This window comes from Streptomyces sp. NPDC020597, assembly GCF_044335095.1.
GTDB lineage: Bacteria > Actinomycetota > Actinomycetes > Streptomycetales > Streptomycetaceae > Streptomyces.
On sequence record NZ_JBIRUL010000012.1, the window covers coordinates 57,672 to 237,242 of the forward strand.

The following is a 179,571-nucleotide window of genomic DNA, read 5'->3' on the forward strand; positions in this document are numbered from 1 at the left end:
TCACTCCCAGGGACACGCTGGTCCCGGGGAGCTGGATGCGCATCACCGTGCGGCACACCAGCGATCCCGTGATGAGCGGCGACCGCGACGGCGGCTGGGTCAGGACCGTGGACGGCCTCGCCATGGCCAACCAGGCGGACGCCGCCCACCTCGTCTTCCCGTGCAACGACCACCCCTCCGACAAGGCGATGTTCACCATCCGGGTGACCGCGCCGGACGCCTACACGGCCGTCGCCAACGGGCTGCCCGCCGGAGTGGAGAAGTCCGGCGGGACCACCACCTGGACGTACCGCAGCCAGCACCCCATGGCCACCGAGCTCGCCCAGGTGTCCGTGGGCCGCTCCACCGTCGTGCACCGCGAGGGCCCGCACGCGCTGCCGCTGCGCGACGTCGTGCCCACCAAGGACCGCGCCCTTCTCGAGCCCTGGCTGAAGAAGACCCCCGAACAGATCGCATGGCTGGAACGCAAGGTCGGCCCCTACCCCTTCGAGACCTACGGGCTGCTCATGGCCGACGCCTCCACCGGTTTCGAACTCGAGACGCAGACCCTGTCCCTCTTCGAGAAGGACCTCTTCACCCAGCCCGCCTACCCCAAGTGGTACATCGAGTCGATCATGGTCCACGAGCTGGCCCACCAGTGGTTCGGCGACAGCGTCTCACCGCGCACCTGGTCCGACCTGTGGCTGAACGAGGGGCACGCCACCTGGTACGAGGCGTTGTACGCGGAGGAGAAGTCGGGCCGCGCCCTGGATGCGCGCATGAAGGCGGCCTACGGCGCCTCGGACCGCTGGCGTGCCGCCGGAGGACCGCCCGCCCTGCCCAAGGCGCCGAAGCCCGGCCAGAAGATCAGCATCTTCCGCCCCAACGTGTACGACGGCGCCGCACTCGTCCTGTACGCGCTGCGCCAGGAGATCGGCCGGGCCGCGTTCGCACACCTGGAGCGCGCCTGGACGCACAACCACCGGGACTCGACGGCGAGCACGGCCGACTTCGCCCGCCTCGCCGAGAACGTCTCGGGACGCGACCTCACCCCGTTCTTCAGGGAGTGGCTCTACGGCGAGAGGACCCCGCCGATGCCGGGCCACCCGGACTGGAAGGCGACGGCCCCGGCCGTGAAGAACCCCGCCGGGAACGCTCCGAAGCCCGCCCCACAGGCCCCGCCCGCCGCGAAATAAGGCCGTGACGAGACGGGCCGTCCCGTGCGACCATCGTCGGGACGCCGCGGCACGGGCCACGGGAATCTCCCGGCCTGCTCGCGCGTTGTGCAGCATGTAGGACGCCGACTCGGCATCTCCCACGACGTAAGGATCCAATGACCTCCTCTTCTTCCGCTTCCCAGGACACCCCGCGCATGGCGCACGCCTACCCCGAAGGTCTTCGGGCCGATGCCCTGATGGAAGAGGACGTCGCCTGGAGCCACGAGATCGACGGAGAGCGGGACGGCGACCAGTTCGACCGCTCCGAGCGCGCGGCCCTGCGCCGGGTCGCCGGCCTCTCCACCGAGCTCGAGGACGTCACCGAGGTCGAGTACCGCCAGCTCCGTCTGGAGCGGGTCGTGCTCGTCGGCGTCTGGACCACGGGAACCGCGCAGGATGCGGACAACTCCCTCGCGGAGCTCGCCGCCCTCGCGGAGACCGCGGGCGCGCTCGTGCTCGACGGTGTGATCCAGCGCCGCGACAAGCCCGACGCGGCCACCTTCATCGGATCCGGCAAGGCCATGGAGCTGCGCGACATCGTCGTCGAGTCCGGCGCGGACACCGTCATCTGCGACGGTGAGCTCAGCCCCGGCCAGCTCATCGCCCTCGAAGACGTCGTCAAGGTCAAGGTCATCGACCGTACGGCCCTGATCCTCGACATCTTCGCCCAGCACGCCAAGTCCCGGGAGGGCAAGGCGCAGGTCGCGCTCGCGCAGATGCAGTACATGCTGCCGAGGCTGCGGGGCTGGGGCCAGTCGCTGTCCCGTCAGATGGGCGGCGGCAAGGGCGGCGGTCTCGCCACCCGCGGTCCCGGTGAGACCAAGATCGAGACGGACCGGCGGCGGATCCGCGAGAAGATGGCGAAGATGCGCCGGGAGATCGCGGAGATGAAGACCGGCCGCGAGATCAAGCGCCAGGAGCGCAAGCGCCACAAGGTGCCGTCCGTCGCCATCGCGGGCTACACCAACGCGGGCAAGTCCTCCCTGCTCAACCGTCTCACGGGCGCGGGCGTCCTCGTCGAGAACGCCCTGTTCGCGACCCTGGACCCGACCGTGCGCCGGGCCGAGACGCCCAGCGGCCGCCTGTACACCCTGGCGGACACGGTCGGATTCGTCCGGCACCTGCCGCACCACCTGGTCGAGGCGTTCCGCTCGACCATGGAGGAGGTCGGCGAGGCCGACCTGATCCTGCACGTGGTGGACGGCTCCCATCCGAACCCGGAGGAGCAGCTGGCCGCCGTGCGCGAGGTGGTCCGGGACGTCGGTGCCACCGGGGTGCCCGAGATCGTCGTCATCAACAAGGCGGACGCGGCCGACCCGCTGACGCTGCAGCGGCTCATGCGGGTCGAGAAGCGCTCCATCGCGGTCTCCGCCCGCACCGGCCAGGGCATCGAAGAGCTGCTCGCGCTGATCGACGACGAGCTGCCGAGGCCGTCCGTCGAGGTCGAGGCGCTGGTGCCGTACACGCACGGCAGGCTGGTCGCCCGCGCCCACGACGAGGGCGAGGTGATCTCCGCGGAGCACACGGCGGAGGGCACCCTGCTCAAGGCGCGGGTGCACGAGGAGCTGGCGGCGGAACTCGCGCCGTACCTGCCGGCGCCGGCCGCCTGACCCGATCCGCCGAACGTGCGAAGGCCCGCCCCCTGCTTGCCGCAGGGGGCGGGCCTTCGCACGCATGCGGTGCGGCGTCCGCCGGACGACCACCGCCGCTCGCTCGGGCTACCGCCCGGCGAACTTCTTGCTCACCGAGTCGTAGACGCCCTTGGCGACGTCGTTCAGTCGCGGGCCCGCGAGCCAGCCCGCGTCCACCGGACCGATCGAGGTGTTCGACACCAGCGCGGGCTTCCCGTCCGAGCCCGTGGCGACCCAGCCGCCGCCCGAGGCGCCGCCGGTCATCGTGCAGCCGATGCGGTACATCGTCGGGTCCGCGGTGCTGAGCGAGAACCGACCCGGCTTGTCCTTGCACTGGTAGAGCTTCTGCCCGTCGTAGGGCGCCGCCGCCGGGTATCCGGTCGCGGTGATGCGGCTCACTTTGGGCACCGCCGGGGCCTTGAAGTCCACCGGCAGCGCCGAACCGACCGTCTCCTCCAGGGACTTGCCGGAACCGCCCTCCTCCGGCGTCACATGGATGACGGCGTAGTCGTAGGAGGCGCCGTCGCCGCCGGTCTGGCCGCCCTGGGCGATCCACTGGTCGGAGGTCTGCGCCCAGTCGCCCCACCACACGCCGTAGGGAGCCGCCTCCTCCTTGGTCGCCGACTTCATCTGCGCGGCCGTCTTGCCGGAGTCGTTGTACGACGGGACGAACGCGATGTTCCGGTACCAGCCGCCCTTCTTGCCGGCGTGCACGCAGTGACCCGCCGTCCAGACCAGGTTGGACTTGCCCGGGTGGGCCGGGTCCCGCACGACCGTCGCCGAGCAGACCATCGTCCCCTCGGGGGAGTCGAAGAACACCTTGCCCGCCTGGGGCGCGTTGGCGTGGTACGAGGGTGAGACCGCCTTCGCCTGCACGGGCGCCGGCGTCGGGTCGGTCACTCCCTGGTCGCCGGAGAGGTCGCTGTCCTCGACGCCGCGGTCCGGGTCCTCCGCCTCTCGCATCCGGTCCGGGTCCCACAGCCCCTTGATGATCGGGTTGACGTAGTCCTGCGCCTCACGCAGCCAGTCGTCCTTGTCCCAGTTCTTCCAGGCGCCGTTCTTCCACTTGTCCAGATCGATCCCGTGCTCCTTGAGCCGGTCCTTGATGTCGTCCGGGATCGTGATCTTTCCGTCGTCGGTGGCCGACGCCGAGGCGCTCGCCCGGCCGCTCGCATCGGCGTCGCCCGAATCGCAGGCGGTCGCGGTGAGCGCGAGCACCGAGGCGAGGGCGACGGCGCTCAGCACGGGGGAAGTCCTGCGACGCGCGTTCCTCCCCCGGCGAGCGGTGGACGACGGCCGTATGGATCGCATGCTGGTACTCCCCCTGCTGTCAACGAACGTGAAGCTCCGGCCGTCCCGCAGAGTGAACCCGGCGGAACACGGTCGAACTCGATCAGACATGGCTGTAATTCGTCGAGCTCGGTTCAACTCGGCCGAAAGCAAACGGACTCGGCCACGTTCCGTCGAACTCATGGTGCTCTCACGCCGAGTTCCAACGGGTCTCACGACCGGGTGCGATGCCACCACACGATATGCCGTCGCTGTGGGGGACTTCCGACGGAACGGCAACTGTTCGGTCACAGCGGGGATCTTGAGGCAACCCGTAACCGGTCGAAGCGCCGGGGGTTGTAGCGACAGGGGCTGCCGTGGCGTCCGCCTGCGAACCGCGGGCCGGCGGGGAGCGAGGCCGTGGCCGAGCCGGCGCCCCAGGGCGTTCGTGAGCGAGCCGTCGGGCCGGGCGGCGCCACCGCCCGATCGCGGACAGCCCCCTTCCTCACCAGGAGCGACCTTGACCACCTCTGCCGACTTTGCCGCCGATCTCCTGGACCACCCCGATCCGCACACGGCGGCACAGGCCGCCGCCGTGGAGAACCTGCTGCGCTGCTGGGTGCGCGAGGCCGCCCTGTCCGCACCCGCCGACGGCCTCCTCCGGATGCCGCTGCCCGCCAGCGGAGTCGCCCTGCTGGCGCCCGTCCTCTACTGGTCCCCGACGGGCATGCACCGCTTCGGCCTCCCGCGCCTGGCGGGCGCACCCGAGCAGACCCCGCCCGTGGACGCCGTCATGGTCGCGGCGCTGCTCGCCCGCGAGGCGAACCCGGCCGCCGGCCGGACCCGCCCGCCCGGGGCGCCCGGCGAAATCCCGCCGGTCACCGTCGGCGAAGAACCGAGGTCGATCACCGCCGGCGACGCATTCCGGCCGGTCACCGCAGACAGCGAAGGGGCCGACCTCGTCGCACGGGTCGCCGACTCGGTCCGCCGTACCGCCGCCTTCATCGGCGAACGCCGGGAACGCCCCGCCGACGCTCCCGACCTGTTCCTCGCCGCCGAGCAGGCGCTGGTGCTCGGCCATCCGCTGCATCCGACCCCGAAGAGCCGGGAAGGACTCTCGGACGGTGACGCCCGCCTGTACTCGCCCGAGACACGCGGCTCGTTCCCCCTGCACTGGCTCGCCGTCGATCCGTCGGCACTGGCCACCGACTCCGCCTGGACCGAACGCGGCCGCCCGGTTCCCGCCGCCGTGCTGACGGCCCGGCTCGCCGGCCGCGGCCTACCGCTGCCCGAGGGATTCGCGGCGCTGCCGATGCACCCCTGGCAACTGCGCGAAGCGCGACGCAGGCCGGAGGTCCGCGCCCTGCTCGACGCCGGACTGCTCCGGGACCTCGGCGCGCACGGCCTGCCCTGGCACCCGACCTCCTCCGTACGCACCGTCCACCGCTCCGGCGCCGCCGCGATGCTCAAACTGTCGCTGGGACTGCGCATCACCAACTCCCGGCGCGAGAACCTCCGCAAGGAACTCCACCGCGGCGTCGAGGTGCACCGCCTCCTGCGCGCCGGGCTGGCAGGACGGTGGCGGGCCGCCCACCCCGGCTTCGACATCGTCAGGGATCCGGCCTGGCTCGCCGTCGACGGTCCGGACGGCCTCCCGCTGACAGGCCTAGACGTGGTGATCCGCCACAACCCGTTCACCCCGGCGGACGACGTCACCTGCCTCGCCGGTCTCGTCGCCCCCCGGCCGAACGGTCCGCGGACGGCCGCCGGCGCGACCGGTCCGGACCCGGCCGTCGTCCCCCGCTCGAGGCTGGCCTCGATCGTCCACCGCCTCGCACGACACACCGGTCGGACGGCCTCAGCGGTCGCCGCCGAGTGGTTCCTGCGGTACCTGGAACGGGTGGTCCGCCCCGTCCTGTGGCTCGACGGCGAGGCGGGCATCGCGCTGGAGGCGCACCAGCAGAACACCCTCCTCCTGCTGGACGCCGACGGCTGGCCCACGGGCGGCCGCTACCGAGACAACCAGGGCTACTACTTCCGCGAGTCCCGCCGCGCGGACCTCGCGGCCCGGCTGCCCGGGATCGGCGAGGCCAGCGACACCTTCGTGGCCGACGAGGTCACCGACGAGCGCTTCTGCTACTACCTGGGAATCAACAACGTCCTCGGTCTCGTGGGCGCGTTCGGTTCGCAGCGGCTCGCCGACGAACGACTGCTGCTCGCCGCCTTCCGGCGCTTCCTCACGGACGCCGCCCGCGGCCCGCGCCGGCTGCGCAGTTCGCTGCCCGCGCGGCTGCTCGACTCGCCGGTGCTGCGCTGCAAGGCCAACCTGCTGACGCGGCTGCACGGCCTCGACGAACTCGTCGGACCGGTGGACACCCAGTCCGTCTACGTCACCGTCCCCAATCCGCTGCGTGCCTGAGCCGGGCGAGTCCGCCGTCCGCCCGCTGCCGTCCGCCGCCGGCCGCCTGCCGCCTGCCGTGCGTCCGTGCGTCCGTCCGTACGAGAGGAGATCGCGTGCGGTCCCCCGAGACCGGAACCGAAGTCCGTCCCCTCCTCTTCCCCGCCGCCGACGCCGACCCCGGCCGCGGCCTCGGTGACTGGGGGATCGCCAGGGGGCCCGTGGGCGCGTTCCGTCTCGTCCCCGTGCGCCTCGACCGGGACCTGTCCCTCGTCGGCCGGTGGATGAACGACCCCGCCGTCGCGGCCTTCTGGGAACTGTCGGGACCCCACCGCGTCACCGCGCGACACCTGCGCGGACAACTCGCCGGCGACGGGCGCAGCGTCCCGTGCCTGGGCGTGCTCGACGGGCGGCCCATGAGCTACTGGGAGATCTACCGTGCCGATCTCGATCCCCTGGCAGGCCACTATCCGGCCCGGCCGTACGACACCGGCATCCACCTGCTCATCGGCCGTCCCGCCGACCGGGGGCGAGGGCTCGGGAGCCTGCTCCTGCGCGCCGTCGCCGATCTCGTCCTGGCCGGCCTGCCCGCCTGTGCCCGGGTGGTGGCCGAGCCCGACCTGCGCAACGTTCCGTCCGTCGCCGCGTTCCTGAGCGCCGGATTCCGGTACTGCGCCGAGCTGGATCTTCCCGCCAAACGGGCCGCCCTCATGGTCCGGGACCGGAGTGTGCGTGATCTGCTGTGAGCCCCCTCGCCGGTTCGCGCCGGTCGTACCCGTCCACCCTCGTCCACACCCTCGACACCGATCTTCGGCATTCTTTCGCGGTCAGGTCTGGTCATTAGATGATCACCAAGTGGTCGTTCCCCACGTCGACCCGCTCACCTTCGGCCGCCTCACCTACCCGGAGCGAGAGGACGCCGTCTTGATCACCTCTCTCCCGTCCGCCTCGATCGCCCGATTGTCAGTGCCGCGCCGTAGGGTGGTCGCGCTATGACGAAGCCCTCACTCCCCGAACTCCTGCATGCCGCCGTCGCCGCCGTCGGCGGCACGGAGCGCCCCGGCCAGGTGACCATGGCCGAAGCCGTCGCCGAGGCGATCGACGACGGCTCCCATCTGCTGGTCCAGGCCGGCACCGGCACCGGTAAGTCGCTCGGCTACCTCGTGCCCGCGCTCGCCCACGGAGAGCGCGTCGTGGTGGCGACCGCCACCCTGGCCCTGCAGCGCCAGCTCGTGGAGCGGGACCTGCCGCGCACGGTCGAGGCGCTGCACCCGCTGCTGCGCCGCCGCCCGGAGTTCGCGATGCTCAAGGGCAGATCGAACTACCTGTGTCTGCACCGACTTCACGAAGGCGTCCCGCAGGACGAGGAGGAGGGCCTCTTCGACCAGTTCGAGGCCGCCGCGCCCACCAGCAAGCTGGGCCAGGACCTCCTGCGGCTGCGGGACTGGTCGGACGAGACCGAGTCCGGTGACCGCGACGATCTGACGCCGGGCGTGTCCGACCGGGCGTGGGCGCAGATCTCGGTCTCCTCCCGGGAGTGCCTGGGCGCGACGAAGTGCGCGTACGGAGCCGAGTGCTTCGCCGAGATGGCCCGCGAGCGCGCCAAACTGGCCGAGGTGGTCGTCACCAACCACGCCCTGCTCGCCATCGACGCCATCGAGGGCGCTCCCGTTCTTCCGCAGCACGAGGTGCTGATCGTCGACGAGGCCCACGAGCTGGTCTCGAGGGTCACCGGCGTCGCCACGGGCGAACTCACCCCCGGCCAGGTCAACCGGGCGGTGCGCCGGGCGGCCAAGCTGGTCGACGAGAAGGCCGCCGACCAGCTGCAGACGGCCGCCGAGGGCTTCGAGCGGCTGATGGAACTGGCGCTGCCCGGCCGTCTGGAGGAGGTCCCGGAGGATCTCGGCTACGCGCTCATGGCGCTGCGCGACGCCGCGCGGACCGTCATCTCCGCCATCGGCTCGACCCGCGACAAGTCCGTCCAGGACGAGGACGCGGTCCGCAAGCAGGCGCTGGCCTCGGTCGAGTCGGTGCACGACGTGGCGGAGCGGATCACCAACGGGTCCGAGTGGGACGTCGTGTGGTACGAGCGGCACGACCGCTTCGGCGCGTCGCTGCGCGTCGCCCCGATGTCGGTCTCGGGTCTGCTGCGGGAGAAGCTCTTCACGGACCGCTCCGTCACCCTCGCTTCGGCGACGTTGAAGCTGGGCGGTGACTTCAACGGAGTGGGCGCTTCGATGGGGCTGGCACCGGAGGGCACGCAGGGGGACGACGTCCCGCAGTGGAAGGGCATCGACGTCGGCTCGCCCTTCGACTACCGCAAGCAGGGCATCCTCTACGTCGCCAAACACCTCGCGCGCCCCGCACGGGACGGCGACCGGGCCGACATGCTCGACGAGCTGACCGAACTGATCCAGGCAGCCGGCGGCCGCACCCTCGGCCTCTTCTCCTCCATGCGTGCGGCCCAGCTCGCCGCCGAGGAACTGCGCGTGCGCATCCCCGAGTTCCCGATCCTCCTCCAGGGCGAGGAGACGCTGGGCGAGCTGATCAAGAACTTCTCGGCGGATCCGCAAACCTGTCTGTTCGGCACCCTGTCGCTCTGGCAGGGCGTCGACGTCCCCGGCCCCAGTTGCCAGCTCGTCGTCATGGACAAGATCCCGTTTCCGCGCCCGGACGACCCCCTCATGAGCGCGCGCCAGAAGGCGGTGGAGGAAGCCGGAGGCAACGGCTTCATGGCGGTGGCGGCCACGCACGCGGCACTGCTCATGGCTCAGGGGGCGGGCCGCCTCGTCCGGGCGTCGGGGGACCGCGGGGTCGTCGCCGTCCTGGACCAGCGGCTGGCGACGGCCCGCTACGGCAGCTATCTCAAGGCGTCCCTGCCCGACTTCTGGTACACCACGGACCCCCAGCAGGTCCGCAGGTCTCTGTCGGCGATCGACGCCAAGGCGAAGCAGACGGAGGCAGAAAAGGCGCAGGCGGGGCCGGAGCCGGAACAGACGGAGCCGCAACAGACGGAGGCGGAGCCGGAGTAGACCCGGGCGGGCGGCCGAGGACGCCCGGGCCCCTTGAGGGTCCGGGCGCAGCACAGGGCCCCGGAACCGGCGCAGGGATCCCGGGGCCCAGTCAGGGGGACGGGAAGGGCCCGTCCGCCGCCGTGCTCAGACGCGGCGGAGTACGGCCACCACCTTGCCGAGGATCGTCGCGTCGTCGCCGGGGATCGGCTCGTAGGCGGCGTTGTGGGGGAGCAGCCACACATGGCCGTCCTCGCGCTTGAAGCGCTTCACGGTCGCCTCGCCGTCGAGCATCGCGGCCACGATGTCGCCGTTCTCCGCGACGGGCTGGCGGCGCACGGTGACCCAGTCGCCGTCGCAGATCGCCGCCTCGATCATCGAGTCGCCGACGACCTTCAGCACGAACAGCTCGCCGTCTCCGACCAGCTGCCTGGGGAGCGGGAAGACGTCCTCCACCGACTCCTCGGCGAGGATCGGACCGCCGGCGGCGATGCGGCCGACGAGCGGGACGTATGACGCGGCGGGCTTGCCGGCGGTGTCCGTGGGCTGCACCGAGGCCGCCTGGTCGGAGCCCCGTACCTCGTACGCGCGCGGGCGGTGCGGGTCACGGCGCAGGAAGCCCTTGCGCTCCAGTGCCATCAGCTGGTGTGCGACCGACGAGGTGCTGGACAGGCCGACCGCCTGGCCGATCTCCCGCATCGACGGGGGGTACCCGCGCCGCTGTACGGAATCCCTGATGACCTCGATCACCCTGCGCTGCCGGTCCGTGAGTCCCGAGCTGTCCGCGCGGATCCCTGGAGGTCGGCCCGGCAGGGAACGCTTGTGTCCCTCGGGATTCATGGCTTCGTTCATCGCATGCACCGGCTCGAGTCGGCCCTGGGAGCGGTCCTGGGCGGTGATGGTGGCACTGTCTGCGGTGGTGGTCACGTCGGCCCCTCTCGGTTGTCTCCCTGCTGGACAACGGTAGTGGCTTTCGAAAGGTTGCGCCAAACACACGTTCGAGTGAAAAAGCGTGTATCGCCTGACTTGATCACGTGTCGGGGTGTATGGCTGACGCGGGTTCTCCCCGGCGGTGGGGCGAGGTCCCGTCGTACCCGTTGTTGTAGTCTTCACCGCCGTAGCCGACGACCCTGTGAGGCGGGGCCCAGTCTGCCATCAGGCCCCCCGTGGATCAGGAAACGGGCCCCGCCCTGCGCGAGAGCCCCACCGCTCCTCCTCGTGGCGCTCACGGTATCGACGCACGGGCCTCGCCGGTGCGACCGTACGGGCACGCGCGCGAGGGTCAGCCGTGCGGCCACCCCTGCTCCGGGACGCGCAACGGTCGCGCGCATACGCGTGTGCGCGCGGGCCCGGCGGGCATCCGGAGGGGCGGTCCGCGCGGGTGGTTTCGGGTGCTCGGCGTGACCGTCGAAACGCGTGCGGTGACATCGCCGGCGCGACACGCGATGCGGCCTGGTTGTATGAGCCAATCCCTACATCTAGTGGTTGGATTACGGCAGCGGCCCAGAAGTTGTGGTCCTCGGTGTCTTCGGATGCTCATGGATGACCTATGCTTGGGGCTGCTTCGAGGGGCCCGTGAGGCCTGGCGAGGCCATGGAGTCTGCTGTGAGGAGGGTTGGAGTTCATGCACTGCCCCTTCTGCAGGCACCCCGACAGCCGTGTCGTCGACAGCCGGACCACGGACGACGGCACGTCGATCCGTCGGCGTCGCCAGTGCCCCGACTGCTCCCGTCGTTTCACGACCGTGGAGACGTGCTCGCTGATGGTGGTCAAGCGGTCCGGGGTCACCGAACCGTTCAGCCGCACGAAGGTCATCAACGGCGTGCGCAAGGCATGCCAGGGGCGGCCGGTCACCGAGGACGCGCTCGCCCAGCTCGGCCAGCGGGTCGAGGAGGCGGTGCGGGCCACCGGAAGCGCCGAGTTGACCACCCATGACGTGGGGCTGGCCATACTCGGTCCGTTGCAGGAACTCGACCTTGTCGCCTATCTGCGCTTCGCCTCCGTCTACCGGGCGTTCGACTCGCTCGAGGACTTCGAGGCCGCCGTCGCGGAACTCAGGCGCGGACCGGGAGGGTTCGACGCGGACGACGACGACCGCGCGGACGACGCCCTGGCCGAGGACGACACAGGAGCCGTCACGGGGAGCCGGGAGGACGGCGGCGGGCCGGCAGGGACCGTGCAGGTCCCCGAGCCCGCACACGCCACCGACTGACCGACGCGCCGGGCCCGGACTCGAGAGAGCGGGCGGCCGGTGCGGCGGCGGACGAAGACCTGCTGTGGGCGACGGCGCGTGGACGCCCGCAGCACCAGACAGAACAACGTGTCACGGGAACAACGTGGCATTTCAGGGCGTTTTCGCCCGCAGAGGGAGGCGGCATGACAGAGACGGCGAGCGGTCCGGCACGAGGTTCCCGAGCCAAGGGGGCCAAGACCAAGGGCCTGCGTATCGAGCGCGTCCACACCACCCCCGGAGTTCATCCGTACGACGAGGTGGTCTGGGAGCGCCGTGACGTCGTCATGACCAACTGGCGCGACGGCTCGGTCAACTTCGAGCAGCGTGGCGTCGAGTTCCCCGACTTCTGGTCGGTGAACGCGGTCAACATCGTCACCAGCAAGTACTTCCGGGGCGCCGTCGGCACCCCGCAGCGCGAGACCGGGCTCAGGCAGCTGATCGACCGCATCGTGAAGACGTACCGGAAGGCCGGCGAGGACCACAGCTACTTCGCATCTCCCGCCGACGCCGAGATCTTCGAGCACGAGCTGGCCTACGCCCTCCTGCACCAGATCTTCAGCTTCAACAGCCCCGTCTGGTTCAACGTGGGCACCCCGCAGCCCCAGCAGGTCTCCGCCTGCTTCATCCTGTCCGTCGACGACTCCATGGAGTCGATCCTCGACTGGTACAAGGAAGAGGGCATGATCTTCAAGGGCGGCTCCGGCGCCGGCCTGAACCTCTCCCGCATCCGCTCCTCCAAGGAGCTCCTCTCCTCGGGCGGCAACGCCTCCGGCCCGGTCTCCTTCATGCGCGGCGCCGACGCCTCCGCCGGCACCATCAAGTCCGGCGGCGCCACCCGTCGCGCGGCCAAGATGGTCGTCCTCGACGTGGACCACCCGGACGTCGAGGACTTCATCGCCACCAAGGTGAAGGAGGAGGAGAAGATCCGCGCCCTGCGCGACGCGGGCTTCGACATGGACCTCGGCGGCGACGACATCACGTCCGTCCAGTACCAGAACGCCAACAACAGCGTCCGTGTGAACGACGAGTTCATGACGGCCGTCGAGAACGGCACCGAGTTCGGTCTGCGCGCCCGGATGACCGGCGAGATCATCGAGAAGGTCGACGCCAAGGCGCTCTTCCGCAAGCTCGCCGAGGCCGCGTGGGCCTGCGCCGACCCGGGTATCCAGTACGACGGTGTGATCAACAACTGGCACACCTGCCCGGAGTCCGGCCGGATCACCGCGTCGAACCCGTGCAGCGAGTACATGCACCTGGACAACACGTCCTGCAACCTCGCCTCGCTGAACCTGATGAAGTTCCTCAAGGACGACAGCAAGGGCCACCAGTCCTTCGACGCCGACCGCTTCCAGAAGGTCGTCGAGCTCGTCATCACCGCGATGGACATCTCCATCTGCTTCGCGGACTTCCCGACGCAGAAGATCGGCGAGAACACGCGCGCGTTCCGCCAGCTCGGCATCGGCTACGCCAACCTCGGCGCCCTGCTGATGGCGACCGGCCACGCCTACGACTCGGACGGCGGCCGCTCCCTGGCCGGCGCCATCACGTCCCTGATGACCGGCACGGCCTACCGCCGCTCCTCCGAACTGGCCGCGGTCGTCGGCCCGTACGACGGCTACGCCCGCAACGCCGACGCCCACAACCGCGTCATGAAGCAGCACTCCGACGCCAACGCCACGGCCGTCCGCATGGACGACCTGGACACCCCGGTGTGGGCCGCCGCCACGGAGGCCTGGCAGGACGTGCTGCGCCTCGGTGAGAAGAACGGCTTCCGCAACTCGCAGGCGTCCGTGCTCGCCCCGACCGGCACCATCGGCCTGGCGATGTCCTGCGACACCACCGGCGTCGAGCCCGACCTCGCCCTGGTCAAGTTCAAGAAGCTGGTCGGCGGCGGCTCGATGCAGATCGTCAACGGCACCGTTCCGCAGGCCCTGCGCCGCCTGGGCTACCAGGAGGAGCAGATCGAGGCGATCGTCGCCCACATCGCCGAGAACGGCAACGTGATCGACGCCCCCGGTCTCGCGCACGAGCACTACGAGGTGTTCGACTGCGCCATGGGCGAGCGCGCCATCTCCCCGATGGGCCACGTCCGCATGATGGCTGCGATCCAGCCGTGGATCTCCGGCGCCATCTCCAAGACGGTCAACATGCCGGAGACGGCGACCGTCGAGGAGGTCGAGGAGATCTACTTCGAGGCCTGGAAGCTCGGCGTCAAGGCCCTCGCCATCTACCGTGACAACTGCAAGGTCGGCCAGCCCCTCTCCGCGAAGACCAAGGAGAAGGAGAAGACCGAGGTCACGGAGAAGGCCGAGGAAACGATCCGCGCCGCGGTCGAGAAGGTCATCGAGTACCGCCCGGTCCGCAAGCGGCTGCCCAAGGGCCGTCCCGGCATCACGACCTCGTTCACGGTCGGCGGCGCCGAGGGCTACATGACCGCCAACTCCTACCCGGACGACGGTCTCGGCGAGGTCTTCCTGAAGATGTCCAAGCAGGGCTCGACCCTCGCCGGAATGATGGACGCCTTCTCCATCGCGGTCTCGGTCGGCCTCCAGTACGGCGTGCCGCTGGAGACCTACGTCTCGAAGTTCACCAACATGCGCTTCGAGCCGGCCGGCATGACCGACGACCCGGACGTGCGGATGGCGCAGTCGATCGTCGACTACATCTTCCGGCGTCTGGCACTCGACTTCCTGCCGTTCGAGACGCGTTCCGCGCTCGGCATCCACTCCGCCGAGGAGCGCCAGCGCCACCTGGAGACCGGTTCGTACGAGCCGACCTTCGAGGAGGAGAACGTGGACGTCGAGGGTCTGGCCCAGTCGGCCCCGCGTCCGACGGACCTCAAGGCCGTCGCCACGCCGAAGGCCGAGGTCGAGGCCGTCGAGCCCGCCCCGAAGCAGGTCCACACCAGCGCCGAACTGGTGGAGATGCAGCTGGGCATCCAGGCCGACGCCCCGCTCTGCTTCTCCTGCGGCACGAAGATGCAGCGCGCGGGTTCCTGCTACATCTGCGAGGGCTGCGGATCCACGAGCGGCTGCAGCTGACGCCGGACGTCCGCTGGAACTGATCCAGCTCGTCAGGGCGGTGGAGTCGATGTCCGGCTCCGCCGCCCTCGGCGTTCCCCGGGCCCGGGCGTTCCCCGGAGTCCGGGGCATTCCCGAGCCCGGCGACGGTCAGGAGCGGCGCATCCGGCCCATGATCCGGGTGAACTCCGACGGGTCGTCCTCGAAGCCCTGGACGCCGGAGTGGAAAGACCAGCTGTCGGACGACTCCCGGACGAACTCCGCGACCGTCGCCGCCGTCGCGCCGAGGACGTCGCCGAAGCCGTTCTCGTCCAGGACGGTGTAGCCCTCCCTTATCCGGAAGGCGGGGTTCAGCACGCTGACGAACGTCCGGGATTCCTGGATCTGCTGGATGACCACGCCGATGACCACGCGCGCGTACCGCGCGTCCAGGCGGTCGAGTTCCAGCGTCATGACCTCGTCCCAGCCGAAGCCCTTGCCGTCCTTGCTGTCCCGGTTGAGATAGATGGTGCCGTCGGGGGAGCGGCTGTCGAAGTGCACGACGTAGGCCGGTTCACCCTGCGGGTCGCTCGTCAGATATGTCGCGGCCACGATGTCCAGGTCGGTCGGCGGCCGGCCTGCCGGGCTCGGGTCCCACTTGAGCGACATCTCGATCTTGCGGATGCCCTTGTTGAGTCCGCTCACCGGACTTCCCCTCCCCGTTTCCCCGTCTTGCTCGTCGTCACCCCGAACTGCTCGGCCGCCAGGGCCGGTTGTCCATCCTGCCACGGGGGCGTGCGCCGTCGCAGGCCTGCTCTCTTCCGGAGCGTGACCAACGCCACGCTCCCTGGCCTTACCATGGCGCGGTGCTGGTCAAGTGGATTCGCTGCACCGTGGTGGACCGCCGCGGTTTCGAACGGGGACAGCGAAAGTGGGCGGGGCTTCTGGGGGAGCCGGGATTCAGGGGACAGGGCGGGGGCTGGAGCAGGGCACGGCCCTCCGTCGCGCATGTCTTCGCCTTCTGGGAGAGCCGTGCCTTCTACGACTCCTTCATGGCCCGTTCGCACGACCGGCTGGCGACCGCCCAGGCGGGCACGTTCAGGGACGCCCAGGCGCGGCTGTTCGACCACCGCTTCGACGTGAAAACGGGTTTCGAGCCCCGCTTCACCGACTCCGACGTGGTGCGGGTGGCCCTGTGCCGCGTCCACGAGGAACGCGCCGAGCACTTCACTCTGATGCAGGAGAAGGTCTGGAACCCGGCCATGGCCGGCTCCCCGGGCATGATCCGGGGCATGTTCGCCGAGGCGCCCGGCCACGAGTTCCTGGTGCTGTCGATGTGGCGCTCACAGGCCGAGCACGGCAAGTACCGCACCGAGCGGGTGGAGCGGCTCGCCCTCCGTGCACAGACGGAGGCGGACATCGCCTCCCTCACCGGTGACATCGTCGAACTCGAGCCTGGCTGGACGGTCTGACCCGGGTCCCAGGGGTGGGGAAGGTGCGCCGCCGCGCGTCCTCCGGCACGGGATCGGTGTGACCTACGCCGTATGGAGGCCGCCGGAGTGCTCGATCGGGGGTCGGTCGATCTAGGGTCTTGGCATGGCACGACCACGGCGCATCGTCCTTGTCCGGCACGGCGAGTCGACGGGCAATGTCGATGACACCGTCTACGAGCGAGAACCCGATCATGCCCTGGGCCTGACGGAGCGGGGCCGCCGGCAGGCGGAGAAGACGGGAGAGCACCTGCGGGAGGTCTTCGGCCGCGAGCGGGTCAGCGTGTACGTCTCCCCCTACCGGCGTACGCACGAGACCCTCCGGGCCTTCCACCTCGACCCCGAGCTCATACGCGTACGGGAGGAGCCCCGGCTGCGCGAGCAGGACTGGGGGAACTGGCAGGACCGCGACGACGTCCAGTTGCAGAAGACGTACCGGGACGCCTACGGACACTTCTTCTATCGCTTCGCGCAGGGGGAGAGCGGAGCGGACGTGTACGACCGCGTGGGCGGCTTCCTGGAGAGCCTGTTCCGCAGCTTCGAGGCCCCCGACCACCCTCCGAACGTGCTTCTCGTGACGCACGGGCTGGCGATGCGGCTGTTCTGCATGCGCTGGTTCCACTGGACGGTCGCCGACTTCGAGTCGCTCGCCAATCCCGGGAACGCCGAGACGCGGATGCTCGTTCTCGGCGAGGACGGCAAATACACCCTCGACCTGCCGTTCAACCGCTGGCGGGAGCCGGAGCCGTACGGAATCACCGGAGATAGAGTGGCGGAGAGATGACAGCCGATTCCTCGCCCGCAGTGCGTTTCGACCGGGCCCTCGCAAGTCTGCGCGGTCTCGTCGTGGGCGACGCGCTGGGCTCGCAGTTCTTCGTTCCGGTGAACTTCCCCCTGCTCCAGCGCCGCGAGCTGCCGCCCGGACCGTGGCAGTGGACGGACGACACCGAGATGGCGTGCTCCGTCGTCGCCGTCCTGGCCGCGCACCACCGCATCGACCAGGACGTCCTGGCCCGCTCCTTCGCCGAGCACCACGACTTCGACCGCGGATACGGTCCTGCCGTCAACCGACTGCTGCGGCTCGTCAGGGAGGGTGCGGACTGGCGTGAGCTGTCGGCCGCCCTGTTCAGCGGACAGGGTTCCTGGGGCAACGGCGCCGCGATGCGCGTCGCCCCGCTCGGCGCCTGGTACGCGGACGACCCGGAGCAGGCGACCCATCAGGCCGAGATCTCCGCCTATCCCACGCATCAGCACCGGGAGGCCGTGGTCGGGGCCATGGCCGTCGCCGCGGCCGCCGCGCTGGCAGCCGCGCCCGGAGGCCCGCCCAGCGCCGAGGCGCTGCTGGACGGCGTCGTCGCCCTCGTGCCGAAGAGCGCCGTCGGCGCCGGGCTGCGCCGCGCCCGGGACATGCTCGACTACGCCGACGCGGGCACCGTGGCGGCCGTCCTCGGCTGCGGACGGCGTACGTCCGCCCATGACACCGTCCCGTTCGCGCTCTGGTCGGCCGCCCGCGCCCTCGGCGACTTCGAGACGGCGTTCTGGACGACCGCGCAGGTCGGCGGGGACGTGGACACGACCTGCGCGATCGTGGGCGGCATCCTGGCCGGCGGGAAGGCGGGGACGCCTCCGGCCGCGTGGACGGGGCAGGTCGAGGCGTTTCCGGAGTGGCTGCCCGGCAGCGCGTGACGAGGCGGGTGCTCGCCACCGCGTGACTCTGCGGGTGCTGCGGGTGCTCGCACCGAGGGTCGTGCGGTGTCTGTCCGTCACCGTGTGGCGTCGGGCGCGTGGCGCCGCGACCGCGAGACGTCCGGTGGGTCTCGCCGTGCGGCGCCCGTGTGCGGCGTCTTCGTCCGGCGGACCTCCCCCGGCATGACGAAGACCCTCCGTACTCGGTGAGAACTCTGCGTGTCGGACGGGAACTCTGTGTGACCGGCCGGCGTTGTCCGGATATCGCCGCGTGATGTGTGCGAAGCCCAGGGCGTGAGGTCCGCGAAGTCCGCGGCGGAGCGCGGGCGGGACGGCGCGGGGCCGGGGAATGATCCAGGGGGTGGGTATGAGGTTCGTGCTGCTGATGCTGTTCGTGATCACGTCGTCGGCCCGGGGCCGCCGACAGGGCCGCCTCCGGGGCGTCCGTCGCTGCGCCGTGGCAGGCGGTGCCGCTCCCGGGGCGGCCCCTACGGGCGTACGGTCACCCCATGGTCGGGCCCGCCGTACCCGACAGCGCTTCCAGGTCGCTCTTGCGGACCCGGATCACGAAGAAGGCCGTCACCAGAGCGAGCACGGCCATGGCGGCGGCCGGCACGAACGCCGTCGAGATGCCGTGGGCGAGCACCTCGTGTCCCCAGGGGGCGGGGAGCTGGTGCGTTGCGGCGAAATCGGCCTTCTGCGCCGGGGTGCCGTCGGCGAGGAAGCGGGGCAGCTGCTTCTCCGCCTCGTCCTTGCTCGCGGACCCGAAGACGGTCGTCAGGATGGACAGTCCCAGCGAGCCGCCGACCTGTTGCGTGGCGTTGAGCAGCCCGGAAGCCGCGCCCGCCTCGTGTGGGGCGACGCCGGAGACCGCTGTGACGGTGACCGTCACGAAGTTGAGCCCCATGCCGAAGGCGAAGACCAGCATGGGCCCGAGCACTCCGCCGGCGTAGGAGCTGTCCGGGGTGATGAACGCCTGCCAGGTGAGTCCGATCGCCACCAGCGCGGACCCGGCGAGCATGAACGGTTTGGGGCCGAGCACCGGCAGGAAGCGCTGCGACAGACCCGCGCCCGTCGCGATGGCGACGGTGACAGGAAGGAAGGCCAGACCGGCCTTGATCGGGCTGTACCCCAGGATGTTCTGCACGAAGAGCACGATGTAGAAGAACATGCCGAACATGGCGGCAGCGAGGCTCAGCATGATCACGTACGTGCCGGAGCGGTTGCGGTCGGCGAACATCTTCAGCGGGGTGATCGGCTCCTTGGCCCGCATCTCGGTGAACACGAAGCCGACCAGCAGGATCGCCGCGGCCGCGAACGCGCCGAGGGTCAGGCCGTCCCGCCAGCCTTCCTCGGCCGCGCGGATGAAGGCGTAGACCAGGGAGGCCATTCCGGCCGTCGACGTCAATGCGCCCGCGACGTCGAAGCGACCGGGATGACGCTCGGACTCGTTGATGTACAGCGGCGCGACGGCGGCGATCAGCACCCCGATGGGCACGTTCACGAACAGCACCCAGCGCCAGTCGAGCCACTCGGTGAGCATGCCGCCCGCGAGCAGCCCGATCGCTCCGCCGCCCGCGGAGACGGCCGCGAAGACGCCGAAGGCCCGGTTGCGCTCGGGCCCCTCGGGGAACGTCGTGGTGATCAGCGCCAGGGAGGTGGGCGACGCGATGGCGCCGCCGACGCCTTGCAGGGCCCGTGCGGCCAGCAACTGCCAGGGCTCCTGGGCCAGTCCGCCCAGGAGCGAGGCGAAGGTGAAGATCAGGATGCCGGCCATGAAGGCCCGGCGCCGGCCGAGGATGTCGCCCGCTCGGGCGCCGAGCAGCAGCAGTCCGCCGAAGGTGAGCGTGTAGGCGCTGACCACCCAGGTGAGGTCGGTGGTGCTGAACTTGAGCGCGTCTTGAATGTGCGGGAGTGCGATGTTCACAATCGTCGCGTCGAGTACCACCATGAGTTGGCAGGCCGCGATGACGGTGAGCGCGATGCCGGGGTGTCCCGCCCGGCGGGCCGCTCCCGGTTTCTGCTTCTGGATCAGCTGAGAGGTCGTCACTATGGGTCCCCCACAAGAGCGTTAGTGAACGCTGGCGTTCACTGGCGCGTCAACGGTAGTGAGTCCTCGGTAGTGAACGCAAGCGTTCACTCGCGGCGTCGCCCCAGCGGCGTGTCCCCCGTCGGGGTCCCGCAGGACCCCACCGGCCCGGCCTCGCTCCACCCCGCTCCCCGCTCACCTGCAGTTCCTGCTTCGCCCGCGGTCCCTGCTTCGCCCGCAATCCCCGCTCCTACTGCTCGCTGGAGACAGTCAGATGGTTACTTCGCGCTGGACGGCCGCCCCCGCTCAGGCTGCCTCCCCCCGCCGGCGCGGCGCCGTGCTCGAACGTGCGATTCTCGATGCCGCGCTGGATCAACTGGGCACGGTCGGCTGGAACGGCCTCACGATGGAGAAAGTCGCGGCCGGCGCTCAGACCGGCAAAGCGGCCGTCTACCGTCGCTGGCCTTCCAAGGAGGACCTGGTCGCCGACGCCCTGCGGGCCGGACTGCCCAGGTTCGACGGCGTTCCGGACCTGGGCAGTGTGCGGGCGGACCTGGTGGCCCTGTGCCGGACCGCGCGGGACGCGATGTACTCCCGTCCTGGTTTCGCGCTGCGCTCGCTGATTCACGAATGCGATCCGTCCCAGGCGGGACGCTTCCAGGCCCTGATCCTCGAGGGCGTGGTGGAGCCCACCGTCGCGCTCCTGCATGAGGTGATCGGTCGGGGAATCGAAAGGGGGGAGGTGCGGCCCGACGCCGCGAACGGCTACGTCTTCGACGTCATCCCGGCAGTCATGATGTACCGCTCCAAGATGTGCTCATGCGAATGGAACGACCGTGATCTCGACGAGATGATCGACCAGCTCATGTTGCCGCTGCTGCGGCCGGACGCGTCCTGAACGGCGGTGCGGCGACGCCGGAACCGGGCGATGCCGCTGCCCGGCGACGGCCGGGCGGACCGGGGGTGTCGCACCGGGATCCGGTCGGCGTAACCTAAGGACGCCATGCCGTACGAACCGCCTACTCACACCGTCGAGCGCTCCCTTCGCGCCACGACCGGAGCGAAGATCATTGCCGGTGTCGACGAGGTGGGCCGCGGCGCCTGGGCCGGACCCGTCACCGTCTGCGCGGCGGTCACCGGGCTACGCCGACCGCCCGCGGGTCTCACCGACTCCAAACTGCTCACCCTCAAGCGGCGCACCGCGCTCTCCGCGGTGCTGCTCGACTGGGTGACGTCGCACGCCCTCGGGCACGCCTCCCCGGAGGAGATCGACGATCTGGGGATGACCGCCGCGCTACGGCTCGCCGCCGGACGCGCGCTGGACGCTCTTCCGGTCCGGCCGGACGCGGTCATCCTCGACGGGAAGCACGACTATCTCGGCGCTCCGTGGCAGGTCCGCACGGTGATCAAGGGTGACCGGTCGTGCGTGGCGGTCGCGGCGGCCTCGGTGATCGCCAAGGTGCAGCGCGACAAAATGATGGCCGAACTGGGCAACGAACATGCAGACTTCGGCTTTGCGGACAACGCCGGTTATCCGTCGCCCGTGCACAAGGCCGCACTGGAGGAGCGGGGCCCCACCCCGTACCACCGGTTGTCGTGGGCGTATCTTGATGCGCTGCCCCAGTGGCGGCACCTCAAGAAGGCCCGCAGCTGGGCGGAAGGAAGCGCTCCGGAGATCGAAGGCCAGCTCGGCTTCGACTTCTGACGACTCCGGTCGCACTGATGTGCCACCCGCTGGCGCGTGTCGTGCCAACGTTTGATAAATAACAGCTCATGCCTCTCATTCCCGAGGAGCCTCAGATTCACGAGAGTGCCCAGGGTCCCCGCGCGACTCCGGCCAGCGGCCGCACCGCGCCGACCCCTCGCCCTGTACCCGGACCCCGTCCCGCGGCTCCGTCGCGTCCCGGTCGTCCCGGACCCCTCCGGCCCACGCCGCCGGCGCAGCGCGCGCCGCGTGACGGGGCAGTCAAGCCCGGGCCGCCGGCCCCGGCTTCCCCGGCCGCCGCGTCCACTTCGGCGGCACCGCAGGTCCAGTTGATCCCGGCTTCGGCCGAGGGTGCGCTGGACGCCGCCGAGGAGGCTGTGGACCTCCTCCTGGACTCGGGCCGCGCCCCGGGGGACGTGCTGGTGATCACCACCGGCGAGCAGCATCCCTGGGCGGCCCACGAGCTCTCCTTCGGTGATGCCCCGTACTGGGCGCAGCACGACGCGGGCGACGACGTCTTCTACGCCGACGCCGCCGCGGCGGGCCGTGCGGGCGGGCGTCCGGTGGTCGTGGTCGCCGTCAACGGCGGCGCCGACACGGTGGCCCCGGCGCTGACGCTGGCCCGTGCCCGGGCCGGTGCCCTGCTGATCTGCTGCGGCGACCCCCAGCAGATCAACGCGGTGCTGGGCGCGGGCGTCTGATCCGCTCTGCGGCCCCACGGCATCCCGGCGCGCGCCGAGTGCACGGGGGTGCGCCCCGAGCGGGTGCCGCTTGCACAGAGGCGTCGTCCTGCGACGCCTCTGTGGTGTGTCCGCAGCGCCGGCTCCACCCTCGGCCGATCGCATGAACTTCGCCCGGCGCCGAGGCTGATCCGGACACCGGCGTCAGGCGGTCCTGAGGGCGGCGGCCGGTGATCCCGCGGCAGGCGGGCCCATGGCCCCGCACCGGGCGACCGGGGTCCCGCGCCGAACGGTCGCCCTCGGGGGGCGGCCGTTCGTGCGTCAGCGGGCGGCAGCGCGGCGCAGTACCTCCGAGGCGGCGCCGCCGGTCCGCGGCAGCGGGGGCGGCGCCTCGGAGAGCGCGAACGGCTCGGGGGCCGACTCCGCGTTGGGCCGGCGGCCGCCCCGGCCCTCGCCGAGGACCTGCCAGCCGTCCCGGGTCAGCGTGATGTACGCCCCGCAGCGCAGCCCGTGCAGCGTGCAGGCGTCCCGCAGGCCCCACATCCACGCGCCGTCCTCCTCCGTCCAGCGCGCGTCGCCGTCACGGCAGTAGAGCAGCACGGCCGTGCGCACCGGGGTGCGGCGCCGCAGGTCGTGCGGGATGACCCGGCGTAGCTGGGCGAGCAGCGCGTTGCGGTACATCCAGCCGTCGGTCGACGCCTGGCGGCGGGTGAACGAGGCGCTGGCCCGCACCCTCTCGTCCGGGTCGAGCACGGCCACGATCGCGGTGGCCGGTCCCGGCCGGTGCCGAGAGTGCAGCCCGCTGACGACCTCCCGCGGACTGCGCAGCAGCGGGATTCCGGCCGAGGCCCATTCGGCAGGCTCGAGCAAACGGTTGGCGGAAGTGGCGGACGTGTTCGTCGACAACGATGCCGCCGAGGACGGAGCGAATCCGAAGGTCACGATCCTCCCTTCGGCTACGGCCCACACTGCGGGCGGGGCGGGATGAGGGGGAGCGCACGCCGCAGCAGAGCCCTAGCGGACGACGGGCCAGCCGTGCGGGGAGCGGACCTCAATTCTTCCTGTCGAACTTGGATGCGGCAACGAGCAATTGGGGCTGCCGACCGTTATATGGCGGCGAGTGACTTATATCCCTACCCGGTGATTCACTGCAGGACGCCTGAGCCCACCGCCCCGCACCGGCTCGCAGGGCCTTCTCGGACCCATCGCGAGAGCGTCGTCACGCTGCGTGAAGTGGCTCATTGTCAGTGCCATCGGGTTGCATGGAGACATGGACGATCTGGAGCTGCGCAGCGAAGCCGACGCCATCCTCGCCGAGCTCGTCGGCGCCCCCGCGGGCGCCGCACGGCTGCGGGAGGACCAGTGGCAGGCGGTGGCGGCCCTGGTGCGGGAGCGCCGGCGGGCCCTGGTGGTGCAGCGCACCGGGTGGGGCAAGTCGGCGGTGTACTTCGTGGCGACCGCTCTGCTGCGCCGGCGCGGTTCCGGTCCGACGGTGATCGTCTCGCCGCTGCTGGCACTGATGCGCAATCAGGTGGAGGCGGCGGCTCGGGCCGGGATCCGGGCCCGCACCATCAACTCGGCCAACCCGGAGGAGTGGGACACCGTGTACGACGAGGTCGAGCGCGGTGAGACCGACGTCCTCCTGGTCAGCCCCGAACGTCTCAACTCCGTCGACTTCCGCGATCAGGTGCTGCCCAAGCTCGCGTCGACGACCGGTCTCCTGGTGGTCGACGAGGCGCATTGCATCTCCGACTGGGGGCACGACTTCCGGCCGGACTACCGCCGGTTGCGGGCGATGCTCGCCGAACTCGCCCCCGGCGTGCCGGTACTGGCCACCACCGCGACCGCCAACGCCCGGGTGACGGCCGATGTGGCCGAGCAGTTGGGCACGGGCGGCGGCGAGGCCCTGGTGCTCCGCGGCCCGCTGGACCGGGAGAGCCTGCGGCTGGGCGTGGTCCGGCTGCCGGACGCGGCGCACCGTCTGGCCTGGCTCGCCGAGCACCTGGACGAACTGCCGGGCTCCGGCATCGTCTACGCGCTCACCGTCGCAGCAGCCGAGGAGGCCACCGCCTTCCTGCGGCAGCGCGGCTTCGAGGTGGCGTCCTACACGGGCCGCACGGAGAACGCCGACCGGCTGCAGGCCGAGTCCGACCTCCAGGAGAACCGGGTCAAGGCGCTGGTGGCGACGTCCGCGCTCGGCATGGGGTTCGACAAGCCCGACCTGGGCTTCGTGATCCATCTCGGGTCGCCGTCCTCGCCGATCGCCTACTACCAGCAGGTGGGGCGCGCGGGTCGCGGCGTGGCCCACGCCGACGTCCTGCTGCTGCCGGGCAAGGAGGACGAGGCGATCTGGCGCTACTTCGCCGACACCGCTTTCCCGCCCGAGCCGCAGGTCAGGCAGACCCTCGCGGCTCTCGCCGAGGCCGGACGGCCGCTGTCCGTGCCCGCCCTGGAGACGGCCGTGGATCTCCGCCGCAGCCGACTGGAGACCATGCTGAAGGTGCTGGACGTCGACGGCGCGGTCAAGCGGGTCAAGGGCGGCTGGACGTCCACGGGCGCCCCATGGGTGTACGACGCCGAGCGCTATGCCTGGGTGGCACGGCAGCGGGCCGCGGAGCAGCAGGCCATGCGCGACTACGTGAGCACCTCGGGATGCCGGATGGAGTTCCTGCGCCGGCAGCTGGACGACGAAGGCGCCCGGCCCTGCGGCCGGTGCGACAACTGCGCGGGCCCCTGGGCCGACCCGACGGTCTCGGCGGAGACGCTGACCGGAGCGACCCGGGAGCTGGACCGCCCGGGAGTCGAGGTCGAGCCGCGCCGGATGTGGCCCACAGGGCTTCCCGCGCTGGGCGTCGAGCTGAAGGGCCGGATCCCCGCCAAGGAGCAGTGCGCCGCCGGACGGGCACTGGGACGTCTGTCGGACATCGGCTGGGGCAACCGGCTGCGCCCGCTGCTGGCTGAGAACGCCCCTGACCAGCCGGTTCCGGACGACGTCCTGAAGGCGGCGGTGGCGGTGCTCGCCGACTGGGCGCGCTCTCCCGAGGGCTGGGCCACGAACGGCCCGGACGCCGCCGCTCGGCCGGTGGGTGTCGTCGCGGTGCCGTCCCTGTCCCGTCCGCAGCTGGTCGGCTCTCTCGCCGAGGGCATCGCGACCGTCGGCCGACTGCCTTTTCTCGGGGCGCTGACCTACACGGGTCCCGGCGGCGCGCACGCGGCGCGACGCAGCAACTCCGCCCAGCGCGTCCGGGCGCTGTCCGGTGCGTTCGCCGTCTCGGACGAGCTGGCCGAGGCTCTGGCGGGATCTCCGGGGCCCGTTCTGCTCGTGGACGACTTCACCGACTCCGGATGGACCCTCGCGGTGGCGGCGCGGCTGCTGCGCCGGGCCGGCGGGGGAGACGTCCTGCCGCTGGTGCTCGCCACGGCCGGCTGAGCGTCCCCGGCCTCGCTTCCACCCCACGCTCCACCGCGTTCCGGTACGAGAGGCCTCAACTTCCCTTTCGGGGAGTCGCGCCGAGGGGGAAAACTGGGCGGCATGTTCGAAGGCTGGACCCCGACCGTGTTGACGACGGTCGGGGCCAGGACCGGCCCGCGTCGCGAAAGCATCGTGGGATATCTCGAGTTCGATGAATGCGTCGTCGTAGCCTCCGTCAACGGCGCCGACAGGCACCCCGGTTGGTCGCGGGCAGCGCGGAGGAGATCGAGCGGACCATGCCGGACCTCGCCCGGCAGATGCGCACCCGCTGCCGCGACTTCTGCGGCGGCGCGCTGAAAAGGCATCACGGAGGTGAGGACATGACCTTGTTCCCGGCGCTCGCGCATCAGTTCCCCGCCTTGGCGCCGGCTGTGGCCCAGCTCGGGGGTGAGCGCGAGGCGGTGGCACGAGCCCAGCAGGCCATCCGGGAACTCGTGGACGGTTTCGTCCCCGGCGAGTCCGACCCCAGGCGGCCGCGGGAGGAGCGCGAGCGGCCGGCCCACCGCCTCGAGAGCCACTTCACCTACGAGGAGGAGACCGATCGTCACCGTGCTCGACGCGACGGTGCCGTCTCCCTGGGTCGACTGACGGAGTCGCCCGGTTGGCATGTCTCTGACCCGACTTATCCACAGGTCAAGCGGAACTTCGCGATCCGCGAGATCGTCAGGGCATGACGAACCACAGCGAAGCCATGGGAACCCCTGAAAACCGCGACATTACCGGCTGGGAAGAGGCCTGCCCCGACTCCCCCGACAGGGAGGGACGTCGCCGGGACGGACGAGGCGGAGAAGAGCACGGCGGGGAAGGACACGGCCCGGAAGCACACGACCGGGGCGAGGGAGGCGGGGAAGGGTGGGGCGCCGCCGTTCACCAGGTCACCCTGCGCACCCCGGAGGAACTGGCCGACGCCCTGCCCTACCTGCTCGGCTACCGGCCGGAGGACAGCATCGTCCTGGTCGCCCTGCACGACGAGGGCGGCCGGGGCCGGTTCGGGGGCCGGGCCCGGCTCGGCATCCCCTCGAACCCCGACGACTGGCCGGCCGTCGCCGACCAGTTGGCGCGGGGGCTCGTGACAGGCGGTGAGCGCCGGGGCGCCCGCCCGGCGCAGATGGTCGCCTACCTCTGCCAGGAGCCGACGAACGGAGAGACGGGCCGTCGGACCATGGAACGTCTGCAGCCACTGGCCCACGAACTGCGGGTGGCGTGCGGACGCCTCGACGTCCCCGTCATCGAGGCGCTCTGCATCGCCGACGGCCGCTTCTGGTCGTACTGCTGCGCGGGCAAGGGCTGTTGCCCGGTCGAAGGCGTGCCGATGGGACTGCCCGGGACCTCCGTCCTGGCCGCGGCCGCGACCTACGCGGGCATCCAGGTCCGAGGCACCCTGCGCGAACTGCGCTCCCGGCTGCAACCCTTGGAGACCGCCGCCGCCCTGGAACAGGAGATCACCCTGGACACCGTGGGCCTGGCCCTCGTCCCTCGGATCCTCGACGACGCGAGCCGCACATCGGTGGCCGACGAGACGCTCGCACTGGCTCGGCACGTCATGCGGCGCCTCGCCGAGGCGCCGGTCGTGCCGGGCTCCGCGGCGGCCGACCGCCGGGACGACGACCTGCTCGGACCGGACGAGGCCGCCGTCCTGATCCTCGGCCTGCAGGACCGGGTGACGCGCGACCGGGCGGCGGAGTGGATGGAGGGCGAGGAGGCCGCCCCGGCACTGCGCCTGTGGCGGGCGCTGGCCCGCCGGTGCGTGGGACCGTACGGCGAACACGCGGCGGCACCCCTCACCCTGGCCGGCTGGGTCGCCTGGTCGAGCGGCGACGAACTCGAGGCGAGGGAGGCCCTCGCGATGGCCCTGGGCGCCGATCCCGGATATCTCTTCGCCCGCCTCTTGCACCAGGCCTGCAACGAAGGCCTCGACCCCGAGTCGGTACGCCGCTGTCTCCGAGCCGAACGCACGGGACGCGCGCACCCGGCGGCACTCGGGACAGGAGAGACGTCACACGAGGCGGCGCCGCGACGGGAGACGGAACAGCCGCGGACAGTGCCGCAGGCGCAGGAGGCGCAGGAGGCGCAGGAGGCGGGGAGGAAACCGGAAACGGGGGAGGAGGCCGAAGGCCCGCTCCCCGGAGCGGCGCCGGCGGAACCGACGAGCTGCGCTCCGGCGCCGCGGGCCTCCCGCTCCCATTCCGAGAAGCCCCATCCCACCCGCCCTGCTGCGCCCGGCCGGCGACGGTCCCGCTCGCACCCCGTCGGCAAGGCTTCCGCACGGCGTCGTGGCACCACCCGCCCCCAAGGCGCCCTCCCCGACGGCGCCCGCCCCGGCGGCCGCTTCCCCGACGATGCCCGCCCCGACGGCACCTGCTCCCAGAGCACCCGCTCCGACGGCGGAGGACGCTCCGACGGTGCCGCCGCCCCTGGCAACTCGTGAGGCCGGAGCGGGATCACCGGGGCGTGGGCGACGGACTGCCCGGCCCGTCCACCGCCATTCGGTGGGGCCTGCGACCCGGTGCGTGACCTGGGGGAGTGCAGCCCCGTTCACCTGAGTGGCGGAACGCCCGCACGGGTGGACCGCCGCGCGGACCCGCCCCTGCCGGAGCCTTCCACCAGGCCTCGACCACGTCCGAGGCGCACAGAGAGCAGAAGAAGTCACCCATGCATCAGCCGACTCCGCCCTCCGCCGCCGACGGACGCCCCCACCTCGACAGCCCCCGCACGGCGTCCGGCCACGCGACCCCGTCGCCACCCACTTCACCGGCCCCACCGGCCTCACCGGCCCCACCGGTTGAACCGCTCCCGGCAGTTCCGCCGCTACCACCGGTTCCTCCGATCCCGGCGTCCCCGCCTGTCGCGCAGACGTCGTCCGCCGTCCGCACCCCGGGTCCCTCGCCGCTCGGCATGCCGGGAGGCGGGGCCGGTCCGGCCGCGGGTCAGAGCGTGCGCGGCATCCCCCGCTTCTCGTCGGCGGGCGCGGCGCGCCTTGCGTCCACGCCGTCGGCCAGAGGCGGCGTGCCGCAATCCGGACCGCCGTCCGCGCCGCGCACCACCGGACTGCCGCCTGCCCACACGGCGATGATCTGCGTCGCCCTGCCCGGTCTCGCCGTCTCGTCCGACCAGGGACAGCTGACGGGGCGCGGACTGGACGGGGTCTACCGCTCGGGGCGACGGATTCTGTCCCGGTGCCTGCTGCGGGTGGCGGGCCGCGAACCGCTCGTCGTCCAGGCCCGGATGACATCCGTCGACTGCGCCCGGTTCGTCGCCGCTCTGCGCGTCATGCCGCACGGCGGCCCCGACCCCGACGTGATCATCGAGCGGACCCGCTCGGCGGACGGCGTCGAGCGGATCACCCTGCGCAGTGCCGCCGCACGGCCGCTGCGCCTACCGGTGGAGGTGGCTCTCGGGGCCGACCTGGCCGACCTGGGCGCGATCGCGGCGGGCGCCGCCGGTCCCGAACTGCCCGCCAGCGTCCACGACTCCGGCCTGCGCTGGTCCGGCGCGAACGGAACCGCGTACGTCACCGCCCAGCCTCCGCCCGCCGACGCCATCGCCGCCGCCGGTCTGCTGCGCTGGGAATTCGACATCCCTCCCGGCGGCAGTGTCCGCGTGGAGCTGCGGGCACGTCTGGAGGGCGCGGGACCCGTCCGGACAGTGGGCCGTGCGGCGACCAGCCCCCTGGCTCCGGCCGGCGCCGACGGCGACGATCCCCGCGTCCGGGCCCTCCTCGCGACGAGCGTCAGGGATCTGCGGGCGCTCCTGGTGCGCGACCCCGCGCACCCCGCCGACACGCATCTGGCCGCCGGAGCGCCCTGGCGCTGCGGCCTCGCTCCGGCCGACGCGCTGGCCGCCGCCCGTATGACGCTGCCGCTCGGCACGCGCCTCGCCGCGGGGACGCTGCGCATCCTGGCCCGCACCCAGATCACCGGGCCGGGCCCCCGCTCCGGCATGATCCCCGGCCCCCGGCGGGACGCCGGCCCGCACCTCCCGCCGGGTTGCACGGGCACCGAGGCCACGCTGCTCTTTCCTGCCCTCCTCGCCGAGGCACGTCGCTGGGGACTGCCCGATCAGGAGACGGAGGAACTCCTGCCGGCGGCCGAGCGCTGCCTGACGTGGCTGCGCGGCGCCGTCGGAGACCAGCCCTACCTGAGCGATCCCCAGCCCGACGGCCCCGTGCGCTGTGAGACCCAGGCCCACGCCCACCGCGCGGCCCTCCTCGGGGCCGATCTGCTCGACGCCTGCGCGAGACCGGGCGGGGGCGCCCTGCGGGAATGGGCCCGGACCTCGCGGGCCGTGTTCCGCCGGGACTTCTGGATCGACGACCCCGGTGGGGGCCGGCCCGCCGCGGCGCGCACCCCGGACGGGCGGACGCTGCCCCACCTCTGCGCGACGGCCGCCCACCTCCTCGACACCGGTCTGCTGGGCGGCGGCGCCCATGCGCCGGGGCTGCTGGACAAGGTGCAGACCGAGCAGCTCGCCCGGCTGCTCGGCGGACCCGTCATGGATTCCGGCTGGGGACTTCGCGGTCTCGGCGCGAAGGAGGCCGGCTACAACCCGTTCGGGCATCGCAGCGGCGCCGTGCGCATCCATGAGACGGCCATCGCCGTCGCGGGCATGGCGGCCGCGGGCTACGAGAAGGAGAGCACCGCGCTGCTCCGGGGCGTTCTGGCCGCGTCCGAGGCCTTCGGCCATCGTCTCCCGGAGATGTACGCCGGGGAGCAGCGCGAGGACGGCGGCTCGCCGCTTCCCCATCCGGCCGCGTGCCGGCCCGCCGCGACCGCCGCAGCGGCAGGCGTCCTGCTGCTGACCTCCCTCGTCGGCATCCGCCCCGACGCGCCGGCCGGGGCCGTCGCCCTGCGCCCGCTGCCCAGCGCGCCCCTGGGCGAGGTCGTCCTCACAGGGTTGCGGGTCGCGGACGCCCCCTTCTCCGTACGGGTCAGTCGGCTCGGACTCGCCATGGTGGAGGAAGCTGCCGAAAGCCTTCAACTTGGTGTGTGACCTCTCGGTTCCGCCCCCTCCCGCAGCGACGGTCGGCCACCGATGCGACCGATGAAGGGCGTGTTTATCGTCAGGAAGACGACTATGATCGCCGCATGTCCTACGACCCGTCAGCCTTCCCGCCCTTCGCCGTCACCGTGGACCTGGTCGTGCTGACCGTGCGCCGCCATGCCCTGTGCGCGCTGGCGGTACGCAGGGGCGAGGCGCCGTTCCAGGGGTGGTGGGCACTGCCGGGCGGTTTCGTACGAGCCGACGAGGACCTCACTCAGGCGGCGGCGCGCGAGCTGGAGGAGGAGACCGGGCTGCACGCCCACGACCCCTCGGCCCCGGCCCAGGACAACGGCGCGCACCTGGAGCAGCTGGCCACGTACGGCGATCCCGAGCGCGATCCCCGCATGCGCGTGGTGAGCGTCGCGCATCTGGCGCTCGCCCCCGACCTGCCGGCTCCGCGAGCGGGCGGCGACGCCAGCAACGCGCGCTGGGCTCCCGTCGAGGAACTGCTCCAGCAGGGCGGGCACGGCCGGGACGGCGACCCCGTCGCACCGCTGGCCTTCGACCACGCCCGGATCCTCGCCGACGGAGTGGAACGCGCCCGCTCGAAGATCGAGTACTCCTCCCTCGCGACCGCGTTCTGCCCCACGGAGTTCACGGTCGGCGAACTGCGCCGCGTCTACGAGGCGGTGTGGGGCGTGGCGCTCGACCCGCGCAACTTCCATCGCAAGGTGACGGGCACGCCCGGCTTCCTGGTCCCCACCGGCGGCACCACCACCCGGCAGGGCGGACGTCCCGCGCAACTGTTCAGGGCCGGCGGCGCGACGCTGCTCAACCCGCCGATGCTGCGTCCGGAGGTCTGAGAAGGGCGCCGGGGCCACTGATGCACGACTGACCGTGCGGTACACGGAAAAAAGGGATATAGCGCGCTATCTTCCTGAAGGTGATCCAGGCCTACGGACTGACCAGCGATTCCCGTAAGGCGCTTCCGCCCGCCGTCGACGACGTCTCCTTCGAGGCGCACGCGGGCCGCGTCACCGTGCTGCTCGGCGCGCCGGGCAGCGGCAAGACCACCGTGCTGAGACTCCTTCTCGGCCTTCAACAGGGCCGCGGCCTCGCCTGCTTCAGAGGCCGCCCCCTCCACCGCATCGCCCACCCGTCGCGCGAGGTCGGCGTCCTCCTCGGCGATGTGCCCGGACACCCGGCCCGCACGGTCCGCGGCCATCTGCGCATGCTGTGCGCGGCTGCCGGCGTCTCGGTCCGGCGAGCCGACGAAGTGCTCGAGGTGGTCGGCCTGGTCGGCCTGCGCGACGAACGCCTCGGAGGCCTCTCCCGAGGCATGGACCGTCGGCTCGGCCTGGCCTGCGCGCTTCTCGCCGACCCGCACACCCTCGTCCTCGACGATCCGGCCGACGGACTGAACGGACGGGAGGGCCGTTGGCTGCACGGCATGCTGCGCGCGCACGCCCGGCAGGGGGGCACGGTGCTCACGACCACAGCCGACCCGAAGGAGGCCGCCCGCGTCGCCGACCGGGTCCTCACCCTGGAGGGGGGCAGGCTCGTCGCCGACCAGGAGGCAGCCGAATTCGCCCGCACCCGGTTGCGCCCGAGGGTGGCCGTCCGCACCCCCCACGCCGTCCGTCTCGCCGCGCAGCTCACCAGGGAGGCCCGCGCCGCCCAGCGCTCCGTCGAGGTCGTGCAGGAGGGCGGGAACCGGCTCTCCGTGTACGGCAGCAGTTGCGCCGACGTCGGCGAGACGGCGTTCCGGCACGGCATCCTCGTCCACCAACTCGCCGACGAGATCGGCGACATGGGGCCGGGAGCGGACAACAGGGCCGCGGAGAACGGGGCCGCGGACAACAGGACCGTGGAGAACGAGGCTGCGCAGCACACGGTCGCCTGCACTGTCGTCGACGTGACTGCGGAGAGCGTGGCCGCGCGTGCGGGTGCGGATGCGGGCGCGGGTGCGGCGCCGACGGAATCCGGATCCGCGGCGGAACGATTCCCAACGGCCGGGAGGCCGCCCGCGGCCGCATCGCCGGAACACCCCACCCCGAGTGGCCCGGCTCCGTCCGGCCCTGCCCTGAGCGGCCCCGAGTCGTCCCGCCCCGCTTTGAGCGACCCAGGTCCGGCGGACCGTCGCGTGGAGGCGGACGTTCCCCGTCCCGGGCCCGACGCCGAGCCCGCGGCCGAGCAGCCCTCCCCTCGCCGTACCGCTGCCCGTGCCGCCGACGACCTCCCTGAGCTGCCGCCGCCGCTCTCCGTGCGCTCCGCGCCGAGCCCTCTGCGTCCGCTGCGCTACGAGGTCCGCCGAGCCACCGGGATCAGCACCGGCTTCCTCACCGGCGCGGCCGTACTGCTCGTCTCCGCCGTCACCGCCGTGGTGCTGGGCGGCATGGGCCACACCGCTCAGGCGCGGCTGCTGGCCGCCTGGCCGGTACAGCTTCCGCTGCCGCCGGCGGCCCTCGGCGCGGGCCTGCTCGGCGCGCTGGCCTTCGGGGACGAGTTCCGCCACCCCGCGCTGGCGGCGGACCGCGGCACCGTGCCGCGAAGGCTCGGAGTGCTCACCGCCAAGCTGCTCGTCGCCGCCGTCACCGCCGTGACGCTGGCCTTCCTCACGGTGGGCTGCGACGCCGAGGTGCTCTATCTCGTATACGGACAGGAGCTCGCCCGAGTTCCCGCGGACTGGATGTCGCTCGGCGTGAGTTGGCTCGGGCTCATGGTCGGCTGCGCCTGGGCCGGGGTGCTGGCGGCCGGCGTCTTCCGGTCCACCACGGCCGGACTGGCGGCGGTGCTCGCGGTGCCCGTCGTGGTCGTGCCCGCGGTACAGAAGGCCTTGGAGAGCGCGTCCGTGCGGACGGCGGCCGGATTCTCGATGCGGTTGCGCGAGACGCTGCTGGTGCAGTGGCCCTTCGGAGGAGAGCGATATGTGGACGCCGCGGCGCGCGTGCTCGGCCAACCGGTCGGCGGGGCAATGGCGTTGTCTCTGGCCGCGCTGATGTGCGCGTATCTGCTCACGACCCTGCGAGGCAGGGTCCGATGACGACCGTCCGGACCCAACCGATCCCGGCGTGTGCGCAACTCCCCGCAGAAAGCCCATTTCTTTCCGATAAGGCGTCAATTGCGACGGGGTGAGCGATCACCCTTTCGTGTGCTTTTCACCAAAGACCTCAAGGGAGTTGGAAACAGCGCCGACAAAGGATCCGTGAGTACCCTTGCGCACACCATGATGACCGCCGCCCGCTCCGCCGACTCCGGTCTGGCCGGCCCGGGCGAACTCGACCGCTATCCCTACGCCGAGGCCCCCGTCGCCGACCGCGTCGGAGGCTCCGTCTGGGAGGCCGCGGAGCCCGAGCTCGGCCGCGTGGGCCGCCGCTCCACGGGGAACCGCGGGCGTGGGCTGCACGGCCAGCTCGTCCAGCAGCTGGGTCAGATGATCGTCTCGGGCGACCTGGGCGCCGACCGCCCCCTGGTGCCGGAGGAGATCGGGCAGCGGTTCGAGGTGTCCCGTACCGTCGTCCGCGAGTCGCTGCGAGTCCTCGAGGCCAAGGGCCTGGTCAGTGCCCGCCCGAACGTCGGCACGCGTGTGCGTCCCGTGAGCGACTGGAACCTCCTCGACCCGGACATCATCGAGTGGCGTGCCTACGGCCCCCAGCGCGACGATCAGCGGCGCGAGCTGAGCGAGCTGCGCTGGACGATCGAGCCGCTGGCCGCCCGCCTCGCCGCCGGACACGGGCGGGAGGACGTCCAGCAGAGGCTGTCCGACATGGTCGAGATCATGGCCCATGCGATGACACAGGGCGACGTGCTCACCTACTCCCGGGCCGACACCGAGTTCCATTCCCTGCTCATCCAGGTCGCGGGCAACCGCATGCTGGAGCACCTTTCCGGGATCGTGTCGTCCGCACTGCAGGTCTCCGGCGGTCCCGTCACCGGCTGTGAGCGGCCCAACGACGCCTCGCTGGCACACCACGGCAGGATCGTCGACGCCCTGGCCGCGGGCGACGGCACGGCGGCCGAGGTGGCCATGCGCCAGCTGCTCACCGTGCATCCCGAGGTGGAGCGCGTCGTGCCGGCGCCGCGCGAGCACTGACCCGCAGTCCTCGGGCGCGACGCGCCGCGATGCCCTCCCCCTCCTGCGCCGTCCTCGGCCCGGTAACCCGCACCTCCGTCGGACCCCGCAGAAGCCCGTTTCCGGGAACTGCGGGGTCCGACGGTCTGCGTGGCGTGATTTGGTGGCAGAGGTGTGGGTAGACACCACGGGTGACCTCATCTGCACGTGTCTGACCGCTTTTGAATGCTTACGGGGTGTGACTCGGGCCACGAAGATTGGGCGTAACGCTTGTGGAAACAACGCGATGACCTAAGAGGTGACAGCCGCAGAGGGAATACGGACGCCGTTCAAGGCGCTGTGCATCCTCCCGGCCCCCGCCCGCACCGTCGGCCCGTTCCCAGGCCGGTGGTCGGCTCCAGTCCGTCGTGGACGGGGCCGGAAGCCGTTTTCCAACGTTCCGAGAGGTTGTTCGTGTCGGCCAGCACATCCCGTACGCTCCCGCCGGAGATCGCCGAGTCCGTCTCTGTCATGGCGCTCATTGAGCGGGGAAAGGCTGAGGGGCAGATCGCCGGCGACGATGTGCGTCGGGCCTTCGAAGCTGACCAGATTCCGGCCACTCAGTGGAAGAACGTACTGCGCAGCCTCAACCAGATCCTCGAGGAAGAGGGTGTGACGCTGATGGTCAGTGCCGCGGAGCCCAAGCGCACCCGAAAGAGCGTCGCAGCGAAGAGTCCGGCCAAGCGCACCGCCACCAAGACGGTCGCGGCGAAGACGGTGACCACGCGGAAGACCACCGCTGACACCGCCCAGGCCACCCCCGCCGCCCCCGCTGTGGACGACTCCGCAGAAGAAGAAGCCGCCCCCGCCAAGAAGGCGGCTGCCAAGAAGACCACGACGGCCAAGAAGACAGTCGCGAAGAAGACCGTCGCGGCCAAGAAGACGGCGGCCAAGAAGGTCGCCGGCAAGAAGGAAGACGGCGAGCCGGTCGAGGAGGAGGTCCTCGAGGACGCCCCCAAGGCGGGCGACGAGCCCGAGGGCGCCGAGAGCGCCGGCTTCGTCCTCTCCGACGACGACGAGGACGACGCGCCGGCCCAGCAGGTGGCCGCCGCGGGCGCCACGGCCGACCCGGTCAAGGACTACCTCAAGCAGATCGGCAAGGTCCCGCTGCTCAACGCCGAGCAGGAGGTCGAGCTCGCCAAGCGCATCGAGGCCGGTCTGTTCGCCGAGGACAAGCTGGCCAACGCCGACAAGCTGGCGCCGAAGCTCAAGCGCGAGCTGGAGATCATCGCGGAGGACGGCCGCCGCGCCAAGAACCACCTCCTGGAGGCCAACCTCCGTCTGGTGGTGTCCCTGGCCAAGCGGTACACCGGCCGCGGCATGCTCTTCCTGGACCTCATCCAGGAGGGCAACCTCGGTCTCATCCGCGCGGTGGAGAAGTTCGACTACACCAAGGGCTACAAGTTCTCCACGTACGCCACCTGGTGGATCCGTCAGGCGATCACCCGCGCGATGGCCGACCAGGCCCGCACCATCCGCATCCCGGTGCACATGGTCGAGGTCATCAACAAGCTCGCGCGCGTGCAGCGGCAGATGCTTCAGGACCTGGGCCGCGAGCCCACTCCGGAAGAGCTGGCCAAGGAACTCGACATGACCCCCGAGAAGGTCATCGAGGTCCAGAAGTACGGTCGTGAGCCCATCTCGCTGCACACCCCTCTGGGTGAGGACGGCGACAGTGAGTTCGGTGACCTCATCGAGGACTCCGAGGCCGTCGTGCCGGCCGACGCGGTCAGCTTCACGCTTCTGCAGGAGCAGCTGCACTCGGTCCTCGACACCCTGTCCGAGCGCGAGGCCGGCGTCGTCTCGATGCGCTTCGGTCTCACCGACGGTCAGCCGAAGACCCTCGACGAGATCGGCAAGGTGTACGGCGTCACGCGTGAGCGGATCCGCCAGATCGAGTCCAAGACCATGTCGAAGCTGCGTCACCCGTCGCGTTCGCAGGTGCTGCGCGACTACCTCGACTAGGTCGCCTCCGTACGCCCCGAAGGCCCGGTGTCCCGTCAGGGAGCCGGGCCTTCGGCGTGTACGCGCGGGTGCGCCCGGGCACGGCTTGGATCACTGTGGGTGTTCACCGAGCACTTCAGAGTGAGGAGTCCTCATGCGACGTCCCCTGGTCCGGGCCCTGTCCCGGCCGTTGATCCTGGCGGCCGTGGCCATGGTCATACCGTTGGCCTCCGCCGCCCCCGCCGCTTCCGACGGCGTCGTTCTCGGGGGGTACCCGGTGGACGTCTCGCAGAGCCCGTGGACGGTCGCGCTGTCCAGTCGTGCCCGGTTCGGAGGTATGCGCTCGGGGCAGTTCTGCGGTGGCGTGGCGGTCGGCCCGACGACCGTTCTCACGGCGGCGCACTGCATGGGCGAGGAGGCCTTGGGAGGGCCGCCCGAGCGGGTGTCGGACCTCAAGGTCGTCGCCGGCCGCACGGACCTGTACTCGGACGCGGGGCAGGAAGTCGCCGTGCGCAGCGTCTGGGTGAACCCCCGCTACGACAGTTCCAGCAACGCCGGGGACTTCGCCGTGCTCACCCTGGCCGAGCCCCTCCCGGCGGAAGCGGCCATCCGCATGGCCGCCGCCGGTGACGCGGCGTACCAGCCCGGCGGGGAGGCCCTGGTCTACGGCTGGGGGGACACCACGGGGTTCGGCGCATACGCGCACACGCTTCGGGCGGCGCCGGTGCATGTGCTGGCCGACGCGCTCTGCGAGCGGGCGTACCCGGGTTCGTCCGACGGCTCGTACCGCGCGCAGAGCATGGTGTGCGCCGGAGAGTCGCGCGGGGGCCGGGACGCCTGCCAGGGGGACAGCGGAGGCCCGCTGGTCGCGCAGGGCCGGCTCATCGGGCTCGTGTCCTGGGGCAGCGGCTGCGGACGGCCCGGCAGTCCCGGCGTCTACACGCGGGTCTCCGACGCCCTGCGGACGCTGGGCTGGGACGTCGCAGCCCGAGGTGCGCTGAAAGCCCCTGGCGGCCGCTGAACGGGGCGCGCTCCCCGGGACGGGGCGTGGGTGTGATCAGAAAAAGCGGGCGGCCGCCCCTGCTGTCAGGGACGGCCGCCCGTTCGCCGGCCTGTGCCGACTGTGGCTCGTCGTGGACGCGTCGGATCAGCGCTCTTCTTCCAGGGCGGACGCCGGAACGGTAGTCAGCCGCTCCGTCTCGTCCTGTATCTCAGCGGCGATCTTCTTGAGTTCCGGCTCGAACTTGCGGCCGTGGTGGGCGCAGAAGAGCAGTTCTCCGCCGCTGAGCAGCACGACGCGTACGTACGCCTGGGCGCCGCAGCGGTCGCAGCGGTCAGCGGCCGTCATCGGGCTCGCGGGGGTCAGAACAGTAGTCACGTCGCCTCTTCTCTAGCTCGACGAGCTGTCGTACCAGGGTCAACATCCAACCAGCCCCAAAACGTTCCCGCTCGTGGCTTGTCCTCGAAAAAATCTTTCCGAGGCGGCCGTCTGCTGCCGGTTTGGCGGCGAATGTGCCGTATTGCGTGGTCTGTAATGCTTACGGTTTCGCGCTGTCGGTCGTGGTTCGATCCTCCCGGCTGGCTTGCCGGTTTGTTCATGAGGACGTGCCCGGAGCCTAAATGGTTCATGCCCCGAAGGGAACGTGATATGTACTTCACTCCAACGAGGGATCGAACATGCATGCGACGCTGGACTAGTCTGCGTTTGGGACGAGGGTGGCGTTACAACGGCTCTACCAGGCCTCGGTACCCTCTTGGCGGCTACCCGAGCCGCGCCCTTACCCATGAGGGCCCCAAGTGAAATTCAGCGAGGAGCGAACCGCGTGACCGCCGAAACGTCCGTGCCGTCCACAGCGCTGCTGGCAGGAGCAGACCGGGACGGTTCCAACTACACCGCGCGGCACCTGCTCGTCCTCGAGGGCCTCGAGGCCGTGCGGAAGCGCCCGGGCATGTACATCGGCTCGACCGACAGTCGCGGTCTGATGCACTGTCTGTGGGAGATCATCGACAACTCCGTCGACGAGGCCCTGGGCGGGTACTGCGACCACATCGAGGTGATCCTCCACGACGACGCCTCGGTCGAGGTCCGTGACAACGGCCGGGGCATCCCCGTCGACGTCGAGCCCAAGACCGGCCTGTCCGGCGTCGAGGTCGTCATGACCAAGCTGCACGCCGGCGGCAAGTTCGGCGGCGGCTCCTACGCCGCCTCCGGCGGTCTGCACGGCGTCGGCGCCTCGGTCGTGAACGCCCTGTCCGCCCGACTCGACGTCGAGGTGGACCGAGGGGGTCACACGCACGCGATCAGCTTCCGGCGCGGAGTCCCCGGCGCCTTCGCCGCCGCCGGTCCCGACGCCAAGTTCGAGCCGGGCGGCCTGCGCAAGGTCAAGCGGGTCGCCAAGAACCGCACCGGCACGCGCGTGCGGTACTGGGCCGACCGTCAGATCTTCCTCAAGGACGCCAGGCTCTCCCTGGAGAACCTGCACGGCCGTGCCCGCCAGACCGCGTTCCTGGTGCCCGGCCTGACGATCGTCGTCCGCGACGAGTTCGGTCTCGGCGACGGTGGCAGCAAGGGCGAGGAGTCCTTCCGATTCGACGGCGGAATCAGCGAGTTCTGCGAGTACCTGGCCGCCGACAAGCCGGTCTGCGACGTCCTCCGCTTCACCGGACAGGGCACCTTCAAGGAGACGGTGCCGGTCCTGGACGAGCACGGGCAGATGACGCCGACCGAGGTCACCCGCGAGCTCGGCGTCGACGTGGCGCTGCGCTGGGGCACGGGCTATGACACGAACCTCAGGTCGTTCGTCAACATCATCGCCACGCCCAAGGGCGGCACGCACGTCGCAGGCTTCGAGCAGGCCGTCGCCAAGACGATGAACGAGGTGCTGCGCGCCAAGAAGCTGCTGCGCGTCGCCGAGGACGACATCGTCAAGGACGACGCCCTGGAGGGCCTGACCGCCGTCGTCACGGTACGCCTGGCCGAACCCCAGTTCGAGGGGCAGACGAAGGAGGTCCTCGGCACTTCGGCCGCCCGGCGCATCGTGAACACCGTGATCTCCAGGGAACTGAAGGCGTTCCTGACCTCCACGAAGCGCGATGCCGCGGCGCAGGCCCGGGTCGTGATGGAGAAGGCGGTCGCCGCCGCGCGGACGCGCATCGCGGCCCGGCAGCACAAGGACGCCCAGCGCCGCAAGACGGCGCTGGAGTCCTCGTCGCTGCCCGCGAAGCTGGCCGACTGCCGCAGCGACGACGTCGAGCGCAGCGAGCTGTTCATCGTCGAGGGGGACTCGGCGCTCGGAACCGCCAAGCTCGCCCGGAACTCCGAGTTCCAGGCGCTGCTGCCGATCCGGGGCAAGATCCTCAACGTCCAGAAGTCGTCCGTGACCGACATGCTCAAGAACGCCGAGTGCGGCGCGATCATCCAGGTCATAGGAGCCGGTTCCGGGCGGACGTTCGACATCGACGCGGCCCGTTACGGCAAGATCATCATGATGACGGACGCCGACGTGGACGGCTCCCACATCCGCACGCTGCTCCTGACGCTGTTCCACCGCTACATGCGGCCCATGGTCGAGGCCGGCCGGGTGTTCGCCGCGGTTCCGCCGCTGCACCGCATCGAGCTCGTCCAGCCCAGGAAGGGCCAGGACAAGTACGTGTACACGTACTCGGACCGTGAGCTGCGCGACAAGCTGATGGAGTTCCAGACCAAGGGCGTCCGGTACAAGGACTCCATCCAGCGCTACAAGGGCCTCGGCGAGATGGACGCCGACCAGCTGGCCGAGACCACGATGGACCCGCGGCACCGCACGCTGCGCCGCATCAACCTCTCGGACCTGGAGTCTGCGGAGCAGGTGTTCGACCTGCTCATGGGCAACGACGTGGCCCCGCGCAAGGAGTTCATCTCCAGCTCGGCGGCGACGCTGGACCGGTCGCGCATCGACGCGTGACCCCTCGCGTGCGCCGGGCCCACCGGGTCCGGCCACGCTCGGTCCGTCAGCCCCGGTCCCCGGGGAGCGCCTCCAGGGCGGGCTCGGACGGGCGGGCGGGGACGGGCGGGTCGAGCCCGACGGGGCTCGGTCGGGTCGCGGCTCGGCTCGAGCTGCGCCGGCCCGAACCGGTCCGCTCGGTCCGAGCAGCTGCATCGCAGGGCTGACCTGGGATTCTCCACCCTCGGGTGGAGGAGCCCGGCCCGCAGGGATCCACCCATGATCCACCCTGGCTCCGATCTGCGGGCCGGTGTTCTTCCGTAGCGTCGAAGTCGTCGGCAGCGCTGGCTGCCGGCCTCCCCTTCCCGCTCTCGGAGGCAGCGATGGCAGGGCTTCTCGACGCGCTGGTGATCGCGGCAGTGGCCGTCCTGGTGATCGTTCGGCAGTTCCGGGCCGGCCGCGTGGACGCGGACCGGCGATGGTGGGTCCTGCCCGGCATCCTGACCGTCACGGCGCTGCGCGAGCCCGGCCTGCTCGACGCCCGGCACCCCACCACGTCCGCCCTGATCCTCGGCGCAGAACTGATCGTCGGCCTGGCCATGGGGGCGGCGTGGGCCCGGACCACCCGCCTGTGGGTCGAGGCCGACGGCTCGGTGTGGGGCAAGAGCACCGGGGCGAGCGCAGCCGTGTGGCTCGCCGGCATCGCTCTGCGGCTCGGCCTCTTCGGACTCGGCGTGCTGGGGGGCGTCCACCAGCACAGCTCGGCCCTGATACTGGGACTCGCGGCCACCCTGCTGGTGCGCTCCGGGCTGCTGGCCCTGCGGGCGCAGGCGCTTCGGGGGCCCGCCCCCGCGCAGGTCCCCGCGTACGGTGACCACGCGCCCCGGGCCGCGCGGAAGGAGCGCGTGTGACGGAGAACTTCTGGACCCGCTGGCCCTCCCGGGAGGCGCTGAGTCCCAAGGAGATCACCCGGCCCAGGCGGCTGCTGGCCTGGGGGGTGCGGCTGCTGGTGCTCGTCGCGCTGGTGTGGGGCGCCCTCCACGACAGCCGCGTCCACGGGTGGGCCGGGGCGGCCGGGACGGGCGGGCTGCTCGTGGCCTGCGGGCTCGCCTGGGCCCTGTTCCGGACCACGCTCGAGCATCGGCTGTGGCCCTCGCTCACCCTCCACCTCGCACTGCTGCTCCTGGCCGTCGGGGCCGAGGCCGCCGGATTCCGCTCCCCGGCCGTGGTCCTGTTCTGCGGCGGCGCCGTCGCGGCTTTGGAGCGACTGCCCCTGGCCGCCGCCGTGCCCGTGGCCTCGGCCGGTTTCGCCGCCTTCGCCCTGGTGGACGACGACCGAGGGATGGTCTCGGCCTCCGTCGTCGGAGGCATGGCCATCGCCGGATACGCGTTGCGGCTCGACGCCGAGGCCAGAGGCTCCGCGCAGCGACTGCTGGCCCAGGAACGGGCGGCCCGAGCGGCCGAGGCCGAGTCCGCCGCGCTCGCGGAGCGGGCCCGCATCGCCCGGGAGATCCACGACGTGCTGGCCCACAGTCTCTCCGCGCAGCTGGTGCACCTGGAGGCGGCCCGGCTGCTGATCGAGCGGGGCGCGGACCGCGAGCAGATCCTCGAACGCGTGGTGGCGGCACGCGGCATGGCCCGCGACGGTCTCGAGGAGACCCGGCAGTCGCTCTCCGCGCTGCGCGGTGAGATGACACCGCTGGAGGACTTCCTCACGGCTCTCGTCGGCGCGTCCGAAGGCGCCGAGGTCACGGTCGCCGGCGAGCGGGTGCCGCTGCCGGTCGAGGCCTCGCAGGCCGTGCGCAGGGTCGCCCAGGAAGCGCTGACGAACGCGCGCAAGCACGCGCCGGGCGCGAAGGTGAGCGTGCGGCTCGAGTACCGTCCGCGCGAAGTCACGCTGGACGTGCGGGACTCGGGCGGCTCGCCGGGTGAACTCGCCCGGGCCGGGGGCGGGTACGGTCTGCTGGGTATGCGTGAGCGCGCCGAGCTGCTGGGCGGCTCGCTCGCCGCAGGGCCGGACGAGGAAGGGTTCGTGGTGACGCTGAGGGTGCCCGTATGACCGGGGAACCGGAGAGGCCCGCCAGGGTGGTGGTCGCGGACGATCAGACCGTCGTCAGGGAAGGCATCGTGATGCTGCTCGGGCTGCTGCCGGGAGTCGAGGTCGTGGGAGCCGCGGGAGACGGCGAGGAGGCGGTGCGGCTCGTCGCCGAACTCGCTCCCGACGTGGTGCTGATGGACCTGCGCATGCCCCGCTGCGACGGTGTCGAGGCGACCCGGCGCATCACGGCGAAGTACCCCGGCACCCAGGTCGTGGTACTCACCACGTACGCGGACGACGAGTCCCTGTTCCCGGCGCTCGGTGCCGGAGCCCGGGGATACCTCACGAAGGACGCCGGCGGGGACGAGATCGTGCGGGCCGTGCACAGCGTGCTGTCCGGGGACGCCGGCCTGTCTCCGAGTGTCCAGCGCAGGCTGCTGGAGCGGCTGTCGGCGCCCGAACCCGAGCCTGCGCGGCCCACCGCAGTGCCCGACGGGCTCACCGCACGGGAGGCGGAGGTCCTGGTGCTGATCGCCGAAGGACTCAGCAACCCGGAGATCGCCCGTCGGCTGAGCGTGTCCATCGCCACGGTGAAGACGCACATCAACAACATGTTCTCCAAGACGGGACTCAAGGACCGTGCTCAGGCGGTCAGTTACGCGTACCGCAAAGGCCTGGTGCGGCCGCCCGCAGCCGGATCGGTCTGATGGTCACCTGATGGAGTGAAGTGTGCGGGGAAGAAGAGTCAGGGATCTTCCCGTTCTGTCCATCCTTGGGCATGCAGTCAAGCAACGGTTGCGTCCGCACCGGCGGGGACGATCCCGAGACCGGCGGCGCCACGCCGCATGCGCGCGAGCCCCACCGAAGCCAGGAGCAGGCGTACCCGGGAGCCACAGGAGAGCTGCACTACGACGACCCGTGGTACGAGGCGCTGGCCTCGGGCTGGGGCGAGTCGGCCGCGGCGAGCGTGCCCCCGGCCGGGATTCCGGCGGCGGGCGCGACCGGCGCCGCGGCGACGGCCGAGATCTACCTCCAGGTGCAGCGCAGCCCGGCCTTCCAGGAGGTGCGCAGCCGGTATCGGCGGTTCGTGGCGCCCGCCGTCGTCGGATTCTTCGTCTGGTATGTGGCGTACGTCGTGACGGCCACGACCGCGCCGGCACTCATGGCGCGGCCGGTGGTGGGGGCGGTGAACGTGGCGCTGCTCGCCGGGCTCGGGCAGTTCCTCAGCACGTTCCTGCTCACCTGGGCCTACGCCCGGCATGCACGGCTGCGCCGCGACCGTGCGGCGCTCGAACTGCGCTGGGACACCCAGGAACTGACCCGCGGAGCCCGCGGCGGTGCCCTGTGACCGGCGATCATCAGACGCTCGCGCTGGTGCTGTTCAGCGTCTTCGTCGCGGTGACGCTGGGGATCACCACATGGGTGAGCCGCAACCGGCGCGGCTCGGCGGAGGAGTTCTACGCCGGGGGCCGGCTGTTCTCACCGATGGAAAATGGTTTTGCCATCGCCGGCGACTACATGTCGGCCGCCTCCTTCCTCGGCATCTCCGGATTGATCGCGCTCTTCGGGTACGACGGCCTGCTGTACTCCGTGGGCTTCCTCGTCGCCTGGCTGGTGGTGCTGTTCCTGGTGGCCGAACTGGTCCGCAACTGCGGGCGCTTCACCCTGGCCGACGTGGTCGCCGCGCGGATGAGGGAGCGGCCGGTGCGGATCGCGGCGGGAACCTCGTCGGTCACCGTGTCCGTTCTCTATCTGGTGGCGCAGATGGTCGGCGCGGGCAGCCTGGTCGCGCTGCTCCTCGGAGACACGGGGGAGGCGGCCCGCTCCTGGGCCGTCATCGGGGTGGGCGCGCTCATGGTCGTCTACGTGTCGCTGGGAGGGATGCGCGCCACGACCTGGATCCAGATCGTCAAGGCGGTGCTGCTGCTGGGCGGCACCGTCACGCTCACCGTGCTCGTCCTTCTGCGCTTCCACGGAGACTTCGACCAACTGCTGCGCACGGCCGCCGAGCGCAGCGGACACGGCGACGCGTTCCTGGCGCCAGGGCTGAAGTACGGCGGGGACTGGACGGCGCGCTTCGACTTCATGAGCCTCGGTCTGGCGCTGGTGCTGGGCACGGCCGGGCTGCCGCACATCCTGTCGCGTTTCTACACCGTGCCGACCGCCCAGGCCGCCCGGCGGTCCGTCGTCTGGTCGATCGGGCTCATCGGCGGCTTCTACCTGATGACGATCGTGCTGGGCTTCGGCGCGGCGGCGATCGTCGGCCCGGACGCCGTCCGCGGCTCGAACGCGTCCGGGAACACGGCGGTGCCCCTTCTGGCCCTCGATCTGGGCGGCGGTCCCCACTCCACGGGTGGCACCGTTCTGTTCGCGGTGGTGGCGGCCGTCGCCTTCGCCACGATCCTCGCGGTCGTCGCCGGGATCACGCTGGCCTCGTCGGCGTCGGTGGCGCACGACCTCTACGCCTCCTTGCGTAGCCGGCGCTCCAGGCCCCGCAGCGAGGTGGCGGTGGCGCGGGTCGCCGCCGTGGGAGTCGGAGCGGTCGCGATCGCCCTCGGTCTGCTGGCCCGTGATCTCAACGTCGCCTTTCTGGTCGGACTCGCGTTCGCCGTAGCGGCCTCCGCGAACCTGCCGGTCCTGCTGTACTCGCTGTTCTGGCGAAGCTTCACCACACGGGGCGCCGTGTGGTCGGTGTACGGCGGGCTGATTCCGGCCCTCGCGCTCGTGGTGTTGTCGCCGGTGGTGTCGGGCAGTCCGGGGTCGCTCTTCCCGGCCGTGGACTTCCAGTACTTCCCGCTGGAGAACCCCGGCCTGGTCTCGATTCCGCTGGGCTTCCTGGCGGGCTGGCTGGGCACGGTCACCTCGGCCGAGGTCGCGGACGAGGCCAGGCACGCGGAGGCCGAGGTGCGGTCCCTGACCGGGGCGGGCGCGGCGTAGTGCCGTGACCGGAAAGGCGCGCCGGCTCGCCGCGCCCGGAACATCGGGCGCGGCTGCCTTCCCGGCACGCCGTTGTGGTCGGGCACCGGCGACGGGGTGCGGGGAGGAGGAGCGCCGAAGCCGTGCCCCGGGCGGTCCCGCCGCAGCGGAAGGACCGGCCTGGCTTCCTACGGAGCCACCCACGCGTACCGGTGCTCAGGGCGGCCGGTGTCGCCGTACTTGAGCGACAGGTGCAGCCGCCCGGCCTGCTCGAGGTGGCGCAGATAGCGCTGGGCGGTGGAGCGGCTCAGGCCGGTCTCGGCGGCGACCTCGTGGGCCGAGAGCGGATGGTCGGCACGGTGCAGAACCGCGCAGATCAGGTCCGTGGTCGGTTCCGAGTGCCCGCTGGGCAGGCCGGGGGAGGAGGGCGCCGGCGTGGTGCGCAGGGCGCTGAAGATCCGGTCCACCTGGTCCTGACCTGCGACGCCGTGGCCGCCGACCCGGTCGACCGTGCGGCGCAGGGCGGCGTACGAGTCGAGCCGGGTGCGCAGTGCCGCGAAGGTGAACGGTTTCACCAGGTAGTGCAGGGCGCCCAGCCGCATCGCGGTCTGCACCGTCCTGACGTCCCCGGCCGCTGTGATCATGATGACGTCCGTGCCATGGCCCTGTTCCCTCATGCGGTGGACGAGTTCCAGTCCGGTGCCGTCGGGCAGATAGTGGTCGAGCAGGACCAGGTCGATGCCTCCGCGCTGCACCGAGGCGAGCGCCTGGGCGGCATTGTGCGCGCGGGCGGCGACCCGGAAGCCGGGAACCTTCCCCACGTATTTGGCGTTGATCTCGGCGACACGGAAGTCGTCGTCCACCACCAGGACGTCAATCATCGGGCCTCTCTCCGTCAAGGCCAGGCGGGCGATGTGCCCGTGTTTCGGCTTCGTTGTTCTAGCGCGAGCTAAACGAGCACAACAGGCCCTTGCAAGCAAAAGAAGCGCATGCGCCCAGAAGGCTGCTCCAGCGTCGCCGCTCGCCTCTACCGTCCCCGGCCATGAGCGCACACACCAGCCCCGCCATCGAGCTGCGGGGTGCTAGCAAGGTCTTCAGGACCCCGTCGGGGGCCCCGCACACCGCGGTGCGGGACCTCGACCTCACTGTTGCACGCGGCGAGTTCGTGGCCGTCGTCGGACCGACGGGATGCGGCAAGTCGACCACATTGACGCTGGTCAGCGGGTTGGAAGAGCCCACCCAGGGTGAGGTGCTGGTCACCGGCCAGGCCGTGCGCGGCGTCGGCGACAAGGTCGGCTTCGTCTTCCAGCAGGACGCGACCTTCCCGTGGCGTACGGTCCTGTCCAACGTCATGGCCGGACCGCGGTTTCGCGGTGTGCCCAAGGCGGAGGCGAAGCGCAGGGCCCGTGAATGGCTGGACCGGGTCGGACTCGCCGCCTTCGAGGACCGGTATCCGCACCAGCTCTCCGGTGGTCAGCGCAAACGCGTAGCCCTCGCCGCGACCTTCGTCAACGACCCCGAGATCCTGCTCATGGACGAGCCGTTCTCGGCGCTCGACGTGCAGACCAGGGCTCTGATGTCGGACGAGCTCCTCGAACTGTGGGAGGGCACCGGCGCATCCGTCGTGTTCGTCACCCACGACCTGGAGGAGTCGATCGCGCTGGCCGACAGGGTCGTCGTGATGACTGCCGGTCCCGCCACCGTGAAGCAGGTCTTCGACATCGACCTGCCGCGGCCGCGCAAGGTCGAGTCGGTGCGCCTGGAGCCGCGGTTCATCGAGATCTACCGCGAGATCTGGGAGTCCCTCGGCGAAGAGGTCCGCATCACCCGCGAAAGAGGTGCCGCACATGTCGCCTGACGTTCTCAGCACGCCGGTCGTCGACACGGCCAAGGCGCCGGACCGCGCCCACTCACGCGCGCGTGCCGCACGCAGGCGCAAGGTCGTCGTCATGGCCTCGAGAGCACTGCTCCTGGTGGCCGTGCTCGGTCTGTGGGAGGCGCTCTCCCGGGCCGAGATCATCGATCCGTTCAACTTCTCGATGCCCACGAAGATCTGGGACCAGATCTACACCTGGGTGACGCACGGAACCGCTCTCGGTTCACTGGGCGAGCAGATCTGGTTCACGCTCCACGAGGCGCTGCTGGGCTGGGTCATCGGTGTGGCCGCCGGTGTGGTGTGCGGGATCGCACTCGGGCGGATCGCCTTCCTCGCCGACGTCCTCGGGCCCTACATCAAGGTGCTGAACTCCATACCGAGGATCGTGCTGGCTCCGATCTTCGTGATCTGGTTCGGCCTCGGCCCCGCGTCCAAGGTCGCCTCGGCCGTCGTCCTGGTGTTCTTCCCGGTCTTCTTCAACGCCTTCCAGGGCGCTCGCGAGGTCGACCGCAACCTCGTCGCCAACGCCCGCATCCTCGGTGCGAGCGACCGCAGGGTGACGCTCCAGGTGGTCATCCCGTCGGCCACCTCCTGGATCTTCACCAGCCTGCACGTCAGCTTCGGCTTCGCTCTCATCGGCGCCATCGTCGGCGAGTACATCGGCGCGACCAAGGGCATCGGCCTGCTCGTCGCGCAGTCGCAGGGCACGTTCAACGCGGCCGGCGTGTACGCCGCCATGGTCATCCTCGCCGTGGTCGCCCTGGTCGCCGAGGGACTGCTGACCTTCGCCGAGAACCGCATCTTCCGCTGGAAGCCGGCCGGCTCCGACAGCTGACCATCGTTGAACGATCCTCCAAGACTTTCGCACCATCGCCGCACCCTCGGCATCGCCTTCTCACAAGGACGTGAACCCGCCATGCGCACTACCGTCAGATACACGGCCCTGGCCGCCGCCGGCCTGCTCGCCCTCACCTCGCTCACCGCCTGTGCCAACGACGCGGCGAGCACCGCGTCGACCGGCTCCGGCAGCAAGGGGGACGGCAAGGGGACGAAGGTCAAGATCATGGTCGGCGGCCTGGACAAGGTCATCTACCTGCCGGCCATGCTCACCCAGCGGCTGGGCTACTTCGACGCCGAAGGGCTCGACGTCGAGCTGCTGAGCGAGCCCGCCGGTGTGCAGGCCGAGACCGCGCTCGTCTCGGGCCAGGTCCAGGGCGCCGTCGGCTTCTACGACCACACCCTCGACCTCCAGGTGAAGGGGAAGGAAGTGGAGTCCGTCGTGCAGTTCTCGCACGCACCGGGCGAGGTGGAGATCGTCTCCACCAAGGCACAGGGCGACATCGACTCGCCCGAGGACTTCAAGGGCAAGAAGCTCGGCGTCACGGGCCTCGGCTCCTCCACCGACTTCCTCACCAAGTACCTGGCCGTCAAGAACGGCGTGAAGGTCAGCGACTTCACCCCGGTCGCCGTCGGCGCGGGGCCGACCTTCATCGCCGCGCTCCAGCAGGGCTCCATCGACGCCGGGATGACCACCGACCCGACCGTGGCGAACGTCCTCGACAAGAAGGCCGGCAAGATCCTCCTCGACATGCGCACTCCGAAGGGCTCCGAGGAGGCGCTCGGCGGCCCGTACCCCTCGTCGAGCCTGTACATGCAGACGGACTGGGTCAACGGCCACAAGGACACCGTCCAGAAGCTGGCCAACGCACTTGTCAGGACGCTCAAGTGGATGTCCACCCACAGCGCGTCCGAGATCGCCGAGAAGATGCCGGCCGACTACTCGCAGGGCAACAAGATGCTCTACTCGGTGGCCATCAAGAACACGCTGCCCATGTTCACCGTGGACGGTGTGATGCCCGAGAACGGGCCCGAGACCGTCGAGAAGGTCCTCAAGGCCTTCAACCCGGCCGTCAGGAACGCCGATGTGGACCTGGACAAGACCTACACGACCGAGTTCGTCGCCAAGGCGAAGGGCTGACCGCCGAGCAGCCGACGGCCTCCTCCCGAGGCCCCGCCGTCAGGCGCGGGTCGCCCACACGTAACGGTGTTCCGGGCGGCCCGCGTCGCCGTACTTCAGGGTCAGCCTGGCCCTCCCCGTGCGTTCCAGGAGCTTCAGGTAGCGCTGGGCGGTCTGCCGGCTCACCCCGGTGCGGTCGGCGATCTCCTGGGCCGACAGCGGCCCTTCGGCGTTCATCAGGGACTGCCGCACGAGTTCGGCCGTGGTGGGGGAGTGGCCCTTGGGCAGGCCGGGCTCCGAGGGAGCGGACAGCGCGCCGAAGATGCGGTCGACGTCGGCCTGCTCGGCCTCACCGCCGCCGTCGAGCGTGCGGCGCAGATCGGCGTACGCCTCCAGCTTGCCGCGCAGACCGGCGAAGGCGAACGGCTTCACCAGGTACTGCAGGGCGCCGTGGCGCATCGCGGCCTGCACGGTCGAGACGTCCCGCGCGGCGGTGACCATGATCACGTCCGTCTGGTGGCCGCGCCGCCGCATCTCCTGCACGACCTCCAGGCCCGTGTCGTCCGGCAGGTAGTGATCCAGCAGGACGAGGTCCAGGTGCGGCAGCAGTTCAAGCTGGCGCAGCGCGTCGGCGGCGCTGTGGGCCTCGCCGGCGACGTGGAAGCCCGGGACCTTCTCGACGTAGGCGGCGTTGACCCGGGCCACCCTGGCGTCGTCGTCCACGACCAGAACCTCGATCATCGTGCCTCCTCCTCGACGGCGCCGAGCGCCGCTGCGGCCGGCACGGGTTCCGGATCCGGCTCGGTCGGCGCCCCCGGCCCGACCAGGGCCTCAGGCTCGGTCAGCGCCTCCGGCAGGACGACGGTGAACTCGGCGCCCCCGCCTGCCGCCTCGCCGACGGCGGCACTGCCGCCCTGCCGTTCGGCGAGCCTGCGCACCAGCGAGAGCCCGATGCCGCGCTTGCCGTGCGCCGGCGGCTTCTTCGTCGACCAGCCCTCGGTGAAGATCGACTCACGGTGTGCCTCCGGGATGCCGGGCCCGGTGTCGCGGACCCGCAGGACCGCGGTACGCCCCTCCGTCCGCAGCTCGACCTCCACGCGCGCGTGCGGAGTGCCCGCCACGGCGTCGAGCGCGTTGTCCACGAGATTGCCCACGACGGTGACCAGCCCGCGCGGATCGATCAGCCGGTCGGGCAGCCGGGTCCGGTCGGAGACCCACAGGGCGACGCCCCGCTCCGCCGCGACGGTCGCCTTGCCGACCAGCAGGGCGGCGAGCAGAGGATCCCCGATCTTCTCCGTCACCTGTTCCGCGGTGGCCCGGTGGTCGCCGACCACCTCCCCCACGAAGTCGACGGCGTCGTCGAACATCTCCAGTTCCAGCAGCCCGAGCAGGGTGTGCATGCGGTTGGCGTGCTCGTGGTCCTGGGCGCGCAGCGCGTCGATGAGACCGCGCGTCGAGTCGAGTTCCCGGCCCAGCTGTTCCAGCTCGGTGCGGTCGCGCAGGGTCGCCACGGCGCCGCCGTCGTCGGTGGGCATCCGGTTCACCACCAGGACGCGCTGTCCGCGTACGGCGATCAGGTCCGTGCCGGTCACCCGGCCGGCCAGGACGTCCGCCGTACGTCCCGCGCCGAGCGCCTCGTCGGGCGGCGAGCCCACCGCCTCGTCCCCGATGCCGAGGAGACGCTGGGCCTCGTCGTTGAGCAGCCGGACGCGGCCCGCGCGGTCCAGGGCCACGACGCCCTCGCGGATGCCGTGCAGCATCGCCTCGCGCTCGGAGAGCAGCGCGGAGATGTCCGAGAAGGCCAGGTCACGGGTCTGCCGGTGGAGGCGCCGGGAGATGAGCCACGCGGCCAGCGCGCCGACGGCGAGGGCTCCTCCGGCGTAGGCGAACAGCCCGGGGATGGCGTGGATGAGCCGGGCGCGCACGCTGTCGTACTCGATGCCGACCGAGACCGCGCCGATGATGTCGCCGTCGGCGTCGCGCAGCGGGACCTTGCCGCGGGCCGAGCGGCCCAGGGTGCCGCTGTCGATCTCCATGACGTCCTTGCCCGCCAGCGCCTGACTCGGGTCCGTCGAGACGTGCCCGCCGACCTGATCGAGGTCGGTGTGCGACCAGCGCGTGCCGTTGAGGTCCATCACCACGACGTACTCGGCCCCGCTGGCCGTGCGGATCCGTTCGGCCTCGCGCTGCACCGGGCCGTCGACCGACGGCGGCGTGCTCTGCAGATCCTCGGCGATCTGGGGCATCGCCGCTGTCGTCTGCGCGATGGCGAGGGCCCTGCGCATCGCCTGGTCGTCCAGCTGATTGCTGAGCGGAGCGAGGAACAGCCCGGTCGCGAGCACCACGACGCCCGCGGCGATCGCCAGCTGCATGAGCAGGACCTGCGAGAACATGCGCCGCGGCATTCCGAGGCGCAGCCGCCGGGCGGGGGGAGTGGGGCTCATACCCAAGACGGTACGTGGGCCGACCTGTGCAGCCGAAGGGGCGGGTGGGGCCGATCTCCCCAGCGGCTCAGACGGAAACGGTACGCGCGCGTGCTTGCGCGGGCGGCCCGACCCGTCCCGTGAGGCATGTCATCGTGCCGAGGCCGCGCCCGCCAGTTCGTGCACCGCCACCACGTCCATCCGCGCGGGCGCACCGAGGACGGACGTGCCGCAGCTCTCCGGCCTCGGCGGCAGCGAGGCGCCCTGGTCCACGACGACGAGCCAGTGCCGTCCGTCCGTGTGCGCGACCGTCACCTCCCAGCGGGGTGCTTCGCCGGCCGTGTGCACGACGCCGAGCACCCCGGCGGCGTCCTCGCCGGTCTCCGCGCGCACCGCCAGCTCAGCCGCCTGGCCGGGCCGGTCCCAGGCCGAGCTGCCCCGGCAGCCCTCCGTGACGATCCGGTCCTCCCGGACGCCGCGCAGGACCTCCTCGACCGCGTGGGCCGTGACCCGGCCGTACGCGTAACCGTGCGGCAGGACGAGCAGGGTGGGGGAGAAGCGATGGCCCCCCAGATGAGTGACCTCCCAGGCTCCTCGCACCCCCGACGCGGCGAGCTCCGCGGCCAGCGGACGGCCGAGCAGCGCGCAGCAGCGGTCCCGCTTGCCGTTGGTGCAGACGAGGGCGAGCGGGTCGCCCGTGTGGGACGCACCGCCCAGCACCCTGTCGAACGAGTGGTGGTCGCCCCGGCCGAGCGCGGCGAAGTCGAGGTCCAGCAACCGGCGAGGGTCGTGCGTCACGGCGCCGCGCAGCCACACCCGTCCAGGAGCGGTGTGGGCCGCGTACACCTGCCGCAGGGCCGGTGTGCCGAAGTCCGCGTGGCGACCGGGCCGCCGGATGAGCGCGACGCGCACGCCCGTGTCCTGCGCGGCGGCCTCCAGGGCGCGTCCCAGAACGGGGTCCAGGTGGCTCGAGACCAGTGCTCGGGCGCCCCAGGGTCCGGGCTGTTCCAGGAGCAGCCAGGTGGTCGCCGTGGCCGCGGTTCCGGCGATGGGCTCGTCAAGGTCCCGCGAGACGGTTGCACACGTACTCACAGAGGTGAGCCTAACCTGAGTTGCGGCGGGACGACTCCCGGACGGGGGAGAAGGGGGAGGCGGGTGGGACGGGAGGGACCGGCAAGGCGAGCGGGACCCAGCGCACCGCCGGGGCCGGCGCACCGCCCGGGACGTCGTGGCAGCCGGGGACCGCGAGCCCGGCCTGCCTACTCCGGCAGGGGCTGAGGCGGTTCTGGACCCACGTAGTGGCCGCTCGGGCGCATCCGCAGCGGCCGCTCGCCGTACTCCTCCAGGGCATGGGCGATCCAGCCCGCCGTACGGGATACGGCGAAGACGGTCTCGCCGGCCGACGGCTCCATGCCGCAGGACACGGTGAACACGGCGAGGGCCAGGTCCACGTTGGCGTGCAGCGGCGTGTGCCGGGCCGCCGTGGCGACGACGTCCCGGGCCGCGTCGAGAGCGGGCGCCGCCTCGGGGATGTCCTCCAGGAGTGCGAACAGGGCACGCGCGCGCGGGTCCTCGCCGGTGTACAGCGGGTGACCGAGGCCGGGGATGCGGCGGCCGGCGCGCAGTTCCTCCGCGATCACGGGTGCGGCGCGGCCGAGGTCGAGCACCTGCAGCAGCATGCGGTGGGCGAGCCCGCCGGCCGCGCCGTGCAGCGGTCCTTCCAGCACCCCCAGCCCCGCGGAGACGGCCGCGTAGGCGTGCGCACGGGCGGAGGCCGCGACCCGCACGGCCAGCGTCGAGGCGGCCAGGTCGTGGTCGGCGAGCAGCCCGAGCGCCGTGTCGAGGACCTGCAGCCGTGCCTCTTCGGCCGGGCGCCCGCTGAGCCGTCCCCACAGACGGCGGGCGAGCGGGCCCTCGACGGCCCGGCCCTGCGTCTGCGGGGGCAGGGCGGCGACGAACGTGGGGATCAGGGTCCGCGCGGCGCCGAGCACGGACTCCTCGGACAGGTCGAACCGCAGCGGGTCCACGGCAGCCGCCGCCACCGCGGCCACCCGCAGACGGTCGGTCGTGCCGGTGTGCTCCGGCAGTGCGCCGACGGCCCGGACGGCGGCCTCGACGGACTCCGCGGACGCCGTGAAGACGGCTCCGGGGCGCGACCGGCCGGTCCACAGCCATTCGGCGACCTCCTCGTAGGAGTGCCGGACGGCCAGCTCGACCGCGTCGACCCCGCGGTAGTAGTAGCGGTTCTCGTCGATCGACGTGAGGCGGGTGCGCACGGACAGCTCCGCCCCGGGCCTCGCCGTCCCCTCGGCATCGCGTCTGGTACGCCGGGCGAGCGCCTCGACCTCTCCGGCGTCGAAGGTGCTTCCCCGGCCCGCGGCTGCGCGCCGGCTGCCCAGCCGGCCGCGGCTGACGTACGCGTAGACCGTCTCGGGCTTCACCCCGAGCAGCTCGGCGGCCTCTTTGGTGCTCAGCCGCCGTTCGGGGCGGCCGGGTGCGGGGTCGTCGTCGTGCATGGGGGTCACCGTATCCACATGGTCCACCTGCCGGTTCCCGGCAGCACGGACGGCGGCTCTGTTCCGGGTGCGGCGATGCGGGAGGGCGCGGGCGCCTGCCGCCGTCCCGCGTCGATCGTTCACTCCGCGGGCGGGCACCCGACTCGTATTCTGGGCGCGCAGTCAGTCCGTGCAGGCGTGCCGGAGCCCTGAGCCGGTCCACGCGCAGGTGTCAGAAAGGTCGTCGTACGGTGGCACACGCTCCCGGTCCGCAGCAGATCCCGGTCGTCGTCCTCGCCGGATTCCTGGGTTCGGGGAAGACGACACTGCTCAACCACCTGCTGCACCACAGCGGAGGCAGCCGGATCGGTGCGATCGTCAACGATTTCGGCGCCATCGAGATCGACGCCATGGCGGTGGCCGGCGCGCTCGGCGACTCCACCGTCTCACTCGGCAACGGCTGCCTGTGCTGTGCCGTCGACGCGGGTGAACTGGACGTCTACCTCGGGCGGCTGGCCCGGCCCGGCGCCGGGATCGACGTCATCGTGATCGAGGCCAGCGGCCTCGCCGAACCGCAGGAACTCGTCCGCATGGTGCTCGCCAGCGATCATCCGGGGATCGTCTACGGCGGGCTCGTCGAGGTCGTCGACGCTGCCGAGTTCGACGACACGCGGGCGAGGCACCCCGAGATCGACCGGCATGTCGCCCTCGCCGATCTCGTCGTCGTGAACAAGCTCGACCGCGCACCGGACCCCGAGCGAGTCCTCGGGCTCGTCCGCGCCCTCACCGACCGGGCCGCCGTCGTCCCGGCCGTCCACGCCCGTGTGGACCCCGAGCTCCTCTTCGACTGCCGGCCGAGCGAGGAGCGCATCGGGCAGCTGTCCTTCGACGACCTGCACCGGCAGACCGACGCACACGGCGCCGACGCACACGGAGCGGATCCGCACGGCACCGACGCGGACGGCGCCTGCGCGGACGCGCACGGCGGGCACCTGCACGCCGGCTACGACAGCGTGTCCTTCGCCTCCGAGGTCCCTCTCGACCCGCGCCGGCTGATGCGGTTCCTAGACAGCAGGCCGGAGGGTCTCTACCGGATCAAGGGGTACGTCGACTTCGGTCCCCACGACCCGGTCAACCGGTACGCCGTGCACGCGGTCGGGCCCTTCCTGCGCTTCTACCCGCACCCCTGGCCCAGTGCCGGCGCCCGCCTCACCCAGCTCGTGCTCATCGGCGCCGGCATCGACGCCGCAGCCCTGGGCAAGGAACTCGAGGGCTGTCGTAGCGACGCCCCACACGCCGACGAACACGGCATGTGGGGTGTCCTGCGCTTCGTCCAGAGTCCCGAGGAGGACCTCCTCGGGGAAGACCTTCCCGAAGACCTTCCCGAGGAAGACCTGACCGGGACGGCCGACGCCTGGGCGGACGGACCGGAAGGGTCCACCGTCTAGATCGGCCCCGCCACCACGCTCACCGTCTTCGCCAGCGACACACCCGAGCCGTCACGGCGCGGGTCGATCTCCGGCAGCTCGGCCGGCAGACCGTTCTTCTGGGCGGCCTTGGCAGGGACGGGGCCCGCCCAGGCCAGCGACAGGCAGTCCTCGCCCTTGAGGAACCGCTGGCAGCGCACACCGCCGGTGGCGCGGCCCTTGCGCGGATACTGGTCGAACGGGGTCAGCTTGGCGGTCGTCTGGACCGAGTCGTCCAGCGTCCCCCGGGAGCCGGCGATGGTGAACACCACGGCGTCCACCGCCGGGTCCACGGCCGTGAAGGAGATGACCTTCGCGCCCTCGGTGAGCTTGACGCCCGCCATGCCACCCGCCGGACGGCCCTGCGGGCGCACCTGGGAGGCCTGGTAGCGCAGCAGCTGGGCGTCGTCCGTGATGAAGACCAGGTCCTCCTCGCCGGTGCGCAGTTCGACGGCGCCGACGATCCGGTCCCCGTCCCTGAGGGTGATGACCTCCAGTTCGTCCTTGTTCGTCGGGTAGTCGGGCACGACCCGCTTGACGACGCCCTGTTCCGTGCCGATGGCCAGTCCGGGCGACGACTCGTCGAGCGTGGTCAGGCAGACCACCGTCTCGTCGCCCTCGAGGGACACGAACTCCGCCAGCGGGGCCCCGCCGGACAGGTTCGGCGCGGACGCCGTGTCCGGAAGCTGCGGCAGGTCGACGACGTTGATCCGCAGCAGACGGCCCGAGGACGTCACCGCGCCGATCTCCCCGCGCGCGGTGGCCGGCGCCGCCGAGACGATCACGTCGTGCTTGGTGCGCTTGCCGTCCCCGTCCCCGTCCTCGGCGTCGGCCGTGAAGGGATCGCCGTTCGCGGTGCGGGCCAGCAGTCCCGTGGAGGACAGCAGGACGCGGCAGGGGTCGTCCGCCACCTGGAGGGGCACCGCGGCGGCCGTGGCGCCCGACGACTCCAGCAGGACCGTACGCCGTTCGGTGCCGAACTTCTTGGCCACCGTGGCGAGTTCCGCGGAGACCAGCTTGCGCAGCTCCGCGTCCGAGTCCAGGATCCGGGTCAGCTCGGCGATCTCCCCGGTGAGCCTCTCCTTCTCCGCCTCCAGTTCGATGCGGTCGTACTTGGTGAGGCGGCGCAGCGGGGTGTCCAGGATGTACTGGGTCTGGATCTCCGACAGCCCGAAGCGCTCCATCAGGCGCTCCTTGGCCTGCGCGCTGTTCTCGCTGGAGCGGATCAGCCGGATGACCTCGTCGATGTCGACGAGGGCCGTCAGCAGACCCTCCACCAGGTGCAGCCGGTCACGGCGCTTGGTGCGGCGGAACTCGCTGCGGCGCCGCACGACGTCGAACCGGTGGTCGAGGTAGACCTCCAGCAGCTCCTTCAGGCCCAGCGTGAGCGGCTGGCCGTCCACCAGCGCCACGTTGTTGATGCCGAAGGACTCCTCCATCGGCGTCAGCTTGTAGAGCTGCTCCAGGACCGCCTCGGGCACGAAGCCGTTCTTGATCTCGATGACCAGGCGCAGACCGTGCGCCCGGTCCGTGAGGTCCTTGACGTCGGCGATGCCCTGGATCTTCTTCGAGCCGACCAGGTCCTTGATCTTGGCGATGACCTTCTCGGGGCCGACCGTGAAGGGCAGTTCGGTGACGACCAGGCCCTTGCGGCGGGCCGTGACCGTCTCCACCGCGACCGTGGCACGGATCTTGAACGTGCCGCGGCCGCTCTCGTAGGCGTCGCGGATGCCGGAGAGGCCGACGATCCGGCCGCCGGTCGGCAGATCGGGGCCCGGGACGAACTTCATCAGGGCGTCCAGGTCCGCGCCGGGGTAGCGGATCAGATGGCGGGCTGCCGCGACGACCTCGCCCAGATTGTGCGGCGGCATGTTCGTGGCCATGCCGACCGCGATCCCGGACGCGCCGTTGACCAGCAGGTTCGGGAAGGCGGCGGGCAGCGCCACCGGCTCCTGCTCCTGCCCGTCGTAGTTCGGCGCGAAGTCGACCGTGTCCTCGTCGATCGACTCCGTCATCAGGCTCGTCGCCGCGGCCTGGCGGCACTCCGTGTACCGCATGGCGGCCGGCGGGTCGTCGTTGCCCAGGGAGCCGAAGTTGCCGTGGCCGTCGACGAGCGGCAGGCGCATGGAGAAGGGCTGGGCCATGCGCACCAGGGCGTCGTAGATCGAGGAGTCGCCGTGCGGGTGCAGCTTGCCCATGACCTCGCCGACGACACGGGCGCACTTCACATAGCCGCGCTCCGGGCGCAGGCCCATCTCGTTCATCTGGTAGACGATGCGGCGGTGCACCGGCTTCAGGCCGTCACGGGCGTCCGGCAGGGCGCGGGAGTAGATGACCGAGTACGCGTACTCGAGGAAGGAGCCCTGCATCTCGTCGACGACGTCGATGTCGAGGATCCGCTCCTCGTACGAGTCGTCGGGCGGCGGGGTCTTCGTGCTGCGGCGGGCCATCGCTGCCGGCTCCTTGCTGGGGCGTGTGACGGGATCTGACGCGGACCATTGTGGACCGTGGCACTGACAGGGCGGGCGAGGACCCGGCGTCGGCCCTTGGGCCCCGCCCGCGAAGCCGCCTCGTCCACGGCTGCCCGCAGGCTACGCGATCTCGCTCTCGGCGTATGTCGTCCGGGAACTTCGCCTCCTGTCCGCACGCTTGCATACAGTGACAGGACCGGCAGGAAAACCGCGGTTTCGACGACCGCGTCCGCGATCGGAAGGGACGTACATGCCCATGGGTCACACGGCCACAGCCCAGGCAGGCTCCGGGGGCCTGACAGCGACCGAGCACCGCCTGGCCAACGGCCTGCGTGTGGTGCTCTCGGAGGACCACCTGACCCCCGTGGCGGCGGTGTGCCTCTGGTACGACGTCGGCTCACGCCATGAAGTCAAGGGCCGTACCGGCCTTGCTCACCTTTTCGAGCACCTCATGTTCCAGGGGTCGGGCCAGGTCAAGGGCAACGGTCACTTCGAGCTCGTCCAGGGTGCGGGCGGTTCGCTGAACGGCACCACCAGTTTCGAGCGCACCAACTACTTCGAGACCATGCCCGCCCACCAGCTGGAGCTCGCCCTCTGGCTGGAGGCGGACCGCATGGGATCCCTGCTCACCGCGCTCGACGACGAGTCGATGGAGAACCAGCGCGACGTCGTCAAGAACGAACGCCGCCAGCGCTACGACAACGTCCCCTACGGCACGGCCTTCGAGAAGCTGACGGCCCTCGCCTACCCCGACGGCCACCCCTACCACCACACGCCGATCGGCTCGATGGCCGACCTGGACGCGGCGACGCTGGAGGACGCGCGGGCGTTCTTCCGCACGTACTACGCGCCCAACAACGCGGTCCTGTCGGTGGTCGGCGACATCGACCCGGAGCAGACGCTCGCCTGGGTCGAGAAGTACTTCGGCTCCATCGCCGGGCACGACGGCAAGCCCGAGCCGCGTGACGGCTCCCTGCCCGACGTCATCGGCGAGCAGTTGCGGGAGGTCGTCGAGGAGGAGGTGCCGGCCCGCGCCCTGATGGCCGCCTACCGTCTGCCCGAGGACGGCACGCGCGCGTGCGACGCCGTCGACCTGGCGCTCACCGTCCTCGGCGGCGGCGAGTCCTCCCGTCTCTACAACCGGCTCGTGCGCCGCGACCGTACGGCGGTGGCGGCCGGCTTCGGCCTGCTGCGGCTCGCCGGGGCGCCCTCCCTGGGCTGGCTGGACGTGAAGACGTCCGGCGACGTCGAGGTGCCCGTCATCGAGGAGGCCATCGACGAGGAGCTCGCCCGGTTCGCCGAGGAGGGCCCCACCGCCGAGGAAATGGAGCGCGCCCAGGCCCAGTTGGAGCGCGAGTGGCTCGACCGGCTCGGCACGGTCGCCGGCCGCGCCGACGAACTGTGCCGGTTCGCCGTCCTGTTCGGCGACCCGCAGCTCGCCCTCACCGCGGTCGAGCGTGTGCTGGACGTGACGGCCGAGGAGGTGCGGGAGATCGCCGAGGCCCGCCTGCGTCCCGACAACCGCGCGGTGCTCGTCTACGAGCCCACCGCCGCCGAAGCCCCCGCCGACCAGGACGAGAACGAGGAGGCGGCCCGGTGACCGAGCTCGCCACGATGGACTTCCACCCCCAGCCCCAGGCGGGCGAGGCCAAGCCGTGGGCGTTCCCGGCGCCCGAGCGTGCCGCCCTGGCCAACGGCCTGACAGTGCTGCACTGCCACCGCCCCGGCCAGCAGGTCGTGGCCGTCGAGATCCTGCTCGACGCCCCGCTGGACGCCGAGCCGGCCGGTCTCGACGGCCTCGCCACGATCATGGCGCGCGCCTTCACCGAGGGGACCGACAAACACTCCGCCGAGGAGTTCGCCGCCGAACTGGAGCGCTGCGGCGCCACCCTGGACGCGCACGCCGACCACCCCGGCGTCCGCATCAGCCTCGAGGTCCCGGCCTCGCGCCTGACCAAGGGCCTCGGTCTGCTCGCGGACGCCCTCAGGGCGCCCGCGTTCGCCGACAGCGAGATCGAGCGCCTCGTGCGCAACCGCCTGGACGAGATCCCGCACGAGCTGGCCAACCCCTCCCGGCGCGCTGCCAAGGAGCTCTCGAAGGAGCTGTTCCCGGCCACCGCCCGCATGTCGCGTCCGCGCCAGGGCACGGCCGAGACGGTCGAGAAGATCGACTCCGCGGCCGTCCGCGGCTTCTACGACAAGCACGTCCGCCCGGCGACGGCCACCGCCGTGGTCGTCGGCGACCTCACCGGCGTGGACCTGGACGCACTCCTGGGCGACACCCTGGGCGCCTGGACGGGCTCCGCAGCCGAGCCCCGGCCCGTGCCGCCGGTCACCGCCGACGACGCCGGCCGGGTCGTCATCGTGGACCGCCCGGGGGCCGTCCAGACGCAGCTGCTGATCGGCCGGATCGGCGCCGACCGGCACGACCGCGTGTGGCCCGCCCAGGTGCTCGGCACCTACTGCCTCGGCGGCACCCTCACCTCCCGCCTGGACCGCGTCCTGCGTGAGGAGAAGGGCTACACCTACGGCGTCCGCGCCTTCGGGCAGGTCCTTCTGTCCGCCCCGGACGGCTCGGGCGCCGCGATGCTCGCCATCAGCGGCTCGGTCGACACCCCGAACACCGGCCCGGCGCTGGACGACCTGTGGAAGGTGCTGCGCACCCTCGCCGCCGAGGGGCTGACCGACGCCGAGCGCGACGTCGCCGTGCAGAACCTGGTGGGGGTGGCGCCGCTGAAGTACGAGACCGCGGCGGCCGTCGCCAGCACGCTGGCCGACCAGGTCGAACAGCACCTGCCCGACGACTACCAGGCGACGCTGTACCGGCAGCTCGCCGCAACCGGCACGGTGGAGGCCACCGCGGCGGCCGTGAACGCCTTCCCGGTGGACCGCCTGGTGACGGTCCTGGTGGGTGACGCGGCCCAGATCAAGGCGCCCGTCGAGGCCCTGGGCATCGGCGAGGTGAAGGTCGTGTCCGCCGAGTAGCCGAGGATCGCCGCGGCAACGGCACGCACCCGCAGAGGCCCTGGTCGACCGAGTGTCACCAGGGCTTCTGTTTGTCCGAATTGAGGCGGACGTTGCCTGTCTGCCCTGTGGGATGCGCTACAAAAACCGTGATCCGTTTGAGGATTGATCCCTTCGCCGCTTAGCTTCATCCGGGCTGTCCGTCAGGCACTGCGCCGCAAGCCGCGGCACCGGACAGTCATCGCCGAGTCCCCGTACGGCGCGAGCCAGGGGAGCCGGGGACCCACTTGTGAAGTCCCTGGGGTGAATCGGACGCCCGCGTGTACACGAGGGTGTCCGTAGGAGACCTTCCTGCTCCGAACCCGTCAGCTAACCCGGTAGGCGAGAGGGAAGGAAAGGACACCTCTGACTTCATGGCGTTCACCTGCGCCACCGGGAAGCACCGCCGGCCCAGCCGGATGCAGCGCTCCACCGCTCGCGCGGTCGGCGTGGCGGCGCTCACCGGCACCGGCGTGATGGCCTCCGTCGCCTCCGCCCCGGCCTTCGCGGCCGAGCCCACCCCCGAGCAGACCGGTCTGATCCCCGTCGTCACGGCGGGCGAGTCCGTGGCCGAGTCGGTCGCCGACCAGGTCGACGAGCAGGTCGCCGCACAGAAGAAGGCCGCCTTCGAGGAGGCCGCCCGCCAGGCCGCCGCGAAGAAGGCGGTGGAGGAGCGCGAGGCACGCGTGCGTGCCGCCCGTGAGGCCGAGCGCAAGCGGCTCAACGCCTTCGTGTCGCCGATCACCGGCTCCTACGTCTCCACCGGCTACCAGGCCAGCAGCTCGCTGTGGTCCTCCGGCAGCCACACCGGCGTCGACTTCCACGCCGCCAGCGGCACCACCGTGCACGCGGTCGGCCTCGGCACCGTGGTCGAGACGGGCTGGGGCGGCGCCTACGGCAACCAGATCGTCATCAAGATGAACGACGGGACGTACACGCAGTACGGTCACCTGTTGTCCATCGAGGTGTCGGTGGGCCAGACGGTCACCCCGGGCCAGCGCATCGGGCTGTCCGGCGCGACCGGCAACGTCACCGGAGCGCACCTGCACTTCGAGGCCCGCACGACCCCCGAGTACGGCTCGGACATCGACCCGGTCGCCTATCTCCGCAAGCACGGCGTCAACGTCTGACGACCGACGGCGACAGATCGTTCGGCCCCGGCCCCTCGGCCGGGGCTTTCGCCGTTTTCGGGGCCCCGCTGTCCAAAAAATATCCCTGGATTCCGGCTCCCCGTCGGAAATTCCCGCTCATTGCAATAGAGTCACGGAACACACGTCAACCGTCGACGTTTCACGGGGATTAAGGCGGAGGTCCGTCATGCGAATTCCGGCGCACTCGGTGTGCACGGCCATCCGGGACGACATCGTCGCGGGTGTCTACGAACGCGGCAGCCGCCTCACCGAGGAACTCCTCGCCCGTCGCTACGGCGTCTCGCGCGTCCCTGTCCGCGAGGCGCTGCGCACCCTGGAGGCCGAGGGCTTCGTCGTCACCCGGCGGCACGCGGGCGCGTGTGTGGCGGAGCCGACCGAGCAGGAGGCGGCGGACCTGCTGGAGATGCGGCTGCTGCTGGAGCCGCTCGGCGCCTCCCGGGCCGCCCAGCGGCGCACGGAGGCCCATCTGAAGGTGCTGCGCGGGCTCGTCCGGCTGGGCCAGGAGCGGGCCAGGAGGGGCAACAGCGAGGATCTGCGCTCCCTGGGGGGCTGGTTCCACGAGACGCTCGCCCAGGCCTCCGGAAGCCCTGCCCTCGCGTCGATGCTCACCCAGCTCCGGCACAAGATCGCCTGGATGTACGCGGTGGAGGCGCCGGCGGACCCGGTGGAGTCCTGGGCGGAGCACGGCGCCATCGTCGACGCGGTGACGCGCGGCGACGGGGATCGCGCGCGGGCGGTCACCGCGCTGCACACCGAGCGCACGACACTCGCGCACCGGCTGCGCTTTTCCAAAGGACCGGAGCGGGCCGACCGTGTGAGGACTTCGCAACCTCCCGTAAACATGACGGGTCTGCGGCATTAACACGGGAGCCGTATACAAAGAAGGAGTAATTCGCGGGGGATTATTTCTGCTGCCCGTGCACGGGAATTGCGAAGGGCTCGCCCGAGAATTCGGACGAGCCCTTCACCGCATAACGCGGCGGTGCTCAGACGGTCTCGGGGAGTTCCTCGAGGCCTTCGGCGACCAGCTTCGCCAGCCGGTCGAGCGCGGCGTCCGCGCCCTCGGCGTCGGAGGCGAGGACGATCTCCTCGCCTCCCTGGGCGCCGAGGCCGAGAACGGCCAGCATGGAGGCCGCGTTGACGGGGTTGCCGTCGGCCTTGGCGATCGTCACGGGGATGCCTGCGGCCGTGGCGGCCCGGACGAAGATGGAAGCGGGGCGGGCGTGGAGGCCCTCGGCCCAGCCGACGTTGACGCGGCGCTCAGCCATGTGATGCTGCCCTTCGGTGTCTCAGGTTGTCTAGACCAGTGTTCCACAAGTGAAGCGTGTGAGGGACGGTCCCTGGGTGTCCCCTCACCGTGCGGTCCCCGGATCGCGGCCTCGACCCGGCGTGCGCCCTCCAGACTGCCTCGCGCCGTTGTCGGAAGCGAGCCGTAGTCTGGGCCCCATGCAGAGCGCGTCGGACCGGCACGAGTACCCCGCCCACTGGGAAGCCGACGTCGTGCTGCGCGACGGCGGCGCCGCGCGCGTACGCCCGATCACCGTCGACGACGCCGAGCGCCTGGTCAGCTTCTACGAGCAGGTGTCGGACGAGTCGAAGTACTACCGCTTCTTCGCGCCCTACCCGCGCCTGTCCGCGAAGGACGTCCACCGCTTCACGCACCACGACTTCGTGGACCGGGTGGGACTCGCGGCCACGGTCGGCGGCGAGTTCATCGCCACCGTGCGCTACGACCGCATCGGCGCCGACGGCATGGCCGCCTCCGCGCCGGCCGACGAGGCCGAAGTGGCCTTCCTCGTCCAGGACGCCCATCAGGGACGAGGTGTGGCCTCCGCCCTCCTCGAGCACATCGCGGCCGTCGCGCGCGAGCGCGGCATCCGCCGCTTCGCCGCCGAGGTGCTCCCCGCCAACAACAAGATGATCAAGGTGTTCACGGACGCCGGCTACACCCAGAAGCGCAGCTTCGAGGACGGCGTCGTCCGCCTGGAGTTCGACCTCGAGCCCACCGAACGCTCCCTCGCCGTGCAGCGCGCGCGGGAACAGCGTGCCGAGGCGCACTCCGTGCGGAGGCTCCTGACGCCCGGCTCCGTCGCCGTCGTCGGCGTCGGTCGCGCCCGGGGCGGGGTCGGCAGGAGCGTCCTCGGCAATCTCCGGGAGGCCGGGTTCACCGGACGCCTGCACGCCGTGAACCAGGCCTTTCCCGAGGATCTGAAGGAACTCGACGGGGTGCCCGCCCACCGCTCCGTGCGGGACATCGCCGAGCCCGTCGACCTCGCGGTCGTCGCCGTGCGGGCCGAACACGTGCCCGCGGCCGTCGCCGAATGCGGCGAGCACGGCGTGCAGGGACTCGTCGTCCTCTCCTCCGGCTATGCCGAGAGCGGTCCCGACGGGCGCGAGCGCCAGCGTGAACTCGTACGCCACGCACGCGCGTACGGCATGCGGATCATCGGCCCCAACGCCTTCGGGGTCATCAACACCTCGCCCCAGGTGCGCCTCAACGCCTCACTCGCCCCCGAGATGCCGAGGCCGGGCCGGATCGGCCTGTTCGCCCAGTCCGGCGCCATCGGCATCGCCCTGCTCTCCCGGCTGCACCGGCGCGGCGGCGGGGTCACCGGCGTCACCGGCGTGTCGACCTTCGTCTCCTCCGGCAACCGTGCGGACGTCTCCGGCAACGACGTCCTGCAGTACTGGTACGACGACCCCGACACCGACGTCGCCCTCATGTACCTGGAATCCATCGGCAACCCGCGCAAGTTCACCCGCCTCGCCCGGCGCACCGCGGCCGCCAAGCCCCTGGTAGTCGTCCAGGGCGCCGGTTCCGCCCCGCAGGGGCACGCCGTGCGGGCCACTCGGCTGCCCCACGCGACGGTGTCGGCGCTGCTGAGGCAGGCCGGCGTGATCCGCGTGGACACCATCACCGAGCTGGTCGACGCGGGCCTGCTCCTCGCCCGCCAGCCGCTGCCGACGGGGCCCCGCGTCGCGATCCTCGGCAACTCCGAGTCCCTCGGACTGCTCACCTACGACGCCTGCCTCTCCGAGGGGCTGCGTCCCCTGCCACCGCTGGACCTGACCACGGAGGCCAGGGCGGAGGACTTCCACGCCGCACTGGCGCACGCCTTGGCCGACGACACGTGCGACGCGGTGGTCGTGACGGCCATCCCGGCGATCGGGGAGACCTCGCCCGGCGACGCGGAACTCGCACAGGCCCTGCGTTCGGCGGCGGCCGCGGCTCCCGCCAAGCCGGTGCTCGTGGTGCACGTGGAGCTCGGCGGCCTCGCGGCGGCGCTGTCCGCCGCCGCGAGCACCGCACCGCGCGGGGAGTCGACCTCACGCGCGCGTGCGGCGGCGCAGGACGCAGGGCCGCCGCAGCCCCCCGTCGAGGCGCCCGAGGGCGCACACCTCATCCCCGCCTACCCGGCCGCCGAGCGTGCCGTCCGCGCCCTCGCCGAGGCCGTGAAGTACGCCCAGTGGCGGCGCGAGGCGGCGGACCCGGGCAAGGTGCCCGAGCACGAGGACATCGACGAGCGGGGCGCCGCCGCACTGATCGACGGGCTCCTCGCGCGCGGGCAGGGACTCACCCTGGGCGCCGAGGAGACCGCCGAGCTGCTCGGCCGTTACGGCGTCCCCGTCCGCCGGGCGGCTCCCGCGCCCGGCCCCGACGAGGCCGCGCGGGCCGCCGCCGCCCTCGGCTACCCCGTCGCCCTCAAGGCCACCGCCCCGCACCTGCGGCACCGGGCCGACCTGGGGGGCGTCCGTCTCGACCTGGCCGACGAAGAGCAACTGCGCAGGGCCTACGCCGAGTTGACCGAGCTCTTCGGGCGGCCGCAGGAGCTGCGGCCGGTCGTCCAGGCGATGGCGCCCCGCGGGGTCGACACCGTCGTGCGGGCGGTCATCGACCCGGCGGCGGGGGCCGTGCTGTCCTTCGGGCTCGCCGGAGCCGCCTCGCAGCTCCTCGGGGACATGGCACACAGGCTGATCCCGGTCACCGACCGCGACGCGACGTCGCTGATCCGCTCGATCCGCACCGCCCCGCTGCTCTTCGGCTGGCGGGGTTCGACCCCCGTCGACACCCGCGCGCTGGAAGAGCTGCTGCTGCGCGTCTCGCGGCTCGTCGACGACCACCCCGAGGTCGTCGCGGTCACCCTCGAGCCGGTGGTCGTCGCCCCGCACGGTCTGAGCGTCCTCGGCGCCTCCGTCCGCCTCGCGCCCCCGCCCGCCCGCGACGACCTCGGCCCCCGGACCCTGCCGGTGTACTGAGGCGGGCGCACGCCCGGCCCGGGACCGGGGGAGGAGGGGACGAGGGGAGAGCCGACGCGGACGCGTGGGCCGGACTCAGCGCCCCGGTCGCCCTGCGACGGCACCCCGCGGTCGCCCTGCCCGAGGGCTCCTGACGGGACCGGGCCGGGGTGGCCCGACCCTCGGCGGACTAGCGCGCCCGGACCGTCTCCTCGGCCAACGCCCCCTTGTCGTTGCCGCGTTCGGCGCGGACGCGGCGCGGACCCGATCCCGCCCCCCATGCCTCGTGGCCGCGCAACGCCTTGAGATCGTCCGGGAGCACGTGCTCGGGCAGGCGCGCGGGGACGCGCCTGCCGGGCAGCGGTGCGCCCCGCGGGTGCGCCGGCCCACCGCTGAGGCGAGGCGCCGGGCACCTGATCCCGGCCCCCCGGAAGCGGTCGCGAGAGGCATCTCGCAGTCAGTGGGTCCCCGTAGGATGGACCCCATGGCCAAGACCAGTACGACGACCCAGGGGCTGCGCGCGGCGATCGAGCGCAGCGGCTACTACCCGGCCCTCGTGGCAGAGGCGGTGGAGGCCGCCGTCGGCGGCGATCCGATCCGGTCGTACCTGGTTCACCAGGAGACCACGTTCGACCAGAACGAGGTGCGCCGGCACGTCACCGTGCTGGTGCTCACCGGCAACCGCTTCATCGTCAGCCACACCGACGAGCAGGCGGCCGACACCACGTCCCCGACGCCGTACGCCACGACGTCCACGGAGTCCGTGAAGCTCGGCCGGATCTCGTCGGTCGTCGTCAGCCGCGTGGTCGCCAACCCGGAGTCGTACACACCGGGCACACTGCCGCGCGAGGTGGTGCTGACCATCGGCTGGGGCGCCGTCTCCCGTATCGACCTGGAGCCGGCCGCCTGCGGCGACCCCAACTGCGACGCCGACCACGGCTACACCGGCAACTCGACGGCGGACGACCTCAGCCTGCGCGTCAGCGAGGCCGGAGACGGCCCGGAGACGGTGCGCCAGGCGCTCGCCTTCGCGCAGGCGCTCTCCGAGGCGACAGCGGACGTCACCCGCTGATGACGCAGCAGGCCCCCTGGGACTTCCCCGAACCGCTCGCCGTCGCCTCCGCGCCCGTACCCGAATACGGCTCCGGCTCGCTCGCCGACCTGCTGCCCACGCTGGCGGCGGGCCTGGGCGTGCCCGGCACGACCGCGGCGATCCCCGAGCTGACCGCGGCCGACCGCAACTGCGTCTTCCTGGTCGACGGCCTCGGCTGGGAGCAGATCAGGGACCACCCCGACGAGGCGCCCTACCTGCACGCGCTCCTCGGCAGCTCGCGGGGCGGCACCGGACGCCCGCTCACCGCCGGCTACCCGGCGACCACGGCGACCTCCCTCGCCTCCGTCGGCACCGGCCTCCCGCCGGGCGCCCACGGCCTGCCGGGCTACACCGTGCGCAATCCCGCCACCGGCGAGCTGATGAACCAGCTCCGCTGGCAGCCGTGGACCTCGCCGGGCGTCTGGCAGCCGTATCCCACCGTCTTCCAGCTCGCCGACAGGGCGGGCGTGCACGCCGCCCAGGTGTCGTCGCCCACGTTCCAGAACACGCCGCTGACCAAGGTCGCGCTCAGCGGCGGAACGTTTCACGGGAGGCTCACCGGCGAGGAGCGCATGGACTGCGCCGCCGAGCAGCTCGCCGCCGGCGACCGTTCCCTCGTCTACACGTACTACGCCGAACTGGACGGCGCCGGGCACCGTTACGGCGTCGCGTCCGACACCTGGCGCGGTCAGCTCATGTACGTGGACCGGCTGGTCCAGCGTCTTGCCGAGCAGCTTCCGCCGCGCAGCGCGCTCTTCGTCACCGCCGACCACGGCATGATCGACGTGCCGTTCGACGAGGAGCACCGGATCGACTTCGACGCGGACTGGGAGCTGAGCGCGGGCGTCGCCCTGCTCGGCGGCGAAGGCCGCGCCCGCCATGTCTACGCCGTGCCGGGCGCCGCGGACGACGTCCTGACCTGCTGGCGCGAGGTGCTCGGCGAGCAGTTCTGGGTGGCGTCCCGGGAGGAGGCGATCGACGCGGGCTGGTTCGGTCCGCGGATCGACGACCGGGTGCGCGACCGCCTCGGCGACGTGATCGCGGCGGCCCGGGACGACGTCCTGCTCATCGCCTCCGAGCGGGAGCCCAAGGAGTCGTCGATGGTCGGCAACCACGGTTCCATGACCCCTGCCGAGCAGCTGGTCCCTCTGCTCGAAGTACGCTCCTGAAGCCCCAGAACCGTCCCTGCTCCGCCTCACTTCACCGAAAGGCGTTCAACTCCCCATGCCCGAGCTGGTGTTCTTCTCCGGAACCATGGACTGCGGGAAGTCGACGCTGGCTCTCCAGATAGAGCACAACCGCTCCGCGCGCGGTCTGCAGGGCATCATCTTCACCCGCGACGACCGTGCGGGCGAGGGCAAGCTGTCCTCCCGTCTCGGCCTGGTCACCGACGCGGTGGAGGTCGAGGACGGTCAGGACCTGTACGCCTATCTCGTCGACCACCTCTCGCAGGGCGGCCGCGCGGACTACGTGATCGCGGACGAGGCGCAGTTCCTCGCCGAGGAGCAGATCGACCAGCTCGCGCGCGTGGTCGACGACCTGGACGTCGACGTCTACGCCTTCGGCATCACCACCGACTTCCGCTCCAAGCTGTTCCCCGGTTCCCAGCGGCTCGTCGAACTCGCCGACCGCGTGGAGGTGCTGCAGGTCGAGGCGCTGTGCTGGTGCGGCGCCCGCGCCACGCACAACGCCCGCACGGTGGGCGGCTTCATGGTGGTCGAGGGCGCGCAGGTCGTCGTCGGCGACGTGAACCAGGCGGACACGGTCGGCTATGAAGTCCTGTGCAGGCGTCACCACCGCCGCCGGATGACCGCGGCGTCGGCGCGCGCGGCCGCCCTGTCCCCGGACGTGCTGCCGGTGCAGCAGATCTGAGCGGCGCCCGGGGGCGGACGGCGTGGGCCGCCGCTGACTACCGGGGTTCCTGGATCACGGCGAAGCGGGCGCCCTCCGGGTCGGCCACCACCGCCACGCGCCCGTGTGTGCTGTCCTCGGCCGGCGAGAGCACCCGTCCGCCGAGCGCGACCACGCGGTCCATCGCCGCGTCCGTGTCGGCCACCTCGAAGTACGTCGTCCAGTGCGGCCCCTGGTCCCGTGGCAGGTCCGCGCCCACGCCGTGCAGACCGGCGACCGGGTGACCGCCGACGTGCAGGGTCACGTAGTCGTGGTCGGGGGACTCCACGGCTTCCTCGGCGTAGCCGAAGACCGTCTCGTAGAACTTGCGGACGCCCGCCGTCTCATAGGTCGTCAGATCGTTCCAGACAGGTGTCCCCGGCACGCCGGAGACGGTGGCGCCCACGTGGCCCGCGGCCTGCCAGACGCCGAACACCGCGCCGGAGGGGTCGGAGCCGATCGCCAGCCGCCCGGCGTCGGAGGCGTCCAGGGGACCCACCCCGATCGTCCCGCCGCACAGCCGTACCGTTTCCGCGGTGCTGTCCACGTCGTCGGAGGCGAAGTAGGGCGTCCAGGCCACGGGCAGATGGCGGTCCGGGGGGAGTTGGCCGATGCCGGCGACCTCCTCGCCGTCGAGCAGCGCGCGCACGTAGGGCCCGAGCTGCTCCGGGCCGGGCCGGAAGTCCCAGCCGAAGAGCTGCCCGTAGAACTCCTGCGTGGCCGTCAACCCGTGCGCCATCAGACTCACCCAGCAGGGTGTCCCCGGCGCGTACCGCGGGTGTGTCGCGCCGATCGTGCCGGCCGGCCCGCCTGCCTCGGTCATCGTCTCCCTCTCCTCGGCCACTCGGGGTGTCGTGTCGCTGCCGCTCTCGGAGGATCCCTGGTGGAGGGTTTCTCCCGGGTTCACGCGCGGTTGTCGCCGTATGCCGATCGTCTGTACGGCACGTGCTCGATCCCGCACGCCTCGTGATCGAGGCTGTCCGGCCGAGCAGAGTAGCCGGACACGGGCGGCGGGGCCACCCCGTACGCCAGGATGGTGGCCATGAACGCCATCATCACCGCATCGGAACTGGCCGACGACCTGGCGGGGGAGAACCCGCCCGTCGTTCTCGACGTCCGCTGGCAGCTCAGCACGGCGAAGGCGGCCGGCGAGCCGCCCTTCGACGGCCGCGCCGCCTATGCGTCCGGGCACGTGCCGGGCGCGGTCTACGTCGACCTGGACCGTGAGCTCGCGGGCGCCGCGGGCGCGGCCGGCCGTCACCCGCTGCCCGACCTTGCGGAGTTCGGCGCGGCGATGCGCAGGGCGGGCGTCTTCGCCGGCCGGCCGGTCGTGGTGTACGACGGCGGGCAGGGCTGGGCGGCGGCGCGCGCGTGGTGGCTGCTGCGCTGGACGGGTCACCCGGACGTGCGGGTCCTGGACGGCGGGTTGCCGTCGTGGCGGGGGGATCTCTCGGTGGACGTCCCCGCGCGCGTGGAGGGCGACTTCGCCCCGGTCCCGGGCGACACGGGTCTCCTCGACGCCGACGGGGCCGCGGCCCTCGCCCGCTCCGGAGTGCTGTTCGACGCCCGCGCGGGGGAGCGGTACCGGGGTGAGGTCGAGCCGATCGACCGCGTCGGCGGGCACATCCCGGGCGCCGTCTCCGCGCCGACGAACGAGAACGTGGGCCCGGACGGCCGGTTCCTGCCCCCGGAGGACCTGAGGGACCGCTTCAAGGCCCTGGGCGCGTCCGACGGAGCCGAGGTCGGCGTCTACTGCGGCTCGGGCGTCTCCGGCGCGCACGAGGTCCTCGCCCTGGCCGTCGCCGGCATCCCCGCGGCCCTGTACGTCGGGTCCTGGTCGGAGTGGTCCTCGGAGCCGTCCCGACCGGTCGCCGTGGGCCCGGACCCTCAGTGACCCCGAAGTGCGGACAGCACAGGAGGGCCGCACCGAACAGGTGCGGCCCTCCTTCTGCACGGTCTGCGCAGTCTTCACGGGCAACGCCGTGCGCGCCGGCCCCGGCGCACCGGCGGACGCCCCGAAGGGCTGGTCCGGAGCCCCGGTCACTCCTGCTTCTTGCGCCGGGTGCCGAACACGATCTCGTCCCAGCTGGGCACCGCGGCCCGGCGGCCCGGACGGACGCCGTCCGCCTCGGCCTGACGGTCGGTGGCGCCGACGAGACGGTCGCGGTGGCTGCCGACGGAACGCGGCATGAGGACGTCCGCGTAGGCGGAACCGGCCGAGGCGGCGGGCGCCGGCGGCTCCTCGACCTCGGGCTCCTGCTCGTCCGGTTCCTCCGTGACGGGGTCCGCCGGGCGCTCCGGGACGACCATGTCGCCACGGAAGCTCGGCACCGCCTCCAACAGGCTGGTCAGCGAGTCGCGTTCCCGCTCGGCGCCCTCCTCGGCCGGCTCGGACGGCGGGGCCGGCAGGCTGGGCCGTTCCCGGTCGAGGGCGCGGTCCAGCGGCCGGTCGCGCGGCAGCCGGGCGATGCGCGGAACGAACGGAAAGCTGGGCTCCGGAGCGGCCAGGTCGTCGGACTCGCCGATCAGGGAACGCGCCTCGTCGTCGACGGCCTGGACGAGCCGCCGGGGCGGGTCGTACGTCCAGCTCGCCGAATGCGGTTCGCCCGCGACCAGGTAGACGAGCAGCACCTCCCAGGTGCCGTCGTCGCGCCGCCACGAGTCCCACTGGACGGTGTCCTTGTCGGCGCCGCGCAGCAGCAGCCGCTCCTGGACCGCCTCGCCGAGCTGGGGTCCGGCGTTCTCGCCGGGCCGGCGGACCGGAGTCTTCCGGGCTCGCTCGGCCATGAAGGCGCGCTCGGCCAGCACGGGGCCCTCGAAGCGGCGCACACGGTCGACGGGGATGCCGGCCATCTGGGCGACTTCTTCCGCGGTGGCGCCGGCACGTATACGCGCCTGGATGTCGCGGGGGCGGAGATGGCTCTCCACCTCGATCTCGATCTGGCCGAGGCGGGGACGGTCGCCGCGTACGGCGGCGCGCAGACGCTCGTCGATCGGAAGCGTGTACTCCGTGCTGTCCGCAGCCTTCAGCACCAGCCGTGTGCCGTCATTCGAGACGGCCACGACACGCAGTTCGGGCATGGGGACCTCCCGGGTGGTGCCTGCCGACGTCACGTGCGTCGCTGCTTCCGCTAGTCGAGTGTGGCCTGCCCGGGTGCAGCCTGCCACAACCTTGCCGAGTTGCCCGGCGTGTCGGGCACGGGTCCCGCGCCGCCGTTATGGCACGGTTACCTATTCTCCACGCTGAGTCACCGAAGCCGTCACCCTGTGCGACCGGTCCCCGTTCGGGCGGTCCGGCGAGGCCCCGGACATCCTGGCGGGAGACCGGGCCCAGGGCTCGCAACAGTACTCCATTTGGGCCACGTGCGTGGATTGGCGCGCCACCCAACTTCTGGCGCGAGGTGGGACTTGGCCCTTCGTGGCGCGCATTTTACGATCTTGAAAGTGGCGTACCTCACGCAATCGCCCGAATCGGAACTCCCGGTTTCCCCCGTAAGTCCCTTTCCCGTATGGCTGGCGGCACCAGTACGGAAAAGGCAGGCAGCATGCCGGTATGCGCCAAAGGCCGGAAAGCGTCGAGGAGCCCGGACGTGAGGCGCGGAGCGCAGGCCGGGCTCCTCGACGGCGTCCGCTACTCCCCCAGGACCCGGCGCACGTAGTCGTTCTGGAACCGGCGGTCGGGATCGAGCCGGTCCCGCAGTGCCGTGAACTCGCCGAAGCGCGGGTAGACGGAGGCGAAGTACCCGGCGTCCCGCGTGTGGATCTTGCCCCAGTGCGGTCGGCCCTCGTACGCGGTGAAGATGTGCTCGGCTGCGGTGAAGTACTTCGAGTAGGACGTGCCCTTCACCATGTGCACGGCGATGTACGCGCTGTCGCGCCCCGAGGCGGTGGACAGGGTGATGTCGTCCGCCGGCGCGGTGCGCACCTCCACGGGGAAGCTGATGCGCAGACCGGAGCGGTCGACCATCGTCCGCAGCTCGCGCAGCGCCTCGGTCACGGCCTCACGGGGGAGCGCGTACTCCATCTCGAGGAAGCGCACCCGGCGCGGGGACGTGTAGACCTTGTACGGGATGTCCGTGTAGGTGCGCGCGGACAGGGCCTTGCTCGAGACCCGGGCGATGGCCGGGATCGTGGCGGGCGCCGCGCGGCCGACCCACTGGGCGACCTGGAAGACGCCGTTGGAGAGGAGTTCGTCCTCGACGAAGCCGGCGACCTGGCTCACCGGCTTGCGGGGCCCGGCGCTGCGGTTGTTGCGCTTGGTGTTGGTGCTGCCCGTGTGCGGGAACCAGTAGAACTCGAAGTGCTCGTTCTCGGCCCACAGCTCGTCGAAGTCGGCCAGGACCCTGTCGAAGGGCATCGGCTCCTCGCGCGCGGTGAGCAGGAATATCGGCTCCACGGCGAAGGTGATCGCGGTGACGACGCCGAGGGCGCCCAGGCCGATCCGCGCCGCCGCGAAGACGTCCGGATTCTCCTTCTCGGAGCAGGTGAGCACCGAGCCGTCGGCCGTCACCAGCTCGAGGCCCTTGATCTGGGCGGCGATGGAGGCCGACTCGCGCCCCGTGCCGTGGGTGCCGGTACTGGTGGCGCCCGACACCGTCTGCTCCATGATGTCGCCCATGTTGGTGAGCGACAGGCCCTCGCGCGCGAGGGCCAGGTTGAGCCTCTTGAGCGGCGTGCCGGCCTCGACCGTGACGGTCATGTTCTCCCGGTCGACGTCGCGTATGCCGGTCAACAGCTGAGGACGGATCAACACGCCGTCGGTCGCGGCGATCGACGTGAAGGAGTGACCGGTGCCGACCGCCTTCACCTTCAGTCCGTCCTCGGCGGCCCGGCGCACCGCGGCCGCCAGTTCGTCGACGGAGGCGGGTGTGACCTCCCGCGCGGGTCGTGCGACGACGTTGCCGCCCCAGTTACGCCAGACGGCGTTCTTCCCGCTCGCTGTGCTGCTCAACGGTGCCTCCACGACCCGGCGCCGGCCTGCTCAGCCGGCGGTACCCCAGGAAACCGACCGCGACCGCGACGGCCCCGGACACCGCCGGAACCCCGTACCCGGCCCGCGCCCCGGCCGCGTCGATGACCCAGCCGGCGATGGAGGAGCCGAGCGCGACGCCGACCGCGAGCCCGGTGCTGATCCAGGTCATGCCCTCGGTCAATCGCGCGCGTGGTACGTGCTCTTCGATGAGGGACATGGTGGTGATCATCGTGGGAGCGATCGCCAGGCCCGCTACGAACAGCGCCACGGCCAGAAACGGCAAGTTTCCGACCAGTAGGAGGGGGATCATACTCACGGCCATCATGAACACGCCCAGCAGCCAGCGTCGTTCCGCCTGCCCCTTCGGGCGCAGCAGTCCGAACACGAGCCCCGCAAGGCAGGAGCCGGCCGCGTAGAGCGCCAGGACGACGCTGGCGGCGGTCTGGTGGCCCTGCTCGTCGGCGAAGGCGACGGTGACCACGTCGACCGCTCCGAAGATCGCGCCGGTCGCCACGAAGGTGGCCACGAGCACCTGCAGTCCCGGCGAACGCAGCGCCGAGCCCGTGCCGTGCTGCTCGTCGCGCGGGTGCGGAGCGGGCTCGGTGGCCCGCTGGGCGGTCAGCCAGAAGACCCCGACGGCCAGGAAGCAGGCCGCGAGCAGCGGTCCGGCCTCCGGGAACCAGGCCGTGGACAGACCGATGGAGATGATCGGCCCGAAGATGAAGCACACCTCGTCGACCACGGACTCGAAGGAGTACGCGGTGTGCAGCCGCGGGGTGCCCCGGTACAGGGCGGCCCAGCGCGCCCGGATCATCGCGCCGAGACTGGGCACCGTGCCGACGCCGGCGGCGCACACGAACAGCATCCAGTCGGGCCACTCGAAGTGCGCGGCCAGCAACAGCCCGGCCGCGGCGCCGAGGGCGACGAGCGTGGCGGGGCGCAGCACCCTGCGCTGACCGTGGCGGTCCACCAGACGCGAGATCTGCGGTCCGAAGACCGCCGCCGCCAGCGCGATGGTCGCCGACAGCGCGCCCGCGAGTCCGTAGCGCCCCGTGAGCTGCGAGACCATCGTGACCACGCCGATGCCCATCATCGACAGCGGCATCCGGCCGATGAACCCCGCGGCGGAGAAGCTCCTGGAGCCGGGAGCGGCGAACAGGGCGCGGTACGGGCTGGGCACGAGGATCTCCGGGAGGTCCGGTCACGCGCGTGTGCGAGGCCGGCGCGGCGTGAGGGAGGCGGTTCGACGGTGACTCGGCGGGCGTGCCGATCCCGGCGGAACCGGTAAGGCGTGAAGCAGCTCATACGACTGACGAACTTAGGCAACCCTAACGCATCCTGGGGGGCGACCGTGTTCCCGTCCGGCACCCCGCCCCGCCGCGTCCGCCCGAGCCTGGTGGCAGGATCGACCCATGCGAGACGCGCGCGATGCCACCCCCTACGACGCCCTGCTCCTGCTCTCCTTCGGCGGCCCGGAAGGCCCGGACGACGTGGTCCCGTTCCTGGAGAACGTGACGCGCGGGCGCGGCATCCCCAAGGAACGCCTCAAGGAAGTCGGGCAGCACTACTTCCTGTTCGGCGGGGTCAGCCCCATCAACGACCAGAACCGCGCCCTCCTGGACGCCCTGCGCAAGGACTTCGCCGAGCACGGCCTGGACCTGCCGGTCTACTGGGGCAACCGCAACTGGGCCCCGTACCTCACGGACACCCTGCGCGAGATGGCCGCCGACGGCCGCCGGCGCGTCCTCGTCCTCGCCACCAGCGCCTACGCCTCCTACTCCGGCTGCCGCCAGTACCGCGAGAACCTCGCCGACGCGCTGGCCACGCTGGAGGCCGAGGGCCTGCAGCCGCCCCGGGTCGACAAGCTGCGGCACTACTTCAACCACCCCGGTTTCGTGGAGCCCGTGATCGAGGGCGTGCTGCGGTCGCTGGCCGACCTCCCCGAGGAGGTCCGGGACGGCGCGCACATCGCCTTCTCGACCCACTCGATCCCGATCGCCGCAGCCGACGCCTCCGGTCCGGTCGAGGAACACGGCGACGGCGGCGCGTACGTGAAGCAGCACCTGGACACCGCCCGGCTCGTCGCCGACGCCGTCCGCGACCGGACCGGCGTGGACCATCCCTGGCAGCTCGTCTACCAGTCCCGCTCCGGCGCCCCGCACATCCCCTGGCTGGAGCCGGACATCTGCGACCACCTCGAGGAACGGCACGCGGCCGGCGTTCCGGCGGTCGTGATGGCCCCCATCGGCTTCGTCTCCGACCACATGGAGGTCCTCTACGACCTCGACACGGAGGCCACGGCCAAGGCGCGGGAGCTCGGCCTGCCGGTGCGCCGCTCGGCCACCGTGGGCGCCGACCCGCGCTTCGCCGCCGCCGTCCGCGAACTGGTCCTGGAACGCGCCGCGACGGAGAACGGCCTGGACGTCACCCCCTGCGCCCTGGGCGCGCTGGGGGCGAGCCACGACCTGTGCCCGGTGGGCTGCTGCCCCGCCCGCGCCCCCAAGCCCGCCGCCGCGGGCGCCGACAGCCCCTACGCGTGAGGAACGGCGTGACCGACCCCTTGCACACGGAACTGCTCCGACTCGCCGAGGAGGCGGCCCGCCGCGCGGGCGAGCTGCTGCGCGACGGCAGGCCGGCCGACCTCGCGGTCGCCGCCACCAAGTCGAGCCCGATCGACGTCGTCACCGAGATGGACATCGCGGCCGAGAAACTGATCACCGGTCTGATCGCCGAACGCCGCCCCGACGACGGCTTCCTCGGCGAGGAGGGCGCCGCGAGCGCGGGCAGCAGTGGCGTCCGGTGGGTGATCGACCCTCTCGACGGCACCGTGAACTACCTGTACGGCCTCCCCACCTGGGCCGTCTCGATCGCGGCCGAACAGGACGGCGAGACCGTCGCCGGTGTCGTCGCGATTCCCCTGCGCGGCGAGACGTACCGCGCGGTGCGCGGCGGCGGAGCCTGGGTGACCGATGCCCGGGAGGGCGAGCGGGCGCTGTCCTGCCGGCCCGCGGCGCCGCTGGAGCAGGCGCTCGTCTCCACCGGCTTCAACTACGTCACCGAGGTCCGCACCCACCAGGCCGACGTCGCGCAGCGGCTGATCCCGCTGCTGCGGGACATCCGCCGCGGCGGCTCGGCGGCCGTGGACCTGTGCGACGTGGCCGCGGGCCGCCTCGACGGCTACTACGAACGCGGCCTGCACCCCTGGGACCTGGCCGCGGGCGACCTGATCGCCCGGGAGGCGGGCGCGCTGACCGGCGGACGGCCCGGAGAGCGCCCCGGACGTGACCTGGCGATCGCGGCCGCCCCCGGCGTCTTCGAGCCCCTGCAGCGCCTGCTGGAGGACTTCGGAGCCTGGCACGACTGATCCACGCGCGAGCAGGCGGAGGGGCCCCGGCGCTGGATTCGCCGGGGCCCCTCCGTCGTGCTGCGAACTGCTCAGACGCTCGTCGCGCCGACCTCCACACCGTGGTCGGCGGCGAGGCGGCGCAGGTCGTCGAGCTCGCCCTGCTCCACCTCGGCGAGGAACTCGTCGCCCTCGTCGCGAGCCCGCGTCAGGTCGGACTCGGTCGCCCTTATGCGCTGCAGAAGTCCTGCGGTGAATGCGTCCATGCTGCGCCCCCTCGTCCTGGGTCGTGGGTCGTTGGCACGGGGGTGTGCCGGGTTGGGAAGGGGTGCGATCACGTCTCACAGGCGCCCAGCGCAGTCCCGCCGGGCGGCGACGGTGCCGGACACCCACGCCCGCTCTGCGGAAGCGGAACGCGCAGTGCCGCATGGTGCTACGGCACATGCAGAGCGTGATCGCGGGGTGTAAAGCCGTCCTCCCCCCACGCCCTTCCACGGAAACCTCAACCCGACGAGAAAATCTCGCATTCCCGGGCCTCACACCCGCTCTTCATCTGGCGCTCACCGCCTTACCGCCGACTTATGGCCGAAAAGGGCAGGATGGAAGCCACACTCACCGGAAACCCCCGCCCGCATGCGCCCGAAGGGCGCTACGCGGGTGGACACAGGAAGGACAAGCGACGTGCGCGTACTCGTCGTCGAGGACGAGCAACTGCTCGCCGATGCGGTGGCCACCGGACTGCGCCGGGAGGCCATGGCCGTCGACGTCGTGTACGACGGTGCGGCCGCCCTGGAGCGCATCGGCGTCAACGACTACGACGTGGTCGTCCTCGACCGGGACCTGCCCCTCGTGCACGGCGACGACGTCTGCCGCAGGATCGTCGAACTCGGCATGCCCACGCGCGTGCTCATGCTCACGGCCTCCGGCGACGTCAGCGACCGCGTCGAGGGACTGGAGATCGGCGCCGACGACTACCTTCCCAAGCCCTTCGCCTTCAGCGAGCTGATCGCGCGCGTGCGCGCCCTCGGCCGCCGCACCAGCGTGCCGCTGCCGCCCGTCCTGGAGCGGGCCGGCATCAAGCTCGACCCCAACCGCCGCGAGGTCTTCCGCGACGGCAAGGAGGTCCAGCTCGCGCCCAAGGAGTTCGCCGTGCTCGAGGTGCTGATGCGCAGCGAGGGGGCGGTGGTGTCCGCGGAGCAGCTGCTCGAGAAGGCGTGGGACGAGAACACCGACCCGTTCACCAACGTCGTGCGCGTGACCGTCATGACGCTGCGCCGCAAGCTGGGCGAACCTCCGGTGATCGTCACGGTCCCCGGTTCGGGTTACCGGATCTGACCGCCGTGGCATCGACACCCACGCCTCCGCAGGCGCCCCCCAAGCCCACCTGGGACCCCCGCAGCCCGCAGCTGCCCTTCCCCTGGCTCCGCCCGACCATCCGCATACGGCTGACCCTGCTGTACGGCGGCATGTTCCTGATCGCCGGCATCATGCTGCTGTCGATCATCTACCTGCTGGCGGCGCAGGCCCTGCACACCGGCAACCAGCCGTTGTTCAAGATCATCGACGTCGGGGACCTGAAGGTCTCCAGCACCGACTGTCCCGGGCTCGCGAGCGGCCAGACACTGGGCGAGTTCAACGACGCGATCAGCCAGTGCATGAACCACCAGCGCCAGGCGGCTCTGGACAACCTCCTCAGCCGCTCCCTGCTGGCCCTCCTGGGTCTCGCGGTGATCGCCTTCGCCTTCGGCTACGCCATGGCGGGCAGGGTGCTGTCCCCGCTCGGCCGGATCACCCGCACCGCGCGCGCGGTGGCGGGCTCAGACCTGTCCCGACGCATCGAGCTGGACGGACCGGACGACGAGCTGAAGGAGCTGGCCGACACCTTCGACGACATGCTGGAGCGGCTGCAGCGCGCGTTCACCGCCCAGCAGCGCTTCGTCGGCAACGCCTCGCACGAGTTGCGCACGCCGCTCGCGATCAACCGCACCCTGCTGGAGGTGCACCTCTCCGACCCGGGAGCGCCGCCGGAACTGCAGCAGCTGGGCAAGACGCTGCTGGCCACCAACGAACGCAGCGAACAGCTGGTCGAGGGGCTGCTGCTGCTCGCCCGCAGCGACAACCAGATCATCGAGCGCAAACCCGTCGACCTGGCCGAGGTGGCCGAGCAGGCCGTCGACCAGGTGCACGGGGAGGCGGCGGCCAAGGGCGTGCTGATCCGCGGGGAGCAGAAGCCCGCGGTCGTCCAGGGCAACGGCGTCCTGCTGGAGCGGATCGCCCTGAACCTGGTCCAGAACGCGGTGCGGTACAACGTTCCCGAGGGCGGCTGGGTCGAGGTGACCACCGAGATCCAGCACGGTCAGGCGGTGCTCGTCGTGTCGAACACCGGGCCGGTCGTGCCGGCGTACGAGATCGACAACCTGTTCGAGCCCTTCCGCCGGTTGCGCACCGAACGGACGGGTAGCGACAAGGGGGTCGGCCTCGGTCTGTCCATCGTGCGGTCCGTCGCAAGGGCGCACGGCGGACACATCGCGGCTGAGCCTCGCGAGGGGGGAGGGCTTGTGATGCGGGTCACCTTGCCCGTCTGAGATCATGTCGCGACACACACGGGCTTGTTCGCTTTGCGCGGAATTTTCCGGGGCTCCGTCGGGCTTTCCTGTGTGTGATCGATCACAAGGGCGAATTTCCGGCCATCTACTCTCCGTGATCATGAATGCTGTCATAACGCCCGGAAAATCCGGGTTTTCGGGGGTACTGATCACGGGAAGTACACGGTGAGACGCCTTTGAAGTGCGGCATTCGGACCGTGTACGGTCCCGATCGCCATCCCAGCCGATCACTCGTGAGGAGTTCGGTTGGGTGTCGATTGAGTAACAGACCTTGATGTGAGGCAAAATCTCCGCCTCGAGGCGGGCACAAGTCCGGCCTCTCACGCGTTACGTGCGCTGGAGACACCGCAGACACCCAGAGGGGGAGAGGCGACATGGCCACCGATTACGACACCCCACGCAAGACCGATGACGACGTCGATTCAGACAGCCTTGAAGAGCTGAAGGCACGGCGGAACGACAAGTCCGCCTCGGCGGTCGACGTCGACGAGTTCGAGGCGGCGGAGGGCCTTGAGCTGCCCGGCGCGGACCTCTCGAACGAGGAGCTGGCCGTCCGGGTGCTGCCCAAGCAGCAGGACGAGTTCACCTGCATGAGCTGCTTCCTGGTGCACCACCGCAGCCAGCTGGCCCGCGAGAAGAACGGCCAGCCGATCTGCCGCGACTGCGACTGAGGGCGGGTCGGCCGTGACTGGCTCGACCCCTCCTCGGAAGCGCCGCTTCCCCTTGCGGGGATCGGACAAGGGGCCCACGGAGGGCCCCCACGGCGTGCGTGACGACGAGCGAGGCTCATCCGGTACGGGAGCGATCCCGGCGGGATCGGCCTCGCTCGAACGTGCGAGTGAACGGGCTGACCTCCCGGCGCCGACGCAGAACACCGCCCCCGTCGCCACGCGACGGGCGGCGGTCATCCGGGAGAAGGCCGCAGGCCTGGCCCGGGAAGGCCTCCGCAAGGGCGGGAGCCACGCCAGGGCGGGCCTGGCGCATCTCGCCGACCGGATCATCGACATCGCCCCCCGGGTCCCCGTACGGGACCTGCGGACGCTTCGTGCGCAGTTCCCCGGGCTCGGGCCCGAGCAGCTCGCCGACAAGCTCGTGTCGGGCGCGGCCAACGCCACGTCCACCGTCGGGGCCGGCATCGGCGCCGCGGCCATGCTGCCGGTGCCGCCGGCGATGCCGACCGAACTGGCCGCGGAGATCACCGGGGTCGCCGCGATCGAGCTGAAGCTGATCGCCGAACTCCACGAGGTCTACGGCCTGCGGCCGCCGGGCGGTCTCAAGGACCGCAGTGCCGCCTATCTGCGCTCCTGGTCGGGCGAACGCGGGATCGACGTCATGAAGCCGTCCACGGTCAACGCGGCCCTCGGCGGCCAGATGAAGCGCGAACTCCGTCAGCAGATCATGAAGCGCATGGTCCGTAACCTGCCGAATCTGATGCCGTTCATGGTGGGCGCCGCCGTCGGCGCGCTCATGAACCGACGGGACACCAGAAGGCTGGCCGCGAAGATCCGGGCCGACCTGCGCAAGGCGCAGGTCCCGTGGGACGCGCTGCGGGAACTGCCGGCGCTCGAGGAGCCCGCGGAACCGCTGGCCATCGGCGAGATCACCCACGACCCGCTGAACCCCGAGAACCCGGGCCACCCCGGACGCTGAAGGCCCTTCTGAAGGCCTGCCGAGGCCCTCTGGAGCCCCGGTGACCTCCCGGGTGGGCTACGCCTGCGCCGCGGCCGCGCGCGCCGCCTCGAGGGCCTGCGCCAGCCGCTCCGGTTCCCGCGTCGACAGGTACAGGTACGGCGTCGGGTCCTGGGGGTCGGTGACCTCCACCTTCAGCGCGGTGGGGATGTAGGAGCGCAGCAGCAGGAAGGCCCGGGTGTCCGCCTTGTACGTGCGCCACGCGCGCGCCTCCTCCGGGTCCAGGACCTCCGCGTCGCCGAGGGCCGTGACCGGGATCTTCGCCTCGCCCGCGATCAGCGAGTCGCCCACCACGCGGATGCGCGGGGACCCGTAGGAGCTGGCCACGACGGCCGCGGCCGCGGTGCCGCCGACCAGACCGCCGAGCAGCGGCAGGGTGCCGAACGGCAGCAGGATCAGGGCCATGGAGACGCCCACGAGGAACGAGACGAACCACCACGAGCGGGGGGCGGTGAGGCGTTCTTCGTACGGGGCGGCGGAGAGCTGCATGGAGTCAAGCTTGGCACGGTCCCCGGTTCCGGCCCGGGGCAGGGTGGCGGCGCACAGCGCTGCCGGGCAGGAGGGCGGCGGGCGTCGGACAGGCGTCGTACGGGCGGGTAAGGTCTGCGGCTGTGAGTGGTACTTCCGCAGCTCTTGAGCCTCCGGCCGGGGCCCAGAAACCCGTCCGGCACCCCGACGCCCCCGCGCCCGGCGAACTGCTCGGCGCCCACTACGAACACTGTTTCGGATGTGGCGACGGGCAGGCCCACGGTCTGCATCTGCAGGCGCGGGCCGGCGAGGGCGTGACCGTCACCGCCGAGTTCACCGTGCAGCCGGCCCACCAGGGCGCTCCGGGGCTCGCGCACGGGGGAGTCCTGGCGTCCGCCCTGGACGAGACCCTCGGCTCGCTGAACTGGCTGCTGCGGACGATCGCCGTCACCGGGCGGCTGGAGACCGACTTCGTCCGGCCGGTGCCCGTCGGCACCACGCTCCATCTGGAGGCCGAGGTGACCGCGGTGGCCCGGCGCAAGATCTACTCGACCGCGACCGGGCGGATCGGCGGCCCCGACGGGCCCGTCGCCGTTCGCGCCGACGCCCTCTTCATCGAGGTCCGCGTCGAGCACTTCGTGGACCACGGGCGAGCGGAGGAGATCCAGGCCGCCATGAGCGACCCGGACCAGGTGCGTCGCGCCCGCGCCTTCGAGGTGAACCCGTGAGCCGGGGTCCCCTGGACGTCCTGATCCGCCGCGTCGACCCGGACGTACCGCTTCCGGCGTACGAGCACCCCGGCGACGCGGGAGCCGATCTGCGCACCACGGAGAGCCGCGAACTGGCGCCGGGGGAGCGGGCCGTCCTGCCCACAGGGGTGTCGGTCGCCCTGCCGGAGGGGTACGCGGCCTTCGTGCACCCGCGGTCGGGCCTCGCCGCCCGGTGCGGCGTCGCCCTCGTGAATGCCCCGGGGACGGTTGATGCCGGGTACCGTGGGGAGATCAAGGTGATCGTGGTGAATCTCGACCCGCGCGAGTCCGTGCGGTTCGAGCGCTTCGACCGGATTGCCCAACTGGTCGTCCAGCAGGTCGAGAGGGTCCGCTTCCAGGAGGTCGCGGAGCTTCCCGGGTCGGCGCGGGCCGCAGGGGGCTTCGGGTCCACCGGCGGGCATGCCGCCGTGGGCGGCGCAAGCGGTACAAGCGGTCAGGCCGCCGACGGCGGCGCGACGGGTGGGAATCGATACGCTTCGGTCGTATCCGACCGGGAAGGACAGTGACGTGTTCGGACGTCGCAACAAGAAGGGTGCCGCCGAGGACGCGGCCGGCGAGGCCGAGCAGGTCGTCGACAGTGTCGACGCTGAGGCGGACGACGTGGAGGGCGCGCGCGAGCGCGTGCGGCTCGAGCCGGAGCCGCGGCCCGACGGGCCGTGGGACGACTCGGAGGTGCGCGATCCCGCCGAGGGGCGCGTGGACCTCGGTGGGCTCTTCGTGCCCGGGGTCGACGGCATGGAGCTGCGGGTCGAGGTCGCCGGCGACGCGATCGTCGCCGCGACGGTCGTGCTGCGGGACAGCGCCATCCAGCTGCAGGCCTTCGCCGCTCCCAAGCGCGAGGGCATCTGGGGCGAGGTGCGCGAGGAGATCGGCTCCGGCATCACCCAGCAGGGCGGCATCGTCGACGAGGTCGAAGGACCGCTGGGCTGGGAGCTGCGGGCCCAGGTGCCGGTGCAGCTGCCGGACGGCACGGGCGGCTTCCATGTCGTGCGCTTCGTCGGCGTGGACGGTCCCCGCTGGTTCCTGCGCGGGGTGATCTCGGGCCAGGGCGCGGTGCAGCCGCAGGCGGCGGGTCTGCTCGAGCAGATCTTCCGGGACACGGTCGTGGTGCGCGGCGAGGGGCCGATGGCGCCGCGCGACCCGATCGTCCTGAAGCTGCCGAACGACGCGCAGATGGTGCCCGAGGGCGTGCAGCAGCAGGACGAGAGCTCCCGCTTCTCCGGGGGCATGGGCCAGCTGCAGCGCGGACCGGAGATCACCGAGGTCCGGTAGTCCGGCGACGGGCCCGACGACGGCTGACAGGGCCGCACCCTCACGGGGGTGTGGCCCTTCGCCGTGCCCGCCGGGGGCGCGGCCCCGGCGCTCCGCCGCCCTCGCCGCGGGGCCCGCGACGGCGAGGGTGCGTGAACCGATCCGGGGGGCCCGTCCGATGAAGGGGCGAGGGCCGCCCGCGGTCGCCGGTTCGCGTCAGGGTTGCGTCAACGGCGTCCCTCGCCTGTCGGATCATCCTATTTGTCGGGACCGTTGGCCGTAAGGTCGACGCTGCACCAGCAGTTTCAGCGGGAGACAGTGAGGCCATGGCACGCGGCAAGCTTCGGATCTACCTCGGTGCGGCACCGGGCGTCGGCAAGACGTACGCCATGCTGTCCGAAGCGCACCGGCGGCAGGAGCGCGGCACGGACTGCGTGGCGGCGTACGTCGAGCACCACGGCCGGCAGCGCACCGAGGTGCTGCTGCACGGCCTGGAGCAGATCGAGCGCCGGGAACTGGAGTACCGCGGCGGCTCCTTCCCGGAGATGGACGTGGACGCGGTCCTCGCCCGCGCCCCGCAGGTCGCCCTGGTGGACGAACTCGCCCACACGAACATCCCGGGCTCGCGCAACGTCAAGCGCTGGCAGGACGTGGAGGAGCTGCTGGGGGCCGGCGTCGACGTCGTCTCCACGGTGAACATCCAGCACCTGGAGTCCCTCGGTGACGTCGTGGAGTCGATCACGGGCGTCCGGCAGCAGGAGACGGTGCCCGACGAGTTCGTGCGGCGCGCCGACGAGATCGAGCTCGTGGACATGTCGCCGCAGGCGCTGCGCCGGCGGATGGCCCACGGCAACGTCTACCGGCCGGACAAGGTCGACGCGGCGCTGTCCAACTACTTCCGGCCCGGCAACCTCACCGCCCTGCGGGAGCTGGCCCTGCTGTGGGTCGCCGACCGGGCCGACGCGTATCTGAAGCAGTACCGTCGCGACCACCGGGTGTCGGCGATCTGGGGCTCGCGCGAGCGGATCGTGGTCGGCCTGACCGGCGGCCCGGAGGGCCGCACCCTCATCCGGAGGGCGGCGCGACTGGCGGAGAAGGGCGCGGGCGGCGAGGTGCTGGCCGTGTACATCGCCCGCAGCGACGGACTGACGTCGGCCTCCCCGAAGGAGCTGGCGCTCCAGCGCACCCTCGTGGAGGACCTCGGCGGCACCTTCCACCACGTGGTGGGCGACGACGTGCCGGCCGCGCTGCTGGACTTCGCCCGCGGCGTCAACGCCACCCAGATCGTGTTGGGCTCCTCCCGCCGCAAGACCTGGCAGTACGTCTTCGGGCCCGGGGTCGGCGCGACGGTCGCCCGGGACTCGGGGACCGACCTCGACGTGCACATCGTCACCCACGAGGAGGTGGCCAGGGGGCGCGGGCTGCCGGTGGCCCGGGGCGCCAGGCTCGGGCGGACCCGGATCGCCTGGGGCTGGTTCACCGGCGTGGCGGGACCGGTGCTCGCGGCGCTGCTGCTGAACGCGGTCGACCTCGGCCTGGCCAACGACATGCTGCTGTTCCTGGCGGTGACCGTGGCGGCGGCGCTGCTCGGCGGTCTGCTGCCCGCACTGGCCTCCGCGGCCGTGGGCTCGCTCCTGCTGAACTACTTCTACACACCGCCCCTGCACCGGTGGACGATCGCCGACCCGAAGAACATCGTCGCCATCGTGGTCTTCGTCGGGGTCGCGGTGTCGGTGGCCTCCGTGGTGGATCTGGCGGCCCGGCGCACCCACCAGGCGGCCCGGCTGCGGGCCGAGTCCGAGATCCTCTCCTACCTCGCGGGCAACGTGCTGCGCGGCGAGACCGGACTGGAGGAGCTGCTGGAGCGGGTGCGTGAGACGTTCGCGATGGAGTCCGCGGCACTGCTGGAGCGGGCGGACGACCGCGCGCCGTGGACCCGCGCGGGCCACGTCGGCGCGGGCAGACCGGTCGATCGGCCCGAGGAGGCCGATGTGGACGTGCCCGTCGGCGACCACCTGGCGCTCGCGCTCACCGGGCGGGTGCTGCCCGCGGAGGACCGGCGGGTGCTCGCCGCGTTCGCCGCGCAGGCGGTCGTCGTGCTGGACCGGCGGCGCCTGCGGGAGGAGGCCGAACGGGCCCGCGCGCTGGCCGAGGGCAACCGCATCCGCACCGCCCTGCTGGCCGCCGTCAGCCATGACCTGCGCACTCCGCTGGCCGGGATCAAGGCGGCGGTCTCCAGCCTCCGCTCCCCGGACGTCGCCTGGTCGCAGGAGGACCGGGCGGAGCTGCTGGCGGGCATCGAGGAGGGCGCGGACCGTCTCGATCACCTGGTGGGCAACCTGCTGGACATGTCGCGCCTGCAGACCGGCACGGTCACGCCGATCATCCGGGAGACCGACCTCGACGAGGTGGTGCCGATGGCGCTCGGCGGGGTGCCGGAGCCGGAGCGGAGCGTGGACCTGGACATCCCGGAGACGCTGCCCATGGTCGCCGTCGACCCGGGCCTGCTGGAGCGGTCGGTCGCCAACCTGGTGGAGAACGCGGTCAAGTACAGCCCGGCAGGCGCGCGCGTGCTGGTCGCCGCCAGTGCGATGTCCGACCGCGTCGAGCTGCGGGTCGTGGACCGAGGGCCGGGCGTCCCCGACGAGGCCAAGGAGCGGATCTTCGCGCCCTTCCAGCGCTACGGCGACGCCCCGCGCGGTGCGGGGGTGGGGCTCGGACTCGCGGTCGCGCGGGGCTTCGCCGAGGCCATGGGCGGCACCCTCGAGGCCGAGGACACCCCCGGCGGCGGCCTCACCATGGTCCTCACCGTCCGCGCGGCCGGCCCGCGCCCCGAGCAGGAACCCGTGCGACCCGAAAGGCGAACCTCATGCTGAGCCAGGCCGGGGGGTCACCCCAGGCATCCACGAGGGTGCTCGTCGTGGACGACGAGCCGCAGATCGTGCGCGCCCTCGTGATCAATCTCAAGGCCCGCGGATACGAGGTCGACGCGGCCCACGACGGCGCCACCGCCCTGCGGATCGCCGCCGCCCGCCACCCCGACGTGGTCGTCCTCGACCTCGGGTTGCCGGATCTGGACGGCGTGGAGGTGATCAAGGGGCTGCGCGGCTGGACCCGGGCGCCGATCCTGGTGCTGTCCGCCCGGCACTCCTCGGACGAGAAGGTCGAGGCGCTCGACGCGGGCGCCGACGACTACGTGACCAAGCCCTTCGGCATGGACGAGCTGCTGGCGAGGCTGCGGGCCGCCGTGCGCCGGGCCGAACCCGCCGGGGGCGAGGACGAAGCCCTGGTGGAGACCGACGGGTTCACCGTCGACCTGGTCGCCAAGAAGGTCAACCGGGCCGGGAAGGACGTCCGGTTGACGCCCACGGAGTGGCATCTGCTGGAGGTGCTGGTGCGCAACACCGGCCGCCTGGTAAGCCAGCGGCAGCTGCTGCAGGAGGTGTGGGGCCCGTCGTACGGGACGGAGACCAACTATCTGCGGGTGTACATGGCGCAGCTCAGACGCAAGCTCGAGGCGGATCCCTCGCACCCCCGCCACTTCCACACGGAACCCGGGATGGGCTACCGCTTCGAGCGCTGATCCGGGCCGGGCGGAGGGCGCGGCGGCGTCGGGGGCCGGGGGTACGGCCGCGGCTACGGCTCGGAGGGGGCGTCCCGGTACGCTTCAGACATGAGCGCTGTCCCTCGTTCCGAAAAGCCGGTGGGCCGGTTCCGGCGCATGCTCGACCGGCTCTCCTCGTCGCAGGAGGACCTGGAGTCCGAGGAGCTGCGCGAGGACACCGAGACGGCCGGCTGCACACGGATAGGCGACTGCCAGGACCGGCAGATCGTCACGGTTACTGGTACCTTGCGCACGGTCACCCTGCGGCCGCGCGCCGGAGTCCCGGCCCTCGAGGCCGAGCTGTTCGACGGCAGCGCCGCGCTGGACGTCGTGTGGCTGGGCCGGCGCTCCATCGTGGGCATCGAGCCGGGACGCAGGCTCATCGCATCGGGCCGGGTCTCCATGAGCCGGGGCCGCCGGGTGCTGTTCAACCCCAAGTACGAACTGAGACCCCTGGGTAGGGAGTAGCCGGTGACGTCGCTCGACAAGCCGACCGAAGACACGACCGTGGAGCAGCCGACCGCGGAGGACACCGCCGCGGCCGACGCCCGGGCGGTGACGGAGGCCGCGCTGTTCGAGGCGTTCGGCGGGATCCGCGGCATGGTCGAGACGGTGGTGCCCGGCCTGGTCTTCGTCACGATCTTCACGATCAACAAGAACCTGCACATGTCCGCGATCGCCGCGCTCGCGGTGTCGGTCGTCCTAGTCGTGGTCCGCCTGGCGATGAAGGACACCGTCAAGCACGCGTTCAGCGGCGTCTTCGGCGTCGCCTTCGGCGTCGTCTTCGCGATGATGACCGGCAACGCCAAGGCCTTCTACCTGCCGGGCATGCTCTACACGCTCGGTCTGGCGCTGGCGTACATCATCACGACGCTGTGCGGGGTGCCGCTGATCGGCCTGATCCTCGGCCCGGTCTTCAAGGAGAACCTCTCCTGGCGGACCCGCAATCCCGGGCGCAAGAAGGCCTACGCGAAGGCCAGCTGGGCCTGGGGTCTGATCCTGCTCGCCAAGTGCGCGATCCTCTTCCCGCTGTACTGGTGGGCCGACACCGCTCAGCTCGGCTGGGTGCTGATCGCCCTGAAGATCCCGCCGTTCCTGCTGGCCGTCTGGCTGACCTGGGTGTTCCTCGCGAAGGCGCCCGCGCCGATCGACGTGTTCGCGGAGATGGAGGCGGAGGAGAAGGCCGCTGCCGCCGCGGAGGCCTCCGAGACCGGCGGGCGCCACCGTCGATGACCGCGGTCCCGTGTCGGGGTGCGACCATGGCCGTCCCCGGGGCTGCGCCCCCGGCCCCCCGCTCGAACCGGTGAAGGGCGCCCTGAGATCTCAGGGCGCCCTTCACCGTCGTCACGCTTCACCGGATCAGTCGCCGGTGGTGTCCTTGCGGACCGACAGCAGGTCCTCGAGCTGTTCCTCTCTCGCCTGGGCGGCGACGAAGAGCAGTTCGTCGCCCGCCTCCAGGGAGTCCTCCCGGGTCGGGGTGAGAACCCGGGTGCCGCGGATGATGGTGACCAGCGAGGTGTCCTCCGGCCACTCCACGTCGCCGACCTGGGTCCCGGCCAGGGCCGACTCCTCCGGGAGCGTCAGTTCGACGAGGTTGGCGTCGCCGTGGCTGAAGCGCAGCAGGCGCACCAGGTCGCCGACGCTCACCGCCTCCTCGACCAGAGCCGACATCAGGCGCGGCGTGGACACGGCCACGTCCACGCCCCAGGACTCGTTGAAGAGCCACTCGTTCTTCGGGTTGTTGACCCGGGCCACGACGCGCGGGACGCCGTACTCCGTCTTGGCCAGCAGCGACACGACCAGGTTGACCTTGTCGTCGCCGGTCGCGGCGATGACGACGTTGCAGCGCTGCAGGGCCGCCTCGTCCAGTGAGGTGATCTCGCAGGCGTCGGCCAGCAGCCACTCCGCCTGAGGGACGCGCTCGACCGAGATGGCGGTCGGCGCCTTGTCGACGAGGAGGACCTCGTGGCCGTTCTCCAGCAGTTCACCGGCGATCGAGCGGCCGACGGCGCCGGCTCCGGCAATGGCGACCCTCATCGGTGACCGTCCTCCTTCGGGCCTTCGGCGAACGACGCCTCGACCTTCTCGACCTCGTCGGTGCGCAGCATCACATGCACCAGGTCGCCCTCCTGGAGGACCGTCTGCGAGCTGGGCAGGATCGCCTCGCCGAGCCGGGTCAGGAACGCCACGCGGACGCCCGTCTCCTCCTGCATCGTGCTGATCTTGTGACCGACCCAGGACGCGGCGGCGTGCACCTCGGCCAGCTGGACGCCCCCGGTGGGGTCGCGCCACAGCGGCTCGGCGCCCGACGGCAGCAGCCTGCGCAGCATCTGGTCGGCCGTCCAGCGGACGGTGGCGACGGTGGGGATGCCCAGACGCTGGTAGACCTCCGCGCGGCGCGGGTCGTAGATACGGGCGGCGACGTTCTCGATGCCGAACATCTCGCGGGCCACGCGGGCGGCGATGATGTTCGAGTTGTCGCCGCTGGAGACGGCGGCGAACGCGCCGGCCTCCTCGATGCCCGCCTCGCGCAGCGTGTCCTGGTCGAAGCCGACCCCGGTGACCCGACGGCCGCCGAAACCGGAGCCCAGTCGTCGGAAGGCGGTGGGGTCCTGATCGATCACGGCGACCGTGTGCCCCTGTTGCTCCAGGGTCTGCGCGAGAGCGGAGCCCACTCTGCCGCAGCCCATGATGACGATGTGCACGACCGTCCTTCCGAGGGTCAAGAAGTAAAGAAGTCCATAAATTTCTCGCCTGGCTGGGAACAGGGTCTCAGACCGCCGCCCAAGCTACACAGGCACGGTCGTCACAGGGCACCCCCGTGCACCGTCCGCGGCGCGCCGGGGGAGGGCGGTTCAGCGTCGGCTGATGCTCCACAGACTCAGGAAGGTAAGAACTCCCAGGCCTGCCAAGGTTCCTACGGCGCCGATGAGCTCCGCGGTCGTGTGCATGGACCCTCCGAGGGGCGGCAGTGGGCGGGGAATTGTCATATAGACATGGCGACTGCCGTGGCGGTGGATCGCCCAGCCGCCGACCGGCCGATTTCACCCGGGAGGCAGACGCGCCACGCCGTCACCCGGCTGAGCCCGGGGGAGGGTGGGCGGTCCCGTGTTCGAAGGCCTACGATCCTCTGTTGTGTCCAAACTGACCGACGTGCCCAAACGGATCCTGATCGGGCGCGCACTGCGCAGTGATCGGCTCGGAGAAACGCTCCTGCCGAAGCGCATCGCTCTGCCCGTCTTCGCCTCCGACCCGCTGTCCTCCGTGGCCTACGCGCCTGGGGAGGTACTGCTGGTCCTGTCCATCGCGGGCGTGTCGGCCTACCACTTCAGCCCGTGGATCGCCCTCGCGGTCGTCGTGCTGATGTTCACGGTGGTCGCCTCCTACCGGCAGAACGTCCACGCCTACCCGAGCGGCGGCGGCGACTACGAGGTGGCCACCACCAACCTCGGCCCCAAGGCCGGCCTGACCGTCGCGAGCGCGCTGCTCGTCGACTACGTCCTCACGGTGGCCGTCTCCATCGCCTCCGGCATCGAGAACCTCGGCTCCGCCATCCCGTTCGTCGTCGAGCACAAGGTGGCCTGCGCGGTCGCCGTCATCGTGCTGCTGACGCTGATGAACCTGCGCGGCGTCAAGGAGTCCGGCAAGCTCTTCGCCATCCCGACCTACGTGTTCGTCGCCGGCGTCTTCATCATGATCGCCTGGGGCGCCTTCCGCGGGGTGGTGCTCGGCGACACCATGCGGGCGCCGACCGCCGAGTACACGATCAAGGCCGAGCACCAGGGCCTGGCCGGTTTCGCCCTGGTCTTCCTGCTGCTGCGCGCCTTCTCCTCCGGCTGTGCGGCGCTCACCGGCGTGGAGGCGATCTCCAACGGCGTCCCCGCCTTCCGCAAGCCCAAGTCGAAGAACGCGGCGAGCACGCTCGCGGCGATGGGCCTGCTGGCCGTCACCATGTTCTGCGGGATCATCGTCCTGGCCCTGGTGACCGACGTCCGGATGGCCGAGAACCCGGCCGCCGACCTGCTGCACAACGGCGTCGCCGTCGGCTCCGAGTACGTCCAGAACCCGGTGATCACCCAGGTCGCCGAGGCCGTCTTCGGCAAGGGCAGCTTCCTGTTCATCGTGCTCGCCGCGGCCACCGCCCTGGTGCTGTTCCTGGCGGCGAACACCGCCTACAACGGCTTCCCGGTGCTCGGCTCGATCCTCGCCCAGGACCGCTACCTGCCGCGCCAGCTGCACACCCGCGGCGACCGCCTCGCCTTCTCCAACGGCATCGTGCTGCTGGCCGGCGCGGCCACCCTGCTGGTCGTCATCTACGGCGCCGACTCCACCCGGCTGATCCAGCTGTACATCGTCGGCGTGTTCGTGTCCTTCACGCTCAGCCAGACCGGCATGGTCCGGCACTGGAACCGGCTCCTGGCCACCGAGACCGACCAGGTCAAGCGGCGTCACATGGTCCGCTCGCGGGCGATCAACACCTTCGGCGCCTTCTTCACCGGCCTGGTCCTGGTCGTCGTCCTCGGCACCAAGTTCACGCACGGAGCCTGGGTCGCCCTGCTCGGCATGGTGATCTTCTACGGGACGATGACCGCGATCCGCCGCCACTACGACGGCGTCGCCGCCGAGATCGCCGCCCCCGAGGGCCCCAGCGACGACAGCGTCCGGCCCTCGCGCGTCCACTCCGTGCTGCTCATCTCCAAGATCCACCGGCCGACGCTGCGCGCCCTCGCCTACGCCAAGCTGATGCGCTCCGACACCCTGGAGGCGCTGACCGTCAACGTCGACCCGGCCGAGACGAAGACACTGCGCGACGAGTGGGAGCGGCGCGGGATCGACGTGCCGCTGAAGGTCCTGGACTCGCCCTACCGCGAGGTCACCCGGCCGGTCATCGAGTACGTGAAGAGCCTGCGCAGGGAGTCGCCGCGCGACGCCGTGTCGGTGATCATCCCCGAGTACGTGGTCGGTCACTGGTACGAGCACCTGCTGCACAACCAGAGCGCCCTGCGGCTGAAGGGCCGGCTGCTGTTCACCCCGGGCGTCATGGTCACGTCGGTCCCCTACCAGCTGCAGTCCTCCGAGGCGGCGAAGAAGCGGGCGCGCAGGCGTCAGGAGTGGAACGCTCCCGGTTCGGTGCGGCGCGGACCGCTGCAGGAGGGGCACCACCCGAAGGAGCCGTCGGCTCCGCGCGGCCGGCCCGATTCCGGCAACGCCGGGAGCCCCTCGGGGCCCGACGCGAAGGACTGACCCTCGTTCCGCGGACCCTCGCTCCGCGGACCCCGTTCCGCGCGGACCCCGACCCCGCGCCCCGGCGCATGGTGAACGGCCGGACGACAGCCACGTAGACTGGTGGGCTGTTGTCCGGCCGTTCCTCGTTCGACGTTGTGGAGTCACCCCGCCATGCAGGCAGAACCGAAGAATCCGCAGGCGGCATCACTCGTCGGGCAGGAGTACGAGGTCGAGGTCGGCCCCGTCGCCCACGGCGGCCACTGCATCGCCCGGACCGACGCCGGCCAGGTCCTGTTCGTCCGGCACACACTGCCCGGCGAGCGGGTGGTGGCCCGGGTCACGGAGGGCGAGGAGGGCGCGCGGTTCCTGCGGGCGGACGCGGTGCAGATCCTCCAGGCGTCCAAGGACCGCGTCGAGGCTCCCTGCCCGTACGCCGGTCCCGGCCGCTGCGGCGGCTGCGACTGGCAGCACGCCAAGCCCGGCGCGCAACGCCGCCTCAAGGGCGAGGTCATCGCCGAGCAGCTGCAGCGGCTCGCGGGCCTCACGCCCGAGGAGGCCGGCTGGGACGGCACCGTGATGCCGGCCGAGGGTGACAAGCTGCCGGCGGGCCAGGTGCCCCAGTGGCGCACCCGCGTGCAGTACGCGGTGGACGCCGACGGCAACGCAGGCCTGCGGCGCCACCGCTCGCACGAGGTCGAGCCGATCGAGCACTGCATGATCGCGGCGCAGGGCGTCAGCGAGCTGGGCATCGAGGAGCGCGACTGGTCCGGCATGGCCTCCGTCGACGCCATCGCCGCGACGGGCTCCCAGGACCGCATGGTGATCCTCGAGCCCCGGCCCGGCGCCCGCCTGCCCCTCGTCGAGCTCGACAGGCCCGTCTCCGTCATGCGCGTCGAGGAGCACGACGGCGGCATCCACCGCGTCCACGGCCGCGGGTTCGTACGGGAGCGGGCCGACGGCCGCACCCATCGCGTCGGCAGCGGCGGCTTCTGGCAGGTCCACCCGCAGGCCGCCGACACCCTCGTCAAGGCCGTCATGCAGGGCCTGCTGCCGCGCAAGGGCGACATGGCGCTCGACCTGTACTGCGGCGTCGGCCTCTTCGCCGGAGCGCTGGCCGACCGGCTCGGCGACAAGGGCGCGGTCCTCGGCATCGAGTCCGGCAAGCGCGCCGTCGAGGACGCCCGGCACAATCTCGCCGGCTTCGACCGGGTGCGGATCGAGCAGGGCAAGGTGGAGAGCGTCCTTCCCCGGACCGGGATCACCGAGGTCGACCTCATCGTCCTGGACCCGCCGCGCGCGGGCGCGGGCAAGAAGACCGTGGAGCACCTGTCGTCGCTGGGCGCGCGGAAGATCGCCTACGTGGCGTGCGACCCGGCCGCGCTGGCCCGGGACGTGGCCTACTTCCGGGACGGCGGCTACCGGGTGCGGACGCTGCGGGCGTTCGACCTGTTCCCGATGACGCACCATGTGGAGTGCGTGGCGATTTTGGAGCCTGCCGCAAAGGGGCTCTGACCTGCGACTTTCATAGGCACCTCAGGTGCGGCCGGGTGGACTCGACCTGTTTCCCCGAGCGCACGGTGTGGAGCACCTTTTCGGCTCGCGAAGGCTGTCCGACCTGGCGTTCCTGTGGTGGTTGTCGAATCGATGTGATCGTCTTTACGTATCTCGGCCCGGACGGCGACAGCCGTCTTGACGCTCGGATGACGATCGTTCTGATGAGGCGTCACCGCAGGGGCGGCGGCCGTACGGGCTGTTCTGCCGATGTTGTCGCGAGGAGCCCCGCGCGGGCTGCCGGGCACGATGCGGTGCGCCCTCGATCAAGGGCAACAGCGGGGCATCCCGCAAGGTTCTGGCGCGAAGCCACGTCGCCGAGTACGTCTTTCAGTTCGCCGAACAGGCCGAAGGGGTCGCGCCCTGGGGCGATGTGGAGTTCGTCCAGCTGCCAGACGGCGTATGCAACGGCAGGGTGCGCGGTCAGGGCCTCGATGTCGGCGGCTGCCGGGTCGCGCAGGTGGAAGCGGAGACGCACGAAGCAGTGGGTCAGACGTGTGACGTTCTCCTGGCCTCCGACACCTCGGAGGATCGCTGCTGCACCCTGGTCGTCGTCATGTGCCGGCATGGGTGCCCTCCGCCGGGTCGTCCCGTGCTGTCAGCCGGCTGACGTGCAGCGCGAGACAGAGGATCTCCTCGCGAGCCCGCTCGAAGCACGGTCAACTGGAGTGACCGGTGAATGAGCGGCTGAACTGCTGCCCGGACTCGACGGAGCGTCGGACAGTGGCCAGGCGTGTCCGTTCGTACCAGTCGAGGCGATCCCGCCGGCCATGGCTCCGGCCAGCCCCATCCAGGCCCCGGTGTTCGCGGCCTTGCGTTCGGCCGCGTTGACCGAGGCCGCCAGCCGCCGGTACCGGCCGATCAGGAAGGGTCCGGCTCAGAGCGCCAAACCGTGGATCCACACGGGCCCCTCGCGGGTCGACCGAGGCCGGGCCGGCTCGAACACCACCTGATGGATCGGAGGACGCACGAAGGTAGACGCGCCGTTCGGACCTGCGGGTGCCAGAGCTCCAAGTCATTGATCACTAAAGAGTCGGGTGACAGCGAAAGCGTCAAGCCCGGTTCGGCGGGAGGCCGCGAGGAAAAGGAGCTGCCACGGCAGACACCTCGCCGCGCGGCCGACCCAACGTCCTGGCTGTCCGGCTACCGCAGACTCAGCCCCCGCTGCGAACGAATCCCCCGCAACTGCCTGGCCTTTCTCGGCCTCGCCGCCGCCCTGTGCCGCTACAAGCGACTCGTCCGCCGCACCACGCAGGACACGGTCTTATCCGCTCGGCGAACGCAAAGCGCGCACTTCGAGCGCGGTGTTCCCTCCGGCGTGGCCGGCTGTTTCGAAGGCCTGCCACATCGAGGCGTACTTCCCGCCCCTGGCGAGCAACTCCTCGTGCGGCCCGGTCTCGATGATCCGGCCGCCGTCGAGGACGACGATGCGGTCCGCGGTCCGCGCCGTCTGCAGGCGGTGCGCGATCACGATCGTGGTCCGGCCGCGCGAGACGCGCCGCATCGCGGCGGTGACCCGGGCTTCGGTGCCGAGGTCGAGGTTGGCCGTGGCCTCGTCCAGCAGGAGCAGGACGGGGTCGACCAGCTCGGCCCTGGCCAAGGCGATGAGCTGGCGCTGCCCGGCCGACAGGGACCGGCCGCGTTCCGCCAGCACGCACCGGTAGCCGCCGGGCAGCCCGGTGACGAAGTCGTGGGCGCCGACCGCCCGCGTCGCCGCCTCGACCTCGGCGTCGCCAGCCCCGGGCCGACCGTAGGCGATGTTGTCGCGGACCGATCCGGTGAACAGGAACGCCTCCTGTGGCACATAACCGAGCCGCCGCCGGTACGAGGACAGGTCGAGCGCGCGCAGATCGTGGCCGTCGACGCGTACGGCACCCTCGCTCGGATCGTAGAACCGTGCCAGCAGCTTCATCAGGGTCGACTTGCCCGCGCCGGTCTCGCCGACCAGGGCGACCGTCTCGCCGGCCGCGATACGCAGGCTGATGCCACGCAGCGCCTCGGGTGGCCCGGCCGGCGAGACGGGCGCCGTGGTCAGGTAGGAGAAGTGCACGTCGTCGAAGACCACCTCACCGGTCAGCGGACCCGTTTCCACGGGGTTCGCCGGGCTGGGGGTGAGGCTGTCGACCTTCATGAGCTCGGCGATGCGGTTCACCGAGATCCGGGTCTGCTGCCACGAGTCGAAGACCTGCGACAGCTGTTGGACGGGAGAGAAGAACAGGTCGATGTAGAGGATGAAGGCGATCAGGGCGCCCGCGGTCAGCTGCCCGGACATGACCATTCCGGCCCCCACGCCCAGGACGATGACACTCGTGGCGTCCGAGAGGAACTCCATGAACAGGAAATAGACGAGCATCAGCCGTTGGGCCGAGAGACGGGCGGCGACGTAGTCGTGGCCGAGCCGCCGGTACCGGGTCTTGGCGATCTCCTCGTGGACGAAGGCCTGGGATTCGCGTACCCCGGACAGGCTCTCCTGGAAGTCCGCGTTGACGGCGGCGATCCGCTCCCTGGCCCGGTCGTAGCGTATGCGGCCCCGCCGCCGGTACAGCACCGTCGCGAGGGCCATCGGGACGAGGACCGGGAGCATGACGGCTTCCAGTTCGGGGTTGAGGAAGAGCAGCGTCGTCCCCACGCCGACGAACGTGACGAGCGAGACGATCGCGGACAGTACGCCGCTCTCGATCAGCGACTCGAACTGATTGACGTCGGTTGTCATCCGGGTCATGATCCGCCCGGCCATCTCCCCCTCGTAGAAGCCGAGGGACAGCCGCTGCAACTGGGCCCAGATCCGGATCCGCAGGGACAGCATGACGCGTTGGGCGGTCTTACCGGTCACGAACGTGCCGGCGATCTCATCGATCAGGCCGGCCAGGGCCACCACCAGGTACACGCCCGACGCGGTGAACAGGGCGACCTTGGATCCGGCCGTCACGCCGCTGTTGATGCCGTTCTTGACCAGGTAAGGGCCGATCACTGAAGCCAGGGCGTCGAGGACGACCAGGAGCAGGCCGAGCAGGAGCAGGTGCCGGAACTCCGACAGGAGCCCGCCCAGGCTGAACGAGGGGTCCCTGCGTGACTCCGTCTCGAGGTCAACCGCCGCGATGTCGCGCACGGGGCCGAGCGCGGCCACGCGGTCCAGCAGTTCGGGAGGTACCTCCACCGTGCTGCGGCGGCCAGGGCCGTGGTCGCCGCGTCCGCGCCGATGCTTCTCGTCCCGCTCCGTGGCGGTCGCGCCTGTGCCGGAAGGCGAGGCCGGTGCCTCGGTCGCGCCTGTGCCGGAAGGCGAGGCCGGTTCGGTCCCGCCGTCGGCGGCGTCCCCTTCGAGCTCCCCGAGCAGCGTCCGGTACAGCGCGTCGCGCTCCACCAGCTCCTCGTGGGTGCCGACATCGACGACCCGGCCCTGGTCCATGACCACGATCCGGTCCGCCAGACGTAGGGTCGAGCGGCGGTGCGCGACCAGGACGGTGGTCCGCCCGGCCGTCGCCTCGCGCAGGGCGTCGTGGATGACCTCCTCGGTGGCGGCGTCCACCGCGCTGGTCGCGTCGTCGAGGATCAGGATCCGGGGGTCGTACAGCAGTGCCCGGGCCAGGGCCACTCGCTGCCGCTGCCCGCCCGACAGGCGCTGGCCCCGCTCGCCCACCACGGTGTCGTAGCCATGGGGCAGGTCCATGATGAAGTCGTGCGCACCCGCGGCGCGTGCCGCCTGTTCGATGTCGGCGTCACCGGCGCCCGGGCATCCGTAGGCGATGTTGTCCCGAACCGACGTGGAGAACAGGAAGCTCTCCTCGAACGCCACGCCGACCTGACTGCGCAGGGAGCGCAGAGTGACGTTCCGCAGGTCGTGGCCGTCGACGAGCACGGTGCCCTGCTGCGGGTCGTGGATGCGCGACACCAGCGCCACCGCGGTCGACTTGCCGCTCCCGCTCGGGCCGACGAGCGCGACACGGGACCCGGCCGGTATGTGCAGGTCGAGGCCGCGCAGGACCTCGTCTCCCTCCCGGTAGGAGAAGTGCACCCCCGAGAAGGTGATGTCGCCGCGGAGAGCGGGCAGTTCTGTCGCGTCGGGTGCGTCGGCGATGGCGGGGCGCAGGTCGATGAGCTGGAAGATGCGCTCCAGACCGGCCCTGGCCTGCTGCGCGATGACGGGGAGGCGGGCCAACCGGCCGGCGGGGGGCACGAGTTGGGCGACGTAGCTGGAGAAGGCCAGGAACGTGCCCAGAGTGATCTCGTGGCGCAGCGCCAGCCAGCCGCCGTAGGCCAGGATCGCCACCTGCCCGAAGACGGGAATGACCTGCAGGACCGGCTGGTAGCGGGCCTGCAGTCGCACCAGGCGCATCTGGGAACCGAAAACGGCCTGCGATGCCTCGGCCACTCGCTCGACTTCCCGCTGCTCCTGGCCGAAGGCCTTGACAACCCGCACCCCGTTGAGGACCTCGTCGACGGTCTGGACGACGTCTCCCACCCGCTGCTGGGCGTCCCATGTCGCGGGGAACACCTTCCGGCGCATTCTGTAGGAGACAGTGAGCACCATGGGCACGATGACGATACTGACCACGGCCAGAGACGGGCTCAGGACGAGCATCACCCCGATCGCCAGGGCGACCCGCAGCGCGTCGCTGCCCAGGAACGGGAAGTAGTTGAGCAGTCCCTGGACCAGGGATGTGTCCGCATTGGCTCTGCCGACGAGTTGCCCCGTCGGCATGCGGTCGAGGTTCTCGGCGTCCATGGACTGAAGACGGCCGTGCATGGCGCTGCGCAGATCGAACTCGACTTCGAGAGCGAGGCGAGCCCCCGACAGGCGGCGGAGGAACTCGAAGCCGGCTGTGGCGGCGCCGAGCACCAGGAGCAGGGTCAGCCACAGCCACAGTGCCGACCCACCGGTGAGGATGACGCCATCGATGATCTGCCGCACGACCATGGGCATGGCGATCATGGAGGCGCTGCCGAGTACCGCGCCCAGCAGGGTGAGCGCCAGTGCCTTGCGGCGCCGGAGCATATGTCCCCACAGGCGTCGGCCCCATGCTGGACCGGCCGATGGTTCAGCGGACGTCGACTCGCGCTCCGCATGGCGACGCGCTCGGCGGGACGGTCGTCCACCGCCGCGTCCAGCCTGACACCCCGTAAGCACAGTCTTCTCCACTGGTACTCCCGTCTGTCGGGTAGCTGGTGGTTTTATGAGGTGGACATGACGGAGAGCTGAGAGGCGTGGGCAACTGAACGCCGGCTATCGCCGTTCGAGTGGACGACGCGGCTCAGGCGCTCGGTTCTGGTACGGCGTGCTCCGTGACCGGCACCCGGAGCAGGGCCGGGTACTCGAGGTCGGCCGTGTTTTTCAGGAGAACCGGCGCCTGGTCGAATCCGGCAGCCAGGAACACCTGCGCTGAGGTGTCTGCCATACCGGCATTTCCTCCCATCTGTCGTCGAAGGATTGTCCATCACTCGACGATGCGCCCACCGGGACCCAAGGATTCGGTAGGCGCACGGGAATGGGGATCTTACACAGTGGCGAGGGCTCTTCCAAGATTGCCCCCCATCAGAGAAGGGAAGCCGACCAAAGGTGTGGAAAGGTCCATGGTGTCGGGTTTGTAGCGCGTGAGTTAACACGGTGTACGGCAAACCTGCGAGGGTCAGACTTTAGTAAAAATTTGAAAGATCTCTACGTGGATATGGCGTTGACAACCGCTTTCTGTTCGGGTTAGATGCAACATGCCATCAACTCGGCGTTCGAAAGATTGCTTCAGGGGGACGTCTCCGGTTTTACGAGGGTCCGAAATGGAAAAAATAAGGGTTCACTTCGAAGGTAAGCGCGGCGCGATCGCACCTCTTACGTGGGCGCAGCGAAGGACCTGGCGGGGGTCCCACTTCAAGCACCGGCCGTTTGTGTGCGTTCATCCTGTCCCGTCAGGGAAAAGCCTCAGCGACGTCATTGAGACCGTCAGATGGGCGCTCGAGGAGTTTGAGTCGCTGCGAACGACGTTTCCCGTGGGTGCCGATGGTGATCCTTTCCAGAAGATCGAAGAGACCGGATCTACGGAGATCCTCGTCATTCCGACCGAGGAATCCATGATAGAGGCCGATATTCGGAGTGTGATACACCGCCTCAAGGGTGAGCGCTTCGATGTCACAGCCGAGCTCGGGGCCCTGTTCGCCGTAATGACCTGTGCCGACGCCCCCGTGCGCCTTATGTGTCTGGTCTCCCACCTCGGAGTTGACGGTCATGGCTGCCAAGCGCTGAGGGTGGCGCTCGGCAACCGTCTTTCCGGGGAGCGTGACGGTCCGTCGGCGCCTTCGATGCAGCCGGTCGACCGGGCGCGGCTGGAGCAATCGCCGAAGTGGCAGGAGAAGAGCGCGCGATCCCTCGAATACTGGAAGTCGGTTCTGGAAAGGCTTCCGCAGGACGAGGGCCGGTCGGCGGTCATGGATTCTCGCGCACTGAGGGGTGCCGTCTCGGTCATCTCGAAGAAGTACGCCAAGAGTGTGTCCGTGGTCTACCTGGCTGCTGTTTCGGTGGTGGCCGGCGCGCTCATCGGGCGGGACAAGTCCTCGTTCACGTTGCCGGCTTCCAATCGTTTGACTCAGGAAGAGCGCTCCTACGTCGGTGAGCTCGTTCAATTTGCCCCTGGGGTGCTCGAATCGCTCGACCTGTCTTTTGAGGCCATCGTCGACGATGCCTGGAAGGCGAGCGTCAAGGGTTACAGATTCAGTCGCTACGACGAGCAGGCTCTTCAGCAGATGCTCGTCGATCTCGACGAAGGCAGCGAGTACAAAAGAGATTTCGACTTCTCATTCAACGACATGAGGAACTCCACGCAAGGAGAGTCGTACGGCGGGGCGGTAGGGCGGATTCGGAATCTCGTAAAAGAGACCAAAATCGAACCGCGTGATCACGTGTATCAAGGTGGGACTCGATTTCTGTCCGTCGCCCTGCGCGGCGACATCAATGAGGTGCTCTCGATCGCTGTTCACGACTCGTACTTCCCGGACGTCCCTGTCCAGCGTATTTTGCTGGCGATCGAGGCTCTTCTGGTCGGCGTGGCTGTGGGGGACCCGGAGCCGCTCGATTTCCCCCTGCGATTCGCGAGGAGGTGCCTGACATCCCGACGGCTTTTCTGAGCGCTTCATTTCGAATCCTGACATTTTGAGCGGCGAATCGGGCCCCAACCGGAGTGGTGGTGAAAGATCTCATGACGGCCGACTGGCTTCCTGAACCCAACGAGATCGCAGTAGTCGAACTCCCGGTCAGATTCCTGGAGGCAGCCGACTCGCCACGTCTCTGCGGGATAGACAAGGAGCATGCGCTGGCCCTCGCGGAAAGCGACTCATTGCTTCCGCCCATCATGGTCCACCGGCCTACGATGCGAATCATCGACGGAATGCATCGTGTGCAGGCGGCTCTGATAAAGGGCTGCGACACCGTCCCCGCCATTTTTTTTGACGGCAGCGATGCTGAAGCGTACGTACTGGGTGTCAAAGTCAACACCCGGCACGGCCTGCCCCTGTCGCGCGCCGACCGGCGGGCCGCGGTCGCACGTGTTTCCGCGCTCTACCCGCAGTGGTCGGACCGTGCCATAGCCGAGATGGTGGGGGTGTCCCCGAAGACGGTCGGCGCGATCCGCTCCATGGGACGCGAGGACATTCCCTCCAACGTGCGCCGGGTCGGCAAGGACGGCCGGGTCCGCCCCCTGAACAGCGCGATGGGCCGCGAGCGCATCCGCATGGCGATCGCCTCGGACCCCGGCGCGTCGCTGCGGAGACTGGCCGAGGCGGCGGGAGTCTCGCCGAACACGGTGCGCAGGATGCGCAAGACGATCCAGAGCGCGCAGGACGTGAAACCCGGCCACGCGGCCGGCACGGCTGTCGTGACCGAGGCTCCGGCTCCGCGGGCGCGACAGACGGACAGTGTCGCCGGCCTGCCCTCGCGGGGGGCGGGCTCCGATCGGCTGTCACTCTGCGTGTCCTGGGCACTTCTCAGCCGGGACCCGTCCTTGCGGTCGACGGAGGCCGGCCGCCTTCTGCTCCGTGGACTGAGCATGCAGTCGCTGGGCCCGGAGACCTGGGAGCGGCTGAGCGACTCCATTCCCGCGCACCGTATGTCCGATGTCGCGCAACTTGCCCGGCAGTGCGCCGATACCTGGCACGAGTTCGCGCAGCGTCTTGAGGTGGGGACGCGGAAGTAGGGTCCGCGGGCGGTGGGACAGGGCCGCGCCGCCCCCTCGGTCCCGCTCAGCGCACAGAGGCCGGGTGCCTGCGGACGAACGAGGTGACAGCCGTGGGACGCACGACATAGACGACCCGGTTGAGGACGTCGGCGGGCGGGCCGTCGACGTGATCGCCGTACCGAGCCGCGAGGCCGAGCCAGAACCCGCCCTCGGTGTCCGGGGCGATGCGCTCCACGGTTCCACGGACTTCCAGGTGCCGGTACGGGTTGTCCGGGTCGTGAAAGGAGACGGAGACGGCAGGGTTGCGGACGATATTGCGGTGTTTGTAGCGCGCGGTCGTGCTGGTGAAATAAAGATGGCTTCCGTCCCAGCCGAACCACATCACGTTCACCTGAGGCGTGCCGTCTGGGCGGATCGTGGCCAGATGAGCGAAGAGCGGTCGTTCAAGCAGATCCCTATGGCTTTCCGGAATCGTGATTCTGGTGGATTTCATGCTCACGCTGTCTCCCAGCTCGTGCATTACAGCCGGACGGGGGCATACGGATTGGAGCACGACGCGCACCGGCAGTCAAGAAATCTCCGTTGCGCCGACTCGTCCGCTCGCCGCGATCGATCGGCAAGAGGCCGACAAGAACGGGCATATTTGATTGCTCGCGGAATGCGCTGTCGCCGTATCACGCAACGTGCTGTCGCCATATTGTGGCTCGGCCATGAGGAGGGCTGCCGAAAGCGATGAAAAGTGCACCTGAAGCCCCGTCCGCTCCCTCGGAACGCCGACGGCTCCGGTACGCGGTGTTCGACCTCGACGGCACGATCCTCGATCCGTCGCAGCGCTTCCTGCCCGGTGTCGCCGAGGGACTGCACAGGCTGCGTGCCCAAGGCCTCCGCCTGCTGCTGGTCACCGGTCGATCGGTCAGGTCCTTTCGCTCCCTGGATGCTTCCGCGCCAGAACTGCGGGCGTTCGACGACCCGCTCCTGCTCAGCAACGGAAACGTCCTGTGGAACCGCGGCGCCGGTTCGGTGACGGTCTCCCGCGCGCTGCCCGCCGAGCTCGCGGCCCGCCTCGCGTCCGCGGACGTCGCGGACACGGTGACCGAGACGGTGAGCGGACTGATCGCGGGCTCGCGTCGTGCCGCCTTGGCGTACGCGCGAGCCTACGGCGTCCGCCGCGAGGACATCGCGACCGGGGCCCTCGCGGCCGACCACCGCGCGGAGGACGCCGTCGCCGTCACCGTGTTCGGCGCCGAGGCGGACCTGACCGAGCAGCTGACCGGTCTGCCCCATGACCTCGACCGTATTTCCGCGTTCGGCGCGCTTGTGGTGAGGCCTGAACACACATGCAAGGCGGCGGCCGTGCACGAGCATGTGCGGCGAAGTTACGGCGAGAGCCACGGACTCGCGGCCACCGTGGCCTTCGGGGACGCGCGCAACGACGCGTGCCTCTTGGGTTCGGCCGCCCTCGGCGTGGCGGTCCAAGGCGCTGACCAGGTCGCCGTACGGCACAGCGATGAGCGGCTGAGTGGACCCCTCGGTGAGTACTTGGCCCGGTTCGTAGCCGACCGGGCGATTGCGGCGGCGGGTATCGACCGCGACGGCCGTGCGCTCCGGTGCCCACACCGGTGAACGCGCTGAACAGGGGAGGAGCCCCGATGGAGAAAGCCGACGCCCTGGTGAGCCTGCTGGCAGAGAACGCGGCCAAGGTGGACGCCGAAGCCGAGTTCCCGGTGGAGAACCTGTGTGCGCTGCGAGAGAGCGGATATCTGGGCCTGCTGGTACCGACGGAGTACGGAGGAATGGGGCGCGGCCTCGACGACATGGTGGAGGTCGCCCGTTCACTCGCCACCGGATGCCTGTCCACCGCCATGATCTGGGCGATGCACTGCCAACAGACCGACGTGCTCGTGCGGCACGCCGACGCCGGCCTGCGCGCGGAACTGTTTCCCCGTGTCGCGGCGGGCGAGGTGTACCTCGCGTCGGTCACCACCGACACGAACAAGGGCGGCCATCTGCTGGCGGCCCAGGACTCGTTGGCGCACCGCGGCGAGCTCCTGACGCTCCACCGGGACGCACCGGTGGTCACCGGAGGTGTCCACGCGGACGGATTCCTCATCACCATGCGAGCGGATCAGGAGGCGCGGGAGCACGAGGTCACGCTCGTGTACGCGAACCGGAAGGATCTGTCGGTCCAGCAGACCCATGAGTGGCGGACTCTCGGCATGCGCGGGACCCACAGCGTGGGGTTGCGCCTCAGCGGCCAGGTGCCCGCTCACCACATCGTCGGCGAACCCGGACGCTTCCGTGAGGTCGCCGCGGACAGCATGGTGCCGACCGGGCATCTCGGGTGGAGCGCCTGCTGGCTGGGCGCGGCGCAGGGCGCCTTCAGCCGTCTTGTGCGCAAGCTCGCAGCCTCCGCCCACAAGGGCGGAACGGACCTCTCCTCACCCCTGGTCCAAGAGCGTGTGGCCCGTATCCGACTCGATCTCGAACTGGTCAGCGCCTACCTCTCCAAGGTGCGGGAGGAGGTGAGTGCGCTGCGCGAGAGCGGTCGGCGGCTGGATGCCCCCTCCGTGCAGATTCACCTCAACACCCTGAAACTCGCGGCGTCCGAGCTGACCTTCCAGGCCGCCGACCGCATGGTGCAGCTGGCCGGGCTGTCCACCGGGTACTCCGGCGACTCACCCATTCCTCTCGAACGGGTCTTCCGCGACCTGCGGTCAGCGGCCCTGAACTACGCGAACGACCGGCTGCTGACCGCCAACGGCGCGCTGTCGATGCTCGACCGCGCGGTCACGCTGGTGTGACGGCGCGGCTGCCCCGGGGCCGTCCAACGCTCCTGCGTCACGGCGGGGACAGCACGGGGGCCTCTCCCGAGCGCAGCCGCCGCTCCATGTCCCCCGGCCAACACAACTCGAGTCCCGAGCTCCCCTGCGCGCTCGCCAGCCATGCGCGGGTCGCGGTCGCCCGCAGGCCCAGTTCGTCGACCATCGAGGTGGCGAAGAGCTGATCCGCGTGGGCGCACACCCAGGCGATCGGAGCGGACAGCCCGAACTCCCGTGTTTCCTCCGCGACGCGTTCCCGGGTCACGGTCGAGGCGCGCCTCCACTGGCGCGCGATGTCGGCGAACTGCGCCAAGGACACGTCCTTGGTCCGAATCGTGCGCTCCACCCACCCCTCACGGAAGAGATGGAGACACAGAAAGAGGAACATGTCCGCGGTGGAGAGCGCGGGCAGCGTCGTGCCGGGTTCCACCGGGGCCGGCTCGATCCGTGCCAGCACCTTGTCGACCGGAACCTGCCACGGACAGCCGTGCCATGTGAAGCTGTTGGCCACATCGACGCAGACGACGGGGACACAGGTGTCCTCGGTGAGCCGGTGCGCGTGCGGGAGGTGGTCCGGCGACATCTGGTAGATGCGCTCCGCCGCCCGCGAGATCTTCTCCAGCTGCTGGGTGACCGGGTCGAAGCGGGTCGAGGGCGCGTAGCCCAGCTCGGTCAGTGCCTTCAGAGCACCGGGCCGGTCCGCCGGTGCGATCATCACGTCGATGTCGTTGTACATGCGTACGCCCGTCCCCTCGTAGAGGGTGGACTGCACCACGACCCCTTTCGTCCAGGCCGCACGGATCCCGGCTGCTTCGAAGCCCGCCGAGACCCGTAGCGCCTCCGCGGTCAGCAGCCGGGCCCGGTGCCTGTTGAGCAGCAGATGGGACAGGACCGGGTTGCGCAGCCGCGCCGGCAGGGTCCGGCGCAGGCCGTGCTGGTGAAGAAAGTGGGCGAGAGCGGCCAGCAGTCCGTGACGCATCGCCTGTTCGACGAGTCTGCCGTGGTCGAAGTCGGGCCGCCGCAGCGCCTCGACGCGCTCGTCCGGCTCCTCGTCGAGGCCCTGTTGGAGCGCCACCAACACCAGCAGATCCCATACGGCGTCATTCGGTCCGCGTACGTCGGGGACAACGCCGAGCCCGGTCGTCATCGAATGGCCTCCTTGCCGGAGTTGCGGTCGGGGCGGTGGGCAGCGCTGGACGGAGTCGTGTCCGTCCTCGCCGTCAGAAGCGGTACGACCCGTTCGTCACAGTGCAGTTGCGGGTTCCAGGTGAGTCGTCTGGCCGGCTGTCGTGTCAGCAGGGCGGACAGCTCGGCCGCCGCGGAGCCGGCGTCCTCCTGGGCGGGGTCGGGGGAGAGCCAGCGGGCGCGGTAGTCGGGGTCGGGAGCCAGCAGATGCTCTCTCAGCGCCCGGTGCGCCTCCGCGGGGGCCAGGTCCTTCATCCGCGGTGCCGAGGCCGGCGGCGATCCGCTGAGCACGACGATCGAGTCGGCGGTCGCCGCGGGGGTGTATCCGCAGTTCAGCAACTCGGTCATCTCACCGTTGCTCAACGTCAGCTTGGCCTCCTTTCCGGGCGTACCCGGGCGGGCGAGCAGGGTCTGCTCCCTCGACAGGACGCGTCCCTCGACAAGGCCGAGCAGGCCGAGTGTCCTGGCACCGCCGAGCCCGAGCCTCGTGGTCTCCGGCAGCCCGACGACGAGCCACTCGCCGTCGTGACGGAGCAGGAAGGAGCGGTCCGTGCCGATGACACGGCCGCCGGAGCAGCCGATCCGGACAGCGGTGGTGGTCTTGCCCGCCCCGGAGCCGCCGGTGAGGAGGACGCCTGTACCGTCCGGCAGTTCAGCGGCGGAGGCGTGGAAGGTGACGGCCCCCATGGCGAGCAGGTCCTCACGGACTAGTTCGCGGATCGTCCGTGCGACGACCAACCCGAGGTCTTCGGGACGCTCGCCGACGACCGCCCACGACGCGAAGTCACGGGTGAGCAGCGCGTGCTGGTAGGCGTGCGTCTCGTCGACCACCATCGTCGCGCCGTCCGCCGTCTCCCAGTAGGCGTACCACACCCCCTTGAAGGACTCGCGTCGGCTGACGGTTCCACATGCCGCCTGGGCTCTGAGCTGGTCCAGGATGTCCGGGGCGGCGACGGCGAACAGGGCGGCTGACCGGTACTTCGGTGCCTTGACCGTCGCCGGATCCACTCGGTGATGGTCGGCGACGTACTGGAGTGTCTCCGGCACCGGGATGTGGACCCGCAGCGAGGTGCCGAACCATTCGACGGCGACGGGCTCGGCCCCCCGCGCCAGGTCGACGACCTGATCGTGGACGCTCATCGCTGCTCCCCGAGTGCTGGGGCAGGCGTACGGCGCGCCGCGGCCGCGGGGACGGACCGGGGTGCCCGGCGCTTCGGCGCTCTCACCCTTCCGCCGGGCGGGTCGGCGAGGCGCCGGGCGGCCGAAGCGGTCCGCAGCCGCTGCTTCCGGAGCGGGGACATCTCGGAGAGCACCACCTCCTGGAACAACGGCCAGGTGAAGCGGTACCCCGCTTCGCCGTGGCCCTGACCGTCACTCCAGACGAGCAGGCCGGCGGCCAGGGCCTCCTCGATCAGGTCCAGCACCGCCTCCGCCGAACACCCGAGGACACCGGCGGACAGGGGGATGTCCACCGGTTCCCCGATGACCGCCGCGGTCTCCAGAAAGGACCGGAGGGGCTGTCCGAGGCCTCGTGAGATCGACGTGAGGATGCGATGAGCCACGCGCGGGATCCGTGCACCGGCCCAGTCGCCGTCGTTCTCGGCCGAGCGCAGCAACTCGGTCAGCCACAGGGGATTGCCGCCGCTGCGCCGATGCAGTGCACGCGCCATCAGGTCGATGTCGTCCGCCGCCCTGGCACGCGAGGTGGGGGACGACGCGCACCATCGGCGCACCACCTCCCGTGACTCCTGGGCGGTGAACGGCACGAGACGAAGATGGCAGCCGCCCTCTCGCATCACCGTCAGGGAGAACCCGTCGAGATCGGCCTGACCGAAGTCTCGGGAGACACAGATGACGGCGAGGGGAGCCGTCCGAAGGTGAACCGCCAGGAACGTCAGCAGCGCCCGGGAGTCCGCGTCCACGTGCTGCATGTCGTCGATCACACACAGGGTGGGACGGCCGGCCAGCGCATGCAGGAGGTCATGGGCGATACGGTCGAACGCCATGAAGCGGCCGAGCGCGTGACCTCCGCGGCCACCCGTCGTCGAAGGCGGCAGGGAGTCCGGTGACAGGGGCCGCTCCGGGAGCAGTTGTCGCAGCATCCCTGCGGCAGTGCGGAACGGAACCGCCTCCTGGCCCGCGTCGGGCTCCGCGGAGCCGCGAGTCCAGACCGTGCGCACCTCGAGACCATCTGCGTGGGCGGCCAGTTCCTCGACCAGACCGGTCTTCCCGACCCCCAACTCACCGGAGACCAGCGCCCATGCCGCCCGGCCGGTCCGTGCGACGTCCAGCACCCGCGCGAGCTGGGACAGCTCCGCCGACCTGCCCGGCAGCCGCGGGCGGCGCCCGGACGCCGTCTCCCGGGGACCGGGGTCCGACAGGACAACCCGCTGTCGGGGCGCGGGGGCGATCCGGTCGATGTCGTGCCGGAGGATCGCGAGCTGGGTCGCGCGCAGGGCGGGACCAGGTTCCAGACCCTCCTCGTTGAGCCGGTCCCGTATGGTCTGGTATCCGTACAGCGCCTCCGCCGGACGGCCGGACAGGTACAGGGCCCGCATCATCAGGACCCACGCCGTCTCGTCCATGGGATGCTCCGTGGTCAGCTCCCGCGCCCCGGACAAGGCCCGGTCGAAGCGGTGCAACGACAGCAACGCCGACGTCCGCACCTGCCTGACCCTCAGCCGGGTCTCCTCCAGATGGAGGATCTCCCGCTCCGCGAAGGGGTAGTCCGCCGCTTCGGCGTACGGGGTTCCACGCCAGCGACCGAGTGCTTCCTCGGCCCGGTCGTACGCCGCGTCGACGTCGCAGGCCTCCATGAACTGCTGGGCCTCGTCCACGCCCTCCTGGAAGCGCACGGTGTCCAGCGTTCGGGGGCGGACTCGCAGGGCGTAGCCCGTCGGCTCGGTCACCAACACGTTGCCCTGCCGCCGATGGGCACGTGACGGTTCCAGCAGGGCGCGGAGTCTGCTGATATGGGCATGCAGCGAGGACACCGTGCCAGGCGAGTCGTGCCAGCCCCACAGGTCCTTGCGCAGCCGATCAGTGCTCACTGTCCGGCCGCCCTCCACGAGCAGACGGATGAGCAGCACTCTTCGCTGGGGCGGTCCGGCATCGAGTGGCGTGCCGCCGCCGCGCACCTCCAGCGGACCCAGCAGCCTGAATTCCAGCTGATCGTTTTCCGGTTCCCGCAAGGGCAGATCCTTTCGCGATACATGACGGAACGACTAGAACTCGACGCATGCGCAACCTGGGAAATCGGCTGGGCACACAACAAGCTCTTGCACGGCGCGTAGGCAAGCGATCGCGAAAATGAATTCCGGACGACATCCCCCGCTTGTTTTGTCATCAGAATCTCGTTGAGCCTTCGGCCTGTCAATCGCCGTACTGGTTGCCGACTTCGGCCGACGGCACGGCACTCCCACGACGCGGGTACGAAGAAGTAGCCTGGCGGCTGCTGTCGGCCGCACGCGGACTATTCCATACGCCGACATGCATACCGCTCCACGAGGACCGACGACCGCGCGGAGGAATCCATGAGCGATCGCATGATATTTCCTGGCCTTCTGGACACCGGGCGGGAGGAATTTTTTCACGAATTCCTACTCAGGATGGCCGGCACTCTTCCGGACCGCCCTGCGGTCATCGAACCCGCCGGCTCCGAGCGGTACGCCGTCACCACCTATCGTGAACTCGAACTCCTCGTCCGCGACCACATGGCCGCGCTCGACGGGCTGGGACTCGAGATCGGTGACCGGGTCATTCTGGAGGCGGATCTCTCGGCTGCTTCGATCGCGGCTCTGCTGGCCTGCTCGGCACTGGGCCTGACGTTCGTTCCAGTGGGTACGAGGCCGCCGGAACAGCGGCTGGCGTCCATCATGGAGACCACCGAACCCGCGCTCTACCTGCGGTGCCCGGGAGCCGGTGACGCGGACGTCCCACTCGGCGTCGGGCTGGGACACCTCGAAGGGTCCTCGCTCACGATCGAGCGGGCGCCGGCCGACCGGCCACGCCGTCGACGGGAGCCGACGGTGACCGACCCGGCGTACGTCATCTTCACCTCGGGGACGACGGGACGTCCTAAAGGGGTGGTGATGAGCCACCGGGCCGTCACGTCCTTCTACCACGGGATGGCGGCTCAGCGTCTGGTGACCCCTGATGACCGCGTCGCCAACACCTCGCCGCTCCAGTTCGACTTCTCCTTGATCAACGTCGGCCTGGCACTGGGCAGCGGTGCCGCCCTGGTGACGGTGCCACCGGAATCGCTGCGGTGGCCGCGGCGCTTCGTGCGGGTGCTGAAGGAGACCGGAGCGACCCAGGTGAACGGCGTCCCGTCCATCTGGCGGCCGGTCCTGCGGCATGAGCAGCGGGGCCTGGCCGACCTCGACCGGCTGCGTGGGATCCTCTTCTGCGGGGAGGACTTCCCGCTCCCGGAGCTGCGTCACCTCCGCGCGCTCCTTCCGGGGGTCCGCGTGACCAACTGCTACGGCAGCACCGAGTCGATGGCCTGCTCGTTCGAGGAGGTCCCCAACCCATTGCCCGCCGACGTGAAGCGGCTCTCGATAGGGTTCGCGCACAAGGGGGCCGAGATGCTCCTTGTCGACGAGGCGGGGCGGCTGATCGAACGCCCTGGTCTCGTCGGAGAGATCGTCCTGCGCGGGCCCGCCCTCTTCACGGGGTACTGGGACGACCCGGACGCCACTCGGGCGGCACTGCTTCCGGACCCCGTGTCTCCCCGCTCCGGTCAGGTGGTTCTCCGCACCGGCGACCTGGGACACACCGGACAGCGAGGGGAGATGTACTTCTGCGGGAGGGCCGACTCCCAGGTCCAGATCCGGGGCAACCGCGTGGAACTCGACGAGGTCAGGCACCGACTGCTGGAGTTCCCCGGCGTCATGGCGGCGGAAGTGCTCGTCCTCGGCCCCGCCGATGGCGATCGCCGTCTCGGCGCGTTCGTCGTGGTGCCCGCCCGGTCCACGGACATCGGCACGGCCGAGCTACGGGCCCACTGCGCGCAGGCACTGCCGAGCTACATGATCCCCTCGGAACTGCGCGTGCTCGACGCCCTGCCCACGACCCCGAACGGCAAGACGGACCGGGAGTCACTGCTGGCCCTCGTCAGCGGTTGACCCGGCTGCGGTGGAGCGGACTGCGGACATGGACTCCGGAAGGAGCCGACGGGGCGCCGAACTTACGGAACCAGCCCTCTGTCCGACCGTCCGCGGCATTGCCCGACCCGTCCTGAGGCTCTCCTTCGCGTCGCGGCGGAGGCAGGTCCGGTCGAGACCCGACTTCGCCTCGAATCCCGGCTCGTGCGTGCTCGCCACGTTCGTGGCGGTCCGCGAAGTGGCTGTGGCGGACCGTATGGCCCGCCCACGGCCGGAACAACTGAGGAGGCCGGAACCGCCACGGAACCTGGAAGCCGTCCGCGCGCCACGCGTGGTCCGCAGGGGTGCGCTCAAGGCGTTGTGCAACTGCGAAGTTTCCTCAATTGCACAGTCCCGATCGGGGTTGTCCATGTGAGCCGAGTCGTCCCGTGACCGTCCGGCTGCCCACCGGCGCCGCGCCCGAACGCACCGGCATGGGAGCGGCAAGCATCCGACAAGCGGTCGGCAAGAGATTCGCTGTTGAATCGGCGGAGTGCTTTACGAATTTCATCGACGAATATCCGTAGCAATCATCCCGAACCGCTGATCATTTCTCGCCGGGGACACCACGTGGAGGAGCATCAATGCGAGGGCTCTCAGGTCAGTCCGCGATCGTCACGGGTGGCGCCCAGGGAATCGGCAGAGCCGTGGTGGACAGACTCGTCGTAGAAGGCGCCCATGTGCTGATCGCCGATGTGAACAAGGAATACGGGAAGGCGGCGGCCGAAGAGATAAACGCTCGGGTCGGCTCGCCCGTCACTCGCTTCGTACGGACCGACGTGTCGGACGAGGACGCGGTGGAGCGCGCGGTCGCGGCAGCCGTCGAGTCCTTCGGAGGCGTGCGCTTCCTGATCAACTGCGCCGCCGCTTTCATCATGCGCGGTGTCGAGGCCACGGTCGACGAATGGCGGCGCGTGATGGACGTCAACATCATGGGCCAGGCGCTGTGCGTGAAGCACTCGGCACCTTTCATGAAAGCGGCGGGTGGCGGATCGATCGTCAACATCGCCTCGATATCAGGGCACATCGCGCAGGCCGGTCTCATGACCTACAGCACGACCAAGGGCGCGGTAGTGAACATGACCCGATGCATGGCCCTGGAACTCGCCTCCGACAACATCAGGGTGAACGCCGTCAACCCCGGCACGGTGTGGAACGAGAACAACGAACGCTTCCACCGAGAAGTGCTGGGCATGACCCGGGAGCAAGCGGACCGGGACCCGGAGATCGGAGGCCGGCATCTGCTGGGCAGGACGGCCGATCCGGAGGAGATCGCGGCATCGGTGGTCTTCCTGCTGTCCGCGGAGGCGAGCTACATCACCGGCACGAACCTCATGGTGGACGCCGGCTACACGGCGATGTGAGCGGGAGGAGCTGCGTGAAATTCGACCTGCACACCCATCATGCCCGGTGCGGGCACGCCCGCGGCGAACTGCGTGACTACGTCGAGGCAGCGATCTCCGCCGGGCTCGACATCCTCGGGTTCTCCGATCACTCTCCGTTCTTCGCGGAGGCGGCCGATCACCACAAACCGGGGGTGGCGATGGGCAAGAGCGAATTCCCTGGTTACCTCGCCGAGGCCGCGGCGCTGCGTGAGGAGTACCGCGGCCGGATCCGCATCCTCATCGGTGTGGAGTCCGACTTCTTTCCCGAGCACGTCGGACTGTATCGGCGTATTTACGAGGGAATTGCGCTCGACTACGTCATCGGATCCGTCCATGTGATGGGCGGGACGGACATTTTTGATCTCAAGCGGTGGGAGAACGCGTCCCCTGAACTTCTTCTGGAGGAGAAGGAAAAGTATTGCGAACTGATCGCCGACTCGGCGAGGTCGGGTATGTTCGACATCCTCGGTCACATCGACGCCCTTCGCGGCAACTGCCCGGAAATCGGCTCGATCAAGACCTCCGCGGTGGATCGGATGCTGCGTGTCATCGCGGAGACCGACACGGTCGTGGAGGTCAACACGTCGGGCGGAACCAAGGCGTGCGGAGGATGGTATCCGCAACCGGACGTCCTCGAGAGAGCAGCCCATTTCGGAGTGAAGATCACATTCGGCTCCGACGCTCACGTCCCGGAAAGGATCGCCGAGGACCATGAACTGGTCCGAAAGCGTCTCCGGGAAATCGGATACCGCGAGTGGTACGTGTTCGAAGGGCGTGAGAGAAGGAGTCTGCCTCTCTAGTGTCACGGGTCGGCAGCGTCGGTCCGCGACAAATGTGTTGTATCCCCGAAAATTCTCACGACAAGGTTTCTCATGACCGATCGATTCATTCGTGTCGCTCTGGCCGGCATCGGATCGTGTGCGTCGAGCTTCGTTCAGGCCACCGTTCTCTCCCGCGACTCCGGACCCCGGATGGCCGGGGTCATGCACGAGCACATCGGCGGATACCGACTCGGCGACGTCGAGTTCGTTGCCGCCTTCGACGTGGACGGCAACAAGGTCGGCCAGGATCTCGCGGATGCGATCGCCGTCGCACCGACCGCCGCTCTGAACCACGTTCCCGTCCCGCTCACCGGGGTCCGGGTTCGCTCCGGCCCGCTGCTCGACGGTCTGGACGGGAACCTGTCGGAGATGGTCCGCCCGCACCCGGACTGCGCGTCCCTCACCGCGGCCGACGTGACAGCCGCCCTGAGGCAGTCACGCGCCCAGGTGCTGGTCTGCTTCCTGCCGACCGGGTCCACAGCCGCGGTACAGGCATACGCCCGCGCCAGTGCCGAGGCCGGGGTGGCATTCGTCAACGCCACTCCCGAGCCGGTCGCCAACCGTGCGGAGCTCGTCGAGCTGTTCGTCTCCCGCGGGGTACCGCTGCTCGGCGATGACCTGCGCAGCCATCTCGGCGCCACGACTCTGCACACCGCGCTCCTGGAACTCCTCCAGTCGCGCGGAATGCACGTGGCCAACACCTACCAGCTCAATGTGGGCGGCAACATGGACTTCTACAACCTCGCCGACCCGACGCGCTCACGAAGCAAACAGATCTCGAAACGGCGCGCTCTGGCCAGCGCGGGTATCGACTCCGATGACGTGGCGGCGGGCCCCAACGGCTATGTGAAGTACCTCGGCGACCGCAAGGTGTGCTTCCTGCGCATCGAGGCCGAGGCCATTCTCGGCACACCCCTGTCGATGGAGATCCGGCTGGAGGTGGAGGACAGCCCCAACGCGGCCTCGGTCGTGGCGAACGCGGTCCGGATCGCTCGAACCGCCGCTGATCAAGGGCTGGTGGGCGTTGTGGATCCGGTCTGCCCCTTTCTCTTCAAGAGCCCTCCCGTTGGCCTCCCGGAGTCCGAGGCGCTGCGCCGCTTCCAGCACTTCGTGGAGAAGTCCGCCCGTCCGGCGACCGCGTACACCGGGGCAGCCCGGTCATGAGCGGAGAGGTCTACTGGAAGGTCTCCACGGATCGAACCGCCCGGGAGGTGGCCCACACGGGCTACGGCCTCCGCGTGGAGACGCAGGAACGGCTGGTGCGCCGTGGCGTCAACGCGGTGTGGCGGCTGCACACGTCGGAAGGCGTCTTCGCCCTCAAGCGCTTCGGGCGCCACGCCGTCCCGGACTGGCTGGAGTTCCAACAGGCCGCCACCGCTCGGGCCGCCGCCCGTGGAGTGCCGGTGCAACCGCTGGTCGCAGCGGTCGATCACGCCACGACCGTCGAGTACCAGGGCAGTCAGTGGCAGCTGCGGCCATACGTGGCCGGCCGCGGGTACATCGACGGATACGCCGAGGATCTGGCCAGGGCCGCGGATTGCGCGGCCCTGCTGCACACCACGCGGTGCGAGGGACTGCCGGCCGGCGGACACAACCCCACGCAGGACATGGAGTACTGGCTGACAGCCGACGAGATGGGGATGGAAGAGCTCGCCGACGCCGTCCTCGCCTCGTCACCCGGCGAACTCTGGGAGGCCGTCCGCCCCGCGTATCTGGACGCCTTTCGACGGGCCCGCGCGGAACTCGACGATCCGCTGTACCGCAGCCTGCCCCAGACCCTCACCCATGGCGAGATCGCCGGCTCGAACCTGGTCTTCGACGAGGCCGGACACATCTCCGCCGTCCTGGACTGGGACGCCGTCGACATCAGACCACGGGTGTACGACCTGGCCAGGGCGGCACTCTTTCTGGCCCGCAAGGGACGGGGAAGCTTCATGGTCCACCCGGAACTCGCCGCCGAACTGCTGGTGCGCGGCACATCTCCCAGGCCCGCCGAGCCACGGGAGCTGGCGGCGGTCGTTCCGATCCTGGAGCTCTACTGCGTTCCCACCCCCCAGTACGTCGCGCAACTCGGGTGCCACAGCCCGGACACGCTCCAGTGGTACCTGGGCTGGGCGGCCGAGGGAGCGTCCATGGTGCGCACCACGCTGGCTCCGGCCGTCGCCGCGGCGGCTTCGAGGATCGGACGGTGAGCGGCCGAGGGCAGCGGGATCTCGTCAGGCTGCGCTGCGGAGATCCGCCCTACGCGGTGCATCTGGTGCTGCCCGCCACGCTGCAGGAGACGGCCCGTGCCCTCCTGGAACCCTACGTGCGGGTGGAGGTGGTGACGGCTGACCACGCCCGCTGGTGGCAGGTGCGGACCACGACCCCGATCGAGGACGACCTCGACGAGCACCAGCTGACCACTGTCCGCGGAACCGGGGAGCCGCCCATGCGCCTGTGGTCGCACCCTGGACGTCGCGAACTGGTCGTGGACGCCGGCCTGCCGGGGCCGCTCGTCGTGCAGTACCTCGTCCGCTACGTCCGTGTCCTGCTACGCGTGGGGCGCAGCCGGGGCGAGGAGCTCTTCCTGCACGGCGGCATGGTCAGTGCGGACGACCAGGGCGTCGTGATCCTCGGCGGAAAGGGCGCGGGGAAGACCTCGTCGATCGTGGCATGTCTGACCGCGGGCCTGGACTTCGTAGCCAACGACGACGTCAGCCTGGTCGGCACGGAGGACGGCTGGGCCGGCCGAGGATGGCCACGCGCCGTCTCCGTCCGGCAGGAAACCCTCGCGGCACTGGATATCGACCTGGACAGCCACGTCCTGTCCCATCCGGCCCACCGGGTGGCCGTCCGCGACGCCGGTTCGGAGGCCATACTCCAGCCGAGCGAGCTGACGAGCCTGACGAACCGACGGCCTCCCCGCGCGCGGGCACTGGTCAGGGCCCTGGTCTTTCCGGTGTTCGCCGAATCCCCGTCCGAGAAAGTGCGGTTGGTCCCGCTGGAGGCCGCCGCCGCCCTGCGCGAGTTGACCCAGAACACCGTGCCCGTCCTGCTGCGGAACGAGAAATTTCTGGCTCCCTGCTTTCCGCCTGAACCGAGTACCGCGGCGCTGTGCTCCCGGGTCGCCACCGAGATCCCGGCCTACCTGCTGGTGCAACGGTTCTCCGCGCTGCGAGAGAGCGCGGACATGATCCGCGACCTGCTGTCCGACCATGCCATGACGATTCCAAGCAGGAGCATCAGTTGACTTCCTCGAGCACAGCCCTGGAGTTCATCAGCGTCCAACCCGACTTCCGGCCCGAGGTCGACGCGTTGCCGTACGAGTTGGTGGAACGCAAGGGTGTCGGGCATCCGGACACCATGGCGGACGCGATCGCCGAACGGGCCTCCCGCTACTACGCCACCCACTGCCTCAGCCGCTTCGGCCGCGTGGCACACCACTGGTTCGACAAGGTCCTCATCTTCGGCGGGGAGGCCGACTTCGACTTCGGGAGGGGTGAACTCGTCCACCCCTACACGGTGCTGTTCGCGGGCAAGGCCGCCCTGCGCTGCGGAAGCGAGGAGATTCCGCTCGACGAGATCCTGCACGCCGCCGCCGCGGACGTGCTCACCCAGGTGACCACCGGGTTCGAACCGGACAAGCACCTGCGAGTCGAGAACAGGGTCGTCGACCATCAGGGCCCGGGGCGCGGCAGCACCCGATATCGACCGCTCGGCCCGGCGGACCTGGTCGCTCCCGGGGATCCGGCGCTCACCTCCAACGACTGCAACCTGCTGCATGGATACGCGCCGCTGAGCAGGCTCGAACGGGCCGTCCTGGGCGTCGAGCAGATGATCACCGGTGAGGAGTTCAAGGCCGCGAATCCTGACACCGGCTGGGACGTCAAGGTGTTCGGCAGCCGGCGGCAGGACGATTTCCGCCTCATCGTCAACATGCCGTTCATAGCGGCCCACATCGAGTCCTTCGACCACTATCAACACCGGGTGGGACAGTGCCGTCAAGTCGTCCAGGAGCTGCTGGACCGCGTTCTGGAGGAACGCTGTGAGGTCCTGCTGAATCCGGCCGACCGCGGTGTGCGCCCGTATCTGACCGTTCTCGGCTCGGTGGCCGACACGGGGGACGTGGGAGCCGTGGGCCGAGGCAATCGCGTCAACGGACTGATCACCCCGATGCGGCCGATGAGCATCGAGGCTCCGGCGGGCAAGAACCCGATGGACCACACGGGCAAGCTGTACAACGTCCTCGCTCATCGCCTCGCCGCGCAGATCAGCGACCTGTGCGGGCGGCCGGTGGAAACGCACATCTTCACCTCCAAGGAGGCGCCGCTGCACCGGCCCGAGGAGGTCGTCGTGAAGATCCGCTCCTGGCAGGAGGACGAGTCCACGCGCGCGCGGGTGGGCGAGATCGTCACCGCGGGACTCGACTCGACCTACGGACTGACAGAAGAGCTCATTCATTCCGGTATCACGCTGTGGTGAGGTGACTCGTGGCCATGATCGGTGAATTGCTGGATGCCATCGCCCACTGCTCCGAACACCCCGCGGAGAGCGTCGTCAAGACGGTGCGGCCGTACCGCACTCCTCAAGTGACCGAGCGGTCCCATCAGTTCCTGCTGATGCTCAAGCCGGAACTGACCCGGGCCGCCTCGGCGGCAGACGGCGCGGAGTTGCTGGGCTGGGTGTTCTCCTTGCTCGAGGAACACGGGACGCAGTTCGGGGCCGTGCGGGTGCTGTCGGGCACGCGGGTGCGGCGGCACCACTGGGTGGAGTCGCACTACGAGATGCTCAACGCGATCTCCCGGCATGGCATGGACCGCGTGTCGGCGGCAGCCGGGGAGCGACTGCTGCGGCATCGTCCTGAGGCTGCCCCCGACCGCCTCCTGGGTGGGCATCAGTTCCTGGAGCGCTTCCCCGAGTTCACGGCGAGGTCTCTGGACGTTCTGGCGCAGAACCTTCCGGTGACGAAGTTCGGGGCGGGAACCTACGCCACCGAGCTGATGACGGACGGTCTCCTCTGGACTGTCCTCAACGCCTTTCATCCCTTCCAGGCCGCCCACTTCTCCACCCCCGGCAGCTGCGTGGTCCTCATGGAGTGCACCAGCGAGGAACCCCTGCGCGAGATCCGGGCGCGTGCCGTCGGGGCCACCGATCCGGTCCGGGCCGAACCCGGTTCGATCAGGCGGGAACTGCTGGAACGACGCCCCCGATGGAGCGGGCACTGGAATGTGTGCACCAGCCTCAACGCGATCCATCTCTCTCCCGGGACGATCGAGGGGATGTTCTGCGTACAGCGGTACTTCGGCGGAGAGACACAGCCGCTGTCCCTCGCCGACACTGTGCTCGGCGCACGGCTGCTGGCAGACGGCGCCGATGCCGACCGGCTCGACGCCTTGCGGACCAACCCGGAGGTCGCCGTGGCCGGCTTGCGCGGCCCCCTGTTCGACATCACGGAGGACATGCCGGCGGACGACGCGGCCGACCTGGTGCTGCGCGTCCTCGAACAGCCCGGTACCCGGACGAGGGCACGCACATGACCGACGTCGGGCTTGGCAGGCGGATCTGGATCACGGGCCCGCCGGGTGCGGGCAAGACAACCCTCTCCCACCAGTTGCGTGATCGGCTGTCGCTCCCTCTGCATGAGCTGGACCACCTGTTCTGGCAGGAGGGCTGGCGCAAGACCGACAAGAGGGAGTTCCTGGCTGCGGTCTCACACATCGCCGCGACGGACCGCTGGATCGTGGACGGTCAGTACGGTTCGGCATCCCCCTTGCTGGCCGAGGCGGCGGACACGCTGATCTGGCTCGACATCCCGTTCCCGGTGTCGTTCCAGCGCGTACTCCGTCGTACGGTCCACCGGCTCGTCCACAGGGAGACCCTCTGGAACGGCAACCGGGAGCGGCTGCCCAAGGCGGTGGGATTCCTCGTCTGGGCGGCCCGCACCCACGGGCAGTCCAGACGCCGGAACCGGGAACTGCTGCAGCGACTCGCCCAGCGGGGGGTGCGCTGCAGGCGGATACGGACGGCGGCGGACCTGGACACCCTGCTGGAAGCCCAGGGCGGCCCTACCATCGCACCCCATGACGCGAAGCAGGAGTGAACGTGACCGACAAACTGGCGCTGCTCGGCGGCACCCCCGTGATCAAAAGCTCGCTGGAGGAACGATGGCCGGCGTTCCGCGAGTCGGATGTCGAGGCGGCCGCCGAACTGGTCCGGCGCGGCGAGATCTCGTACAACGGCAGGGAAGGGACGGTGCGGGACCTGGAGGAGCACTTCCGTGAGTACGTGGGAACGCGATACGCGCTCGCGGTGAACTCCGGTACGTCCGCCCTGCACTCGGCCTTCTTCGCCATCGGCCTGCAACCCGGCGACGAAGTCCTCGCCCCCACCTACACGTTCCACGCGACGGTCATGCCGGTCTTCGCCTGCAACGCCGTGCCCGTCCTGGTGGACGCCGAAGCCGACACGGGCAACATCGACCCCACGCTCCTGGAATCGCACATCACCTCGCGGACGAAGGCCATCGTCGCCACCCATCTCAACGGATACCCGGTCGACATGGCGACGATCCTCTCCGTCGCCCGCAAGCACGGACTGCGGGTGATCGAGGACTGCTCGCAGGCCCACGGCGCCGAGTGCGACGGTCGGCGGGTCGGTGGCCTGGGAGACGTCGCGGCCTTCAGCATGCAGTCGCGCAAGCAGGTCACGGCCGGCGCGGGCGGCATCCTGACAACGAACGACGACCGCGTCCACGAACGAGCCGTGCTGTTCGGTCATTCCCTCAACCGCTCCGTGGAGGCCGTCGTCAGTGACGAGTACCGTCGCTTCGCGAGCACCGGTCTCGGCCTCAATCTCCGTATGCACCCGGTGGCCGCAGTGCTCGCCGATCGGACGCTGGCCCGACTGGACGAGCTGCTGAAGGTACGCGAGGCCAACGGCGCGCACCTGGACGCGCTGCTCTCGCGCATCGACGGCGTGCACCCTCCGGTTCGCCGGCCGCACATGACGAGGATCGCCCACTACAGTCACCAACCGCTGTACCGGCAGGAGGAGTTGGGCGACTTGTCCAGCGGTACGTTCGTCAGGGCGCTGGCTGCCGAGGGGGTTCCCGTCTCGCGCCCCAAGTCCCCACCGCTGCATCAGGAACCGGCGTTCCAGGATCCGGAGTGGAAGCTGGACACCTATCACCCGGGGCCCGGGAACAGCTACCGCCGTTACCGCGACGGGCAGTTGCCGAACAGCGAGACCTACGTCGCCACGGCACTGCGGCTGCCGGTCTTCTCCCGAGACGTGCGCGACGAGTTGGACGCCGTCGGTGAGGCCTTCGCGAAGGTCACACAGCAGGCGGGTCTTCTTCGCGACCTGGAACGTGCCGGGTGCGTCCCGGTTCCCACGGCATGACCGCAACTCGTCCCTCGCGACAGAGGTAGGCATGATGGACAGACAAGAGGTCGACAAACAGGTACGGGCCAATCTGGCGGCTCAGCTCAGGATCTCGGCTGACTTTCCGGACACGGATCTCCTCGCCGATCACGGGCTCGATTCACTTGCCAGCGTTCAGTTCACCATCGATCTGGAGGACACCTTCGGGATCGTCTTCGAAGACGAGGACATCGCTTTCGAGAGATTCGCGACGATCAGTAGTGTGGTCGATCTGCTACTGGAAAAGCTCCCCCCGAGCAGGTGATCGCGGTGGCGTGCCGACAGGCACGTCGTGGACAACGGCAGCCGATGTAAGCTGACTTGGTGCCTACGCCAACGCCAGAGGAAATAGTCGCGCATCGCCCGAGTGCACGTGTCGTGCTGTTGGATGAAAGCGGTCGGCTGCTGTTGTTTTCCGCGCGCGATCACAAGGACGATTCCATGCGCTGGTTCACCGCCGGTGGTGGCCTGGAGTCCGGCGAGAGCTATGAACAGGCGGCTCTTCGAGAATTGCGGGAGGAAACCGGCTTGGTCGATGTCGACCTGGGCCCGCAGATCTGGCAGGGGCGACCTTGGAGGACGGTCAGAGAAGGCGTCACTTATGAAGTCACGCAACGCTACTTCCTGGCCCGGGTCCCGGCCTTCGAAGTGGACACCTCGGCCTTCCAGGACGTGGAGAAGGCCGCGATCACCGGCTACCGCTGGTGGAGCGTGGAAGAGCTGGAGAAGACCTCCGACCTGCTCCGCCCGGCCGGGCTCCCCGCGCTGCTCAAGGCCCTCCTGACCGATGGCCCGCCCAGCGAGCCAGTGCTGGTGGACGGTTGACGCCGGGCCGGCCATGTCGAGGACGCGTGCGCCAACAAGATCGGGACAAGATTCCCCGCACTACTCTCTCAGGCGAGCAGTCAAGTCGACAGCAGAGGGAGCGGTGAATGATCTCGGAAATCGAGAAATACAGTGTCGGCTGGACCGATCTGGCGGAAGCGTCCACCCGCAATGCCGAACTCCTGAAGGAGCTGGCTCTCGACAAGCAGTCCTTGCGGAAACTGGCGATCGGGGCCTGGGAGACTTCCACCCTGCGCGACATGTGCGAACAGACGAGGCAACTCAGCAGGATAGTGCTGCACGATGCCCTGGACCGTGGCTTCAGGCTCCGCCTCCACCTCTGGAACGACTTCGAGACCGGCTATCCCCATAATCACCGTTGGTCCTTCTCGACCAGGTTGCTGAGCGGGGAATACCACCACACCCTCTACGAGTCGCCGAGTGGGTTCGACTCGCCCTCCAGGAACGATGCCGACGGCGTGGAACTCATCACGCGTTACCGGACACTCGAGTCCGCCGGTGGCGGGTACACGCTCCACCACGACACCGTTCACCGAACGGAGACGACCGTCGACACGGTGTCCCTGCTCATTCGTGGGCCGGTGGAGAAACGGCGCGCACTGACCGCCGACCCTGGGACGGGGAAGTTCCGATTCAGTCTCGGCCGCACCATGGAAACGCCCCCGGCGGTCGCCGCCAGGCGGATGTCGAGCGCGCAGTTCGAGGCAATGTTCGCCAGGCTGGAGAAGCTCGGCATTCTCTGACCGCCAGGGCAATCTCACCGTCGGCCCCTGACGGAACTCACCCTGGAGCGGCAACGCGGAAGAAGCTCATTGCCCGCTCGGCCCCGCGACATGGCGTCGAACGTCCTGCCGGACCCGCATCCGCCGCCGGGCCTCGGCACGGCCGATCGGATGGCTGTCGTCCCATGCGATGGCGTTGCGCATCAGTGCGGCCAGCGCCGGTTCGACACCGTCCAGGTATTCCGGGTCACGCATCCAGGTCAATGAGGTCTGCCCGCCGGTCGGCTCCTCCTGGGATTGAACGTTCATGTGCAGGGTGCGGCGGAACACTCCCGCCCGGCACGAACCGCGGTGCACCATGTGGTAGTTCATGTAGATGACGTCACCGGGGCGGCAGTCGACGACGACCTCGCCCGGCATCCGACCTGTTCCGAGAGTCTCGATCTCCGCACGCTCACGGTCCGTCAGGGGCCGGCGATGGGATCCTGGAATCGCGTGGAAAGAATTGTCCTCGGAGAGGCACACGTTGAATTGCACGTGCCGGGGTTTTCCGTCCGGATCATAATGCTCGTGCTCATGGTTGTCCTTGTGCCAGTTGAGTTCGTAGTCCACATGGTGGGGCGACCACAGAGAATGCGCCGACCAGAAACGCAGCCGCGGCCCCAGTATTGCGTGGACCGGTTCCATGAACCCGTGGTGGCCGAATATCTTGGCCAGTTCGGGTTCATAGAGGTCTGGCATGAAGATGTTGTTGACCCCCCAAGTGTCGACCTGTCCGTCCTGTCGAGCGGTGTAGCGAGATCCTACGAATCGATCCGGGGTGGACCGGACCTTCTGAACGATGCGCTCGTTGGCTGCCAAAAACGTGGCGACCTCATCCTCGGTGAAGACGCCCGGGACCACGGTGTAGCCGTTCGTGAAGAACTCCTCGACATGTGCGTCCAAGGATCCGCCGCATTGCTCTCGCGTTGAGATTCGGTCGTTCACCTGACACCTCTGGTAAGAGTGGTCGTCCGCAAAGCATGCTGATTTGGAAAACAGTTTCCCACTCGTGTCTTGTCGGCTCCTTGTCGTCCTGCGGAAACTCCGCCGGTTGTACCATCCGAGCTATGGAATCATTCATCGCGGGATTGCCGAAAGTCGAACTGCACGTGCATCACGTGGGATCCGCTCCCGCAGAGACCGTCATAGAACTTGCTTCGCGCCATCCTGCTTCCAAGGTCCCGAAAGAAGCAGGGGAACTGGCCGATTACTTTGCCTTCCGAGACTTCTCGCATTTCATCGAAGCCTATGTCTCCGTGGTCGACCTCATTCGTACGGCGGATGACGTCAGGCTCCTGACGATCGGAATCGCCCGGGATCTGGCCCGGCAGAGTGTTCGCTACGCCGAACTGACCGTCACTCCCTACAGTTCGGTGCGCAGAGGAATTCCAGCGGCTGAATTCATGGCGGCGATCGAGGACGCGCGGATCGCTGCCGAGGCCGAACTGGGGGTCGTCCTGCGCTGGTGCTTCGACATTCCTGGTGACGCGGGGCTGGGAGCCGCGGAGGAGACGACCCGACTGGCCTTGGACGTGGGTGCCGACGGGCTGGTGAGCCTCGGGCTCGCGGGCAGGGAGGCCGGGGTGTCGCGTGCCCAGTTCAAGCCGTACTTCGACCGGGCCCGTGCGGCCGGACTGCACAGCGTCCCCCACGCGGGGGAAACTGCCGGATCGGAGAGTGTCTGGGAGGCCCTGCGGGTCCTGGGCGCCGAACGCATCGGCCACGGGACGACCGCGGTGACCGACGAGGCGCTGCTCCGTCACCTGGCCGAACATCGGATTCCGCTGGAGGTCTGCCTCACCTCCAACGTGGCCACACGGGTCGTCGCGGACGCGGAACAGCACCCCATCCGTCAGCTGGTGAGGGCCGGGGTGCCCGTCACGGTCAACACCGATGATCCGCTCATGTTCGGCACGGACCTCAACCGTGAGTACGCGGTCGTAGCCCGTCTTCTCGGCCTGAGCGAGCCTCAGGTGGCCGATCTGGCCAAGACCTCGGTGGAGACGTCGTTCATGGACCCCTTGGCCAAACGCCGGCTGATGACCGAGATCGACCTCTACCTGGCCAACTGGATGGCCGCCTCCAGGGCCCCCGGAGAGCATCGCGCATGATCGGCTGGCCCGCCGAAGCACCCACCGACTACTGGCTGTCCAACCTTCCCGCCGACACACCGATCGCCGAACTGGTCCGCCTGGCCAAGATCCGCTGGCGCATCGAACACGACTACCGCGAACTCAAACACGGCCTCGGGCTGGACCACTTCGAGGGACGCTCCGCGCACTCGCCTTGAAGCTGAGGAACGTTCCCCGGTCGAAGTCCTGGACCGTGCCGGTCGTCGGCGTGGTCCAGGTGAACTTCTTGGTGGCCGACACCCAGTGCTTGTCCACGAGGGGAGCCCACGCGGTCACGCCGTCCCAGGTCCCCACTTTCAATCCCTCCAGCGCGGTCCGGGCCTCTTCAGCGTTTGGCAGCCCCGGAAGCTTCGACGCTGCCTGGTGCACCTATGGGCGCTCCTGGACCATCGTCAAAGCCACCTACAAACTGACCGTCACCCAGGACGAGAAATCCATGCTCACCAAGATGCTGGATACCTGCGCGTCATCAGCGCAGTAGCAGAGAGGCTGTCGCGCGCTATCTGCCTGGATCCTGGGATCCGCTCTGCTTCTTTGCGGCACCGCCGGTGTCCCCACAGCACCTGAATCAGGGACCGCCCGCTAGTGCGGCCATGAGTCGGGCCTCCAACAGCAGATGGTCGGCACTCGGCTGCGCAATGAGGCGCGGCGGCCTCGACACGGCGCAGAGCGGAACGGACGGCCACGACCGCCCTGGGGTCCCTGTTCACCGAGCATCGCGTCTACCTGTGTAGACGCGGCATCGCGCACACCATTCCGGAGAAGACCGACAGTAGCGACACCGCCACAACCGGGGTCGAGGGCCGTCCGCCGGCATTCGGCTGGCAGATCTACCGCCGGCGCAACGTCGTCGAGCGCTGCTTCAACCAACACAAGAACTTCCGCGGAATCGCCACCAGATACGCCAAGACCGCCACCCCTTACGAGGCAGCGGTCACCGGCGTAGGGCTTCGTACCGGGGGAGGTGCTGCGTACTACGGGTATCCATGCGGCGTCAGATTGCCGGTGCCGAACCCACATAGGGCTGTGACGCTCGTTTGACGCTCCGGGCGCCTTCAAGCTGCACAGCGAGCCGAGAAAGCGCCTCTGACCTGGCCCTTTCTGTGGCTCGCTCAGGCCGACATCTTTCCGATGACGCATCATGTGGAGTGCGTGGCGATTTTGGAACCTCTCCGGGATGGTGTCTGACCTGCGGTTTCTGGGAGCGGTCGGCTGTTCCACCTGTTTGCCGTGGTTACAACAGGTGCAGGTGGAGAACACTGCCTGAGCTGCGGATTCCGGGGCGTCGGGGCCGGGTTGCGCGCCGGGGCCGATATGTCTCGGTGACTCCTGACGCATGAATGACGCACGTTCTGAAGGGCCTTCAGTTGCGTGGGAGCCTCGGACTCCGGGTCGGCTCAGTGCGAGGAGGAGTGTCACGATCGACAGCAGAGGCGGGATGCTGCCGGGGTTCGCAGCCTCTCCGGGTGGCTGGGGGCCGTGTGAGGGCTCGCGCGTGATCAGTCGATGTCGGGATCGTCGGACTCTTCGAGGAGCCGGGCTGCGAGGTCGTCGGCCCACTCCACGGCCCAGGTTCGAAGAGCGGTGATGGTGGCATCGTCCAGGCCGTAAGCGGTGAAGGCTTCGTCGTCGGTCCACTCGGCGCCGGTGAGGTTCGCCTGCAGGTCTTCGCGCTCGAAGCGGCCACGGGCGTGGCGGCGGCCGAACTCCTCAAGCTCAGCGTTGCTCCAGCGGTGGGAGGCTGCGAAGACGTCGATCAGGTCGCGGGGCGCTCCGCGGTCGGCAAGGGCGCGGACCTTCGTGCCGATCACGTCTTCCTCCGCGAGGACGGGCCCGTACGGGCTCTGGGTGACCGGCCGCCAGAAGATCTCCTTGAGGATGTCGACTTCGCAGTCCTGCCCGGTGCCCGGGTCGGTCACGGTGAAGCGGGCGGACAGCGGGGCGGTCTCCAGGGCGTGCACCTTCCAGCCGCGGGCTTCCAGGCCGGCGCGGAGCGTGGCGGCGATGTCGGCCATGGGTGCCGGGTTCTCGGTGGCGACATCGAGGTCCTGGCTCGGGCGGTTCACGAGGCGGTGCGCTCGTAGGGCGTATCCGCCGGTGAGGACCAGTGGATACGGGGAGCCGAGGGCGATCACATCAGCCAGGAGCCGCGTGTGCAGCTCCGGCATGTCCGTCACGCGGCTGCCCGGGTGCGGGAGGCGAGCTGCGGGAAGGCGTCTTCCCATACGGTGCGCACCGTGCGGCCGACGAGGGTGCGCAATACCGGCCACAGCCGGAGGAGCAGGTCCTCGTTGAGGTAGTGGGGCAGGTCGTCGCGCAGGCCCTCGTGCAGGACAGTGCGGTACAGGCCCATGCGCTGGCGCGGCTTGCCCAGGTCGTACGAGGTCATCCCGGACCAGGCCAGGTGCAGCGGCAGCTTCACGACCCCCTGGGCCGGGCCGCGCAACTCGTCCAGCGACTCCGGCAGACGCCGCCGGAACTTCTCCCGGTACAGCGCGAGATCCTCGGCGACTGCGCCCGACAGGTCGCTCGGTGCTGGCGCGGGGGGATGCGGACTAGAGGGCATGAACCCATTATGGCGGCCCGCGAGGTGGTGCTGGTCGCGATGTGTGAGCTGTCCCGGTTTCCGGAGGGGGCGTCGGCTGCGCCGGAGACGGCGTGGCCGGCGATTGCGCGCTGTCGGAGGCGAAGATCTGGTGCCAGACCGAATCGGTGAGTCGCCGCAGTCCTGCACAGCCCGCCCCGGGCACTTGAACTCGGGAGGAGTCCGGTGGCCGTGGATCTCTCCATCTGTAAGGCGTCCATCTCCGAGGGAATCCGCGACGAAGGCTGCGTCTAGCGCGGGGTCGAGGACATTCTTGTCGCCCTGCGGACCCGCGGCATCGACGTCGCATGTATGACGCACGGAGCCATCCACGGGACCTGGATGGGGCGGGAAAACCGCCTCTGACCTGCACGTTTTCTGGGGTGGGTCAGACTGCACATCTTCCCGATGACACATCATGTGGAGTGCGTGGCGATTTTGGAGCCCGTCACAAAGGGGGTTTGACCTGCGGTTTTTGACGCTCGGATGACGCTCGAATGGGAAGTCTCTACTGGACCTCCGCGGTAGCGATGCGCACGGCCGCCTGGCCCACGCTCCGCGGAGCCGAGGACGCGGCTCGCCCGCGCCACTTGATACCGGTCAGGTATCATCTCTGTATGGCGATGACACTCCGACTCCCCGACGACCTGGACGCGAAGCTCACCGAGCGTGCTCGTCGGGAGGGCCGTAGCAAGCAGGAGCTTGCCATCGAGGCCATCCGCGACGCCCAGAACCGGGCGGAGCTGAAGGTGGATGACGTTCTGGCCGAGCTCATGGACAGCGATGCGGAGATCCTGGACTACCTGAAGTGACGGACGTTCGCTACATCCAGCTCGACGAGATCCTGGCCATCGCCCGGACGGTCAACGGTACCGAGCACAGCGTGCGTGACATGGGTCTTCTGGTGTCGGCGATCGAGCGACCCCGGACGAACGTGTTCGGAGCCGAGTTGTATCCCACGCTGCACGAGAAGGCTGCGGCACTGCTGCACTCCGTCGCCCGCAATCACGCGCTGATCGACGGCAACAAGCGCACCGCCTGGCTCGCCATGCGTGTCTTCCTGCGGTTCAACGGCGTCAGCGCCAGTACCGTCCCGCCGTCCGTCTCCGTCGCCGGCCCGTTCGTGGAGGAAGTCGCACAGGACAACATCGATGTACCGGCCATCGCCAAGCGCCTCTCGACCTGGTTCCCCGTCTCCTGACCTTCGACGTCGTGCGGTGGAGGACGAAAGGGTGATCTGGGCTCCATACATTCCGTCGGCAGACTGATCCCGTTCTCTTGGGATCTGGCGTGCGGGGGCAGCCGGCGCTCGACGTCGGGTCGGCACAGGTCCTGCAGCCGGCCCTCCACGACCGGGGGGCGAGCAGCATGAAGCGTGAGCGTCCGCATCGCGCGTGATCGTTTGACCGATGTCCATCGAGGGGCGCTTGGTGCTGCGTTCGTCGTCTCGGTACCGTGGTTCGCGCGAAACGTGCCATGCGAAGGCCTTTCGACGAAAGCGTGCGGCGGCACGACGATGTCCTTCGACCAGAGCTCACACCATGGCCCCCGAACACGGCCTGGTTGGGTCCCGCTGTCTTGCAAACGCGTAGACAGGGTCCGGGACCTGCACGAGTTCCGTGTCCAGGTTGTGGAGCTGGGTACTTCGGCCAACGAGGAGCAGGTCGCCGACATCTTCGTGCGCATCAACTTCGAAGGCGTGAAGCTCAACCAGTCCGACTTCATCCTCACCCTGATGTCAGTGCATTGGGAGAAGGGCCGCCGCCAGCTCGAAGACTTCAGTCGCGGCGCGGTGGTCGCAGGACTCTCCGGTCCGAGCCCTCGGAACGCTTTTCTGGACCCCAGCCCGGACCAACTGCTGCGCGTAGCCGTCGCCTTCCGGCGCGCCCGGCTGCAGCACGTCTATAGCGTCCTACGAGGAAAGGACCTCGAAAGCGGCAAGGTCACCGGTCGATGAACTCCGTCCCGTGATCGGACGGTGGTTCTTCATGGCGCAACCGGTCGGTACTCCAACTCGCCGGATTCGCAGATGGAGTTCGACCTGGGACGGATCGGCAGTCTGCCGCCAGGTGAAGGCCGAGCCTTCACCGCGGAACTCGACCGGATCATCGCAGCGAACTTCACCGGCGACTACTGGGACATCTCCTTGCCGAACCGGTTGGACACATCCTCGTCGCGTTCACCGGTGCTGTTCGCCTACCAGGCGGCGCTCAACATCCTCGATGCCGCGATGCTCTTCGGTGACCAACGAATCCGTGATCTGCTGTTGGACCCCTCAGTCCAACCCGCCAAGTCTGTCGACCGCGACAACCTGTTCCACCGCAAGGCGCTCGCCGCGCTGGGTATCACCGACCGGCGCCAAGTCAACGCCATCGCCAACATGGCCTACGTGACGTGGCCGGCAGACGGGCCGTCGAACACCGACGCACCACATGACTACTGGCCGAGAATCACGGACGGTATGGACCCGCGGGTGCTCGAGCGGCAGGTACGGTGGCACGCGCTCCCGGTCGGCTGGGAACAGCTCGACTATTTCACCTTCCTGGAGCGGCGGCGCCAGCTGATCGCGAAGGTCGTGCCTGTCGGACAGCGGCTGGTGAATGGTCATCCGCAGCGCAGGGGTGAGCTCGTCACCCGACACTGACCAGATCACGTTCCGCTCGCCGCGGCCGAGGAACCCGCCGGCGAGCACCGCCCGCCCGGGACGGTCCAGATCGGTGACGGACGGCTCCTGTATACGTCCGCGGTCAGCGAGCTCGGCCGGCACGTTCATCCCTGTACCGGGTGCCGTGAGCCCGGACGGAACATCCACGATCAAGGGCGGTCAGGTTCGGGATCTGCCCGCCGCGCACTCGGCCCAGACCGCCTTGTCGGGGCCGAGGCGATCGCCTCCGGTCCCGTCCGGGCCGGAAGCCTTGCAACTCCGGCACAGCGGGGTGAGTATCGGTCACCTCGATCCCGGTGCGGGAGGCAAGCTGCATTCCGCGCAGACGAAGCTGCCGTCTCGACGCATCCGGGTGCTGGACCCCCACGACGGCGGCTACAGTCCGTCTCTACTTATATGACGTAACGTCAAGTAGTCGTTGACGGCGCAAGTTTCCCTTGATGCAATGCCTTGTCAGCGAAGACGCGAGGGTGGGGAACGGGGCACGTGGCAGGGCTGGACAGCGCAAATCTCAAGACGCTTCTGGGTGACGTCGCCTCGGGAAGGCTTCAACTCCCCGACTTCCAGAGGGATTGGAAGTGGGACGACGACCGGATCAGGGCCATCATCGCGACCGTGACGCTCGACTACCCCCTGGGTGTCACGATGACGCTGGAGACCGGTGGCGCCTCCCGCTTCCGCACCAGGCCGCTCACGGGTGCGGAGTCGGTCGCCGAGAGGGATCCCAGTCTGCTGCTGCTGGACGGCCAGCAGCGTCTGACGTCGCTATTCCAAGCTCTGTACGTGGCCGATGCGCCCGTCCGAACCGTGGATACACGGGGGAAGTCGGTCCGCCGCTGGTACTACGTCGACATAGCGAAGGCGACCGGTTCACCGTCCGACCGTGACGAGGCGATCGTCTCCGTGCCGGAGGACCGCATCCTGCGCAGGGACTTCGGGCGCAAGGTCGTGCACGACCTCAGCGACACCGCGGGTGAATGCGCTGCGGGGCTGTTTCCCCTGCGGATCGTCTTCGACACCCAGAGGGTCAATGCATGGCGTCGCGAGTACGAGAGGGCGGACGAGGCGCAGAACTTCGATCTGTGGATCAAGTTCGAGGACCAGGTGCTGCACCCCGTCAGGTCCTTCCAGGTGCCGATGATCAATCTGTCCTCGTCGACGTCCATGGACGCCGTCTGCGCTGTCTTCGAACGGGTCAACACCGGAGGCGTCCCGCTCAACGTCTTCGAATTGCTGACCGCCACCTATGCCGGGGATCGTGAGTACACGAGTCGTACGGGCGACTACTACGACCTGCCCTCCGTATGGCGTTCGATCAAGGAGCATGTGGCGGAGCGGTACCCCGTGCTCGGCCGCCTGGAGGTGGACCTCGACGACGGTCTGACCAACAGCGACTTTCTTCAGGCAGTGGCCCTGGTGCGGACGTGGAACCGCAAGCTGCTCGATTCCACGGTGGGGGTCTCCTGCAAGCGGCGCGATCTACTGGAGCTCCCACTGGAGGACTTCCAGGAGCTCGCCCCCCGTCTTCGAGACGCTTTCGCATGGGTCGGGGAGTTTCTCTTCACACAGTGCATCGTCCAGGTCGCGGACCTGCCGTACCGGACGCAGGTGGTGCCACTGGCAGCGGTCCGGGCGATCCTCGGTGCGGATCTGGATACCCCGGAGGCAACTCAGAAGGTCACACAGTGGTACTGGTGTGGAGTCCTTGGTGAGATGTACGGCGGCTCGACCGAGACCCGTTTCACCCGTGACGTGGAGCAACTGATCGCGTGGATCCGCGACGACGGCGAAGCCCCCGACACGATCACCGACTCCCTCTTCGACCCCCAGCGCCTGTTCACCCTCAAGACCCGCAACAGCGCCGCATACAAGGGCATCATCGCGCTCCTGATCCGCCAGGGCGCTGTGGACTGGCACTACACAGAGAGCCCGATGGCCCCGGGCCGGCTGGTGGAGTACGGCGTCGACGTGCACCAGATCTTCCCGAAGAACTGGGTGCGCCGGAATCTCGACGAGCGCTGCCCGGCCGGCTCCATCATCAACAAAACGCCGTTGTCGCTCCGGGCGGCCCAGGCCCTCAGCGGTGCCCCGGCTGCGTACCTGGAGCCCCTCGCGGCGGCGGCCGACATGCGCTCCGAGTGGTTCGACGACGTGATCTCGACCCATCTCATCGATGCCAAGGCGCTGCGGGCCAACGACTACGTCGCGTTCTTCGAGGCGCGCGCCTCTGCGCTGGAGGACCTGGTCTTCCAGGCCATGGGCAAACGCACCACGGTCGTTCGCGGCACTGCTGACGAAGAGGGGGAGCGCTGATGAAGAAGCCGACGACGGCAGAGCTGATCGCCCTCAAGGGGGCGGAACTCGCGCTGTCCGAGCTGCTGGCCCTGTACGAAGTGCGGGTGCGGCAGACCGGCATCATCCGGGAGATGAACGAGTCACTGGCAGCTGCCGGACTGACGACGCTTCCCGACTTCTCCACCTGTCCGACCCTCGCCCGGGTGCGGCTCGTGCCGGTCGCGGCCACCACGACTGTGGCACCCGAGGAAGATCCCGCCGTGCCGGCCGATCCGCTGCCGCCGGGAGCGCTGCCGCAGCGCCTGCTGCTGGGGGAGCTGCCCTCGGCCGTGGTCGGCCTCAAGTGCGTCCCCCCTGGTGCCGAGCTGAGCCAGGCCACCTATCTCATGCGCTACGAGGGCTACAACCAGATCCCCGTGGTCAGCAACATGACCGAGCTCCACGGAGTGGTCACCTGGAAGTCGATCGCCCTCATGTACGAGAACGGCTGGGCGACGACTCTGGAGAACGCCATGCAGCGGGAGTCCCTGCCGGTGTTCGACAGCAGGGAGGACCTGTTCAGCTGCCTGCCCATGCTCGTGGATCACGGTTACGTGCTGGTACGGGGACAGGACGGCCGAATATCCGGCATCGTCACGTACCAGGAGATCGTCCGCCGCTTCCAGAACACCGCCCGGCCGTTCTTCCTTCTCGGTGAGATCGAGTCGCTGCTCCGCCGCTGGCTGGGCGCCCGTCTGGACGCGGAAGCGGTCATCGCCGTGCAGGCGACCAACCGTAGGCCGGAGCAGCGCACCGGCAAGGTGGAGGACCTGATGTTCGGCGACTACGTCATGCTCCTGGACGGCACCCAGAGAAGGACCGCACTGGCTCAGCGTGCCGACGCCAACTGGGTCGCGCTGGGCCGCCCGGCACTGGACCGCGGCCAGTTCGTCCACCATCTCCAGCGCGTGCAGGCCATCAGGAACAGGATCGCTCACTTCGACGACGATCCGCTGCCGCGGGAGGACATGAGGGACCTGACCTCGTTCGCCCGGCAGCTTCGGGACTGCGTACGGTGAGCAGTGGTCCGAAAGCGGGCGCCGTTCCTGGTCGGCTCCGCGTTCGCCGATGTCAGAGGCCGCGAACCCGATGACGGCACTCCGGCCACAGCGATAGGGTGAACCTTCGGTGAAAGTGTGACGTGCCGGGACAGGTGGGCACGAGAGGGTGACGCGGCAGAGATGACTGAGGTGCCCGCGCAGATCGGCCGGTACACGGTGGAGCGCGAGCTGGGCGCGGGGGGCATGGGACAGGTCTATCTGGCCTACTCACCCGGTGGCGACCCGGTCGCGGTGAAGGTGATCAGGAACGACAGACTCGATCAGGCGACCCGGGCGCGGTTCGAGAGGGAGGCGCTGATCGCCCGGACGGTCATCGGAACCAACCGCGTGGCCCGGTTCCTCGACGCCGATCCTTACGCCGACGAGCCGTGGATGGCCGTCGAGTACGTGCCCGGGCTGACCGTCCACGAGCAGGTGGAGAGGGCAGGAACCCTCCCGGTGCCGCTGGTCGCCAGCCTCGGCGCGCTGCTCGCGGAGGGACTGGCGGCGGTGCACGCCGTCGATCTGCTGCACCGCGACCTCAAGCCGCAGAACGTGATGCTCGGCGAGTACGGCCCGATCCTGATCGACTTCGGGCTGGGTGCGTTCCTGGACGCGGGCAAGGACACCCTCACGCACGACGGCATGATCATCGGCACGGTCCGCTGCATGCCGCCGGAGCAGGCATTCGGTCGCTCCCGGGTGAAGGAACCGGCTGACGTCTACGGTCTGGGCACGGTTCTGCTGTACGCGGCGACCGGCCACTACCCGTACGACGGAGGCGGCTGGCCGGCGATCGTCGCTCAGGTCACCGACGAGACCCAGCCGCCGGACCTCGCAGGGCTGCCCAAGGCGCTCGTCCCGTTGGTCATGGCGATGCTCGCCCACGCTCCGGAGGACCGGCCCGTGCTCGCGGAGGTCACGGACCTGTGTGTCGCGCTGATGAAGGACGCGGGGTTCACCCCTGTCGAGGCACGTTACGCACTGATCGACGTAGCGGCTCCCTTCGGCGGAGGGGACGGTCGCACCGGTCCCTCACCATCGGTGTGGGAGCGCATCGCGGTCCAGTACGGCGATGCGCCCGACGTGCACACCCAGGTCGTGGACGAGGACGGCGTCGACAGCCCGCTGGACCGCCCTGCCCGCCCCGACGCGGCCGAGGACGGGGCGGAACCCGAGCCCTCCGGTGCGGCAGGGGGGGACGTGACCCACACCGGCTCCGCGGTCGTACCCTCCGACGACGGTCCGGATCGCGGGGACGCCGCCTCCAGTCCTACCGAGCGGACGCCCGTCGATCCGCCCCGCAGGCCCGGCCGGAAACCGGCGTCGCAGAAGGTGGCTGAGGAACTGAGAGCCCGGTACGCGATGCAACCGGCCTTGTGAGATGCGGTGTGCGGGCAGGGCGCTTCGCAGGAGTGCCGAGGCGGCGCGTCAGCGCCGGCGGCGGGGCGAGAACACCGGAAAGCGGCAGTGGGAAACGGTATGCGGGACGACGAGGGAACGGAGCAGTTCGTGAGTGGTGCGGGGGCGGGCGACGGTACGACGGTGGCGGGCCAGGGGACTTTCGATTCGGTGGACGGTTCGACGGTCCGTGAGCAGACCGCACCGGACGCCCGGTCCGCGGCCGGGCCGCGCTCGCGCCGTCCCAGGTTCGCCCCCGGTTCCCAGGTCGTGGTGCGCAACGAGCAGTGGCTGGTCAAAAAGGTCGCCGACACCAGGTACGACGGCTGGATGGTCGAGGTCACCGGCGTCTCTTCCCTGGTGCGCGGCATGGACGCCGTCTTCTACGAGAAGCTCGACCACATCGAGCCGATTGACCCCGACAAGACCCGTCTGGTGCCCGACGCCTCGCCGAATCACCGCAAGGCGCGCCTCTATCTGGAGGCCGTCATCCGCAAGACCGCGCTGCCGCAGACCGAGCACGGGCTCGCGCTGATCGGCAACTTCCTCATGGACCAGCAGACGCATCAGCTCCGTCCCGCCGAGCTGGCCCTGTCGAAGGACAACCCTCAGCCGCGCGTGCTCATCGCGGACGTGGTGGGTCTCGGCAAGACCCTGGAGATCGGCGTCCTCCTCGCCGAGCTGATCCGCCGGGGCCGGGGCGAACGCATCCTCGTGGTCACCCCGGCGCACGTGCTGGAGCAGTTCCAGCGCGAACTGTGGACCCGTTTCTCCATCCCGCTCGTCCGCCTCGACTCCACCGGCATCCAGCGCATCCAGCAGGACATCCCGGCCGGCCGGAACCCGTTCGCCTACTTCAAGCGGGCGATCATCTCCGTGGACACCCTCAAGAGCGACGTCTACGCCCACCACCTGGAGAACACCGAGTGGGACGCCGTCGTCATCGACGAATCGCACAACCTGGTCAACCGGAACACGAAGAACAACGGCCTGGCCCGCCTCCTCGCCCGCCGCAGCGACGCCTTCGTGCTGGCCTCCGCCACCCCGCACAACGGGGACGCCGAGTCCTTCGCCGAGCTGATCGGCATGCTGGACGACGCGGCGATCGCCGATCCGTCGTCCTACGACGTGAAGGATCTGGGGCACCTCTACATCCGCCGCACCAAGACGGACCGGGAGGTCCGCGACTCCCTCAAGGGCGAATGGGCGGACCGCGGTCCGTCGAAGCCGGTCTTCGCCAAGGCGACCGAGAAGGAGGATGCGGTCCTGGCGGAGCTCGCCGCACGCTGGATCCCGCGCGACCCGGCGGCCTCCTCCGTGTGCGTGGACTCGATGGTCGCCTACAACCTGCTGAAGGCGTTCCTCTCCTCCCACCGCGCCTTCCAGGTCTCCGTCGCCGCCCGTACCAAGACCCTCGAGAAGCCCCTGAAGGGCCGTAAGGGCCAGGACCCGGCCCAGCTGGAGGCGGCGCGCCAGATCGAGCGGAAGGCGATCGTCGACCTCGGCCGCCTCGCCGACGACCTCGGCGACGACGACTCGTCGAAGCTCGAAGCCCTGGTCGAGGTCCTGAAGGAGATCGGTGTCGGTCCCGGTTCGGACACCCGTGTCGTGGTCTTCTCCGAGCGCATTCCCACCCTGAAGTGGCTGGCCGAGACCGTCCCGGCCCGACTCGGATTCCTGCGGGTGAAGCAGCTGGACCAGGGCGAGAAGGAGTCCAAGCCCTGGAAGGCGTACGGCGGGGTCGTCGAGGTCATGCACGGCGACGCCACCGGCGAGCAGGAGCAGCAGCGCATCGTCGAGGAGTTCGGCCTGGCCACGAAGCCCGTCCGGCTCCTGTTCACCGGCGACGTGGCCTCCGAGGGCGTCAACCTGCACCAGCAGTGCCACGAGCTGATCCACTACGACCTTCCCTGGTCGCTGATCCGGATCGAGCAGCGCAACGGCCGCATCGACCGCTACGGGCAGAAGAAGAACCCCCGGTTCCGGGCCCTGGTGCTCACCAGCGACGTGGAGTGGCGCACCGACGACGCGACCGGTGAGCCCCTGCCGCTCGACGACCGCCTCGTCGGCGCGAAACTGCTCGCCCGCGAGGAGGAGGCCCACCGCATCGAGGGCACCGCGGAGGCGGTCACCGGGATCTACAAGGCGAAGGAGGAGGAGGACCGGCTCACCCGCGACCTCATCGCCGGACGCACCGTCGAGGAGTCCATCGAGCAGTCGTCGTCGACGGCGGGCGGTGGGGCGAAGGCCATGCTGGCCAGGGCAATGGGCAACGTCGGAGCGAAGAAGCCGACGGACGACGTGCCGCGCGCCACCGTGCCCGGCCTGTTCGGCACGGTCGGCAGTGCCACCGCCACCTCCGACTACTTCGACGAGGCCCTGCGCCAGGTCTGCCACCCGAGCAGCCCCGAGAACGCCCTCAAGCTCCGGCGCGAAGGTGACGGCACCCTGGCCTTCCAGCCGCCGCCGGACCTTCTCCACCGTCTGAAGGCCCTGCCCAAGTCCTATCTGACCGAGCAGGAGATCCTCCCCACGGCGAACAAGGAGGGGCGCATCCGCCTCACCTTCGACAAGGGTCTCGCCGCCAAGCGCCTGAAAGTGGCCCGCGAGGAGTCCGACAGCCAGTGGCCGAACGTCAGTTACGTCTCCGACGTGCACCCCGTCCTGGACTGGGTCACCGACAAGGCGCTCGCCGCGCTCCGTCACGACGAGGCGTTCGTGCTCGCCTTCGACCCGGACCGTGACAAGGCGGCGGACATCGATCCGGGGCTGCCCGCCGCGCTCGACGGCCCGGTCTACCTCCTCCAGGGCATCTACTCGAACAAGGCCGGACGTCCCACCGTCGTCGAGTGGATGGCCGTCACCGGCCTGCCCGACGCCCCGCGCACCCACCGTATGGACGACGCCTTCCTCGCCGCCTGCCGGGTCGGCCCGAGCATGCCGGGGCGTGCCGCTCCGGTGAACAAGGACGCGCTCCAGCGCTGGGTGCCGGCTGCGGTCGCCGAGGCGCGGCGCTTCCTGGAGGTGCGTGAGGCTGCCTACGCGCAGCAGATCGAGGCCGTGCTCGCGCCGTTCGAGAAGCGCGTCACCGAGTGGAAGCAGGCCGCGCTGTTCACCGCGGAGGCCCGCCGTTCCCAGAAGAAGAAGAACGACGTGAACCTCACGGCCGACCGGCGCCGGACGCTGATCCGCTCCCTGCGCACCTCGGGCGCCCCGCTGCTGCGGCTCCTCGCCGTCCTCGAACCGCTGGCCGCCACCCCCGCACCGCACACTGACGAGCCCGCCGCGACCGACCTGCCCGACGCCGGAGAGACGAGCGCCCGATGAGCACCGACTTCGACTCCTTCTCCAACCGCGGCGAGTACCTGTCCGCCCACTATTTCGCCGAGCAGCTCGCCGACGGCCTGAAGAAGGGCGTGTTCGCGGCCTGGACGGACCGCGAGTCCGACGAGAACGACAAGCGCCCCACACCGCGCGTCGCCCTGCGCGGTCTGCGCTCCGTCTACCTCGACGAGAAGTTCCGAGGGTTCTTCGCCGAGCAGGCCAAGGCGGACGCGGAGGACGACGAGCACCCCGACAAGGAGGGCTTCGAGGAGCGCCTCAACACCTATGAGGACGAGGAGTGGTGCGGGCGCGTCGCCGAGTGGCACCGCAGGGTGCTCACCGTCCTCGGCTACCAGGGGATCGACGCCGAGACCGATGGCCCCCGTGAACTGACCGTCCACCGCGCCGGACGCGACCACACGGTCAAGGTCGCCTGGCACGGAGACGGCATCGTCGCCGTCGACTGCGGCTGGTCCGCGAGCAACGACACCGCCCTGGACGCCGACGGCTACGGCCGTCTGCTCCACCCCCTGCGGACGGTGGGCAACGGCGAGACCTACGAGTCGGGTCATGCGCTCGCCACCTGGCTTTTCCAGAGCGAACTGGGCGGTGAGGGCGGTAGCACCCCGCGCTTCGTCCTGCTGCTCTGCGGCGGTGTGATCGTTCTCGCCGACCGGCAGGCTTGGGGCGAGGGCCGCTATCTCGCCGCCAATCTCGACGCCGCGCTGGAACGCTACGACCGCCGCCAGACCGGCGAACTGGCCACCATCGCCGGTCTGTTCAGCCATGACGCGCTCGCCCCGGCCGAGGACGGCAAGGGCCCTGCCATCGACGCCCTGGTGAAGGCGTCCCGGGACAACGCGGTCGGGGTCTCCGGTGAACTGCGCCAGGGACTGCAGAAGTCCGTCGAGATCATCGCCAACGAGGTCTTGGCCCGGCTGGACGAGGCTGGCCTCGAACCTCGCGACCTCGAAAAGCCAGGGGAGCCCTTCGCCCGGCAGCTCACCCGCGAGGCGCTGCGCTACCTCTACCGCATCCTGTTCCTCCTGTACGCGGAGGCCCGCCCCGAACTGGGCATCCTCCCGGCCGACGACGGCACGTACGAGGCCGGCTACTCGGTGGCCCGCCTGCGCGAGATCGTCGAGCGGGACGCGCAGCTCACGGACGAGACCGCCCGCAACGGCACCCACCTGCACGACTCCCTCGACCTCCTCTTCAACAAGGTCAACTACGGGCACCGCGAGTACGGCACCGAACCGTGGGACGAGCTGGACGGCGACGACGCCGAGACCCGGAAGAAGAAGGCCAAGCAGCGCAGCGAGGGGCGCGGCCTGCGCTTCGAACCGCTGCGGAGTGAACTCTTCGAACCGGCGGCGGTACGGCTAATCGGCCGCGGCACCCGCGACCCGCGCCACGACGAGGACAGCCCCGACGGCCCGGTCTGGCTCGACCTGTGCCTGCGCAACAGCGCCCTGCACGAGGTGCTGCGCCTGCTCACCATGAAGAAGGCCAAGCGGCGCGGCGAGCGCGGCGGCTTCATCTCGTACCGCAACCTCGGCATCAACCAGCTCGGCGCGGTCTACGAGGGCCTGATGTCGTACACCGGCATTATCGCCGAGGAGAAGCTGTGCGAGGTCGCCAAGGGCGGTGACCCGGAGAAGGGTTCCTGGCTCGTCCCCGCGTATCGGCTCAAGGAGTACGACGAGAAGACCTGGGTCCTGCACGACGAGCGGGACCGCGAGGAGAAGGGCCTGCGTGGGCCGAAGGAGTACGAGGCGGGGACGTTCGTCTACCGCCTCGCCGGCCGTGACCGGGAGACCTCCGCCTCCTACTACACCCCCGAGTCCCTGACGAAGGTCACCGTCGAACTGGCCCTGAAGCACCGCCTGGACCAGGAGAAGGACGAGGCCGGGAACGTCATCAAGACGCGTGCCTCCGAACTGCTGAAGTACCGCATCTGCGAGCCGGCGCTCGGTTCCGGGGCGTTCCTCAACGAGGCGATCAACCAGGTCGCCGAGGAGTATCTGCGGCGGCGGCAGGACGAGTTGGGCCGCTCGATCCCGACCGCGCAGGCGTTGACGGAGAAGCAGAAGGTCAAGGCGTACATCGCGCTGCACAACGCGTACGGCGTGGACCTGAACCGGACGGGCGTCGAGCTGGCGGAAGTCTCGCTGTGGCTCAACACCATGCATCCGGGGATGCGGGCGCCGTGGTTCGGGCTGCACCTGCGGCGCGGCAACTCGCTGATCGGCGGGCGGCGGGCGGTGTACGCGGCGGGGGATGTCTCGCCGCACAAGGGCAAGCCACGCTGGCTGATGGACAAGGACACCCTCGCGCCCACCCGGCTGCCGTTCCGCGACAACGAGGCAGGCGGCCAGGAACTGCCGCTGCCGGACGGTGCGGTGCACCAGTTCCTGCTGCCGACGCCGGGCTGGGCGGCGGTGACACGGGCGGGCGGTGACGCGAAGAAGCTGCTCGGGCAGCTGGCCGGAGATGGCGTCGAGCAGCTGAAGGACTGGAAGAAGGGCGTCCTCCAGAAGCCGGAGCGCAAGTACACGCAGGCCGGTACGCCGAGGATCGACCGGAAGGCCGGGGACGAGGCCGCCTCCCAGTACACGCGGCTGCGGGACGCGGCGCGGCGCGCGGAGTTCCTGTGGAAGCTCGTCGTCAAGCGGATGGAACTGTCGGAGCGGGAGATCGCCCGCAGCATCGACGTATGGAAAGCCGACCCGAAAGACGAGGAGTTCGCGTTCCTGCGCCGGGCCGAGAACGGTGCCGGTGCGACACGGCTGTCGAAGGAGAAGGTCTTCGCGGATCTCTTCAACGCTGTGGACACGCCGTACTGGCGGCTGAAGCAGGTCATGGACGCCTGGTGCGCGCTGTGGTTCTGGCCGGTGGACAAGGTCGGTCTGCTGGACGGTACGGATGGGGAGTACGCGGCGGAGTCGGTTGACGTCGAGGAGCTGCTGGGCGGGTTCGGGGAGCCGGAGACGCCCCAGGTGGCCCCGGAGGAGGCGCGGCCGAGCAGCGAACCTGCGCCTGCGCCTGCGGCGAGCGGGCCCGTGCCCCGGTTCGCTCAGGCGGGGCTGCTCTTTCAGATGGCTGGTGATCAGCCTTCCCTGGACGACGCGGACATGGAGGCGGAGGGCGAGTTTTTCTATGAGGTGCAGAAGGCCAGGGGCGTACCGAAGCAGCGCAAGAATCCGACGGGCCCCGCTCCGACGCGCCGCCGTCCTGTCATCCCGCTCAAGGACCTGAACGACTGGCTGGACTTCCTGGAGTCCATGCTCGGGGTGGGCCCGGTCCCTGAGGGCAGTATCGGATCCGACCTCGACACCCTCAAGGACTTGGGGGAGTACGAGAAGCTGCTCCTGGACGAGATGTGGATGGACCGCACGGACCCGGAGGCGCGCTACCCCTGGATGGGGGTCGTGAGGGAGATCGCCGATGAACAGGGTTTTCTGCACTGGGAGTTGGACTTTGCGCTCGCCTTTGCGGAGGGTGGTGGGTTCGACCTTCAAGTGGGGAATCCGCCGTGGGTACGGCCGGAGTGGAAGGAGAACTCCGTCATCGCGGAGTTCGAGCCGTGGTTCATGCTGACGGAGAAGCCTCCGGCGGCCCAAAAGCAACGGCTGCGCACGGCTGAATTGGCCAAGGCGGAGGTGGCGACGTACGCGCTGGGCGAGGTTACTGCGACGGTGACGCTGGCCGATTATCTGGCGGCGCCGCAGGTGTATCCGCTGATCTCGGGCAGTCAGCCGGATCTGTACCGCGCGTTCATGTGCCAGGTCTGGGATCATACGGTGGCGTTCGGCAGCGCGGGGTTGGTCCACCCCGATACCCACTTCAATGGGGACAAGGAGGCTGCGCTCCGTGAGGCCGCCTACCGCAGGCTGCGGATGCATGGTGACTTTGTCAACGCGGGCAACCGGTTCTTCCCGCCACCCGTCGGCCGGTCCAGTCACTTCGGCGTCCACATCTACGGCACCCGCGGAGAGATCGACTTCCAGCACTTGTCCTGGCTCTTCTCCGTCGAGGCGTTCCAGCTGTCCGCGGCGCATGACGGCCAGGGGGACGCTCCGGGCGTGAAGTTCGACGGGGACTGGGACGAGCGATCGCACAGCAAGCGGGTCGTCCAGGTGACCACGGACACCCTCGCGCGCTGGCAGAAGCTCTCCGGGGAACAGGATGTCCCGGTGGAACGAGCACGTCTCCTCACGCCGGTGAGTACGGCTGAAGACCCGGCCATCAACGCGCTTGCGGCGTATCCGCTGCGGCTTGGTGCGCTGTCCCCGCAGATCAGCGCTGGCTTCCACGAGAGCGGGGCGAAGAAATCCATTTACGGCCCCGATGAGGACATGCCCCTGATCGACTACAACAAGGACCTCGCGGACAGAGAGGACTTCCAGGCGGACAACTGGGCGGACGTCATCCTCAAGGGCCCGCAGATCGGCGTCGCCAACCCGTTCTTCAAGCAGCCCAGTCAGGGCGGTGGCGAGGTACGCGGTCTCAATCACCTGGAATTGCCGTCGGACGCGGTGCCAGAGTCGGAGTATCGACGGATCGTGGATGAGGCGGCGTATCAGGCTGAGCAGGACCCGTGGCTGGACCATGCGGAACTGGAGCGGCTGCGGGGTTCGGATGTGGAGATCCGTGCAGCCAAGGAGACCCTGGCCGAGAAGATGGAGTGTCTGCCGCGGGAGGTTCCATATGAACTGGTGGACAAGGTGTTCGTGACGCGGGCGACGAAGCCGTACACGGAGTTCTACCGCTTGGCGTGGCGAAACCAGATTGCGCCGGACACTGAGCGTGCGCTCTACGTGTCGCTACTCCCTCCTAAGCCCAGTCATGTAGGCGGTTTGCGGAGTGCTATTGCGGCGAACAACGTCGGAACCGCGCTTGTCAGCGGCATGTGGTCCTCACTTCCGCTGGACTATTTCCTGCGCACCACCAACGTTTCGCATCTGCACGAAACCCGTTCGAAGTCGCTGCCGGCACCACAGAGCGACCACCCCCTAGCCCTCGCCCTCCTCCTCCGCACCCTCCGCCTGAACTGCCTCACCACCGCCTACGCCGACCTCTGGAAGGAACTCCACGACCCCACCTGGGGGGACAAGGAGCCCTGGGCCCGCACGTGGCTCCGGATGTCAACGAAGCTCAACGACACAACCCCCACCTGGCAGCGCGACACCCCCCTCCGCACGGAGTACGCCCGCCGCGCAGCCCTCGTCGAAATCGACGCCCTCGTGGCTGTCTGGCTCGGCATCGACGCCGACACGCTCATCACCATGTACCGGGCCAGGTTCCCGATCATGCAGGACTTCGACAGCGTGACCTGGTTCGATGCCACCGAGCGCAAAATCGCCGGTGACCGGTACACCTACGGCCACGGCCAGGACAAGGACCACTGGAAGCAGTTCGAGAAGTACCAGACCGACCCCGCCTTCCAAGCCCACCAGGCTGACCCCGCCAACAACCCCGCCCCCCAAACCCCCGCCCCCGACGGTTACACCGCCCCCTTCTACAAGGCCAACCGCGAGACCGAGATGCGCGAAGCCCATGCCTACTTCCAGAAGCGGCTGGATGACGCCGTGGCCGCCGGTAAGTGGGACCCGGTCAAGCAGGAGGTGCCGAAGCTGTGAGGCCGACGCTCGAAGCGGAGGGGTTGAAGGAGAGCCTGCTTCAGTACCTCTCCACCACCTACGCGCTGACCGACGAGGGCGCGCGGAAGGCGCTGCACCGGTTTCTCGGCGACGACAACTCCGGCATGTTCCGGGGCCCGTTCCTCCGGCTGCGTACGCCCTTCGTCCAAGCCGACGCGTCGTGGGAGGCGTACCTCGACTGGCGACGCAGAGACGGCTGGACGCCGTACGCGCACCAGGCCGTGGCCTTCGAGCGGCTCTCCTCCGCAGGGGGCCGGACACCCCGGCCGACCCTCGTCACCACCGGCACCGGATCCGGTAAGACGGAGTCCTTCCTCTACCCGGTGCTCGACCACTGCGCCCGCGAGCGGGCGGCCGGGCGCGGCGGTGTCAAGGCCGTGTTCCTGTACCCGATGAACGCCCTCGCCACCGACCAGGCGCAGCGCATCAACGGGCTGCTCACCCAGCAGAAGGAACTCGGCAAGGTCCGGGCCGGTCTCTACATCGGTGAGCGCGCGGCGACCCGGTACAGCCACGTGTACACCGACCGGTACGACATGCAGGTCACGCCGCCGGACATCCTGATCACCAACTACAAGATGCTGGACCTTCTCCTCCAGCGTGCCGACGACGCCGCGATGTGGGCCGGCTCCGACATCCGGTACGTCGTCGTCGACGAGTTCCACACCTACGACGGTGCCCAGGGCACGGACGTGGCGATGCTTCTGCGCCGGCTCGCCTCCGCCGTCGGGGCCTCGGAGAAGGGGCGGCCCCTCGGTCGTATCTGCCCGGTCGCCACCTCGGCGACCCTCGCCTCCGGCACGGACGCCGACGGAGCGCGGCAGTTGCTCGATGTGGCGACCCAGGTGTTCGGCACCGAGTTCACCGCCGACGCCATCGTCGGCGAACAGCGGCTGACCGTCGACGAGTTCGTGCCCAGCGGCGACTTCGATCCGATTCTGCCCGTGCCGACCCCCGACGAGCTGGCCGCCCTGCCCGACCCCACGCTCGGCGAGGAGGAGTTCGCCGCTCTCGCCGAGGTCGTCACCGGCAGCCGGGACGCCGACCCGTTCACGCTCGGCCGGACCCTGAAGCGGCATCCGCTGACCGCCGCCGTGCTGCACGCCCTGGACGGGCAGGTGCGTTCCACGCCCGAGGTCCTCGACCTGATGTGGCGCCGTGGCGCCCAGGCGTGGGGCCGCACCATCACCCTGCGCCCCGAGGTCGCGGCGAAGGCACTCGCCCGGTTCGTCGCGCTGTTGTCGGTGGCGCGTGCCCCGGCGTCCACGCCCGAGGAGCCGCGCCCGTTCGTGCAGGTCGAGGTCCATCAGTGGGCCCGGTCGGTGTCCCGTCTCGTGCGGGGCGTACTGCCGTGGCCCAAGGCCGAGTTCCAGTGGGACGCGGCCGGTGCGCCCGAGACCTCCGAGGAGGCGGCGGCGCGCACCGCGCCCGTCACCACGGCGACCGAGGGGCAGGCGGCGAACCTGTTCCTGCCGGCCGTGTACTGCCGTGACTGCGGGCGTTCCGGGTGGGCGGTCTTCACCCCGGAGTCCGACGATCTGGACGTCGAGGTCGACACGCACAAGATCCGGCGGGCTTCGGTCAGCCAGGACAAGATGCGGGTGCGTAATCTCATCGCCGCCACGGACGGCGAGGCCCGGGAAGGTTCCGGAACCGCACCCATGGAAGGGGCGGGCCGGGCCGCCCAACGCGCCGACGCCAACGCGCTCAGCGTGGCCGGGGCGGGGCAACTCCGCGTCCTGGACGGGCCGAAGCGCAGGCTGCGGCTGCCCGACCCGGTGGCCGACTACGAACCGGAGACCGGCGCCCCCCGGCTCGCCGGTGCCGACTCGGCGTTCGTCCTCGTCTACCTGGGGGAGACCGCGACCACCGCCGCCGAGGAGGACTGGTGCCCGGCCTGCGGCTCGCGCAACACGATCCGCTTCCTCGGTACCGGCGCTGCCGCGCTCGCCGCCGCCTCCGTCACCCAGCTGTTCACCGGCGGGGAACTGGACGAGAAGCAGGGCGAGACGAAGACCCTGATGTTCAACGACTCGGTGCAGGACGCCGCGCACCGCGCCGGGTTCGTCGCCAGTCGCTCGTACACGTTCTCCCTGCGCGCCCTGTTCAAGAGCCACCTCTCCGAGGACGCTCCGACCGCGCTGAACGATTTGATCGCGGACGTGGTCGCCGCGACCACCGACCGCACGACGCTCGCCGCCGTCGTCCCCACCGACCTGCACGACATCAAGGGCGTCAAGAAGCTTCTGTCCGGTCAGGGCCGGGGCGGGGACTACAAGACCTGGCAGTTGATCGGTGAGCGGTTCGCGTTCGAGGCGCTGATGGAGTTCGGGTTCCGCTCCCGCAACGGCCGCACCCTCGAACTCACCCGTACCGCCGCCGCCCAGGTGCGCATAGAAGACCCCGCGGCCGCCGTCGACCTGGTCCGCGCCGCGCACACCGCCCCGTACGGCAAGGGCGGCCAACTGCCCGTCCCCGACGCACTCGACGACGACCGGTACCTCGGGTTCCTCCGTATCTTCCTCGAACGGCTGCGGACCCGCGGGGCCATCGGCCACCGCTGGCTGGACGGCTACCTGAAGGAAGCCGGCACCAGCCGCTACTTCATCTGGGGCAAGCGGCCCGTCGGAATGAGGGCCTTCCCCAAGGGCATCGCCGCGCCCGTCTTCCTGCTGAGCGCGCCGAAGTCGAGAAGCGAGTTCGACTTCGCCACCGGGCGTCTCTCCTGGTACGAGCGGTGGGCGCAGCGCAGCCTCGGCCTGCCCCGCGAGCAGGCCGCCGAGTTCTGGTCCCGGCTGCTGCCCGAACTCGTCACCGCAGGACTGCTCGCCGCACGCACGCCCGAGGACAGCAGCCTCCGGATCTACGGGCTCAAGCCGGGCGCTCTCGACGTCCAGCTCCTGAAGGACGGCGAGGTCAACGAGGCGTACGTCCGCTGCCCGTCCTGTTTCTGGGAGCAGACCGTCCACCCGTCCCTGCTCGGCCAGTGGGACGGCCAGAAGTGTCCCGCCTACCGCTGCCGCAACGGCTATCTCGTCGCCGGGACCCGGCCGGAAGGGCTCGGCCGGCACCAGCGCGACCGCGACTACCGTGAGGACTACTACCGTCGGCTGTACCGCAAGGCCGGCACCTACCAGGTGATCACCGCCGAACACACCGGCATGCTCACCCGCCCGGAGCGTGAGCGGGTCGAGGCGGCGTTCCGGGACGGCAGCGGGTTCAAGGACCCCAACGTGCTGTCCTGCACGCCCACCCTGGAGATGGGCATCGACATCGGTGACCTGTCGGCCGTCGTGCTCGCCGCCCTGCCCCGCCGCGCCGCCAACTACGTCCAGCAGGTCGGGCGCGCGGGACGGCGCACCGGCAACGCCTTCCTCCTCACCATCCCCGACCGCAGTCGCCGGGACCTTTACTACCTCGACCAGCCCCGCGAGATGATCGCCGGGCAGATCGTGCCGCCGGGCAGCTACCTGTCGGCCATCGAGATCCTGCGCAGGCAGTACCTCGCCCACCTCCTCGACCTCGCCGCGCAGGGGCGGCTCAAGCGCGCCGACGGGCGGACGCTCGCCGCGATCCCCCGTGAAGCGCCCGCTCTCTTCGGCCCCACCGGGTACCTCGAAGACCTCGTGGAGGCCGCCGTCGCCGGTGCCGCCGAGCACGTGGAGGCCTTCCTCGGCCTCTTCCCCACCGGCGTCAGCCCGCAGGCTGCCGACGAACTGCGCGCCTATGCCCAGCGCGAGTTGCGCGGCAACGTAGAGGAGGCCGCACGGCAGTGGAAGCGCGGGGAGGAGGAACTGCGGCGCAGGCTCACCTTCATCGACGAGGCCGTCCGCGAACTGCACGAGGACGACGACGAGCAGCGCGTCCGCAAGGCCGAACTAGAGGCGGAGCACCGGGCCGTCGGCCGACGCCTGATGAAACGCGGCAACGTGACCGCCCAGCAGGCCCTCTGCGACCTCGGCCTGCTGCCGAACTACGCCCTCCTCGACGCCGTCACCACGCTCAACGCCACCCTGTACTGGTTCGACGGCCCCGACCCGAAGACCGGGCGGGAACGCTTCGACTCCAAGGTGCGCCCGTACGAGCGGCCCCAGCGCTACGCACTGTCCGAACTCGCCCCCGGCAACACCTTCTACGTCAACGGCTACAAGCATCAGATCACCGGCATCGAGATCGGCAGCTCCACCCGGCCCGACTGGACGCCTTGGCGCTTCTGCCGGGAGTGCGGCTACGTCCGTACCGAGGACGCCGCCGAGGACCGCAGCCCGTGCCCGCGCTGTCACAGCACCGGCATCGCCGACGACGGCTCCTGCCTCCACCACGTGATCGAACCGACCGTCGTCACCTCCCGCGACAAGCGTGACGACGCGCGCATCGGAGACGACAAGGACGATCGCGAGCAGCGCTTCTACACCGTCATCGACGCGGTCGACTTCCCGGCGGAGCACATCCAGGCCAAGGCGTCCTGGCGGCACACCCGCGAGACCTTCGGCGTCGACTACTCCCGCAAGGCGGTCATCCGGAGGATCAACGTCGGTCCGATGCGGTTCGACGCCCGCGCCGAGGAGGAACTGGCCGGACACGACGTCCGGCTGGCGCCCTTCCACGTCTGCACCGCCTGCGGGGCGGCGAGCGCCGACGGCAAGCCCGTCTTCGACCACGACACCGACGCCCTCGACACCTCTGCCGTACGCAACCCCGCCGTCAAGCACCACCAGCCGTGGTGCCCGCTGCGCCGGGGCAAGAGGGGGCCGGACGCGCCGAAGCAGGAACCGGTGCTCCTGGCCCACCAGCTCACCACCGAGGCCCTGCGCGTCCTGCTGCCGGCCGCGACCGTCCTCGTCGACGAGAAGGTCCACTCCTTCCGGGCCGCACTACGGCTCGGCGTCGACCGGCACTTCGGCGGCGACCCCGTCCACCTGGACACGACGCTCGCCACGATGCCCGACGCGGCCACCGGCGAGAGGCGGCACTTCCTCGTCCTGTACGACCGGCTGCCCGGAGGCACCGGCTACCTGGACCGGCTCAAGAAGCCCGACGCCTTCCGCGACACTCTCGCCGACGCCCGACAGATGCTGATGGCGTGCCCTTGCAAGGAAGAGGGGCGGCGCGCCTGCCACCGCTGTCTGCACCGCCACGCGGAGGAGCGGCACCAGGACGTGGTCTCGCGCAAGGACGCGCTGGAGATCATCAACAGTCTGCTCGGTCCCGTCGACGAGGACGGACGTCCGCTCACCGACGACGAGGGAAACCCGGTCAGCCACTGGGCCACCAAAGAGATCCCGACGACTGCGGCGATCGGCCTGGACCGGCAGGTCGAGTCCGATCTGGAGGCCCGTTTCCTCGCCGCCCTGCGCAGCTGGAGCACCGGGCAGGACGACGCCGCTCTGGAGGAGAGCGGCGCGCACAGCGGCCTCCTGCGGTTCGCGGGGGCCACGGCCTGGCGCATGACCGCCCAGCGCGACGAGGAGTTCACCCGGACCGACTTCACCTTCGAGAGGACCGAAGGCACACCCCAGAAGGTGCATGTCTTCCTCGACGGTCACCGCTTCCACGCGACCCGCGCGCACAACCGGATCGCTTCCGACTGCAGGAAGCGGGACGAGCTGCGAGCCGGCGGAGCCCTCGTCTTCCAGGTCACCTGGGACGACCTCGAGCTCTTCGAGAAGGGCGAACGCGCCAAGGCCCGCCCGGTATGGCCGCCCTACCGGCGCACCGGCCAGGACACCGCCAAGGACTGGTACGAGGAGCTGGGCGGCGACCGTGCCGACCTCGCCGACGCCGTCTTCGCCAACCCCGTCGACACGCTCCTCGGCTACCTCCGCGACCCCTCCCGCGCCCGCTGGGGGCGGCGGGCCCAGGCGCTGGTGGGCGGACTCCTCAGCGCGCCCGAGCCGCTGGCCCAGAACGTCAGCCCTGCCCAGGCCCGCGCGACCCTGCGCAGCGCCCTGGGCTCCCTCGCGACAGGCGGGAACCCGGTGGCCGACGTCGATCCCCTCACCGGGAACGGCGAGATCCTCGTCCTGTCCGCCACCGACGAACACGGCCTGCCGCTGCTCTACACCGTCGACCCGTCCGGCGGACCCGACGGCACCGCCGGGGTCGGCTGGGGCGCCCTCGCCGTACTCGACGACCTGGACGCCGACCAGCTCGGGACGGCCGCACACAAACTCCGGTGGCGCTCCTGGCTCTACTGGTCCAACCTCCTCCAGTTCCTCGCCTTCACCGGCGGCGACGGCGTGCAACTCGCCGGCAGCCTGGCAGCCGACTTCGCCGTGGAGGCACTGCGGGTCGGAGGCGGCCCCGGGGAACTGGAGACGCTCATCGCGCGGCTGCACCCCGAGACGGCCACGACGGGCCCGTCGACGGACGGTACAGCGGCCGCGGCGGAGAGTACCGGTCAGGCAGCGGCGCCGGACCGGGCCTCGACCTCCTCCTCGCTGGAACAGGCCGTCGAAGGGCTGCTCCGGGACGCGGCCTGGGACGAGGACATCCTCGAACTTCTCGAAGAGGACGAGCCCGACTCCGACCTCACCCGGCTGGCCAAGGCGCTCGCCGCGCGGGGCAAGAAAGCCCCGGTCTTCGGCTATGAGCTGGGCGATCGCGGATGGCAGGCCGACTTCGCCTGGCCCGGTGCCGCCAAGGTGGCGGTGTTCGTCGACTCCGACGCCCACGACAGCGAGGAACGCAAGAAGCGGGACGACGCCTACACCGGCGACGGCTGGACCGTGCGCACGGCAGCCGACTGGCTCGACCACCTCGACACCATGCTCACCCTGCTCCCGGACACGGAAGGTGCCACCCACCGATGACCGCACGGCTCAGCCTGTACGAGAAGGCCGAACAGGAGCTGTACAAGCTCGACCGCTCGGTCAAGGGCAAGTTCTACGACTTCTGCCACCGCTTCCGGCAGGATCCCGACCACCCGGGGCTCGACCTTCTGCCGCTCAAGGGCGACGGCCGTGTCTACCGCGCCAAGATCGACCAGTCCTACCGCGCCCTCCTCGCCAAGATCGGCATCGACGGTGCCGGCCGCGAGAAGTGGCTGGTCGTCGCCGTCCGCCACCGCAAGCACGTCTACGAAGAACTCTCCGTCGCGATCAACCGCATCACCGGAGAGATCGAGTTCGTCGACCTCTCCGTGGTGGGCCAGAGCGTCCTGCAACGGGCCGGGATGACGCTCACCCCGGCCGAGCAGCCGGAAGCCGCGGACGAGCCGAAGACGTCCGCCCCCGAACCGGCCACCGCCGAACCCTTGGGCGATGGGGTCGCCGTTCCCGAGGTGGAGCCGCTCCTCTCCGGCCTCACCGCCGAAGAGCTCCGTGACCTCGGTGTCGCCGAACAGCTCATCGATCTCGCCCTCGCCGTCACCGAGAGCACTGAACTCGACGCCCTCGTCTCCGGCGCGCCCCTGCTCACCAAGGACATCCTGTACGGCCTCGCCGCCGGCCTGTCCATCGCGGACGTGCGCAAGGAGATCACCGCTCCCGTCGACGTCAAACTTGACGAAGACGAGCGGCAAGACCTGCACGCGGCGCTCGCCCGCACCACGGTCACCACCATCGACGACGCGCTCAAGGACATCATCGAAGAGGGTGACTTCCGCGCCTGGAAGGTGTTCCTCCACCCCGCCCAGGCCAAGCTCGTCGACCGCCGCTACAGCGGCCCGTTCCGGGTGTCCGGCGGCCCCGGCACCGGCAAGACCATCGTCGCACTGCACCGCGTCAAGCACCTCGCCGAACAGCTGCCGGCCGGCCACAACAAGCCGATCCTGCTCACCACCTTCACCAAGAACCTCACCACCGACCTGCGGGCCCGCCTGGCGTCCCTGCTCGAACCCGAGCAGTTGGCCCGCATCGACATCACGCACATCGACCAGCTCGCCGCCCGCGTCCTCAACGAGAACACCGTCGCCGGCGCCGGGAAGCAGCGCATCTACGACAGCGTCGCACTGGGCACTCTCCGCCAGGTCCTTGTGGAACTCGACGAGAAGCGGTGGGACGCGGAGTTCCTCTACGAGGAATGGGAGCAGGTGATCCTCGGTCAGTCCCTCGGCACCCGCAAGGCGTACTTCGACGCGCGGCGAGCCGGACGGGGCCGGTCCGTCAGCCGCCCCGAGCGCGCGCAGATCTGGAAGATCCTGGAGCAGTTCACCACCCGGCTCGACAAGGAAGGGCGCGAGACCTGGGGTCAGGCCGCCGAGCGCGCCGCCCGCTTCGAGATGCAGCGTGCCGCCAAGATCGAGCAACGTCAGGGGTACAAGGACGAGATCGGCGGCAAGGACCTCATCCACCGCGACGACAGCTCCGGCATGTACTACCTGGGCCACCGCTACAAGCACGTCGTCGTCGACGAGGCGCAGGACCTCAGGCCCGCCCACTGGAAGATGCTCCGCGCCATGGTCGCGCCGGGCGAGGACGACATGTTCATCGCCGGCGACACCCACCAGCGCATCTACGACCAGCAGGTCACCCTGGGCACGGTCGGCGTCAACATCCGCGGTCGCGCGGCCCGCCTCACCCTCAGCTACCGCACCACCCGCGAGATCCTGAACCGGGCCATGGAAGTGGTGAACCCCAAGAGCGACCAGATCACGTTCGACGACCTCGACGACGGCACCGACACCCTCGACGGCTACCGCTCGGTTCTGCGTGGTCCGGCCCCCGAACTCGTCCGTTGTGAGAGCTGGGACGACGAACTCGCCCGGCTCGCCACCACTTTGCGGGCCTGGCGCGAGGAACTCGCCACCGGTGGAGCCGACGGCAAGGTCCGCGACCCCCGCGGCAACATCGCGGTCTGCGTCGCCGACCGCGAAGCCGTCAACCAGGTCATGTACCACCTGGCGACCGAGGCCGGGCTGACCGTCGCCGAACTCACCAAAGAGGGCGTCAAGGGAGACGGCGACATCCACGTGGGCACGATGCACCGCTTCAAGGGCCTCGAATATCAGAGGCTCGCCATCGTCGGTGCCCGCGACGGAGTCATCCCCCGCGCGTCCGTCGTCCAGCGCTACCGCGACACGGACCCCCGGCGCCTCGCCCGGGAGGAACTGAAGGCCCGGTCACTGCTGTTCGTCGCGGCCACCCGCGCCCGCGACACCCTGCGGATCAGCTGGTACGGGAAGCCGAGCCCGTACTTGCCCAAGTAAGGGTGGTGCGTGTGAGCCCTGCCACCCCCAGAAAGGCGGCAGGGCTCACGCTTCGCGTACGACCGTCAGGCCTCCCCGACGAACCCCGCCCACGCCTCACGTGACACATGGATGACGAGTCCGGCCACGGCCTTGGAGTCACGGATGTGCACAACTCCCTTACCGGCAGCGACCTCCACACACTGACCACCCTCGGCCCCGCTGTAGCTGCTCTTGAACCAAGCGAGACCGGGTTCGACGGCCGAGGACTCAGAGCTGTTCATAGCGATCTCAGCAACCTTTCCACGAAGTCGCGCGACTCTCGCGAGGGGAGAGCCTGCGATCGGATGATCCCATAGCGGGCGGCGGCGAGAGTCGTCTGCTCCGGCTCGGTCTGGAGGGCGCTGGTTCCCTGGGCTTCGGTATAGACGAACCGCATTCCGTCCTTGCGTGTGATTACCGTGAAAGCGCCATCAACGCCAGCGTTGCACTCGCGGTCTGTCGGCATGACTTGCATTTCAACGTTCTGCTTCTCGCCAATCAGAAGCAGCTGTTCCAACTGGCCCCGGTGCACTGTCTTGCCTCCCCAGGGGTGTCGCAATGCCGCCTCTTCGAGCACGAAGCTCAGTAGCGGCGCGGGCCAGCGGCTGAAGATGTCCTGCCGGGCCAACCGGGCCGCCACACGCTGCTCGACGGTCTCCTGGTCCAGGACCGGGCGCCGCATGTCGAGTACCGCCCTCATGTACTCCTCGGTCTGCAGCAGACCGTTGAGAACGTGGGTGTCGTACGCGAGCAGTTCAAGGGCCTCCTTCTCCAGCTTCGCCATCCCCTGGAAGAACACCGGATACTGAGCCCGTTCCACCTGCTCCTTCCACACCGTCAGCAACCCGCCCGCGTCCAGAACCTCGTCCGCTCGCTCGATGGTCCTGGGCGACGGAATCCGCCGACCCTGCTCGTACGACGCGACCGTGGACGCCGAGTATCCGATCCGCCGTCCGAACTCCTCTCGCTCCAGGCCCGCCCGCACCCGCAGTGTCTTCATCGTGTGCCCGAACGCGATGACCACGGCCTGGCCGGACGTGTCCGCCGTCGCCTGTCCCGCGTCGTCCGCCAGCACGGTCTCGGCCCTCTCGTCCGTACCCTCGGTCATCGCCACCGCCTCCCTCGCTCAACGCAGCCCCGGCGGCCTCGTCACGCCGCGCACCTCGTACCCGTTCCGACGCGATGCGTACAACGGGCCGCGTCGGTGCGTCACGGCTGGTCACGCTACGCGACCGGGGACACCGTTGTCGGCATGACGAGCCAACTCCCCAGCCTCATCAGCACCTCGCAACCCATGTGCCTCGGCGATGACTTGAGCCGCACCTTCGAGATGCGCTTCACCTCCACACCGCGGGGCGCCCGCCTCGCCCGCCGACTGGCCGGGCACCGGCTGGACACTTGGGGTATCCCGTACGGCACCGGCCCGCATGAAGAGATCGTGCTGGTCCTCGGCGAGCTGACCGCCAACGCCGTACAGCACGGCCATGTCCCCAGCCGGGACTTCCATTTGCTCCTCCGTGCGAGCGCACCCGCCCGCACGGTCAGGATCGAAATCACCGACACCCGTACCGAACGCATGCCGCCCGAACCGGAAGCGGTGTCCACCCCCGGCTCCGAGGACGACGGCGGCCGAGGGCTGCTTCTCGTCGCGGCGCTCGCCACCCGCTGGGGCTGGCACCTCCGGCCCGGAGGTCCGGGCAAGACGGTCTGGGCGGAGTGCGTGTTCGCAACTCCCAGGTGAGCCCGTGACCGCGGTGGAAGAATGTGGCGAGATGACCTCCAGCGACTACGCCCCGTTCGCCCACCTCACCGCCCCCAACGCCCTCCTCTACCGTCAGGTCATGCGGGCCTTCCTCGCCGCCAAGGAGCGGTTCGCGGTGCATCTGCGGCCGGAGGACGTGTACGCGGCGCTGGACGCGGAGAGCCGGCCCGCCGACCTCGAAGCGGTGACGCAGGCGCTGGACAAGCTCGTGGTGTGGGGCAACCTGCGGGCCGACCCCGACCACGCGCGGGTGACCGCGGTCGAGGACTTCTACCGCAGGCGGTTCATCTACCAGCTCACCCGGGCCGGTGAGGCGGCCGAGGCGGCGCTGGGGACGTACGACGAGGTGCTGGGGCGGCGTGGGCAACTCCAGGCGGTCGCGCTGCACGACATCGTCACGCAGCTGCGGGCGCTCCTGGTGATCGCCGCGGAGGACGAGCCGGACCCGGCCAAGACATACGTGGCCCTGTCCGTGCTGACGGCGCGGTTCACCGACCTCGCCGACAACGCCCGTGCCTTCATGGGTTCGCTGCAGCGCACCATCGACCTGCACGACATCGAGGTAGAGGCGTTCCTCGCCTACAAGGACCGGCTGATCCAGTACCTGGAGCGCTTCATCCAGGACCTCATCACCCTCGGCGGGCGGATCGCCCTGCTGATCGGGGAGCTGGAGGAGCAGGAGCGAGTCGGTCCGCTGCTGCGCCGCGCCGCCGCCCGCGAGGCCGCCGACGCCGCTCCCGAGGACGCCGAGCGGGCCGAGGCGGTGGCGTACGAGCGGTGGGCCGCGCGGTGGTCCGGGCTCGCCGAGTGGTTCGTGTCGGGGGAGGGACGGGAGTCGCAGGCCAGGCTGCTGCGCGGGCGGGCGCTCCACTCGATCCCGCAGCTCCTGGCCGTCGTACGGCAGCTCAACGAGCGGCGGGCCGGACGCTCGGACCGTTCGGCCGACTTCCGCACCCTGGCACGCTGGTTCGCCCAGGCGCCGGACGACGAGACGCGGCACCGGCTGTGGCGGACGGCCTTCGGGCTGCACTCCTCCCGGCACCTCACCGTCGACGCCGACACCCTCGCCGAACGGGCGGTCGCCCCGGAGCCGGCCTCCACCCGGTGGAGCGCGGCGCGGCCGTTGCGGATCAGCCCCCAACTGCGCCGAACGGGCAGTTACGAGCGACGCGGCAAGCCGCGCAAGGTGGCCGACCGGAGCGAGGCCAAGCGCAGGCTCGCCGAAGTCGCCGCCCGGCAGTCGCAGGAGACCAGGCGGGCCAGGGACCGCCTCGTGACGGGCGGACCGGTGCGGCTGTCCCGGCTCGGCGAACTCGACCCGCTCGCCTTCCAGTTGTTCCTGCGGCTGCTCGGCGACGCGCTCGCCACCTGGCGGCCGGGCACGACCACCACCGCGGCCACCAGCGGGGACGGTTCGATGGAGATCCGGCTGACCGCACTCGACGACGGATCGACGGCCGAAGTGCACACCGCCGACGGTGTGTTCAGCGGTCCCGACCATCTGATCGACATCGTCGACCTCACGTCGGGGCCCGGCGACCGCGCCGCACCGGAATCCGCACCCGCCCCCATCCCCGTCCCCGTCCCCGTCCCGCGACGGGACACCGCGCCCCAGCTCACGGAGGACCGATGAACGGCCCCCTCGCCGACGTCCTCGACGGCCAGCGGCAGGCCGATCTCCAGAAGGCCGCACGTGCTCTGCTGAAGGAGCCGCTGCTCACCGCCGACGGGCCGTACGCCGACGAGTTCCGGCTGGTGCGCCGGCACACCGCCGAGCTGCGGGAGTGGTTCGAACGCAACGTCGGCTGGACACTGCGCACGGACGCCGACGCCGCACGGCTGCGCAAGACGCCGGGCACCCTCACCGACGCCACGCACCCGGCGCGCGAGGCCGGCCGCAGCGCCCTGCCCTTCACCCGCCGCCGGTACGTCCTGCTCTGCCTGGCCCTGGCCGCGCTGGAACGGGGCGAGTCGCAGGTGGCCCTCGGACGCCTCGCCGAGCAGGTCGTCCTGGCCGCCGCCGATCCCGAACTCGTCGCCGCCGGGATCACGTTCAGTCTGGAGCGGCGTGACGAGCGCCTCGACCTCGCGGCCGTCGTCCGCCTGCTGCTGCGGCTCGGGGTGCTGCGGCGGGTGGCCGGCGAGGAGGACGCCTACGTCAGCGGATCGGGCGACGTCCTGTACGACGTGCGGCGGCGCGTGCTGGCCGGGATGCCGGCGTCCCTGCGGGGCCCGTCCATGGTCGAGGCCGAGGGCTTCGAGGAGCGCCTGGTGGAGATGACCGCCCAGGCCGCCCTCGACAGCGACGAGCTCAGGTTCCGGGCGGTCCGCTGGAAACTGACCCGCATCCTCCTGGACGACCCGGTGCTGTACTACGACGACCTGACCGACGACGAACTGGCCTACCTCACCCGGCAGCGCGGCTTCATCACGGCCCGCATCAACGAGCTGACCGGACTCGTCCCGGAGGTCCGGGCCGAGGGCATCGCCATGGTCGACCCGGTGGACGACCTCACGGACGTGCGCATGCCGGAACAGGGCACCCACGGTCACATCACCCTGTTGCTGGCGGCGCATCTGGCCCGGGCGGCCGAGCCCGTCGACCCGGCGGAGCTGGCGGCCCTCGTACGGGGACTGGCCGTGGAACACGGCGGGTTCTGGTCCAAGTCGGCGAGAGAACCGGGAGCCGAGCCCGAACTCGTCGAGCAGGCGCTGACCAAGCTGGTGGCGCTGGGCCTGGCCGAGCGCACCGACCGCGGCGTCGTACCGCGTCCGGCCCTCGCCCGGTACGCGGTCGGCGAGCCCGTCGTCAGGGAACCCGGAGGTGTCCGACGGTCCCCCGCCGCGACCGCGCAACCCGCGCAACCCGCGCAACCCGCGCAGCCCGTGCAACCCGCGCAACCCGCGCAACCCGCGCAGCCCGTGCAACCCGCGCAACCCGCGCAACCCGCGCAACCCGCGCAGCCCGTGCAGGACGAAAGGTGAACCGCTCCTTGACCGCGCCCTCCCGCCCCGAGTCGCCGGGCCCCGCGCTCCCCGCTCCCGCGCCCGGCCGGTGGCGACCCCTGCGCATCGGACTCGTCGATCTCTTCCACTACGACGTCGAGGAGTTCTGGTTCCGCGACGGCCGGCTGCTGCTGCGCGGCAACAACGGCACCGGCAAGTCGAAGGTGCTCGCCCTCACCCTGCCGTTCCTCCTGGACGGCGACCTGTCCGCCCGCCGCGTCGAACCCGACGGCGACCCGGGCAAGCGCATGGAGTGGAACCTGCTCCTGGGCGGCGCCCACCCGCATCCCGAACGGCTCGGCTACACCTGGATCGAGTTCGGACGGCTCGACGGCACCACGGGCGAGGCGCACTTCCGCACGCTGCTGTGCGGACTGAAGGCGGTCGCCGGACGCGGCATCGCCCGCCACTGGTACGCCGTCACCGACCAGCGGATCGGCGCCGGCCTCGACCTGCTGGACGCGACCGGGACGGCACTGTCCCGGGACCGGCTCGCCGAGGCCGTCGGTGCCCACGGCATGGTCCACGACACGGCGAAGGCCTACCGCAGGGCGGTCGACGAAGCCCTGTTCGGGCTCGGGGAGCGGCGCTACGGCGCCCTCGTCGACCTCCTGATCCAGCTGCGCCAGCCCCAGCTGTCCAAGCGCCCCAGCGAGGCCGCCCTCTCCCGGGCACTGACCGAGGCGCTGCCGCCGATGGACCAGGCGGTCGTCGCCGACGCGGCGGAGGCGTTCAGGTCGCTGGACGAGGAGAAGGAGGAACTGCGGGCGGCCCGCGAGGCCGAGCAGGCGTCCTCGGCGTTCCTCGACCACTACCGGCGCTACGCCCGCCTCGCCTCCCGGCGCCGCGCCCGGCTGCCCCGCCGCGAACACGCCCGGTACGAGAACCTGCAACGGGAACTCGCCAGGGCACAGGCGGACCGGGACCGGGCCGAGGCGGACCGCGAGGAGGCCGGGGAGAGGGGCGCCGCCCTGGACGAGCGCGCCGCGCGGCTGGCCGCCCAGGAAGCCGCACTGCGGTCCCGGCCCGAGATGCGCGACGCCCGCGCGCTCGACCGGGCGGCGGACGACGCCTCCCGCACGGCCGGAGAGCTGAAGCGGGCCGAGGCGGACCAGCGTACGGCGGCCGAGGCGCACACCCGGGCCCTGGGCCGGCTCGCCACCGCGGACAACCGGCTCACGGCAGCCCGGGAGACGCTGGACGGCATCCGGGACCGGATGGCCGAGAACGCTGCGGCCGCCCGGCTCGACGTCCCCAGGACGGAGGGAGCCCCCGACTCGGTTCTGCGCCGGGAGGCGGATGAGGCGACCGCGAGCAGACGGCGCGCCGTCGAGCACGTGGCGGAGCTCGTCACGGGGGCCGAGCAGGCCGAGGAACGGCACCGTGCCGCTCGGCTGCGCGTCGACGAGGCCGACGAGGAGGTCGTGCACGGGGAGGAAAGGCTGGCCGAGGCGCAGGAGGACGTCGCCCTGGCCGGGCGAGCCCTGGTCACAGCCGTGCGTGAACGTCTTTCCGGGTACGTCGAGCTACGGGTGCCCGGACTGCCCGCGGTCCTGGACGCCGTACAGGACTGGGCGAGCTCACTGGACGGGCCGCTGCCGGCCCGCACGGCGGCGAGCGAGGCACATCGCGCCGCCGCCTCCCGCCTGGCCGACCGGGCGGCCGGACTGGCTCTCCGCGCGGCGGCGACGGCGGAGCGGCAGCGGCTGGCGGTGGAGGAACTGGCCGCTCTCGAAACGGGCGGGGAGCGCGGCCCCACGGCTCCCCCGACGCGCACACCCGGCGTGCGGGACCGGGGCCCCGGCGCTCCGCTGTGGCGGCTGGTCGACTTCCGTCCGCACCTCACCGAGGCCGATCGCGCGGGACTGGAAGCCGCGCTGGAGGCGTCCGGACTCCTCGATGCCTGGGTGCGGCCGGACGGCTCCGCGGTCGCGGCGGACGGCCATGACGTGCTGCTCGATCCGGTCGGGCTGCTCGGCGGAAGCGGCCTCGACCGCGCGCTGTGCCCGGCGGGCGACCTCGCGGACAGGGGGGCCGCAGCTGTGGGGGAGGAGACGGTCGCGCGCCTGCTCGCCTCGATCGGGCTGGCCGCGGGCGACAGCGACGGGCCCGGCGAGGCCTCGGGGGAGGCCGGTGGCCACGACACCTGGGTCTGCGCGGACGGGCGCTTCCGCGTCGGGGCGCTCACCGGAAGCTGGGCCAAGGCCGACGCCCAGTACGTGGGGGAAGGAGCGCGGGAACAGGCGCGTCGCGTCCGGATCGGAGAACTGCACGCCGAGATCGACGGCTTGACGGTGGAGCAGGATCGACTGACCGAGGAGTCCCGCGCCGTGGCCGGGCGCCGTGCCGTGCTGGACGCCGAACTCGCCGCACTGCCGGACGACGACGACCTGCGGCGCGCCCACGCCCGCGTCACCGCCGCGACCGAAGCGGTCCGTCGAGCCCGCACCCGGAGGGACGAACGGGCCGCGGAACTCGCTCCGGCGACGGCGAGGGCCGAGCGCGCGGCGGTCGAACTGGCCGACACGGCGGCCGCGCTGAGCCTCCCCACCGACCACCCGGCACTGGGCGCCGTGCGCCAGGCGCTCGCCGACCACACCGCTCTCCTGGCGGCCCTGTGGCCCGCACTGCGCGAACGCGTCGACGCCCAACGCGCGGTGGCCGGCGAGCGGGAGGAGACCCACCGGGCCGAACGCCTCGTGTCCGAACTCGTGGAGCGCGCCATGGAGGCGGCCCGGGCGGCCGCGGCGGCGGACGAACACCTCACGACGCTCCGCTCCACCGTCGGAGCGGCCGTCGCCGAGCTGCAGAGGCAACTGGAGGAGACGGTCGAGACGGCCCGGGTCTGCGAGCAGGAACAGCGGCAGGCCCGGGCGGAGCACGGTGACGCCGACCGGCGGGCCAGCCGCGCCGAGGGACGCATCGAGCGGCTCGCCGAGGACGTCACCGAGGCCACCGCCGCGCGTGAGGAAGCCGTCGCGGCACTCCAGCGGTTCGCGGCGACGGGACTGCTCGCCGTGGCGCTGCCCGACGTCGATGTACCGGACGACGGGGGAGGGACGTGGGCGGCGACCCCCGCCATCGCTCTCGCGCGGGCCGTGGAGTCACGGCTTTCCTCGATCGACGACACCGACGCGGCCTGGGAGCGCGTGCAGAAGAGGCTGAGCGAGGAGTTCGGCAGGCTCCAGGACGCGTTGTCGCGGCACGGCCACACCGCTACCGCCCGCCCGAGCGAGGACGGCATGCGGGTCGACATCGTCTACCAGGGCCGGGAACGGGCCGTGCCCGACCTCGCCGAGGCACTGGCCGTCGAGGTCGCGGAACTGACCCGCATCCTGTCCGCACGCGAGCGTGAGATCCTCCAGACCCATCTGATCACCGAGGTCGCCGGGACGCTCCAGGAACTGATCGGCGCGGCCGAACGGCAGGTGGCCGCCATGAACAGGGAGCTGGAGGAGCGCCCGACCTCCACGGGCATGAAGCTGCGGCTGGTGTGGAGGGCGTCCCGCCGGGCCCCGCAGGGACTGGCCCAGGCCCGCGAACGGCTGCGTCAGTCCGCCGACGCCTGGTCGCCCGAGGACCGGGCCGCGGTCGGCGCGTTCCTCCAGGAGCAGATCGCCCACCGGCAGACCGACGACAGCGGCGGCAGCTGGCTGGAGGACCTCACCGCCGCCCTCGACTACCGGTCCTGGCACGAGTTCGGCGTCGAACGCCACCAGCACGGCAAGTGGGTGCCGGCCACCGGACCTGCCTCAGGAGGGGAGCGGGTACTGGCTGCCTCCGTGCCCCTGTTCGCCGCCGCATCGTCGCACTACGCGAGCGCGGGCGGCGCGCACGCCCCGCGCCTGGTCACCCTGGACGAGGCGTTCGCCGGCGTCGACGACGACTCGCGCGCCAAGTGCCTCGGTCTGCTGCGCGCCTTCGACCTCGACGTCGTCATGACCAGCGAACGCGAATGGGCCTGCTACCCCCAGGTGCCTGGCATCGCCGTCGCCCAGCTTTCCCGCGTCGACGACATCGACGCCGTACTGGTGACGCGGTGGGAATGGGACGGCAGCGAACGGCGGCGCGGGATGGAACCCGGTGCCCGGTCGGACGCGCTCGCGGCGGCTGCCGGTGCCGGCGACTCCGGCGGGCGGCCCCACGGGCGGGGGAGTCCTTCCCGTGAGCCGGAGCAGACCGCCGTCGTCGACAGCGCCGGCGGACAGGGGGCCCTGTGGACGTGAACCACTCGGCGACCCCGCCCGATCGCGACGGAGGCCGGGCGGCGCCCGGACGCGCGACACCGCCGGACGCCACCGCCGACGCGGCGCCCACCGGGCCGCCGCCGGGAGAAGCCCCGACCGACATCGACGCCGAGCGACTCGGGCGCCTGCTCGGCGATCCCGGCCTCGCCTGGTTCGTGGACCGCGTGCGGCAGCGCATGGCCCGCGGCCGGCCGCTCACCGGCTCCGTCACCTTGTCCGACCCCGACGAATCCCAACGGCACGCCGCCGAACGCCTGTTGGGACGGGCACCACGAGCCGGCGGCTCCCTCGGCATGCGTCTCGCCACCGTGGACGAGATCCTGCGTCGCTCCGGTGTCAGCCCCGCCGGGCTGGCGGCGGCCGTGGCCTCCCTCACCGGCCCGGTCGTACTCCGCGCCGAGACACGCAGCAGGGAGGAGCGGGCCTGGGAGGAGGCGTACGCCCCGCTCGACACCCTCGACGCGGAGCTGGCCCGCTGGGCCGAGCGGATCCGCCGTGACGGTCTCGTACGGCGCCTCGCCCGTACACCTGAGGTCGCGGCCCCTCTGGTGGACGCCGCCGTGCGCGCATTGCGTGCGCTGCCCGCGTCACCACCGACATCGCGGGCGACGTTCGCTGCACGGAACCTCGCGGGCGCCCATGCCCTGGACGAGGGGGCGCCGCTCGCCGCTCTCGTGCTGTCCGGCATCCGCTGCCTCACCGGCCACCCTGACGGCTCGGGTGCGCAGTGGCGTCGGGAGGCGTGGGCCTCGGCGGGTCTGCTCAAGGACGACCTGTCATCGACCGTCCTCACCCTCAACCTGCGCGGTGGTCCACCACTCGACCGGATGGCCGACGCGGGAGAGCCTGCGGTGCTGACGCTCCGCTCCCTCACCCGTCGATCACCGGTCACCTCCGTCGCGGCTGCGGGAACCGTTCACATCTGCGAGAACCCTGCCGTGCTGTCCGCCGCCGCCGACGCTCTAGGCCCGGCGTGCCCGCCGATGGTGTGCCTCCAGGGGCAGCCGTCCGCCGCGGCGCTCACCTTGCTGCGCGATCTGTCCAGGCGGGGAGTCGACCTCCTCTACCACGGCGATTTCGACTGGGGCGGTGTGCGGATCGCCGCAGCGCTGGCGCGAAGCGTCCCTTGGCGACCGTGGCGCTACACGGCGGCCGACTACCTGGCGGCAGTGACCGCGGTGGCCGAAGCCCCGGACCTGACGGGCCGGCCCGCCGCAACCCCCTGGGACCCTGCCCTGGCCGTCGCTCTCGCCGAGTGCGGTGTCCGGGTCGAGGAGGAAACGGTGCTGGACGACTTGCTCACGGACCTTGGACCGGGGCCCCGCTGAGCCGCATCTCGAGAACGCGGTGGGCGCAGATCCCGAGGAGGACCGAGCCATTGGCGAGCAGAGCTCTGTCGGCTTGGGAGTCATGACGCTCGTTCGACGCTCCAGGATCCGACAGCCGACTCGAAGGAGCGATGAACGCCCTCTGAACCGGTACTTTCCCCTCCCTCGGTAAGCGTCGGCGTGGATCTCGAACGGCCGAGTGAGTTCAAGCGGCTGCATGGCCGGCCGCCCCCTCGGCAACGGATTCACCGATGCGCTCAGTCACGGCCACCGCCTACCGAGTCCGCCGCCGGGTCATGGACCGCCCGTGTCCCGTTGCCAGGACGGCCGGGACGACAGCGGAAGACCCCGGCCCGTGAACACGACCGCGGTCTTCCGCTGTGCGAAGCCGCCGGCGGTGGCGGCGGCTCGGCTCAGTCGGCGGCGAGCATGTGGGCGGGGGCGATCCGGGACAGCCGCCGGATCGGCACCGTCAGAGCCGCCACCACCAGGGCGGTCGCCGCGAGCGTGGCCAGCAGTGCGGCGCCGGCGACCGGGAACAGGTGACCGTGCAGCACGCCCCGGCCGAGGGTCAGCACCCCGGCCAGACCGGCCGCCGCACCGGACAGGCCGCCCAGCAGAGCCAGTCCGATTCCCTCGTAGAGGGTCAGCTTCGCCAGCTCGCGGTTGGTCCAGCCGGTGGCCTGCAGCACCGCGAGATCGGCGGCGCGTTCGCGCTGCGAGATGACCAGGACGTCGATGGCGCCGGCGGCGCCCAGCAGCAGGGAGAGGGCGACGCTGAGGTAGTCGGCCTCGCGCGCCTGCGCCACCACTGCACTGCCGAGCAGCGACCCGGCCACCTCGCCCCGGAAGGCCAGCGTCAGGGCGAGCAGCACAGTGAAGGCGGCCACTCCCAGCGCCAGGCCTGCCGCACCCAGCAGCGTGCGGCCCCGCACCCGCAGCAGGTTGAGCATGGCCAGTCCGGCCACCGAACGCACCGGGTGCGCGCGGCGGACCGCCGTCACCGGGGGGCGGACGGCTTCCATCGGTCCCAGCCGGGTGGCGAGCAAGGCGGGGATCAGGCCCGCCGCCGTGGCCAAGAGGAGCGCCACCGGGAGCACGAGGAGTGACTTGGCGCCGGCTTCGGGCTGGCCCAGCACCCGGCCCAGCACGTACGCGAGCACCGTGCCCACGGCTCCGGCGGCGAGGCCGATCAGCGCCAGTTCGGCGAGGACCAGGCGGAGCACTTCGCCACCGCTCCAGCCGAGGCAGCGCAGCGTGCCGATCTCGATGCGACGCGAGCGCACCGAGGCCAGCGCCGCCTGGCCGAGGAAGAGCGCGCACACGACGAGGACCAGCACGAAGAGCACCGCGCTCTTGGTGTCCACCGCCCGGAGAATGCGCAGTGCCACGCCCTTGGCGACCCAACGCTCCGTCACCTGCGCCGAGGCGCTCAGTGCCACCGTCTGCGGTGCGGGCGAGCTGCCGACGGTGACGTCGACCTGGAGCCGGGGGTAGGCGGCCCGGATCGCCCCGGCCACGGCGTTCACCCGCGCCCGGGAGGCGGTGTCGACGCCGGTCACTCCGGCCACCCGGACCCTGATCGCGCTGACTGGCGCCTTGTCCTGGAGGCTCGGGACCCGACGGCTCTTGGTGAGCGCGGTGATGGAGTCCATCGTCGTCAGCATGGTGGGCGGCGGGCTGACGTAGCCGCCCAGGTTGCGGTCGGGCTGCAGCGGCTTGCCGTTGAGCCTCGCTCGGGTCGCGCTGTCCGCACCGGTGACCTGTGGCGTCTGGTAGGTCTCCAACGGGGCGTCGGACAGGGGTGAGAAGCCGGGCAGTCTGCCGGTGTCGTATCGGCCGACCAGGTGGACGAAGGGATTGGGCAGGCGTCCGGAGTCCACGCCGTCGCAGGTTCCCAGCCCGATGCAGTTCGTGGAGGCGTGACTGGTCACCTTCCGGTACTGGGTGCCCCGGTGGTTCTCTTCGGGGACGCCTGGGAACGGCTGCTGGTTCGTGTTGGTGATCCACAGGCTGGGCTTCTGCGGCGGATGCGGCTGCGCGGCGAGGTCGCCGTCGGAGGTCCGGCGGTAGGTGACCGGGCCGACCGTCCAGTAGCTGCCGGTGTCGAACGAGTCCTCGGTCAGTGCCTTCCGGTAGCCCTTGCTCAGGTCGACCCGGGTTCTGCCCACCGTCGTGCCGTGCAGGTTTCGGACGAAGCTGTTGGCTGTCGGGTTGCCCAGTTTCGAGGGCAGCACGGCCGGGTCGCCGACGTCGAGCCGCTCGACGGTGGCGTCGAGCGTGCCGGTGGTCAGCGGGTTGTCGCTGAGCAGCGCCGGTATGTAGCGGTCGTGCTGTCCGTGGACGCTCTTGGCGCCCGACACCCTCCACGGCTTGTCCTGCTCGGTGAGCATCCGGCCTGAGACGATGGTGTCGCCCAGGCCCACCAGCCGGTCCTCGGCCACCGGGTCGATGGCGGACAGCAGCACGGGGTAACTGACCGGAACGTCGATGGTGGCCTTGTCCTGGCTGGACTGGCAGTTCATCCGCGAACTCAGGTCGGGGTCGAACGGCGACCTGTCCCTGAGGTCCTCGGCGATGATGTTCGGCTTCAACGGCAGTTCCAGGTTGAACTCGGTCTGCTCGGTCTTGTCCCGGTTGAAGTAGAAGCAGACGTCGTACTTCCCCTTGATCCGGTACCGCTGGGTGCTCTTGTCGGCCGCACCTGTCTCCAGGGTGTCGGACTCGAAGAGGCCGTCCGACTCCGATGCCGACGTCAGGGGGGAGCGGGTGAGGTAGACGTACTCGTCCGAGGTGCGGTAGCTGCCCAGTCCGGAGGTGAGGGTAGGTCGGATGCGCAGGATCTGCCGGGACGCCTTGCCGTCCAGGAAGCGGGACACGTCCACCGTGACGGTGCTCGCCACCATGAGGTAGCCGATGTTGGCGACCGGCGCGGCCACGTCGACCCCGGCCATGCCGCGGATGCGCCGGTACTGGTCGACGGTGATGCCGCCGAACGTACCGGACAGGAAGTTCGGCGTGACCAGACCGCTGCGCCGCTCCACGTCCGTCTGCGAGTCGGGCGGGCGTACCAGGACGTCGTACGCGGAGCGTGCGTTCTTTCGTACCGTGCCCACGGTGGTCGCCTGGCTCGTGCTCACCGTCGCGGTCAGCAGGGTGAAACTGGTCGCCGCCACCAGGATCCCGGCAGCCAGGGCCAGCGCGCGCCCGCGTCGCCGCCGTAGCTGATCGAGAATCATAGCCATCACGGCCGCAGGCCCCCCAGCCGGTGCAACACGTCGCCGGACGGTGTGATCCGCTGGTCCGAGGTGATCCTGCCGTCCTGTAGCCGCACCACCCGGTCACCGCCCGCGGCGACCTCCGCGTCGTGCGTGGCGATCAGCATCGTCATCCCGTAGCGCTCGCGCAGCGACATCAGCAGGTCGATGATCTCCCGCCCGATGACGCTGTCCAGGTTGCCCGTGGGCTCGTCGGCCAGTAACAGTCCCGGCCGGTTGACCAACGCCCGTGCGACGGCGACGCGTTGCTGCTGGCCGCCCGACAACTGCGAGGGCAGGGCGTCGGCCCGCTGCTCCAGTCCGACGGCTTCGAGCAGCTCCATGCCGCGCGCACGCCGGTCGAAGTCCACCCTGCGCGGCAGGACGGGGGCGAGCACGTTGTCCAGCGCGGTCAGCGCGGGCAGCAGGTGGAAGCGCTGGAAGACGAAGCCGACACGCCGCCGGTGACGGTCCAGATCCCGGGGTGTCAGTTGTGTGCCGTCGATCTCGATGTGCCCCTCGTCGGGCTGGTCCATGCCGCCCGTCACATGCAGGACGGTGGATTTACCGGCGCCGGACGGCCCGGTCAGCATCACCACCTCGCCGGCTGCGACCTCCAGATCGATCTCGTCCAGAGCGGTCAGCCCGGGATACCTGCGACTCACCCCGCGCAACGTCACGCTCACAGCCATTGATGCAGCCTCGCCCTCGTACATCGCGCACGCACATCGCCGCCCCTGCATTGCGACAATTCAGGGGTATGTTGTCACAATGTAGAAGGGACGTGTATGCCGCTCCACCACGCCGTGCTCGCGCTGCTGACCCGGCGACCGAATCACGGATACGAACTCAAGGCCCGGTTCGAGGAGGCCGTCGGCCCGCAGTGGGGTGGCCTGAACATCGGTCACCTCTACCAGATCCTCGAACGGCTGGTCCGTGACGGCTATGTCTCGCGCTCGCAGGTCACGCAGACCGACCGGCCCGACAAGAACCTCTACACGCTCACCGAAGCGGGCGATGCCGAGCTGCGCTCGTGGGCGACCACCGCCTGGGTGCGCGTCGGCGGCTTTCGCGACGAGCTGTTCCTGAAACTCCTCGGCGCTGTCGCGCTGGGCCCGCAGGCCCTGGCCACACTGATCGAGGCGCAGCGGCAGACGTACCTGTCGGAGCTCGCGGGCCTGACGCAGCAACGCCGCGCCCACGCCGACGAGCCGCTGGTCGCCGTCCTGATCGACGCCGCCATCGCGCACACCAAGGCCGACCTCGGACTGCTGGACAGCGCCGCACAGCATCTGGGCCCGCTCGCCACGGCACAGAGCGCTCAGGCGCCGGAGCGCTCACCCTCACGGGTACGGGGCGACGCCGACGAGGCTCCGAGGGGCAGGGCGGGATGAGGGGGCCGTGCGCGCGGGAATGGATTGTCGACCGTGACGCTCGTTTGACGCTCTGGTCTCCCGCAGGCGGGACAGCGAGTCGATAAATGGCCTCTGACCTGGCCTTTTCCGAGACCCGCTCAAGCCCATATCTTTCCGATGGCGCTGAGCGTTCTCGTACTGGCAGGCACCGGCCTGCCGTGGCCACGGGCTCACGCCGTCCTCGGCGCCCCTATGCCCTGCTGTCGCTGAGCGGAGGCGCGCTCAGGAGGATGAGGGGAAGCGGGCGGCGAGCAGGGCGCGGTCGTCGGGGAACGCCGCTTCGGGCTGGTGGTGCAGGAACCGGTCGCACAGCTCGGTGATGCTGAGGCTGCTGGTGGTGTGGGCGAACTCGGTCAGCCGTTTCATTCCTATGGCGAGGTCCTCGCGACGGCGCTCGATCAGGCCGTCGGTGTACAGCAGCAGGGTGTCGGTCTCGGTCACGGTGGTGTCGGCCTGACGGTAGCGGACGTTCCGGACGGGGCCGAGAGGCGGGGAAGTGGCGTGGTCGAGGTAGGCGCTGGTGCCGTCGGAGTGGATGAGCAGCGGCGGCGGATGGCCTGCCCTGGCGTAGGTCAGGGCGCGTGTCCGGCGATCGAAGACCAGGTAGCAGGCGGTGGCCATGCGGTTCGGATGATAGCGGCTCAGGAAGGTGTTGAGCTCGTCCAGGACGGCGGTGGGGTCGGTGCCGCAGCGCGGCACGATGTTGCGCAGGGCGGCGGTGATCTGTGCCATGACGGTCGCTTCGTGCAGTCCGTGACCGGCGACGTCGCCGATGCTCAGGCCGATGTGATCGGAGTCCACGTCGTAGACGTCGTACCAGTCGCCGCCGACCGAGAGCAGGTCACTGCCCGGGGCGTAGCAGGTGGCCGACTCCAGACCGGGCAGCTCTGGCAGTTGGGGCAGCAGACTGAGCTGCAGGCGTTCGGCGACCCGGTGCTCGTGCTCGTGCAGCCCGGCCCGGCGCAGAGCCTGGGCGATCTGCTGGGCGACCGCTGTCACATGCTCGGGGGCGGTGGCGCTGAGCGAGCCGTAGACGATCAGCATGCCCAGGTGGACGCCGTCCGCCTCCAGGGACAGGGCCACGGGAACCGCGTCCGCGGATTCACGAGTGAGCGGGCCGTCCGAGGAAGAGGGCCGGTCCAGGTCGGTCCAGCCGCCCGCGCCGACCGGAAGGCCGTTGTCCTCCGGTTGCAGGGGCGGTACCAGCCGTGACGAGTGCAGATAGAGCTCCGCCGCGATGGCCCCCAGGGCTGCCGGCGCCGCCTCGCTGACAGCGCGGGAGACCTCCGCGAGAGTGATCGCTCCGGCCAGGGCCGCGGTCAGGTCGTACAGGTGCTGCAACCGGGCACGGGCGGCCTGTTCGGCGGCCAGCAGCCGCGCCCGGTCCACTTCTGTGGCCCGGCGGAAGGCCACCTCCCGGTTCAGCGCCTCCACCTGCTGGCTGAGCACGACGAACCGGTCCGACGCCCCGGCCTCGACGAGATGCAACTGCACGGCCGGCTGCGGGCCGTCCCACCACGTGGCCCGCGCCCCGTGACAGCGGAAGCGCCGCGTGCGGCCGTCGGCGTCCTTGAGGACCAGCGCGCCGGGCACGGGACTGCCGCTGCGCAGCCACACCGCCAACTGCTGACGCAGCTGCGGGGTGTCGTCCGGCCGTAGATCGAACACGCTGGCGCCCGGGCGCAGCCGGTCGTCACAGCGGTGGGCAGCCGGGTTGGCGGCCAGCACGCGGCCGTCTGCCCCGCACAACAGCACCGGATGGGGCAGCGGTTGGGTGATGGCCCGGAAGAGGCCAAGGGTCATGGAGCCACAGCCCGGTCGCCGAAGTACTCACGGCCGCTCACCGTCTCGACATCCACGTCGGGCACCAGGTGCACCACCACCCGACAGCCCGTGTCGCCGCGCGCGATGGTCTCCTCCAACTCCACGCGCGCGTAGCCCAGATTACGGGCGGCGACGGTGCCGAAGACGTTGGACGTCATCATGCACATCGACTCCCGGCCCACCACCTTCTCCGCGAACGGACACACCCGGTTGCCCAGCACGATCTTCGTCTCGTCGTACTCGATGACGTAGAAGTCACCTTTGATACGGCGCTTGAGATCCACCAGCGCCTCGGCGACCTGCTCACCCGTGAGCCGGTCGGTTCCCAGTGCCTGGAGGTACATCTCGTCGATCTGCGTGCCGACGGCCTGCCCCACCAGGCTGACGTAGCCGGACGCCTCCTCCAGGCCGATCACCGACTCCAGCGACGTCGCCAACTCACGCACCAGAGTGCGCAGGAACACATCACGGTCCAGCGGAATCTCCACAGCCGAAATCCGTTCCATGCCGGCTCCCTCGTCCTCGGGCCCCGGTGGCAGCGCGACCGGCGTGGCCTCATGTCGTGTGCGGGAATGATTCTGCCAGCGCACTCCAGCCCGCCACCACCAGTCCCGTCGACAGCGGCGATCAACCCTGCACAGGATCAGCCCGTCACCCGACGGACACAGTGCTCACCAGGCAGGCAGGGGTAACCCGACAGGCGACTGCGACCGGCTGTACGCAGCGCCAGCCGGCGGCAGAGCAGGCCCGCCACCAAGGCTGGAGGAACCTCGTGAACGGCGATCCGAGCATCCTCCCGTCCTGCGAGTCGCGTCTCTCCGCTGTTACGGCGAGCATCGCGGCCGCCCGGCACTGGGTCCGCGACTGCGTGGAAGGTTTCGGCGGTCCGCTGCACCAGCACCGGATGATCCAGACCGCCGAACTGCTCGTCTCGGAACTGATCACCAATGCCATCCGCCACGGCGTCGGCCCACCCCTGATCCGGCTCACCTGGAACGGCCGGCTGCTGCGCATCGCGGTCAGCGATGACAGCGACCGCTGGCCGCGCATGCGTGCCACCAAGAACACCGAGCCCGGCGGCTTCGGCATGCAGCTCCTCGAACGGCTCGCGCACCGCTGGGGCGTCACCCCGCGCCACCCCGGCAATACGGTCTGGGCGGAACTCAGCCTCGCTCCCTGAGCTCGCCCTCCCGCCGAGCCTGAGTTGGCATGGGCGCGGCTACAAGAGGACACGTACTCGGTCGCATGAGCTCCACCAGCTCACGTCATCGGGACCCGCGCAGGTCAGGCTCGGCCCGATTCTCTCGCGTGACCGGACTGGGCGTCCGCCGCGCCTGACCGGGTATCGTGCAGGGCGATCGATATGAGCCGCCGTGCGGCCGAGCCCGGGGAACTGGGGGCAAAAGCGTGGATGTCGCACCTGGCGTGGGCGGGCCCTCCGCCGCGCCGCCACGTGAGGCGGTACTGCAGATCAATCCGTTGCCCGACAGTTCGGGGCTGGGGGCGATCGGGGAGATCAGCATGAACACACGGACGGTCTGGCAGCAGGCGCTGCAGCAACTGGTCGAGCGTGGTACGGACGTGCATCACGTGGATCTGTCCCGGGTGCGCTTCGTGGATGTGGCCGGCGTGTCAGACCTTGCGGTCACCGCCCAGCGTCTGCCCGAGGGACAGCGGATCGTACTTCACCGACCTCCGGCGCAGCTGCCGCGCATCCTCGAACTCTTCTGGCCCGGGCTTACCGTGATCGAGGTGGCTGCGTGATGACGACAGTGCCCTCGCACGAGCCGTTCGTGCACCCTGCGCTCTTCTACGAGGGGACCGACCAGTACGTCGCGGGAACGGTTCCCTTCCTGCGGGAAGGGCTGGACGCCGGTGAGCCCGCAGCCGTCGCAGCTCCGCCGGATCGTTTGAAGCTGATCCGCGAGGGGCTCGGTGAGCGAGCGGCACAGGTCCGTTTCATCGACATGACCCAGGCCGGCCGCAACCCGGGTCGCATCATCGCCAACGTGCTGCGCAAGTTCGCCGACGCCCAACCCGGCGCCCGTCGGGTCCGTATCATCGGCGAGCCGATCTGGCAGGGCCGTTCCGCCGACGAGTACCCGGCGTGCGTCCAGCACGAGGCGCTGATCAATGCCGCTTTCACCGGGCGCGCGGTGACCATCCTCTGTCCCTACGACGCTGGGCAACTAAGGCAGCAGGCGCTTCGTGACGCCCTGGCGACCCACCCGGTCGTCATCGACGCCGACGGCGAGAGGCAATCGACCGCCTACAGCCCCGAAGAGATCATTGCTCGCTACAACGAGCCCCTGCTCGCTCCACTCGATGCTGCGGCCTGTACCTTCGCCGCACCGACACTGCCCGAGACTCGCGACTTCGCCGTGTCCCGGGCACGGGCCCTGGGCGTGTCCGGCGTGTGCCTGGGCGACCTGGAACTCGCGGTGGCCGAGCTGACCACCAACAGCGTCGTCCACGGCGCCGGCTCGGGGACGCTGCGGATCTGGGCCGAGAGCGACCGCATCGTCTGCGAGGTCCACGACGGCGGACAGCTGACCGATCCTCTGGCCGGCCGTCGCCCGCCGAATCCCACGCAGCCCGGCGGCCGCGGACTCCTGCTGGTCCACCAACTCGCCGACCTCGTCCGTGTCCACACCGGCCCCGGCGGCACCACCATTCGCTGTTACCTGCCCGGCTGACCACGACCACGTAGCGAGCCTGCTCAGCACAGCACAGGTATAGGTGCGGGAAGACGGGGTACCCGCTGCGCCGTCGGCCGTTTTTGCAGGCGTAGCGGCCGGCTCGAACTTTGGGAGGGGCACAGCATGGCGCTCATCAGCATTCCGGCGGCACTGGACGCACGAACGAGCGAGCTGCCGGAGGTCGCCGACCCCTCCCGGGTTGCGCCCAAAGACGCTCGCCAGCTCTCCAAGCTGTTCTTCGAACAGCTGACGGTCCTGGAGGAGGGCACGCCCGAGTACAGCTACGCCCGCAGCACACTGATCGAGATGAACATGTCCCTGGTCCGGTACGCGGCCGGCCGTTTCCGCAGCCGTGGCGCAGAGGAGATGGAGGACATCGTCCAGGTCGGCATGATCGGCCTGATCAAGGCCATCGACCGGTTCGAGCTGACGCGCGAAGTGGAGTTCACCTCCTTCGCGATCCCCTACATCGTGGGCGAGATCAAGCGGTTCTTCCGCGACACCACCTGGGCCGTACACGTGCCGCGTCGGCTGCAGGAAGCCCGCGTCCAGCTCGCCCGCGCCACCGAGGAACTGCGCAGCCGGCTCGGCCGCACCCCCACGGTCAAGGAACTGTCGGAGCTGATGAGCCTGCCCGAGGACGAGGTACGGGAAGCCCGGCTTGCCGCCAACGGCTACAACTCCTCCTCCCTGGACGCCGCGATCGGCGGCAGCGAAGACGGCGAGAGCGCTCTGCAGGACTTCATCGGCGCCGAAGACCAGGCGCTGGAACTGGTGGAGGACTTCCACACCCTCGCCCCGCTCCTCGCCGAACTCGACGAGCGAGACCGGCAGATCATCCACATGCGGTTCGTGGAGGAACTCACCCAGGCCCAGATCGGCGAACACCTGGGCGTGTCCCAGATGCACGTCTCCCGACTCCTGGCACGGACCCTGGGCCGCCTGCGCGAAGGCATGCTCACTCAGCGCTGAGACCACCGGCAAAAGCGACGCCGGTCCAAGGCGCCCGTCCTCGACCAGTCCGTCGGTGCAGAGCCCAACGGCGGCGCCGGCCCGGTACGGCGGAACGACGAGTCGGCCGCCGAGCGACGGGGCGCGCCAGGGGCTGCGTGGCCTGGGGCCTCGAAGCCGACCGCCCGCACAGCAGTGGTGTGGGCGGTCGGATCCCGGGCTGTCAGGCGGTGACCCTGCCGAAGAGGTGGTTGGCAGGAGCATCCGGGTCGTTGCCGTAGAAGAACTCGGCGAGGGCTTGGTGGAATTCGGCGCGGTCCAGCCCACCGGAGCCGTCCCTGTCCAGAGCGGCGAAGACCGTGGCGCAGTCCTCGCCGGGCACACCGGCGACCGAGTCGAACATCTGCTGGAACTCGGCCTGGTCGATCTTGCCGTCGGCGTTGAGGTCGACGAGGTCGAAGAAGCAGTTGGTGACCGGCGCGATTTGCTGCGGATAGAGGGCGGAGTCGGTCAGGACGCTCCTGAAGCCTTCGGTCATCTCCCGCAGATCGACCTTCCCGTCACCGTCATGGTCCATCGGGGCGATCACGTTCGTCCAGAACCCGTCCATTCCCTCGATGAGTCGGCGGGCGGTCGCGGAGTCCGGCGCGGTGTCTCGGGCGGCGATGTAGCGCTCGCTCATCGCGCGGACGTCTTGCTGGGTGATGAACCCGTCGCCGTCGACGTCGGCGCCCCTGAACCACTGGCCGTACTTGAGGTCTTGAAGTGCAGTCACGACTGCGCACAGTATTCATCTGATTACGCAAATGCAAAACGAGGGGTGGCGCCTCTGGCTGCCGGGGGCGGCCCGCTGCGCGCTTGACGACGGCGAACTCGAAGGACCTGCCCGAAGAGGCAGGCAGCCTGAGTGTCAGTGTTCGAGGTGTGGTGGTGTGAAGGCGAGCACGTCCGGAAGGGGGCCGTCGTACCGCTCGACGTCGACGAGCGCACTGTGGGCGCTCGGTCCCTGGGACAGGCGGGAACACCCTCGGTCGGCCGTGAGGGTGTTCGGATTGCCGTGGCGGTCCAAGGTGCCGCTCCGGCCTGGCTGGGCCGGGTCCCACCATGCTCCGGTGGACAGTTGGATGACGCCTGGCATGACGTCGTCCGACAGGACCGCGCCCGCCAGGCAGCTGCCGCGGTCGTTGTGGACGCGTACGATCATGCCGTTCTCGATGCCGCGGGACGCGGCGTCCAGGGGGTTGATCGTCACGGGCTCACGGCCGTGGATCTTCGACTTGAGGCTGTGGCCGCCGTTGTCGTACTGGCTGTGCAGGCGTGAGGCGGGCTGATTCGAGATCAGGTGCAGCGGGAATCGGTCCGACAGTCCGGCTCGGAGCCACTCCACTGGTTCGAACCACGCCGGATGCCCGGTGCAGTCGTCGTAGCCGAACGAGTCGATCTCCTCGGAGAAGATCTCGATCCGGCCCGACGGGGTCGTCAGGGGGAAACGCTGCGGATCTGTGCGGAGCGCCTCGAAGCTGCCGGGGAACGGGCCGCTCAGCGCGGGCAGTTCAGCCGTGGAGCTTCGCCAGAAGTCGTCGAAGATCGGCAAGGCCCCGTCGTCGCCGAGGTCGGCCCTCGTCTGCTCGTAGAGGTGCCGGACCCATTCGATCTCGGAGCGTGACTGCGTGAACTCGCGCTCGTATCCGAGCCGGGAGGCCAGGGAGGTGAAGATGTGGTGGTCGGTGCGTGACTCGGCCGCCGGCTCACGGACTTTCGGCATCGCGACGAGGTGGGGGTCGGAGAATCCGGCGGCGAAGTCGTCGCGCTCCAGGCTGGTGGCGACGGGAAGAACGATGTCGGCGAACTTGGCCGTGGTGTTCCACCAGGCTTCGTGAACCACCACCGTGTCAGGGGTCTGCCAGGCGCGGGTCAAGCGGTGGAGATCTTGGTGGTGGTGGAACGGGTTCCCTCCGCACCAGTAGATCAGGCGGAGCTCGGGCAAGGTCAGGCGCCGGCCGTCGTAGTCGATGGTCTTGCCCGGATGCAGCAGGGTGTCGGCGATCCGTGCGACAGGGATGAAATCCGCGACAGGGTTGGGAACCCGGGGAATCGACGCCACGGAGGGCCGGCCGGGGGCGACGCCGGTCGCGTCCATGGTCGCGTAGCCCGCGCCCCAGCCGCAGCCGGGCCGCCCCATCGAGCCCGCCATGGCAGCCAGCACGACCGACATCCAGATCGGCTGTTCGCCGTGGTCCGCCCGTTGAATCGCGTAGTTGACCATGATGAGCGAACGTTGCGTGGACAGGCGGCGAGCCAGTTCGGTGATCGTGTCCAGGCTCATGCCCGTGATCCCCGCTGCCCAGGCGGCATCCTTGGCGACGCCGTCGGATTCGCCGGTCAAGTAGGAGGCGAAGCGGTCGAACCCGACACAGCAACGGCGAAGGAAGTCCTCGTCGTGCCAGCCGTTGACCAGCATGGTGTGTGCGATGCCGAGCATCGCGGCGGTGTCCGTGTTGGGGATGACGGGCAGCCATTCGGCGTCGAGGAAGCCGGCGGTGTCGCTGCGGATGGGGCTGATGTTCACGAACCGCACCCCGGCGGCACGGCACTTTCGCTGAAGGTCCTGCGTCTGGTGTCTGGCCAGTCCGCCGGGATTGATCTGGCTGTTCTTGAGGGCCAGCCCTCCGAACGCCACCACAAGCTCACAGTTGTCGGCGATCTCGTCCCACATCGGCATCCGTGACTGGTAGCTCCACGGAGCTCCGCCGATCACATGGGGGAGGACGACCTCCAAAGCTGCGGTGCTGTACGTGTTGCGAGAGTCGGTGTATCCCCCGCCCAACGCCAGGAACCGGTGGAGTTGCGCCTGCGCGTTGTGGAACGCGCCCGCACTCGCCCAGCCGTACGATCCGCCGAACACGGCGCTGTCTCCGTGCTGTGAACGCACTCGGCGCAGTTCCTCGCTCACCAGGGTGATCGCGTCGTCCCAGCTCACCTCCACGAAGGCGTCCGCGCCCCTGGCCGTGTCGTGGGCGCGAGGCAGGCCGTTCAGCCAGCCCTTGCGCACCGCGGGGCGCAACACGCGGGCGCTGTCGTCGGCGGCTGTCACCATTCCGGGTCCGATAGGCGACGGCGCGGGGTCATCGCCCCTCGGCTCGATTCGCACCAGCCGGCCGGAATCAACCACCGCGACGAAACTGCCCCAGTGCGTCGCAACCGACATGCGTCGTTCCACGATGCATCAACTCCGTCTCTGAAGTTGCCCGGCTCTAGGACAGCGGGCCACTTATGTCACAGTGGTTCCACGTCAGTTGCCGGGCCGCAGGACACAGACTCCCCGTGCGGCCCGCTGCCCAACCCTGCACGTGCACGACCCTTCCAACGGCCGCACAGAAGCGCCGTCCGCGTCGACTCGCCTCAGGGGGCATGTGTCGTCATGGGCTGGCAATACGCCGGCAGTACGTCCGGGACACCGGCGGCACGGTATCCATCCCAGTCCCGAGATCTTCCGTCGGCGGCTATCAGCTGTGGATTCAGGCGAACGACGGCTACGTCCTCCTCGCCGGCCCCTACGACCTGAAGATCGTCGGACAGACCGCCGAAACCTGCGGCGACCGGCAGCTGCTCCCGCTGTGTTGCTCTCCCGGCTGCGGCGCGGGCGCATCGACGAAGCGGCCCTGAACGCGGCCGCGAAGGAACTCGCCGACGCCGGCCACCACGTCCTCGCCCTCCCTTGCGACGTCTCTGATGACGCGTCAGGTTGTGTGGTGCGTCCTTCTCCACACCAAGGCGCCGGAGGGAGGGCGTGTGCGCGGCACGGGAGCCGGGATGCGCAGCCGCTCGTGGGTGGGGGAACCCGGGCCGGTCGTGGCGGAGTGCCCGGATCCCGTCGGGACCGGATCCGCCGACCGGCTGGAGCGGGACATGCCGGACATCCGGAGCCGGCGCCTGGGCGCGCGGGTGGGCCCTGAGGGCAGCTTCTTCACGCTGGGCGGCAACTCGCTCCTGGCCGTCCGGGCACTGGCCGAGGTCAAGGAGCGCGGTGCACCGAAGATCGCCGTGCGGGATTTCTGCCGGATCTCCTCCGCACGACAGTTCGTCGAGCTGGTCAGGGAGCGGATCGCTTCCGCTTCCGACGCCCCGGCCGCCACCGGTGGCGCGCGGAGCTGACCTCGTCGCAGCCGCCGTACAGCTCTGATACCAGTCCGGTATCATGGCTGCATGGCGATGACACTCCGGCTCCCCGACGACCTTGACGCGAAGCTCACCGAGCGGGCTCGCCGGGAGGGACGCAGCAAGCAGGAACTTGCCATCGAGGCCATTCGCGACGCGCAGGACCGGGCCGAGCTGAAGGTCGACGACGTTCTGGCGGAGCTCATGGACAGCGATGCGGAGATCCTGGACTACCTGAAGTGACGGCCGTGCGCTACATCCAGATCGACGAGATCCTGGCGATCGCCCGCACGGTCAACGGCACCGAGCACAGTGTGCGTGACATGGGCCTTCTGGTGTCGGCGATCGAGCGACCCCGGACGAACGTGTTCGGAGCCGAGTTGTATCCCACGCTGCACGAGAAGGCTGCGGCACTGCTGCACTCCGTCGCCCGCAATCACGCGCTGATCGACGGCAACAAGCGCACCGCCTGGCTCGCCATGCGTGTCTTCCTGCGGTTCAACGGCGTCAGCGCCAGTACCGTCCCGCCGGCCGTCTCCGTTGCCGGCCCGTTCGTCGAGGAAGTCGCACAGGACAACATCGATGTACCGGTCATCGCCAAGCGCCTTTCGACCTGGTTCCCCCTCGCCTGACGCCTGACGCCTGACGCCTGACGCCTGACGCCTGACGCCTGACGCCTGACGCCTGACGCCTGACGCCTGACGCCTGACGCCTGACGCCTGAGGTTCGACGTCGTGGCATTGAGCAGTGTGCATCGTGAAGTTGCTGGTCACGGGTCTGGTATGCGTAGGGTTCGGGATGCTCGGACTGGTCGCGGGCGGATGACTTCCGTGTAG

Annotated in this window: 139 protein-coding genes, 3 pseudogenes and 1 riboswitch (1 of these 143 cut by a window edge); of the genes and pseudogenes, 102 read left to right on the forward strand and 40 right to left on the reverse strand. The window is 70.3% G+C overall.

Going from position 1 to position 179,571, the window contains the following annotated elements:
- Together ACH4ZA_RS21875 and hflX are read left to right on the forward strand one after the other, a co-directional pair.
- Window positions 1-1,175: the 3' portion of a M1 family metallopeptidase gene (locus tag ACH4ZA_RS21875; RefSeq protein WP_319277680.1), read on the forward strand. The gene continues 337 nt to the left of window position 1, outside the view; the window shows 1,175 of its 1,512 coding nt (coding positions 338-1,512); its start codon lies off the left edge, out of view; the stop codon is at window positions 1,173-1,175.
- A 137-nt stretch (window positions 1,176-1,312) separates the two neighbouring features.
- A complete protein-coding gene (hflX, locus tag ACH4ZA_RS21880) occupies window positions 1,313-2,806 on the forward strand; it encodes a GTPase HflX (protein ID WP_319277678.1) in 1,494 nt (497 codons plus the stop codon).
- A gap of 108 nt (window positions 2,807-2,914) precedes the next feature.
- On the opposite strand, the gene ACH4ZA_RS21885 is transcribed toward hflX, so the two are convergent.
- Window positions 2,915-4,138: a hypothetical protein gene (locus ACH4ZA_RS21885; RefSeq protein WP_319277676.1), complete on the reverse strand. Its 1,224-nt coding sequence runs from the start codon at window positions 4,136-4,138 to the stop codon at window positions 2,915-2,917.
- Window positions 4,139-4,616: 478 nt separating this feature from the next.
- Between ACH4ZA_RS21885 and ACH4ZA_RS21890 the strand changes: the two genes are divergently transcribed.
- The 3 genes from ACH4ZA_RS21890 to ACH4ZA_RS21900 all read left to right on the forward strand — a co-directional run bounded on the left by ACH4ZA_RS21890 (window position 4,617) and on the right by ACH4ZA_RS21900 (window position 9,526).
- The gene (locus ACH4ZA_RS21890) at window positions 4,617-6,515 is read left to right on the forward strand and encodes an IucA/IucC family protein (RefSeq protein ID WP_398431043.1); all 1,899 of its coding nucleotides are present in this window, start codon (window positions 4,617-4,619) and stop codon (window positions 6,513-6,515) included.
- Window positions 6,410-7,240: a GNAT family N-acetyltransferase gene (locus ACH4ZA_RS21895; protein WP_398431150.1), complete on the forward strand. Its 831-nt coding sequence runs from the start codon at window positions 6,410-6,412 to the stop codon at window positions 7,238-7,240. Before ACH4ZA_RS21890 ends, ACH4ZA_RS21895 begins: the two co-directional genes overlap by 106 nt.
- 246 nt (window positions 7,241-7,486) lie before the next feature.
- Entirely contained in the window at window positions 7,487-9,526 is a 2,040-nt protein-coding gene (locus ACH4ZA_RS21900) for an ATP-dependent DNA helicase (protein WP_319277671.1), read from the forward strand.
- Between the two features lie 126 nt (window positions 9,527-9,652).
- On the opposite strand, the gene lexA is transcribed toward ACH4ZA_RS21900, so the two are convergent.
- Window positions 9,653-10,432 (reverse strand): transcriptional repressor LexA, encoded by a 780-nt coding sequence (gene lexA / locus ACH4ZA_RS21905; RefSeq protein WP_057575372.1) that lies wholly within the window; start codon window positions 10,430-10,432, stop codon window positions 9,653-9,655.
- A 697-nt stretch (window positions 10,433-11,129) separates the two neighbouring features.
- Between lexA and nrdR the strand changes: the two genes are divergently transcribed.
- Both nrdR and ACH4ZA_RS21915 read left to right on the forward strand, forming a co-directional pair.
- Window positions 11,130-11,717: a transcriptional regulator NrdR gene (gene nrdR, locus ACH4ZA_RS21910; RefSeq protein ID WP_319277670.1), complete on the forward strand. Its 588-nt coding sequence runs from the start codon at window positions 11,130-11,132 to the stop codon at window positions 11,715-11,717.
- 164 nt (window positions 11,718-11,881) lie between these two features.
- Complete coding sequence (locus ACH4ZA_RS21915) at window positions 11,882-14,779, forward strand: vitamin B12-dependent ribonucleotide reductase (protein ID WP_319277669.1); 2,898 nt, start codon at window positions 11,882-11,884, stop codon at window positions 14,777-14,779.
- A 129-nt stretch (window positions 14,780-14,908) separates the two neighbouring features.
- Here ACH4ZA_RS21915 and ACH4ZA_RS21920 read toward each other — a convergent pair whose 3' ends face one another.
- Complete coding sequence (locus ACH4ZA_RS21920; RefSeq protein WP_398431046.1) at window positions 14,909-15,442, reverse strand: TerD family protein; 534 nt, start codon at window positions 15,440-15,442, stop codon at window positions 14,909-14,911.
- Between the two features lie 161 nt (window positions 15,443-15,603).
- Here ACH4ZA_RS21920 and ACH4ZA_RS21925 point away from each other — a divergent pair, with 161 nt between their 5' ends.
- The 3 genes from ACH4ZA_RS21925 (at window position 15,604) to ACH4ZA_RS21935 (ending at window position 17,913) form a co-directional block, all read left to right on the forward strand.
- On the forward strand, window positions 15,604-16,209 hold the full coding sequence (locus ACH4ZA_RS21925) for a YdbC family protein (RefSeq protein ID WP_398431047.1): 606 nt from the start codon (window positions 15,604-15,606) through the stop codon (window positions 16,207-16,209).
- Window positions 16,210-16,333: 124 nt separating this feature from the next.
- Entirely contained in the window at window positions 16,334-17,011 is a 678-nt protein-coding gene (locus ACH4ZA_RS21930; protein WP_398431048.1) for a histidine phosphatase family protein, read from the forward strand.
- Window positions 17,008-17,913 (forward strand): ADP-ribosylglycohydrolase family protein, encoded by a 906-nt coding sequence (locus tag ACH4ZA_RS21935; RefSeq protein WP_319277663.1) that lies wholly within the window; start codon window positions 17,008-17,010, stop codon window positions 17,911-17,913. The genes ACH4ZA_RS21930 and ACH4ZA_RS21935 overlap by 4 nt, the downstream gene beginning before the upstream one ends.
- Before the next feature lie 502 nt (window positions 17,914-18,415).
- Here ACH4ZA_RS21935 and ACH4ZA_RS21940 read toward each other — a convergent pair.
- Window positions 18,416-19,963, reverse strand: coding sequence for an MFS transporter (locus ACH4ZA_RS21940; protein WP_319277662.1), 1,548 nt, complete (start codon window positions 19,961-19,963; stop codon window positions 18,416-18,418).
- Between the two features lie 253 nt (window positions 19,964-20,216).
- On the opposite strand from ACH4ZA_RS21940, the gene ACH4ZA_RS21945 reads away from it, so the two are divergent.
- The 3 genes from ACH4ZA_RS21945 to ACH4ZA_RS21955 all read left to right on the forward strand — a co-directional run bounded on the left by ACH4ZA_RS21945 (window position 20,217) and on the right by ACH4ZA_RS21955 (window position 22,348).
- The gene (locus ACH4ZA_RS21945) at window positions 20,217-20,840 is read left to right on the forward strand and encodes a TetR/AcrR family transcriptional regulator (protein ID WP_398431050.1); all 624 of its coding nucleotides are present in this window, start codon (window positions 20,217-20,219) and stop codon (window positions 20,838-20,840) included.
- A 105-nt stretch (window positions 20,841-20,945) separates the two neighbouring features.
- Window positions 20,946-21,647: a ribonuclease HII gene (locus ACH4ZA_RS21950; RefSeq protein WP_319277659.1), complete on the forward strand. Its 702-nt coding sequence runs from the start codon at window positions 20,946-20,948 to the stop codon at window positions 21,645-21,647.
- Window positions 21,648-21,715: 68 nt separating this feature from the next.
- Entirely contained in the window at window positions 21,716-22,348 is a 633-nt protein-coding gene (locus ACH4ZA_RS21955; RefSeq protein ID WP_319277657.1) for a hypothetical protein, read from the forward strand.
- A gap of 300 nt (window positions 22,349-22,648) precedes the next feature.
- Here ACH4ZA_RS21955 and ACH4ZA_RS21960 read toward each other — a convergent pair whose 3' ends face one another.
- Window positions 22,649-23,269: a hypothetical protein gene (locus ACH4ZA_RS21960; RefSeq protein ID WP_306948926.1), complete on the reverse strand. Its 621-nt coding sequence runs from the start codon at window positions 23,267-23,269 to the stop codon at window positions 22,649-22,651.
- A 328-nt stretch (window positions 23,270-23,597) separates the two neighbouring features.
- Here ACH4ZA_RS21960 and ACH4ZA_RS21965 point away from each other — a divergent pair, with 328 nt between their 5' ends.
- The 10 genes and pseudogenes from ACH4ZA_RS21965 to ACH4ZA_RS22010 all read left to right on the forward strand — a co-directional run bounded on the left by ACH4ZA_RS21965 (window position 23,598) and on the right by ACH4ZA_RS22010 (window position 37,855).
- A complete protein-coding gene (locus ACH4ZA_RS21965; RefSeq protein ID WP_319277655.1) occupies window positions 23,598-25,757 on the forward strand; it encodes a RecQ family ATP-dependent DNA helicase in 2,160 nt (719 codons plus the stop codon).
- A 90-nt stretch (window positions 25,758-25,847) separates the two neighbouring features.
- A pseudogene (locus ACH4ZA_RS21970) lies at window positions 25,848-26,096 on the forward strand (nitroreductase/quinone reductase family protein); the annotation flags it as partial.
- Complete coding sequence (locus ACH4ZA_RS21975; RefSeq protein WP_319277653.1) at window positions 26,036-26,473, forward strand: hemerythrin domain-containing protein; 438 nt, start codon at window positions 26,036-26,038, stop codon at window positions 26,471-26,473. The pseudogene ACH4ZA_RS21970 and the gene ACH4ZA_RS21975, both read left to right, overlap by 61 nt.
- Window positions 26,470-28,227: a DUF4192 family protein gene (locus ACH4ZA_RS21980; RefSeq protein ID WP_398431052.1), complete on the forward strand. Its 1,758-nt coding sequence runs from the start codon at window positions 26,470-26,472 to the stop codon at window positions 28,225-28,227. The genes ACH4ZA_RS21975 and ACH4ZA_RS21980 overlap by 4 nt, the downstream gene beginning before the upstream one ends.
- 641 nt (window positions 28,228-28,868) lie before the next feature.
- A complete protein-coding gene (locus ACH4ZA_RS21985) occupies window positions 28,869-30,788 on the forward strand; it encodes a glycogen debranching N-terminal domain-containing protein (protein WP_398431152.1) in 1,920 nt (639 codons plus the stop codon).
- Window positions 30,789-30,883: 95 nt separating this feature from the next.
- The gene (locus ACH4ZA_RS21990) at window positions 30,884-31,642 is read left to right on the forward strand and encodes an NUDIX domain-containing protein (RefSeq protein WP_398431054.1); all 759 of its coding nucleotides are present in this window, start codon (window positions 30,884-30,886) and stop codon (window positions 31,640-31,642) included.
- A gap of 80 nt (window positions 31,643-31,722) precedes the next feature.
- Window positions 31,723-33,822 carry an ATP-binding cassette domain-containing protein gene (locus tag ACH4ZA_RS21995; protein WP_398431056.1) on the forward strand — a complete coding sequence of 700 codons (2,100 nt, stop codon included), beginning with the start codon at window positions 31,723-31,725 and terminating at the stop codon, window positions 33,820-33,822.
- A gap of 162 nt (window positions 33,823-33,984) precedes the next feature.
- The gene (locus ACH4ZA_RS22000; protein ID WP_319277647.1) at window positions 33,985-34,872 is read left to right on the forward strand and encodes a FadR/GntR family transcriptional regulator; all 888 of its coding nucleotides are present in this window, start codon (window positions 33,985-33,987) and stop codon (window positions 34,870-34,872) included.
- Between the two features lie 432 nt (window positions 34,873-35,304).
- Window positions 35,305-36,855, forward strand: a complete 1,551-nt coding sequence (locus tag ACH4ZA_RS22005; protein ID WP_319277645.1) for an RNA polymerase sigma factor — start codon at window positions 35,305-35,307, stop codon at window positions 36,853-36,855.
- A gap of 133 nt (window positions 36,856-36,988) precedes the next feature.
- Entirely contained in the window at window positions 36,989-37,855 is an 867-nt protein-coding gene (locus ACH4ZA_RS22010) for a serine protease (RefSeq protein ID WP_319277643.1), read from the forward strand.
- Between the two features lie 126 nt (window positions 37,856-37,981).
- Here ACH4ZA_RS22010 and ACH4ZA_RS22015 read toward each other — a convergent pair whose 3' ends face one another.
- Complete coding sequence (locus tag ACH4ZA_RS22015) at window positions 37,982-38,212, reverse strand: hypothetical protein (protein WP_057575406.1); 231 nt, start codon at window positions 38,210-38,212, stop codon at window positions 37,982-37,984.
- 445 nt (window positions 38,213-38,657) lie between these two features.
- Here ACH4ZA_RS22015 and ACH4ZA_RS22020 point away from each other — a divergent pair, with 445 nt between their 5' ends.
- The 6 genes from ACH4ZA_RS22020 to ACH4ZA_RS22045 all read left to right on the forward strand — a co-directional run bounded on the left by ACH4ZA_RS22020 (window position 38,658) and on the right by ACH4ZA_RS22045 (window position 45,732).
- Entirely contained in the window at window positions 38,658-40,778 is a 2,121-nt protein-coding gene (locus ACH4ZA_RS22020) for a DNA topoisomerase IV subunit B (protein WP_319277642.1), read from the forward strand.
- A 362-nt stretch (window positions 40,779-41,140) separates the two neighbouring features.
- Window positions 41,141-41,668, forward strand: coding sequence for a DUF1453 domain-containing protein (locus ACH4ZA_RS22025; RefSeq protein WP_398431059.1), 528 nt, complete (start codon window positions 41,141-41,143; stop codon window positions 41,666-41,668).
- Entirely contained in the window at window positions 41,665-42,816 is a 1,152-nt protein-coding gene (locus ACH4ZA_RS22030) for a histidine kinase (protein ID WP_319277638.1), read from the forward strand. The genes ACH4ZA_RS22025 and ACH4ZA_RS22030 overlap by 4 nt, the downstream gene beginning before the upstream one ends.
- Entirely contained in the window at window positions 42,813-43,502 is a 690-nt protein-coding gene (locus ACH4ZA_RS22035; RefSeq protein ID WP_319277636.1) for a response regulator transcription factor, read from the forward strand. Before ACH4ZA_RS22030 ends, ACH4ZA_RS22035 begins: the two co-directional genes overlap by 4 nt.
- 71 nt (window positions 43,503-43,573) lie before the next feature.
- The gene (locus ACH4ZA_RS22040; RefSeq protein ID WP_319277634.1) at window positions 43,574-44,143 is read left to right on the forward strand and encodes a DUF485 domain-containing protein; all 570 of its coding nucleotides are present in this window, start codon (window positions 43,574-43,576) and stop codon (window positions 44,141-44,143) included.
- A complete protein-coding gene (locus ACH4ZA_RS22045) occupies window positions 44,140-45,732 on the forward strand; it encodes a cation acetate symporter (protein WP_398431061.1) in 1,593 nt (530 codons plus the stop codon). Before ACH4ZA_RS22040 ends, ACH4ZA_RS22045 begins: the two co-directional genes overlap by 4 nt.
- Window positions 45,733-45,899: 167 nt before the next feature.
- Here ACH4ZA_RS22045 and ACH4ZA_RS22050 read toward each other — a convergent pair whose 3' ends face one another.
- On the reverse strand, window positions 45,900-46,592 hold the full coding sequence (locus tag ACH4ZA_RS22050; RefSeq protein ID WP_319277632.1) for a response regulator: 693 nt from the start codon (window positions 46,590-46,592) through the stop codon (window positions 45,900-45,902).
- A 161-nt stretch (window positions 46,593-46,753) separates the two neighbouring features.
- On the opposite strand from ACH4ZA_RS22050, the gene ACH4ZA_RS22055 reads away from it, so the two are divergent.
- The 3 genes from ACH4ZA_RS22055 (at window position 46,754) to ACH4ZA_RS22065 (ending at window position 49,565) form a co-directional block, all read left to right on the forward strand.
- Entirely contained in the window at window positions 46,754-47,569 is an 816-nt protein-coding gene (locus ACH4ZA_RS22055; protein WP_319277631.1) for an ABC transporter ATP-binding protein, read from the forward strand.
- Window positions 47,559-48,422: an ABC transporter permease gene (locus ACH4ZA_RS22060; RefSeq protein WP_319277629.1), complete on the forward strand. Its 864-nt coding sequence runs from the start codon at window positions 47,559-47,561 to the stop codon at window positions 48,420-48,422. Before ACH4ZA_RS22055 ends, ACH4ZA_RS22060 begins: the two co-directional genes overlap by 11 nt.
- Window positions 48,423-48,503: 81 nt before the next feature.
- Window positions 48,504-49,565 (forward strand): ABC transporter substrate-binding protein, encoded by a 1,062-nt coding sequence (locus ACH4ZA_RS22065; RefSeq protein ID WP_398431063.1) that lies wholly within the window; start codon window positions 48,504-48,506, stop codon window positions 49,563-49,565.
- 39 nt (window positions 49,566-49,604) lie between these two features.
- On the opposite strand, the gene ACH4ZA_RS22070 is transcribed toward ACH4ZA_RS22065, so the two are convergent.
- The 4 genes from ACH4ZA_RS22070 to ACH4ZA_RS22085 form a co-directional block, all read right to left on the reverse strand.
- On the reverse strand, window positions 49,605-50,285 hold the full coding sequence (locus ACH4ZA_RS22070; protein WP_266726473.1) for a response regulator: 681 nt from the start codon (window positions 50,283-50,285) through the stop codon (window positions 49,605-49,607).
- Window positions 50,282-51,988, reverse strand: a complete 1,707-nt coding sequence (locus ACH4ZA_RS22075) for an ATP-binding protein (RefSeq protein ID WP_398431065.1) — start codon at window positions 51,986-51,988, stop codon at window positions 50,282-50,284. The genes ACH4ZA_RS22070 and ACH4ZA_RS22075 overlap by 4 nt, the downstream gene beginning before the upstream one ends.
- A gap of 129 nt (window positions 51,989-52,117) precedes the next feature.
- Window positions 52,118-53,059, reverse strand: coding sequence for a sucrase ferredoxin (locus ACH4ZA_RS22080; protein ID WP_398431066.1), 942 nt, complete (start codon window positions 53,057-53,059; stop codon window positions 52,118-52,120).
- A 167-nt stretch (window positions 53,060-53,226) separates the two neighbouring features.
- A complete protein-coding gene (locus ACH4ZA_RS22085; RefSeq protein ID WP_319277622.1) occupies window positions 53,227-54,483 on the reverse strand; it encodes a citrate synthase in 1,257 nt (418 codons plus the stop codon).
- Between the two features lie 230 nt (window positions 54,484-54,713).
- On the opposite strand from ACH4ZA_RS22085, the gene ACH4ZA_RS22090 reads away from it, so the two are divergent.
- Window positions 54,714-55,910, forward strand: a complete 1,197-nt coding sequence (locus ACH4ZA_RS22090; RefSeq protein WP_398431068.1) for a CobW family GTP-binding protein — start codon at window positions 54,714-54,716, stop codon at window positions 55,908-55,910.
- Here ACH4ZA_RS22090 and ACH4ZA_RS22095 read toward each other — a convergent pair.
- Window positions 55,907-58,378 (reverse strand): DNA topoisomerase (ATP-hydrolyzing) subunit A, encoded by a 2,472-nt coding sequence (locus ACH4ZA_RS22095; RefSeq protein ID WP_398431069.1) that lies wholly within the window; start codon window positions 58,376-58,378, stop codon window positions 55,907-55,909. The two genes, ACH4ZA_RS22090 and ACH4ZA_RS22095, sit on opposite strands and share 4 nt — an antisense overlap.
- Before the next feature lie 271 nt (window positions 58,379-58,649).
- On the opposite strand from ACH4ZA_RS22095, the gene ACH4ZA_RS22100 reads away from it, so the two are divergent.
- The 4 genes from ACH4ZA_RS22100 to ACH4ZA_RS22115 all read left to right on the forward strand — a co-directional run bounded on the left by ACH4ZA_RS22100 (window position 58,650) and on the right by ACH4ZA_RS22115 (window position 63,415).
- A complete protein-coding gene (locus ACH4ZA_RS22100) occupies window positions 58,650-59,999 on the forward strand; it encodes a pitrilysin family protein (RefSeq protein WP_319277617.1) in 1,350 nt (449 codons plus the stop codon).
- Window positions 59,996-61,384: a pitrilysin family protein gene (locus ACH4ZA_RS22105; RefSeq protein WP_319277616.1), complete on the forward strand. Its 1,389-nt coding sequence runs from the start codon at window positions 59,996-59,998 to the stop codon at window positions 61,382-61,384. The genes ACH4ZA_RS22100 and ACH4ZA_RS22105 overlap by 4 nt, the downstream gene beginning before the upstream one ends.
- A 211-nt stretch (window positions 61,385-61,595) precedes the next feature.
- Window positions 61,596-61,762: riboswitch (cyclic di-AMP (ydaO/yuaA leader) on the forward strand.
- 14 nt (window positions 61,763-61,776) lie between these two features.
- The gene (locus ACH4ZA_RS22110) at window positions 61,777-62,532 is read left to right on the forward strand and encodes a M23 family metallopeptidase (protein ID WP_319277614.1); all 756 of its coding nucleotides are present in this window, start codon (window positions 61,777-61,779) and stop codon (window positions 62,530-62,532) included.
- A gap of 187 nt (window positions 62,533-62,719) precedes the next feature.
- Window positions 62,720-63,415, forward strand: coding sequence for a GntR family transcriptional regulator (locus ACH4ZA_RS22115; protein ID WP_398431071.1), 696 nt, complete (start codon window positions 62,720-62,722; stop codon window positions 63,413-63,415).
- A 124-nt stretch (window positions 63,416-63,539) separates the two neighbouring features.
- Here ACH4ZA_RS22115 and ACH4ZA_RS22120 read toward each other — a convergent pair whose 3' ends face one another.
- The gene (locus tag ACH4ZA_RS22120) at window positions 63,540-63,821 is read right to left on the reverse strand and encodes an HPr family phosphocarrier protein (RefSeq protein WP_007385204.1); all 282 of its coding nucleotides are present in this window, start codon (window positions 63,819-63,821) and stop codon (window positions 63,540-63,542) included.
- A 178-nt stretch (window positions 63,822-63,999) separates the two neighbouring features.
- On the opposite strand from ACH4ZA_RS22120, the gene ACH4ZA_RS22125 reads away from it, so the two are divergent.
- The 4 genes from ACH4ZA_RS22125 (at window position 64,000) to ACH4ZA_RS22140 (ending at window position 69,754) form a co-directional block, all read left to right on the forward strand.
- A complete protein-coding gene (locus ACH4ZA_RS22125; protein WP_398431073.1) occupies window positions 64,000-66,810 on the forward strand; it encodes a GNAT family N-acetyltransferase in 2,811 nt (936 codons plus the stop codon).
- A gap of 454 nt (window positions 66,811-67,264) precedes the next feature.
- Window positions 67,265-67,861, forward strand: coding sequence for a DUF5998 family protein (locus tag ACH4ZA_RS22130; protein WP_319280698.1), 597 nt, complete (start codon window positions 67,265-67,267; stop codon window positions 67,859-67,861).
- Entirely contained in the window at window positions 67,861-69,051 is a 1,191-nt protein-coding gene (locus ACH4ZA_RS22135; protein ID WP_319280695.1) for an alkaline phosphatase family protein, read from the forward strand. Before ACH4ZA_RS22130 ends, ACH4ZA_RS22135 begins: the two co-directional genes overlap by 1 nt.
- A 55-nt stretch (window positions 69,052-69,106) precedes the next feature.
- Window positions 69,107-69,754, forward strand: a complete 648-nt coding sequence (locus ACH4ZA_RS22140; protein WP_057575455.1) for a thymidine kinase — start codon at window positions 69,107-69,109, stop codon at window positions 69,752-69,754.
- A gap of 37 nt (window positions 69,755-69,791) precedes the next feature.
- On the opposite strand, the gene ACH4ZA_RS22145 is transcribed toward ACH4ZA_RS22140, so the two are convergent.
- Window positions 69,792-70,595 (reverse strand): VOC family protein, encoded by an 804-nt coding sequence (locus ACH4ZA_RS22145; protein WP_319280693.1) that lies wholly within the window; start codon window positions 70,593-70,595, stop codon window positions 69,792-69,794.
- A gap of 80 nt (window positions 70,596-70,675) precedes the next feature.
- On the reverse strand, window positions 70,676-70,816 hold the full coding sequence (locus ACH4ZA_RS22150) for a hypothetical protein (protein ID WP_398431074.1): 141 nt from the start codon (window positions 70,814-70,816) through the stop codon (window positions 70,676-70,678).
- Here ACH4ZA_RS22150 and ACH4ZA_RS22155 point away from each other — a divergent pair.
- Window positions 70,815-71,666 (forward strand): sulfurtransferase, encoded by an 852-nt coding sequence (locus ACH4ZA_RS22155; RefSeq protein ID WP_319280689.1) that lies wholly within the window; start codon window positions 70,815-70,817, stop codon window positions 71,664-71,666. The two genes, ACH4ZA_RS22150 and ACH4ZA_RS22155, sit on opposite strands and share 2 nt — an antisense overlap.
- Window positions 71,667-71,812: 146 nt before the next feature.
- Here ACH4ZA_RS22155 and sepH read toward each other — a convergent pair whose 3' ends face one another.
- The 3 genes from sepH to ACH4ZA_RS22170 form a co-directional block, all read right to left on the reverse strand.
- Window positions 71,813-72,853, reverse strand: coding sequence for a septation protein SepH (sepH, locus tag ACH4ZA_RS22160; protein WP_319280687.1), 1,041 nt, complete (start codon window positions 72,851-72,853; stop codon window positions 71,813-71,815).
- 550 nt (window positions 72,854-73,403) lie between these two features.
- On the reverse strand, window positions 73,404-74,723 hold the full coding sequence (locus tag ACH4ZA_RS22165) for a D-arabinono-1,4-lactone oxidase (protein WP_398431076.1): 1,320 nt from the start codon (window positions 74,721-74,723) through the stop codon (window positions 73,404-73,406).
- Window positions 74,683-75,924 (reverse strand): MFS transporter, encoded by a 1,242-nt coding sequence (locus tag ACH4ZA_RS22170; RefSeq protein WP_398431077.1) that lies wholly within the window; start codon window positions 75,922-75,924, stop codon window positions 74,683-74,685. Before ACH4ZA_RS22170 ends, ACH4ZA_RS22165 begins: the two co-directional genes overlap by 41 nt.
- A gap of 232 nt (window positions 75,925-76,156) precedes the next feature.
- Between ACH4ZA_RS22170 and ACH4ZA_RS22175 the strand changes: the two genes are divergently transcribed.
- Window positions 76,157-77,284, forward strand: a complete 1,128-nt coding sequence (locus ACH4ZA_RS22175; protein WP_398431080.1) for a ferrochelatase — start codon at window positions 76,157-76,159, stop codon at window positions 77,282-77,284.
- An 8-nt stretch (window positions 77,285-77,292) separates the two neighbouring features.
- Window positions 77,293-78,108 carry an inositol monophosphatase family protein gene (locus ACH4ZA_RS22180; RefSeq protein WP_319280679.1) on the forward strand — a complete coding sequence of 272 codons (816 nt, stop codon included), beginning with the start codon at window positions 77,293-77,295 and terminating at the stop codon, window positions 78,106-78,108.
- A 71-nt stretch (window positions 78,109-78,179) separates the two neighbouring features.
- Here ACH4ZA_RS22180 and ACH4ZA_RS22185 read toward each other — a convergent pair whose 3' ends face one another.
- Window positions 78,180-78,353: a hypothetical protein gene (locus ACH4ZA_RS22185; RefSeq protein WP_173985551.1), complete on the reverse strand. Its 174-nt coding sequence runs from the start codon at window positions 78,351-78,353 to the stop codon at window positions 78,180-78,182.
- A 415-nt stretch (window positions 78,354-78,768) separates the two neighbouring features.
- On the opposite strand from ACH4ZA_RS22185, the gene ACH4ZA_RS22190 reads away from it, so the two are divergent.
- The 4 genes from ACH4ZA_RS22190 (at window position 78,769) to ACH4ZA_RS22205 (ending at window position 82,343) form a co-directional block, all read left to right on the forward strand.
- Window positions 78,769-79,422: a response regulator transcription factor gene (locus tag ACH4ZA_RS22190; RefSeq protein ID WP_007387794.1), complete on the forward strand. Its 654-nt coding sequence runs from the start codon at window positions 78,769-78,771 to the stop codon at window positions 79,420-79,422.
- A 5-nt stretch (window positions 79,423-79,427) separates the two neighbouring features.
- Window positions 79,428-80,672, forward strand: coding sequence for a sensor histidine kinase (locus ACH4ZA_RS22195; RefSeq protein ID WP_398431082.1), 1,245 nt, complete (start codon window positions 79,428-79,430; stop codon window positions 80,670-80,672).
- A 395-nt stretch (window positions 80,673-81,067) separates the two neighbouring features.
- A complete protein-coding gene (locus tag ACH4ZA_RS22200) occupies window positions 81,068-81,364 on the forward strand; it encodes a DUF4193 domain-containing protein (RefSeq protein ID WP_003993510.1) in 297 nt (98 codons plus the stop codon).
- A 13-nt stretch (window positions 81,365-81,377) separates the two neighbouring features.
- Window positions 81,378-82,343 carry a hypothetical protein gene (locus ACH4ZA_RS22205; RefSeq protein WP_319280675.1) on the forward strand — a complete coding sequence of 322 codons (966 nt, stop codon included), beginning with the start codon at window positions 81,378-81,380 and terminating at the stop codon, window positions 82,341-82,343.
- A 57-nt stretch (window positions 82,344-82,400) separates the two neighbouring features.
- On the opposite strand, the gene ACH4ZA_RS22210 is transcribed toward ACH4ZA_RS22205, so the two are convergent.
- Window positions 82,401-82,871 (reverse strand): DUF3093 domain-containing protein, encoded by a 471-nt coding sequence (locus tag ACH4ZA_RS22210; RefSeq protein ID WP_319280673.1) that lies wholly within the window; start codon window positions 82,869-82,871, stop codon window positions 82,401-82,403.
- Between the two features lie 122 nt (window positions 82,872-82,993).
- Here ACH4ZA_RS22210 and ACH4ZA_RS22215 point away from each other — a divergent pair, with 122 nt between their 5' ends.
- From ACH4ZA_RS22215 to ACH4ZA_RS22245, 7 genes are all read left to right on the forward strand, one after another.
- Window positions 82,994-83,578: a PaaI family thioesterase gene (locus tag ACH4ZA_RS22215; RefSeq protein ID WP_319280672.1), complete on the forward strand. Its 585-nt coding sequence runs from the start codon at window positions 82,994-82,996 to the stop codon at window positions 83,576-83,578.
- The gene (gene dut / locus ACH4ZA_RS22220; RefSeq protein ID WP_057575476.1) at window positions 83,575-84,126 is read left to right on the forward strand and encodes a dUTP diphosphatase; all 552 of its coding nucleotides are present in this window, start codon (window positions 83,575-83,577) and stop codon (window positions 84,124-84,126) included. The genes ACH4ZA_RS22215 and dut overlap by 4 nt, the downstream gene beginning before the upstream one ends.
- Before the next feature lies 1 nt (window position 84,127).
- Window positions 84,128-84,892 (forward strand): DUF3710 domain-containing protein, encoded by a 765-nt coding sequence (locus ACH4ZA_RS22225; protein ID WP_057575478.1) that lies wholly within the window; start codon window positions 84,128-84,130, stop codon window positions 84,890-84,892.
- A gap of 305 nt (window positions 84,893-85,197) precedes the next feature.
- A complete protein-coding gene (locus ACH4ZA_RS22230; RefSeq protein WP_319280669.1) occupies window positions 85,198-87,747 on the forward strand; it encodes an ATP-binding protein in 2,550 nt (849 codons plus the stop codon).
- Window positions 87,741-88,454, forward strand: a complete 714-nt coding sequence (locus ACH4ZA_RS22235; protein WP_398431086.1) for a response regulator — start codon at window positions 87,741-87,743, stop codon at window positions 88,452-88,454. Before ACH4ZA_RS22230 ends, ACH4ZA_RS22235 begins: the two co-directional genes overlap by 7 nt.
- A gap of 90 nt (window positions 88,455-88,544) precedes the next feature.
- Window positions 88,545-88,943: an OB-fold nucleic acid binding domain-containing protein gene (locus tag ACH4ZA_RS22240; RefSeq protein WP_306948879.1), complete on the forward strand. Its 399-nt coding sequence runs from the start codon at window positions 88,545-88,547 to the stop codon at window positions 88,941-88,943.
- Window positions 88,944-88,946: 3 nt separating this feature from the next.
- Window positions 88,947-89,708: a DUF3159 domain-containing protein gene (locus tag ACH4ZA_RS22245; protein ID WP_398431087.1), complete on the forward strand. Its 762-nt coding sequence runs from the start codon at window positions 88,947-88,949 to the stop codon at window positions 89,706-89,708.
- A gap of 126 nt (window positions 89,709-89,834) precedes the next feature.
- On the opposite strand, the gene ACH4ZA_RS22250 is transcribed toward ACH4ZA_RS22245, so the two are convergent.
- Both ACH4ZA_RS22250 and ACH4ZA_RS22255 read right to left on the reverse strand, forming a co-directional pair.
- On the reverse strand, window positions 89,835-90,512 hold the full coding sequence (locus tag ACH4ZA_RS22250; RefSeq protein WP_319280661.1) for a TrkA family potassium uptake protein: 678 nt from the start codon (window positions 90,510-90,512) through the stop codon (window positions 89,835-89,837).
- Window positions 90,509-91,180: a TrkA family potassium uptake protein gene (locus tag ACH4ZA_RS22255; protein ID WP_057575491.1), complete on the reverse strand. Its 672-nt coding sequence runs from the start codon at window positions 91,178-91,180 to the stop codon at window positions 90,509-90,511. The genes ACH4ZA_RS22250 and ACH4ZA_RS22255 overlap by 4 nt, the downstream gene beginning before the upstream one ends.
- Window positions 91,181-91,610: 430 nt before the next feature.
- On the opposite strand from ACH4ZA_RS22255, the gene ACH4ZA_RS22260 reads away from it, so the two are divergent.
- Both ACH4ZA_RS22260 and ACH4ZA_RS22265 read left to right on the forward strand, forming a co-directional pair.
- A complete protein-coding gene (locus ACH4ZA_RS22260) occupies window positions 91,611-93,719 on the forward strand; it encodes an APC family permease (protein WP_319280657.1) in 2,109 nt (702 codons plus the stop codon).
- Between the two features lie 153 nt (window positions 93,720-93,872).
- Entirely contained in the window at window positions 93,873-95,213 is a 1,341-nt protein-coding gene (locus ACH4ZA_RS22265; RefSeq protein WP_398431089.1) for a class I SAM-dependent RNA methyltransferase, read from the forward strand.
- A 211-nt stretch (window positions 95,214-95,424) separates the two neighbouring features.
- Here the strand turns inward: ACH4ZA_RS22265 and ACH4ZA_RS22270 are convergent, their stop codons facing one another.
- On the reverse strand, window positions 95,425-95,820 hold the full coding sequence (locus ACH4ZA_RS22270) for a PTS transporter subunit EIIB (protein ID WP_398431090.1): 396 nt from the start codon (window positions 95,818-95,820) through the stop codon (window positions 95,425-95,427).
- 561 nt (window positions 95,821-96,381) lie between these two features.
- On the opposite strand from ACH4ZA_RS22270, the pseudogene ACH4ZA_RS22275 reads away from it, so the two are divergent.
- A pseudogene (locus ACH4ZA_RS22275) lies at window positions 96,382-96,504 on the forward strand (IS5/IS1182 family transposase); the annotation flags it as partial.
- A 12-nt stretch (window positions 96,505-96,516) separates the two neighbouring features.
- Here ACH4ZA_RS22275 and ACH4ZA_RS22280 read toward each other — a convergent pair.
- Window positions 96,517-100,245 carry an ABC transporter ATP-binding protein gene (locus tag ACH4ZA_RS22280; RefSeq protein WP_398431092.1) on the reverse strand — a complete coding sequence of 1,243 codons (3,729 nt, stop codon included), beginning with the start codon at window positions 100,243-100,245 and terminating at the stop codon, window positions 96,517-96,519.
- Window positions 100,246-100,501: 256 nt separating this feature from the next.
- Complete coding sequence (locus ACH4ZA_RS22285) at window positions 100,502-100,645, reverse strand: hypothetical protein (protein ID WP_319168822.1); 144 nt, start codon at window positions 100,643-100,645, stop codon at window positions 100,502-100,504.
- Between the two features lie 376 nt (window positions 100,646-101,021).
- Between ACH4ZA_RS22285 and ACH4ZA_RS22290 the strand changes: the two genes are divergently transcribed.
- Window positions 101,022-102,362: a condensation domain-containing protein gene (locus ACH4ZA_RS22290; RefSeq protein ID WP_398431093.1), complete on the forward strand. Its 1,341-nt coding sequence runs from the start codon at window positions 101,022-101,024 to the stop codon at window positions 102,360-102,362.
- Window positions 102,363-102,421: 59 nt separating this feature from the next.
- Window positions 102,422-103,426, forward strand: a complete 1,005-nt coding sequence (locus tag ACH4ZA_RS22295; RefSeq protein WP_398431095.1) for a ParB N-terminal domain-containing protein — start codon at window positions 102,422-102,424, stop codon at window positions 103,424-103,426.
- Between the two features lie 46 nt (window positions 103,427-103,472).
- Here ACH4ZA_RS22295 and ACH4ZA_RS22300 read toward each other — a convergent pair whose 3' ends face one another.
- The gene (locus ACH4ZA_RS22300) at window positions 103,473-103,901 is read right to left on the reverse strand and encodes a PPOX class F420-dependent oxidoreductase (protein WP_319168959.1); all 429 of its coding nucleotides are present in this window, start codon (window positions 103,899-103,901) and stop codon (window positions 103,473-103,475) included.
- 239 nt (window positions 103,902-104,140) lie between these two features.
- Here ACH4ZA_RS22300 and ACH4ZA_RS22305 point away from each other — a divergent pair, with 239 nt between their 5' ends.
- Complete coding sequence (locus tag ACH4ZA_RS22305; protein WP_319168825.1) at window positions 104,141-105,031, forward strand: HAD-IIB family hydrolase; 891 nt, start codon at window positions 104,141-104,143, stop codon at window positions 105,029-105,031.
- A gap of 26 nt (window positions 105,032-105,057) precedes the next feature.
- A complete protein-coding gene (locus ACH4ZA_RS22310) occupies window positions 105,058-106,209 on the forward strand; it encodes an acyl-CoA dehydrogenase family protein (protein WP_398431096.1) in 1,152 nt (383 codons plus the stop codon).
- Between the two features lie 37 nt (window positions 106,210-106,246).
- Here ACH4ZA_RS22310 and ACH4ZA_RS22315 read toward each other — a convergent pair whose 3' ends face one another.
- The 3 genes from ACH4ZA_RS22315 to ACH4ZA_RS22325 are packed head-to-tail and all read right to left on the reverse strand — an operon-like array spanning window position 106,247 to window position 110,603.
- Window positions 106,247-107,374, reverse strand: a complete 1,128-nt coding sequence (locus ACH4ZA_RS22315; protein ID WP_319168827.1) for a nucleotidyltransferase family protein — start codon at window positions 107,372-107,374, stop codon at window positions 106,247-106,249.
- On the reverse strand, window positions 107,371-108,552 hold the full coding sequence (locus ACH4ZA_RS22320) for a hypothetical protein (protein WP_398431097.1): 1,182 nt from the start codon (window positions 108,550-108,552) through the stop codon (window positions 107,371-107,373). Before ACH4ZA_RS22320 ends, ACH4ZA_RS22315 begins: the two co-directional genes overlap by 4 nt.
- A complete protein-coding gene (locus tag ACH4ZA_RS22325; protein ID WP_398431098.1) occupies window positions 108,549-110,603 on the reverse strand; it encodes a BTAD domain-containing putative transcriptional regulator in 2,055 nt (684 codons plus the stop codon). Before ACH4ZA_RS22325 ends, ACH4ZA_RS22320 begins: the two co-directional genes overlap by 4 nt.
- 417 nt (window positions 110,604-111,020) lie before the next feature.
- Between ACH4ZA_RS22325 and ACH4ZA_RS22330 the strand changes: the two genes are divergently transcribed.
- The 13 genes from ACH4ZA_RS22330 (at window position 111,021) to ACH4ZA_RS22390 (ending at window position 123,755) form a co-directional block, all read left to right on the forward strand.
- Window positions 111,021-112,538 carry an AMP-binding protein gene (locus ACH4ZA_RS22330; RefSeq protein ID WP_398431100.1) on the forward strand — a complete coding sequence of 506 codons (1,518 nt, stop codon included), beginning with the start codon at window positions 111,021-111,023 and terminating at the stop codon, window positions 112,536-112,538.
- A 602-nt stretch (window positions 112,539-113,140) separates the two neighbouring features.
- Entirely contained in the window at window positions 113,141-113,920 is a 780-nt protein-coding gene (locus ACH4ZA_RS22335) for a glucose 1-dehydrogenase (RefSeq protein ID WP_319168832.1), read from the forward strand.
- A 14-nt stretch (window positions 113,921-113,934) separates the two neighbouring features.
- A complete protein-coding gene (locus ACH4ZA_RS22340) occupies window positions 113,935-114,741 on the forward strand; it encodes a histidinol-phosphatase (protein ID WP_319168833.1) in 807 nt (268 codons plus the stop codon).
- Window positions 114,742-114,813: 72 nt separating this feature from the next.
- The gene (locus tag ACH4ZA_RS22345) at window positions 114,814-115,926 is read left to right on the forward strand and encodes an inositol-3-phosphate synthase (protein WP_319168834.1); all 1,113 of its coding nucleotides are present in this window, start codon (window positions 114,814-114,816) and stop codon (window positions 115,924-115,926) included.
- Window positions 115,923-116,954, forward strand: coding sequence for a phosphotransferase enzyme family protein (locus ACH4ZA_RS22350; protein ID WP_398431102.1), 1,032 nt, complete (start codon window positions 115,923-115,925; stop codon window positions 116,952-116,954). Before ACH4ZA_RS22345 ends, ACH4ZA_RS22350 begins: the two co-directional genes overlap by 4 nt.
- A complete protein-coding gene (locus ACH4ZA_RS22355) occupies window positions 116,951-117,994 on the forward strand; it encodes a hypothetical protein (protein WP_398431103.1) in 1,044 nt (347 codons plus the stop codon). The genes ACH4ZA_RS22350 and ACH4ZA_RS22355 overlap by 4 nt, the downstream gene beginning before the upstream one ends.
- A complete protein-coding gene (locus ACH4ZA_RS22360) occupies window positions 117,991-119,226 on the forward strand; it encodes a methionine adenosyltransferase (protein ID WP_319168837.1) in 1,236 nt (411 codons plus the stop codon). The genes ACH4ZA_RS22355 and ACH4ZA_RS22360 overlap by 4 nt, the downstream gene beginning before the upstream one ends.
- A 14-nt stretch (window positions 119,227-119,240) precedes the next feature.
- Window positions 119,241-120,281 (forward strand): hypothetical protein, encoded by a 1,041-nt coding sequence (locus ACH4ZA_RS22365; protein WP_398431104.1) that lies wholly within the window; start codon window positions 119,241-119,243, stop codon window positions 120,279-120,281.
- Window positions 120,278-120,844, forward strand: a complete 567-nt coding sequence (locus ACH4ZA_RS22370) for an AAA family ATPase (RefSeq protein ID WP_319168839.1) — start codon at window positions 120,278-120,280, stop codon at window positions 120,842-120,844. The genes ACH4ZA_RS22365 and ACH4ZA_RS22370 overlap by 4 nt, the downstream gene beginning before the upstream one ends.
- A gap of 2 nt (window positions 120,845-120,846) precedes the next feature.
- A complete protein-coding gene (locus ACH4ZA_RS22375; protein WP_398431105.1) occupies window positions 120,847-122,145 on the forward strand; it encodes a DegT/DnrJ/EryC1/StrS family aminotransferase in 1,299 nt (432 codons plus the stop codon).
- Between the two features lie 31 nt (window positions 122,146-122,176).
- Window positions 122,177-122,431, forward strand: a complete 255-nt coding sequence (locus ACH4ZA_RS22380) for an acyl carrier protein (RefSeq protein ID WP_319168841.1) — start codon at window positions 122,177-122,179, stop codon at window positions 122,429-122,431.
- Between the two features lie 59 nt (window positions 122,432-122,490).
- Window positions 122,491-122,991 carry an NUDIX domain-containing protein gene (locus ACH4ZA_RS22385; protein WP_319168842.1) on the forward strand — a complete coding sequence of 167 codons (501 nt, stop codon included), beginning with the start codon at window positions 122,491-122,493 and terminating at the stop codon, window positions 122,989-122,991.
- A gap of 107 nt (window positions 122,992-123,098) precedes the next feature.
- Window positions 123,099-123,755: a hypothetical protein gene (locus tag ACH4ZA_RS22390; RefSeq protein WP_319168843.1), complete on the forward strand. Its 657-nt coding sequence runs from the start codon at window positions 123,099-123,101 to the stop codon at window positions 123,753-123,755.
- Between the two features lie 66 nt (window positions 123,756-123,821).
- Here ACH4ZA_RS22390 and ACH4ZA_RS22395 read toward each other — a convergent pair whose 3' ends face one another.
- Window positions 123,822-124,679, reverse strand: a complete 858-nt coding sequence (locus ACH4ZA_RS22395) for a phytanoyl-CoA dioxygenase family protein (RefSeq protein ID WP_398431106.1) — start codon at window positions 124,677-124,679, stop codon at window positions 123,822-123,824.
- 164 nt (window positions 124,680-124,843) lie between these two features.
- Between ACH4ZA_RS22395 and ACH4ZA_RS22400 the strand changes: the two genes are divergently transcribed.
- The 3 genes and pseudogenes from ACH4ZA_RS22400 (at window position 124,844) to ACH4ZA_RS22410 (ending at window position 126,389) form a co-directional block, all read left to right on the forward strand.
- Complete coding sequence (locus ACH4ZA_RS22400) at window positions 124,844-125,887, forward strand: adenosine deaminase (RefSeq protein WP_398431107.1); 1,044 nt, start codon at window positions 124,844-124,846, stop codon at window positions 125,885-125,887.
- A gap of 5 nt (window positions 125,888-125,892) precedes the next feature.
- Window positions 125,893-126,051: pseudogene (locus ACH4ZA_RS22405) on the forward strand (transposase); the annotation flags it as partial.
- Between the two features lie 86 nt (window positions 126,052-126,137).
- Window positions 126,138-126,389 (forward strand): hypothetical protein, encoded by a 252-nt coding sequence (locus ACH4ZA_RS22410; RefSeq protein ID WP_398431108.1) that lies wholly within the window; start codon window positions 126,138-126,140, stop codon window positions 126,387-126,389.
- A 1,018-nt stretch (window positions 126,390-127,407) separates the two neighbouring features.
- On the opposite strand, the gene ACH4ZA_RS22415 is transcribed toward ACH4ZA_RS22410, so the two are convergent.
- Both ACH4ZA_RS22415 and ACH4ZA_RS22420 read right to left on the reverse strand, forming a co-directional pair.
- The gene (locus ACH4ZA_RS22415) at window positions 127,408-128,076 is read right to left on the reverse strand and encodes a nucleotidyl transferase AbiEii/AbiGii toxin family protein (RefSeq protein ID WP_398431110.1); all 669 of its coding nucleotides are present in this window, start codon (window positions 128,074-128,076) and stop codon (window positions 127,408-127,410) included.
- 5 nt (window positions 128,077-128,081) lie between these two features.
- Entirely contained in the window at window positions 128,082-128,474 is a 393-nt protein-coding gene (locus ACH4ZA_RS22420; protein WP_319168846.1) for a hypothetical protein, read from the reverse strand.
- Between the two features lie 635 nt (window positions 128,475-129,109).
- Between ACH4ZA_RS22420 and ACH4ZA_RS22425 the strand changes: the two genes are divergently transcribed.
- From ACH4ZA_RS22425 to ACH4ZA_RS22475, 11 genes are all read left to right on the forward strand, one after another.
- Window positions 129,110-129,304, forward strand: a complete 195-nt coding sequence (locus tag ACH4ZA_RS22425) for a ribbon-helix-helix protein, CopG family (protein ID WP_037672007.1) — start codon at window positions 129,110-129,112, stop codon at window positions 129,302-129,304.
- Complete coding sequence (locus tag ACH4ZA_RS22430; protein ID WP_319168848.1) at window positions 129,301-129,693, forward strand: type II toxin-antitoxin system death-on-curing family toxin; 393 nt, start codon at window positions 129,301-129,303, stop codon at window positions 129,691-129,693. Before ACH4ZA_RS22425 ends, ACH4ZA_RS22430 begins: the two co-directional genes overlap by 4 nt.
- Before the next feature lie 174 nt (window positions 129,694-129,867).
- Window positions 129,868-130,449, forward strand: a complete 582-nt coding sequence (locus ACH4ZA_RS22435; protein ID WP_398431112.1) for a hypothetical protein — start codon at window positions 129,868-129,870, stop codon at window positions 130,447-130,449.
- A 72-nt stretch (window positions 130,450-130,521) separates the two neighbouring features.
- Complete coding sequence (locus ACH4ZA_RS22440; RefSeq protein ID WP_398431113.1) at window positions 130,522-131,136, forward strand: hypothetical protein; 615 nt, start codon at window positions 130,522-130,524, stop codon at window positions 131,134-131,136.
- A 507-nt stretch (window positions 131,137-131,643) separates the two neighbouring features.
- Window positions 131,644-133,470, forward strand: coding sequence for a DUF262 domain-containing protein (locus ACH4ZA_RS22445; protein ID WP_398431114.1), 1,827 nt, complete (start codon window positions 131,644-131,646; stop codon window positions 133,468-133,470).
- Complete coding sequence (locus ACH4ZA_RS22450) at window positions 133,470-134,510, forward strand: CBS domain-containing protein (RefSeq protein ID WP_398431116.1); 1,041 nt, start codon at window positions 133,470-133,472, stop codon at window positions 134,508-134,510. The genes ACH4ZA_RS22445 and ACH4ZA_RS22450 overlap by 1 nt, the downstream gene beginning before the upstream one ends.
- Before the next feature lie 162 nt (window positions 134,511-134,672).
- Entirely contained in the window at window positions 134,673-135,914 is a 1,242-nt protein-coding gene (locus tag ACH4ZA_RS22455; RefSeq protein WP_398431118.1) for a serine/threonine-protein kinase, read from the forward strand.
- A 129-nt stretch (window positions 135,915-136,043) separates the two neighbouring features.
- A complete protein-coding gene (locus ACH4ZA_RS22460; RefSeq protein WP_398431120.1) occupies window positions 136,044-139,259 on the forward strand; it encodes an SNF2-related protein in 3,216 nt (1,071 codons plus the stop codon).
- A complete protein-coding gene (locus ACH4ZA_RS22465; RefSeq protein WP_398431122.1) occupies window positions 139,256-144,898 on the forward strand; it encodes a hypothetical protein in 5,643 nt (1,880 codons plus the stop codon). The genes ACH4ZA_RS22460 and ACH4ZA_RS22465 overlap by 4 nt, the downstream gene beginning before the upstream one ends.
- Window positions 144,895-151,731, forward strand: a complete 6,837-nt coding sequence (locus tag ACH4ZA_RS22470; RefSeq protein WP_398431124.1) for a DEAD/DEAH box helicase — start codon at window positions 144,895-144,897, stop codon at window positions 151,729-151,731. Before ACH4ZA_RS22465 ends, ACH4ZA_RS22470 begins: the two co-directional genes overlap by 4 nt.
- The gene (locus tag ACH4ZA_RS22475) at window positions 151,728-154,067 is read left to right on the forward strand and encodes a UvrD-helicase domain-containing protein (RefSeq protein WP_398431125.1); all 2,340 of its coding nucleotides are present in this window, start codon (window positions 151,728-151,730) and stop codon (window positions 154,065-154,067) included. The genes ACH4ZA_RS22470 and ACH4ZA_RS22475 overlap by 4 nt, the downstream gene beginning before the upstream one ends.
- 65 nt (window positions 154,068-154,132) lie before the next feature.
- Here ACH4ZA_RS22475 and ACH4ZA_RS22480 read toward each other — a convergent pair whose 3' ends face one another.
- Window positions 154,133-154,330 (reverse strand): DUF397 domain-containing protein, encoded by a 198-nt coding sequence (locus ACH4ZA_RS22480; protein WP_319280651.1) that lies wholly within the window; start codon window positions 154,328-154,330, stop codon window positions 154,133-154,135.
- On the reverse strand, window positions 154,327-155,196 hold the full coding sequence (locus tag ACH4ZA_RS22485) for a helix-turn-helix domain-containing protein (protein WP_398431127.1): 870 nt from the start codon (window positions 155,194-155,196) through the stop codon (window positions 154,327-154,329). The genes ACH4ZA_RS22480 and ACH4ZA_RS22485 overlap by 4 nt, the downstream gene beginning before the upstream one ends.
- 144 nt (window positions 155,197-155,340) lie before the next feature.
- Between ACH4ZA_RS22485 and ACH4ZA_RS22490 the strand changes: the two genes are divergently transcribed.
- From ACH4ZA_RS22490 to ACH4ZA_RS22510, 5 genes are read left to right on the forward strand one after another with little or no spacing between them, the layout of a single operon-like run.
- On the forward strand, window positions 155,341-155,829 hold the full coding sequence (locus tag ACH4ZA_RS22490; RefSeq protein WP_398431128.1) for an ATP-binding protein: 489 nt from the start codon (window positions 155,341-155,343) through the stop codon (window positions 155,827-155,829).
- A 31-nt stretch (window positions 155,830-155,860) separates the two neighbouring features.
- Window positions 155,861-157,483: a TIGR02677 family protein gene (locus tag ACH4ZA_RS22495; RefSeq protein WP_398431129.1), complete on the forward strand. Its 1,623-nt coding sequence runs from the start codon at window positions 155,861-155,863 to the stop codon at window positions 157,481-157,483.
- Entirely contained in the window at window positions 157,480-158,835 is a 1,356-nt protein-coding gene (locus ACH4ZA_RS22500) for a TIGR02678 family protein (RefSeq protein ID WP_398431130.1), read from the forward strand. Before ACH4ZA_RS22495 ends, ACH4ZA_RS22500 begins: the two co-directional genes overlap by 4 nt.
- An 8-nt stretch (window positions 158,836-158,843) precedes the next feature.
- On the forward strand, window positions 158,844-163,082 hold the full coding sequence (locus ACH4ZA_RS22505) for a TIGR02680 family protein (protein ID WP_398431131.1): 4,239 nt from the start codon (window positions 158,844-158,846) through the stop codon (window positions 163,080-163,082).
- Window positions 163,073-164,431 carry a TIGR02679 family protein gene (locus ACH4ZA_RS22510; RefSeq protein WP_398431132.1) on the forward strand — a complete coding sequence of 453 codons (1,359 nt, stop codon included), beginning with the start codon at window positions 163,073-163,075 and terminating at the stop codon, window positions 164,429-164,431. Before ACH4ZA_RS22505 ends, ACH4ZA_RS22510 begins: the two co-directional genes overlap by 10 nt.
- 413 nt (window positions 164,432-164,844) lie before the next feature.
- Here ACH4ZA_RS22510 and ACH4ZA_RS22515 read toward each other — a convergent pair whose 3' ends face one another.
- Both ACH4ZA_RS22515 and ACH4ZA_RS22520 read right to left on the reverse strand, forming a co-directional pair.
- A complete protein-coding gene (locus ACH4ZA_RS22515) occupies window positions 164,845-167,670 on the reverse strand; it encodes an FtsX-like permease family protein (protein WP_398431133.1) in 2,826 nt (941 codons plus the stop codon).
- A 5-nt stretch (window positions 167,671-167,675) separates the two neighbouring features.
- Window positions 167,676-168,353, reverse strand: a complete 678-nt coding sequence (locus ACH4ZA_RS22520; RefSeq protein WP_398431134.1) for an ABC transporter ATP-binding protein — start codon at window positions 168,351-168,353, stop codon at window positions 167,676-167,678.
- A gap of 123 nt (window positions 168,354-168,476) precedes the next feature.
- Here ACH4ZA_RS22520 and ACH4ZA_RS22525 point away from each other — a divergent pair, with 123 nt between their 5' ends.
- Window positions 168,477-169,082: a helix-turn-helix transcriptional regulator gene (locus ACH4ZA_RS22525; RefSeq protein ID WP_319281382.1), complete on the forward strand. Its 606-nt coding sequence runs from the start codon at window positions 168,477-168,479 to the stop codon at window positions 169,080-169,082.
- Window positions 169,083-169,325: 243 nt separating this feature from the next.
- Here the strand turns inward: ACH4ZA_RS22525 and ACH4ZA_RS22530 are convergent, their stop codons facing one another.
- Together ACH4ZA_RS22530 and ACH4ZA_RS22535 are read right to left on the reverse strand one after the other, a co-directional pair.
- A complete protein-coding gene (locus ACH4ZA_RS22530; RefSeq protein WP_319281381.1) occupies window positions 169,326-170,906 on the reverse strand; it encodes a SpoIIE family protein phosphatase in 1,581 nt (526 codons plus the stop codon).
- A complete protein-coding gene (locus tag ACH4ZA_RS22535; RefSeq protein WP_398431135.1) occupies window positions 170,903-171,433 on the reverse strand; it encodes a methanogen output domain 1-containing protein in 531 nt (176 codons plus the stop codon). The genes ACH4ZA_RS22530 and ACH4ZA_RS22535 overlap by 4 nt, the downstream gene beginning before the upstream one ends.
- A gap of 266 nt (window positions 171,434-171,699) precedes the next feature.
- Between ACH4ZA_RS22535 and ACH4ZA_RS22540 the strand changes: the two genes are divergently transcribed.
- The 4 genes from ACH4ZA_RS22540 to ACH4ZA_RS22555 all read left to right on the forward strand — a co-directional run bounded on the left by ACH4ZA_RS22540 (window position 171,700) and on the right by ACH4ZA_RS22555 (window position 174,598).
- The gene (locus tag ACH4ZA_RS22540) at window positions 171,700-172,107 is read left to right on the forward strand and encodes an ATP-binding protein (RefSeq protein WP_398431136.1); all 408 of its coding nucleotides are present in this window, start codon (window positions 171,700-171,702) and stop codon (window positions 172,105-172,107) included.
- Window positions 172,108-172,334: 227 nt separating this feature from the next.
- Window positions 172,335-172,691 (forward strand): STAS domain-containing protein, encoded by a 357-nt coding sequence (locus tag ACH4ZA_RS22545; RefSeq protein ID WP_319281378.1) that lies wholly within the window; start codon window positions 172,335-172,337, stop codon window positions 172,689-172,691.
- Window positions 172,691-173,623: an anti-sigma factor RsbA family regulatory protein gene (locus tag ACH4ZA_RS22550; protein ID WP_398431137.1), complete on the forward strand. Its 933-nt coding sequence runs from the start codon at window positions 172,691-172,693 to the stop codon at window positions 173,621-173,623. Before ACH4ZA_RS22545 ends, ACH4ZA_RS22550 begins: the two co-directional genes overlap by 1 nt.
- 126 nt (window positions 173,624-173,749) lie before the next feature.
- Entirely contained in the window at window positions 173,750-174,598 is an 849-nt protein-coding gene (locus ACH4ZA_RS22555) for an RNA polymerase sigma factor SigF (protein WP_319281376.1), read from the forward strand.
- A gap of 202 nt (window positions 174,599-174,800) precedes the next feature.
- Here the strand turns inward: ACH4ZA_RS22555 and ACH4ZA_RS22560 are convergent, their stop codons facing one another.
- Window positions 174,801-175,352: an EF-hand domain-containing protein gene (locus ACH4ZA_RS22560; RefSeq protein ID WP_398431138.1), complete on the reverse strand. Its 552-nt coding sequence runs from the start codon at window positions 175,350-175,352 to the stop codon at window positions 174,801-174,803.
- Between the two features lie 135 nt (window positions 175,353-175,487).
- Entirely contained in the window at window positions 175,488-177,785 is a 2,298-nt protein-coding gene (locus tag ACH4ZA_RS22565; RefSeq protein ID WP_398431139.1) for a molybdopterin-dependent oxidoreductase, read from the reverse strand.
- A gap of 584 nt (window positions 177,786-178,369) precedes the next feature.
- Here ACH4ZA_RS22565 and ACH4ZA_RS22570 point away from each other — a divergent pair.
- The 3 genes from ACH4ZA_RS22570 to ACH4ZA_RS22580 are packed head-to-tail and all read left to right on the forward strand — an operon-like array spanning window position 178,370 to window position 179,367.
- Complete coding sequence (locus ACH4ZA_RS22570; RefSeq protein ID WP_398431140.1) at window positions 178,370-178,732, forward strand: phosphopantetheine-binding protein; 363 nt, start codon at window positions 178,370-178,372, stop codon at window positions 178,730-178,732.
- A 51-nt stretch (window positions 178,733-178,783) separates the two neighbouring features.
- On the forward strand, window positions 178,784-178,978 hold the full coding sequence (locus ACH4ZA_RS22575) for a ribbon-helix-helix protein, CopG family (RefSeq protein WP_007445201.1): 195 nt from the start codon (window positions 178,784-178,786) through the stop codon (window positions 178,976-178,978).
- Window positions 178,975-179,367 (forward strand): type II toxin-antitoxin system death-on-curing family toxin, encoded by a 393-nt coding sequence (locus tag ACH4ZA_RS22580; protein ID WP_398431142.1) that lies wholly within the window; start codon window positions 178,975-178,977, stop codon window positions 179,365-179,367. Before ACH4ZA_RS22575 ends, ACH4ZA_RS22580 begins: the two co-directional genes overlap by 4 nt.
- Window positions 179,368-179,571 lie beyond the last annotated feature (204 nt).

Bases quoted from the DNA above. Each gene is read 5' to 3' on its own strand.
- hflX (WP_319277678.1), top strand. From the start codon at position 1,313: ATGACCTCCTCTTCTTCCGCTTCCCAGGACACCCCGCGCATGGCGCAC.
- ACH4ZA_RS21885 (WP_319277676.1), bottom strand. From the start codon at position 4,138: ATGCGATCCATACGGCCGTCGTCCACCGCTCGCCGGGGGAGGAACGCG.
- ACH4ZA_RS21900 (WP_319277671.1), top strand. From the start codon at position 7,487: ATGACGAAGCCCTCACTCCCCGAACTCCTGCATGCCGCCGTCGCCGCC.
- nrdR (WP_319277670.1), top strand. From the start codon at position 11,130: ATGCACTGCCCCTTCTGCAGGCACCCCGACAGCCGTGTCGTCGACAGC.
- ACH4ZA_RS21915 (WP_319277669.1), top strand. From the start codon at position 11,882: ATGACAGAGACGGCGAGCGGTCCGGCACGAGGTTCCCGAGCCAAGGGG.
- ACH4ZA_RS21930 (WP_398431048.1), top strand. From the start codon at position 16,334: ATGGCACGACCACGGCGCATCGTCCTTGTCCGGCACGGCGAGTCGACG.
- ACH4ZA_RS21935 (WP_319277663.1), top strand. From the start codon at position 17,008: ATGACAGCCGATTCCTCGCCCGCAGTGCGTTTCGACCGGGCCCTCGCA.
- ACH4ZA_RS21945 (WP_398431050.1), top strand. From the start codon at position 20,217: ATGGTTACTTCGCGCTGGACGGCCGCCCCCGCTCAGGCTGCCTCCCCC.
- ACH4ZA_RS21950 (WP_319277659.1), top strand. From the start codon at position 20,946: ATGCCGTACGAACCGCCTACTCACACCGTCGAGCGCTCCCTTCGCGCC.
- ACH4ZA_RS21955 (WP_319277657.1), top strand. From the start codon at position 21,716: ATGCCTCTCATTCCCGAGGAGCCTCAGATTCACGAGAGTGCCCAGGGT.
- ACH4ZA_RS21965 (WP_319277655.1), top strand. From the start codon at position 23,598: ATGGACGATCTGGAGCTGCGCAGCGAAGCCGACGCCATCCTCGCCGAG.
- ACH4ZA_RS21975 (WP_319277653.1), top strand. From the start codon at position 26,036: ATGCCGGACCTCGCCCGGCAGATGCGCACCCGCTGCCGCGACTTCTGC.
- ACH4ZA_RS21980 (WP_398431052.1), top strand. From the start codon at position 26,470: ATGACGAACCACAGCGAAGCCATGGGAACCCCTGAAAACCGCGACATT.
- ACH4ZA_RS21985 (WP_398431152.1), top strand. From the start codon at position 28,869: ATGATCTGCGTCGCCCTGCCCGGTCTCGCCGTCTCGTCCGACCAGGGA.
- ACH4ZA_RS21990 (WP_398431054.1), top strand. From the start codon at position 30,884: ATGTCCTACGACCCGTCAGCCTTCCCGCCCTTCGCCGTCACCGTGGAC.
- ACH4ZA_RS22010 (WP_319277643.1), top strand. From the start codon at position 36,989: ATGCGACGTCCCCTGGTCCGGGCCCTGTCCCGGCCGTTGATCCTGGCG.
- ACH4ZA_RS22025 (WP_398431059.1), top strand. From the start codon at position 41,141: ATGGCAGGGCTTCTCGACGCGCTGGTGATCGCGGCAGTGGCCGTCCTG.
- ACH4ZA_RS22035 (WP_319277636.1), top strand. From the start codon at position 42,813: ATGACCGGGGAACCGGAGAGGCCCGCCAGGGTGGTGGTCGCGGACGAT.
- ACH4ZA_RS22040 (WP_319277634.1), top strand. From the start codon at position 43,574: ATGCAGTCAAGCAACGGTTGCGTCCGCACCGGCGGGGACGATCCCGAG.
- ACH4ZA_RS22050 (WP_319277632.1), bottom strand. From the start codon at position 46,592: ATGATTGACGTCCTGGTGGTGGACGACGACTTCCGTGTCGCCGAGATC.
- ACH4ZA_RS22055 (WP_319277631.1), top strand. From the start codon at position 46,754: ATGAGCGCACACACCAGCCCCGCCATCGAGCTGCGGGGTGCTAGCAAG.
- ACH4ZA_RS22060 (WP_319277629.1), top strand. From the start codon at position 47,559: ATGTCGCCTGACGTTCTCAGCACGCCGGTCGTCGACACGGCCAAGGCG.
- ACH4ZA_RS22065 (WP_398431063.1), top strand. From the start codon at position 48,504: ATGCGCACTACCGTCAGATACACGGCCCTGGCCGCCGCCGGCCTGCTC.
- ACH4ZA_RS22070 (WP_266726473.1), bottom strand. From the start codon at position 50,285: ATGATCGAGGTTCTGGTCGTGGACGACGACGCCAGGGTGGCCCGGGTC.
- ACH4ZA_RS22075 (WP_398431065.1), bottom strand. From the start codon at position 51,988: ATGAGCCCCACTCCCCCCGCCCGGCGGCTGCGCCTCGGAATGCCGCGG.
- ACH4ZA_RS22085 (WP_319277622.1), bottom strand. From the start codon at position 54,483: ATGCACGACGACGACCCCGCACCCGGCCGCCCCGAACGGCGGCTGAGC.
- ACH4ZA_RS22095 (WP_398431069.1), bottom strand. From the start codon at position 58,378: ATGGCCCGCCGCAGCACGAAGACCCCGCCGCCCGACGACTCGTACGAG.
- ACH4ZA_RS22100 (WP_319277617.1), top strand. From the start codon at position 58,650: ATGCCCATGGGTCACACGGCCACAGCCCAGGCAGGCTCCGGGGGCCTG.
- ACH4ZA_RS22110 (WP_319277614.1), top strand. From the start codon at position 61,777: ATGGCGTTCACCTGCGCCACCGGGAAGCACCGCCGGCCCAGCCGGATG.
- ACH4ZA_RS22115 (WP_398431071.1), top strand. From the start codon at position 62,720: ATGCGAATTCCGGCGCACTCGGTGTGCACGGCCATCCGGGACGACATC.
- ACH4ZA_RS22120 (WP_007385204.1), bottom strand. From the start codon at position 63,821: ATGGCTGAGCGCCGCGTCAACGTCGGCTGGGCCGAGGGCCTCCACGCC.
- ACH4ZA_RS22125 (WP_398431073.1), top strand. From the start codon at position 64,000: ATGCAGAGCGCGTCGGACCGGCACGAGTACCCCGCCCACTGGGAAGCC.
- ACH4ZA_RS22130 (WP_319280698.1), top strand. From the start codon at position 67,265: ATGGACCCCATGGCCAAGACCAGTACGACGACCCAGGGGCTGCGCGCG.
- ACH4ZA_RS22135 (WP_319280695.1), top strand. From the start codon at position 67,861: ATGACGCAGCAGGCCCCCTGGGACTTCCCCGAACCGCTCGCCGTCGCC.
- ACH4ZA_RS22140 (WP_057575455.1), top strand. From the start codon at position 69,107: ATGCCCGAGCTGGTGTTCTTCTCCGGAACCATGGACTGCGGGAAGTCG.
- ACH4ZA_RS22145 (WP_319280693.1), bottom strand. From the start codon at position 70,595: ATGACCGAGGCAGGCGGGCCGGCCGGCACGATCGGCGCGACACACCCG.
- ACH4ZA_RS22155 (WP_319280689.1), top strand. From the start codon at position 70,815: ATGAACGCCATCATCACCGCATCGGAACTGGCCGACGACCTGGCGGGG.
- ACH4ZA_RS22150 (WP_398431074.1), bottom strand. From the start codon at position 70,816: ATGGCCACCATCCTGGCGTACGGGGTGGCCCCGCCGCCCGTGTCCGGC.
- sepH (WP_319280687.1), bottom strand. From the start codon at position 72,853: ATGCCCGAACTGCGTGTCGTGGCCGTCTCGAATGACGGCACACGGCTG.
- ACH4ZA_RS22175 (WP_398431080.1), top strand. From the start codon at position 76,157: ATGCGAGACGCGCGCGATGCCACCCCCTACGACGCCCTGCTCCTGCTC.
- ACH4ZA_RS22185 (WP_173985551.1), bottom strand. From the start codon at position 78,353: ATGGACGCATTCACCGCAGGACTTCTGCAGCGCATAAGGGCGACCGAG.
- ACH4ZA_RS22200 (WP_003993510.1), top strand. From the start codon at position 81,068: ATGGCCACCGATTACGACACCCCACGCAAGACCGATGACGACGTCGAT.
- ACH4ZA_RS22210 (WP_319280673.1), bottom strand. From the start codon at position 82,871: ATGCAGCTCTCCGCCGCCCCGTACGAAGAACGCCTCACCGCCCCCCGC.
- ACH4ZA_RS22230 (WP_319280669.1), top strand. From the start codon at position 85,198: ATGGCACGCGGCAAGCTTCGGATCTACCTCGGTGCGGCACCGGGCGTC.
- ACH4ZA_RS22235 (WP_398431086.1), top strand. From the start codon at position 87,741: ATGCTGAGCCAGGCCGGGGGGTCACCCCAGGCATCCACGAGGGTGCTC.
- ACH4ZA_RS22240 (WP_306948879.1), top strand. From the start codon at position 88,545: ATGAGCGCTGTCCCTCGTTCCGAAAAGCCGGTGGGCCGGTTCCGGCGC.
- ACH4ZA_RS22250 (WP_319280661.1), bottom strand. From the start codon at position 90,512: ATGAGGGTCGCCATTGCCGGAGCCGGCGCCGTCGGCCGCTCGATCGCC.
- ACH4ZA_RS22265 (WP_398431089.1), top strand. From the start codon at position 93,873: ATGCAGGCAGAACCGAAGAATCCGCAGGCGGCATCACTCGTCGGGCAG.
- ACH4ZA_RS22270 (WP_398431090.1), bottom strand. From the start codon at position 95,820: ATGCCGGCACATGACGACGACCAGGGTGCAGCAGCGATCCTCCGAGGT.
- ACH4ZA_RS22280 (WP_398431092.1), bottom strand. From the start codon at position 100,245: ATGCTCCGGCGCCGCAAGGCACTGGCGCTCACCCTGCTGGGCGCGGTA.
- ACH4ZA_RS22285 (WP_319168822.1), bottom strand. From the start codon at position 100,645: ATGGCAGACACCTCAGCGCAGGTGTTCCTGGCTGCCGGATTCGACCAG.
- ACH4ZA_RS22290 (WP_398431093.1), top strand. From the start codon at position 101,022: ATGGAAAAAATAAGGGTTCACTTCGAAGGTAAGCGCGGCGCGATCGCA.
- ACH4ZA_RS22300 (WP_319168959.1), bottom strand. From the start codon at position 103,901: ATGAAATCCACCAGAATCACGATTCCGGAAAGCCATAGGGATCTGCTT.
- ACH4ZA_RS22305 (WP_319168825.1), top strand. From the start codon at position 104,141: ATGAAAAGTGCACCTGAAGCCCCGTCCGCTCCCTCGGAACGCCGACGG.
- ACH4ZA_RS22310 (WP_398431096.1), top strand. From the start codon at position 105,058: ATGGAGAAAGCCGACGCCCTGGTGAGCCTGCTGGCAGAGAACGCGGCC.
- ACH4ZA_RS22315 (WP_319168827.1), bottom strand. From the start codon at position 107,374: ATGACGACCGGGCTCGGCGTTGTCCCCGACGTACGCGGACCGAATGAC.
- ACH4ZA_RS22320 (WP_398431097.1), bottom strand. From the start codon at position 108,552: ATGAGCGTCCACGATCAGGTCGTCGACCTGGCGCGGGGGGCCGAGCCC.
- ACH4ZA_RS22330 (WP_398431100.1), top strand. From the start codon at position 111,021: ATGGCCGGCACTCTTCCGGACCGCCCTGCGGTCATCGAACCCGCCGGC.
- ACH4ZA_RS22335 (WP_319168832.1), top strand. From the start codon at position 113,141: ATGCGAGGGCTCTCAGGTCAGTCCGCGATCGTCACGGGTGGCGCCCAG.
- ACH4ZA_RS22345 (WP_319168834.1), top strand. From the start codon at position 114,814: ATGACCGATCGATTCATTCGTGTCGCTCTGGCCGGCATCGGATCGTGT.
- ACH4ZA_RS22350 (WP_398431102.1), top strand. From the start codon at position 115,923: ATGAGCGGAGAGGTCTACTGGAAGGTCTCCACGGATCGAACCGCCCGG.
- ACH4ZA_RS22365 (WP_398431104.1), top strand. From the start codon at position 119,241: ATGATCGGTGAATTGCTGGATGCCATCGCCCACTGCTCCGAACACCCC.
- ACH4ZA_RS22370 (WP_319168839.1), top strand. From the start codon at position 120,278: ATGACCGACGTCGGGCTTGGCAGGCGGATCTGGATCACGGGCCCGCCG.
- ACH4ZA_RS22380 (WP_319168841.1), top strand. From the start codon at position 122,177: ATGATGGACAGACAAGAGGTCGACAAACAGGTACGGGCCAATCTGGCG.
- ACH4ZA_RS22390 (WP_319168843.1), top strand. From the start codon at position 123,099: ATGATCTCGGAAATCGAGAAATACAGTGTCGGCTGGACCGATCTGGCG.
- ACH4ZA_RS22400 (WP_398431107.1), top strand. From the start codon at position 124,844: ATGGAATCATTCATCGCGGGATTGCCGAAAGTCGAACTGCACGTGCAT.
- ACH4ZA_RS22415 (WP_398431110.1), bottom strand. From the start codon at position 128,076: ATGCCGGAGCTGCACACGCGGCTCCTGGCTGATGTGATCGCCCTCGGC.
- ACH4ZA_RS22420 (WP_319168846.1), bottom strand. From the start codon at position 128,474: ATGCCCTCTAGTCCGCATCCCCCCGCGCCAGCACCGAGCGACCTGTCG.
- ACH4ZA_RS22425 (WP_037672007.1), top strand. From the start codon at position 129,110: ATGGCGATGACACTCCGACTCCCCGACGACCTGGACGCGAAGCTCACC.
- ACH4ZA_RS22440 (WP_398431113.1), top strand. From the start codon at position 130,522: ATGGAGTTCGACCTGGGACGGATCGGCAGTCTGCCGCCAGGTGAAGGC.
- ACH4ZA_RS22450 (WP_398431116.1), top strand. From the start codon at position 133,470: ATGAAGAAGCCGACGACGGCAGAGCTGATCGCCCTCAAGGGGGCGGAA.
- ACH4ZA_RS22455 (WP_398431118.1), top strand. From the start codon at position 134,673: ATGACTGAGGTGCCCGCGCAGATCGGCCGGTACACGGTGGAGCGCGAG.
- ACH4ZA_RS22465 (WP_398431122.1), top strand. From the start codon at position 139,256: ATGAGCACCGACTTCGACTCCTTCTCCAACCGCGGCGAGTACCTGTCC.
- ACH4ZA_RS22475 (WP_398431125.1), top strand. From the start codon at position 151,728: ATGACCGCACGGCTCAGCCTGTACGAGAAGGCCGAACAGGAGCTGTAC.
- ACH4ZA_RS22480 (WP_319280651.1), bottom strand. From the start codon at position 154,330: ATGAACAGCTCTGAGTCCTCGGCCGTCGAACCCGGTCTCGCTTGGTTC.
- ACH4ZA_RS22485 (WP_398431127.1), bottom strand. From the start codon at position 155,196: ATGACCGAGGGTACGGACGAGAGGGCCGAGACCGTGCTGGCGGACGAC.
- ACH4ZA_RS22490 (WP_398431128.1), top strand. From the start codon at position 155,341: ATGACGAGCCAACTCCCCAGCCTCATCAGCACCTCGCAACCCATGTGC.
- ACH4ZA_RS22495 (WP_398431129.1), top strand. From the start codon at position 155,861: ATGACCTCCAGCGACTACGCCCCGTTCGCCCACCTCACCGCCCCCAAC.
- ACH4ZA_RS22500 (WP_398431130.1), top strand. From the start codon at position 157,480: ATGAACGGCCCCCTCGCCGACGTCCTCGACGGCCAGCGGCAGGCCGAT.
- ACH4ZA_RS22515 (WP_398431133.1), bottom strand. From the start codon at position 167,670: ATGATTCTCGATCAGCTACGGCGGCGACGCGGGCGCGCGCTGGCCCTG.
- ACH4ZA_RS22525 (WP_319281382.1), top strand. From the start codon at position 168,477: ATGCCGCTCCACCACGCCGTGCTCGCGCTGCTGACCCGGCGACCGAAT.
- ACH4ZA_RS22530 (WP_319281381.1), bottom strand. From the start codon at position 170,906: ATGACCCTTGGCCTCTTCCGGGCCATCACCCAACCGCTGCCCCATCCG.
- ACH4ZA_RS22535 (WP_398431135.1), bottom strand. From the start codon at position 171,433: ATGGAACGGATTTCGGCTGTGGAGATTCCGCTGGACCGTGATGTGTTC.
- ACH4ZA_RS22550 (WP_398431137.1), top strand. From the start codon at position 172,691: ATGACGACAGTGCCCTCGCACGAGCCGTTCGTGCACCCTGCGCTCTTC.
- ACH4ZA_RS22555 (WP_319281376.1), top strand. From the start codon at position 173,750: ATGGCGCTCATCAGCATTCCGGCGGCACTGGACGCACGAACGAGCGAG.
- ACH4ZA_RS22565 (WP_398431139.1), bottom strand. From the start codon at position 177,785: ATGTCGGTTGCGACGCACTGGGGCAGTTTCGTCGCGGTGGTTGATTCC.
- ACH4ZA_RS22575 (WP_007445201.1), top strand. From the start codon at position 178,784: ATGGCGATGACACTCCGGCTCCCCGACGACCTTGACGCGAAGCTCACC.